Source organism: Nocardioides sp. CCNWLW239 (assembly GCF_037137035.1).
GTDB lineage: Bacteria > Actinomycetota > Actinomycetes > Propionibacteriales > Nocardioidaceae > Nocardioides.
Map to the genome: position 1 here is coordinate 165013 of NZ_JBBBNW010000004.1, position 226963 is coordinate 391975.

216 protein-coding genes, 2 tRNA genes and 1 riboswitch (2 of these 219 running past the window's edge) are annotated in these 226963 nt (G+C 69.6%); of the genes, 91 read left to right on the forward strand and 127 right to left on the reverse strand.

Annotated elements, in window-relative coordinates; all coding sequences use genetic code 11:
• The 4 genes from WBG06_RS17810 to ychF all read right to left on the reverse strand — a co-directional run.
• A protein-coding gene (locus WBG06_RS17810; RefSeq protein ID WP_336738271.1) for a DUF7927 domain-containing protein crosses the window boundary here: on the reverse strand, positions 1–1279 show its start. 2534 nt of this gene lie to the left of the window's left edge; the window shows 1279 of its 3813 coding nt (coding positions 1–1279); the start codon lies at positions 1277–1279; its stop codon lies off the left edge, out of view.
• Between the two features lie 240 nt (positions 1280–1519).
• Positions 1520–2008, reverse strand: coding sequence for a hypothetical protein (locus WBG06_RS17815; RefSeq protein WP_336738272.1), 489 nt, complete (start codon positions 2006–2008; stop codon positions 1520–1522).
• Positions 2009–2091: 83 nt separating this feature from the next.
• The gene (locus tag WBG06_RS17820; protein ID WP_336738273.1) at positions 2092–2385 is read right to left on the reverse strand and encodes a DUF1330 domain-containing protein; all 294 of its coding nucleotides are present in this window, start codon (positions 2383–2385) and stop codon (positions 2092–2094) included.
• 51 nt (positions 2386–2436) lie between these two features.
• Positions 2437–3510: a redox-regulated ATPase YchF gene (gene ychF / locus WBG06_RS17825; protein WP_336738274.1), complete on the reverse strand. Its 1074-nt coding sequence runs from the start codon at positions 3508–3510 to the stop codon at positions 2437–2439.
• 79 nt (positions 3511–3589) lie between these two features.
• On the opposite strand from ychF, the gene WBG06_RS17830 reads away from it, so the two are divergent.
• The 4 genes from WBG06_RS17830 to WBG06_RS17845 are packed head-to-tail and all read left to right on the forward strand — an operon-like array spanning position 3590 to position 7530.
• Positions 3590–4936 (forward strand): GH1 family beta-glucosidase, encoded by a 1347-nt coding sequence (locus WBG06_RS17830; RefSeq protein ID WP_336738275.1) that lies wholly within the window; start codon positions 3590–3592, stop codon positions 4934–4936.
• Positions 4937–4947: 11 nt separating this feature from the next.
• Positions 4948–5466: a PH domain-containing protein gene (locus WBG06_RS17835; protein WP_336738277.1), complete on the forward strand. Its 519-nt coding sequence runs from the start codon at positions 4948–4950 to the stop codon at positions 5464–5466.
• On the forward strand, positions 5463–7082 hold the full coding sequence (locus WBG06_RS17840; protein WP_336738278.1) for a PH domain-containing protein: 1620 nt from the start codon (positions 5463–5465) through the stop codon (positions 7080–7082). Before WBG06_RS17835 ends, WBG06_RS17840 begins: the two co-directional genes overlap by 4 nt.
• A gap of 40 nt (positions 7083–7122) precedes the next feature.
• Positions 7123–7530, forward strand: a complete 408-nt coding sequence (locus WBG06_RS17845; RefSeq protein ID WP_336738279.1) for a VOC family protein — start codon at positions 7123–7125, stop codon at positions 7528–7530.
• A gap of 33 nt (positions 7531–7563) precedes the next feature.
• On the opposite strand, the gene WBG06_RS17850 is transcribed toward WBG06_RS17845, so the two are convergent.
• Positions 7564–8619: a WD40/YVTN/BNR-like repeat-containing protein gene (locus WBG06_RS17850; protein ID WP_336738281.1), complete on the reverse strand. Its 1056-nt coding sequence runs from the start codon at positions 8617–8619 to the stop codon at positions 7564–7566.
• Between the two features lie 243 nt (positions 8620–8862).
• Here WBG06_RS17850 and WBG06_RS17855 point away from each other — a divergent pair, with 243 nt between their 5' ends.
• Positions 8863–10710 carry a glycoside hydrolase family 3 protein gene (locus tag WBG06_RS17855; protein ID WP_336738282.1) on the forward strand — a complete coding sequence of 616 codons (1848 nt, stop codon included), beginning with the start codon at positions 8863–8865 and terminating at the stop codon, positions 10708–10710.
• Between the two features lie 61 nt (positions 10711–10771).
• Here WBG06_RS17855 and WBG06_RS17860 read toward each other — a convergent pair whose 3' ends face one another.
• From WBG06_RS17860 to WBG06_RS17875, 4 genes are all read right to left on the reverse strand, one after another.
• Entirely contained in the window at positions 10772–11584 is an 813-nt protein-coding gene (locus tag WBG06_RS17860; RefSeq protein WP_336738283.1) for a M57 family metalloprotease, read from the reverse strand.
• Positions 11585–11741: 157 nt separating this feature from the next.
• A complete protein-coding gene (locus WBG06_RS17865; protein ID WP_336738284.1) occupies positions 11742–12830 on the reverse strand; it encodes an ABC transporter substrate-binding protein in 1089 nt (362 codons plus the stop codon).
• Between the two features lie 19 nt (positions 12831–12849).
• Positions 12850–13713 carry an ABC transporter permease gene (locus WBG06_RS17870; RefSeq protein WP_336738285.1) on the reverse strand — a complete coding sequence of 288 codons (864 nt, stop codon included), beginning with the start codon at positions 13711–13713 and terminating at the stop codon, positions 12850–12852.
• Positions 13710–14501, reverse strand: coding sequence for an ABC transporter ATP-binding protein (locus WBG06_RS17875; RefSeq protein ID WP_336738286.1), 792 nt, complete (start codon positions 14499–14501; stop codon positions 13710–13712). Before WBG06_RS17875 ends, WBG06_RS17870 begins: the two co-directional genes overlap by 4 nt.
• 45 nt (positions 14502–14546) lie before the next feature.
• On the opposite strand from WBG06_RS17875, the gene WBG06_RS17880 reads away from it, so the two are divergent.
• Positions 14547–15329 (forward strand): exodeoxyribonuclease III, encoded by a 783-nt coding sequence (locus tag WBG06_RS17880; protein ID WP_336738287.1) that lies wholly within the window; start codon positions 14547–14549, stop codon positions 15327–15329.
• Between the two features lie 25 nt (positions 15330–15354).
• Here WBG06_RS17880 and WBG06_RS17885 read toward each other — a convergent pair whose 3' ends face one another.
• Positions 15355–15681: a TfoX/Sxy family protein gene (locus tag WBG06_RS17885; protein ID WP_336738289.1), complete on the reverse strand. Its 327-nt coding sequence runs from the start codon at positions 15679–15681 to the stop codon at positions 15355–15357.
• A gap of 313 nt (positions 15682–15994) precedes the next feature.
• Between WBG06_RS17885 and WBG06_RS17890 the strand changes: the two genes are divergently transcribed.
• Positions 15995–17086, forward strand: a complete 1092-nt coding sequence (locus WBG06_RS17890) for a DNA recombination protein RmuC (RefSeq protein ID WP_336738290.1) — start codon at positions 15995–15997, stop codon at positions 17084–17086.
• A 4-nt stretch (positions 17087–17090) separates the two neighbouring features.
• Positions 17091–17534 (forward strand): DUF6542 domain-containing protein, encoded by a 444-nt coding sequence (locus WBG06_RS17895; RefSeq protein WP_336738292.1) that lies wholly within the window; start codon positions 17091–17093, stop codon positions 17532–17534.
• Between the two features lie 18 nt (positions 17535–17552).
• Here the strand turns inward: WBG06_RS17895 and WBG06_RS17900 are convergent, their stop codons facing one another.
• Together WBG06_RS17900 and WBG06_RS17905 are read right to left on the reverse strand one after the other, a co-directional pair.
• On the reverse strand, positions 17553–18182 hold the full coding sequence (locus tag WBG06_RS17900; RefSeq protein ID WP_336738293.1) for an L-threonylcarbamoyladenylate synthase: 630 nt from the start codon (positions 18180–18182) through the stop codon (positions 17553–17555).
• A gap of 33 nt (positions 18183–18215) precedes the next feature.
• The gene (locus tag WBG06_RS17905; RefSeq protein WP_336738294.1) at positions 18216–19214 is read right to left on the reverse strand and encodes a 4-hydroxy-3-methylbut-2-enyl diphosphate reductase; all 999 of its coding nucleotides are present in this window, start codon (positions 19212–19214) and stop codon (positions 18216–18218) included.
• A 110-nt stretch (positions 19215–19324) separates the two neighbouring features.
• Here WBG06_RS17905 and xseA point away from each other — a divergent pair, with 110 nt between their 5' ends.
• Positions 19325–20602, forward strand: coding sequence for an exodeoxyribonuclease VII large subunit (xseA, locus tag WBG06_RS17910; protein ID WP_336738295.1), 1278 nt, complete (start codon positions 19325–19327; stop codon positions 20600–20602).
• Positions 20595–20801, forward strand: a complete 207-nt coding sequence (locus WBG06_RS17915) for an exodeoxyribonuclease VII small subunit (protein WP_336738296.1) — start codon at positions 20595–20597, stop codon at positions 20799–20801. Before xseA ends, WBG06_RS17915 begins: the two co-directional genes overlap by 8 nt.
• Positions 20802–20911: 110 nt before the next feature.
• Here the strand turns inward: WBG06_RS17915 and WBG06_RS17920 are convergent, their stop codons facing one another.
• A complete protein-coding gene (locus WBG06_RS17920) occupies positions 20912–21532 on the reverse strand; it encodes a DUF4245 family protein (protein WP_336738297.1) in 621 nt (206 codons plus the stop codon).
• A gap of 131 nt (positions 21533–21663) precedes the next feature.
• Here WBG06_RS17920 and WBG06_RS17925 point away from each other — a divergent pair, with 131 nt between their 5' ends.
• From WBG06_RS17925 to WBG06_RS17960, 8 genes are read left to right on the forward strand one after another with little or no spacing between them, the layout of a single operon-like run.
• A complete protein-coding gene (locus tag WBG06_RS17925) occupies positions 21664–22053 on the forward strand; it encodes a TOBE domain-containing protein (RefSeq protein WP_336738298.1) in 390 nt (129 codons plus the stop codon).
• Positions 22050–22805: a molybdate ABC transporter substrate-binding protein gene (modA, locus tag WBG06_RS17930; RefSeq protein ID WP_336738299.1), complete on the forward strand. Its 756-nt coding sequence runs from the start codon at positions 22050–22052 to the stop codon at positions 22803–22805. The genes WBG06_RS17925 and modA overlap by 4 nt, the downstream gene beginning before the upstream one ends.
• A gap of 58 nt (positions 22806–22863) precedes the next feature.
• Positions 22864–23625 carry an ABC transporter permease gene (locus WBG06_RS17935; RefSeq protein ID WP_336738301.1) on the forward strand — a complete coding sequence of 254 codons (762 nt, stop codon included), beginning with the start codon at positions 22864–22866 and terminating at the stop codon, positions 23623–23625.
• Positions 23622–24320, forward strand: a complete 699-nt coding sequence (locus WBG06_RS17940) for an ATP-binding cassette domain-containing protein (RefSeq protein WP_336738302.1) — start codon at positions 23622–23624, stop codon at positions 24318–24320. Before WBG06_RS17935 ends, WBG06_RS17940 begins: the two co-directional genes overlap by 4 nt.
• Before the next feature lie 43 nt (positions 24321–24363).
• Complete coding sequence (glpX, locus tag WBG06_RS17945) at positions 24364–25383, forward strand: class II fructose-bisphosphatase (RefSeq protein ID WP_336738303.1); 1020 nt, start codon at positions 24364–24366, stop codon at positions 25381–25383.
• Positions 25384–25420: 37 nt separating this feature from the next.
• Positions 25421–26353 (forward strand): alpha/beta fold hydrolase, encoded by a 933-nt coding sequence (locus WBG06_RS17950; protein ID WP_336738304.1) that lies wholly within the window; start codon positions 25421–25423, stop codon positions 26351–26353.
• A gap of 45 nt (positions 26354–26398) precedes the next feature.
• Entirely contained in the window at positions 26399–27082 is a 684-nt protein-coding gene (locus WBG06_RS17955) for a TetR/AcrR family transcriptional regulator (protein WP_336738305.1), read from the forward strand.
• A gap of 37 nt (positions 27083–27119) precedes the next feature.
• Entirely contained in the window at positions 27120–28094 is a 975-nt protein-coding gene (locus WBG06_RS17960) for a cytochrome c oxidase assembly protein (protein WP_336738306.1), read from the forward strand.
• A gap of 167 nt (positions 28095–28261) precedes the next feature.
• Here WBG06_RS17960 and WBG06_RS17965 read toward each other — a convergent pair whose 3' ends face one another.
• Complete coding sequence (locus WBG06_RS17965) at positions 28262–29332, reverse strand: ABC transporter ATP-binding protein (protein ID WP_336738307.1); 1071 nt, start codon at positions 29330–29332, stop codon at positions 28262–28264.
• 215 nt (positions 29333–29547) lie between these two features.
• Here WBG06_RS17965 and WBG06_RS17970 point away from each other — a divergent pair, with 215 nt between their 5' ends.
• From WBG06_RS17970 to WBG06_RS17985, 4 genes are read left to right on the forward strand one after another with little or no spacing between them, the layout of a single operon-like run.
• Entirely contained in the window at positions 29548–30876 is a 1329-nt protein-coding gene (locus WBG06_RS17970; protein WP_336738308.1) for an extracellular solute-binding protein, read from the forward strand.
• Entirely contained in the window at positions 30873–31802 is a 930-nt protein-coding gene (locus tag WBG06_RS17975; RefSeq protein ID WP_336738309.1) for a carbohydrate ABC transporter permease, read from the forward strand. Before WBG06_RS17970 ends, WBG06_RS17975 begins: the two co-directional genes overlap by 4 nt.
• Before the next feature lie 4 nt (positions 31803–31806).
• Positions 31807–32646 (forward strand): carbohydrate ABC transporter permease, encoded by an 840-nt coding sequence (locus WBG06_RS17980; RefSeq protein WP_336738310.1) that lies wholly within the window; start codon positions 31807–31809, stop codon positions 32644–32646.
• 6 nt (positions 32647–32652) lie between these two features.
• The gene (locus WBG06_RS17985; RefSeq protein WP_336738311.1) at positions 32653–33864 is read left to right on the forward strand and encodes an ABC transporter ATP-binding protein; all 1212 of its coding nucleotides are present in this window, start codon (positions 32653–32655) and stop codon (positions 33862–33864) included.
• 50 nt (positions 33865–33914) lie between these two features.
• Here WBG06_RS17985 and WBG06_RS17990 read toward each other — a convergent pair whose 3' ends face one another.
• From WBG06_RS17990 to WBG06_RS18000, 3 genes are all read right to left on the reverse strand, one after another.
• Positions 33915–35636: a sulfatase-like hydrolase/transferase gene (locus WBG06_RS17990; protein WP_336738312.1), complete on the reverse strand. Its 1722-nt coding sequence runs from the start codon at positions 35634–35636 to the stop codon at positions 33915–33917.
• 131 nt (positions 35637–35767) lie between these two features.
• The gene (locus tag WBG06_RS17995) at positions 35768–36463 is read right to left on the reverse strand and encodes a DUF1707 SHOCT-like domain-containing protein (RefSeq protein WP_336738313.1); all 696 of its coding nucleotides are present in this window, start codon (positions 36461–36463) and stop codon (positions 35768–35770) included.
• A gap of 56 nt (positions 36464–36519) precedes the next feature.
• Positions 36520–37188 (reverse strand): DUF1707 SHOCT-like domain-containing protein, encoded by a 669-nt coding sequence (locus WBG06_RS18000; RefSeq protein ID WP_336738314.1) that lies wholly within the window; start codon positions 37186–37188, stop codon positions 36520–36522.
• A 136-nt stretch (positions 37189–37324) separates the two neighbouring features.
• On the opposite strand from WBG06_RS18000, the gene WBG06_RS18005 reads away from it, so the two are divergent.
• A complete protein-coding gene (locus tag WBG06_RS18005) occupies positions 37325–38215 on the forward strand; it encodes an NAD(P)-dependent oxidoreductase (protein WP_336738315.1) in 891 nt (296 codons plus the stop codon).
• A gap of 1 nt (position 38216) precedes the next feature.
• Here the strand turns inward: WBG06_RS18005 and thiC are convergent, their stop codons facing one another.
• From thiC to WBG06_RS18045, 8 genes are all read right to left on the reverse strand, one after another.
• Positions 38217–39917, reverse strand: coding sequence for a phosphomethylpyrimidine synthase ThiC (thiC, locus tag WBG06_RS18010; protein WP_336738316.1), 1701 nt, complete (start codon positions 39915–39917; stop codon positions 38217–38219).
• The gene (thiD, locus tag WBG06_RS18015; RefSeq protein WP_336738317.1) at positions 39914–40726 is read right to left on the reverse strand and encodes a bifunctional hydroxymethylpyrimidine kinase/phosphomethylpyrimidine kinase; all 813 of its coding nucleotides are present in this window, start codon (positions 40724–40726) and stop codon (positions 39914–39916) included. The genes thiC and thiD overlap by 4 nt, the downstream gene beginning before the upstream one ends.
• On the reverse strand, positions 40723–41355 hold the full coding sequence (locus WBG06_RS18020) for a thiamine phosphate synthase (protein WP_336738318.1): 633 nt from the start codon (positions 41353–41355) through the stop codon (positions 40723–40725). The genes thiD and WBG06_RS18020 overlap by 4 nt, the downstream gene beginning before the upstream one ends.
• A complete protein-coding gene (locus WBG06_RS18025; protein ID WP_336738319.1) occupies positions 41352–42128 on the reverse strand; it encodes a thiazole synthase in 777 nt (258 codons plus the stop codon). The genes WBG06_RS18020 and WBG06_RS18025 overlap by 4 nt, the downstream gene beginning before the upstream one ends.
• On the reverse strand, positions 42125–42325 hold the full coding sequence (thiS, locus tag WBG06_RS18030) for a sulfur carrier protein ThiS (protein ID WP_336738320.1): 201 nt from the start codon (positions 42323–42325) through the stop codon (positions 42125–42127). Before thiS ends, WBG06_RS18025 begins: the two co-directional genes overlap by 4 nt.
• Positions 42322–43347, reverse strand: coding sequence for an FAD-dependent oxidoreductase (locus tag WBG06_RS18035; RefSeq protein ID WP_336738321.1), 1026 nt, complete (start codon positions 43345–43347; stop codon positions 42322–42324). Before WBG06_RS18035 ends, thiS begins: the two co-directional genes overlap by 4 nt.
• Entirely contained in the window at positions 43347–43958 is a 612-nt protein-coding gene (gene thiE, locus WBG06_RS18040; protein ID WP_336738322.1) for a thiamine phosphate synthase, read from the reverse strand. The genes WBG06_RS18035 and thiE overlap by 1 nt, the downstream gene beginning before the upstream one ends.
• Positions 43952–44061: riboswitch (TPP riboswitch) on the reverse strand. (Overlaps the previous gene by 7 nt.)
• 43 nt (positions 44062–44104) lie before the next feature.
• Entirely contained in the window at positions 44105–44695 is a 591-nt protein-coding gene (locus tag WBG06_RS18045; protein WP_336738323.1) for a carboxymuconolactone decarboxylase family protein, read from the reverse strand.
• 100 nt (positions 44696–44795) lie between these two features.
• Between WBG06_RS18045 and WBG06_RS18050 the strand changes: the two genes are divergently transcribed.
• Positions 44796–46484 carry a fumarate hydratase gene (locus WBG06_RS18050; protein ID WP_336738324.1) on the forward strand — a complete coding sequence of 563 codons (1689 nt, stop codon included), beginning with the start codon at positions 44796–44798 and terminating at the stop codon, positions 46482–46484.
• Between the two features lie 67 nt (positions 46485–46551).
• A complete protein-coding gene (locus WBG06_RS18055) occupies positions 46552–46848 on the forward strand; it encodes a TFIIB-type zinc ribbon-containing protein (RefSeq protein WP_336738325.1) in 297 nt (98 codons plus the stop codon).
• A 119-nt stretch (positions 46849–46967) separates the two neighbouring features.
• On the opposite strand, the gene WBG06_RS18060 is transcribed toward WBG06_RS18055, so the two are convergent.
• The 3 genes from WBG06_RS18060 to WBG06_RS18070 all read right to left on the reverse strand — a co-directional run bounded on the left by WBG06_RS18060 (position 46968) and on the right by WBG06_RS18070 (position 48612).
• Positions 46968–47195 carry a hypothetical protein gene (locus WBG06_RS18060; RefSeq protein WP_336738327.1) on the reverse strand — a complete coding sequence of 76 codons (228 nt, stop codon included), beginning with the start codon at positions 47193–47195 and terminating at the stop codon, positions 46968–46970.
• Positions 47192–47758: a GNAT family N-acetyltransferase gene (locus WBG06_RS18065; protein ID WP_336738328.1), complete on the reverse strand. Its 567-nt coding sequence runs from the start codon at positions 47756–47758 to the stop codon at positions 47192–47194. The genes WBG06_RS18060 and WBG06_RS18065 overlap by 4 nt, the downstream gene beginning before the upstream one ends.
• Before the next feature lie 62 nt (positions 47759–47820).
• The gene (locus WBG06_RS18070) at positions 47821–48612 is read right to left on the reverse strand and encodes an inositol monophosphatase family protein (RefSeq protein ID WP_336738329.1); all 792 of its coding nucleotides are present in this window, start codon (positions 48610–48612) and stop codon (positions 47821–47823) included.
• 113 nt (positions 48613–48725) lie between these two features.
• Here WBG06_RS18070 and WBG06_RS18075 point away from each other — a divergent pair, with 113 nt between their 5' ends.
• Positions 48726–49577 carry an endonuclease domain-containing protein gene (locus WBG06_RS18075; protein ID WP_336738330.1) on the forward strand — a complete coding sequence of 284 codons (852 nt, stop codon included), beginning with the start codon at positions 48726–48728 and terminating at the stop codon, positions 49575–49577.
• 96 nt (positions 49578–49673) lie between these two features.
• On the opposite strand, the gene WBG06_RS18080 is transcribed toward WBG06_RS18075, so the two are convergent.
• On the reverse strand, positions 49674–50177 hold the full coding sequence (locus tag WBG06_RS18080) for an SPFH domain-containing protein (protein WP_336738331.1): 504 nt from the start codon (positions 50175–50177) through the stop codon (positions 49674–49676).
• A 95-nt stretch (positions 50178–50272) separates the two neighbouring features.
• Between WBG06_RS18080 and WBG06_RS18085 the strand changes: the two genes are divergently transcribed.
• Both WBG06_RS18085 and WBG06_RS18090 read left to right on the forward strand, forming a co-directional pair.
• Positions 50273–50509 (forward strand): hypothetical protein, encoded by a 237-nt coding sequence (locus tag WBG06_RS18085; protein ID WP_336738332.1) that lies wholly within the window; start codon positions 50273–50275, stop codon positions 50507–50509.
• A 153-nt stretch (positions 50510–50662) separates the two neighbouring features.
• Entirely contained in the window at positions 50663–51025 is a 363-nt protein-coding gene (locus WBG06_RS18090) for a hypothetical protein (RefSeq protein ID WP_336738333.1), read from the forward strand.
• A 25-nt stretch (positions 51026–51050) separates the two neighbouring features.
• Here the strand turns inward: WBG06_RS18090 and WBG06_RS18095 are convergent, their stop codons facing one another.
• From WBG06_RS18095 to WBG06_RS18110, 4 genes are all read right to left on the reverse strand, one after another.
• The gene (locus WBG06_RS18095) at positions 51051–52076 is read right to left on the reverse strand and encodes an SPFH domain-containing protein (RefSeq protein ID WP_336738334.1); all 1026 of its coding nucleotides are present in this window, start codon (positions 52074–52076) and stop codon (positions 51051–51053) included.
• Between the two features lie 16 nt (positions 52077–52092).
• Positions 52093–52539: an NfeD family protein gene (locus tag WBG06_RS18100; RefSeq protein ID WP_336738335.1), complete on the reverse strand. Its 447-nt coding sequence runs from the start codon at positions 52537–52539 to the stop codon at positions 52093–52095.
• Between the two features lie 73 nt (positions 52540–52612).
• Positions 52613–53113 carry a DUF6328 family protein gene (locus WBG06_RS18105; RefSeq protein WP_336738336.1) on the reverse strand — a complete coding sequence of 167 codons (501 nt, stop codon included), beginning with the start codon at positions 53111–53113 and terminating at the stop codon, positions 52613–52615.
• A complete protein-coding gene (locus tag WBG06_RS18110; RefSeq protein WP_336738337.1) occupies positions 53113–53979 on the reverse strand; it encodes a glucose 1-dehydrogenase in 867 nt (288 codons plus the stop codon). The genes WBG06_RS18105 and WBG06_RS18110 overlap by 1 nt, the downstream gene beginning before the upstream one ends.
• A 128-nt stretch (positions 53980–54107) precedes the next feature.
• On the opposite strand from WBG06_RS18110, the gene WBG06_RS18115 reads away from it, so the two are divergent.
• The gene (locus WBG06_RS18115; RefSeq protein ID WP_336738542.1) at positions 54108–54770 is read left to right on the forward strand and encodes a spermidine synthase; all 663 of its coding nucleotides are present in this window, start codon (positions 54108–54110) and stop codon (positions 54768–54770) included.
• A gap of 27 nt (positions 54771–54797) precedes the next feature.
• A complete protein-coding gene (locus WBG06_RS18120; protein ID WP_336738543.1) occupies positions 54798–56189 on the forward strand; it encodes a class II fumarate hydratase in 1392 nt (463 codons plus the stop codon).
• Positions 56190–56295: 106 nt separating this feature from the next.
• On the opposite strand, the gene WBG06_RS18125 is transcribed toward WBG06_RS18120, so the two are convergent.
• The 3 genes from WBG06_RS18125 to WBG06_RS18135 form a co-directional block, all read right to left on the reverse strand.
• Positions 56296–56949, reverse strand: a complete 654-nt coding sequence (locus WBG06_RS18125; RefSeq protein WP_336738338.1) for a lytic transglycosylase domain-containing protein — start codon at positions 56947–56949, stop codon at positions 56296–56298.
• A gap of 247 nt (positions 56950–57196) precedes the next feature.
• Positions 57197–58588 (reverse strand): PhoH family protein, encoded by a 1392-nt coding sequence (locus WBG06_RS18130; RefSeq protein ID WP_336738339.1) that lies wholly within the window; start codon positions 58586–58588, stop codon positions 57197–57199.
• A gap of 293 nt (positions 58589–58881) precedes the next feature.
• Positions 58882–59658, reverse strand: a complete 777-nt coding sequence (locus WBG06_RS18135; RefSeq protein ID WP_336738340.1) for an isoprenyl transferase — start codon at positions 59656–59658, stop codon at positions 58882–58884.
• Positions 59659–59745: 87 nt separating this feature from the next.
• On the opposite strand from WBG06_RS18135, the gene trhA reads away from it, so the two are divergent.
• Positions 59746–60486, forward strand: coding sequence for a PAQR family membrane homeostasis protein TrhA (gene trhA, locus WBG06_RS18140; protein ID WP_336738341.1), 741 nt, complete (start codon positions 59746–59748; stop codon positions 60484–60486).
• Here the strand turns inward: trhA and WBG06_RS18145 are convergent.
• A complete protein-coding gene (locus tag WBG06_RS18145) occupies positions 60447–61709 on the reverse strand; it encodes an MFS transporter (RefSeq protein ID WP_336738342.1) in 1263 nt (420 codons plus the stop codon). The genes trhA and WBG06_RS18145 overlap by 40 nt on opposite strands.
• Before the next feature lie 56 nt (positions 61710–61765).
• Here WBG06_RS18145 and WBG06_RS18150 point away from each other — a divergent pair, with 56 nt between their 5' ends.
• Complete coding sequence (locus tag WBG06_RS18150) at positions 61766–62731, forward strand: ArsR/SmtB family transcription factor (protein ID WP_336738343.1); 966 nt, start codon at positions 61766–61768, stop codon at positions 62729–62731.
• A 68-nt stretch (positions 62732–62799) separates the two neighbouring features.
• Here the strand turns inward: WBG06_RS18150 and WBG06_RS18155 are convergent, their stop codons facing one another.
• On the reverse strand, positions 62800–64299 hold the full coding sequence (locus WBG06_RS18155) for an amino acid permease (protein ID WP_336738344.1): 1500 nt from the start codon (positions 64297–64299) through the stop codon (positions 62800–62802).
• A gap of 54 nt (positions 64300–64353) precedes the next feature.
• The gene (locus WBG06_RS18160; RefSeq protein WP_336738345.1) at positions 64354–66027 is read right to left on the reverse strand and encodes a tannase/feruloyl esterase family alpha/beta hydrolase; all 1674 of its coding nucleotides are present in this window, start codon (positions 66025–66027) and stop codon (positions 64354–64356) included.
• 233 nt (positions 66028–66260) lie between these two features.
• Here WBG06_RS18160 and WBG06_RS18165 point away from each other — a divergent pair, with 233 nt between their 5' ends.
• From WBG06_RS18165 to WBG06_RS18185, 5 genes are read left to right on the forward strand one after another with little or no spacing between them, the layout of a single operon-like run.
• Positions 66261–67034: an ABC transporter ATP-binding protein gene (locus WBG06_RS18165; RefSeq protein WP_336738346.1), complete on the forward strand. Its 774-nt coding sequence runs from the start codon at positions 66261–66263 to the stop codon at positions 67032–67034.
• Entirely contained in the window at positions 67027–67734 is a 708-nt protein-coding gene (locus WBG06_RS18170) for an ABC transporter ATP-binding protein (protein WP_336738347.1), read from the forward strand. The genes WBG06_RS18165 and WBG06_RS18170 overlap by 8 nt, the downstream gene beginning before the upstream one ends.
• A 43-nt stretch (positions 67735–67777) precedes the next feature.
• A complete protein-coding gene (locus WBG06_RS18175) occupies positions 67778–69034 on the forward strand; it encodes an ABC transporter substrate-binding protein (RefSeq protein WP_336738348.1) in 1257 nt (418 codons plus the stop codon).
• A gap of 37 nt (positions 69035–69071) precedes the next feature.
• A complete protein-coding gene (locus WBG06_RS18180; protein WP_336738349.1) occupies positions 69072–69944 on the forward strand; it encodes a branched-chain amino acid ABC transporter permease in 873 nt (290 codons plus the stop codon).
• Positions 69941–70957, forward strand: a complete 1017-nt coding sequence (locus tag WBG06_RS18185) for a branched-chain amino acid ABC transporter permease (RefSeq protein ID WP_336738350.1) — start codon at positions 69941–69943, stop codon at positions 70955–70957. The genes WBG06_RS18180 and WBG06_RS18185 overlap by 4 nt, the downstream gene beginning before the upstream one ends.
• Here WBG06_RS18185 and WBG06_RS18190 read toward each other — a convergent pair.
• Positions 70954–72849, reverse strand: a complete 1896-nt coding sequence (locus tag WBG06_RS18190; RefSeq protein ID WP_336738351.1) for a helix-turn-helix domain-containing protein — start codon at positions 72847–72849, stop codon at positions 70954–70956. The genes WBG06_RS18185 and WBG06_RS18190 overlap by 4 nt on opposite strands.
• Positions 72850–72998: 149 nt before the next feature.
• On the opposite strand from WBG06_RS18190, the gene WBG06_RS18195 reads away from it, so the two are divergent.
• Complete coding sequence (locus WBG06_RS18195) at positions 72999–73598, forward strand: DNA-3-methyladenine glycosylase (protein WP_336738352.1); 600 nt, start codon at positions 72999–73001, stop codon at positions 73596–73598.
• A 35-nt stretch (positions 73599–73633) separates the two neighbouring features.
• Here the strand turns inward: WBG06_RS18195 and WBG06_RS18200 are convergent, their stop codons facing one another.
• The 6 genes from WBG06_RS18200 to WBG06_RS18225 all read right to left on the reverse strand — a co-directional run bounded on the left by WBG06_RS18200 (position 73634) and on the right by WBG06_RS18225 (position 81578).
• Positions 73634–75700, reverse strand: coding sequence for a thioredoxin domain-containing protein (locus WBG06_RS18200; protein WP_336738353.1), 2067 nt, complete (start codon positions 75698–75700; stop codon positions 73634–73636).
• Between the two features lie 42 nt (positions 75701–75742).
• Positions 75743–76585: a 3-hydroxybutyryl-CoA dehydrogenase gene (locus WBG06_RS18205; RefSeq protein ID WP_336738544.1), complete on the reverse strand. Its 843-nt coding sequence runs from the start codon at positions 76583–76585 to the stop codon at positions 75743–75745.
• 156 nt (positions 76586–76741) lie between these two features.
• A complete protein-coding gene (locus WBG06_RS18210) occupies positions 76742–77731 on the reverse strand; it encodes a LysR family transcriptional regulator (RefSeq protein WP_336738355.1) in 990 nt (329 codons plus the stop codon).
• A gap of 48 nt (positions 77732–77779) precedes the next feature.
• A complete protein-coding gene (locus WBG06_RS18215) occupies positions 77780–78973 on the reverse strand; it encodes an acyl-CoA dehydrogenase family protein (protein ID WP_336738356.1) in 1194 nt (397 codons plus the stop codon).
• A 20-nt stretch (positions 78974–78993) separates the two neighbouring features.
• Positions 78994–80187, reverse strand: coding sequence for a CaiB/BaiF CoA transferase family protein (locus tag WBG06_RS18220; RefSeq protein WP_336738357.1), 1194 nt, complete (start codon positions 80185–80187; stop codon positions 78994–78996).
• Positions 80184–81578, reverse strand: coding sequence for an MFS transporter (locus WBG06_RS18225; RefSeq protein ID WP_336738358.1), 1395 nt, complete (start codon positions 81576–81578; stop codon positions 80184–80186). Before WBG06_RS18225 ends, WBG06_RS18220 begins: the two co-directional genes overlap by 4 nt.
• 139 nt (positions 81579–81717) lie before the next feature.
• Between WBG06_RS18225 and WBG06_RS18230 the strand changes: the two genes are divergently transcribed.
• From WBG06_RS18230 to WBG06_RS18280, 11 genes are all read left to right on the forward strand, one after another.
• Positions 81718–82743: a LysR family transcriptional regulator gene (locus WBG06_RS18230; protein ID WP_336738359.1), complete on the forward strand. Its 1026-nt coding sequence runs from the start codon at positions 81718–81720 to the stop codon at positions 82741–82743.
• A gap of 149 nt (positions 82744–82892) precedes the next feature.
• Positions 82893–83687 carry an enoyl-CoA hydratase-related protein gene (locus tag WBG06_RS18235; RefSeq protein WP_336738360.1) on the forward strand — a complete coding sequence of 265 codons (795 nt, stop codon included), beginning with the start codon at positions 82893–82895 and terminating at the stop codon, positions 83685–83687.
• 24 nt (positions 83688–83711) lie between these two features.
• Positions 83712–85043 (forward strand): MFS transporter, encoded by a 1332-nt coding sequence (locus WBG06_RS18240; RefSeq protein ID WP_336738361.1) that lies wholly within the window; start codon positions 83712–83714, stop codon positions 85041–85043.
• A complete protein-coding gene (locus tag WBG06_RS18245) occupies positions 85040–86227 on the forward strand; it encodes a CaiB/BaiF CoA transferase family protein (protein ID WP_336738362.1) in 1188 nt (395 codons plus the stop codon). Before WBG06_RS18240 ends, WBG06_RS18245 begins: the two co-directional genes overlap by 4 nt.
• A gap of 73 nt (positions 86228–86300) precedes the next feature.
• On the forward strand, positions 86301–87449 hold the full coding sequence (locus WBG06_RS18250; protein ID WP_336738363.1) for an acyl-CoA dehydrogenase family protein: 1149 nt from the start codon (positions 86301–86303) through the stop codon (positions 87447–87449).
• 7 nt (positions 87450–87456) lie between these two features.
• On the forward strand, positions 87457–88221 hold the full coding sequence (locus tag WBG06_RS18255; RefSeq protein ID WP_336738364.1) for an SDR family NAD(P)-dependent oxidoreductase: 765 nt from the start codon (positions 87457–87459) through the stop codon (positions 88219–88221).
• Entirely contained in the window at positions 88218–89000 is a 783-nt protein-coding gene (locus tag WBG06_RS18260; protein ID WP_336738365.1) for a crotonase/enoyl-CoA hydratase family protein, read from the forward strand. The genes WBG06_RS18255 and WBG06_RS18260 overlap by 4 nt, the downstream gene beginning before the upstream one ends.
• A 40-nt stretch (positions 89001–89040) precedes the next feature.
• Complete coding sequence (locus tag WBG06_RS18265) at positions 89041–90204, forward strand: thiolase family protein (protein WP_336738366.1); 1164 nt, start codon at positions 89041–89043, stop codon at positions 90202–90204.
• On the forward strand, positions 90201–91160 hold the full coding sequence (locus WBG06_RS18270; RefSeq protein ID WP_336738367.1) for an NAD(P)H-dependent flavin oxidoreductase: 960 nt from the start codon (positions 90201–90203) through the stop codon (positions 91158–91160). The genes WBG06_RS18265 and WBG06_RS18270 overlap by 4 nt, the downstream gene beginning before the upstream one ends.
• A 5-nt stretch (positions 91161–91165) precedes the next feature.
• A complete protein-coding gene (locus WBG06_RS18275) occupies positions 91166–92839 on the forward strand; it encodes an acyl-CoA dehydrogenase family protein (protein WP_336738369.1) in 1674 nt (557 codons plus the stop codon).
• A gap of 404 nt (positions 92840–93243) precedes the next feature.
• The gene (locus WBG06_RS18280) at positions 93244–94062 is read left to right on the forward strand and encodes a substrate-binding periplasmic protein (protein WP_336738370.1); all 819 of its coding nucleotides are present in this window, start codon (positions 93244–93246) and stop codon (positions 94060–94062) included.
• Between the two features lie 30 nt (positions 94063–94092).
• Here the strand turns inward: WBG06_RS18280 and WBG06_RS18285 are convergent, their stop codons facing one another.
• The 3 genes from WBG06_RS18285 to WBG06_RS18295 form a co-directional block, all read right to left on the reverse strand.
• Complete coding sequence (locus WBG06_RS18285) at positions 94093–95262, reverse strand: hypothetical protein (RefSeq protein WP_336738371.1); 1170 nt, start codon at positions 95260–95262, stop codon at positions 94093–94095.
• Between the two features lie 83 nt (positions 95263–95345).
• On the reverse strand, positions 95346–100859 hold the full coding sequence (locus WBG06_RS18290; protein ID WP_336738372.1) for an ATP-binding protein: 5514 nt from the start codon (positions 100857–100859) through the stop codon (positions 95346–95348).
• A gap of 109 nt (positions 100860–100968) precedes the next feature.
• The gene (locus tag WBG06_RS18295) at positions 100969–101436 is read right to left on the reverse strand and encodes an agglutinin cell wall attachment protein (RefSeq protein ID WP_336738373.1); all 468 of its coding nucleotides are present in this window, start codon (positions 101434–101436) and stop codon (positions 100969–100971) included.
• Positions 101437–101569: 133 nt separating this feature from the next.
• Between WBG06_RS18295 and WBG06_RS18300 the strand changes: the two genes are divergently transcribed.
• Positions 101570–102760 (forward strand): MFS transporter, encoded by a 1191-nt coding sequence (locus WBG06_RS18300; protein WP_336738374.1) that lies wholly within the window; start codon positions 101570–101572, stop codon positions 102758–102760.
• Here WBG06_RS18300 and WBG06_RS18305 read toward each other — a convergent pair.
• Both WBG06_RS18305 and WBG06_RS18310 read right to left on the reverse strand, forming a co-directional pair.
• On the reverse strand, positions 102647–103510 hold the full coding sequence (locus WBG06_RS18305) for an AraC family transcriptional regulator (protein ID WP_336738375.1): 864 nt from the start codon (positions 103508–103510) through the stop codon (positions 102647–102649). The genes WBG06_RS18300 and WBG06_RS18305 overlap by 114 nt on opposite strands.
• 69 nt (positions 103511–103579) lie before the next feature.
• Positions 103580–104401 carry an alpha/beta fold hydrolase gene (locus WBG06_RS18310; protein WP_336738376.1) on the reverse strand — a complete coding sequence of 274 codons (822 nt, stop codon included), beginning with the start codon at positions 104399–104401 and terminating at the stop codon, positions 103580–103582.
• Between the two features lie 243 nt (positions 104402–104644).
• Here WBG06_RS18310 and WBG06_RS18315 point away from each other — a divergent pair, with 243 nt between their 5' ends.
• Both WBG06_RS18315 and WBG06_RS18320 read left to right on the forward strand, forming a co-directional pair.
• Complete coding sequence (locus WBG06_RS18315; protein ID WP_336738378.1) at positions 104645–105661, forward strand: DUF2804 domain-containing protein; 1017 nt, start codon at positions 104645–104647, stop codon at positions 105659–105661.
• A gap of 115 nt (positions 105662–105776) precedes the next feature.
• Positions 105777–106520 (forward strand): HAD-IIA family hydrolase, encoded by a 744-nt coding sequence (locus WBG06_RS18320; protein ID WP_336738545.1) that lies wholly within the window; start codon positions 105777–105779, stop codon positions 106518–106520.
• Between the two features lie 17 nt (positions 106521–106537).
• On the opposite strand, the gene WBG06_RS18325 is transcribed toward WBG06_RS18320, so the two are convergent.
• Positions 106538–107569: a GlxA family transcriptional regulator gene (locus WBG06_RS18325; protein ID WP_336738379.1), complete on the reverse strand. Its 1032-nt coding sequence runs from the start codon at positions 107567–107569 to the stop codon at positions 106538–106540.
• A gap of 105 nt (positions 107570–107674) precedes the next feature.
• Between WBG06_RS18325 and WBG06_RS18330 the strand changes: the two genes are divergently transcribed.
• Positions 107675–108121 carry a MarR family winged helix-turn-helix transcriptional regulator gene (locus tag WBG06_RS18330; protein ID WP_336738380.1) on the forward strand — a complete coding sequence of 149 codons (447 nt, stop codon included), beginning with the start codon at positions 107675–107677 and terminating at the stop codon, positions 108119–108121.
• A gap of 7 nt (positions 108122–108128) precedes the next feature.
• Here the strand turns inward: WBG06_RS18330 and WBG06_RS18335 are convergent, their stop codons facing one another.
• From WBG06_RS18335 to WBG06_RS18345, 3 genes are read right to left on the reverse strand one after another with little or no spacing between them, the layout of a single operon-like run.
• Positions 108129–108353, reverse strand: a complete 225-nt coding sequence (locus WBG06_RS18335) for a hypothetical protein (RefSeq protein ID WP_336738381.1) — start codon at positions 108351–108353, stop codon at positions 108129–108131.
• The gene (locus WBG06_RS18340; RefSeq protein WP_336738382.1) at positions 108346–108996 is read right to left on the reverse strand and encodes an RNA polymerase sigma factor; all 651 of its coding nucleotides are present in this window, start codon (positions 108994–108996) and stop codon (positions 108346–108348) included. Before WBG06_RS18340 ends, WBG06_RS18335 begins: the two co-directional genes overlap by 8 nt.
• Positions 108993–109229 carry a hypothetical protein gene (locus WBG06_RS18345; protein WP_336738383.1) on the reverse strand — a complete coding sequence of 79 codons (237 nt, stop codon included), beginning with the start codon at positions 109227–109229 and terminating at the stop codon, positions 108993–108995. Before WBG06_RS18345 ends, WBG06_RS18340 begins: the two co-directional genes overlap by 4 nt.
• Before the next feature lie 248 nt (positions 109230–109477).
• On the opposite strand from WBG06_RS18345, the gene WBG06_RS18350 reads away from it, so the two are divergent.
• Positions 109478–109903 (forward strand): hypothetical protein, encoded by a 426-nt coding sequence (locus WBG06_RS18350; RefSeq protein WP_336738384.1) that lies wholly within the window; start codon positions 109478–109480, stop codon positions 109901–109903.
• A 364-nt stretch (positions 109904–110267) separates the two neighbouring features.
• The gene (locus WBG06_RS18355) at positions 110268–112439 is read left to right on the forward strand and encodes a hypothetical protein (protein ID WP_336738385.1); all 2172 of its coding nucleotides are present in this window, start codon (positions 110268–110270) and stop codon (positions 112437–112439) included.
• A gap of 137 nt (positions 112440–112576) precedes the next feature.
• Here the strand turns inward: WBG06_RS18355 and WBG06_RS18360 are convergent, their stop codons facing one another.
• The 3 genes from WBG06_RS18360 to WBG06_RS18370 form a co-directional block, all read right to left on the reverse strand.
• Positions 112577–112963: a hypothetical protein gene (locus WBG06_RS18360; protein ID WP_336738386.1), complete on the reverse strand. Its 387-nt coding sequence runs from the start codon at positions 112961–112963 to the stop codon at positions 112577–112579.
• 155 nt (positions 112964–113118) lie between these two features.
• Positions 113119–113940: an aldo/keto reductase gene (locus tag WBG06_RS18365; protein WP_336738387.1), complete on the reverse strand. Its 822-nt coding sequence runs from the start codon at positions 113938–113940 to the stop codon at positions 113119–113121.
• Between the two features lie 29 nt (positions 113941–113969).
• Positions 113970–115151 carry an MFS transporter gene (locus WBG06_RS18370; protein WP_336738389.1) on the reverse strand — a complete coding sequence of 394 codons (1182 nt, stop codon included), beginning with the start codon at positions 115149–115151 and terminating at the stop codon, positions 113970–113972.
• 140 nt (positions 115152–115291) lie between these two features.
• Between WBG06_RS18370 and WBG06_RS18375 the strand changes: the two genes are divergently transcribed.
• Positions 115292–115738: a MarR family winged helix-turn-helix transcriptional regulator gene (locus WBG06_RS18375; protein WP_336738390.1), complete on the forward strand. Its 447-nt coding sequence runs from the start codon at positions 115292–115294 to the stop codon at positions 115736–115738.
• A 10-nt stretch (positions 115739–115748) separates the two neighbouring features.
• On the opposite strand, the gene WBG06_RS18380 is transcribed toward WBG06_RS18375, so the two are convergent.
• Genes WBG06_RS18380 through WBG06_RS18390 form a run of 3 tightly spaced genes read right to left on the reverse strand, consistent with a single transcriptional unit; the run spans position 115749 to position 117836 of the window.
• Positions 115749–116357, reverse strand: a complete 609-nt coding sequence (locus tag WBG06_RS18380) for a response regulator transcription factor (RefSeq protein WP_336738391.1) — start codon at positions 116355–116357, stop codon at positions 115749–115751.
• The gene (locus tag WBG06_RS18385) at positions 116354–117418 is read right to left on the reverse strand and encodes a sensor histidine kinase (protein ID WP_336738392.1); all 1065 of its coding nucleotides are present in this window, start codon (positions 117416–117418) and stop codon (positions 116354–116356) included. Before WBG06_RS18385 ends, WBG06_RS18380 begins: the two co-directional genes overlap by 4 nt.
• 10 nt (positions 117419–117428) lie before the next feature.
• Positions 117429–117836, reverse strand: coding sequence for a DUF6069 family protein (locus tag WBG06_RS18390; RefSeq protein WP_336738394.1), 408 nt, complete (start codon positions 117834–117836; stop codon positions 117429–117431).
• Positions 117837–117964: 128 nt separating this feature from the next.
• On the opposite strand from WBG06_RS18390, the gene WBG06_RS18395 reads away from it, so the two are divergent.
• Positions 117965–118618, forward strand: coding sequence for an SDR family oxidoreductase (locus WBG06_RS18395; protein ID WP_336738396.1), 654 nt, complete (start codon positions 117965–117967; stop codon positions 118616–118618).
• A gap of 1 nt (position 118619) precedes the next feature.
• Here the strand turns inward: WBG06_RS18395 and WBG06_RS18400 are convergent, their stop codons facing one another.
• From WBG06_RS18400 to WBG06_RS18410, 3 genes are read right to left on the reverse strand one after another with little or no spacing between them, the layout of a single operon-like run.
• Positions 118620–119138 (reverse strand): mycothiol transferase, encoded by a 519-nt coding sequence (locus WBG06_RS18400; protein WP_336738397.1) that lies wholly within the window; start codon positions 119136–119138, stop codon positions 118620–118622.
• Between the two features lie 38 nt (positions 119139–119176).
• On the reverse strand, positions 119177–120241 hold the full coding sequence (locus WBG06_RS18405; RefSeq protein ID WP_336738398.1) for an NAD(P)H-dependent flavin oxidoreductase: 1065 nt from the start codon (positions 120239–120241) through the stop codon (positions 119177–119179).
• Positions 120242–120260: 19 nt separating this feature from the next.
• On the reverse strand, positions 120261–121838 hold the full coding sequence (locus WBG06_RS18410) for a peroxidase family protein (RefSeq protein WP_336738400.1): 1578 nt from the start codon (positions 121836–121838) through the stop codon (positions 120261–120263).
• 191 nt (positions 121839–122029) lie between these two features.
• Between WBG06_RS18410 and WBG06_RS18415 the strand changes: the two genes are divergently transcribed.
• Entirely contained in the window at positions 122030–122611 is a 582-nt protein-coding gene (locus tag WBG06_RS18415; RefSeq protein ID WP_336738402.1) for a dihydrofolate reductase family protein, read from the forward strand.
• Positions 122612–122617: 6 nt separating this feature from the next.
• Here the strand turns inward: WBG06_RS18415 and WBG06_RS18420 are convergent, their stop codons facing one another.
• The 3 genes from WBG06_RS18420 to WBG06_RS18430 form a co-directional block, all read right to left on the reverse strand.
• Complete coding sequence (locus WBG06_RS18420; protein WP_336738404.1) at positions 122618–123946, reverse strand: hypothetical protein; 1329 nt, start codon at positions 123944–123946, stop codon at positions 122618–122620.
• A gap of 78 nt (positions 123947–124024) precedes the next feature.
• Positions 124025–124441, reverse strand: a complete 417-nt coding sequence (locus tag WBG06_RS18425; protein WP_336738406.1) for a limonene-1,2-epoxide hydrolase family protein — start codon at positions 124439–124441, stop codon at positions 124025–124027.
• 239 nt (positions 124442–124680) lie between these two features.
• Positions 124681–125439, reverse strand: a complete 759-nt coding sequence (locus tag WBG06_RS18430) for a DsbA family protein (protein ID WP_336738408.1) — start codon at positions 125437–125439, stop codon at positions 124681–124683.
• 105 nt (positions 125440–125544) lie between these two features.
• Here WBG06_RS18430 and orn point away from each other — a divergent pair, with 105 nt between their 5' ends.
• The 3 genes from orn to WBG06_RS18445 all read left to right on the forward strand — a co-directional run bounded on the left by orn (position 125545) and on the right by WBG06_RS18445 (position 127301).
• Positions 125545–126213, forward strand: a complete 669-nt coding sequence (gene orn, locus WBG06_RS18435) for an oligoribonuclease (protein WP_336738546.1) — start codon at positions 125545–125547, stop codon at positions 126211–126213.
• A 48-nt stretch (positions 126214–126261) separates the two neighbouring features.
• Positions 126262–126337 (forward strand) — tRNA-His (locus tag WBG06_RS18440).
• Between the two features lie 88 nt (positions 126338–126425).
• On the forward strand, positions 126426–127301 hold the full coding sequence (locus WBG06_RS18445) for a bifunctional helix-turn-helix transcriptional regulator/GNAT family N-acetyltransferase (protein WP_336738409.1): 876 nt from the start codon (positions 126426–126428) through the stop codon (positions 127299–127301).
• A gap of 106 nt (positions 127302–127407) precedes the next feature.
• Here the strand turns inward: WBG06_RS18445 and WBG06_RS18450 are convergent, their stop codons facing one another.
• Entirely contained in the window at positions 127408–128259 is an 852-nt protein-coding gene (locus tag WBG06_RS18450) for a ribokinase (protein WP_336738410.1), read from the reverse strand.
• Entirely contained in the window at positions 128259–130619 is a 2361-nt protein-coding gene (locus tag WBG06_RS18455; protein ID WP_336738412.1) for a phosphoribosyltransferase domain-containing protein, read from the reverse strand. The genes WBG06_RS18450 and WBG06_RS18455 overlap by 1 nt, the downstream gene beginning before the upstream one ends.
• Positions 130620–130764: 145 nt before the next feature.
• Between WBG06_RS18455 and WBG06_RS18460 the strand changes: the two genes are divergently transcribed.
• Together WBG06_RS18460 and WBG06_RS18465 are read left to right on the forward strand one after the other, a co-directional pair.
• Positions 130765–132252, forward strand: coding sequence for a glycoside hydrolase family 5 protein (locus WBG06_RS18460; protein ID WP_336738413.1), 1488 nt, complete (start codon positions 130765–130767; stop codon positions 132250–132252).
• A 40-nt stretch (positions 132253–132292) separates the two neighbouring features.
• Positions 132293–132868, forward strand: coding sequence for a TerD family protein (locus WBG06_RS18465; protein WP_336738414.1), 576 nt, complete (start codon positions 132293–132295; stop codon positions 132866–132868).
• Between the two features lie 3 nt (positions 132869–132871).
• On the opposite strand, the gene WBG06_RS18470 is transcribed toward WBG06_RS18465, so the two are convergent.
• Both WBG06_RS18470 and mca read right to left on the reverse strand, forming a co-directional pair.
• A complete protein-coding gene (locus tag WBG06_RS18470; protein WP_336738415.1) occupies positions 132872–133147 on the reverse strand; it encodes a hypothetical protein in 276 nt (91 codons plus the stop codon).
• 33 nt (positions 133148–133180) lie between these two features.
• Positions 133181–134167: a mycothiol conjugate amidase Mca gene (mca, locus tag WBG06_RS18475; RefSeq protein ID WP_336738417.1), complete on the reverse strand. Its 987-nt coding sequence runs from the start codon at positions 134165–134167 to the stop codon at positions 133181–133183.
• 166 nt (positions 134168–134333) lie between these two features.
• Here mca and WBG06_RS18480 point away from each other — a divergent pair, with 166 nt between their 5' ends.
• The gene (locus tag WBG06_RS18480; RefSeq protein ID WP_336738418.1) at positions 134334–134717 is read left to right on the forward strand and encodes a DUF4307 domain-containing protein; all 384 of its coding nucleotides are present in this window, start codon (positions 134334–134336) and stop codon (positions 134715–134717) included.
• 22 nt (positions 134718–134739) lie between these two features.
• On the opposite strand, the gene greA is transcribed toward WBG06_RS18480, so the two are convergent.
• The 5 genes from greA to WBG06_RS18505 form a co-directional block, all read right to left on the reverse strand.
• Positions 134740–135249 (reverse strand): transcription elongation factor GreA, encoded by a 510-nt coding sequence (greA, locus tag WBG06_RS18485; RefSeq protein ID WP_336738419.1) that lies wholly within the window; start codon positions 135247–135249, stop codon positions 134740–134742.
• A 225-nt stretch (positions 135250–135474) separates the two neighbouring features.
• Positions 135475–136686: a threonine ammonia-lyase gene (ilvA, locus tag WBG06_RS18490; RefSeq protein ID WP_336738547.1), complete on the reverse strand. Its 1212-nt coding sequence runs from the start codon at positions 136684–136686 to the stop codon at positions 135475–135477.
• Position 136687: 1 nt separating this feature from the next.
• On the reverse strand, positions 136688–138163 hold the full coding sequence (locus tag WBG06_RS18495) for an AI-2E family transporter (protein ID WP_336738420.1): 1476 nt from the start codon (positions 138161–138163) through the stop codon (positions 136688–136690).
• A gap of 10 nt (positions 138164–138173) precedes the next feature.
• On the reverse strand, positions 138174–139592 hold the full coding sequence (locus WBG06_RS18500; RefSeq protein ID WP_336738421.1) for a glutamate mutase L: 1419 nt from the start codon (positions 139590–139592) through the stop codon (positions 138174–138176).
• Complete coding sequence (locus tag WBG06_RS18505) at positions 139582–140748, reverse strand: cystathionine gamma-synthase (protein ID WP_336738422.1); 1167 nt, start codon at positions 140746–140748, stop codon at positions 139582–139584. The genes WBG06_RS18500 and WBG06_RS18505 overlap by 11 nt, the downstream gene beginning before the upstream one ends.
• Before the next feature lie 102 nt (positions 140749–140850).
• On the opposite strand from WBG06_RS18505, the gene msrA reads away from it, so the two are divergent.
• Positions 140851–141504, forward strand: coding sequence for a peptide-methionine (S)-S-oxide reductase MsrA (gene msrA, locus WBG06_RS18510; RefSeq protein WP_336738423.1), 654 nt, complete (start codon positions 140851–140853; stop codon positions 141502–141504).
• A 2-nt stretch (positions 141505–141506) separates the two neighbouring features.
• On the opposite strand, the gene WBG06_RS18515 is transcribed toward msrA, so the two are convergent.
• Together WBG06_RS18515 and WBG06_RS18520 are read right to left on the reverse strand one after the other, a co-directional pair.
• A complete protein-coding gene (locus tag WBG06_RS18515; RefSeq protein WP_336738424.1) occupies positions 141507–141986 on the reverse strand; it encodes a GNAT family N-acetyltransferase in 480 nt (159 codons plus the stop codon).
• Positions 141986–142525, reverse strand: coding sequence for a DinB family protein (locus WBG06_RS18520; RefSeq protein WP_336738425.1), 540 nt, complete (start codon positions 142523–142525; stop codon positions 141986–141988). The genes WBG06_RS18515 and WBG06_RS18520 overlap by 1 nt, the downstream gene beginning before the upstream one ends.
• A 76-nt stretch (positions 142526–142601) precedes the next feature.
• Here WBG06_RS18520 and WBG06_RS18525 point away from each other — a divergent pair, with 76 nt between their 5' ends.
• Both WBG06_RS18525 and WBG06_RS18530 read left to right on the forward strand, forming a co-directional pair.
• Positions 142602–143699 (forward strand): NAD(P)H-dependent amine dehydrogenase family protein, encoded by a 1098-nt coding sequence (locus WBG06_RS18525; protein ID WP_336738426.1) that lies wholly within the window; start codon positions 142602–142604, stop codon positions 143697–143699.
• Between the two features lie 187 nt (positions 143700–143886).
• A complete protein-coding gene (locus tag WBG06_RS18530) occupies positions 143887–144699 on the forward strand; it encodes an SDR family oxidoreductase (RefSeq protein ID WP_336738427.1) in 813 nt (270 codons plus the stop codon).
• Here the strand turns inward: WBG06_RS18530 and WBG06_RS18535 are convergent.
• Genes WBG06_RS18535 through WBG06_RS18560 form a run of 6 tightly spaced genes read right to left on the reverse strand, consistent with a single transcriptional unit; the run spans position 144696 to position 153461 of the window.
• Complete coding sequence (locus WBG06_RS18535) at positions 144696–145679, reverse strand: GNAT family N-acetyltransferase (RefSeq protein ID WP_336738429.1); 984 nt, start codon at positions 145677–145679, stop codon at positions 144696–144698. The genes WBG06_RS18530 and WBG06_RS18535 overlap by 4 nt on opposite strands.
• 43 nt (positions 145680–145722) lie before the next feature.
• Entirely contained in the window at positions 145723–146349 is a 627-nt protein-coding gene (locus WBG06_RS18540; protein ID WP_336738430.1) for a YigZ family protein, read from the reverse strand.
• The gene (locus WBG06_RS18545) at positions 146349–147128 is read right to left on the reverse strand and encodes a sulfite exporter TauE/SafE family protein (RefSeq protein ID WP_336738431.1); all 780 of its coding nucleotides are present in this window, start codon (positions 147126–147128) and stop codon (positions 146349–146351) included. The genes WBG06_RS18540 and WBG06_RS18545 overlap by 1 nt, the downstream gene beginning before the upstream one ends.
• A 49-nt stretch (positions 147129–147177) precedes the next feature.
• Positions 147178–149193, reverse strand: a complete 2016-nt coding sequence (locus WBG06_RS18550) for a VWA domain-containing protein (protein WP_336738432.1) — start codon at positions 149191–149193, stop codon at positions 147178–147180.
• A gap of 18 nt (positions 149194–149211) precedes the next feature.
• Positions 149212–150615: an ATP-binding protein gene (locus WBG06_RS18555; protein ID WP_336738433.1), complete on the reverse strand. Its 1404-nt coding sequence runs from the start codon at positions 150613–150615 to the stop codon at positions 149212–149214.
• Positions 150612–153461: an AfsR/SARP family transcriptional regulator gene (locus tag WBG06_RS18560; protein WP_336738434.1), complete on the reverse strand. Its 2850-nt coding sequence runs from the start codon at positions 153459–153461 to the stop codon at positions 150612–150614. Before WBG06_RS18560 ends, WBG06_RS18555 begins: the two co-directional genes overlap by 4 nt.
• Positions 153462–153574: 113 nt before the next feature.
• On the opposite strand from WBG06_RS18560, the gene WBG06_RS18565 reads away from it, so the two are divergent.
• Positions 153575–154000, forward strand: coding sequence for a YchJ family protein (locus WBG06_RS18565; RefSeq protein WP_336738435.1), 426 nt, complete (start codon positions 153575–153577; stop codon positions 153998–154000).
• A gap of 97 nt (positions 154001–154097) precedes the next feature.
• On the forward strand, positions 154098–155738 hold the full coding sequence (locus tag WBG06_RS18570) for a sensor histidine kinase (protein WP_336738436.1): 1641 nt from the start codon (positions 154098–154100) through the stop codon (positions 155736–155738).
• A 15-nt stretch (positions 155739–155753) separates the two neighbouring features.
• Here WBG06_RS18570 and WBG06_RS18575 read toward each other — a convergent pair whose 3' ends face one another.
• The 4 genes from WBG06_RS18575 to WBG06_RS18590 are packed head-to-tail and all read right to left on the reverse strand — an operon-like array spanning position 155754 to position 162393.
• Complete coding sequence (locus tag WBG06_RS18575) at positions 155754–156416, reverse strand: response regulator transcription factor (RefSeq protein WP_336738437.1); 663 nt, start codon at positions 156414–156416, stop codon at positions 155754–155756.
• Positions 156410–159910, reverse strand: coding sequence for a thiol reductant ABC exporter subunit CydD (cydD, locus tag WBG06_RS18580; RefSeq protein ID WP_336738438.1), 3501 nt, complete (start codon positions 159908–159910; stop codon positions 156410–156412). The genes WBG06_RS18575 and cydD overlap by 7 nt, the downstream gene beginning before the upstream one ends.
• Before the next feature lies 1 nt (position 159911).
• Positions 159912–160913: a cytochrome d ubiquinol oxidase subunit II gene (cydB, locus tag WBG06_RS18585; RefSeq protein WP_336738439.1), complete on the reverse strand. Its 1002-nt coding sequence runs from the start codon at positions 160911–160913 to the stop codon at positions 159912–159914.
• A 10-nt stretch (positions 160914–160923) separates the two neighbouring features.
• The gene (locus tag WBG06_RS18590; RefSeq protein ID WP_336738440.1) at positions 160924–162393 is read right to left on the reverse strand and encodes a cytochrome ubiquinol oxidase subunit I; all 1470 of its coding nucleotides are present in this window, start codon (positions 162391–162393) and stop codon (positions 160924–160926) included.
• 569 nt (positions 162394–162962) lie between these two features.
• On the opposite strand from WBG06_RS18590, the gene WBG06_RS18595 reads away from it, so the two are divergent.
• On the forward strand, positions 162963–165527 hold the full coding sequence (locus WBG06_RS18595) for a helix-turn-helix transcriptional regulator (protein ID WP_336738441.1): 2565 nt from the start codon (positions 162963–162965) through the stop codon (positions 165525–165527).
• Here WBG06_RS18595 and WBG06_RS18600 read toward each other — a convergent pair.
• Positions 165488–165799 carry a hypothetical protein gene (locus WBG06_RS18600; protein ID WP_336738442.1) on the reverse strand — a complete coding sequence of 104 codons (312 nt, stop codon included), beginning with the start codon at positions 165797–165799 and terminating at the stop codon, positions 165488–165490. The two genes, WBG06_RS18595 and WBG06_RS18600, sit on opposite strands and share 40 nt — an antisense overlap.
• Before the next feature lie 112 nt (positions 165800–165911).
• Positions 165912–167312: a cystathionine beta-synthase gene (locus WBG06_RS18605; protein WP_336738443.1), complete on the reverse strand. Its 1401-nt coding sequence runs from the start codon at positions 167310–167312 to the stop codon at positions 165912–165914.
• Positions 167313–167399: 87 nt separating this feature from the next.
• Here WBG06_RS18605 and WBG06_RS18610 point away from each other — a divergent pair, with 87 nt between their 5' ends.
• A complete protein-coding gene (locus WBG06_RS18610) occupies positions 167400–168422 on the forward strand; it encodes an SGNH/GDSL hydrolase family protein (protein WP_336738444.1) in 1023 nt (340 codons plus the stop codon).
• 216 nt (positions 168423–168638) lie between these two features.
• Here the strand turns inward: WBG06_RS18610 and WBG06_RS18615 are convergent, their stop codons facing one another.
• Positions 168639–169487: a Bax inhibitor-1/YccA family protein gene (locus tag WBG06_RS18615; RefSeq protein ID WP_336738445.1), complete on the reverse strand. Its 849-nt coding sequence runs from the start codon at positions 169485–169487 to the stop codon at positions 168639–168641.
• Positions 169488–169647: 160 nt separating this feature from the next.
• Positions 169648–170214, reverse strand: a complete 567-nt coding sequence (locus WBG06_RS18620) for a TetR/AcrR family transcriptional regulator (RefSeq protein ID WP_336738446.1) — start codon at positions 170212–170214, stop codon at positions 169648–169650.
• Positions 170215–170285: 71 nt separating this feature from the next.
• On the opposite strand from WBG06_RS18620, the gene WBG06_RS18625 reads away from it, so the two are divergent.
• Entirely contained in the window at positions 170286–171782 is a 1497-nt protein-coding gene (locus tag WBG06_RS18625) for an MFS transporter (protein WP_336738447.1), read from the forward strand.
• 10 nt (positions 171783–171792) lie between these two features.
• Here WBG06_RS18625 and WBG06_RS18630 read toward each other — a convergent pair.
• From WBG06_RS18630 to WBG06_RS18660, 7 genes are all read right to left on the reverse strand, one after another.
• Positions 171793–171869 (reverse strand) — tRNA-Leu (locus WBG06_RS18630).
• A gap of 17 nt (positions 171870–171886) precedes the next feature.
• A complete protein-coding gene (def, locus tag WBG06_RS18635) occupies positions 171887–172423 on the reverse strand; it encodes a peptide deformylase (RefSeq protein WP_336738448.1) in 537 nt (178 codons plus the stop codon).
• A gap of 20 nt (positions 172424–172443) precedes the next feature.
• Positions 172444–172962, reverse strand: coding sequence for a glycine cleavage system protein R (locus tag WBG06_RS18640; protein WP_336738449.1), 519 nt, complete (start codon positions 172960–172962; stop codon positions 172444–172446).
• 72 nt (positions 172963–173034) lie between these two features.
• Positions 173035–173742 carry a hypothetical protein gene (locus WBG06_RS18645; RefSeq protein ID WP_336738450.1) on the reverse strand — a complete coding sequence of 236 codons (708 nt, stop codon included), beginning with the start codon at positions 173740–173742 and terminating at the stop codon, positions 173035–173037.
• A 97-nt stretch (positions 173743–173839) separates the two neighbouring features.
• A complete protein-coding gene (locus tag WBG06_RS18650; protein WP_336738451.1) occupies positions 173840–174754 on the reverse strand; it encodes a Ppx/GppA phosphatase family protein in 915 nt (304 codons plus the stop codon).
• The gene (locus tag WBG06_RS18655; protein ID WP_336738452.1) at positions 174751–175260 is read right to left on the reverse strand and encodes a DUF501 domain-containing protein; all 510 of its coding nucleotides are present in this window, start codon (positions 175258–175260) and stop codon (positions 174751–174753) included. Before WBG06_RS18655 ends, WBG06_RS18650 begins: the two co-directional genes overlap by 4 nt.
• Before the next feature lie 4 nt (positions 175261–175264).
• Positions 175265–175864, reverse strand: coding sequence for an FtsB family cell division protein (locus tag WBG06_RS18660; RefSeq protein ID WP_336738453.1), 600 nt, complete (start codon positions 175862–175864; stop codon positions 175265–175267).
• A 222-nt stretch (positions 175865–176086) separates the two neighbouring features.
• Here WBG06_RS18660 and WBG06_RS18665 point away from each other — a divergent pair, with 222 nt between their 5' ends.
• Entirely contained in the window at positions 176087–176425 is a 339-nt protein-coding gene (locus tag WBG06_RS18665) for a hypothetical protein (RefSeq protein WP_336738454.1), read from the forward strand.
• 77 nt (positions 176426–176502) lie between these two features.
• Here WBG06_RS18665 and eno read toward each other — a convergent pair whose 3' ends face one another.
• Complete coding sequence (eno, locus tag WBG06_RS18670; protein WP_336738455.1) at positions 176503–177780, reverse strand: phosphopyruvate hydratase; 1278 nt, start codon at positions 177778–177780, stop codon at positions 176503–176505.
• Positions 177781–178001: 221 nt separating this feature from the next.
• On the opposite strand from eno, the gene WBG06_RS18675 reads away from it, so the two are divergent.
• A complete protein-coding gene (locus WBG06_RS18675; RefSeq protein WP_336738456.1) occupies positions 178002–180350 on the forward strand; it encodes an esterase-like activity of phytase family protein in 2349 nt (782 codons plus the stop codon).
• A 61-nt stretch (positions 180351–180411) separates the two neighbouring features.
• Here WBG06_RS18675 and WBG06_RS18680 read toward each other — a convergent pair whose 3' ends face one another.
• Positions 180412–180765, reverse strand: coding sequence for a winged helix-turn-helix transcriptional regulator (locus tag WBG06_RS18680; protein WP_336738457.1), 354 nt, complete (start codon positions 180763–180765; stop codon positions 180412–180414).
• A 92-nt stretch (positions 180766–180857) separates the two neighbouring features.
• On the opposite strand from WBG06_RS18680, the gene WBG06_RS18685 reads away from it, so the two are divergent.
• Both WBG06_RS18685 and WBG06_RS18690 read left to right on the forward strand, forming a co-directional pair.
• Positions 180858–181481: a malonic semialdehyde reductase gene (locus tag WBG06_RS18685; RefSeq protein ID WP_336738458.1), complete on the forward strand. Its 624-nt coding sequence runs from the start codon at positions 180858–180860 to the stop codon at positions 181479–181481.
• Positions 181482–181607: 126 nt separating this feature from the next.
• On the forward strand, positions 181608–183077 hold the full coding sequence (locus WBG06_RS18690; protein ID WP_336738459.1) for an MFS transporter: 1470 nt from the start codon (positions 181608–181610) through the stop codon (positions 183075–183077).
• Here the strand turns inward: WBG06_RS18690 and WBG06_RS18695 are convergent.
• From WBG06_RS18695 to mfd, 6 genes are all read right to left on the reverse strand, one after another.
• Positions 183005–183433, reverse strand: coding sequence for a MazG nucleotide pyrophosphohydrolase domain-containing protein (locus WBG06_RS18695; RefSeq protein WP_336738460.1), 429 nt, complete (start codon positions 183431–183433; stop codon positions 183005–183007). The genes WBG06_RS18690 and WBG06_RS18695 overlap by 73 nt on opposite strands.
• A complete protein-coding gene (locus tag WBG06_RS18700; RefSeq protein WP_141803230.1) occupies positions 183430–184011 on the reverse strand; it encodes an NUDIX hydrolase family protein in 582 nt (193 codons plus the stop codon). The genes WBG06_RS18695 and WBG06_RS18700 overlap by 4 nt, the downstream gene beginning before the upstream one ends.
• Before the next feature lie 60 nt (positions 184012–184071).
• Positions 184072–184524 (reverse strand): hypothetical protein, encoded by a 453-nt coding sequence (locus WBG06_RS18705; protein ID WP_336738461.1) that lies wholly within the window; start codon positions 184522–184524, stop codon positions 184072–184074.
• Positions 184484–185101 (reverse strand): MarR family transcriptional regulator, encoded by a 618-nt coding sequence (locus tag WBG06_RS18710; RefSeq protein ID WP_336738462.1) that lies wholly within the window; start codon positions 185099–185101, stop codon positions 184484–184486. Before WBG06_RS18710 ends, WBG06_RS18705 begins: the two co-directional genes overlap by 41 nt.
• Positions 185102–185156: 55 nt before the next feature.
• Positions 185157–185330 carry a hypothetical protein gene (locus WBG06_RS18715; protein WP_336738463.1) on the reverse strand — a complete coding sequence of 58 codons (174 nt, stop codon included), beginning with the start codon at positions 185328–185330 and terminating at the stop codon, positions 185157–185159.
• Between the two features lie 72 nt (positions 185331–185402).
• Entirely contained in the window at positions 185403–188999 is a 3597-nt protein-coding gene (gene mfd / locus WBG06_RS18720; RefSeq protein ID WP_336738464.1) for a transcription-repair coupling factor, read from the reverse strand.
• Between the two features lie 106 nt (positions 189000–189105).
• Here mfd and WBG06_RS18725 point away from each other — a divergent pair, with 106 nt between their 5' ends.
• Positions 189106–190119, forward strand: a complete 1014-nt coding sequence (locus WBG06_RS18725) for an aldo/keto reductase (protein WP_336738465.1) — start codon at positions 189106–189108, stop codon at positions 190117–190119.
• Here WBG06_RS18725 and WBG06_RS18730 read toward each other — a convergent pair.
• Complete coding sequence (locus WBG06_RS18730; protein WP_336738466.1) at positions 190073–190513, reverse strand: MerR family transcriptional regulator; 441 nt, start codon at positions 190511–190513, stop codon at positions 190073–190075. The genes WBG06_RS18725 and WBG06_RS18730 overlap by 47 nt on opposite strands.
• A 43-nt stretch (positions 190514–190556) precedes the next feature.
• Complete coding sequence (locus WBG06_RS18735) at positions 190557–191312, reverse strand: SDR family NAD(P)-dependent oxidoreductase (protein WP_336738467.1); 756 nt, start codon at positions 191310–191312, stop codon at positions 190557–190559.
• Between the two features lie 72 nt (positions 191313–191384).
• On the opposite strand from WBG06_RS18735, the gene WBG06_RS18740 reads away from it, so the two are divergent.
• Entirely contained in the window at positions 191385–191978 is a 594-nt protein-coding gene (locus WBG06_RS18740) for a TetR/AcrR family transcriptional regulator (RefSeq protein WP_336738468.1), read from the forward strand.
• A gap of 224 nt (positions 191979–192202) precedes the next feature.
• Positions 192203–192901, forward strand: coding sequence for a M15 family metallopeptidase (locus tag WBG06_RS18745; RefSeq protein WP_336738469.1), 699 nt, complete (start codon positions 192203–192205; stop codon positions 192899–192901).
• Positions 192902–192927: 26 nt separating this feature from the next.
• Here the strand turns inward: WBG06_RS18745 and WBG06_RS18750 are convergent, their stop codons facing one another.
• Positions 192928–193725 (reverse strand): siderophore-interacting protein, encoded by a 798-nt coding sequence (locus tag WBG06_RS18750; protein ID WP_336738470.1) that lies wholly within the window; start codon positions 193723–193725, stop codon positions 192928–192930.
• 73 nt (positions 193726–193798) lie between these two features.
• Positions 193799–194503 (reverse strand): arsenate reductase/protein-tyrosine-phosphatase family protein, encoded by a 705-nt coding sequence (locus WBG06_RS18755; RefSeq protein ID WP_336738471.1) that lies wholly within the window; start codon positions 194501–194503, stop codon positions 193799–193801.
• A gap of 273 nt (positions 194504–194776) precedes the next feature.
• Here WBG06_RS18755 and WBG06_RS18760 point away from each other — a divergent pair, with 273 nt between their 5' ends.
• From WBG06_RS18760 to WBG06_RS18770, 3 genes are read left to right on the forward strand one after another with little or no spacing between them, the layout of a single operon-like run.
• The gene (locus tag WBG06_RS18760; RefSeq protein ID WP_336738472.1) at positions 194777–196192 is read left to right on the forward strand and encodes a polysaccharide biosynthesis tyrosine autokinase; all 1416 of its coding nucleotides are present in this window, start codon (positions 194777–194779) and stop codon (positions 196190–196192) included.
• Between the two features lie 2 nt (positions 196193–196194).
• Entirely contained in the window at positions 196195–197562 is a 1368-nt protein-coding gene (locus WBG06_RS18765) for an O-antigen ligase family protein (protein WP_336738473.1), read from the forward strand.
• Positions 197555–198580, forward strand: a complete 1026-nt coding sequence (locus WBG06_RS18770; RefSeq protein ID WP_336738474.1) for an acyltransferase family protein — start codon at positions 197555–197557, stop codon at positions 198578–198580. Before WBG06_RS18765 ends, WBG06_RS18770 begins: the two co-directional genes overlap by 8 nt.
• Here WBG06_RS18770 and WBG06_RS18775 read toward each other — a convergent pair.
• From WBG06_RS18775 to WBG06_RS18790, 4 genes are all read right to left on the reverse strand, one after another.
• A complete protein-coding gene (locus tag WBG06_RS18775; RefSeq protein ID WP_336738476.1) occupies positions 198556–199443 on the reverse strand; it encodes a glycosyltransferase family 2 protein in 888 nt (295 codons plus the stop codon). The two genes, WBG06_RS18770 and WBG06_RS18775, sit on opposite strands and share 25 nt — an antisense overlap.
• Positions 199444–199454: 11 nt before the next feature.
• Positions 199455–201101 carry a hypothetical protein gene (locus tag WBG06_RS18780; RefSeq protein ID WP_336738477.1) on the reverse strand — a complete coding sequence of 549 codons (1647 nt, stop codon included), beginning with the start codon at positions 201099–201101 and terminating at the stop codon, positions 199455–199457.
• A gap of 11 nt (positions 201102–201112) precedes the next feature.
• Positions 201113–201736 carry a hypothetical protein gene (locus WBG06_RS18785; protein ID WP_336738478.1) on the reverse strand — a complete coding sequence of 208 codons (624 nt, stop codon included), beginning with the start codon at positions 201734–201736 and terminating at the stop codon, positions 201113–201115.
• 127 nt (positions 201737–201863) lie between these two features.
• The gene (locus tag WBG06_RS18790; RefSeq protein WP_336738479.1) at positions 201864–204161 is read right to left on the reverse strand and encodes a hypothetical protein; all 2298 of its coding nucleotides are present in this window, start codon (positions 204159–204161) and stop codon (positions 201864–201866) included.
• A 207-nt stretch (positions 204162–204368) separates the two neighbouring features.
• On the opposite strand from WBG06_RS18790, the gene WBG06_RS18795 reads away from it, so the two are divergent.
• Positions 204369–205502 carry a right-handed parallel beta-helix repeat-containing protein gene (locus WBG06_RS18795; protein WP_336738480.1) on the forward strand — a complete coding sequence of 378 codons (1134 nt, stop codon included), beginning with the start codon at positions 204369–204371 and terminating at the stop codon, positions 205500–205502.
• Here WBG06_RS18795 and WBG06_RS18800 read toward each other — a convergent pair.
• Both WBG06_RS18800 and WBG06_RS18805 read right to left on the reverse strand, forming a co-directional pair.
• Positions 205489–206970 (reverse strand): lipopolysaccharide biosynthesis protein, encoded by a 1482-nt coding sequence (locus tag WBG06_RS18800; protein ID WP_336738481.1) that lies wholly within the window; start codon positions 206968–206970, stop codon positions 205489–205491. The two genes, WBG06_RS18795 and WBG06_RS18800, sit on opposite strands and share 14 nt — an antisense overlap.
• Positions 206967–208088, reverse strand: coding sequence for a glycosyltransferase family 4 protein (locus WBG06_RS18805; protein ID WP_336738482.1), 1122 nt, complete (start codon positions 208086–208088; stop codon positions 206967–206969). Before WBG06_RS18805 ends, WBG06_RS18800 begins: the two co-directional genes overlap by 4 nt.
• A 159-nt stretch (positions 208089–208247) precedes the next feature.
• Between WBG06_RS18805 and WBG06_RS18810 the strand changes: the two genes are divergently transcribed.
• From WBG06_RS18810 to WBG06_RS18820, 3 genes are all read left to right on the forward strand, one after another.
• Positions 208248–208997, forward strand: coding sequence for a CDP-alcohol phosphatidyltransferase family protein (locus WBG06_RS18810; RefSeq protein WP_336738483.1), 750 nt, complete (start codon positions 208248–208250; stop codon positions 208995–208997).
• Positions 208997–210892, forward strand: a complete 1896-nt coding sequence (locus WBG06_RS18815; protein ID WP_336738484.1) for a glycosyltransferase — start codon at positions 208997–208999, stop codon at positions 210890–210892. The genes WBG06_RS18810 and WBG06_RS18815 overlap by 1 nt, the downstream gene beginning before the upstream one ends.
• Before the next feature lie 192 nt (positions 210893–211084).
• The gene (locus WBG06_RS18820) at positions 211085–212305 is read left to right on the forward strand and encodes a Cmx/CmrA family chloramphenicol efflux MFS transporter (RefSeq protein ID WP_336738485.1); all 1221 of its coding nucleotides are present in this window, start codon (positions 211085–211087) and stop codon (positions 212303–212305) included.
• On the opposite strand, the gene WBG06_RS18825 is transcribed toward WBG06_RS18820, so the two are convergent.
• Positions 212267–213508 (reverse strand): HNH endonuclease signature motif containing protein, encoded by a 1242-nt coding sequence (locus WBG06_RS18825; RefSeq protein WP_336738486.1) that lies wholly within the window; start codon positions 213506–213508, stop codon positions 212267–212269. The genes WBG06_RS18820 and WBG06_RS18825 overlap by 39 nt on opposite strands.
• A gap of 441 nt (positions 213509–213949) precedes the next feature.
• Between WBG06_RS18825 and WBG06_RS18830 the strand changes: the two genes are divergently transcribed.
• Genes WBG06_RS18830 through WBG06_RS18840 form a run of 3 tightly spaced genes read left to right on the forward strand, consistent with a single transcriptional unit; the run spans position 213950 to position 215996 of the window.
• The gene (locus WBG06_RS18830) at positions 213950–215128 is read left to right on the forward strand and encodes an MFS transporter (protein ID WP_336738487.1); all 1179 of its coding nucleotides are present in this window, start codon (positions 213950–213952) and stop codon (positions 215126–215128) included.
• 11 nt (positions 215129–215139) lie between these two features.
• On the forward strand, positions 215140–215268 hold the full coding sequence (locus WBG06_RS18835) for a hypothetical protein (RefSeq protein WP_336738488.1): 129 nt from the start codon (positions 215140–215142) through the stop codon (positions 215266–215268).
• Positions 215269–215273: 5 nt separating this feature from the next.
• Entirely contained in the window at positions 215274–215996 is a 723-nt protein-coding gene (locus tag WBG06_RS18840; protein WP_336738490.1) for a DUF1963 domain-containing protein, read from the forward strand.
• 34 nt (positions 215997–216030) lie between these two features.
• On the opposite strand, the gene WBG06_RS18845 is transcribed toward WBG06_RS18840, so the two are convergent.
• Together WBG06_RS18845 and WBG06_RS18850 are read right to left on the reverse strand one after the other, a co-directional pair.
• The gene (locus tag WBG06_RS18845) at positions 216031–217146 is read right to left on the reverse strand and encodes a DUF1972 domain-containing protein (protein WP_336738491.1); all 1116 of its coding nucleotides are present in this window, start codon (positions 217144–217146) and stop codon (positions 216031–216033) included.
• A gap of 107 nt (positions 217147–217253) precedes the next feature.
• Positions 217254–218546: a glycosyltransferase family 4 protein gene (locus WBG06_RS18850; RefSeq protein WP_336738548.1), complete on the reverse strand. Its 1293-nt coding sequence runs from the start codon at positions 218544–218546 to the stop codon at positions 217254–217256.
• Positions 218547–218705: 159 nt separating this feature from the next.
• Here WBG06_RS18850 and WBG06_RS18855 point away from each other — a divergent pair, with 159 nt between their 5' ends.
• A complete protein-coding gene (locus WBG06_RS18855) occupies positions 218706–220106 on the forward strand; it encodes an AMP-binding protein (protein WP_336738492.1) in 1401 nt (466 codons plus the stop codon).
• Between the two features lie 65 nt (positions 220107–220171).
• Here the strand turns inward: WBG06_RS18855 and WBG06_RS18860 are convergent, their stop codons facing one another.
• Genes WBG06_RS18860 through WBG06_RS18875 form a run of 4 tightly spaced genes read right to left on the reverse strand, consistent with a single transcriptional unit; the run spans position 220172 to position 223456 of the window.
• The gene (locus tag WBG06_RS18860; protein ID WP_336738493.1) at positions 220172–220438 is read right to left on the reverse strand and encodes an acyl carrier protein; all 267 of its coding nucleotides are present in this window, start codon (positions 220436–220438) and stop codon (positions 220172–220174) included.
• 33 nt (positions 220439–220471) lie between these two features.
• Positions 220472–221674, reverse strand: coding sequence for a pyridoxal-dependent decarboxylase, exosortase A system-associated (locus WBG06_RS18865; protein WP_336738494.1), 1203 nt, complete (start codon positions 221672–221674; stop codon positions 220472–220474).
• Position 221675: 1 nt separating this feature from the next.
• Positions 221676–222530 (reverse strand): hypothetical protein, encoded by an 855-nt coding sequence (locus WBG06_RS18870; RefSeq protein WP_336738495.1) that lies wholly within the window; start codon positions 222528–222530, stop codon positions 221676–221678.
• Positions 222527–223456 (reverse strand): glycosyltransferase family 2 protein, encoded by a 930-nt coding sequence (locus WBG06_RS18875; protein ID WP_336738496.1) that lies wholly within the window; start codon positions 223454–223456, stop codon positions 222527–222529. The genes WBG06_RS18870 and WBG06_RS18875 overlap by 4 nt, the downstream gene beginning before the upstream one ends.
• 122 nt (positions 223457–223578) lie before the next feature.
• Between WBG06_RS18875 and WBG06_RS18880 the strand changes: the two genes are divergently transcribed.
• Entirely contained in the window at positions 223579–224244 is a 666-nt protein-coding gene (locus WBG06_RS18880) for a polysaccharide deacetylase family protein (RefSeq protein ID WP_336738498.1), read from the forward strand.
• Between the two features lie 3 nt (positions 224245–224247).
• Here the strand turns inward: WBG06_RS18880 and WBG06_RS18885 are convergent, their stop codons facing one another.
• From WBG06_RS18885 to WBG06_RS18895, 3 genes are all read right to left on the reverse strand, one after another.
• Positions 224248–225819, reverse strand: coding sequence for an acyl-CoA ligase (AMP-forming), exosortase A system-associated (locus tag WBG06_RS18885; RefSeq protein WP_336738499.1), 1572 nt, complete (start codon positions 225817–225819; stop codon positions 224248–224250).
• Complete coding sequence (locus tag WBG06_RS18890) at positions 225816–226481, reverse strand: hypothetical protein (RefSeq protein WP_336738500.1); 666 nt, start codon at positions 226479–226481, stop codon at positions 225816–225818. The genes WBG06_RS18885 and WBG06_RS18890 overlap by 4 nt, the downstream gene beginning before the upstream one ends.
• A gap of 318 nt (positions 226482–226799) precedes the next feature.
• Positions 226800–226963, reverse strand: partial view of a hypothetical protein gene (locus tag WBG06_RS18895; RefSeq protein WP_336738501.1) — the end only. Its footprint extends 319 nt past the window's final position; the window shows 164 of its 483 coding nt (coding positions 320–483); its start codon lies off the right edge, out of view; the stop codon is at positions 226800–226802.

Below are 226963 nucleotides of genomic sequence, written 5' to 3' on the forward strand. Positions count from 1 at the left end.
GCGCGTCGGAGGTCTTGGAGATCGTCAGGCCCGGGTTGGGGTCGGCGACGTTGGTGAACGTGCAGACCACGGCCGCCCCGACGCTGCCGACCGTCTCCGGCACCACGAACTCTCCCGACGAACCGTCGCCGCTGGCGACGACATAGTCCGGATCGGCAGGGTCGACCGTCTCGTTGACGCACTCCCAGGTGGTGACGTAGTTGGCGAGGTCGGTGTCCCCGGCACCGGTCTCCGTCACGGTGTAGGACTCCCCGGCGCGCGCCATGATCGGGCCGGCGACCTCCTGGGGCTCGTCCTGGACGCCGTCGTCGGTCCCCTCCGTCGTGCCCTCGACCGTGCCCTCGGCGATGCCACCGCCGGTGACGGCGACGGTGAACTGGTCGTCGGGGTAGATCCGGCCCTGGACCTCCTTCTGCGCCATCACGGTCGGCGGGGTGGCGCACGATGCGAGATCGACACTCACCCCGCTCGGGGACAGCGTCTCGGTGTTGACCACCTCGCCGGAGGACGGATGCACCTGGAACAGGGTGCTCGAGCTGGCGAGGTAGATGTAACCGAGGACGTCGACGGCGAGACCGTTGATCGGGGCCGAGGCGGTGATCGTGACGATCCGCTTGCCGTCCATGCGCTGCGGGACGGTCTGGCGAGTGCTCGGTAGCGGCCCGCTCACGACGTACATGTCGTTGGAGGTGTTCCCACCCGCGGTGAGATAGAGATTGCCGAGGGCGTCGAACGCCCAGTCACCGTTGGCTCCCGGCGTGCTGCCGAGCTCGACCACCGCGACCTGGCCGAGCGCGGTCTCGGTGGCCGGGTCGTAGGCGTAGACGAGGGCGGTGGTGCCGACGATGCGGCCGTAGTAGTAGAGACCTGTGCTCGGGTCCACCGCGCCGTGGGTGAAGTTGCCTCCCTCGGCCGCGGTCGACGTCGTCTCCCCGGTCGAGGAGTTGAACCGGTGCACCGCGCCGTCGTTGTGGGCGAACGCCCACATCCCGTCGGCGGAGATCCCGAGCGCGTTGGTGTTTGCGGAACCGCGACTCGGGTTGACCTGGAAGGTCGCGGCGAGGTTGCCGTTGCTGGTGTCGACCTCGTAGATGTTGTGCGGGCTACCACCCTGGATCGACCACAGCGTGTCACAGGCGAAACCCGGCGCGGCCGCCTTCGGCCGCTTCGCGGCCGACCGTTGGGTGTCCTGCCGTTGGGTGTCCTGCCGTTCCGCGCCTTGCGGTTCGGCGTCCGGACCCGCTCCGCGGCTTGCCGACGAGGGCGTCGCGATGGTCATCATCGCAACCACCAGCGCCAAGATCAGCCCCAGCCCGAAACTGCGACGGGCCAGGCTGACGCCGCGGAACCGCGACCGACCTCGCACATAGGAACGGAACGTCGAAGCCAAACCAATACCCCCAAGAAGTTCTGTCGAGCGCCCACAAACACACGCGCCGGGGGTCAGACTCACATATCTCTACCCCAAAATCGGGTATTTCGATGCCGCATCGGCAAATCCGAGGCAGCAAGCTCTCCGCTACTGCCGAGACCCGGTGTCGAACGCTTCGCGAAGCTGTCTCGATGCGGACCGCGGCGTTGCACCGGCCCGCCAGATGCCGAGCAGCAGGTCCGCCCTGGGCCGTCCGGGCTCGGTCCAGCTCGGGCCGAGTCCCGCCTCGACCAGCACGTCGATCAGGACATCATCGGCGGCCGAGCGCGCGTCACCCCAGGCCCGTGCGTACGCCTCGTCGACCCGCGCCAAGGTCTCCTCGGTCTCCGTGATCGCAGGCACCGGGGCGGCGACCGCTGTCCGCGAGTCCCGTCGGTGACGCAGGAACAGGATGAGGAAGTAGACGAGGGCACCGATCCAGCAGAAGACCAGCACCATCGTGATGTCGAGGACGTCCAGAGCGACGACCCGACCTCGGGCAACGGCCCCACGGATGATCACGAACAACGCCACGATCACCGGGATGTTCGACAGCAGGAGCATCACGGTCCACGACGTCTCGACCTGGCCAACCATCGCAGTTCCACTCCGTCAGCCGAGACCTAGCCAGCGGATCCTAGCCGCATCCACGCCGACCGCCGCCGGCCGGGATGCCTCGGTCAGTCGATGCCTTCGACGATGCGGAAGTCCCGCTCCGCGCCGTCGGCGAGGGCGGCCAGCGCCTCTTGGTAGGCGGCGCTCTCGTGCGTCGCGACGGCTTGCTCGAAGCTGTCGAACTCGATCAGGACGGTGCGCTCGGCGATCCCGGCTTCGTGTGCCACGACCCGACTGCCACGGGTGAGGACCCGACCGCCCCCGGCCTCGACGGCCACCGGGGCCAGCTTGCCGTAGGCAGCCAGCTTCTCGGGGTCCGAGATGTTGCGGTAGACGCTGACCCAGTAGCCCTTGGGCATGGAACCTCCAGTGTTGGCGTGAGTGCAGGGACAACCGATGACGGCCGTCGCTCAGACGTTGAAGCGGAACTCCACGACGTCGCCATCCGCCATGACGTAGTCCTTGCCCTCCATGCGTACCTTGCCGAGGTCGCGGGCTTTGGCGACGGAGCCAGCGGCGATGAGGTCGTCGTAGGAGACGATCTCGGCCTTGATGAAGCCCTTCTGGAAGTCGGTGTGGATGACACCGGCTGCCTCGGGGGCGGTGGCGCCCTTCGGGATCTCCCACGCGCGGACCTCCTTGGGGCCGGCGGTGAGGTAGGTCTGCAGGCCGAGGGTGTCGAAGCCGACACGGGCCAGGATGTCCAGGCCGGGCTCCTCGACGCCGGCGTCGGCCAGGAACTCGCGGGCCTCGTCCTCGTCGAGCTCGACCAGCTCGGACTCGAACTTCGCGTCCAGGAAGATCGCTTCGGCGGGGGCGACCAGCTCGCGCATCGAGTCCTTGAGGGCCTCGTCGGCGAGCTCGTCGGAGTCGCAGTTGAAGACGAAGATGTAGGGCTTGGCGGTGAGCAGCATCAGATCGCGGATCAGCGCGCGGTCGATCTTCGTGGCGATGATCGGGGTGCCGGCCTCGAGGGCCTCCTTGGCCTCGACCACAGCGGCGAGGTTCGCCTTCAGGTCAGGCTGCTTGCGCGACTCCTTCTCCAGCCGCGGGATGGCCTTCTCGACCGTCTCCAGGTCGGCGAGGATCAGCTCGGTCTGGATGGTGGAGATGTCGTTGGCGGGCTCGACCTTGCCGTCGACGTGGGTGACGTCGTCGTCGCGGAACACCCGGGTGACCTGGCAGATCGCGTCGGACTCACGGATGTGGGAGAGGAACTTGTTGCCCAGGCCCTCACCCTGCGAGGCGCCGCGCACGATGCCGGCGATGTCGACGAACTGCACCGTGGCCGGGAGCAGCTTCTGCGACCCGTAGATCTTCGCCAGCTCCGGCAGCCGCTCGTCGGGCACCCCGACGACACCGACGTTGGGCTCGATGGTGGCGAACGGGTAGTTCGCCGCGAGGACGTCGTTCTTGGTCAGAGCGTTGAAGAGGGTCGACTTGCCCGCGTTGGGAAGTCCCACGATGCCGATGGTGAGTGCCACGATCGACAATCCTAGAGTCGTACGCCGACCACGGCCGAAACGCGGACGGGACCAGGGTCCGCGCGGCAAACTCTGCAGCGTGAGCGAGCTTCCCGGCACCAGCCTCCCGACCGGCTTCCAGTTCGGCGCCAGCACCGCCGCCTACCAGATCGAGGGAGCGGCCGACGAGGACGGCCGGGGTCCCTCGGTGTGGGACACGTTCTGCTCCGAACCCGGCCGGATCGTCGACGACAGCAGCGGCGAGGTGGCCTGCGACCACTACCACCGGCTCGACGAGGACCTGGGGCTGATGGCGCGGCTCGGGCTGGATGCGTACCGCTTCTCGATCTCCTGGTCCCGCGTCCTGCCGACCGGCTCCGGCGAGATCAACCAGAAGGGCCTCGACTTCTACGACCGCCTCGTCGACGGGCTGCTCGAACGCGGCATCGCGCCCATGGCGACGCTGTTTCACTGGGACACTCCGCAGGTGCTGCAGGACGCCCACGGCGGCTGGCTGAGCCGGAAGACGGCGCAGCGCTTCGGAGAGTACGCGGCTGCGGTGGGCGATCGGCTCGCCGACCGAGTCGCCCACTGGTGCCCGGTGAACGAGCCGAACGTGGTGACCGTCCTCGGCCACGCGCTCGGCATCCATGCCCCTGGCCAGGCGCTGGTCTTCGACGCGCTGCCGGCCGGTCACCATCTGCTGCTCGGGCACGGGCTGGCGGTCCAGGCGCTGCGCGCCGCGGGCGCGAACAGCATCGGCACCGCGACGAACCACATGCCGGTATGGCCGGCGACCGACTCGGAGGCCGACAGAGCCACCGCAGGACTGCTGGACACGCTGTGGAACCACTCGTTCGCCGATCCTGTGCTGCTCGGCCACTATCCGGAAGACCTCGCCGCGCTGTTCCCGGTCCAGGACGGCGATCTGGAGGTGATCGGCTCGCCGCTCGACTTCTACGGGCTCAACTACTACAACCCGACCGCGGCGGCCGCGGCCCCCGACGGCGCCGCCAACCCGATCGAGCAGCCGCCGATCACCGGCTACCCGACCACCGACTTCGGCTGGCCGGTCGTCCCCGACGGGCTCCATGACCTGCTCACCGCGCTGCACCAGCGCTATCCGCAGCATCCGCCGTTCGTGATCACCGAGAACGGCGCCTCCTACAACACCGCTCCGGGGGACGGCGACGCCGATCGCATCGCCTACCTGGACCTCCATCTGCGTCAGGTCGAGCGTGCCGTCGCCGACGGCATCGACGTGGCCGGCTACTACTGCTGGTCGCTGATGGACAACTTCGAGTGGGCCGAGGGATACACCCAGCGGTTCGGGCTCGTGCACGTCGACTACGACACTCTCGTTCGCACGCCACGCGACTCCTTCGACTGGTACGCATCCGTAATCGCCGCGCACAAATCCCGACGGTCAGGACCACCCACCCCATAGGCTCGCCTCCCGTGAGCGCCACCGACACACCACGACGTCTCCGCGAGCCTGCCCACCAGGTCTCCGAGCGGGCACCTGCCTACTGGCGGACGACCTCCGCCATCGGCGCCGTGTTCTGGCTGGCGTTCGCGATCGGGGCTGCGATCGCGGCCGTGCTCACCCCCAGCGGTTGGTGGACGTGGCTGATCTGGCTGGCCGCAGCCCTGCTGGTCCTGGCGTCTGTGCCGGGGCTGACCTTCGTGCCGTCGGTCCGGTTCCGGATCCACCGGTGGGAGGTGACCGAGATCGCCGTCCACGTACGCCACGGCTGGCTCACCGTGGTCGACGAGATCGTGCCGCTCTCCCGGGTCCAGACCGTCGACTCGACCCAGGGACCGCTGATGCGGCACTTCGGGCTGCGCACGGTCAAGGTCTCCACCGCTTCCGCTGCCGGCATCGTGCAGATCGACTGCCTCGATGACGCGCTCGCGCTCGAGGTCGTCGCGAAGCTGGTGGCCATCACCGCGGCCACTCCCGAGGACGCCACGTGAGCACCCCGGACGTCCCGGCACCGGACACCCCGACACCGGATGCCCCGAGCACCCCGGACGACGACTGGCAGCGCCTGGCCGGCTGGACGGCCGTGGTCAGCCCGATCTCGACGCTGCGGCAGGCGATCATCCCGGTCGTGGTCGGCGCGTTCGGCGCCGGACAGGCCAACCCGCTGATCGGTCTGCTGGTGGCGGTCGGCATCGCCGCGGTCGCCGCGGTCATCGGTCTGATCCCCTGGCTGACCACCAGCTATCGGGTGACCCCGACCCACCTGGAGGTGCGCAAGGGCCTGCTCAACCGCACCACCCTGACCGCCCGCCTGGACCGCGTACGCAGCGTCGACCTCAACTCGACCCTGGTCCACCGCGCCCTCGGCGTCACCAAGGTCAACGTCGGCACCGGCGTCGACGAGGGCCAGATCACCCTCGACTCGCTGACCAAGGACGCCGCCGCCCGGCTGCGGCGCGAGCTGCTGCACGCCACGCCTTCGGCCCCCGCAGGGGAGGCCGCGGCGACCTCTGTTCCCGAGGACGGCGAGGTCCTCACCGGCCCGGCCCCCGGGCACCCCGTGGCTGTCGGCGACCCAGGGAGCGGCGAGGTGATCGCCAAGCTGGACTGGTCGTGGATCAAGTACGCCCCGCTCAACCTCAAGAACCTCGCCATCGCGCTCGGTGGTCTGGCCGCGTTCTTCGGCGCCTTCTCCGACTTCCTCCCGTGGGAGCAGACGCTCGGGATCCGCGTCGACAACGGCGAGATCAACGGCCGACCGATCGCCTCGCTGCTCGACATGCTGGTGGTCATCATCCCGATCGGGGTGGTCGTGGCGGTGCTGGTCTGGGCGGCCGGTTCGTGCGTCGGCTACGTGGTGCGCTGGTGGGACCTCCAGGTCGTACGCGAGCAGGGCCGGGAAGGCACCACGCTGCGGCGCAGCTTCGGTCTGACCAGCACCCGTGCGACGACGGTGGAAGAGGCGAAGGTACGCGGCGCCACCTCCACCGTCGGCCCGCTGATCGGCCTGGCCGGCGGCGCCGACCTCAACCTGCTCACGACCGGCCTCGACGACAACTCCCCCGCGGTCCTGCCGACCGCGCCGGAGTCCGTGGTGTCGACCGTCGGCAAGGACATCCTCGGCGAGGACGCGTTCTCGACCGACCTCGACGGCCACGGGCCGCGGCCACGACGGCGCTACTGGTTCCAAGGGGCGCTCGGGGCGGTGGTCTGGACGCTGCTCGCACTGGTGCCGACGGTGCTGATCGGCATCTTCGGCGACACCTGGCTCTGGTGGCTGCCGGTCGCGGTGCTGCTGGTCGCGCTCGCCCTCGAGCTGCTCGGCGCCGAGCTCGCCCATCGCCACCTCGGCCATGCGCTCACCGAGCGTTATCTGGTGGTCCGCTCGGGCTCGTTCACGACCGTGCGCACCGCGCTGCAGACCGACGGGATCATCGGCTGGCGGGTCAAGCAGAGCTTCTTCGACCGTCGCCTCGGGCTTGCCCAGGTCACCGCCATGACAGCGGCCGGGAAGGAGCATGTCGACATCCCTGACGTGCCGCTCGAGACGGCCGTCGCGCTCGCGGCGGCGGCCACGCCGCGTACCCTCTCGGACTTCGTCGAATAACCCGTTCCACCTCGGCAGGGTTTCGGTGGATGATCCGGCCATGACCATCCAGATCCGCCATCTCACCTTCGACAGTGCCGACCCTCGCAAGCTCGCCGAGTTCTGGTCTGCCGTGACCGGCTGGCACCTCTTCTACGACGAGGACCCCGAGGTGATCGTCGCCCGGAGCTTCCCGTCGAAGGAGCTGATGTTCCTCTTCGTCCCGGTGCCGGAGGCCAAGTCGGCGAAGAACCGAGTCCACATCGACATCAAGCCGGAGGACACCACGCGCGACGAGCTGGTCGAGCGAGCCCTCTCGCTCGGCGCCACCGTCTTCGGCGACCACCGCAAGGAGGACGGCAGCGGCTTCGTCGCGCTCCGTGACCCCGAGGGCAACGAGTTCTGCATCGAGCGCGGCGAGCACGAGATGACGTCGAGCGGCCCGATGACGATCGGGCTGAAGATCTGACCTCAGCCCGAACTGGCCTCGGCCGCCCCGACCTCAGCGGGTGAGCACTCCGACCCGTCCACCCGCACCCGCGGCCCAGCAGGTGCCGTCGGCGCAGTCGACGGTGTGGAAGCGGGTCTGGGTGGCGCCGAACGGCGTCCACGAGCGGCCGTTGTCGTGGCTGATGTCGCTGCCGTTGGGGCCGACGGCGATCGCCGTGCTGCCGCCGACCCAGGCGACCGCTTCACGGAATCCGCCCAGGTCAGAGGCTGAGTTGGTCCAGGTCCGGCCACCGTCGGTGGAGTAGGCGGCGCGGTCCACGCCGTCGTTCTCGAGGCCGAAGTCACCGCCGACCGCGATCCCCTGGCGAGGGTTGCGGAAACCGAGGCCGAAGACCCCGGCGGCCTCGCCGGTCGCGAGCCTGGAGTCGGCCGAGGTCCAGGTGCGGCCGCCGTCGTGGGTGGCGTGGACCTTCGCGGCGGAGCCACCGCCGGCGAGCCAGGCATCTCGTCCGCCGGAGGTGACCAGGCAGGTGCCGCTGGCCGAGTAGCCGACCTCGCCCGGCGCCTCGAGCCCACGGGTGTCCGCGATCGTCCAGGTGTCGCCGCCGTCCGAGGTGGTGAGGATGCGCCACTCGCCGTCGACCGGGTCGCTCATCGCGATCCCGCGCTCGCCGCCCGGCCAGAAGTCGACGCAGTTGTAGAAAGCCTTCGGCTCCGCGGAGCGGAACGTCTCGGTCCACGTCGCACCGCCGTCGACGGTCTTGTAGATCCGGCTCGCCTCGCCCTCGCCGATCGAGAGCACCACCGCCTCGCTGGCGGAACGCGCCTCGACGTCGCGGAAGAGCAGCCCGTCGGATCCCGGCGGCGACACCTCGTCCCAGGTCCGTCCGCCGTCGGTCGTTCGGAACACGCCGCCGCCGTCCCCGCCGACCCACGCGGTCTCGCCGTCGACGGCGTCCAGCGCCCGGAAGCCCTGGGTCGTCCCGACGTTCACCGACGTCCATCGGTACGCACCCCCTGACTGTGCAGCCCCCGCGGACTGCGGCGCGAGGACGAGGGTGGTGAGGGCGAGAGTGGCCGCCGCTGCGGCTCCGACAACGATGCGCACGCCGTTCACCCTGTCCCCACCCGGCGCCTTCTGTCCACCGAACTGACAAAATTCGTCCGTCGAAACCGCACGCCCCGCGGGCGAATCTGTAGCCGTGGCAGGCGAATGTCGGGTTTCGTCCGCATCGTTTGCAATTTCGGATCGCCATTTCCACAGACTCGGCAAATTTCTTCCGCGACCGGTTGGTAGCCCCTAGAGTGAATCGCCGTGCCGCATCGCGGCGGCACAGATGGGATGGTTGTCATGAGTAGATCGACACGGACCAGGCGAGGAAGGCTGGCGGCCGCGGGGATCGCGGCGGCGGTGGCGGTGGCCATGCCCTACGCAGCAAGCCATGCCGCCGAGCCGGACTTGCCCACCACGCCCGCCGGCAAGACGCCGACGCAGCACGGCAAGATCGTCTCCCTGATGCAGCACATGTCGCTGCAGGAGAAGGTCGGCCAGCTCTTCGTGATCGAGGTCTACGGGCGCGACGCCAACGACGTCAGCGCCACGGCGAAGGCTGGCAACCAGAAGCTCTACGGAGTGGACACCCCAGCGCAGGCGATCGCGAAGTACAAGCCCGGCGGGGTCATCTACTTCACCACCCGCGGCCCCGACAACATCGGTGACGCCGCGCAGGTGGCGACCCTCTCCAACGGCCTCCAGCAGGCCGCGCTGAAGGAGCGCAACAGGATCCCGCTGAACATCGCAGTCGACCAGGAGGGCGGTGCTCTCGTGGCCCGCTTCGGTCCTGCCAGCGGCGCGACCCAGATGCCCGGTCAGATGGCGCTCGGCGCCGGTGGCTCCACCGATGACGCGGCCCGTTCGGCCGAGGTCATCGGCAGCGAGCTGGCCGCGGTCGGGATCACCCAGGACTACGCGCCGGTCGCCGACGTCAACCTCAACCCCAACAACCCCGTGATCGGGATCCGCTCGGCAGGAGCCGACCCCGCAGCCGTCTCCGACCTGGTCGCCGCCGAGGTCGACGGCTTCGACGACGGTGGCCTCTCCTCGATCGCCAAGCACTTCCCGGGCCACGGAGACACGGGCACCGACAGCCACTACGGCCTGCCCGAGGTGACCCACACCCGCGAGCAGCTCGAGGAGATCGACCTGCCGCCGTTCAAGGCCGCGATCGACGCCGGGATCGACGCGATCATGACGGCCCACGTGACCGTCCCCGCGATCGACCCGACCGGTGAGCCCGCCACCATGTCCGAGCCGATCCTGACCGGTCTGCTCCGCGAGGAGATGGGCTTCGACGGCCTGATCGTGACCGACGCCCTCGACATGCAGGGGGCGAGCGCGACCTACCCGGCCGACGTCGCACCGGTCGAAGCCTTCCTCGCCGGCGCCGACCAGCTGCTCATCCCGCCGAAGATGGACACGGCCTACGCCGCGGTGCTCGACGCCGTCAAGAACGGCACCATCACCCGCAAGCGGCTCGACGAGTCGGTCTATCGGATCCTGAAGCACAAGTTCGACAACGAGATCTTCGAGAGTCCCTACGTCGACGCGGCTGCCGCTCCGGCGGTCTTCGGCGACCCGGTGCACAAGGCCGACGCCCAGGCGATCTCCGACCGGACCACCACCTTGGTGAAGAACGACGACGACCTGCTGCCGTTGACCGCCGGCCCGAAGGACGTCCTGGTTGCCGGCTGGGGCGTGGACACGACCGCAGGCATCGCGGCCGGGTTCCAGAAGCGCGGTGCGACGACCCAGGTCCTGCAGTCGGGCACGACCCCGACCGATGCGCAGATCAACGCCGCCGTCGCGGCCGCGGAGGGCAAGGACCTGGTGGTGGTGCCGACCAACAACGCCTGGCAGATCACCCCGGCGACCGGTCAGCCGACTGCCGCCGCGGTCGCCCAGACCAAGCTGGTCAAGGCGTTGCTGGCCACCGACACCCCGGTGGTCGTCACCGCCATGCGCAACCCCTACGACGTCACCTCCTTCCCGGAGGCCGCCACCGTGCTCAACACCTACGGCTACACCTCCCACCAGCTCGAGTCGCTGGTGCGAGTGCTCTACGGCGAGGTCGACCCGAGCGGCAAGCTGCCGGTCGAGATCCCCGACCTCTACCCGCTCGGCCACGGTCTGAGCTACTGATCCGTGAACGAACGGTGGCCCTCCCGCGGATCGCGGGAGGGCCACTGTCGTACGAGACGGGTCAGGAGCCGTAGACGGCCCGGACACCTTCGGCGTCGGACGGCTGGAACTCGAGGTCGTCCGAGCTGCCGTTGCACTGCGGGTAGTGCATGATCGAAGCGGAGTCGTACGCCGTCACCTCGCGCCAGCTCGGGCTCTCGAGACAGTCACCCATGGGCATCGCCTCCGGACGGGTGTGCTCATGACGGAAGCCGAGGACGTGGCCGAGCTCGTGAGCGATGACGTCACCGGGCTCCCAGTTGCCCGACGAGAAGATCGAGTCGTCGACCAGCACGTTGCGCGCGCTCTTGGAGCTCGACGGGAAGAACGCTCGGGCGATGTACTTCGAGGTCCTGACCGGCTCGACCGAGAAGACCACGTTGTTGTTCCGAGTGTTGCACGACGCGTCCTGTGCGGGCACGTAGGTGAACTCGACCGCCGAGCTCGCCGCTTCCCACGGCGCGGCTCCCTGGTCCATCGCGGTGACGATCGCTGCCTTGTCGGTGCCGAACTTGTCCGAGACGCAGTAGGTCAGGTTCCGCGCCTGTGCGGCCGACCACTTGTCATCGACACCGTTGACGGTGTTGATGATGAGGCCGTCCTCCGGGACGTGCTTCGGCCCCGAGACCATCGACTCGTAGAACTTCCGCAGGTCGCCCTTGGTGGACACGACCTCGTCTCCGTTGACGACGTACTGACCGTCGACGTCCACATAGGTCGACGCCTCGAACTCCTTGTAGCTCGGCACCTCTTCGGCGAACGCGGGAACCATCGACGCAGTCAGCGCCGCGGCCCCTGCAGCAGCGGCAACCATCATGGGCATACGAACTCGCATAGCTCTCCTCCTGGATGAACGGCAGCCGGTGAACGACCGGTAACCGTGGACGGAGCGTGACACATACCCCCAGGGGTCTTCTACGGCAACTTAGTGAAGTGCAAATAGATGCAAATCCAGCCTGGATACCGCAAAGCCAGGAGAGGGGCCACTGCCGCTATCGAGCGGGCCAGATCACCTTGTTCGCGTCGTCGACGACGGCTTCGGCATAGGACGAGTCGAACCAGGACGCGGCGTCCTCCGGCGTGACCTTCTCCCCGGCGTACGTCGTCACGACCCCGGCCAGAGCGGCGACATTGTCGGGATCGACGGATCCGAACCGGACCGGCAGCGGGTTGTCCTGGACGACCTGGACCTCGGTGCGCCAGATGTCCGTCTCGTGCTTCTCGTCGGACTCGGCGCCGGCCAGGTCGTGCTGGTAGCCGATGCACTCCTCCACGTGATCGGAGGCCGCACAGTAGGTGTAGGCCTTGAAGACGGCGCGCAGGAAGTCCTCGACGGCTGTCGGGTGCTTCTTCGCCCAGGCCGGGTTGACCGAGTAGGCGCCCAGCGACCCGGGGACGTCGAAGTCGGTCGGCTCCCAGACCGTGACGTCCTCCCCGGCCTCCTTCAGCTGGTTGGGCTCGTTGGAGACGAAGCCGACCAGCGCGTCGACCTGACCGCGCGTCAGCACGCCGGGGTCGTAGCCGACCTTGACCTGCTTCACCTTCGACATGTCCACACCGGCCTCGGCGAGCATCGCCTGCACCCCGACCGGCACCCAGCCCTTGTGGCCGAGCGTCTTCCCCTCGAGCTGCCCGAGATCCGTGATCGAGGTGCCGGTCATCAGCACGTCGAGGCCGGCGTTGGAGTAGGAAGAGACGCCGAGCACCTTCAGGCCGCTCGCGTTGGAGGTCATGATGTCCTGCTCGGAGAGCGGCCCGACCTGCACCTTCCCGGCGGCGATCAGCTTGGCGTTCTGGGAGACGTCACCCGAGCCCGGCTGGAGCTCGACGTCGAGACAGAGGTCGTTGAAGTAGCCGAGCCGGTCGGCGGCGATGGCCTCCATGATCGAGGCCGACGCCTGCCAGTAGTAGCCCGACATGTAGGTGATCTTCCCGGCCTTCTGGTTCTGCTCGCAGCGCTCCGCGGAGACGGCGCTCCCCTGCTCTCCTGCCTCCTCCTGCGCGGAACCGCAGGAGGTCAGCACGCCCAGCAGGACCCCCACCGAGGTGAGGGCAGCGGCGATCGGACGTACGCGAGACATCAAGAGCTCCTTTGGAGGGTCAGGGCTGGTGCCAGTGGAGCACTCGCCTCTCGGCGAGCGTCACGAGCCAGAACAGCAGCGACCCCAACGCCGCGAGGACGAAGATCGCTGCCCACACGGTAGCCAGTCGGTTCTGTGAGCTGGCCACCTGGATCACGCTGCCGAGACCGTCGGCAGACCCCGCCGCGGAGAGCTCGGCCACGACGGCCCCGATCATCGAGAGCGGGAAGACGATCCGCAGCGACGCGAAGACGTAGGGCAGCGATGCCGGGATCCGCAGATAGCGCAGCACCTCCAGTCGGCTCGCGGCCACCGTGCGGTAGACCTGCAGCACCGGACCCGGCACCGCGCGCAGCCCGGTCGCCACGTTGATCAGGATCGGGAAGAAGCAGACCAGCGCGGTCAGGACGACCTTCGGCGCCATCCCGAACCCGAGCGCGACCACGAGCAGCGGCGCGATGGCGACCAGCGGCGTCACCGAGAGGACCACGGCGATCGGCATCACGGCGCGCCGCACCACCCCGATCTCGCTCACCACCACGGCGAGCGCGAACGCGGCCACGAACCCGATCCCGAGCCCCACCAGGGCCTCGCCGAGCGTGACCAGGGTGTTGTGCAGGAAGTAGGCCGGGTCCTCGCCGAGCACGCCCGCGATGTCTCCGAGCGGCGCGAAGAGGTAGGGCATCGCTCGCGCGCCGATGCCCCACGCGACGGCGAGCACGACGACGAGAAGGACGAACGGAAGCCAGTACGCCGGCCGGAGCAGGCGTGTGCGACGGCGCAGGCGCCGCGCGGCGAGCTGCTCGGGAGTGGGCACGGCGAGGTGCGGGCGCGGCAGCGGGGCCGGCTGCGTACCGGCTCGGGTGTTGGGTCGAAGGCTCACGAGAGCACCTCGCCGTGGCTGAAGGCGTCCCGCAGACTGTCGCGGAGGGCGAGCTCGTAGGCGTGGAACTCCGGCGAGGTGATGATCTCCTGGTGCCGAGGGCGGGGCAGATCGATGCCGATGACGTCGGTGATCCGGCCCGGCCGCGGCGCCATCACGACGACCTTGTCGGACAACCTGACCGCCTCGGAGATCGAGTGCGTCACGAACACCACCGTCGCGCGGGTCTGCTCCCACAGCTCCAGGAGCTGCTCCTGGAGCGCCTCTCGGGTGAACTCGTCGAGCGCACCGAAGGGCTCGTCGAGAAGGAGTACGTCGGGGCGCAGCCCGAAGGCGCGTACGATCGCGGTCCTCTGCTTCATGCCACCCGACAGCTCGGCCGGCAGCTTGTGGAGCGACTCCCCCAGGCCGACCTCGCGCAGCATCGCCTCCAGGTCCGGGCGGCCGCGGTCGCTCCGCCGGTTGACCTTGTGGGGCAGCGTCACGTTGCCGAGCACGCTCAGCCAGGGCAGCAGCGCAGGAGACTGGGGCACGAACCCGAAGGCCTTCGCCTCGGCGGCCTCCCTCGGAGTCAGGCCGCAGACGGTGATCTTCCCTGCGTCGGCCGGCTCCTGGCCGCTGATCAGCCGCAGCAGCGTGGACTTCCCGCACCCCGAGGGCCCGATGATGCTCACGAACGTGCCCGGCTCGATGGTCAGGTCGACGTCATCGAGGGCGATCAGGTCGACGAGGTCGGCCTGCTCATAGAGACGACGCACCCCGTGCATCTCGATCGTCGCGCTGCCCACGCCTCAAACGTTAGTCGACTCCCGCCCGTCGGTAGTCTGACGGGCGTGCGTATCGCCACCTGGAACATCAACTCCATCCGCTCCCGCATCGACCGCGTCGAGGCCTTCGTCGAACGACACTCCATCGACGTGCTCGCCCTGCAGGAGACCAAGGCCAGGCCCGACCAGATCCCGACCATGGGGCTGGAGGCCCGCGGCTACGAGGTCGCCTCGGTGGGGTATGACCAGTGGAACGGCGTCGCGCTGGTCTCCCGCGTCGGGCTCTCCGACCTCGAGGTCGGGTTCGAGGGGATGCCGTCGTTCAAGGACGTCGCCGAGGCGCGGGCGCTCACCGCGACGTGCGGCGGGGTGCGGGTCACCTCCGTCTACGTCCCCAACGGCCGCAAGCCCGACGACCCTCACTACGCCTACAAGCTGGAGTGGCTCGCCGCCCTGCAGAAGGCCGCCATGGCCTGGCACGACGGGCCCTCGGCCATGGTCGGCGACTGGAACGTCTGCCCCTACGACGAGGACTGCTTCGACCCCAAGCAGTTCGTCGGCAAGACCCACCTCACCCCGGCCGAACGGGACGCCTTCTTCGCCATCGAGAAGGATTTCAAGGACGTCGTACGCCCCTTCGTGCCCGGCCCGGACGCCTACACCTACTTCGACTACTACCGGCAGCGCTTCGAGCGCAACCGCGGTCTGCGCATCGACTTCGTCCTCGGCTCGCCGACCTTCGCCTCACGGGTCACCGGTGCCTTCGTCGACCTCGACGAGCGCAATCCCGCGATCGGCACCGGCTCCCCCTCCGACCACGCTCCGGTGATCGTCGACCTCGCCGACTGAGGCCGACTGAGACCGGTCGCTTCGGCTACTTCGGTGGCTTCGGCGGCAGCGACTCGGCCGTCGCCACGCCGCGCCGGACCCAGTCGGTGAGCGCGTCGCCGCGGACCAGGTCGGCGGCGACGTTGACGTAGCCGGACATCGTCCGGGCGCCCATGACCATCGGCTCCGCCCCGGCCGCGATCGCGGCCTCGTAGGCCGACTTGCCGGTGCGTACGAGCAGGTCGTCGGCGCCGACCGCGCACGCCATGTTGCCGTTCACCATGAACGCCAGCCCACCGAACATCTTCACCTCGGTGGTCTCGGCAGGCATCAGGTTCCGGACACGTTCCGCAAGCTCAACGTCGTAAGCCATGTCTCCATGCAACCACGAACAAGCTCCTTCCCTCCACGATCAGCGCTGAAGCGCCCCTCGTCTGGACGCAGCGCAGTGAGGAGCGAAGCGACGAACGGAGCGGAGGAAGACGAGGGTCAAGCGCAAGCGCTGCGCGAGCTTCGGAGCGATCGCAACAACCCAGCGCTGGAGCGCTCCTCGTCTGGACTGACCAGAGCGAGGGAGCGAAGCGACTGAGCGGCGGGAGGGAAGACGAGGATCAAGCGGAAGCGCTGCGCGAATTGCGAAGCAATCGCCAACAAAACTGTCGGTGGTTGCTGGGAGGATCTGAGGCATGGAGATCTGGATCCTCGTGCTCGGGCTGATGATCGGTCTTGCTCTGGGCGCTGTGCTCGGGGGGCTCTGGGTGCGGGCGCGGAGCGTGGACACGGTCGCGGCGGGGATGGTGGACCAGGCCGAGGTGATGCAGGGGCTCGACCGGCTCAGCGACCAGATGCAGCATCTCGACCGCGAGCGGGCGCGCTGGCAGGGACAGTTCGAGACCGAGGTCAACCGGCTGCAGACCGAGACCCGGTCGCTGTCGACGGCGCTGCGCAAACCCCAGGTCCGAGGCCGTTGGGGTGAGATGCACCTGCGGCGCGCCGTCGAGCTGGCCGGCCTGGTCGACAAGTGCGACTTCTCCGAGCAGGTCCACCTGGAGGACGGACGGCTGCGCCCCGACCTGGTCGTGCACCTGTCCGGCAACAAGGAGCTGGTCGTCGACTCCAAGGTTCCCCTCGATGCCTACCTCGACGCCGCAGCCGCGGACAACGAGGACGACTACCGTGCTCACCTGCGCCGACACACGGCCCAGCTGCGTACGCATGTGGACCAGCTGGCGTCGAAGTCCTACTGGCGCTTCCTGGAGGAGTCGCCCGAGTTCGTCGTGCTCTTCGTGCCGGCGGAGTCGTTCCTGTCGGCGGCGCTGGAGACCGAGCCCGGTCTGATCGAGTACGCCGGGGAGCGCCGCGTCGTGCTGGCCTCGCCGACGACGCTGATCGCCCTGCTGCGCACGGTCGCGCACGGCTGGTCCCACGAGGCGCTCGCGGAGCAGGCTCGGGAGATCCACCGGCTCGGCCGTGACCTGCACCAACGACTCACCACGATGTCGAGCCATCTGGACGGGATCGGGCGCTCGCTCAACACCGCGGTCACCCGCTACAACCAGGCGATCGGATCCTTCGACAACCGGGTCCTGGTGGCCGCCCGTCGTTTCAATGAACTATCGGTAACCGACGACGATCTCGAGACGCCTCGTCCCGTCGAGATCCGCGCTGTGGAACGCCTGAGCAGCGCAAGGGAAGACGATCGGCGCGCCGCCGAAAATGACGGTGTGCCGGGCCCTACCGTGGGTTCTGATACACAGGCTGCATACGAGAGATCGTGACCCCATGAGTCAGCGCACCATCTGGGAGGAAGGACGAGAGTCCGGCCGCCATGTTGTCGCGCTCGGATCCGCCACCTCGCTGACGGTGACCTTCGTCGATCTGCTCATCGACGACCAGATCGGCCTGCTCTTCGACGTCACCTTCGTGGCGATCGCGGTGACCCTCGCGCTCATCGTCAGACCCAGCGACTTCTTCGTCGTCGGCGTGCTCCCACCACTGATCATGCTCGGCATCTTCACGCTGCTGGCCGCGACCCAGCCCGGATCGATCGCCGACGCCGAGGACGGGTTCGTCCAGGCGGTGGTCAGCGGCCTCGGGCATCACGCGGTCAGTCTCTTCATCGGCTACGGGCTCTGCCTGGGATGTCTGGTGATGCGCCGCCGGGTCCTGCGGCAGCGCAGCGAGACCCGCGACGAGGTCGAGCGCGAACGCGCCATGGCCTCCTGAACGGCCCTGGCTTGGCCCTCAGTCCAGAGCCAGGAACCCGGAGACGTCACCGGCGCCCTGACGGATGATCTCGGGCTGACCGTCGGACCAGTCGATGACCGTGGTCGGCTCGGCCGGGGTCTCACCGGCCTCGATCACGATGTCGACCTGGTGGTCGAGCGCCTCCTTGACGTTCCAGCCGAAGACCTCCGGCTCGGTCTCGCCGGGCAGGATCAGCGTCGAGGACAGCAACGGCTCGCCGAGCTCCTCCAGGATCGCCTGGACGACGGTGTGCTCGGGGATGCGTACGCCGACGGTCTTCTTCTTCGGGTGCATCAGCCGCCGCGGCACGTCGGGGGTCGCCGGAAGGATGAAGGTGTAGGGACCCGGCGTCGCGTGCTTGATCGCCCGGAAGGCGCTGTTGTCGACATGGACCATCGTGCCGAGCTGGGCGAAGTCCTTGCAGAGCAGCGTGAAGTGGTGGCGGTCGTCGAGGCCTCGGATCCGCAGGATCCGGTCGCGACCGTCCTTGTTGCCGAGCCGTGAGCCGAGCGCGTAGCCGGAGTCGGTCGGGTAGGCGATCAGCTGGTCGTCACGCAGGGCATCGACGACCTGGCTGATCAGACGGGACTGCGGGTTGTCAGGGTGTACGTCGAGGAATCGGGCCACCCCTCGACCCTAACGCCCTGGGCCGGGGGCCGTTCAACCCCTCGCGGCGGCAGCCTTGAGGTCTTTTCGCAGCTCGGTGGGGAGCGCGAAGATCAGCGACTCCTCGGCGCTCTTGTGGGCGGTGGCGTCCGGGAAGCCGCGCTCCTTGAGGAACTCGACGACACCTTCGACGAGGTTCTCGGGCACACTGGCGCCGGAGGTGACCGAGACGCTGCGGACGCCCTCGAGCCACGACTCGTCGATCTCGCTGGCGTCGTCCACGCGGTAGGCGGCCTTGGCGCCGGCCTCGAGGGCGACCTCGACCAGCCGGACCGAGTTGGAGGAGTTGCCCGAGCCGACGACGATGACGAGGTCGCTGGCCGCGCCGATCTCCTTGACCGCCTGCTGGCGGTTCTGGGTGGCGTAGCAGATGTCGTCGCTGGGCGGGTCGAGAAGCTCCGGGAACTTCACGCGGAGCGCGGCGACGGTGGACATGGTCTCGTCGACCGAGAGGGTCGTCTGGGAGAGCCAGACGACCTTGGAGGGGTCGGGAACCTCGATGTTCGGTACGTCGTCGGGGCCCTCGACGAGCGTGGTCGCCTCCGGCGCCTCACCCATGGTGCCCTCGACCTCCTCGTGACCGGCGTGGCCGATCAGCAGGATGCTGTAGCCCTCGCGGGCGAACCGCTTGGCCTCAAGGTGGACCTTGGTGACCAGCGGACAGGTCGCGTCGATCGTCTTCAGCTCACGCACAGCGGCATCGGCGTGGACCGCCGGAGAGACGCCGTGGGCGGAGAACACCACGGTCGCGCCCGAGGGCACCTCGTCGAGCTCGTTGACGAAGACCGCGCCGCGGTTGCGGAGGTCGTCGACGACGTGCTTGTTGTGCACGATCTCCTTGCGCACGTAGACCGGCGCGCCGTAGAGGTCCAGGGCCTGCTCCACGGTGATCACGGCCCGGTCCACCCCGGCGCAGTAACCGCGCGGCTCCGCGAGGAGGACAGCCTTCTCGTCGTCGGAGATCAGGCGTGGGGTGCCGAGGTCGATGCTCATGGCTCCAGTCTAGAGACCGTGGCGTGATGCTCCGATTCGGCCGGGCCTCGTTTCCGGACGCAGGCGAGGGCAAGGCTCGGATGTCGGTGGACCGCTCTAGGGTTGGCGGCATGGCGTTGGACACCTCCCCCGAGTCGCCCGCTCCGGTGCGGCAGATCGCGAACGCGATCGGCGGCTGGATCGACAGGCTCGGTGCCGTCTGGGTGGAGGGGCAGGTGGCCCAGATGAGCCGGCGGCCGGGGATGCAGACGGTCTTCTTGACGCTGCGTGACTCGGTGGCCGACATCTCGGTGCCGGTCACGTGCACCCGGTTCCTGCTCGACAGCCTCAATCCGCCCCTGGTCGAGGGCGCGTCGGTGATCATCCACGCCAAGCCGTCCTACTACGCCAACCGCGGCACCCTGTCCCTGCAGGCTCGCGACATCCGGCCGGTCGGCCTCGGCGAGCTGCTCGCCCGGCTCGAGCAGCGCCGGCAGCTGTTGGCCGCCGAGGGGCTCTTCGCCGCCGAGCTCAAGCGGCCGCTCCCCTTCCTCCCGACCAAGGTCGGCCTGGTCACCGCGGCCAACTCCGCGGCCGAGCGGGACGTGCTCGAGAATGCGCGACGGCGATGGCCGCAGGTGCGGTTCGAGGTGGCGTACGCCGCGATGCAGGGCAGCCGCAGCGCCGCCGACGTCGTCGAGAAGCTGCAGCGGCTCGACCGGGATCCCGAGGTCGACGTCATCGTCGTCGCTCGCGGCGGCGGCTCCGTCGAGGACCTGCTGCCCTTCTCCGACGAACATCTGATCCGTGCCGTGCACGCCGCCCGCACGCCGGTCGTCTCCGCGATCGGCCACGAACCCGACTCGCCGCTGCTGGACCTCGCCGCCGACGTACGTGCCTCGACACCGACCGACGCCGCCAAGCTCGTCGTGCCGGACGTGGTCGAGGAGCAACGGATCGTGGCGACCGGACGCGACCGGCTCCGCGGCGGGATCGCCGCCCTGATCCACCGTGAGCAGACGCTGCTGGACGCACTGCGTTCCCGCCCCGTCCTGGCCGACCCACGCTCACTGATCGACGCCCGGCGCGACGAGGTCACCTCGCTGCGCGACCGTGCCCGCCGCACCGTCGGGCACGCCCTGGACCGCGCCGCCGACGACATCGGCCACCACCGCGCCCGTGCTCGCGCGCTCTCGCCCCTGGAGACGCTGAGACGAGGCTACGCCGTCGCCCAGGACGCCGACGGGCACGTGCTCACCAGCGTCGCCGACGCCGCCGAGGGCGCCGCCGTCAGCATCCGCCTCGCTGACGGCCGCCTGGCCGCGACCATCACCTCGACCGAGCAGACCGAGACCGCCGAGACTGAGCCCATCAAGACTGAGCCCCTCAAGGAGGGATCCGATGACTGATTCCGACACCGCCGACAAGAACCTCTCCTACGAACAGGCCCGAGAGGAGCTCGTCGAGGTCGTCCGCAAGCTCGAGGCCGGCGGCATCACCCTCGAGGAGTCGCTGGCTCTGTGGGAGCGCGGCGAGAAGCTGGCCACCCTGTGCCAGGAATGGCTGGACGGCGCCCGTAAGAAGATCGACGCCGCGATCCAAGACTGACGAGACGTCACCCAGGTCGGCCGAGGCGTCACTCCGGTCGGCCGAGCTGTCATCGCCGTGCCCCCTCGGCCGACGCGCGTGACGCCTCGGCCGACGCGGGCGACGTCTCGCTACTCGAGGGGTTCGGTGGTGAGGAGGGCGAGGTAGTCGCGTACGTCGCCGTCCTTGGGGCCCCAGAGCATGAGGGTCTGGTCACCGACCTCGGTGGAGTAGGCGTTGTCGCCGTCGGCGTCGGACCACTCGGTCCAGGTGGTGGCGACGTCGGTCTCGATGTCGACCTCGTCGCCCTTCCGGGCCTGGGGGTCGACGTTCTTCTGGGCCATCGCCTGGGCGGAGCGGCTGGAGAGCTCCAGGCCGACGTAGGAGGTCTCGCCCTTGACGAACGACATGGTCCACGCCGGCTCATCGCCGCCCTGGTAGGACGGGTCGGTGTTGGCATACCAGCCCGACGGGAGCTCACGCGGGTAGAGGACGTCGAGGTCGGCGGCCTGGGCGCTGCGTACGGCCTCGGCCCAGTCGGCCTTGTAGATCTTGTTGGCGCCGCTGACCTCGCGCTCGAGGTTGCCGCGCCACTGCACGATGAGCACGATCGGAACGACGAGGACGAGCAGGAAGATCATCGAGCCGATCAGGGCGCCGAAGGTACGCGGGTAGCTGCGCGCCGGGGTCTCCGGCTGCTCGCTCGTCGACGGGCTCGACGCCTGAGAGGGCTGCTGATCGGTCTCACTCACGCCATCCATGGTCCCACTCGGCCGATGTTCCCCTCGAATCGTGGTCTCGACACGCTCGACCACCACCTTCAGATGTTCCGCAGATGAGGACATTTCATGCAGGATCGCGCCGCAGGTGCGATACTTCTCGCGTGGCCACCTACCGTATCGCCGAAGCCGCCGACCTGCTCGGCGTCAGCGACGACACCGTGCGTCGCTGGATCGATGCCGGACGGATCGAGGCATCCACGGAGAACGGCCGCGCGGTCATCGAGGGTGTCGCCCTGGCAGAGCTCGCCTCGGAGCTGGCCGACGCCCCCGACCCGGACCGGGCGAAAGCGGTCAGCGCCCGCAACCGGATGCTCGGGATCGTCACCCGGACCACCAAGGACACGGTGATGGCCCAGGTCGAGATGGTCTGTGGTCCTTACCGGATCGTCTCGCTGATGAGTGCCGAGGCGGCCACCGAGCTGGGGCTCGAGCCCGGCGTCAGCGCGGTCGCATCGATCAAGTCGACCAACGTCGTGGTGGAACGCCCATGATCAAGAGCCCAGGAATCTGCGCCGTCGTCGCGTCGGCCGCCGTGCTCGCTCTCGCCGGCTGCGGGAGCTCGAGCGGGGAGGCGGAGGACCGGGAGCTGACGGTCTTCGCAGCGGCCTCCCTGACCGACACGTTCACCGAGCTGGCCGAGGAGTTCGAGAAGGACCACCCCGGCGTGAAGGTGACCACGAGCTTCGGCGGCTCCTCGGACCTGGTCGCCCAGATCGAGGACGGCGCCCCGGCCGACGTCTTCGCCTCGGCCGACACCAAGAACATGGACAAGCTCGGCGACCTGGCCGCCGACCCCCAGGACTTCGCCGCCAACACGCTGGAGATCGCGACCCCGCCGGGCAACCCGGCGGAGATCACCGGCTTCCAGGATCTCGCCGAGGCCGACACCAAGGTCGTGGTCTGCGCGGTCGAGGTCCCGTGCGGCAACGCCACGGCCGAGATGGAGCAGAAGACCGGCGTCGACATCGAGCCGGTCAGCGAGGAGCAGTCGGTCAGTGACGTGCTCGCCAAGGTCACGTCCGGCGACGCCGACGCCGGCCTCGTCTACGTCACCGACGTGATCGCCGCCGGCGACTCCGTGACGGGCGTCGAGTTCGAGGAGGCGGACCAGGTCGTGAACACCTACCCGATCAGCGCTCTCGAGGGCGCCGACGACGCCGATCTCGCCCAGGAGTTCGTCGACCTGGTGCTGAGCGAGACCGGACAGAAAGTCCTGACCGATGCCGGCTTCAGCCAGCCCTGATCTTCTCGGGAGCACCAGGCGGACGGACCGGCAGAGGGGGGCCGGTCCGTCCGTCGGTATGCCGCGCTGGCTGTGGTTCCCGGCTGCCCTGGCGGCGGCGTTCATCATCGTTCCGCTCGTCGCGATCATCCTCCGCGTCGACCTGGCGAGCTTCCCGGCGCTGATCACATCGCCGTCCGCGCTGGAGGCGCTCTGGCTGAGCCTGCGCACCGCGGCGGCCAGCACCGGGCTGTGCGTCCTCCTCGGCGTACCTCTCTCCACCGTCCTCGCCCGCACGAGCTTCCGCGGCCAGGGGCTGGTCCGCTCGCTGGTGCTGCTTCCGCTCGTGCTGCCGCCGGTCGTGAGCGGGCTGGCGCTGCTCTACACCTTCGGCCGGCGGGGACTGCTCGGGCAGTCGCTGGACCTGGTCGGTATCCAGATCCCGTTCACGACCCTCGCGGTCGTGATCGCCCAGACGTACGTCGCGCTGCCGTTCCTGGTGATCAGCCTCGAGGGTGCGCTGCGCACCAGCGGCACCAGGTACGAGGCGGTGGCAGCCACCCTCGGCGCCCGCCCGACCACCGTCTTCCGCCGCGTCACCCTCCCGCTGGTCGGCCCCGGTCTGCTCTCGGGATCGGTCCTCGCCTTCGCCCGGTGCCTGGGCGAGTTCGGCGCCACGATCACCTTCGCCGGCAACCTCCCCGGGGTGACCAGCACGATGCCGCTGCAGGTCTACCTGCTCCGCGTCGACGACCCCGACGCCGCCGTCGCGCTGTCGCTGGTCCTCGTGGTCGTCGCGGTCGCGGTGATCGGCTTCGCCCGGCACGGGAGGGCGCTATGAGCCGGCTCCACCTGCGTGCTGTCATCCCTCAGCGCGGCATCGACGTCACCCTCGACGTCGCCGCCGGCGAGACGGTCGCGCTCACCGGTCCCAACGGCGCCGGCAAGTCGAGCGTCCTCGGTGTGATCGCCGGGCTCCTCCGTCCCGACGAAGGAGAGGTACGCCTCGGCGACCGCGACCTGGACGGCACTCCCCCGCACGCCCGCGGGGCCGCGCTGCTCGCCCAGGATCCCCTGCTCTTCCCGCACCTGTCGGTGCTGGCCAACGTCGCCTTCGCCCCCCGGGCCCGAGGCGTACGTCGCCGCGAGGCCAACGAGCTCGCTCTGCGCCACCTCACCGAGATCGGCGCCGAGACGCTCGCCGGTCGCAAGCCGTCCCAGATCTCCGGCGGCCAGGCCCAGCGCGTGGCGGTGGCACGAGCCCTCGCGGCCGATCCCGAGCTGCTCCTGCTCGACGAGCCGATGGCCTCCCTCGACGTCGACGTACGTCCCATGCTCCGCCAGACCCTCCGAACCGCCCTCGCGGACCGGACCGCGATCATCGTCACCCACGACGCCGCCGACGCCCGTGCGCTCGCCGACCGGGTGGTGGTGATCGAGCACGGTCATGTCGTCGAGGACGGCCCGACCGACCAGGTGCTGAACGACCCGCAGACGCCGTTCGCTGTGAGGCTTGTCTCTGGATCGATCAAGTGACACCGGGGCCGCTCCACCGCGCCCGGCCGATAGATTGGCCCCTATGAACGACACCCAGCCGCTCGGCGTCGCCCCCACCGCTCCTGACCGCAACCTGGCCCTGGAGCTCGTGCGGGTGACCGAGGCGGCGGCGATGGCCGCCGCCCGCTGGGTGGGCCGTGGCGACAAGAACGGCGCCGACGGTGTCGCGGTCAACGCGATGCGCACGATGATCTCCACGGTCGCCATGAACGGCACCGTCGTCATCGGCGAGGGCGAGAAGGACAACGCCCCGATGCTCTACAACGGCGAGCGGGTCGGCGACGGCACCGGGCCCGAGTGCGACGTCGCGGTCGACCCGATCGACGGAACCACCCTCACCGCGAAGGGGATGAGCAACGCGGTCGCGGTGATGGCCGTCGCGCCCCGCGGTTCGATGTACGACCCCAGCGCCGTCTTCTACATGGAGAAGCTCGTCACCGGCCCCGAGGCCGCCGACGTGGTCGACATCCGGCTGCCGGTCGCGGAGAACATCGCCGCGGTGGCGAAGGCGAAGGACACCAAGGCCTCCGACATCACCGTGATCGTGCTCGACCGGCCGCGCCACGACAAGCTGGTCGAGGAGATCCGCGAGACCGGTGCCCGGATCAAGTTCATCGTCGACGGCGACGTCGCGGGCGCGATCTCGGCCGCGCGCGCCGGTTCCGGCGCCGACCTGCTGATGGGCATCGGCGGCACCCCCGAGGGCATCGTCGCCGCCTGCGCGATGAAGGCGCTCGGCGGCACCATCCAGGGACGGCTGTGGCCCAAGGACGACGAGGAACGCCAGCGCGCCCTGGACGCCGGCCACAACCTCGACCCCGACTTCGTGCTCCACACCGACGACCTGGTCACCGGCGACGACTGCTTCTTCGTGGCCACCGGCATCACCGACGGCGACCTGATGCGTGGTGTGCAATACCTCCCGCACGGCGCCGTGGTCACCGACTCCCTGGTGATGCGCAGCCGCTCGGGCACCATCCGCAAGGTCACCTCCGAGCACCAGCTGGCCAAGCTCCAGGCCTACAGCGCGGTCGCGTTCTAGGCACACCGGGCTGGCTCGGGCCCGGTAAAGTCGGCGTATGACCACCGCCGCCGAGCCGACCGAGTCCACCGCCTTCCTCCCCGGAGGGGTCGAGCTGGCGTACGACACGTACGGGACTCCCGGGGCTGATCCGCTGCTGCTGATCATGGGGCTCGGCGGTCCGATGACCTGGTGGGACGCCGAGCTGTGCAGGCAGCTCGCGGACGCCGGGTTCTACGTGGTCCGCTACGACAACCGCGACATCGGCCACTCCTCGCCCCATCCGAGCGACGAGCGGATCACCCTGGCACGGCTCGCGCGGGCGTTCGCCGGACTGCCGACGTCGGCGCCCTACACCCTCGACGACCTCGCCGACGACGCGGCCGCACTGCTGACCTACCTCGGCATCGACTCCGCCCACGTGTGGGGCGTGTCGATGGGCGGGATGATCGCCCAGACCCTCGCGATCCGCCACCCGGACCGGGTGCGGTCGGTCTGCTCGACGATGTCCACCACCGGCCACCGCCGCGTCGGCTTCCAGCACCCGACCCTGCTGCCTGCGTTGGTCATCAAGAAGCCAGGCCTGGAGGGCTACATCGAGCGCCAGATCAAGGGCGGCGTCCAGATCGGCTCACCGGCCTTCCCCGAGCCCGAGGACGACGTACGCCGACGGGCGATCGACACCTGGAACCGCGGCGTCAGCGGCCCCGCCGTCGCACGGCAGATGCTCGCTGTCCTCACCCAGCCCGACCGCACCGAGGCCCTCGGGCGGGTGGAGGTCCCGTTCAGCGTCATCCACGGCCTGGCGGACAAGATGGTCCACGTCTCCGGTGGCCGGGCCACCGCCGCGGCCGTCCCCGGCGCCGAGCTCACCCTGTTCAAGGGCATGGGCCACGACCTGCCCCGAGCGCTGTGGCCCGCCTTCATCAAGGTCGTACGCCGCACCGCGGACCGCGCCGAGCACACCGCCGACCGCACCGTCACGGCCTAGGCCATGTCTCTCAAATCCGCGTCTTTGAGAGACATGGTCTAGCCGATGCGCATCACGGTCCCCGGGGACGAGTCGGGGTCGCTGCTCGCGAGGGCGCTCGCCGACGTCGCCGAGCCCGTCGAGGACGAGGCGGTGACCGCGAAGCTGCTCGACGCCGCCGCCGAGCAGTTCCGTCAGATCGGGATCAAGCGCACCACCATGGAGGAGGTCGCGAAGCGGGCCGGGGTCTCCCGGATCACCGTTTACCGCCGCTTCGCCAACAAGGACGCCTTGGTCGAGCTGGTCGTACGCCGCGAGTTCCGGCGCTACTTCGACCAGTTCGTGCTCGACATCGCCGACGCCACGGACGCGGCCGAGCGCGTGGAGATCGGCTTCGCCAGCGCGATGCGCGCGATCCGCGGCAACCCGCTGATCGGTGGCCTGCTCACCGTCGAGACCGACTCGCTGGTGCACTCGATCGTCGGCGACGGCGGCCGCACGGTGGCCACGATCGCGCGCTTCGTCGCCGGCCAGCTGCGGCGCGAGCAGCGCGCCGGCAACGTACCTGCCGAGGTCGAGGTCGACCTCGTCGCCGAGCTGATGGTCCGCACCTCTACCTCGTTCTTGGTCACCCCGAGCGAGGTCGTCGACATCGACGACGAGGCGCAGCTGCGTGCGCTCGCCCGGCTGTTCCTGGTCCCGCTGATCAGCCCCCGCGACCGCGGAGGCCCAGCGGGGCCGCCTCGCTGAATCACGGTCCGCCGCACCCCGGAGATACCGTAAGACCATGCACGACCACGGCTCGCTGCCCGCGCTCGGCTGGTCCGAGTTCTTCACCACCTGGAGTCTCCAGCCCGTCTGGCTGCTCGCTGTGGTGGTCATCGGCGCCGGCTATCTCACGCTGCGCAACGCAGCCGGAGCGGCCTCGACCGTCAAGGGCTGGCGGGTGGCGTCGTTCCTGACCGGGCTCGGCCTGATGTACGTCGTCATCGCCTCGGCCATCAACGCCTACGCGATGGCGCTCGCCTGGATGCACATGGTGCTCCACCTGACGCTGATCATGGTGGTCCCCGCGCTCCTGGTGCTCGGGCACCCGCTCACGGTCATCGCCGAGACCGGCCCCCGCGCCGAGCGGGTGATGCGATCGCTCCCGGTCACCCTCCTGATCCACCCGGTCACCGGCACGCTGGTCTACTCCGTGGTGATCATCGGCACGCACCTGTCCGGGTTCATGGATGCCATGGCGCAGAGCGTCCCGCTGATGGTCGGCGAGCAGGTCCTCTACGTCGTTGCCGGATTCCTCTTCCTCACCAGCACCATCGGTGAGGAGAAGGTGCGCACCGACATGCCCTACCTGGGCCGGATCGCGCTCCTCGTCGTCGGCATGGTGCCCGACACGATTGTCGGGATCGTGATGCTGCAGTCCGAGCACGTCCTCTACCCGGTCTACTCCGCAGCCCGCCCGGACTGGGCCCCCGACGCCGTCAAGGACATCCAGACCGCCGGCGGCCTGATGTGGGCGGCGGGCGACGCCGGGATGATGTTCCTCGCGATCGGCCTGGTCATCGCCGTCGTCTCCTCCGCCGAGCGACGGACCAAGATGACCGGCCGCTTCCTCGACGGCGTACGCAGCACCCGCCTCGCCCAGGAGAGCGCCCGAGGCGTGCCCGAGGGCCCCGCCGAGCCGGGATCCGTGGATCCCGACAGCGACGAGGCCCTCGATGCCTACAACGCGATGCTGGCCCGCATGAACCAGCAGTGATTCTGCGATTGCTTCGCAATTCGCGCAGCGCTTCCGCTTGATCCACGTCTTCCTCCGCTCCGATCGTCGCTGCGCTCCTCACTCCGCTGCGTCCAGACGAGGAACGCTCCAGCGCTGGATCGATGGCGATGCTTCGTCCATGACTCAGCGCTGGAGCGCTTGGTGCATCAGTTGACGCGGAGACCCGACTCGGTGTCGAAGATGTGGACGTCCTCGGGGTCGGTGGTGACGTAGATCGTGTCGCCCTTGCTGACGTGGTCCTTGGAGGAGACTCGCACGATCAGGGTCGACGGGACGCCCTCGACGTCGCTGGTGCCGTAGACGTAGGAGTCGGAACCGAGCTCCTCGACGACGGTCACCTGGACCGGCAGTCCACCCTGGCCCTCGCCGATGACCCGGAAGCTCTCCGGACGCACGCCGATGGTGATGTTGCTGGGCAGGTCGGAGGCGCCGATGGGGACGACGTACTCCCCGATCTTGGCGCCACCGTCAGCGGCGGTCGCCTTGATGAGGTTCATCTGCGGCGAGCCGATGAACCCGGCGACGAAGAGGTTGACCGGCTTGCGGTAGAGGTTGAGCGGGGTGTCGACCTGCTGCAGCTCACCGTTGCTCATCACCGCGACGCGGTCGCCCATCGTCATCGCCTCGACCTGGTCGTGGGTGACGTAGACGGTGGTGATGCCGAGGTCGGCCTGGAGCTTGGCGATGTCGGTGCGGGTCTGCACGCGCATCTTCGCGTCCAGGTTGGACAGCGGCTCGTCCATGCAGAAGACCTGCGGCTGGCGGACGATCGCACGGCCCATGGCGACGCGCTGGCGCTGACCGCCGGAGAGCGCCTTCGGCTTGCGGTCGAGGTAGTCGGTCAGACCCAGGGTCTTGGCGGCCTCGGCGACGAGCTTGTCACGCTCGGCCTTCGGAACCTTGGCCATCTTCAGCGAGAACGCCATGTTCTCGGCGACGCTCATGTGCGGGTAGAGCGCGTAGTTCTGGAAGACCATCGCGATGTCGCGGTCCTTGGGCGCCACGTTGGTGACGTCACGGTCACCGATCTTGATGGCACCGGAGTTGACCTCCTCCAGCCCGGCGAGCATGCGCAGGGTGGTGGTCTTGCCGCATCCGGACGGACCGACGAGCACCATGAACTCGCCGTCCTTGATCTCGAGGTCGATGCCCTTGACCGCGGGCTCCGGGGCGCCGGCATACCACCGCTGCGCCTTCTCGAACGTCACTGTTGCCATGATTCCGTTGTCTCCTTCACCGGCAGGTACGTGCCGGACGATCCGTTGTGAAGTGACCGCCGACACATCGCCGACGGCGCTGTGAGTCTAGAGCACGCGGAGGATTAGCAGAAGAGGAAACTTTCCGTCTCCAAACAGGGGCAAATGCACCGCTATGGTCTTGCTATGGACTAGACATGTGAGGCATCTCACGAATACCTGGGAGGGAGACTCGTATGAGCCATGCACGGAAGCGCCCAGGCACACGATTCGCCGTCGGTGTCGCCTCGGCCGCAGTCCTTGCCGGCACCCTCGCTGCCTGCGGCACAGACACCGACAGCACCGCGTTGACCTGGTACATCGGACCGGACGGCGCTCCGGCCAAAGAAAAGATCGCCGAGGCGTGCTCGACCGACGACTACACGATCCAGACCGAGCTGCTACCCACCGGTGCCACCGACCAGCGCACCCAGCTGGCGCGCCGCCTCGCGGCGGACGACCCGTCGATGGACCTGATCGACATCGACCCGGTCTTCGTCCCCGAGTTCGCCAGCGCCGGCTGGCTGCTCGACATCCCTGACGAGTACGCCGAGCGGGCCGTCGACGACGACGTGCTCGACGGACCGGCCTCGTCGGTGAAGTGGGAGGACGAGGTCGTCGCCTTCCCGCAGTGGGCCAACACCCAGGTGCTCTGGTACCGCCCCAGCCTCGCCGAGAAGGCCGGGCTGAGCGAGGCCGACATGGAGAAGGTCACCTGGGACCAGGTCATCGACGCGGCCGCCGACAACGGCGGCACCGTCGGCGTCCAGGCCAACAAGTACGAGGGCTACATGGTGTGGATCAACGCCCTCATCCAGGGCGCGGGCGGCTCCATCGTGGAGGACACCGAGGCCGGCACCGACGCGAAGGTGACCATCGACTCCGACGCCGGCAAGCAGGCGGCCGCGGTGATCGCCAAGCTGGCCGCCTCCCCGGCGGCCCAGCCCGACCTGTCGATCTCCAACGAGGGCACCAGCCTGGGGCAGATGTTCCCTCAGGGCGGGGCCGGCGAGTTCATGGTCAACTGGACCTTCGCCTACGCCAACTACCGCGACACGGTCGGCGCCGAAGGCGGTCCGCCCGACGAGGCCACGTTCAAGGACGACTTCGCCTGGGCCCGTTACCCGCGCACGAACCCGGAGACGGAGTCGACGCCCCCGATCGGTGGGTTCGACATCGGCATCGGAGCCTTCACCGACGAGCCGGACGCTGCCCTCAAGGCTGCCGGGTGCCTCACCGGCACCGACGCCCAGGTCACCCTCGCTCTCGAGGCCGGTCTGATGCCGGCGCGTACGTCCGCCTACCAGGACCCGAAGCTGGTCGAGGCCTTCCCGCCCGACCTGCTCGCGCTCTATCAGGACAGCATCGACGACGCCGGCCTCCGTCCGGCGAGCGCCTACTACTCGAAGATCTCCGGCGCGGTCCAGTCCACCTGGCACGCACCCGACACCGTCGACCCGGACAAGACCCCCGAGGAGTCGGCGACGTTCCTCGAGGACGTACTGGAAGGGAAGTCCCTGCTATGACGACTGCCACCGTCGGACGCCGCAGACGAGAGGGCGCACAGCTCAGCGAGCGCGCCCGCGCCGAGGACAGCCTGGGGCGGAAGCTGGTCGCCCCCGCTGTCGTGCTGATGCTTCTGGTGACCGCGTTCCCCATCGTGCGCGCGCTCTACCTCTCGCTGTTCAACTACTCACTGACCGCACCCGACGACCGCGCGTTCGTCGGGATCGCCAACTACGTCACCGCACTCACCGACCCGCTCTTCTGGCGGGCGACCGCGGTCACCGTGGGGATCATGATCATCACGGTCGCCGTCGAGCTGGTCGTCGGCTTCGTCTTCGCGATGGTGATGCACCGGGTGATCTTCGCCCGCGGCATCGTCCGCACCTCGATCCTGATCCCCTACGGGATCATCACCGTCATCTCCGGCTTCGCCTGGCAGTTCGCCTTCTCGAGCACCAACGGCTTCATCAACGGCTGGCTCCCCGGGGTGGACGACGGGTTCAACTGGTTCGGGCAGTTCGGCTCGGCGGTCAGCGCCATCATGATCTCCGAGATCTGGAAGACGACGCCGTTCATGTCGCTGCTGCTGCTCGCCGGCCTCGCGCAGGTCTCCGAGGACATGCTCGAGGCGGCGAAGGTCGACGGGGCCACCTGGTGGCAACGGCTCTACAAGGTGATCCTGCCGAACATGCGCGCCGCGATCATGGTCGCGGTGCTGTTCCGGGCGCTCGATGCCTACCGGATCTTCGACAACATCTTCGTGATGACCGCAGGCGCGGTGAACACCGAGTCGATCTCGTTCCTGACCTACCGGCAGGTGATCGAACAGTTCCAGCTCGGGATGGGGTCGGCGCTGTCAGTGCTGCTGTTCCTGTCGGTGCTGCTGGTGGCCTTCATCCTGGTGAAGGCGTTCAAGGTCGACCTGGCACAGGCCAGACAGGGGTAGTGACATGGGAAACAAGGGTTTGCAGAAGTTCGGGCTCGCCGCGGGCATCGCACTGATCCTCGTCTGGTGCCTGCTGCCGGTCGTCTGGATCATCTCGCTCTCGTTCAAGAGCTCGGCCTCGATCACCAACGGCTCCCCCGGGTTCTTCCCGCGCGACTTCGCCGGGTGGGAGAACTACCAGGCGGTCTGGGACAACGAACAGTTCCGCCGGGCGATCTTCAACTCGATCGGGATCTCGCTGATCGCCACGGTGCTGTCGGTCATCCTGGCCACGCTGGCGGCGTACGCGATCGCCCGGCTGGAGTTCCGGGGCAAGAAGCTGGTGCTCTCGGTGGCGCTCGCCATCGCGATGTTCCCGGTGGTCTCGCTGGTGGGTCCGCTGTTCGACATGTGGCGCGCGGTCGGCCTCTACGACACCTGGCTGGGGCTGATCATCCCCTACATGTCCTTCACGCTGCCCCTGGCGATCTGGACGCTCTCGGCGTTCTTCCGGGAGATCCCGTGGGAGCTGGAGCAGGCGGCCCAGGTCGACGGCGCCACCTCGTGGCAGGCGTTCCGCAAGGTGATCGTGCCGCTGGCCGCCCCCGGGGTGTTCACCGCCGCGATCCTGACCTTCTTCTTCGCCTGGAACGACTTCGTCTTCGGCATCTCGCTGACGTCGACCGAAGCCGCTCGGCCGATCCCGGCATCGCTGTCCTTCTTCGTGGGTTCCGACCCGTTCAACCGCCCGGTCTCGCTCATCGCCGCCGGCGCGGTCATCGCCACGATCCCGATCGTGATCATCGTCCTGCTCTTCCAGCGCAAGATCGTCGCCGGTCTCACCTCCGGCGCAGTCAAGGGGTGAACAACCATGGCATCCATCTCCATGAGAAACATCGTCAAGAAGTACGGCGACGGGTTCCCCGCCGTCAACGACGTCACGATCGAGGTCGCTGACGGGGAGTTCATGATCCTGGTCGGCCCCTCGGGCTGCGGAAAGTCGACGCTGCTGCGGATGATCGTCGGGCTCGAGGACATCACCTCGGGCGACATGCTCATCGGTGACCGGCGGGTCAACGACGTCCCGCCACGGGACCGCAACCTGGCGATGGTCTTCCAGAACTACGCCCTCTATCCCCACCTGACGGTCTACGAGAACATCGCCTTCCCGCTGCGTCTGGCGAAGATGCCGGAGGCGGAGATCGACCGGAGGGTGCGGGCCGCGTCCGAGACCCTCGAGCTCAACGAGCACCTCGAGCGCAAGCCGGGCAACCTGTCAGGCGGTCAGCGACAGCGGGTGGCGATGGGCCGGGCGATCGTCCGCGAGGCCGACGTCTTCCTCTTCGACGAGCCGCTCTCCAACCTCGATGCGAAGCTGCGCGGGCAGATGCGCACCGAGATCTCCCGGCTGCAGAAGCGGATGGGGATCACGACCGTCTACGTCACCCACGACCAGGTCGAGGCGATGACGCTCGGCGACCGGGTGGCGGTGATGAAGCGCGGCGTGCTGCAGCAGCTGGCCTCGCCGCGCGAGCTCTACGACAACCCGAGCAACCTGTTCGTCGCCGGATTCATCGGCTCGCCGCCGATGAACTTCCTGCCGGCGACCGTCTCCGGGTCGACGCTGCAGTTGCCGTTCGGGTCGATCGAGCTTCCGCCGGCCAAGGCGGAGAAGGTGGCCGGCAAGTCGCTGCTCATCGCAGGCCTGCGCCCCGAGCACTTCGCCGAGGCGTCCTCACCGCGGGCTCACAACGTGTCGGACGCCAACACCTTCGAGGCTGACGTCGACGTCGTCGAGTGGCTCGGCAACGAGACCTACGCCTACATCCCGTTCGAGGCGCCGGCAGCCGTGGCCGAACGCCTGGAAGAGGTCGCCAAGGACACCGACAGCGAGTCGATGCGCACCCAGCTCGTCATCACGCTCTCCGGCGAGAGCCGGATCGCCGACGGCGACAAGGTGAAGATCTGGATCGACGTGGACAAGATCCACCTGTTCGACCCGGAGACCTCGGACAACCTCACCATCGACCTGGACAACGCCGGTCACGTGCCGGCCATTCACGGCGCCGCGACACCGGCCTGAGCACGAGGATGCGCGGGTGACCCCTCGAGGGGTCACCCGCGCATCCGTTGTCAGCGGGTCAGTGCCCGGCACACGGCCGGGGCACAGCCCTCGTACGCCTTCAGGCGGCGCATCAGATCACGGGCGTAGGGCTTCGCGTGGTCCTCGGCGAAGACGTTGCGGTCCTCCCAGGGACGGTCGTAGCGGTAGAGCTCGTAGGCGTAGTCGGTGCCCTTCCAGGACGTGTCCAGGTCGAACCGGACCAGCAGCCCCTGCGAGCCGCGCACCGCGATGTAGGACGGGATGATGTCGATGGTCCCGCCGGAGCCGCTGTCGAGGTCGACCTCACCGGGATGGGACTTGGCGTAGGTGTGCTCGAAGAACGCGTACCTCCCGCCGGGCAGCCGCGGCCGGCTCAGCGTCTGCGCGAACGAGCTGCCGGAGACGTACGCCGGGGTCGGAGCGCCCGCGATGTCCAGGAAGGTCGGGGCGAGGTCGATGTTGTTGACGAACTGGGTGCGCTTGCCCGGCACGACGTCAGGACCGACGACGACCAGCGGGACCCGGGTGTCGGAGTCGTACGGAGCGCCCTTGCCCCCGTTGAGCTGGTGCTGGCCGAGGTGGAAGCCGTTGTCGGAGGTCAGCACGATGTAGGTGTCGTCGCCGGCTGCCTCGCGGACCTGGGTGATCATCCGGTCGATCGACTGCACCATCCGGGCGCGGTCACGGTACTGGCTCAGGGCCGTCTCGTCGCTCAGCGAGATCTTGTTCGTGCGCCAGGCAGGGGCCTGCGACGTACGTCCTCTGCTGAGGTAGGTCGGCGCGTTGTCCCAGCGGTCGTCGCCGTAGCCGACCAGGTCCTTCAGGGTCAGCTCGGAGCACTCGAACCGGCCGCAGTTGCCGCCCTCAGGATCGCCGGCGGGCGCCTGGTCGGCGAAGGCCGGCGGGAACCAGGTGTCCAGGCCCGGGTAGTGGTGGCCGAGTCGGGAGTGGGGCCCGTAGGCCGCGATCTCGAGGAAGTAGGGGTTCTCGTCGTCGCGGTGCTCGTTGATGAAGTCGAGGGCGTAGTCGCGGGTGACGTTGGTGGCGTAGGCAGCGTCCTTGCGCTGCACGGTGGCGTGCTGCGCAGGGCGCGGATGGTTGCGCAGCCGCACCTCTCCGGTGTCGTCGAGGAAGGTGCTCTGGTAGCCCCAGCCGCCGTAGGCACCGCCGAGGAGCGCGTTCCAGGAGTCCCAGCCGGGCACCTTGGGCGGCGGGACCCGCTTGCCGTCGGAGCCGATGGTGGCCTCGTAGGCGTTGATGTACTTCCCCACGAAGCCGGTCGTGTAGCCGGCCTCCTGCAGCCCGATGCTGAACTGCTTCTCGACGTTGCCGTAACGCTGGAACGCCGACCAGCCGCCGACGGGGTGGTCCGGGTCGTTCTGGGTGTTGGTGAGCACCTTGGTGTGGTGCGGGGTCTGCCCGGTCAGCAGCGCCGCGCGGGAGGGGCAGCACAGCGAGTCGATGACGAAGGAGTTCTGGTAGGTCGCACCTTCAGCGGCCATCCTGGTCGCCTCCGGCATGGTCCGGAGCAGCTCCAGGGAGAAGTCGTCCATCAGGATCAGGACGATGTTGGGGCGCTCGTCGGTCGTGGCGGCCAGCTCGGCCGCGGGCTCTGCGATCGGCGCCACCGACGGGTCGGCGGCGGCAGAGCCTGGGGTGAGCGCCCGCGGGCCGACGACGAAGAGCCCGGCGACGAGCGCCACGGACGCCAGGAGCCCGGCGACGAGGAACAGGCTCAGCTTCGACTTCATCCCGAGTCTCCTTTGTCTACTATGTAACTACACAATAGCGTGTTCAGGTGAGGTTAGTGCCTGGTTTCAGGCACGACAAAGTGGGTCCGCGGAGCGGACCCCCGAGGAGTCAGCTCAGCCCCGGGACCTGCTCAGTGCAGGTTGTGCGGCGGCAGCTCGTGCGGCGGCGGCATCCGCAGCCGCTTGCTGCCCTTCGCGTCCTTCAGCGGCTTGCGGATGACGGTGACGCCACCCATCAGTGCCAGCCCCTTGACCCGCAGCACCGGGCCGCCGGTCGGCTCGACGCCGCGCGGGCCGACGTAGCCGCCCATGATCCCGACGCCCTGCATGATGACCTGGACGTCGGGGCCGACGGTGATGTTGACGCCTCCCATGATCGCGTTGGCGTAGATCACCGTCTCCTGGGCCGAGAACTGCGCCTGACGCATGTCGAGCTCGGCACCACCCATCAGCGCGATCACGTTGCCGGTCGCCGGCACGGTCCAGACCCCACGCCGGTCGACGCCGCTCATGATCGCCACGTAGAGCTGGCTCTCGATCGGCTTGTCGGCGTAGACCGCAGGGCTGTTCCCGGCTGCGGGCGCGGGCTGTCGAACCGGCGGAGCGGGTGTCCCCGCCGCCGGCAGGTCGACGGTGATCGGGATCAGGTCGGCGTACGTCTTGGCCTTGAAGGTCGCCTCGAGGCGGTCGTCGAGCTCATCGATCTCCAGGCGTCCCTCGCCAGCGGCCTCGCGCAGGATGTCGGCCACCTTGTGGCGGTCGGCATCGCTGATCCGCAGATTCGGATCAGGAACCGGGTCGCGAAATGGCTCGGGGGTCGTTCCCATGGGGCGAATGCTAGTGGGGGCCTAGGACCTGCGCCTCAACAATCCCCCCGATGGCATCACTCGAGACCGAGATGTTGCTTCAACGTACGCTTCGGAGGACGCGGGCCCCGCCGCTTGACGGTCACGTCACCGAGCACGGCGATGCCGCGCACCCGGACCACCGGGGAGTCCGCGGTGAGCGCCTCGGGCACCTTCGACGACGGCTCCTTGAAGTCGCCCAGGACGCCGTTGCCCTCGACGATCACGTGCACGTTCGGCGGCACCGTGACCTTCACGCTGCCCAGGACCGAGGTCGCGTTGATGACCACCTCGCGCGCGGAGTAGTGCGCTTCGCGCAGGTCGATGTTGGCATCGCCGAGCACTGCGTTGACCGAGAGGTGCTGAGGGACCACCCAGACCCCCTTGCGCTCGACGTTGCTCAGGAACGCGCTGGCGCTGTCGGACTCGTCGCCCTGACCGTAGACGACGGGCACGGCGCCGGCACCGGGCGCGGCGGGTGCCACCGGCGGCTTCCCCGCGACCGGGAGGTCCTCGGTGATCGGCTCCAGGTCGGCGTACGTCTTGGCCTTGTAGGTCTCCTCCAGCCGCTCCTCGAGCTCCTCGAGGTCCAGCCGCCCCTCGCCCGCGGCCTCGCGCAGGATGTCAGCCACCGCATGGCGGTCGGCGTCGCTGACCCGGAGGTCGGCTCGTCGAGGCTGGCCGGGGTGCGGTTCAGGAAGTCCCATGATCAGGAATGCTATCGGCGTACACGTCACACGTCTCTCAGGTTCGACCCTGAGACGTGGCACTCACCTCTGGGTGAGTACCCCAGTAAATAGTGGGTACTCCCGAAACCGGACGGCGGCCGCCAGCATGGATGACATGTCAGAGACCGATCGAAACTCGACCCTCCCGACCGATGTCAGCCTGCTGGGCCTGGGCGCGATGGGCAGCGCTCTGGCGGCCGCGCTGCTCGACGCCGACCGCTCCGTGACCGTCTGGAACCGCACCGCCGGCCGGACCACCGACCTGGTGGCCCGCGGCGCCGAGGCAGCGGCCTCGGTCCGCGAGGCCGTGCTGGCGAGCCCGGTCGTCATCGCCTGCCTCCTCAAGCGCGCCTCGGTCGAGGAGACCCTCGGCCCGGTCGCCGCCGAGCTCCGGGGCCGCACCCTCGTCAACGTCACGACCACGACCCCGAGCGAGTCCCGCGAGCTCGCCTCCTGGGCGGCCGAGCGCGGCATCGACTACCTCGACGGCGCCATCATGGCCGTGCCCGCGATGATCGGGTCCGGCGCGGGTCAGATCTTCTACAGCGGTTCGCGGGCCGCGTACGACGCGCTGCTCCCCACTCTCGACGTCTGGGCGCCCAGCGAGTTCCACGGCGAGGACGCCGGTCGGGCGTCCCTGGTGGACCTGGCGATGCTGTCGGGGATGTATCAGATGTTCGCGGGCTTCGTCCACGGCGCCGCGATGGTGGCGTCGATGGGGATGAGCGCGGCCGACTTCGCTGCCCGGCAGGCGCCCTTCCTGGCTGCGATGACCGAGGGGCTCGACGGCTTCGCGAAGGTCATCGACGGGGGCGACTACACCGTCGAGGGTCAGCAGAGCCTGGACTTCTCCGACCTCACCGACATCGTGCGGGCCAGCGAGGAGGAGGGGGTCGACCCCTCCCCCATCGCCGGCGTCCAGGCACTGATCAGCAGACAGATCGCCGCAGGACATGGATCCGAAGGATTCGCCAGGATCTACGAGAGCCTGCGATCCGACGCGTAGCTCAGTCGGCGAGCGGGAGGTAGACGCGACCTCCCGCCGCCGCGAACTCCTTCGACTTCTCCATCATCCCGGCCTCGATCTCCTCGGGAGTCGCCCCGTCGTTGCCGAAGCGGTCGCGTACGTCCTGGCTGATCTTCATCGAGCAGAACTTCGGGCCGCACATCGAGCAGAAGTGGGCGGTCTTGGCGTTCTCCGCCGGCAGGGTCTCGTCGTGGAAGCTCTCCGCGGTGACCGGGTCCAGGGAGAGGGCGAACTGGTCGCGCCAGCGGAACTCGAAGCGTGCCTTGGAGAGCGCGTCGTCGTGGTCTCGGGCACCGGGGTGACCCTTGGCGATGTCGGCGGCGTGGGCGGCGAGCTTGTAGGTGATCACGCCGGTCTTCACGTCGTCCTTGTCGGGGAGGCCGAGGTGCTCCTTCGGGGTGACGTAGCAGAGCATCGCGGTGCCGTGCATCGCGATCGTGGCCGCGCCGATGGCGGAGGTGATGTGGTCGTAGCCGGGTGCGATGTCGGTCGCGAGCGGGCCCAGCGTGTAGAACGGCGCGCCGTGGCACCACTCCTGCTGGAGGCGTACGTTCTCCTCGACGAGGTTGAGCGGGACGTGGCCGGGGCCCTCGACCATGACCTGGACGTCGTGTCGCCAGGCGCGCTCGGTCAGCTCGGCGAGGGTGCGCAGCTCGGAGAGCTGGGCCTCGTCGTTCGCATCCGCGGTGCTACCCGGACGCAGGCCGTCACCGAGGGAGAAGGCGACGTCGTACTGCTTGAAGATCTCGCAGAGCTCGTCGTAGTGGGTGTAGAGGAAGTTCTCCTGGTGGTGCGCCAGGCACCAGCCGGCCATGATCGAGCCGCCGCGGGACACGATGCCGGTGACGCGGTTGGCGGTGAGCGGGACGTAGCGGAGCAGGACCCCGGCGTGGATCGTCATGTAGTCGACGCCCTGCTCGGCCTGCTCGATGACGGTGTCGCGGAAGACCTCCCAGGTCAGCTTGTCGGCCTCGCCGTTGACCTTCTCCAGCGCCTGGTAGATCGGCACGGTGCCGATCGGGACGGGGCTGTTGCGCAGGATCCACTCGCGGGTGGTGTGGATGTCGTCGCCGGTGCTCAGGTCCATCACCGTGTCCGCGCCCCAGGTGATCGCGTGGGTGAGCTTGTCGACCTCTTCCTCGATGGAGGAGGTGACCGCGGAGTTGCCGATGTTGGCGTTGACCTTCACCAGGAAGCGCTTGCCGATGATCATCGGCTCGGACTCGGGGTGGTTGACGTTGTTGGGGATGATCGCGCGTCCCGCCGCCACCTCCTCGCGGACCAGCTCGGGGTCGCAGCTCTCCCGCACCGCGACGTAGGCCATCTCCTGGGTGATGATGCCCTTCCTCGCGTAGTGCATCTGGGTGATGTTGCCCGTCCCTGTCGACACAGCCTTGCGCGGCAGGCGGCGCTCGCCCTGCCACTCCTGGCGAGCCGCGCCGCGGCGTACCGCTGCCTTGCCGTTGTCCAGCAGCTCGGTCCGGCGACCCTCGTAGGCCTCGGTGTCTCCGCGCTCCTCGACCCACTCGTCACGACGCGGCGGGAGGCCGACCTGTGGATCGGATCCAGGTCCTTCGGTGCAGTAGCGGTCGAACGTCTCGCCGTTGGTCAGTGCGACCCGGGTCACCGGGACCTTCAGGTCGCCGAGCTCGAGGCGGGTGTGGGCGGGGTGGACGGTCATCGGTTCTCCTGGGTGTGAGCGATCGGGCCCCGGCCTCTTCCGAGGGTCCAGGTCTGGCTGGTTCGGAGCTGTCGGGTGACGTACGCCGCGGCCTGCTCCGCTGCCTTGTGCAGCGGAGCACCGTGGGCGAGGTGGGCGGCCAGGGCTGAGCTGTAGATGCAGCCGGTGCCGTGGTCGTTGGTCGTGGGGACGGCGGGGTGCGTGAGTGGGATCGGCGGTCGTCCGGGCTCGGCGAGCCAGTCCGTGCAGGTCCCGGTCGCCTCCGGGTCGCCGCCCGTGACGATCACCGCGGCGTCGGTTGCGAGGGCGGCGGCGAGAGCCTCGGGCGGTCCGTCGTGCCCGGCCAGAGCCCGCGCCTCGTCGAGGTTGGGAGTCACGACGGTGGCGACGGGGAGGAGGTGGTCGAGGTAGGCGCGGCGTACGTCCTCCCCGCCGAGCACCGCACCGGAGGTGGCGACGAGGACGGGGTCGACGACGATCGCAGGTTGTGAAGTCGAGAGTGGCCTATAGGTCACTCTCAGCTTCACAACCCGCTCCGCGAACGCCTTCACCGCTGCTGCGGTGCCGAGCATGCCCGTCTTGACGGCCGCAACGGGGAGGTCGTCGAAGACCGCATCCAGCTGAGCCTCGATGGTGGCGAGCGGGACCGGGTGGATGTCGCTGACCCCGGTCGTGTCCTGGGCGGTGACCGCGGTGATCACACATGCGCCGTGGACCCCGAGCGCTGCGAAGGTCGCCAGATCGGCCGCCGTGCCCGCCGCTCCCCCGGAGTCGGTGCCCGCGATCGTGAGTGCGACCGGCGGGTTCATCGGACCACCTCCGCGCTGGCGAGAGCGGCCAGCAGATCGCTCACCACCTGCCCCGGCTCGTCGGCTCGCATCACCGCGCCCATCACGGCGACCCCGTAGGCACCTGCGCCGACCGCTTCAGTGGCGTTGACCGGAGTGATCCCGCCCAGGGCGTACGTCGGGAGCGGCAGGTCGGCGAACGCGCCCGGTCCCAGCGGCGGCCCGTAACCCGGCTTCGACCCCGTCAGCGCGTACGGGCTGAGCATCGCGTAGTCGAACCCGTCTGCGGCGGCTGCGGTGACGTCGGGTCGGGAGTGGCAGCTGCGCCCGAGGTGTAACACGCTGTTACACCCACTATCCGGTCGTCTTGAACGACCGGATAGTGCGTCGAACGACGTGTTACCCCGAGCGCCGGCCGGAAGATGCACCCCCACCGATCCGGGCAGCGGACCGTGCGCGGCGATCACCGCGAGGCCGAGCTCGGCCGCCGCTGCAGCCAGCTTCGCTCGTTGCTCGGGCGGCTCGTCGAGCTCGCGTACGACGACATGGGTGAGGCCGGCGGCCCGGCACTCGGCCAGGGTCGCGAGCAGGCTGCGGCCCAGTGGCAGCTGGGAGCGGTCGGTGAGCACCAGGAGTCGGGGCAGGGTCATGCGATCCGGCCCTCCATCGGCGAGGAGGCCCGGGCGACGGCCTGGCGTGGGATGCGGCCGGCGGCCCGGGCGGCGGTACCGGCCGCGACCGCCAGTCGCAGCGCCCGAGCCATGCCGACCGGGTCGTCGGCGCGGGTCACCGCGGTGGCGGCGAGGACGGCGGAGCAACCGAGCTCCATCGCCAGGGCCGCGTCGGAGGCGGTGCCGACCCCGGCGTCGAGCACGACCGGCACGTCGACAGCGGCCACGACGGCCTCGATGGCGTGGGGGTTGAGGATGCCGAGCCCCGACCCGATCGGTGAGCCGAGCGGCATCACCGCCGCGCAGCCGGCGTCCTCGAGTCTCCGGGCCAGAACCGGGTCGTCGGTGGCGTACGGGAGCACGGTGAAGCCCTTGCGCACCAGCTGCTCCGCGGCCTCGACGAGCTCGACAGCGTCGGGCATCAGCGAGGTCTCGTCGCCGATCACCTCCAGCTTCACCCAGTCGGTCTCGAGCGCCTCGCGGGCCAGCTCGGCGGTCAGCACCGCCTCGCGTGCCGAGAGGCAGCCTGCGGTGTTGGGCAGGATCGGCACGTTCGCGGCTCGAAGCGACTCGAGCAGGCCGCCGGCTGCCGTCGAGGACGTACGCCGCATCGACACCGTCACCAGGCCCGGCTCGGCCGCGGCGATGACCTCCGGGAGCAGCGCCAGATTGGGCAACCCGCCGGTGCCGAGGAAGAGGCGCGAGGACAGCTCGCGGCCGGCGATCCTGAGTCCATTCTCGGGCACGCTCATCCGCCCTGCACCGCCGTCACGATCTCGACGACGTCGCCGTCGTGGAGCAACCGGTCCGCCCAGTCGTCGCGGGGAACGATCTCCTCGGCGACCGCGACCGCGATACCGCTCGGTCGCCGGTCGCCGGTCCTGGTCTCGAGCAGGTCGGCGACGGTGCCGCCGACCTCCATCGGCTCGCCGTTCACGGTGATCTTCATCCGTCCTCCTTCATCAGGAACCGGCGAGGGTCCAACGCAGACTCCACCGCCCCTGTCTCGATGTGGTCGGCGACCAGCCGCGCGATGAGAGGCGCGAGCAGGACGCCGTTGCGATAGGCGCCGGCAGCGAGCACGACGCCGGGCTCCTGGGTCGGGCCGACGAGCGGCAGGTTGTCCGCGGTCCCGGGGCGATCGCGCGAGGTCACCTCCGCCACGCTGGCCCGGTCGAGCCCTGGTACGACCCGGCGGGCTGAGTCGAGCAGGCGCCACACGCCCTCGACGGTCGGCAGCAGCGGCCCGTCGCGTTCCTCGGAGGTCGCCCCGATGACGACCTCGTCGCTGTCTGTCCGCGGCACCACGTAGACCTGCTCGCCGTGGGCCCAGGCGCGCACCGTGCGCTCGACCCGCTCCGGTGTCCGCAGGCGCACCACGTCGCCGCGGACGGGGCGGATGAGGGAGGAGAACGGAGCGGGCAGCCGCGCGCCGGTCGCGATCACGGTCAGGTCGGTGGCCTCATCACCTTCACCAACACGCGTGTCACCAACACGCGCGTCACCGACCCGCGCGAGCAGCGCCGCAACGACCGCGCGCGGGTCGACGGAGTGGTCGTCGGCGAGCAAGGCGCCGCCGCCGACCCGGCCGAGCCCGGGTTCGTGGCCCAGCAGGTCGCGCCGCCCCAGCCGTTCGTAGGAGACCCCGGCGAGATCGAGCACCGCGAGCTGCCGCTCGACCTGCTGGACGTCCCCGGCGTCGACACCGACCAGCAGTGTCCCGCGGGTGTGCACGGGCACCCCGAGCCGGGAAGCGAAACCGGGCCAAAGCTCGAGCGACGACAGGCACAGCCGGGTCAGCGACTCCTCCCCGTACCAAGCCTCACCGGCCGGGCTGAGCATGCCGGCCGCAGCGTACGACGCCCCCGACCCCGGCGCGGGGTCGATCACCATGACGTCGTGGCCACGACGGATCAGCTCGTCGGCGACGGACAGCCCGACGATTCCGGCACCGAGGATCCGCACCCGCATCACGCCACCGCCGTCACGAGCTCCTTCGCGGCTTGGACCGGATCGGGTTGTCGCCAGAGCCCGCCGATCACGGCGACCCCGTGGGCACCGGCAGCGCGCACCGGCCCGGCGGACTCGGTCGTGATCCCGCCGATCGCGATCAGCGGCAGCACACCGGCGGCCTCGGTGACCGCAGAGACGCCCAGCGGGTCGGGGAGCCCGGCCTTGGACGTGGTCGCGAAGACCGGCCCGAAGCCGGCGTAGTCGGCGCCCGCGGCGGCGGCCTCCTCGACCGCTGCCCGGTCCCGGCAGGTGGCGCCGATGATCAGCCCGGGCGTGACGGCGTCGGCGATCCGCCGGGCCTCGTCCAGCGGTAGGTCGGAGGCACCGAGATGGACCCCCTGCGCACCGACCGCGAGCGCCACGTCGAGCCGATCGTCGACGACGACACAGCAGTCGTACGCCGCGACCAGCTCGATCACGCTTGCGGTGAGCACGAGCAGCTCACGGGTGGTCGCGGTCTTGTCGCGTACCTGGAAGCCGTCGACCCCTGCCGCGGCGAGCGCAGGCAGGAGCGTCAGGTCGTCGGTCGTGGAGACGAGGCAGAAGAGTCTCGGGAGGGCAGACAGCACGTCAGGTCACTTCCTTCGCCGGCATGATCCGGATCAGGTATTACGGTCGGAGCGGCTCCAGCTCCCTCTCAGCCCGCTGCCGCGGACTCCCGTGTGGTTGGGTCCCGATCACTGTAACGGAGTCATGGGGACCCGACGCAAGGGGTTCACCCGATCATGGACGACCGACCTCCGCGCTGCGCGAGCGGCTTGAGCTCACACGCCTCCGCGAAACCGTCGGACTCGATACCCAGCGCGACATTGGTGCGGGTCGAGAAGTTGGCGAACCCGATGACCGCGGTCAGCTCGACCACAGCCGCCTCACCGAGCTGCGCGACCAGCCCCGACACCATCTCGTCGGTGACGGTCGGCTCTGCCTGGCTCATCGCCTCGGCGTACGCCATCACGTCCCGCTCCAGCGGCGTGAACACACCCGACTCACGCCAGCGCGGCACCTCCCGAGCCTTGACCATGTCGAGGCCGCGGTTGTGCGCCTCGAAGTAGTTGAAGTCCAAGCACCAGCTGCACCCCACCGCCGAGGCGACGGTCATGTGGGCGAAGGACTTCAGCTGCTCGTCGCAGACGTCCCACTTCTTCACCTTGGACCCGAGGCCGGACATGCCCATCAGGACCTTCTGGTTGTGCCAGTAGACGCCGACCGAGGACGGCACCTGACCGAGCATCTTCGTGGCGAAACGCTTGATCAGCATCCCCTTGAAGCCGGTGATCTCTGCGGGGGCGATGCGGGTGGCGGTCATTTCTCCTCCTGGGTCCCGGCCCCGTCCTTCGGGGCTCTCGACACCTAGACGACAGACGCGCGCGATCTGTGACATCCCAGGCGGCGTACGATTCTCTTCCGTGGCTGACGTTGAGTTCCGGTACTCCGACCTCCTCCCCACCGGCAAGGACGACACTCCTTACCGGTTGATCACCAGCGAGGGGGTGGAAGAGATCGAGGTCGACGGGCGCAAGTTCCTCAAGGTCGACCCCGAGGCGATCCGCCTGCTGACCGCCGAGGCGATGAAGGACATCAACCAGTACCTCCGCCCGGCCCACCTCAAGCAGCTCCGCAAGATCATCGACGACCCCGAGGCCTCGGGCAACGACCGCTTCGTCGCGCTCGACCTGCTCAAGAACGTCAACATCTCCGCCGGCGGGATCCTGCCGATGTGCCAGGACACCGGCACCGCGATCGTGATGGGGAAGAAGTCCGAGGGCGTGCTGACCGGCTCCGACGACGCCGAGACCGTGTCGCGGGGTGTCTTCGACGCCTACACCAAGCTCAACCTCCGTTACTCGCAGCTCGCGCCGCTGACGACGTACGAGGAGAAGAACACCGGCTCCAACCTGCCCGCGCAGGTCGAGATCTACTCGACGGCCGAGGGCGAGAACGGCCCGGAGTACAAGTTCCTCTTCATGGCCAAGGGTGGCGGCAGCGCCAACAAGTCGTTCCTGTTCCAGGAGACGAAGGCGATCCTCAACCCGGACAAGATCCTCACCTTCCTCGACGAGAAGATCCGCTCGCTGGGCACGGCCGCGTGCCCGCCCTACCACCTCGCCGTCGTCATCGGCGGGACGTCCGCGGAGTTCGCGCTGAAGACGGCCAAGTACGCCTCGGCCCACTACCTCGACAACCTCCCGACCGAGGGCTCGATGTCCGCCCACGGCTTCCGCGACACGGAGCTCGAGGAGAAGGTCTTCGAGCTCACCCAGTCCTTCGGGATCGGCGCCCAGTTCGGCGGCAAGTACTTCTGCCATGACGTACGCGTCGTCCGACTGCCCCGCCACGGCGCGAGCTGCCCTGTGGCGATCGCGGTCTCCTGCTCCGCCGACCGCCAGGCGCTGGGCAAGATCACCCGCGACGGCGTCTTCCTCGAGCAGCTCGAGACCGACCCGGCGCAATACATGCCCGACGCCGGCATGGCCGAGGAGATCTCGGCGGGCGAGGTCGTCGACATCGACCTCAACCAGCCGATGTCGGAGATCCTCGCGACGCTGTCGCAGCACCCGGTCAAGACCCGGCTCTCCCTGTCCGGCCCGATGGTGGTGGCCCGCGACATCGCGCACGCCAAGATCAAGGAGCGCCTCGACGCGGGCGAGGAGATGCCCGACTACATGAAGAACCACCCGGTCTACTACGCCGGCCCGGCCAAGACGCCGGAGGGCATGGCGAGCGGGTCCTTCGGGCCGACGACCGCCGGCCGGATGGACTCCTACGTCGAGCAGTTCCAGGCCGCCGGCGGCTCCATGGTCATGCTCGCCAAGGGCAACCGCTCCAAGGTCGTCGCCGAGGCGTGCGGGACCTACGGCGGCTTCTACCTCGGCTCGATCGGCGGCCCGGCCGCCCGACTCGCCCAGGACTGCATCAAGTCCGTCGAGGTGCTCGAATACCCCGAGCTCGGCATGGAGGCGGTCTGGAAGATCGAGGTCGAGAACTTCCCCGCCTTCATCGTCGTCGACGGCGAGGGCAACGACTTCTTCACCGACCCGAGCGGCACCACCACGATTCCGCTCACCGGCATCCGGGTGCGCTCCAAGGAGCGCTGAGCCTCGGCGGATGCGGGACGACCGGATAGGTTGATGGGCGCTGATCCCCGACGACGAGGAGACCCCCATGCAGTGCCCCATCGACGGTGCCACGCTGGTGATGAGCGAGCGCCAAGGCATCGAGATCGACTACTGCCCGCAGTGCCGTGGTGTGTGGCTGGACCGTGGCGAGATCGACAAGATCATCGAGCGGTCCGTCGGCGCCCCGCAGCCCGGCAGCTACCAGCAGCCCCGCCAGGAGCAGCGCGACGAGCGACGCTACGAGAAGCGGGACTACGAGCGGCGCGACTACGACGACGACCGCCGCCACGACAAGCGCCGCAGCCACCACAAGGAGTCCTGGCTGGGTGACCTCTTCGGCTGAGCCTGCGGGAGGCCACGGAGGCGCCAGGCAGCCCCTGCGACACGCCGACTTGCGGCGTGTCGCAGAGGCTTCTTGCGGGCCTTGTGGCCCGCCCCTCACGTCAGAGCAGCAGGTTCCACCTAGACGTCGTTGTCGCGCCGGTTCTCCGGCGGCGCCTCGCTCGGTCCGGACCCCAGCGTGTCCGGGTCACCGGACTCGGAGTCGGGGTAGCCCGCCGTCGAGTCCGACGGCGCGATCGGAGTCTCGCTCTCGTCCTCGTCGAGGCGCTGGGTCTCGGAGACCTGCCCGGACTCCTGGGTGTATTCGGGGTCGTCGGGCCCCTCTGCTGGAAGCTGCTCGTGGCTCATGCCCGTGCGGTACCCGCTTGCCGGGCGAACCACTCCCTCCGCAGCAGCCCGAACACCCACGAGTCGGAGACGTCGCCGTTCACGACGCAGTCCTCGCGTAGCGTTCCCTCCAGCGTGAACCCGAGCTTCTCCAGCACCCGGGCGGAGGGGGCGTTGCGAGTGTCCGCCTCCGCCTGGACCCGGTTGAGGTCGAGCGTGTCGAAGGCCCAGGTGAGCACGGCACCAGCCGCCTCGGTCGCATAACCATGACCCCAGGCCACCTCGCCGAGGCAGTAGCCGAGCGAGGCGCTGCGGAAGTCCGGGTTCCACGAGTTGAAGGTGCACCATCCGAGGAACACCGAGTCCCGTTCGATGGCCACCCGCACGCCGTCCCCCTTCTCCGCCATCTCCTGAGACCTGGCGATGAACTGCCCGGCACGGGCCCGATCGGTCCACGGCGGTGAGTCCCAGTAACGCAGCACGTGGGCGTCGCTCTGCAGCGCGAACAGATCATCCGCATCGGTGTCGGTGAACGGCCGCAGCCGCAACCGGGACGTGACGAGCGTCGGGGTGGTCAGTGACATGGCCCCGATGCTGTCAGCCGGGATGGCTCGTCGCACCAGATTTTCTGTGCTTCGGCCGTCCCTCATGCGAGCCCGAGCGCCGACTTCGCTTCCCGCCACGCCTCGGGGCTTCCTGCCGCCAAGAGCCCTTCACGGCGATCCGTCGGATCGTACGCCGAGCCGTCCAGGCGGGCCACGACCCCGCCAGCCTCCCTCAGCAACAGAGCGCCGGGGGCGTGGTCCCACGGCAAGGTGCGCCAGTACAGCATGAAGTCGCCATCACCCCTCGCGAGTGCGGGGTACTCGATGCTGGCAGCTGTCGCTTGCGGCTCCAGCGTCGCGAACCGATGCTCGTTCTGCTCGATCACAGCCCGGACATCGACGGGAAGAAACCGCTTCTTGACCGCGCCCTCGAGGCTGCTCGAGGACCGCGGGACCGCGAGGCGCTCTCCTGTCTCGGTCTCGAACGCGCCGGCTCCTGATTCGGCGACGTAGGTCCGGGAGTGCTCGGGTTGGTGGATGACCGCGAGCACGGTCTCGCTGTTGCGGACCAGCGCAACCATCACTCCGTGATCTGGCGAACCCGCTGCGAAGGCGCCGGTGCCGTCGAGGGGATCGAGCAGCCACACCGGCCGCTCGCCCGAGAGATGGCGAAGCAGTGACGGGTCCCGAGCGGCGGCCTCCTCCCCGACCACAACGCTTCCCGGCACCGTGGCGCACAGGCGAGCAGAGAGCGCCCTCTCGCATTCCTGATCGGCAACGGTGACCACCTCACCAGGCGACTTCTCCCACATGTCCGAGGTCGTCAGCGCACGGAACCTCGGGCGCAGAAAATCGTTCGCCGCCTCTCGCACCTCATCGACCACGCGGTCCACGTCGTAACCCACGGCGCAAAGGTACGAGAGACCGCTCACCCGGCCGCACGCCGCATCGGCAGCTCCGCCTCGACCCATCGATGTTGTCGGTGGTCGGTCTCATACTGAGCCGCGTGGAGGCAGTCGAGGCGCTGAAGCAGCTGGGCGGGATCGGCCGTGCTGGCGACATCGTCGCGCTGTCCAGCCGACGGCGCCTTCGCACCGCGGTGTCGAACAAGGCGATCATCCACGTCGACCGCGACCGTTACGCACTCCCGGTCACCGACCTCGGTCGCCGCCTCGCGGTGGAGCACAACCTCCATCTCACCCATCTCAGCGCGGCGCTCCATCACGGGTGGGAGGTGCGTGCCTCCCCGAGCGTTCCCCATCTTCTCCTGCCTCGCGGGAAGGAGCGGCCCACCAGCATGGCCAGGTTCTGGACGTACGACGCCCAGCGCGACGATCTCGACGGCTGGTCCACCGGACCGCTGCTCACCGTCATGCTGTGCGCTCGCGATCTTCCGTTCGCGAGCGCGCTGACTGTCGCGGACTCGGCGCTGCGCCACGGTTCGCTGACGCACCAGGAGCTCGTCGCGGCCAGCCGGGCCTGGCGCGGCGGTAACAACGCGCAGGTCGAGAAGGTCGCCGCGTACGCCGACGGTCTGGCCGCCAACGCCTTCGAGTCCGGTCTGCGTGCGATCACCGCCGCCGCGGGCCTCGAGTTCGTCCCGCAGTTCGAGGTGCGCGTCGGCGCGCTGACGGTGCACCCCGATCTCGTCGACCCGATCCGCGGCATCATCCTCGAGGCCGACTCCTGGGGCTTCCACGCCGACCGCGAGGCGCACGACCGCGACTGTCAGCGCTACACGATGCTCGCCGCCGACGGCTGGATCGTGTTGCGGTTCACCTACGACCAGGTGATGTTCCAGCCCGACTATGTGCTGCGGTGCATCGAGATGGCTCTCGTCCAGCGCTCCGTGGCCTGACCCCGGCCTCGGCGCACCTTGAATCCGGCTGCGACACGCCAATTGACGGCGTGTCGCGAGCTGTACGCGGAGGGTTGGGGGCCTCCCGGGTCACGCTCATCGCGTAGGGCCCTGGAGGTCGGTGACAGCGACGTGCTTGACGCGGATCCCCCAGTCCTCGCGGGACCGACGGGTGGCGTCGTACGCGACCTCCGTGAGGCGCTGGGTGGCGGCGAGGAACTCGTCCCGGTCGACGATTCCGGCGAACTCTCGCAGCCGGGCACGGATGGCGCGTTCGAGCTGCTGGTGAGGGTGGTCGACCCGGTAGGTGATCGAGGGGTCCTCGAACTCGAAGTAGACCTCCAGCGCCGCCTCGCAGACGTAGTCGTCGCGGCAGACGAGCGGCTCCCGCATCAGCAGCACCTGCTCGCGCATGTCGAACCGGGCAGCGACCCGGTCCAGCAGCGGCACGATCGTGTTGAGACCGGGCTTCAGCGTCGTTCGGTAGCGACCGCCGCGCTCGACCACGAAGCACGTCGCCGCCGGGACGATCTTGACACTCATCAGCATCGCGGCGACGACCACGACAGCAAGCAGCACGACCACGAGACCCGGAGACATGCCGGTCAGGCTACCGGCGTACGTCTGCCGACGCTTACCTCCGAGGCGTTGGATAACCGGTTGATCGAGCGATCACCGCGACCAAGACTCGTACCGTGCGGAGCTATGAGGATCTGGTGGCCGAGGCCGAAGCTGCAGACGTGACCGGCTGGGGCTTCGGCTGGTTGGAGGGGCGGGCCACCGAAGAGCGGCCGAGATGGCGTTACTCCCGGCTCTTGGCGGCGCGGCTGGCCGAGGCCGAGAGCGCGCTGGACATCGACACCGGCGGCGGCGAGGTCGTCGACGAAGCCCCGGTGCTCCCGCGTCGGCTGGCGGTGACCGAGAGCTGGTAGCCGAACGCGCGGCGCGCCCGTGAGCTGCTGGGCCCGCGTGGAGTCGAGGTCGTCGAGACGCGTCCCGGCGAGCCGCTGCCGTTCGCCGACGGTACGTTCGACCTCGTCACCTCTCGCCATCCGGTCTCGCCCGACTGGTCGGAGATCCGCCGTGTGCTCACCGACGGCGGCCGCTATCTGGCCCAGCACGTGGGTCCGGCCTCGGCCTTCGAGTTGATCGAGCTCTTCCTCGGGCCGTTGCCGGAGGCGCGCCTGAGCCGAGATCCCGAGAGCGAAGCCGCGGCGGCGCGCGCCGCGGGGCTCGTCGTCGACGATCTGCGCACCGCCAGGCTCCGGATGGAGTTCCACGACATCGGCGCCGTGGTGTGGACGCTTCGCAAGTGCGTGTGGTGGGTTCCGGACTTCTCCACCGAGAGGTACGCAGAGCGCTTGCGTGACCTGGACGCCCGCCTGCGCAGCGACGGACCGTTCGTCGCCTACTCCTCCCGCCACCTCATCGAGGCCCATCGCACGTAGGCGGCCACGGTGACGCGTCGGCGCGTCAGCCGACGATGCGCTCGGCCCGCGCGGACTCCTCCTTGGCCGCCTCGACCGCCTTGAGGGCCTCCGCATGAGCCTCACGCTGAGCCTGCTCGATGGCGTTGCGCGGGCCGGGTAGGGGCGGCGTACCTTCCTCGTCGTCGCGACGATCGGCTGTCTTCGAGGCGCTGTCGGCGAAGGCGCCGGTGACGGTGCGCATCGCCTCGGTGAGCTCGCCGGGGATGACCCAGAACGAGTTGCCGTGAGCGGCGAGGGAAGGCAGCATCTCGAGGTATTTGTAGGCCAGCACCTTGGCGTCGGCGTCGTTGGCGTGGACCGCCTGGAAGACCCGCTCGAGCGCGTTGGCCTCGCCCTCTGCCTCGAGCACCCTGGCCTGCTGGTTGCCCTCCGCCTCCAGGATGGACTTCTGCCGGGTGCCCTCGGCCTCGAGGATCAGCGAGGCGCGCTTGCCCTCGGCGTGCAGGATCGCAGCGCGCTTGTCGCGCTCGGCGCGCATCTGCTTCTCCATCGCCTCCTTGATCGACGCGGGCGGGTCGATCGCCTTGATCTCGACCCGGTTGACCCGGATCCCCCATTTCCCGGTGGCGTCGTCGAGCACCTCGCGCAGCCGCGCGTTGATCGTCTCGCGCGAGGTCAACGTCTTCTCCAGGTCCATCGACCCGATCAGGTTGCGCAGCGTGGTGACGGTGAGCTGATCGATCGCCTGCAGATAGTTGGCCACCTCGTAGGCGGCCGCCCGCGGGTCGGTGATCTGGTAGTAGAGCACCGTGTCGATGTTGACGACCAGGTTGTCCTCGGTGATGACCGGGCGCGGGTTGGAGGAGTAGACGGTCTCGCGTACGTCCAGCTTGGTGTTGACCCGGTCCACCAGCGGAATGACGAAGTTCAGCCCGGGCTGCAGGGTGACCCGGTAGCGTCCGAACCGCTCGATGTTGTAGCGCCGGGCCTGTGGCACGATCCGCACCGTCGAGGCCACCGCCCCGACCACGAGCGCGATCAGGACCAGCAGCGTCAGCAAGAGTTCCATGTCGTACGTCCCTCCTCTAGGGCGACAGCGACAGCGGGTCCCGCGGGTGCACGAGCGCCGTCGCGCCGTCGATCTCGAGCACGTCGACCCGGCACCCGACCGGGATGACCAGGTCCTCGTCGTAGGGCCGTGCGGACCACTCCTCACCGGCGAGCCGCACCAGCCCGTGGGAGAAGCTCACCTCGGCGGTGACGACCGCCTGGCGCCCGACGAGCGCATCGGTGCCGTCACGCGACGGCGGCGGGATCGCCATGTGGCGCCGGGCGATCGGCCGCACGAGCAGCACGCTGCCCCCGCCTGCGAGCGCGAAGACCAGGAACTGCACCAGCACCGGGGCGCCGAGAGCAGCGCTCCCGGCGGCAAGGAGCGCCCCGCCGGCGACGAAAGCGAACGCCAGCGTCATCGTGAACGCCTCGGCGACGCCGAGCAGCACCGCGACGATGATCCAGAAGATCGACCACATAAGCCCACCAGACTCGGTTTCCCACCAGAGTACTCCCGGTGTGGTGGCCGTCACATCAGTTCAGGACATCGGATCAGTGGGAGTTGTTCTTCCCGTTCAGCAGCGGTAGGCCCGCCCACAGGGACACGAACAGCACGAGCACGGCCACGGCCGCGACGATTCCGGCGTCGAGCGAGACGACGACGTCGAAGACGAGCAGCACCACCAGCGACGAGACGATCGCGAAGCCCACGAGACCGGCGCGCGCGCAGGCGTGGGAGGCCTTCACCAGCCACGGGCGCTGCCGGCGCCGGAACAGCATCCGATGGAACGAGACCGGCGCGATGATGAGGCAGGTGGTGATGACCGAGCCGATCAGCACGACGAGATAGATCCGTTGCTGGTAGTCAGCCAGGTCCGGGAAGCGGGGCGAGAAGGGCACCGTCAGCAGGAAGCCGGTCAGGATCTGCACCCCGGTCTGCAGCACGCGCAGCTCTTGGAGAAGCTCGTTCCAGTTGCGGGTGATGCGTTCCTCCGGCCGCTCGTCGGGACCGTCTCCCTTGATCTCGACACCGCCGGACCCGCTCGCCGTCATCAGAACACCGGCCGTCCCCCGGTCACCCCGAGAACGGTCCCGGAGACGTAGGAGGCCTCGGTGGGCGAGGCCAGGAAGACGAACGCCGGCGCGACCTCGGCCGGCTGACCGGCACGGCCCAGCGGCGTGTTGGCGCCGAACTTCTGCACCTTCTCCGGCGCCTGCGTCGCCGGCTGGAGCGGCGTCCAGATCGGGCCGGGAGCCACTGCGTTCACCCGGATCCCGTCAGGTCCGAGCTCGGCGGCGAGGTTGACCGTGAAGTTGTTGATCGCCGCCTTCGTCGCGGCGTAGTCGAGCAGGGTGGTCGAGGGTTCGTACGCCTGGATCGAGGCGTTGTTGATGACGCAGCCGGTGCTCTTCTGCAGGTGCGGGACGGCGGCCCGGGTCAGCCACAGCAGGGCGTACAGGTTGGTCTTGAACGTCCGGTCGATCCGCTCGTCGTCCATGTCCGTCAGGCCCTTGTCGCGGGCGAACTGGTAGCCGGCGTTGTTGACCAGGATGTCGAGGCCACCGAGCTCCTGCACCGTACGGTCGACGACCTCGTCGCACGCCTCGCGCTCGCGCAGGTCGATCGGGAGGGCCAGCGGCGTACGTCCGGCCTCCTCGACCAGCTTCGAGGTCGTCTGCGCGTCCGGCTCCTCCTCCGGGAGGTAGGTGAAGGCGACGTCGGCTCCCTCACGGGCGTACGCGATCGCGACCGCGCGACCGATGCCGGAGTCGCCACCGGTGATCAGTGCGACCTTGCCCTCGAGGCGACCGTGGCCCTGGTAGCTCGACTCGCCGTGGTCGGGCACGGGGTCCATCTCGCCGGTGAGCCCGGGAGGTTCCTGTTGCTGGGCGGGGAACTGGGTGTTGTCATCGCTCATGAACGGCCCGGTACCCAGATCCGACACAATGGAACCGTGAGCGAGCGTCAGCGAGTGAACCAACAGAATTTCACGCGACCGCGTCCGTACTCTGGCGCTTGCGCTACGGAGGTGGTCGCGTGAGCGGGATGGAATCGGTGATCGTCGATGGGGGCCTGGTCCTGAAGCACCGGGCGGACGGCCACCTGGAGCTGCGGGCCAACGGGATCTTCGTGATGGACACCCGGGAGACCTCGACCGAGAAGGCGCTCGCGACGCGTGCGCTCGGGCTTCACCCGGCGCCGAAGCGGGTGCTCATCGGTGGGCTCGGGCTCGGGTTCACCCTCGAGGCAGTGCTGAGCGATGCGCGGGTCGAGGCGGTGACGGTCGTCGAGATCGAGCCGCGTCTGGTCGAGTGGATGCGGACCGGCCGGGTCCCCCACGGCCCCGACCTGATGGCGGACGACCGTGTCCGCATCGAGGTCGCCGACGTGGCGGTGGTCCTGCGGGAGAGCCTGCCCGAGGCGTACGACGTCGTGCTGCTCGACGTGGACAACGGCCCCGGCTACCTGGTGCATGACGCCAACGGCGCGCTCTACGAGGCGCCCGCACTGGCCGACGCGCGGCGGGCCACGGCCCCGGGTGGCACGGTGGTGGTGTGGTCGGCGGCGGAGGCTCCGGCGCTGCTGGAGGTGATGGCGCAGGTCTTCGACGACGCCGAGGCGCTCTCCTACCCCGTCGACCTGCAGGGCCACTCGGAGACCTACTGGCTCTATGTGGGCACTGTCTCGCACGGGAATGGCACCAACTAGTCAAAGGTTGAACCAGACATGGACGACATGACGGACGACAAGAGCTTCCGCATCGAGCACGACTCCATGGGTGAGGTCCGGGTCGCGAAGGACGCGCTGTGGCGCGCCCAGACCCAGCGGGCCGTGGAGAACTTCCCCATCTCGGGCACTCCGATCGAGCCGGCGCTGATCCATGCGATCGGCCATGTGAAGGCGGCCGCCGCCCAGGCCAACCTCGACCTCGGCGTGCTCCCCGCCGACAAGGCCGAGGCGATCATCGCCGCCGCAGGCGAGGTCGCCGAGGGCCGTCACGACGACGCGTTCCCGATCGACGTCTTCCAGACCGGGTCCGGCACCTCGTCCAACATGAACGCCAACGAGGTGATCGCCTCGCTGGCCGGGCGGGCCGGGGTCGACGTACATCCCAACGACCACGTCAACGCGTCCCAGTCCTCCAACGACACCTTCCCGACCGCGATCCACGTCGCCGCCGCTGTGGCGGTCAGCGAGCAGCTGCTGCCCGCGATCGATGTGCTGGCCACCTCGCTCGAGGCGAAGGCGGAGGAGTTCTCCGGCTTGGTGAAGGCCGGACGTACGCATCTGATGGACGCCACGCCGGTCACCCTGGGTCAGGAGTTCGGCGGGTATGCGGCCACGATCCGCTATGCGGCCGAGCGGCTCGAGGCCGTGCTGCCGAGGGTGCGTGAGCTCGCGCTCGGCGGCACCGCGGTCGGCACCGGCATCAACACGCCGGCCGGCTTCCCGCAGGCCGTGATCGCGGAGCTGTCGGACCGCACCGGCCAGCCGTTCACCGAGGCGCGCAACCACTTCGAGGCCCAGGGCACCCGCGACTCGCTGGTGGAGCTCGCCGGGGCGCTGAAGACGATCGCAGTCGGCCTGGTCAAGATCAACAACGACCTGCGCTGGATGTCGTCGGGCCCGACCACCGGTCTGGCCGAGATCCACCTGCCCGACCTCCAGCCGGGTTCCTCGATCATGCCCGGCAAGGTCAACCCGGTCGTCCCGGAGGCCACGCTGATGGTCGCGTTCCAGGTGATCGGCAACGACGCCGCGGTGACCGCCGCCGGTGCCTCGGGGGCCTTCGAGCTCAACGTCGCGATGCCGGTGATGGCCCGCAACATCCTGGAGTCGATCCGCCTGCTCTCCACCTCGATGACCGTCCTGGCCGAGCGTACGGTCGACGGGATCGTCCCGGTCCCCGAGCGCCTCCGCGCCTACGCCGAGTCCTCCCCCTCGATCGTCACGCCGCTCAACAAGTACATCGGCTACGAGGCTGCCGCCAAGGTCGCCAAGCAGGCTCTCGCCGAGGGCGCCACGATCAAGGAGACGGTCATCGAGCTCGGCTACGTCGCCGACGGCACGATCACCGAGGAAGACCTCGACAAGGCCCTCGACGTCGAGTCCATGACCCACCCCTGAATCGCCGAGTCGGCCCGTCTCGACCAAAACCGCCGCCGAGTCGGCCCGTCATGACGGGCCGACTCGGCGTGATCTCAGGTCAAGACGGGCCGACTCGGCGGGTTGCTCAATACCAGCCGACGGACTGGGAGTGGCTCCAGGCGCCGCACGGGGAGCCGTAGCGGTCGTTGATGTAGCCGAGGCCCCACTCGATCTGGGTGGCCGGGTTGGTCTCCCAGTCGTCACCCGCGGAAGCCATCTTGGAGCCGGGGAGGGCCTGCGGGATGCCGTAGGCGCTGGAGGAGGGGTTGGCGGCGGAGGGGTTCCAGCCGGACTCCTTCTCCCACAGCGGCTCGAGGCAGGAGAACTGGTCCATGCCCCACCCGTAGTCGCCGAGCATCGACTTGGCGATGTCCTTGGGGTTGCGGAGATCGATCTCGATCTCTTCGACGCCTGCGATCGCCTTGACGTCGTTGCCGGCCGACAGGGTGGCCTGCTTGCCCGGGTCGGCGACCTCACGGCGGTCGCCGGAGGAGCGCGACAGCGTGGTTTCGCCGCCGCGGGCGGCGGACTCGGCCTCGATCGCGGCGCGCTGGGCGTCGCTGAGCTCGGGGAGGTCGGCGGCTGCCGCCTCACCTGCGCTCAGCTTCGCGTCGTCGGTGGCGGGACCGGTGAAGGCGACTCCACCGCCGACCGCCGCGCTGGTCCCGCCGAGGGCGAGGACGGAGAGGAGGAGGGTGGTCTTTGCGGTCGTACGCGCAGCCTTGTGCGGAACGTCCACGAGCGGGTTCGCTGGCGTGCCACGGTGACGTGGGGCGCGATGAACAGGCTGTGACACGGGCTCTCTTACGGGGGCTGAGACAGTTACGGACCCGCAAACAATGCATGAGTGCCCATGCCGTATCAAACCGGACGCACCGTTTGTGGGTCAGAAATGACCGTCCTGAGCATCACTTCCGTAACACAGGTCACACAAATCACAACCGCCCCAGACCTCACCAGGTCTGGGGCGGTTGACGTGACAAGGATTACGGCACGACGTTCTCCAGCATCTCGGTGACGAGCGCCGCGATCGGCGAACGCTCCGACCGGGTGAGCGTGACGTGCGAGAAGAGCGGGTGGCCCTTCAGCTTCTCGATCACCGCGACGACACCGTCGTGGCGTCCGACCCGGAGGTTGTCACGCTGGGCGACGTCGTGGGTGAGCACGACCTTCGAGTTGGCACCGATCCGGGAGAGCACCGTGAGGAGCACGTTGCGCTCCAGCGACTGCGCCTCGTCGACGATGACGAAGGAGTCGTGCAGCGACCGGCCGCGGATGTGGGTCAGCGGCAGCACCTCGAGCATGCCCCGGTCGATGATCTCGTCGATCACCTCCTGCGAGGTCACCGCGGAGAGGGTGTCGAAGACCGCCTGGCCCCACGGCGACATCTTCTCGCCCTCGGTGCCGGGCAGATACCCGAGCTCCTGCCCGCCGACGGCGAAGAGCGGCCGGAAGATGACCACCTTCTTGTGCTGGTTGCGCTCCATCACCGCCTCGAGGCCGGCGCACAGCGCCAGCGCGGACTTTCCGGTGCCGGCCCGGCCACCGAGGGAGACGATGCCGACCTCGGGGTCGAGCAGCATCTCCAGCGCGATCCGCTGCTCCGCGGAGCGACCGTGGATCCCGAAGGCCTCCCGGTCACCGCGAACGAGGTGGACCTGCTTGTCCGGGCCGACCCGGCCGAGCGCGGTGCCACGGTCGGACATCAGCACCAGGCCGGTGTGGCAGGGCAGGTCGCGGGCCGCGTCGAGGTCGAGGACGCCGTCGTCGTAGAGCTCGTCGAGATCCGCGGAGGCGACATCCAGCTCGGCCATGCCGGAGTAGCCCGGGTCGGAGTCGTTGATCCGCTCACCGCGGTAGTCCTCGGCCTGGAGCCCGACGGCAGACGCCTTGATCCGCATCGGCAGGTCCTTGGAGACCAGCGTGACGTCGAGCCCGTCGCCCTTCAGGTTGCGCGCGACCGCGAGGATGCGGGTGTCGTTGTCGCCCAGCCGGAATCCGCTCGGCAGCGAGGACGGGTCGGTGTGGTTGAGCTCGACCCGGATCGTGCCGCCCTCCTCCCCGACCGGGACCGCCGTGTCGAGGCGACCGTGGGTGATCCGCAGCTCGTCGAGCTGCCGGAGCGCGGAGCGGGCGAAGTAGCCCAGCTCCGGGTGGTGCCGCTTCCCCTCCAGCTCGGTGATCACCACCACCGGGAGCACGACCTGGTGCTCGGCGAAGCGCGTCATGGCCTTCGGGTCCGAGAGCAGGACGCTGGTGTCGAGAACGAACGTACGCGCTGAAGGCGACTCGCTCTCCGAGGGGGACTCCGACGCCGGTGTCGGAGCGGCCGACGCATCGGCCTCGGTGACATGCTCGTTCGTGGTTCGGTTGGCCACGCGGATCACCTCTCGCGACCGGCTCATACACCCATGAGTCCGGTCATTTCATCGTCAATCAGATGGACCGGACGGTGGACCGTCAGTCGGGGTGCCGACCGCCTCACACCCGTCGGGATCGCCAGGATCCTGACTCAGGTTCGGTTCGTGACTACTCACGTAACGGGCCTCCAGGTGCGACGGGATTTTCTTCCCCGCCGTTGTGACAACGCTACGCCGCCCGACCAATGCTCTGTGGCAACACGCAGCATTTTTCTCTGTGAACACCTGGTGACGGCACTGATTCGTGCCGGTCAGCGGCCTAGGCGACGCTCGCGGTGGGCGTAGGCCCGGAGGGCTCGCAGGAAGTCCGTACGCCGGAAGTCGGGCCAGTAGGCCTCGCAGAAGTAGAACTCCGACTTCGCGCTCTGCCAGAGCAGGAACCCACCCAGGCGCTGCTCCCCCGAGGTGCGGATCACCAGGTCGGGGTCCGGCTGGCCCTTGGTGTAGAGATGGTCGGCAATGTGCTCGACGTCGATGATCTGGGCGAGCTCCTCAAGCGAGGTGCCTCGGCCGGCGTGCTCGATGAGCAGGGCACGTACGGCGTCGGCGATCTCGCGGCGCCCGCCGTAGCCCACGGCGACGTTGACCAGCATCCCGTCCACGTCCCGGGTCGCCTCCTCGGCGGCCTTGAGCCGTTGAGACAGCCAGTCGGGCAGCAGGTCGAGCGCGCCGACCGGGTGCAGCCGCCAGCGACGTACGTCGGCCAGGGAGTCGACCGCGTCCGCGATGATCTCGAGGAGCGGCGCCAGCTCCTCGGCCGGGCGGTTGAGGTTGTCGGTGGAGAGCAGCCACAGGGTGACCACCTCGATGCCGATCTCGTCGCACCAGGTCAGCAGCGGCTCGATGTTGGCGGCGCCGGCGCGGTGGCCGTGGGCGGTCGACTGGCCGACCTCCTTGGCCCAGCGACGGTTGCCGTCGAGCATCACCCCGACGTGCTGAGGCAGCTTGGAGGTGTCGAGCTTGCGCAACATCCGCGCCTCGTAGGCGGGGTAAAGAACCCGACGTACGCCTTCCTTCCAGTCTGCCACGGGAGAAGGGTATCGGCGCCGAGCCCACATCACCCAGCGGGACGGAATTCACCGGATCTTCAGGGACGACCGATAGCCTTGCCTTCTATGACTGAGATGACGGACGCGATGCGCCACACGGTCGGCAACATCACCGACTCGGTCTCCTCGACCGTTCACGAGGCACTCCCGAAGATGCGCGGCTGGATCCATCTGGCCACCGCACCACTGACGTTGGCGGCCGGCATCGTCCTGATCGTGCTGGCGCCCGCGGGAGCTCCCCGCGTGGGTGCGACCGTCTTCACGATGGCCGCGCTCCTGCTCTTCACCGTCTCCGCGGTCTACCACCGGGTCAACGCCCTCGGGCGGTGGAACGAGCGGTGGTTCACCATCATGAAGCGCTGGGACCACGCGAACATCATGCTGATGATCGCCGGCTCCTACACGCCGTTCTCGCTGCTGCTCCTCGACGGCGTCACCCAGGTGGTGCTGCTCTCGGTGGTCTGGACCGGCGCGATCCTCGGTGTGCTCTTCCGGGTCTTCTGGAACGACGCCCCGCGCTGGCTCTACGTGCCCAACTACATCGCGCTCGGCTGGGCGGCGATCTTCTTCATCCCGTCCTTCTTCACCGGCGCGGTCGCGCTCGGTGTCGGCATCGGGATCGCCACCTTCACGCTGATCTGCGTCGGCGGCGCGCTCTACACCGCCGGCGGCGTCATCTACGGCTTCAAGCGCCCCAACCCCTGGCCGCGCTGGTTCGGCTTCCACGAGGTCTTCCACACCTTCACCATCCTGGCGTTCGTCGCCCACTACACGGGCGTCTCGCTGGCGACGTACTCCTTGCGCTGAGCCTCCTGCTCGCGCGTCGCCGCGGCGTGCCGGGCGAGCACCGCGGTGAGGACGCCGGTGCCGGCGAAGATCCCGCCCAGCACCAGCCATCCGCCGGTGCCGTGGTCGATCGCGGTGGCGGTGACGACCAGTGGCGCGAGCATGTGCGCGAGCGCGTAGCCCATCTGGCTGACCCCCTGGTAGACGCCGGCCCGTTCCTGGTCGGCGAGCTCGAACGCGAGGCCCCAGCTGCCCGCCTCCCCACGGGTCTCGGCCGCCGAGGCCGCCAGCGCAGCGAGCAGGAGTACGCAGGTGGCGACCACCGTCCCGACGTACTCCGCGGCGGCGAAGAGCACGCAGGCGGCCAGCAGCAGGAATCCGGCACCGCGCACCGCTCGTCCTGCCGTCTCGATGTCGTGGGTGCCTCGCGACGCCCGGACCTGGAAGAGCGCGACGTAGACGGTGTTGACCACGAGGAGCAGCGAGACCAGGACCGTCGGCGCATCGGTGTGGTCGGCCACCCACAGCGGCACCCCGATCGACGTGACCCCGAAGTGGATCGCCATCACCCCGCTGAGCACCGTCGCGGTCACGTAGGTGCGGTCCCGCAGCGGTGAAGGGCCGGTGGCCGTCGCCGGCCCGGACCCGGCGTCCATCGTCTCCCCCAGTCCGGCGATCCGGCGCCGGAGACCGACGAGCGGCACCGCCGCGGCCGTCGTGAGCACCCCGACGACCACCATCGTGGCGCGGTAGGCGGTCGCGGTGTCGATCGCGAGCGCCAAGGCGGCGAGCACGGTGCCGACCCCGATCATCACGTTCATCACCACCCGCAGCCGCGCCCGGACCGCCACCCGCTCGGGACCGACGAACCAACGAGCGACCAGCGTCGACTGGGCGCTCGACTGGAACCCCCGGGACGCCGAGACCCAGGTCGCGACCAGCACGAAAGCGACCACGTCCCGCGCCAAGGCGTAGGCCAGCAGGGCGATGCCGTAGCTCGCCATCGACCAGAGCTGGACCCGGTCGGCACCCCAGCGGTCGCTGAGTCGCCCACCCACGTACGTCGCCACCACGCCGACTCCGCCGGCGACGGTGAGCCCGACGCCGACGGTCACCGCGGAGAGCCCGATGACACGGGTGAAGTAGAGAGCGCTGACCGCGAAGAACATGCCACGGGCGAGCGAGAGGGCCGCGACGGCGCCGACGAGAGGGCGCTCGACCGGTTCGCTGGGAAGTCGGATCATGGGCCAGTTGTCGCACCCGGCCATCTCGAGCGCCCAACGATATAGCGTATTGCTTCATGATCACGTACGAGCTCTCGGGCAGCGACCTGAGCGAGGTGCGGTTCGCCGTCTCACCGCTCAACGAGCTCACCCTCTCGCTGCGAGCGCTGCGCGATCCCGGCCGGTTCCCGCTCCACCTGCCGTGGCTCCGCACCGTGGCCGAGGCGGACCTCGACCGGGAGGCGCTGCTGGCGCTGACCAACGACCTGCTCTGGACGCCTGACTTCCTCAACCCACGACCGCACGATCCGCTCGCCCGGCTCGAGGAGGAGCTCGAGGTCGTCGCGGCGACCCCGCCGGATCGGGTGCGCGACGACCTCGACGCCGTCCACTTCGACCCCGAGAGCCGGCCGGCGGTGCTGGAGGGACGGCCACAGGCGGTGCTGCGCCGCATCCTCGGCGCGCTGCGTGACTACTGGGAGTCCTGCTTCGAACCGCACTGGCCGCGGATGCGAGCCGTGCTCGAGGCCGACATCGTCCATCGTGGGCGCACGATCGTCCACGCCGGCATGGCCGCGATGTTCGCCGACATCTCACCGCGGGTCGCCCTCGCCGACGACCTGCTCACGATCCGGCTCACCACGTCGAAGGTCGACTACCGGCGGACGACCGCAGGCATCGGTCTCACCGTGGTGCCCACGCTGTTCACCCGCAACCCGTCGACGCCGATCTCGCCGGCCGAGCCGCCGGTCATGTTCTATCCGGCCCGCGGCCTGGGCACTCTCTGGACCGCCGACCGGCCACCGGCACCCCGGGCGCTGAGCGGCCTCATCGGAGAGACCAGGTCGATGCTGATGACGCTGCTGGGCGCCCCGGCGTCCTCGACCGAGCTGGCCGTACGTCTGGGAGTCACCACTCCGGCCGTCAACCAGCATCTACGGGCGATGCGAGCCGCCGGGCTGCTGACCTCCGCACGGCACGGGCGCTCGGTGCTGTATCTGCGCTCCGACCTCGGCGACCGGTTGATGGACGCCGCCGGATGACCCCCGGTAGATGGCGAAGGGGCGCACGGCCGTTCGACCGTGCGCCCCTTCGCCGTATCACGAGAGCCTCACATGTGCAGGGGCTCGACGGCCTTGTCGTCGCCGCCCTTGCCGACCCGCGAGTTGCGGTAGCCGTAGAGGAAGTAGATGGCGAAGCCGAGCGCCATCCACACCAGGAACCGCAGCCAGGTCTCGATGCTCAGGTTGAGCGTCAGGTAGATGCAGATCGCCGCGGCCAGGAACGGCAGGAACGGGCTGAACGGAACCTTGAAGGAGCGCGGCAGGTCCGGGCGGCGCTTGCGCAGGACCGGGACGGCGATCGAGACCAGCGCGAACGCGGTCAGGGTGCCGATGTTGACCATCTCCTCGAGCTTGCCGATCGGGGTGAAGGTGGCGACGATCGCCACGAAGGCACCGACGACGAGGGTGATCCGGATGGGCGTACCGGTCTTCGGGTTGACGTGGGCGAACTTCACCGGGAAGAGACCGTCACGGCTCATCGCGAAGATGACCCGGATGGCGCCGATCATCAGCGTCATCACGACGGTGGTCAGACCCGCGACGGCACCCGCCGAGATCAGCGTCGCGAAGCCCGGTCGACCGACGTCACGGAAGGCCGTGGCGAGCGCGGCCGAGGTGTCGATCTCGTCGTACTTCACCATGCCGGTGATGACCAGGGCGACCGCGACGTAGAGGAGCGTGCAGATCACCAGCGAGCCGATGATGCCGCGGGGCAGGTCGCGCTGCGGGTTCCTGGCCTCCTCCGCGGTGGTGGCGACCACGTCGAAGCCGATGTAGGCGAAGAAGACGACCGAGGCGGCCGAGATGATGCCGAGGACACCGAAGGTCTGCGGCTCGAGACCGAAGGCCCACTGGATCAGCGGCTGGTGGATGCCCTCGCCGCTGACGGATCCGGCGCGCTCGGGGATGAACGGGTCGTAGTTGGAGCCGGTGACGTAGAACATGCCGGCGATGATCACGAAGAGGACGATGAACAGCTTGACCGCGACGAGCGCGAGGTTGACCCGCAACGACTCCTTGATGCCGATCGCGATCAGGCCGACCAGGACCACGACCAGCAGCAGCGCAGCCAGGTTGGGCTGGCCGAACTCGGCGTTGGCGTCCGGTCCGAAGCCCTCAGGCCAGCCGAGGCCGATCTCTTCCAGGAAGGTCACCAGGTAGGCGCTCCAGCCCTGAGCGACCACGGACGCACCGAGGACCATCTCCAGGATGAGGTCCCAGCCGATGATCCAGGCGAGCATCTCGCCGAGGGTGGCGTAGGAGAAGGTGTACGCCGAGCCCGAGACCGGCACGGTCGAGGCGAACTCCGCGTAGCAGAGCGCCGCCAGGCCACAGCAGATCGCCGCGATGATGAAGGAGAAGACGACCCCGGGGCCGGCGTACTCGGCCGCGGCACGACCGGTCAGCGTGAAGATACCCGCACCGATGATGACGCCGATCCCGAAGACGGTCAGATCGACGGAGGTGAGCCGTCGCTTGAGCTTGAAATCAGGGTGGTCGGCATCGGCGAGGGACTGCTCGATGGACTTTGTTCGCCACATGGACATGAGGGATAGGAAACCACCCCGATCGCTCGACAGGAAAGAGCGGGGTGCCTTCCGTCACATCGCGCACCTGAAGCTGCTCGCCTCCGAGGTGGATCCCCCGACGTACGCAGGCCATGACGGCCACTCGCACAGCGGCCGGGTGCGGTCGGCTCCGGGATTGCCGTCCGTGACCACCTGGTTCTCGGCGGGCGCGGCGCCGTCCTCGGCCCACCGCTGGATCGCGGAGAGCGAGTCGTAGGAGGCGGAGAAAGCGACCGGGGCGAAGTTGGCGTGGTTGGCACCCGGCACCAGATAGAAGCGCGAGAAGGTCTCGGTCGCCCGCGTGCCCATCACCCGCTGGACCCGCTGGTAGTAGTCGATCGTCGAGCGGTGGCTGACCAGCTCGTCGGCGGCACCGTGGACCAGGATCAGCCTGCCACCGGCCCGGGCGAACGGTCGGAGGTCGGCATCGTTGACGTCCTGGAGCGCGGTGAGCTCGCTGATCCGGCGCTGCCACTCCCCCGGCGCGGCGGGGTCGATCGCGAACGCGCTGAGCTCCGGGTCGCGGGTGACGAAGTGCTTGGCCCACTGGTTCCAGAACTGCATGCCGTAGCCGGCGGTCACCGGCATCGGGTCTGCCGGTGCGGTGGTGCCGAAGCCGAGGACCGGTGTCGACATCCGCGCCCCGGACAGCACCGGGAACCCGGGGTAGCCCCACTCCCCGCTCGCCACCCGGTAGGGCAGCCGCCAGCTGCTGTCGGCAGCGACGACCGCGTCCACCTGCTCGCGCGAGAGACAGGTGGCACCCGGAGTCTCGCCGTCGGCGCAGACCAGCGTCTCCGGGTCGAAGTCGCAGCCGGCCTCGTCGGAGATCACCCCGTCCTCGAGGCCGTCGCCACCGTCGCAGGCGGCCAGGACCCGCTGGGCGACCAGGTCCTGCTGGTCCTTGGCCGGGAACGCACCGAACTTGCCGAACTCGTGGGTGATCCGGCCGAAGAAGAGGTCGAGGGTGGCGGCGTTCCAGGCGGGATAGGCAGAGATCACCCCGTCGAAGTCGCGCGGCCAGCGTTGGGCGACAGCGAGCGCCTCGCGGCCGCCGGTGGAGCCGCCGGCGAAGTAGGTCGTGCGCGGGGCGCGCCCGGTGGCCTTCCGGATCACGTACGTCGCGGTGTCGTGCACCTTCTTCAGCGCATCACCCGAGAAGTTGCGCAACGCCTCGTCGGAGCGGCCGAACCAGCCGTCCAGGCTGGGGATCGGGTGTCTGCCCGGATCGGCCTGATGGCCGGAGTCGCTGGCGTAGGTGGCGTAGCCGCGGCCGAGCGGGGTGCGCTGGTCGACCGGCCCGAAGGGCACGTTCTGGGCGAGGTTCGGAACGGTGCCGTTGTAGCCGCCACCGCCGAACATCATCGTCCTGCCATTCCACCCCTCCGGCAGCGCCAGGCCCATGGTGATGTCCGGGGCGGCGGGGTCGACCGGGTGGATCGCGATGTCGGCGCGGCAGTACGCCGGGATGGCGGTCGCGCCGCTCCCGGAGGCCGGCATCGACGTCGCCGCGGTCACCTCGGCACCGGTGGTGGGCAGGCCGATGCGGTGCGCCGGGACCTTCAGCCCGACCAATGACGAGCAGTCGGCGGTGTCCGTCGATGGCGCTGCGGTCGCGGGCGCGTGGCCGACGACCAGGGCCGCCGCGGCGAGGGCCAGCGACGAGCCGGCGGTCAGGAATCTGCGTACGAGACGGGTATGGGGCATCGTTGGCCTCCTGGACGGGGCCCACCTGGGCCGGCCTTCGGATCCTGTCCAGCATCGCGACGCGATGTGACGCGCGCCATGTGGCTGACGCACACATCTCCTGGGTCGGGGATGTGGCCCGTCGGGATCCGCGCGGTCGAGCGACTGCATGGGGATCGACCACACAACGGACCGGTTCACTGTGTCCCGAACCCCTATGGCGTACGTCTCACCACTTCCCTAGCGTCGCCCCTGTGACGAGCACCACACCGGCCCCGAGGTGGGCACTGCGGACCGAGGGTCTCACCAAGGACTTCCGGGGCTTCCGCGCGGTCAGCTCCGTCGACCTCGACGTCGGCGAGGGCACCGTCCACGCGCTCGTCGGCCCGAACGGCGCCGGCAAGACGACCCTGTTCAACCTGCTGACCGGCTTCCTGAAGCCCACCAGCGGGCGGATCACGGTCTTCGGTGACGACGTCACCGGGATGGCACCGGAGCGGATCACCCGGCACGGGGTGGCCCGCTCCTTCCAGATCACCAGCCTCTTCGAGAACCTCACTCCACGCGAGCACGTCGAGATCGCGCTCCAGGGGCTGACGAACCAGGGGTTGAAGTTCTGGCGGTCGGAGAAGCTGCTGGCTCGGCGCCGCGACGAGGTCGACCGGCTGCTGGCCGAGGTCGGTCTGACCGACCTGGCCGACAAGCCGACCGGGCTGATGGCGTACGGCCAGAAGCGGGCGCTCGAGCTGGCTCTCGTGCTCGCCGTCGAGCCGAAGCTGCTGCTGCTCGACGAGCCGACGGCGGGGATGGGCATCGAGGACGTCGACCGCACCATCGAGCTGGTCCGGCGCATCGCGGAGGGCCGCACGGTGGTCTTCGTCGACCACAACATGCACGTGGTCGGCCAGCTCGCCGACCGGGTCACCGTCCTCCAGCAGGGCTCCGTGCTCGCCGAGGGCCCCTACGACGAGGTGCGCGCGGACCCGCGCGTCATCACCGCCTACCTCGGGGAGGCCCACCATGCGTGAGGACCCGCTGCTCGACGTCGAGAACCTCAGTGCCTGGTACGGCGAGGCCCAGGCGCTGCGCGAGGCCACCCTGAGCGTCGGGGCAGGCGAGGTCGTCACCCTCGTCGGACGCAACGGCGCCGGCAAGACCACGCTCGTACGCTGCCTGATGGGCCTCCACAAACATCTGAGCGGCTCCATCCGGCTCGACGGCCGCGAGATCACCTCGCTGCCTGCCCACAAGCGGGCCCGCGCCGGGCTCGGCTGGGTGCAGGACGACCGCGGCATCTTCGCCAACCTGAGCGTCGAGGAGAACCTGCTCCTGCCACCGAAGGTCTCCGACTCCGGCTGGACGCTGGAACAGGTCTACGACGCCTTTCCGGCTCTCGGCAGCCGCCGGCGGGCAGGCGGCACGACGCTCTCCGGTGGTGAGCAGCAGATGCTCGCCGTCGCCCGGGTGCTCCGCACCGGCGCCCGCCTGCTCCTGCTCGACGAGCCCTCCGAGGGACTCGCCCCCGTCATCGTCGCCCAGATCGGCGACATCGTGCGGACCGCGAAGCAGTCCGGGATCGGCGTCCTGCTGATCGAGCAGAACGTACGTTTCGCCGCCACCGTCGCCGACCGCCACTACCTGCTCGCCCAGGGCCGACTCGTCGAGAGCCTGGACAACGACGAGTTCGTCGAGCGTCAGGACGAGCTGCTCGAACATCTCGGGATCTGACCCCCAGCAGATGCGCACTCCCAACCCCGCGAGGAGAGACACCATGAACAAGCGTAGAAGAACCGGCTCCACCACGCTGCTTGCCGGACTGACGGCGGGTGTCCTGGTCACCGCCGGCTGCGGCGCCGGCGGCCCGAGCGCCGGCGGCGGCGACTTCACCGACGACAAGGTCGTCCTCGCCCTGCTCAACGACGCCTCCGGCGTCTACAAGGACGTCTCCGGCCCCAACTCGAAGATCGCGATCCAGATGGCGATCGACGACTACCAGGAGAAGTACGGCGACGACGCCGTCGTCGACGACATCGAGGTGACCTCGGCCGACCACCAGAACGAGCCGGACATCGCCAACACCAAGGCCCAGGAGCTCTACGACCGCGAGGGCGCCGACGTCATCCTCGACGTACCGACCTCGTCGGCGGCGCTGGCCGTCGCGACGCAGGCCAAGAACAAGAAGAAGCTCTACATGAACATCGGCGCCGGGACGACCGAGCTCACCGGCGCACAGTGCAACAAATACACCTTCCACTACGCCTACGACACCTGGATGCTGGCCAACGGCACCGGCACCGTCGTCACCGAGGAAGGCGACAAGAACTGGCAGCTGATCTACCCCGACTACGCCTTCGGCCAGGACATGGTGAAGTCGTTCACCGGCGCCATCGAGACCGGCGGCGGCACGGTGGCGGGCACGATCGCGACGCCGTTCCCGAACGACAACTTCGCGACGTACATCACCAAGGCCGGGGCCGCGAACCCGCAGGTCATCGGCACCATGCACGCCGGCGGTGACCTGATCAACTTCGTCAAGCAGTACAACGAGTCGGGTCTGAAGGAGAAGGGCATCGACCTGGCCGTCGGGCTGATGTTCATCTCCGACATCCACTCGCTCGGCGTCGAGGCGTTCGAGGGCACGATCTTCACCGACGCCTGGTACTGGAACCTCGACGAGAAGTCGCGCGAGTGGGCCGACCGCTTCCTGGAGGAGACCGGCGACCGGCCGACGTACGCCCACGCGGGCAACTACTCGGCAGCGCTGCAGTATCTCGAGGCGGTCCAGGCGGCCGGCACCGACGACGCCGACAAGGTCGTCGAGGAGCTGGAGGGCAAGAAGATCGACGACATGTTCCTGCGCAACGGGGAGATCCGCGCCGAGGACCACCGGGTCGTCCACGACGTCTACCTGGCTCGCGTCAAGGGTCCGGACGACGTCACGGAGGACTGGGACTACGAGGAGATCATCAAGACCATCCCGGCCGAGGAGGCGTTCCGTCCGGCGGCCGAGTCCGGCTGCTCGATGTAGGCGCTCGGCTCACGACGGATCGGCCAGAAGGATTGGTATGAACGCGGTTCTGCAGTACACCGTGCAAGGGCTCGCGGCCGGCAGCTTCTACGCGCTGGCCGCGCTCGGCCTGGCGGTCATCTTCGGGGTGCTGGGCGTGGTCAACTTCGCCCACGGCGCCTTCTACATGCTGGGAGCGGTCGCCGCCGCGGTCCTTCTGGACACCCTCGGCCTGAGCCTGTGGGGCGCCCTGATCGTGGTGCCGCTGCTGATGCTGGTCTTCGGGATGCTTGTCGAGCGGCTGCTGGTGCAGTGGCTGCTGCCGCTCGACCCGCTCTACAACCTGCTGCTCACCTTCGGGCTGACCCTGCTGCTGGTCGACCTCGTCAAGCGCCGCTACGGCGTGAGCGGGCTGCCCTATGAACGTCCCGACGTGCTCACCGGGCGGGTCCAGCTGGGCGGCGTCGGGCTGCCGATCTACCAGCTGTTCGTGATCGGTGTCGCGCTGCTCGTCTGCCTGGGCGTCTGGCTGCTGATGACGCGTACGCGGGTGGGGATGATCGTCCGAGCCGCGACCGAGCGGCCGGAGCTCGCGGGTGCGCTCGGGATCAACGTCGGACGCTGGGTGACCCCGGTCTTCGGTTTCGGGGTCGCGCTGGCCGGGCTCGCCGGGGTGCTGGCCGCGCCGTTCCGGGCGATCACCGCCGAGATGGGCAGCGACTTCATCATCATCCTGTTCGCGGTCGTGGTGATCGGCGGGCTCGGCTCGATCGTGGGCGCCGTCGTCGGCGGGTTCCTGGTCGGGCTCGTGGAGGCGTTCGGACAGGCGTACGCACCGACGTTCGCGCAGGTGCTCATCTTCGTGCTGATGGCGGTGGTCGTCCTGGCCCGGCCGGCCGGGCTCTTCGGCCGAGAGGAGGCGACGGCATGACGAGCATCGCGACCGCCGGCGCAAGCGTCAGCGAACAGCACGCGGCGATCGCGGGAGGGCGACCGTGGCAGCGGTGGGTCCTGCTCGCGGTGGGGCTGACGGTGGCGCTGGCCCTCCCCTGGTTCGTCTATCCGCCGGTGGCGATGGACATCGCCGCCTGGGCGCTCTTCGCGGTGGCGCTCGACCTGCTGCTGGGCTACTGCGGGCTGCTCTCGTTCGGTCACGCCGCGTTCTGGGGCGGGTCGGCCTATGCCACCGGACTGATCGCGATCCACTTCGGCGTGCCGTTCCCGGTCGCTGTCCTCGGTGGTGCGCTCTTCGCGATGCTCCTCGCGGTGCCGATCGGCTATCTGTCGGTGAAGCGGTCGGGGATCTACTTCGCGATGGTGACCCTCGCCTTCGCGCAGATGCTCTTCTTCATCGCCAACCAGGCCTCGTCGCTCACCGGCGGCGAGAACGGGCTCCAGGGCGTGCCACGCTCGTTCTTCGGGATCGAGGCCGTGGAGACCGACGCGTTCTTCTTCTACTACGCGGCCCTGCCGATCATCCTGCTCGGGATGTGGGCGGCCTGGCGGATCGTCCACTCCCCCTTCGGGCGGGTGCTGGTCGCGATCCGCGACAACGCGCCCCGGGCCCGCGCCCTGGGCTACGACGTGGAGCGCTACAAGCTGATGGCCTTCGTGCTCTCGGCCGGGCTCTCGGGGCTGGCCGGCGGCGTCTTCGCCGTCTCGCACGGGTTCGTGGCGCTGCCCGAGCTGCACTGGGCCACCTCCGGTGAGGTCGTCCTGATGACGGTGCTGGGTGGCATCGGAACGCTGTGGGGCGGTGTCATCGGTGCCGCGCTGATCGTGATGCTCGCCGACTACCTCGCCTCCTCCGGGTTCGACGGCATCGGGATCGTCACCGGCGCGGTGTTCGTGACCGTGGTCCTGCTCTTCCGGCGCGGGATCTGGGGCACCGCCCGCCACCTGTACCTGAGGCGACGCTCCGCGTCGCGAGCGCGGCGTTCCTAGGCGACCAGCTGATGGAGCCGGAGCGCCAGCTGCACCTCGAGCTGGCGCTCCGGCTCCTGCCAGCCCTTGCCCAGCAGCCGGGTGACGCGCTCCAGACGCTGGGTGACGGTGTTGACGTGCACGTGCAGCGTTGCCGCGGTGCGGGTGAGGTTGCGGTCGGCGGCGAAGTAGGCCCGCAGGGTCTCCACCAGCTTCGACCCCTTCGCGGTGTCGTAGTCGATCACCGGGCCGAGCCGCGAGGTGACGTACGCCGCCGGATGGCCGTCGGAGCCGAGCAGCAGTCCCACGAAACCGAGGTCGTCGGCCGTGACCACCTGGCCCTCCCGGCCGAGGGTCATCGCCGCCGCCAGGCAGCGGCGGGCCTCGTCGTAGCCCTTCACCACGGCACCGGGACTGCTCAACGGTCCCGGCACCGGACCGGCGGCGCCGACCGTGACCGGCGCACCGGCTGAGAGCCGCAGCCCCTCGACGACCAGCTCGCCGGCGGCGCGGGCGTCGTAGTCGGGGAAGATCAGCACCACCTGCCCCCGCCGCACGGCCGCGAAGCCGTCGTGGGTCGCCGCGACGAACGTCGCCGCCTGACCGACCCGGGCGCGGTCGCCCGGGACGTCAGCCACCACCACGGCGTAGTCCCTGGACAGGTCGGCCTGCAGCAGTCGTCCGCGCTCGCGAAGCGTCTCCGGGTCGGGGGTGGTGCCCGAGAGGAGCTCGTCGAGGAGCTCGCCGCGCACCCGCCCTTCGGCCTCGGCGACGCTGCGGCGGAAGAGCAGCAGCAGCGCCGTCACCAACGCAGCGCGCTCCAGGATCCGCTGGTCACCGTCGTCCAGATCTCCGTTCTCGCGGTCGACCTCGCGCGGGCCCAGCAGCATCGAGCCGAGCTGTTCCGCTCCGGCGAGGACAGGGGTGGCGTAGATGTCACTGCTTCCGGCGGTGCGGCTCAGGTCGAGACTGCGCCGGGTCACGGCCGCCTCGTAGTCGGAGACGGGCTGGTCCGGGGCGCTGCTCGCGATCGGCTCACCGTCGAGGTCCAGGACGACGACCCGGGCGCCGAGGACCTCGGCGACGCTGCGTACGACATCATCGACGCCACCACCCTCGACGACGATCCGGGTGAGCCGGTCGTGGGCGTCGGCGGCCCGCTCGACCGCCTCGTTGCGCGCCTGCAGCTCGAGGGTGGTCACCTCGAGCTCCGCGACCGCCGCCCGGGTCTCCTCCAGGAGCCGGGCCTTGTCCACGGCGATGGCGGCGTGAGCCGCCAGGGAGACGAGCAGGGCGCTGGCCTCGACGCCGAAGGGGCCGACGGTGCGGTTGGCCGCGAAGAGGACGCCGATGACCTGGGTGCCGAGCAGGAGCGGGACACCGATGATCGCCCGGATGCCCTCCCCGCTGACCGCGCCGTCGATGTCGGGGGCATGCCGGAACCGCTCGTCACAGATGTAGTCCGCGGTCGAGTAGGGCTTCATCGTCTGGGCGACGAGACCACCGAGCCCGATGCCGTACGGGATCCTGGTCGACCGGAACGCCGCGGTCCGGATCCCCTCGGTCACCCGCATGTACTCGCCCCGACGCTCGTCGTTGAGCGTCAGATAGGCGACGTCGGTGTTGAGCAGCTGCTTGGCCCGGGTCACGATCGCCTGCAGCACCGCCTCGAGGTTGGTCAGCATCGCCAGGTCGTTGGCGGACTCGAACAGCGCCCCCAGCTCCCCCTCGCGCCGACGGCGTGCCTCGAGCGTGGCTCTGACCTGCAGCGCGAGGCGCTTGGCGTAGTCGATCCGCTCCAGCTCCTCGCTCGTCGCGCCCGCGGCCCGCGCGGCCTGCGACGGCCCGTCGAAGTCGGCCTCCGCGGCATCCCCGGCCAGCAGCTCCAGGAACGCGACCACATCGACCGTCATGTGACCGAAGTTACACTTCTCCGCGCTGGCCGACATATGGCCTCACCACACAGTTGCCCAGGATCAGGTAGGCGCTCGAGCCACATCCGCGGGTCGGCATGTCGATCTAGAGTCGGACCGAGCAGTGCAGGCTGTCGAACGGAGCGAGAATGCCGCCAGAGCGCACGGGCGTCGAGGGTTTCGACTGGCTCGACGCTCCGACCGAGCTCGCCGCCCGCCGGCTGCTCGGCTGCGAGCTCGAGCACGACCTCGGCCGCGAGGTGCTGCGGGTGCGGATCGTGGAGACCGAGGCGTACGACCAGGACGACGAGGCCAGCCACGCCTTCCGCGGGCCGACAGCCCGGAACGCGACCATGTTCGGCGCCGCCGGCCACCTCTACGTCTATCGGATCCACGGTCACCACTGCTGCAACGTGGTCACCGGACGGGCCGGGTACGGGCAGGGTGCCCTGGTGCGGGCGGCCGAGCCGATCCTCGGGGAGCCGGTCATGAGCAGTCGGCGGGGCCGGGGCGGCTACGAGCTGACCAACGGGCCCGGCAAGGTGTGCCAGGCCCTGGGCATCACCTCGGAGCTCGACGGGCACGACCTCGCCCACCCGCCGCTGCGGCTGGTCCGGCGGCCGCCTCTGCCCGACGACGAGATCGTTGTCTCGACCAGGATCGGCATCTCCCGAGCCGTCGACGCACCTCGCCGGTTCCATGTCCTCGGCAACCCCTATGTATCCAAGGGTCGACAGTCGCGAGGGTGACCGCGGCTGTCACGAGGCGGGCGCACGACCCGGCGTCACACGGTCAGCGACTCCGGATCCGTCACCGGCCGCTCGCAGACGAAACCCCGACAGACGTACGCCGCCGCCTTCCCGTCCACCGGGGTCCGGCTGCTCAGCAGCGGGATGTCGTCGCGGGCCTCGTCGGAGACCACCACGATCGCGCCCGGCTTGCGCCGTGCGGCCAGCTCGAGGGCGTCGCGGTCGGGTCCCGGCGGGCCGACGACAGCGATCTCGAGCGGGCCGTCCTGCATGGTCGCTGCCGCCGCCAGCGACCAGCCGGCGAAGCGCGGTGCCGTGGCCATCAGAGTGCTCGTCGCTCCGAGCGCCTCCTCGGCGGCCGTACGGTAGCGGCCTTCTCCGGTGAGCGCATGGGCGGTGACGAGCGCGTGGACCATCGCGCTGGTGCCACCCGGGCTGGCGTTGTCGGAGGCGTCCCGCGGCCGGGTGACCAGCGCCTCCGCGTCGTCGGCGGTGTCGTAGAAGCCGCCGTCCTCAGCACGGAAGTGGGTCAGCGCGGTCTCGAGCAGGCTCGTCGCGCGGTCGAGCCAGGTGGCATCGCCGGTCGCCTGGGTCAGGCTCAGGAATCCCGATGCGACGCAGCCGTAGTCCTCCAGCACGCCTGCGTGCACGCCGGCCACGCCGTCGCGGCTGACGCGGAGGAGGCGGGCGTGGTGGATGTTCGTCAAGGTATGCAGACCAACCGTCGCTTCCCTCGTGGAGTTCCGCGCGGGAAGCGACGGTTCGGCTGCATACCTGGACGAACGGACATGCACCCGCCACAGCAGCTCCGCAGCGGAGAGCGCGGCATCGACGTACCGTCGCTCACCCAACAGCAACCCCGCATCGACCAGCCCGCTGATCGCCAGCCCGTTCCAGGCCGCGACGACCTTGTCGTCGCGCGCCGGGCGCACCCGTGTCTCGCGCGCGGCCAGGAGCCGGGCCTTGACCGACTCGAGTCGTTCGGCGTCCTCAGGCCGGTGGCGCAGCTGCAGGGTCGAGGCGCCCTCCTCGAACGTCCCCGCCTCGGTCACCTCGAAGACCTCCGCTGCCCACGCGCTGTCGTCGGCGCCGAGGACCTCGACGAGCTCGGCGGGGGTCCAGACGTAGAACTTGCCCTCGACGCCCTCGCTGTCCGCGTCGAGCGCCGAGGCGAACCCGTCCTCGGCAGTGCCGAGCTCGCGGATCATCCAGTCGGCGCTCTCGCGTGCGACCCGGTCGCCGAGCTCGGTCCCGAGGCGGGCGTAGAGCCCGATCAGCTGGGCGTTGTCGTAGAGCATCTTCTCGAAGTGCGGCACCACCCAGCCGCGGTCGACGGCGTAGCGCGCGAACCCGCCCCCGATCTGGTCGTAGATGCCACCGCCGGCCATCGCGGCCACGCTCCGCGAGAGCATGTGCGAGACCCGGGAGTCCGCCCCCGGCGACCCGGCCACCCGCCGCAGGAACTCCAGCACCATCGACGGCGGGAACTTCGGGGCTCCCCCGAACCCGCCCGCCATCGGGTCGAACTCCCCCGCCAGCTTCTCGACCGCAGCGTCGACGTCGACCTGCCAGTCGCCCGCGGTGCCGGTCGCGCCGGAGAGGGAGGCGAGATGCTGACGTACGTTGTCCGCCACCGCCCCGATCTCCGAGCGCCGCTGCGTCCACGCCTCCGAGAGCGCCTGCAGCACCTGCGTGAACGCCGGCTGCCCGTGACGCGGCATGTCCGGGAAGTAGGTGCCGCCGAAGAACGGGTTGCCGTCGTGATCGAGCACCACCGTCATCGGCCATCCGCCCGACCCGGTCATCGCCGTCGTCGCCGCCATGTAGACCGCGTCGACGTCCGGCCGCTCCTCCCGGTCGACCTTGATGTTGACGAAGTGCTCGTTCATGTACGCCGCCGTCGCCTCGTCCTCGAACGACTCGTGCGCCATCACGTGGCACCAGTGGCACGCGGCGTACCCGACCGACAACAGCACGGGTACGTCCCGCCGCCGCGCCTCGTCGAACGCGTCGGCTCCCCACTCCCACCAGTCCACGGGATTGTGTGCGTGTTGTAGGAGGTACGGGCTCGTCGCGCCTGCCAGGCGATTGGTCGATTCCATCACCCCTAGGGTGACACGCAGCGCGAATCGCGGCTCGGCTGCTCAGTATGTGTAGAACCCACGACCGGTCTTGCGACCGAGGAGACCAGCATCCACCATCCGGGCGAGCAACGGTGGCGGCGCATAGAGGGGCTCTTTGAACTCCGCGTAGAGCGACTCGGCGACCGCCTTGGTCGTGTCCAGACCGATCAGGTCGGCCAGCGCCAGCGGACCCTGCGGGTGCGCCGCGCCGCGTACCAGACCTTCGTCGATGTCTTCGGCGGTGGCGAACCCGGATTCCAGCATCCTGATGGCCGAGAGCACGAACGGGATGAGCAGCGCGTTGACGACGAACCCGGCTCGGTCCTGGCAGTCGATCGCGCGCTTGCCGAGGTCGTCCTGCACGAAAGCCCGGGCACGCTCGACGGTTTTGTCGCTGGTCAGCAGGCTGGGCACCAGCTCGACAAGAGCGAGCACCGGCACCGGGTTGAAGAAGTGCACGCCGACCACCTGGCTGGGGCGGTCGGTTGCGACGGCCAGCTTCATGATCGGGATCGAGGACGTATTCGACGCGAGGACGGCGTCCGGATCCAGCACCACCTTGTCGAGGCGACCAAACAGCTCCACCTTCGCACCCTCGTCTTCTGCGATCGCCTCGACGACGATGTCTCGATCGACCAGCGCGTCCAGGTCGGTCTCGACCCTGATCCGTTCCAGGACCTGGGCTGCACCGGTGATCTTCCCCCTGTGCTCCGCCCGCTCCAGCGACGTCTCGAGCCGCGCTCGCCCGGCGGCGGCCGCCCTGGCGCTGGACTCGATCACCACGACGTCCTTGCCTGCACGGGCTGACACCTCTGCGATGCCGGCACCCATGAGTCCGCAGCCGACCACGCCGACCAGTTCCATGCCTGTCACGTCTCTCCTTGGATCGTGTTCATGACTTCACCTACGCACCCGGGACGGCGCCCCAGGATGGGGGCCAGCGCGTTGCCTGTCGCGTTCGACGGCAGCGGCTGTCCCAGACGCATCGCCCGCTCGGCCCTCACCCGGCGCCGTACGTTGTCAGTCGCTGCTGCCACCCGCCGACTTCCTCTTTCGCAGCTCGTCGTCGGCCAGCAGTGACGCCTCCAACAACGATTTCCCGGCGCGCTCGTGGGCGGCGATGCGGGAGTTCCAGCTCGTCAGGTCGGCGTGACTTTGAACGATGAAGCTCTTCGCCGCGGGGTTGAGCGCGCCCGGGCGATGGACGATTCCGAACGGAGTACGGATGTCCGGCCGAGTCTCCGCCACCGTCGCCCCCAGGCGGTGGGCCGCCGTGGCCATCCGCAACGGAAGGAAAGCGCTGGCCGCGCCGTTCAGGACGAGCGTCAGCTGAGCATGGCGGTTGGGGACCTGCGCGGCGATCCGGGGCGAGACCGACTCGCGGCGCAGGACTGTCGCGACGATGTCGTTCTCGCGCGAGGCCGCACTGCTCACCGCGAGCGGAACTCCTTGGAGATCGGAGACCGCGATCGGGCCAGCACCACCTCTCGAGTCAGGAGGCTGCACGAGCAGGAGTCGTTGGACGCCGAGCTCGACCCGCTCGAGGTTCTCAGTCGGGATCGGGAAGGTCGTGAAACCGAGCTCGCAGTGACCGGTCAGCACCTCGTCACACAGCTCGGCGGCGCTGCCGAACTCGAACAGATCGATCCGGATCTCGGGATGCAGCTTGGTGAAAGAACCGCTCCAGGCTGCGACGGCTTCGCTCGACATCTCCGGCATCGTGCCGATCGTGATCGACCCGACGTGCAGATCCCGGGCCTCCCGCATGATGTCCTGCGCTGCCAACAGGCCTGCCAGCACGCTGCGCGCCGGTTCGACGAGTAGCTGGCCGGCGGAGTTGAGAACCAGGTTGCGGCCGGTCCGGTGGAACAGGGTCAGCTTGAGCTCTCGCTCGAGCTGGCGGATGCTCTGCGAGATCGTCGCCTGAGCGACGTTCAGGTGGTGTGCCGCCCGGTTGACCCCGTCGCAGTCGACCACCGCGAGAAAGTACTCGAGCTGACGGATCTCCATGCGGGCCATCCTCTCGCCCGTCCCGGGTTGCGCCAACAACATCGACATTCAGACGCGGTAGGTGTTCGGGAGGGTGCCGTCGGCTGCGACCTGCTTGATCAGGGCGCGCCCGAGATTCCGTTCGTGGACGGGTGAAGAGCCCTCGTAGATGCGCAGGGCGCGTACGTCGCGCCACATCCGGGGCACCGGGTGCGGGCCGACGATGCCTTCGCCACCGAGCAGCTGGACACAGCGGTCCGCCACCCGGCCGACCATCTCCGAGCTGAACAGCTTGGCGGCGGCGATCCGGTGTCGGGGGATCGTCCCCTCGTCGAAGGCGCGTGCGCACTCGATGGTGAGCGATCGCCCCGCCTCCAGCTCGGCGAAGCTCCCTCCGAGCGTTGCTTGCACGGCGCCGAGCTCAGCGATGGCGGCGCCGAACTGCTTGCGCCCGTTCACGTGTTCCGTGGTCTCCTCGAGGATGCGGGTGCCTTGCCCGATGCACGTGGCGGCCACGTGGAGACGAGCGTGGTTGATCCCCCGCAGCGCCATGGTGAGACCGGTGCCCTCGACGCCGCCGAGCAGGTTCGCTACGGGCACCTCGACGTCGTTGAGGTGGATCTCCCCGACCGGGCCCTCCGCGTGGCCGTTCATGATCGTCGGAAGCGCGGTGCGCACACCCGTCGAGTCGGCGTCGACGATGAACGCCGAGATGCCGTCGGCGCCCGGCTTGGACTGGTCGGTGCGGGCGAAGACGACGAAGACGTCGGCCCAGGCAGCATTGGTGATGTAGCGCTTGCTTCCATTCAGAACGTACGTGTCACCGCTTCGCACAGCCGTGGTCATGAGGCTGCCGGCGTCGGACCCCGCTTCCTCCTCGGTGAGGGCAAACGCGGTGACCAGCTCACCTGCGGCCATCGCCGGGAGGAGCCGCTGACGCTGTTCTTCGGTGCCATGGTCGAGGATCGCCTGCGAGCACAAGCCGATCACCGTCGAGAAACGCGAACGGTATACGCACGAGGCACGCGTGAACTCGAAGGTGAGGCGGACCTGCTGCTCCATGGTCCACTCGAGACCGCCGTAGGCGCGCGGGATCGTGATGGCGAACAGGCCGATCTCGGCCATCCGGGCGACGATGCGAGGTGGCACGGCACCCGCCTCGACCATCTCGTTCTCGGCCGGGATGAGCTCGTTCTGGGTGAAGTCGGCGATCACCTTGAGGTAGGTGTCGAAGTCGTGGCGGAAGATGTCGGGGTCGATCATGTCGTGGTCCTTACGAGTTGTCAGTCAGTGGCGACGACGACGCGGGAGGCGACCAGGTCGTCGATCTCTGCGAAGCTGAAGCCGAGCTCGGCCAGCAAGGAAAAGGTGTGCTGACCGAGCTTCGGCGCGCTCACCGAGGTCGTACGGCGACGCCCGTCGAGCGTGAACGGGAGACCCGGGCTGGTGAAGGACGAGCCGTCCGGCCCCGCGACGTCGACGAGCACTCCGGAGGCGACGACGTCCTTGTCCTCAACCATCTCGTCGAAGGAACGCACGGCGCCGGCGACGATCCCGGCCTCGAGCAGCTGCTCGACGGCCTCTTCGCGGGTGCTGTCGACGAAGGCCTCGTTGATCGCTGCGACCATCGCAGGGCGGTTGGCAACCCGGGCCGGGTTGTCCACGAATCGAGGGTCCTCGATCATGTCTGGTCGCCCGATGAGGGTGCACAGCGCCGCCCACTTCTGTGGGGTGTAGGCCGAGATGACGATCGTCCCGTCGGACGTTTCGAACGTATCCGCGGCAGGAGCGGCGTACGGCTGGCCGTTGCCCTTGCGTCTCGGAGCCATCCCGGTCACGGTGAACTCACCCCAAGCGGCAGCCTGCACGGAAAGGGCTGACTCCATCAGTGAGGTCTCGACGTGGGTCCCCCGGCCGGTCGACGTGCGGGTGTACAGCGCGGCGAGGATTCCCGCGACAAGGGCGTTGGCCGCCGCGGTGTCGACAGCATGGAAGCCGACACGTTGCGGCTCGCCCTCGGCGACGCCGGTCGTGTGCATCATCCCGAACTCGGCCTGCGCAGCGATGTCGAGACCCGGACGCGACTTCGAAGGACCGCGCGTACCGAAACCCGTGATGCTCCCGTAGATCAGGCCTGGGTAGCGCTCCATCAGCTCTTCGGCCCCGAGCCCGAGACGTTCGGCCGAGCCGACACGGAAGTTCTGGATGAGCACATCCGCGTCCTCGAGCAGCCGATGCATGATGGCGTTACCCGTCTCGTGCGACAGGTCGAGGGCCATGCTCCGCTTGTCCCGGTTGAACGCGCGCATCATCGAGTCGCCGAAAGCACCGATTCCCCGGGTCTGGTCGCCCGCCAGGCTCTCGATCTTGATCACGTCCGCACCCAGGTCGGACAGCGACTGAGCCGCACTGGGTCCGGCGATGTACTGGCCGAGGTCGAGGACCCGAATGCCCGTCAGGGGTCCCGCGGCGGTCATCGGCCCGCTCCCGCGGCGTACTGCTTCGTCAGCGCCTCGAGCCTGGCACGCGCCCGCTCGGGATCGAGCATCAGGCCGCCGATGACACCGAGGACGCAGACCGTGATTCCGACGTAGAGGAAGCCGGTCGCATAACCCTCGGCAGGCGTCGCCGCATGGTCGACGATGACGCCCAAGACGTACGGCGCGACGATCCCGGCGACGCTGTAGGCGGCGATGATGCAGCCGAAGAAGGCGACCCGCTGGTGCGCGGGGAGGAAGTCGGAGGCGCCCGCGAAGGCCACCGAGAAGGCGACGCTGTTGACGGCGAAGCCACAGACCACAAGGAGCAGCTGCAGCGGACCCGGGTCGAGACGCGTGAACATGATCATCGACAGGCCGCCGAACAGCAGGAACGCGGTGGTCAGGTAGCCGCGAGCCACGCGCGACGAGTGACCCCGGCGCAGGAGCCGCCCGGAGATCATGCCGGCCGAGAGCAGGACGACGACCGCGACGGCGTAGGGCAGCGTCACCAGGGTGCCGACGGAGCTGGCGGAGTAGCCGAGGCCTTCTCGCAGGTAGGCGGGTAGCCAAGCGACCTTGAGCGAGGAGATCAGGTAGCCGGCGAAGGACAGCATCACCAGTCCCCAGAAGCTGCGGAGCATCAGCAGCCGGTAGAAGGGGACGGTGATGTGACCGTTCGGGTCGACATCGGTCTTGGCCCCGACGAGCGACGACACGCTCTTTCGGAACGGCAGGCGCTCGGAGAACCAGAACCAACCCACCAACCACATCAGGCCGACGGCGACGAGCACGATGAACGCGGCGTGCCAGTGCCAGGTCAGGATCACCCAGGTGAGAGTGGGAGCGGCGATCAGCGGACCGATCGATGATCCGGCGTTGACGATCGCGCCGGCGAATGCGCGACGCTCGGGTGCGAAGCGGTCGGCGACGATGGACTGACACAGCGCATGTGCCGGCCCCTCGAAGAAGCCGAGCGCGATGCGGGAAGCGACCAGCACACCGAACGAGGTCTGCACCATCAGCGGCGCCATGCACAGGACCCACGAGAGCATCAGCAGCCCGGCGCCCCAGGTGTAGGAGATCTTGCGCAGCGCGGCGGACAGGACGACCGCGCCGATCGCGAACATCCAGAAGAACGCGCTGGAGAGCAGACCGTACTGGCTGGCCGAGAGGCCGAGGTCCTCGCGGATCTGGACGCTCGCCAACCCGACGGCCGCCTTGTCAGCGAAGTTCAGCGTGAAGAAGAGGAACAGGAACAGGACGATTCCCCAGGCTCGCTTGTCGAGCGAGGACTTGGATCCTGAAACGGCTGGGGCTGGTTGGGTTGTCGTCATGATGACCTTCTCGATGAGTGAGTTGGCGATGCTCACGATGTGGGTGATCGACATCACAGAAGCACTCCTCACCTTGAGGGCGGCGAGATGGCCGATCAACGGGCGATTCGATGTCGGTCCGTTCGGTTTCCCCTATATCCGCAGGTCAGAGATGCGACCAGCCACCTTGCAGTCTGTCATCTAGGCTGAGGCCATGGATCCCCGCCAGCTGGAATACTTCCTGGCGGTGGTCGAGCATGGCGGGATCAACCGGGCGGCCACCGCGCTCCGCGTCGCGCAGCCATCCATCTCCCAGTCACTCCGCAGGCTGGAGAGAGATGTCCAGGCCACGTTGTTTCACCGCGTGGGTCGAGGCGTTGTCCTCTCCGCAGCCGGAGAGGCACTGATCGGTCCTGCGCGCCAGGTGCTACGGGACCTGGACCTGGCGCGTGAGGCCGTCTCCGCGGTGAACCACCTGCAAGGTGGTCGCATCGACATCGCCGCACTGTCCGACACCTCGACCGATCCCCTCTCGGTGTGGGTAGCCCAGTTCCGGGTGAAGTATCCACTGGTCCACGTCCGCGTCGAAGAGCGAGACCGGCTCGGGGAGGTCATCGACATGGTCAAGGACGGCGCCTGCGAGCTCGGCATCACGGTGCTTCCGGTGCCCGCAAACGACCTCGCTCACCACTTCCTCGTCGACCAGCACTTTGTGGCGGTCTTCCCACCAGGCACACCCACCGATCTGCCGGACATCGTCGAGGTGAGCTCGCTCGACGGTGTCCCCTTCGTGATGGGCGAACGCAACACGGCCAGCCGCGACAGCGTCGAGTCGATGTTGCGCGCCGGCGGGGTCGAGCCCCTCGTGGCGGTCGAAGTGCCGCAGCGCGGCGCTGTCGTGCCGATGGTGCTCTCCGGCGCCGGCGCAGCGATCCTTCCACAGCGCATCGCCCTCGAAGCACGCCAGCGAGGGGCCGTCGTGCGTGATCTGAGTCCACACGTGGCCCGGTCCGTCGGCGCGATCCATCGCCCGGATCGCCTCACGCCTGCAGCTGCGATATTTCTCGAATACACGAAGACGCAGCTGGCGTCGTGGGAGCGCGCCGTTCGTCGGCGTATGGACGCAGGACTCTCGCGAGTCGAGGCAGCCGCCGAGGTGGTCGCCGCGATCGAACGCAGACAACGAGAGAGATTCGAAGAGATCGGGCCGATCTACCCCCGCTCCCCTGCGGGCGAATAAGCAGCCACTCGTCTGGGAAGCGCCCAGGTCTGGCCCAATTGATAGGTCCTGGCTATATGCGCTAATCGCTTTTGGTCTTGGACGCTGTCAGTACTCCTCCCGTTTCATGTGACGTAGTCCACAACGACACGGCCACCAGGGAGCGACTCATGGCAGCACAGGTCACCTGCTCGATCACCGGATCGATCGCGAACATCACCTTGCGAAACGATGAGCGGCGCAACGCGTTGTCCGTGCACCTGCTCGGAGAGCTGAACGACACCCTCGCCCGGATCGAGGCTCACCCCGATGTACATGTCGTCGTTCTCACTGGCTCAGGACGCGCCTTCTGCGTTGGCGCCGACCTCGGTGCGGCGCCTGAGGCGCGCTCCTTGCGGCGCGACTCCGTCGAAGCCGACACAGCACGGCTACGCGATGCGGCCCGCATAGTCCAACGGCTGTATGAGATGCCGCAGATCACCGTCGCTGCGATCAACGGCGCATGTGCCGGGGCCGGACTTTCCCTCGCGCTGGCCGCCGACCTGAGGGTCGCAACGCGCAGCGCGGTCTTCAACACGGCGTTCCTGACCGCCGGGCTCTCCGGCGACCTCGGCGGCATCTGGTTCCTCACCAAGATTCTCGGGGGTGCCAAGGCCCGCGAGCTCTTCCTCCTTCCCGGAAAGTTCGACGCCACCCGCGCCCTTCAGCTCGGGCTGGTCACCTCGATCAGCGACGACGAGGGGTTCGAACAGCTCACTCATGACGTCGCATCTCGACTCGCGGCAGCCGCCCCCCGCGCTGCCCGAGCGATGAAGCAGAACCTCCTGGACGCCGCCCACCTGCCGCTTTCCGTCTACCTCGGGCCGGAGACCGAGCGGATGGTCCGCTCCTTCCATACCGACGACGCCGTCGAGGCCGCGTCGGCCTTCCTCCAGCGTCGCGAGCCTGTCTTCGCTGGCCGCTGAGTCCCATCGACACCGGAGAGACCCATGACAATGCCCACCACCGAGCGGCCTGACGAGCGCCTCACCGCTCCCGGCCAGACCGCGTTCAGGCGACGTGCCTGGACGATCACGATCCTGCTTCTCGTCTTCATGCTCCTGAACTTCGCCGACAAGGCGGTGGTCGGATTCGCCGGCGTCCAGATCATGGATGACCTCGACATCTCCGCCAGCAAGTTCGGCCTGCTCCAGAGCGCCTTCTTCTGGCTCTTCGCCGTCGGTGCCATCACCATCGGCGCGCTGACCTCATGGATCGACGCACGCTGGCTGGTGACAGGCCTGATGCTGATCTGGGTGCTCACCATGGCGCCGCTGATGTGGCCGCTCGGCTTCACCGCCGTGCTGGTGTGCCGGATCGCACTCGGATTCGCCGAAGGCCCGGCGTACGCCTTGTGCACCCACATCGTGCATTCGTGGTTCCCACCTGAGAAGCGCGGCCTGCCCGCCGGCGTGATCACCGCCGGTGCCTCTATCGGCCCGCTGATCGCCGCGCCCCTGCTGACCTGGGTCATCGTCACCTGGTCCTGGCACGCGGCCTTCGGGGTGCTGACGGTTGCCGGCCTGCTGTGGCTGGCCGCGTGGCTGATCCTCGGCCGGTCCGCCCCGCCGGAGGGAAGCGTGCTCGCCACCAGCGTCGTCGTCGACCCTGACACCGTCCCTGTCGAGGCGCCGCTGCGGGTCATCCTCACCACCGGCACCGTCATCGGCACCGCACTGCTGACCTTCTTCGCGTACTGGTCCACGACGCTGAAGGTGGCGTGGCTTCCACTCTTCCTCAGTCAGGGTCTCGGCTATGACGCCGTCACCAGCAGCCGGCTGATCACCTTCCCGTACGCAGTAGCGGCCGTCGCAGCCGTCGGCGCCGGCCTCGCCTCGAACCGACTCACCGCGCGGGGCGTCAGCCGACGCATCACCCGCGGATACTTCGCCGGCGGGCTCGTCGTGCTCGCTGGACTCTCCATGTATCTGTTCACCGTCATCGACCGCGGCGCCCTGCAGATGGTGTTCATCACCCTCGCCTTCTCGATGAACTCCGCGGCGTACGCCGTCGCCTTTGTCGCCATCGGCGACGTCGTGCACCCGAAGCGCCGCGGCACCGTGCTCGGTTGCCTGGTCGCGTTCTACAGCATGGCGGGGGTGCTCGCGCCACTGTTGCTCGGCTACCTGGTGGACGCGGCCCCCGACGCGATCACCGGTTACAACAACGGCTTCGCCGTCACTGGCCTCATGATGGCTGTCGGCGGAGTTCTGTCCCTTCTCCTGGTGCGTCCCGAGCGCGACCTCGTGCGCATCCGCGAACGAGTCGGGGTCGCCCGATGAGCGCCCCGCTGGACGGCGTCCGCGTCGTCGACTTCGGACAGTTCATCGCCGCGCCGGCCGCGACGCAGGTGCTGGCCGACCTCGGGGCCGATGTGATCAAGGTCGAGCCGATCGCCGGCGAGGCGGCCCGCATCATCGGGGTGTACGGAGAAGCGATCCTACGCACCTACAACCGGGGTAAGCGGGCGATCGCACTCGATCTCAAGGACCCGCGTGGGCGGGCAGTGGCCGAACGGCTGATCGCCGGGGCGGACATCGTCGTGCAGAACCTGCGTCCCGGCGTGATGGAGAGCTTCGGCCTCGACGCCGCAAGCGTCCGCGCCAAGCACCCCGGCATCGTCTACGCCACTGTCAGCGGATTCGGCCTGCACGGACCGTCGCGAAACCGGCCGGGGCTCGACATCGCGGCCCAGGCCGAGAGCGGCATCATGTGGGTGACCGGCGAGGCCGACGGCGAGCCCCAGCGAGTCGGCTTCCCCGTGGTCGACGCTGCGGCCGCCCACGTCTTCGCCCAAGCCGTGCTCGGGGCCTTTGTACGCAAGGTGCGATTCGGGCTCGGCGACGAGGTCGAGGTGTCGCTGCTCGAGGTCGCCGTACAGCTGCAGGGGCCGAACTGGGGCGAGTTCCTGCTCACCGGCAAGAGTCCGAAGCGTCGTGGCAACGGGCAGCCGACCATCGCACCCGCGGCCGACGTGATGCCCACCCTCGACGGTGCCATCGTGGTGTCGGCGTACTCGCCGCAGCACTTCGCCCGGCTGTGCACCTTGATCGGGCGCGACGACCTGCCCGGCGACCCGCGGTTCGCCACGAACGAGGACCGCGTAGCCAATCGGACCCCGCTGCTCGTCGAGCTGCGTGCCGCGTTCGCCCCGCTGACCAGTGACGCCGCGATGGAGCTGCTGACCGGCAACGGCGTCGTAGCGGGCCGGATCAGCGGGTACGACGAGGTGTTCAAGAACCCTGACATCGAGGCCGCCGAGCTGTTCATCGAGGCCACCCAGCCCGACGGTTCCACGTACCCGACCATGCGCTCGCCCTGGCACCTGGAGTCAGCAGGAACCGGACCCCGCACCGCCGCCCCACGCCTGGGCCAGCACACCGCCGAGGTGCTCGGCGCCCACGGCTACGACCCGGCTGAGATCGCGGACCTGGCTGCTGCACGGGTCATCGGCCTCGGCGACTGACCCGAAGACCGTCCTCCCGGCCGGACCCATCGTCGTGCCCGGCCGCCCATCATCACCACGACTGGAGAGAACCATGCACAGAGACATCTACGACGACGACCACGACGCTTTCCGCGAGACCGTACGGCAGCTGATCGACAAGGAGATCGTGCCCCACCTCCCCGTCTGGGAGGAGGCAGGCATCGTCCCTCGCGAGCTCTTCCGCAAGACCGCCGAGATCGGCATCAACGGGCTCCAGATCCCCGAACGCTTCGGCGGCGGTGGCGTGGACAGCTTCCGTTTCAACGCGGTCGTCCTCGAGGAGAACGGCTTCGCCGCCGCGAGCCTCGGCGGACTTCAGGTCCACCTGAGCACGGTGCTCCCCTACTTCCTCGAGCTCGCCAACGAGGAGCAGCAGCAGCGCTGGTTCCCCGGCTTCGCCGACGGCACCCTGGTCAGCTCGATCGCGATGACCGAGCCCGGCACCGGTTCCGACCTGGCCGGCATCGCCACGACCGCCCGGCGTGACGGTGACGAATACATCCTCAACGGCGCCAAGACTTTCATCACCGGCGGCATCAATGCCGACCTCATCGTAGTGGTGGCACGCACCTCCAACGATGAGAGCAACCGGCGCAAGGGCCTGTCCCTCTTGGTCGTCGAGTCCGGCATGCCGGGCTTCACACGTGGCCGCAACCTCGACAAGATGGGGCTCAAGGCGCAGGACACCGCCGAGCTGTCGTTCGACGATGTCCGGGTCCCGGTCGCCAATCTCCTCGGCACCGAAGGCGAGGCGTTCGCGGCGCTCACCTCCAACCTGCCTCAAGAGCGGCTCACCATCGCGGTGACTGCCTACGCGACGGCGACAGCCGCGCTCAACCTCGCCATCGACTACGTCAAGGAGCGCAAGGCATTCGGCCACCGCGTCGCCGATTTCCAGAACACCAAGTTCGTGCTCGCCGAGTGCGCCACCGAGATCGAGGCCGCACAGGCGATGGTCGACCGCGCCATCGCCGCCCTCGACGCCGGTCGGCTGACCCCTGCCGACGCTGCCAAGACCAAGCTGTTCTGCACCGAGGTCCAGTCGCGGGTCATCGACAAGTGCCTCCAGCTGCACGGCGGCTACGGCTACATGCGCGAATACCCGATCGCACGCCTCTACACCGATGCTCGCGTCAGCCGGATCTTCGGTGGCACCAGCGAGGTCATGAAGAGCGTCGTCTCCAAGTCGCTGGGGTTGTGAGGCCGCCATGGACATCAACGGGATCAACACGGTCGTCACCGGTGCGGCCTCGGGCCTGGGACGAGCCACCGCCGAACGGCTGGCCGCCGGCGGAGCATCCGTCACCCTGGTAGACCTGCCTTCCTCGGACGGCAAGGCGGTCGCGGCAGACCTGGGAGGCGGCTCCAGGTTCGTGGCAGCGGACGTGATCGACGGCGATCAGGTCGCGGCAGCGTTCGCGACCGCCGAGAAGCAGGGTCCGGTGCGCGCTGTCGTGCACTGCGCCGGTCGAGGTCGTCCGATGCGGCTTCTCGACAAGTCCGGAGAGGCCGTCGACCTGGAGCCGTTCGCGTCGGTGATCGAGCTCAACGTGGTCGGATCGTTCAACGTCCTGCGGTACGCAGCACAGTCGATGGCGCGAAACGAGCCGCTCGACGGCGACCGTGGCGTCTGTGTCCTGACCGCATCCGTCGCAGCGTTCGAAGGCCAGATCGGCCAGATCAACTACTCCGCCGCCAAGGCCGCGGTGATCGGCATGACCCTCCCTGCGGCGCGTGACCTGGCCAGCATCGGCGTCCGGGTGTGCACGATCGCTCCCGGCACGTTCGACACTCCTCTGCTGGCCCGGGCCAGGGACGACGTCCGCGAGTCGCTCGCGGCGGCTGTGCCGCACCCTCGTCGACTCGGCGATCCCACCGAGTTCGCCGCCTTGGCCGCCCACATCGTCGAGAACGGCATGCTCAACGGCGAGACGATCAGGCTCGACGGCGCGATCCGGATGGCACCCCGGTGACGTCGTCGGCAGGCGTCGCCGCACCGGTGCTGGTCGAACGACACGGCGCCGTGCTCGTGATCACCCTCGACCGCCCCGAGGCTCGCAACGCCATCGACCTGCGCACTGCGGAGGCGATCGGCGCGGCGATCGACACCCTCGAGTCCGATCCGTCCCTGGCGGCCGGTGTGATCGCGGCGAACGGCAGCGCGTTCTGCGCCGGTATGGACCTCAAGGCCCATTTGCGCGGCGAGCGACCGCGTACGGAGGAGCGTGGCTTCGCCGGCATGGTCGAGGCACCGCCCCTCAAGCCGCTGATCGCGGCGGTCGAGGGTCCGGCCCTCGGCGGCGGCTTCGAGATCGTGCTGGCCTGCGATCTCGTGGTCGCCTCGGCTTCCGCCTCTTTCGGCTTACCCGAGGTGAAGCGCGGCCTGGTGGCCGCGGCCGGCGGCCTGACCCGCCTCCCGAAGGCGCTGCCACGTGCGGTCGCCCTCGAGATGATCCTCACCGGCGACGCGGTCTCCGCCTCAGTGCTATCCGGGTTCGGGTTGATCAATCGAGTGGTAGATCCGGGCACAGCGCTCGCGACGGCGATCGACCTGGCCCTGCGCATCGCGGAGAACGGACCGCTCGCCGTCCGCACCAGCAAGCGCATCGTCGTCGAGTCGTCGGACTGGCCTGCCGACCAAGAGTTCCTGCGACTACGCGAAGCAGCGGCCGAGGTGTTCGCCTCGGCCGATGCCCGTGAAGGCGCCCGCGCCTTCGCCGAGCGCCGACGACCGGCCTGGTCCGGCAGCTGACCCAGACCTCATCACCTCCCCACCACAGAAGGACTTCCACATGCGTGACGCAGTCATCGTCGAAGCAGTTCGCACACCCATCGGGCGTCGCAAGGGCGCGCTCGCCGAGACTCACCCCGTCGACCTCTCAGCAGTGGTTCTGCAGGCCCTCGCCGAGCGTTCCGGCATCGACCTCTCCCTCGTCGACGACGTCATGTGGGGCTGCGTCGGCCAGGTCGGCGAGCAATCAGCCAATATCGGGCGCAACGCCGTGCTCGCCGCGGGCTGGCCCGAGCACATTCCCGGAACCACCATCGACCGTCAGTGCGGCTCGAGTCAGCAGGCGCTCCACTTCGCGGCCGCGACGGTGATCTCAGGACAGGCCGACGTCGTCGTTGCCGGTGGCGTCGAGTCGATGACCCGCGTACCGATGGGCTCGGCCAGGAACGCAGGTCCCGGTCAACCCTTCGGACCCCGCATGCGCACCCGCTACGACGACTTCGCGTTCAACCAGGGCACCGGTGCCGAGATCCTCGCCCGCCGCCACAACCTCAGCCGTGAGCAGCTGGACGCCTACAGCTTGGAGTCGCACCGCCGCGCCGCCCAAGCGATCGACGACGGTCGCTTCGTCAAGCAGATCGCCCCGGTGGAGCTGCCCGACGGCTCCACCTTCTCCGAGGACGAAGGGGTACGTCGCGAGTCGACGCTCGAGTCCCTGGCAGGCCTGAAGCCTGCGTTCGAGGAAGACGGCCGGATCACCGCGGGCAACGCATCGCAGATCTCCGATGGCGCCGCTGCCCTGCTGGTCATGACGAGCGACCAGGCACGCTCGCTCGGCCTGGCTCCGATTGCGCGCGTGCACACGGCCACCGTGGTCGGCGACGACCCGATCACCATGCTGGGCGGACCTATCCCGGCAACCGCGAAGGCCCTGAATCTGGCGGGCCTGACACTCGCCGACATCGGCGCCTTCGAGGTGAACGAGGCGTTCGCCAGCGTCGTCGGCGCCTGGCTGGATGCGACCGGTGCCCCTGCCGAGCTGGTCAACCCCCTCGGTGGAGCGATCGCTCTCGGCCACCCGCTCGGCGGCTCCGGCGCCCGGATCACCACCACTCTGGTTCACCACCTACGCGACGAGGGCCTGCGCTACGGCCTCCAGACCATGTGCGAGGCGGGCGGCATGGCCAACGCGACGATCTTCGAGAACCTGGCGGTCGCGTCATGAGCCTTCCCTCGATCCTTCGCGACCGGCTGCGGCTGCCCGTGGTCGCCTCACCGATGTTCACCGTCTCCGGGCCGGATCTCGTGATCGCCCAGTGCACCTCGGGCGTGGTCGGGTCGTTCCCCTCCCTCAACGCGCGCCCCCAGGGACTGCTCGACGACTGGCTGACGACCATCTCCGACGCGCTGGCCAAGCACGACGCCAACCATCCCGAAGCACCGTCAGCGCCCTACGCCGTGAACCTGATCGTGCATCGGACGAACGCGCGTCTGGACGCCGACCTCGAGACCGTCATCCGGCACGAGGTGCCGATCGTCATCACGTCGCTGGGCGCTCGCGCCGAGGTCAACGACGCGGTTCACGCGTACGGGGGGATCGTGCTGCACGACGTGGTCCACGACGGATTCGCACGCAAGGCCATCGAGAAGGGCGCCGACGGTCTGATCGCCGTCGCTGCCGGCGCCGGCGGGCACGGCGGCTCCCAGTCGCCGTTCGCGCTGGTGCAGGAGATCCGCACCTGGTTCGACGGGCCGGTGGTGCTCTCCGGCGCCATCGCCCACGGTCGATCAGTGTTGGCCGCGCAGGCCGCCGGAGCCGATCTCGCGTACGTGGGCTCGGCGTTCATCGCCACCCACGAGGCGCTCGCAGACGACCGCTACAAGCGGATGGTCGTGGACTCCGCGGCCACCGACATCGTGTACTCCGACCTGTTCACGGGCGTTCCCGGCAACTATCTGCGCGGCAGCATCGAGGCCTCCGGCCTCGACCCGGACCGTCTCTCCGAGCAGGACCGCGCCGTCATGAGCTGGGCCGACGGGACCAGCAAGGTCAAGGCGTGGAGCCAGGTCTGGGGCTCGGGGCAGGGCATCGGCGTGGTCGACGCGGTGCTCCCGGCGGCCGACCTGGTCGACCGGCTGGCCGACGAGTACCACAGCGCCCGCGCACGGCTGATCGGATGAAGGCGATGACGACAGAGACCATTGAGGAGACCACCGTGTACCGCGGCAACGAGGTGCTCAACCAGACCCCAGAGCTGATCGACTACGACGTATCCGACGACCCAGCCCTCCGCGAGGGACTGGTCAGAGAAGGTGCCGGGTGGGCGCTCGAAGATCTGGCCGAGGTCGGTCGTGCGGCGGGCAGTCGTCAGGTGCAGGAGTGGGGACGCCTGGCGAACGAGCAGGAGCCGGTCCTGCAGCGCTACGACGCCGTCGGCCACCGCCGCGACGACGTGGAGTTCCACCCGGCGTACCACTCGCTGATGGCCAAGGCATTCGAGTTCGGCCTCAACGCCGCACCCTGGTTCGACGACCGTCCGGGCGCCCATACGGCCCGCACCGCAAAGGCCTTCGCATGGGGTCAGGCCGAGTCCGGCCACATGTGCCCGATCGGCATGGCGTACGCCGCGGTGCCGACCCTGCGCCACGCACCCGAACTGGCCGATGCCTACGGGCGCCGACTGGCAAGCGCCGAGTACGACCCGGAGCTACGGCCCATGGACGACAAGCCCGGGTTGGTCCTGGGAACGTCGATGACCGAGCGCCAGGGCGGCTCCGACGCCCGGGCGAACATCTCCCGCGCGGTCGAGCGCCCGGACGGGACCTACGACGTCGTGGGTCACAAGTGGTTCACCTCGGCCCCGATGAGCGACGGGTTCTTGACCCTCGTCCAGACAGAGCCTGGACTCACCTGCCTCCTGCTTCCCCGGGTGCTGCCCGACGGCACGCGCAACCCGATCCGCCTCGAGCGCCTCAAGGACAAGCTCGGCAACCGATCGAACGCCTCGGCCGAGATCGAGTACCACGGCGCCACCGGGTGGCGCGTCGGCGAAGAAGGCCGGGGCGTGCGCACGATCATCGAGATGGTCAACTTCACCCGCCTCAACTGCGTCGTGCTCAGTTCTGCGTTCATGCGCAAGGGACTCGTGCGCGCCGTGCACCACTCCAGGCACCGCCGCGCATTCGGCAACCTGCTCATCGACCAGCCCCTGATGCGCAACGTACTGGCCGACCTGACCCTCGAGTCGGAGGCCGCCGTGGCTGCCTTGATGAGGCTCGGCGGCGCGACCGATCGAGCGGAGGACTCCGAGTCAGAGGCCGGTGTTCGCCGCCTCGGCCTTGCCGTCACGAAGTACTGGGTGTGCAAGCGCGCCCAGGCCGTCGTGGGCGAGGCACTGGAATGCCTGGGAGGCAACGGCTACATCGAGAACTCGGGGATGCCGAGGCTCTACCGTGAAGCACCGCTGCAGTCTGTCTGGGAAGGTTCCGGAAACGTAGCTGCCCTTGATGTCCTCCGCGTGATCCGGCGCCAGCCCGAGACGGTCGAGTTCTTCTTCGACGAGCTGCGATTGGCATCGGGAGCGGACCGGCGTCTGGATGCCGCCGTTGCGAGTCTCGAAGAAGATCTGTCCGCCGATCGGACCGACACCGACCTGGAGTTCGAGGCGCGTGGCCTCGTCGAGCGGCTGGCCTTGGTGTTCCAGGCCAGCCTGCTCGTCCGGCACAGCTCGCCAGCGGTCGCCGACGCCTTCGTCGCGTCACGACTGGGCGGGAGCTGGGGGATTGCCTTCGGCACGCTGCCGCGGGGCGTAGACACCCCTGGAATCCTCGCGAGAGTGCCGGTCGGCATGATCGGCTGAAGCTCTCCTGCCGTCGCACTCCACAGGTGCGTCGGGCGATGCTGGTCCCCGGCTCGAGCCTTGGCACCTCCGGTGGACCAGCATCCGCACATCTCGTGATTGGGCGTCGGGTTCTCCCGCCTTACACCGCTCGCCGACCGACGATGAATCCGGCGTTCATCACGCGTTTGCACCCTGTTGGTCGAGCCGAGTTCCACCTGTCGGACGAGCCAGGTGATCTGCCTCACTGTTCACGGTCAGCCTTCGGCGTCGACCGCGGCCATGACCACAGACCCCTGGACGACGAGCAGTGGATCCCTGTTGGATTTGGCAACGAATCAGCCACATTGTGCTCGGCACGTTCGGTCCTCGGGTGTCGATCACGCCGAGCTGGTCCCACTGCCCCCAGCAACAGGACCCCCCACATGAACAAGATCAAGTTCGTCGTCATCGGCGGCGCGCTGGCCCTTCTCGGCGCCATCGTTCTCAGCGGACAGCTCTCGGACCCCGAGCCGGCTGCCACCGACAAGGCGAGCGCTACGGTCGGCGGCGACACGCTTCGGGTCGGCGTCGAGAGCACCGAGCCGGTCTTCTACACCCGCGGTGGCACGGCCAAGGGCTTCGACTACGAGATGGCGCGCGGCGTCGCCGAAGGCATGGGCCTCGAGCCCGAGTTCGTGCCGATGGAGTTCGACGAGCTCTTCCCGGCCCTGCGAGCCGGAAAGATCGACATGATCGGCGCCCAGGTCACGAGCACGTCAGAGCTCGAGCGCGAGTTCGACTTCAGCACGCCCTACTTCTCGACGTACGTCGCCTTCCTCACCCCCGAGGGATCGACCATCCAGACACGCAGAGACGTCAACGGGAAGAGGGTCGCGGTCGTCGACGGCGCGATCCAGGAGTCCTACCTCAAGGAGAAGTACCACAACGTCGAGATCGTCAAGGCGCCGAACGTCGGCGCTGCCGTCAACCTGATCGAGAACGGCGCGGCCGACGCGTTCTTCCACGGAGCCCCCTACGCCCAGTCGATCATCAAGAGCGCACCCACACCTCTGGAAGAGCCGATCGTCTACCAGGTCAAGGACGCCCCGATCGGGTTCGTGGTCCGATCCGGCGACCAGCGCAAGGCGCAGATGGACGAGGCTCTGAGGGACATGATCCTCAGCGGCCAGTGGTTGAGGATCAAGACCGACTACTTCGAGGCTGACCCGCTCGACGACGTGTTCCGCGAAAAGGGGTCCTGACCCGGAGCGCTGCTGGCAAAAGAAGGGCCGTCACCAATCGCGGACGCTGCCGACCCCGGCGAGGAGCGCGACAGTGATCTCCGAGCGTCGATCGGCCATCCCGGCAGCCTCAGCAAGGCGACTGGCAACGCTCACCATGGCCTCGCAGAGCTCGTCGCGCTCCTCGGTCTCGATCCAGGGGTTCCGCGCCGTGAGCCTGTTGAACGCCTTACCGAAGTCGACACCGATGCGCGTCATCTCCGCGATCGAGTGCTCCTCCGACCACGCCTGCAGCTCAGTCTCGATCGCGGACCGTGTCGTCTCGAGCTGCGCGACAGACTTCTTGTACGCCGCAGCGCTGATGTGCGGTCGACCATCCCAGTCCCGGAGCGGGTTGTTCCGGTTCGCCTCGACCCAGTCAGGGGTGCGCGGCGACCGGATCTCGGTATAGGTCCCGTTGACTGCCTCGCCCCGCCAGCGGGCGCGCATGGCCTTCGCGTAGTCGACGGGGACACTGTGGAGCTCGATGTGCTCCATCTCGGTGGACTGGGAAGGGTCGAGACAGTCTGCCGCGGTCATCCCGAACGTGTCATACAGCTCCAGCGTCCTCAACGACGCCAGATGGTTGAGACTGCCAGCATTCGTCAACGAACCGAGCGCGCCCCAGATTCTCAGGGCTCGAACATTTGGGAAGACCTCGACGAGACGTCCTGCGTCGGTCAGCTCGATTCCGTGGACCCACAGCGTGCGGACGTCGAGGCGCGTCGTCCCGTTGCTGGCAAGGAGATCCTCGAGCTCGGCCCCGGTCACGTTCAGGCGGGCGGGGTCAGACCACTCCTTCACTCCGTCGTCCCATAGGCGCTGATAGTGCAGCTGGTCGCCGAGGCGCCAGCCGTGGGAGAAGGTTTCACCGGGCGGTGCCAGCGGCGGTACGTTTCCGAGCACCCGATGGCTCCGCGGCAGCACCCACTCGAAGTGGCAGTCCGACAAGCCCTCATCGTGATGGTGGGTGAGCCGGAGGGGGCGGATCTCTCCAAGGTCTTCCAAGCTCGTCGGTTCGGGACCAGACCAGTCGAGATCGAGGAGGCAGACGTATTTCCACTCTTCACGGAAACCAGTCACCTGGGCAGCGGTCCACTCTCCGAGCAGCTCGGACGGCGCAACGACGATGTCGCCGAGCGCCAGGGGGCGAGGCGGACGTGAGAGTCGGCGAGACGGCATGCGCCGAACCCTAGGTCAGAGCTCGCCGCCCACTGCTCGCCGGTGGCGAACGAACGTTCGTTCGCCACCGGCGAGCGATTCGATCATTGCTTGCCCCACGCCCTCTCGATGACGTCGATCACCTTGGGCCGCAGGTCGCTGGCGGCGATGACCTCGTCGACAGAGCCGACCGCGACGGCGCGGTGGATGTTGTGGACGCCGTCGAACTCGGCGGCGACCTCGGCGATCTTGTCGGCGCGCAGCTGGGCGCGGAGGTCGGCGAGCTCGACGACGAGGGCGCCGCGTTCACCGTCCTCGGCGTGGTCGATGCGCTCCTCGAGCGCGGCGACGCGGGGGTCTGCGGCTGCTCGCTTGGAGACCTCGGCGGCGAAGACGACGGCCGCCGCGGGAGCGCCACCGAGGACCGAGGCGTACGAACCCTCGATCGCCAAGACCGTCATCGACGGGTTCAGGTGCTTCGAGAAGACCACGAACGCACCACCGTGGTAGCGGGAGATGACGCAGAAGACGATCGGGCCCTGGAAGTTGACGACCGCGCGGCCGATCTCTGCTCCGTATTCGAGCTGGAGGTTGCGCATCGACTCCGGGGAGCCGTCGAAGCCGGACAGGTTGGCGAGGACCACCAGCGGGCGGTTGCCCGAGGCAGCGTTGATCGCGCGCGCGACCTTCTTCGACGACCGCGGGAACAGGGTGCCCGCGGTGTAGGTGTCCGGGCCGTCGGTCGGAGGGAAGCCGGCGCGCGGGACCGGCTTGGACTCGATCCCGACCAGGCTGACCGGGTAACCACCGATCCGGGTGTCGACGACCACGGCAGTGTCGGCGTCGGCCATGCCGGCCCAGCGCTCGAGCATCTCGTGGTCGGCGTCGGCGAGCGCCCGCATCACGGTGCGGATGTCGAAGGGGCGCTTGCGGTCGGGGTTGTGCTCGGCCGAGAAGATCTGGCCGACCGTGGTGAAGTCACCCTCGTGGGGGTAGGTCGACACGTCGCGGTCGGTCGGGTCAGAGGTTGGCGCGCGCCGCGGTCCGGCCTCGCCGGGCACCACGTAGGTGTGCTCGTAGTGGGCCATGAGGACACGGAAGGCACCGGCCAGGTCGGGCACCCAGTACTGCGCCTGCCCGTTCGGTCCCATCACCCGGTCGTAGCCACCGATGCCGTGGTTGTCCTCGGCGGAGACTCCGCCGGAGAAGTCGAGCGACTGCTTGCCGGTGAGCACCATGGCGCTGTCCGGAGTCATCACCAGGATGCCCTTGGTGTGCATCAGCATGGTCGCTTCGGCGTTCCAGTAGGGCTGGGCGCCGACGTTGATACCCGCGACGACGATGTTGATCTCGCCGCCGGCCTGGGTGAACTGGACGATCCGGCGCAGCGCGGCGGCGACCCAGTCCATGTTCTCGGTGCCGCTCTCCATCGAGATCCGGGCACCGGCCGACACCGCGAACCACTCGACCGGGACGCCCATCTGCTCGGCGAGGTCGATGGCCGCGATCACCCGGGCGCACTCGGGCTCCGAGAGCGCACCGAGCGACTTGAGCGGGTCACCGCAGAGCACCACGCGGGTGATGCCCTCCGGGTAGAGCGGGCTCGGGGTGGTCACGACGGCGACGATGATGCCGGCGCTGTTGAGCCCGGGGTCACGGTCGACGGGGGTGAGCCTGCCATCGGCATCGAGGTCGTGCTCGACGACCGTGCCGTCCCCCGCGATGGCGCGCTGCAGCTCGTAGGGGTAGACCAGACCGCGGCGTCGGGCGCGCAGCACCTTGGCGGCGTACTCGTCCAACGGGGCGAGCGGCTCGGTGGGCGGTTCGATGACGTCTGCCACCACACCTGCCCCCGGCTTGGCGTGGAATCGGATCGCCAGCCGGGTCGGGTCGCCGCCGTCCGGCGACGCCACGCGGCCCTCGGCGAGCACCTCCTCGATCCCGGTGCCTTCGCTGAGCGGGGTGATCTTGCTCTGCAGCGCGGTGATCTGGTCGAGGTCGGCCTCGACCACCGGCCACACCGTCACCCACACGTGGTTGACGTCGAGCTTGGTGCCCTCGCGGCCGCGGGCGGTGCGTACGCGACGGATCGCCTCGAGGCAGTTCTCCACGGCACGCTCGACGTGGGGCAGTGCGATCACACGGCCCTCGTCGTCGCGCACCACGGCGAGCTGTCGGGCCTGGGCGGCTGCGACGAGCCGGCGGTCGGCCGGGTTGGCGCGGGCGACGCACTCGTAGAGAAGTACGTCGTCGGGGGCCGGGAGCCTGGTGACGTCGAACTCGCTGAGGCGCCAGAGGTTCAGCCGGCGACCGACCATCGGGTGCATGCCCCGGACCAGGGTGTCCTCGACGAGGTCGTCGGTCGGGATGTGCGGGGCCCCGTCGGCGTGGTGGCGGAAGGTGAAGTAGTCGACCGGCTGCGGGGCGGCATGGCAGACGGCGACAGAGACGCGACGGGCGCGGCGGGCGAACTCCTGCCCGGCGAGCATCTTGGTGAGCTCGGCGGAAGCGAGGTCCGCGTCGGCAGGCGCGTCCTCCCAGCGCAGGTAGATCTCGACGACGTCGTCGTGGTCGGAGGCCAGCACCGAGGTGATCGCGGTGCCGAGCGGGCCGTCGGGTCGGGCGAGCTCGGTGACGTCACCGATGGTGGACACCACGCGGGTCGCACCCTTCTCGTCCGTGGCGTACTCGGCGTGCACGACCGGCCGGTCGACGTGCAGGCCGACGGTCAGATCGTGGAGGTGGTAGTCGCGGTAGTGCCGTCGGATCAGCACCTCCAGCAGCGGCTCGCTCTCGGGAAGCCCCTCGACCAGCCGGTCCCGGAGGAAGCCGACCAAGGGCTCGGGTACGGCGGCGAGCGCGTCGATACGAGCGGCCCGGTTCGGGGCCGCCGGGTCGGTGAGGGCAGCGACCTCGGCCGGCACCCCCTCCAGGACCGCGCGACGCTCGTCGTCGACCAACGGCTGGTCGAACCAGCCGAACCGGACCGAACGGGCCAGGTCGCCGACCACGGCGAACCGGCGCTGCGTGGCTCGGACGATCCGCTCGAGCAGCGCGCGGACGGCGGCGGCGTCGTCGGCGGACGGCGGCGGGTCGCCCAGCCAGCGCTGCAGGATCCCGATCGCGACGTCGACGTCGGAGGGATGCTGCTGGGCGAGGAAGATGCGGAACACCGCACGCTCGAGCTCCGGCGTACGCTCCAGGTCGGAGACCCCGTAGTGGGCGAGGACCCGCTGCAGCTTGTCGCGGAAGTGGTCCGGCAGCGCTCCCCGGTCGGGGTCCAGGCTGCGCAGATAGGTGTGGAAGTATTCTCGCGAGCTGTGCACCCGGAGCTCGGTGGACGGCTCGTCGCCGGCCGGCCGGTTGCGGCTGAGCTCAGCGAAGTCGGTGAACAGCGACAGCAGGCCCATCTCGACACGGAGGGTGTCTGCGGGCGCACCGCTCGAGCGAGAGGCGAGATGGGCGGCGAGCAGCGCCGGACGCTGGTCCTCCTCGACGTCGTAGCCGAGCAACAGGCTGCTCAGGTCGGCCAGCGCCCCGTTGCTGCGGCCCCGCTCGGTCGTGGGCTCCGGCAGGTCGAGCTCGGCGAGGCCGGCAGAGCTCGCCTGGTCACCCGCGGCGTCACCGGTCGGCTCGAGGCGGATCAACGGCGCCGCGGTCTCGACCTGGCTGCCGACCCGGACCAGGAGCTCCTTGACCCGGCCGGTGAACGGCGCGGTCAGCGCGGTCTCCATCTTCATCGACTCGAGCACCAGCACGGGATGGCCGGCCTCCACCTCGTCGCCAACGGCGAGCGGGGTGGAGACGACGAGCGCCGGCGCCGGCGAGCGCACCATGCCGCCCTCGTCACGGCTGACCCGGTGCATGACGTCGTCGACCTCGACCAGATGGACGGGGCCGTGGGTGGCGGTCACCAGCCGGTAGCGGTGGCCGTCCACGGTGAGCCGGCCGTGCACCTCGTCGATCCGGTCGAGGGTGGCGGTGAGGGTGCGACACTCGCCCCCGGCGGTGATGGTGACCTGGTAGCGGGCCGGTCCGGACTGCCGGACCGTCAAGGCGTACGTCGCCCCGCGAAGCTTGAGCTCGATGGTGCGGGCCGGGTCGTGCTGGATCTGAGGCCGGCCTCCCTGGGCGGTCTGCAGCATGCGCGCGATCTCCGCGCGCTCGGCCTCGTCGTAGCCCTCGATCGCCGCCGCGACCAGCGCGATGCCGGCGTGCCGGGCGGCCTGCAGCCGGCCCTCGCCGCGCACCCGGTCGATCCAGCCGGTGTCGGCCCAGGCCGGGCTGCCGGTGGTGACCTCGGGCTGGTCGAGCAGGTCGAGGATGAAGCTCTTGTTGGTGGCGCCGCCGTCGATGATGACGGTGGTCTCCCCCATCGCCCGGCGCAGTCGCGCCAGCGCCTGCTCGCGGTCGGCGCCCCAGGCGATCACCTTGGCGATCATCGAGTCGAAGTCGGCCGGGATGGTGTCGCCCTCGGCGACACCGGTGTCGACCCGGATGCCGGGACCGGCAGGGAACTCGAGGCGGCTGATCCGGCCCGGGGCCGGGGCGAAGTCGCGGTCCGGGTCCTCGGCGTTGAGGCGGGCCTCGACCGCGTGGCCGCGCTCGCCCGGCCGGTCACCGGTCAGCTTCAGACCGGAGGCGACCTGGATCTGCAGCGCGACCAGGTCGGTGCCGGTCACGACCTCGGTGATGGGGTGCTCGACCTGGAGGCGGGTGTTGACCTCGAGGAAGGCGAACGTCTTCTCGCCCGGGTGGTAGAGGAACTCGACGGTGCCCGCGCCGGCGTAGCCGACGGCGTTGGCGAGGCGCTCGGCCGAGGACTTGAGGTCGGCGGCCTGCTCGTCGGTGAGCAGCGGGGAGGCCGACTCCTCGATGACCTTCTGGTTCCGTCGCTGGACCGAGCAGTCTCGGACGCCGATCGCCCAGGCGGTGCCCTGACCGTCGGCGATCACCTGGACCTCGACGTGACGGGCGTCGGTGACCAGCTTCTCCAGGAAGACGACGCCGCTGCCGAAGGCTCGCTCCGCCTCGTCTCGGGTGCGCTGGTAGGCCTCGGCGAGCTCGTCGCCCGAGGTGACCTTCCGGATGCCGCGTCCGCCACCGCCGGCGGTGGCCTTGAGCATCAGCGGGTAGCCGATCTCCTCGGCACTGGCCAGCGCAGAGTCCAGGTCGTCGACCCCGCCACGGCTCCACGGAGCCACCGGGACCCCGACCTCTTCCGCGATCAGCTTCGAGCCGATCTTGTCGCCCAGCTTCCGCATCGCTTCGGCGCTGGGACCGATGAAGGTGACCCCCAACCGCTCGCAGAGCTCGGCGAAAGCGGGGTCCTCGGCGACGAAGCCCCAGCCGACCCAGGCGGCGTCCGCCCCGGTGTCGACCAGCGCCTTCTCGAGGACGGCGAGGTCGAGGTAGGGGCGGTCCGCCGCTGCACCGAGCAGATGGGCTTCGTCGGCTTCGCGCACGAACGCCGCGCCGGCGTCGACGTCGGTGTGCAGCGCGATGGTGCGGATGGGCCCCTCGGACGTGTCCCGCGCGTTGAGGTCGCGTACGGCGTGGATCAGACGCATCGCGGCTTCGCCGCGGTTGACAATGGCAATTCGTGAGACCTGTGGCACGGTGCAGAGACTGTCATCTAACCGTGCCCCTGCGACACCTCGACTCCGACAGGCTTCGCGGCGATTCCTTGTGGGAATTCTGCAGCCGCGCGGCCGAGGACGGACAGTTCTACAACGTACGCTGGGCGCCGCTGACCTTCTGCCGGAGCCAGGTGGGGACGTGTTCCGCGGCGCGTGGGAAGGTCTCCAGATCGATCGCATACAGCCCGGGATGAGCGGGCCAGCGCCAGACGGGCTCGTCGTCGTAGTTGAAAACGACCGTCGTCGAGTTCCTCGTCACACCATCCTCTTCGCCTTCACGGCTCGCGATGGTCCAGCGGGCGGAGAACCAAGCACCTTTGTCGGGTTCATACATCACCCGCCTGAGCTCGTCGGTCAGGGTGAGCACCGAGTCGGGCGGCTTGGCATGCGCGAAGCTGCCGTCCGGTCGGTGCACGTCGATGCGCCCGGTGAAGAACATGGACAGGTTGCGGTGGTTGAAGACCAACGTGGACCAGTCGCCCTCGACCTCATCGGCGAGGTGGAGGGCGATCTCCTCGATGAGCTGTTCCTGTCTGAGCACAGGAGGAACGATCATGCCGCTCACGCTACTACCGTTGTCGACCCCATATCGAAAGTCGTGTCGCGGAGCGGAGAGACGGCGGTCATCCGGTCAAGGACGGGCGACGCACGATCAACGCGGGCGCTCGGATCGTGGCGACCATCGAAGGGTGACAACGACTTCGCACGACTCGACCGCTTCCCCGATACCTTCCACGGCTACGCCCACGGCGTCCTCCGGCCGCGCCGCACCGGTGGTCGCGCTCGCCGCCGGGATCGCGATCCTGGTCTCGAGCGAGTTCCTGCCTGCCGGCGTACTGCCCACGATGGCGCGCGACCTCGGGATCAGCGAGGGGACCGCCGGGTTGGCGGTGGCGGCGACCGCGATCGCGGGGGCGCTGACCGCACCGAGCATCGCCATGGTCCTGCCGAGAATGGACAGACGTACGTTGCTGGTGGGCCTGCTGGTCGCCGCGGCGGTCGCCAACCTGGCGGTCGCGATCGCCCCGGGTTTCGTCGTCCTGCTCCTCGGGCGGCTGGTGCTGGGGGCGGCGATCGCCGGCTACTGGTCGTTCGCGTTCGCCGTCGGGACGTACGCATCACCGGGACGTGACCACGTCATCTCGACCTCGATCGCGCTGGGCGTCACGGTGGCGACGATCGTCGGGCTGCCGCTGGGCTCGCTGCTCGCGGACGGTCCCGGATGGCGCTGGGGGTTCGCGGCGGCAGCGGTGCTCAGCCTGGTCTCCGCGGCCGCGCTGGCCCGGGCGTTGCCCCCGGTTCCGGCTCATCCGGGAGCCGGTCTGGCGATGATGCGGCGGGCCCTCCGCAACCCCCGGCTTGTGGCCGGCGTGATGGTGCTCGTCGTGGCGGTGCTCGGGAACTTCATGGCGTACCCGTTCATCCGGATCGCGATCTCGGAGACCTCGCCCGGCGACGGCATGTGGATGCTGGCGCTGTGGGGCCTCGGTGGGCTCTTCGGGAACCTCGCGGCCGGCCGGTTCTCCCACCACCTGCGGGCCGTCGTCACCGTCGCACCGCTTCTCCTCGCCGGCGGTCTGGTGCTGACCTTCCTCGCCGAGAGCACGCCGGTCATGGCGCTGGCGATGCTCGTGTGGGGGTTCGGGTTCAACATGGTCCCGGTCGGTACGCAGCTGTGGGTCACCCGGGTCGAGCCCGAGCGCACCGAGTCGGCACTGGCGCTCCAGGTGACCGCGTTCCAGGTGGCGATCACCCTCGGGGCGGCGCTAGGAGGCGCGGTGCTCGACGAGCACGGCGTCAGCCGGGTGCTGCTCCTCGGTGCGGTCGGTGCGGTCATCGCTGCCGTGGGCTTCGCGGCGATCCGCGTCCCGCGCGGCTGACGGGTCCTCGCGCCACGCCTGCGGGCCGATCCCGTGGGCGGCGGTGAAGGCCCGGCTGAACGCCGCACCGGAGCCGTACCCCACGGCGTACGCCACCTGCTCCACCGGACGATCGCTGCCGGTGAGCAGGTGGCGTGCCGCCCGCATCCGGACGTCGCGCAGCGCCTCGCTCGGGCTCTGCCCCAGGCTGCGCCGGAACCGCTCCCCCAGTGCCGACCGGGACAGGTGTACCGACTCGGCCATCGTCTCGACCGACCAGGCCCGCCCCGGATCCGCGATCAGCGCGTTCATCACCTGTCCCACGGCCGGGTCGAGAGCGGGCGCGGGACCGTCGGTCCCGCGCCCGGTGTCCTCGAGCCAGGAGGCGGTCATCGCAGCACCGAGCAGCGAGGCGTAACCCGATGCGAACAGCGCCGACGGACGGCACGGCCCCGCCAGCGGGCACCGGCGGAGCAGCTCGGCCACCCCGCCGTGCCGACCGACGAAGTCCCGCACGACCAGCGGGTTGGCGAGCGGGTAGCCCACCGCGACCGCCCGCAGGTCGGCTCGCGTGAGCGTCGCCCCGTCGTGGGTCGCCAGCCGGTGCCTGACCTGCGCCCCGATCAGGGCCGCGTCGCCCGCGCGGAGGAGGTGCGACTGCCCGGCGGCGGTCAGCACCACGGTGCCGTCGTCGACGAGGAGCCAGGTGGCGTGGCGTACGTCTTCACCGGCGGAGCCGGCGGCCAGCTGCTCTTGGTAGGCGAACGTCATCTCCCACGCCGGACTGTCCTGGTTCACACTTGGCGCAGCGCGCGGGCTCCGTCGGGCTATTCCCGATCCTCAGTCGGCGATGAACTCGAGGATGTCGGCGATCAGCGCCTTCTGGTAGTCGCCGGCGATGCCGTGCGGAGCGCCCTCGTAGACCTTCAGCGTGCCGTCGGCGACCAGCTTGACCGCCTTCTCGGCAGCGGCCGCGATCGGCACGATCTGGTCGTCCGAGCCGTGCGCGATCAGGGTCGGCACCTCGAGCGCCTTCAGGTCCTCGGTGAAGTCGGTCTCGGAGAAGACCTTGACGCAGTTGTACGCAGCGGCCAGCCCGGCCAGCATCCCCTGGCGCTGGAAGTCGTCGATGAGGCCCTGGGAGACGTTGGCGCCCTCCCGGTTGAAGCCGTAGAAGGAGACCGCCAGGTCCTTGTAGAACTGGGAGCGGTCGGCGAGGACACCGGCGCGGATGCCGTCGAAGACCTCCATCGGCGTGCCCTCGGGGTTGGTCTCGGACTCGAGCATGACCGGCGGCACCGCGCCGACCGTGACGACCTTGCGGACGCGGCCCTTGCCGTGCTGGGCGGCGTAGCGGACGACCTCGCCGCCACCGGTCGAGTGGCCGATCACGACGAGCTCGGTGAGGTCGAGGTGCTCGATGAGCTCGGCCAGGTCGCGGGCGTAGGTGTCCATGTCGTGACCGCGGTCGGTGTTGGTCGAGCGGCCGTGGCCGCGGCGGTCGTGCGCGATCGCCCGGTAGCCCGCGTCGGCGAGCAGCTTGGACTCGACGGCCCAGGCGTCCGAGCTGAGCGGCCAGCCGTGGCTGAGCACGACCGGCTTCCCGGTGCCCCAGTCGGTGTAGTAGATCTCGGTGCCGTCGGAGGTGGTGAACGTAGGCATGGTGGGAGTCCTCACAGTCATGCGCCGACCGCCGCTCCCAATGCAGGAGCTGTCGCGGCCCCGGCGCAGCATCTCAATCCTCGGCGCTCGGCGCCCCGGAGCGCCCCGCCGTACCTGCCCGATACCCCACGAATCCGGACACGTCCGACCACGCCTCGGCCTTGTCGAGGGCGGCCGGCCAGATCCAGGGGTTGTGCTTCGACCAGGACCCCTTCCAGGTCGCGCTGCCCGTAGGGTGCGGCCATGCAACCGACTGACGCCGAGCGTGAGATCACCTCGCCCGTCTCGCTGACGCTCCCCGACGGACGGCTCAACCCGGCCGCGGTGGGCTGGACCCGGACACCGCTGATCACGACCGACGGGATCGGTCGCGGCCGCCTCGGGCGGGGTCGCAACAAGCGCTGGGAGTACTGGGGAGTCACCACGCCCACCCATGTCGTCGCGCTGGTCCTCTCCGACATCGACTACGCGGCCGTGCACGGCATCTGGGTGCTCGACCGCCGCACCGGCGAGGAGATCTCCCACGACGCGATCGGCGTCCTCGGGAGAAGCGCGACCCTGCCCGGGACGCTGGGCGCGGGACCGGCGCGTGCCCGCACCCGGGCCGTGCGGATCGACCTCACGGAGGTCGAGGGCGGCACCCGGCTGCAGGCCCAGGGCACGCGGGTGCGGGTCGACATCATGGCGCACCGGCCGGACGGCCACGAGAGCCTCGGCGTCGTCGTCCCGTGGTCGGACCGGCTCTTCCAATACACGGTGAAGGACGTGGCCCGCCCCGCCACCGGCACGCTGTGGATCGACGACCAGGCCCACGCCCTACCGGCGGGCGACTCCTGGGCCGTGCTCGACCACGGGCGTGGGCGCTGGCCCTACTCGATGCACTGGAACTGGGGTGCCGGTTCGGGGCGCACCGACGGGCGCGTCCTCGGGATCCAGGTCGGCGGCAAGTGGACCGACGGCACCGGGGCGAGCGAGAACTCGCTGCTCGTCGACGGCCACCTCACCAAGATCGGCGAGGAGCTGGTGTGGACCTACGACACCGACGACTGGCTGGCGCCGTGGAAGGTGGCGGGCGAGTCTGTCGACCTGACGTTCACCCCGTTCCACCTGAAGCGGTCGATCACCGACCTCAAGGTCTTCTCCTCTCGCACGCACCAGTGCTTCGGGCACTGGTCGGGTCGCGTACGTGACCACGCGGGCGAGTGGGTGTCGCTCGCCGGGCTCGTCGGCTGGGCCGAGGATGTGCGCAACCGGTGGTGAGGCTCATCACCGGTGATCTCGGCGACCGGCGCACGAATGCGTTGGCGGTGTCGCCCGGATCGGCGATGATGTGTCCGTGATCGACGAGCGCCCCATCAACACATGGCTGACCGACATGGACGGTGTCCTGGTGCGCGAGGAGGAGCCGATCCCGGGCGCCGCCGAGTTCCTGGCGAAGCTGACCGAGGCCTCGGTGCCGTTCCTGGTGCTGACCAACAACTCGATCTACACCCCGCGAGACCTCCGGGTGCGGCTGCTCCGCTCCGGGCTCGACGTCCCCGAGAAGTCGATCTGGACCTCGGCGCTCGCCACCGCGCAGTTCCTCGCCGACCAGCGGCCGGGCGGTTCGGCGTACGTCGTCGGGGAGGCCGGGCTGACCACGGCGCTGCACGAGGTCGGCTACGTGATGACGGAGAACGACCCCGACTACGTCGTGCTGGGCGAGACCCGCACCTACTCCTTCGAGGCGATCACCCGAGCGATCCGGTTGATCGAAGGTGGCGCGAGGTTCATCGCGACCAACCCCGACCCGAGCGGACCGAGCCCGCAGGGCACCCTGCCCGCCACCGGCTCTGTGGCCGCGCTGATCAGCGCCGCCACCAACCGGGCGCCCTACTTCGTCGGGAAGCCGAACCCGCTGATGATGCGCAGTGCGCTCAACCAGATCGAGGCTCACTCCGAGACCACCGTGATGATCGGCGACCGGATGGACACCGACATCATCAGCGGCCTCGAGGCCGGGATGCGCACCATCTTGGTCGAGACCGGGTCGACGAGACCCGAGCAGGTCGAGACCTTCCCGTTCCGGCCGACGCGGGTGGTCTCCTCCATCGCCGACGTACTGCCGCTGCTCGACTGACGCCCGCTGTCGACGGCTCAGTCTGCGAGCTGGAACTCGGCCTGTCCCCTACCTCGTCCGCGCTCGGCGGGAAGGGCAGAGCGGAACCGCCGCTGATACTGCGACGGCGAGATGCCGAGGCGGGTGACGAACGTACGCCGCAGCGCCTCCGGGCTGCCGTAGCCGGACTGCGCCGCCGTCTCGGTGACGCTCGCACCGCCTTCGAGACGCATCCGGGCGAGGTCGAAGCGCACCGCGGTGACGTACTCCGACGGTGACTGCCCGAGCTCGTCACGGAAGCGCCGGGCCAGGTGGCGCGGGCTGGTCGAGACGAGGCGGGCGAGGTCGGTCACGGTCCAGGCTCGGGTGGGATCGGCGTCGACCAGATCCGTCGCGCGGCGGACGATCGACGCCGGCTGCGCGCGCCCCCGCAGCGGGACCGAGTACTGCGACTGGCCGCCCGAGCGCTGCAGGTAGACGAGGAGGAGCTGGGCGACCTGTCGCGCGGTGTCCGCGCCGTGGTCGTCCTCGACCAGGGCGAGAGCCAGATCGATGCCGGCCGCGACGCCTGCCGAGGTCAGGACGTCGCCGTCACGTACGAAGATCGCGTCGGGCTCGACGCGCACGCCCGGATACAGCCGCTGCAGCTCGGGAGCGAACTTCCAGTGCGTCGTCGCGCGCCGACCGTCGAGCAGGCCGATCTCGGCGAGGACGAAGGCGCCGCTGCAGATCGAGACCACCCGCCGGGCACGCGACGCCAGCGAGGAGGCCGCCTCGGTCAGCGGGCTGCGTACGAAGTCGTGCGGCGGCTGCTCGCTTCCCGGCACGACCACGGTGTCGAACTCACCCGCGTCGTGGGCCGCACCGTGCACCGAGATCCTGCTCCCGAGGGACGTCGCCACGTCCTGCCCGTCGGGCGAGAGCAGCACGATGTCGTAGCCGTCGACCGCCTGGTTGGCCTCGACGAAGACCTCGGCGGGGCCGGCGTAGTCGAGCGTCTTCACGCCGTCGAAGAGCAGGAACGCGATTCGCCGGCGAGCGCGGGGCGGGGTCTTGACGATGTCGTTCACTCCTCGATGCGAATTACCTTGTGCGCAAGCAATCTACGTCGCACTTACCTTGCACGCAAGGTTTTCTCCCAAAAGGCTCGCGCGCAAGGGATGTAGGGTGAACACATGACAGAGACTCGCCACAGCCTCGAGCTGAGCGAGCAGCTGTGCTTCTCGCTCTACACCGCGCAGCGGCTCGTGACCGCGGCTTACCGACCGATCCTCGACGCCCTGGGACTGACCTATCCCCAGTACGTCGCGATGCTCGTGCTGTGGGAGAGCTCCCCCCTCACCATGGGAGAGCTCGGTGAGCGGCTCGGCCTCGACTACGGCACCGTCACTCCGCTGGTCAAGCGCCTGGAGGCGGCCGGGCTGATCACCCGCGAGAAGCGTCCCGAGGACCAGCGCAGCGTCCGGCTGCGGCTGACGGATGCCGGCGCCGACCTACGCAGCCGAGCCGAGGGCGTGCCCGACACCATCGCCGAGGTGATGGCGCTGCAGACCGAGGAGTTCACCATCCTCAAGGACTCCCTGGAGCACCTCAGCGACAACGTCGCCAGCCGCCTGCCCTGACCCTCGGCTAGGCCGAGAGCAGGTCCGTCAACGCCTCGGCCTCCTCGGCGCAGGCCCCGCACGCCTTCAGGTGCACCTGCATCGGGACGTCCACGTGGGACGGGTCGGCGAGCAGCCGCTCGACGTAGGTGTCGAGCTGGTCGAAGCAGTCGTCGCAGGACAGGTAGGGGGTGCTCTCGAGCAGCAGGCCGTCGAGCACATCCACGGGCAGGGGACGGTTTCTGTCAGTCATGGCATGCTCCGGACGGCTTGTCGAGGTGACCGCTGGCCAGCAGGGACGCCCGGAGTCGCTGCCGGGCGTCGTGGAGAGTCTTGTAGAGGGCGTTGCGATTGGTGTTGAGACGTTCGGCGAGGACGTCGATCGGGACCTGGTCGACCACCAACGCCAGCGTGATCCGACGCTGGTGGGGCGTCAGCGCGGAGGCGATCGCGGCGTGCACGGCTCGCGAGAGGTCGGCCGCCTGGACGACACCCTCGGGCGCGGTGCCGTCGTCGATCACGTCGAACGTGTCCGGAAGCGCGACCTCACGATGCCGCCACGCCTGCCGGCGCACGGCGACGCCTGCGTGCAGCACGCCGAACTTGTAGACCCAGGTGCTGAACCTGCTCCGCCCCTCGAAGGTGTCGAGCTTGGCGAGCACCGCGACCAGCGCATCGTCGGCAGCCTGGTGGGCCAGGTCCTCCAGGTCAGCAGGCCCCGCACCGGGCAGCTGATGGCGCAGACGCCAGACCTGATGCCGGGTCGCCCGCAGCAGCATCTCGTGGAGGCTGCGCTGGGCGACATGCCCCGGCGGCCCGGGGTCGTTCAGATCGCCCACCCAGGCCTCGTCCGGCGCGACGCCGGTCTCAGCCGTCCCACCCTGCACGACATTCATGATCCCACCTCGCCCGGCGACGGATCCACGATCCTGACCGCCAGCTCGGGCGGGCACCCACGATCGACCAGCTGCAGCAGCGCATGCAGGTCGAGACGTACGTCGGCAGCGACCTCCGCGGCAAGGCCGGCCGGGAATCCCGCGCGACGCAGGCTTCGCCGACGCCACGCCACCGCCTCCTCGCGGGCCTGACGCGAGCGCAGGGCGCCGCGGTCTCGCTTCTGCACCTTCATGACCAGTTGGTGTCTCGCGGAGCAAGGTTCTTACCCGCGGACCCGGACCTCCTGATCGCCGGTAAGACGCGGGCAGGTCGGTGACACACACCGCGTGAAGGCACCCCGAGCGCCGAGTCGGCTCGTCCTGACCTCGATCGCCGCCGAGTCGGCCCGTCATGACGAGCCGACTCGGCCCCGATTCTCGTCAAGATGGGCCGACTCGGCGGGATGTGCCCCTTCACCCAACTCCTCCGAAAGGGACCACCATGACCAGCCACTCCACCGAGACCTCGACCCGGTCGGCCACCGGATCCACGGGCAACGACCGGGCCTTCCTCCTGCTGCGTACGGTCTTCGTCATCGCTCCGATCGCCTTCGGCCTCGACAAGTTCGTCGAGGTGCTGACCGAGTGGGACCGCTACCTCGCACCCTGGATCGACGACATCGTCCCCGGCAGCGCCCACCAGGCGATGCTGGTGGTTGGCGTCATCGAGATCGTCGCCGGCCTCGTCGTCGCGATCATCCCTCGCTACGGCGCCCTCCTGGTCGCCGCCTGGCTTGCGGGCATCATCGCCAACCTCGTCTCGATGGGCGACTTCTACGACATCGCCCTGCGCGACTTCGGCCTGCTGGTGGGGGCTTTGGCGCTCGCCGCCCTCGCCTTCGACCGTGAACGCAAGTGCAAGGCGTGACCGACGTGCCCTTCCGGGCCAAGAGGTAGAGGCGCCTTCCCTCTCATCCGACGAGTTGGTCGACGTCGGTCTCTGCTTGGCCCGGGCCTCTCACGCCCCAGCCGAGACGATCGGGAGACCTGCCTTCAGCGCTACGCCCGCCGACGCACGCACCCTCGATATCGCATTGCTATTGGGGCGGGTCCACGCATCCGCAGCAAACTCCCACTGGACCCGCGGAGACTGCCGCGCATTCGTTCCTCCACTATGGCCACACGACGTCCCGATCTCTCATTTTGAGGGATTCATACCCAATCCTGGTAACTATGGCGCTCAGCACGTCTGAATCCGCTAGCCTCAGTCGAAATCGACCAGGAGGCACGGTGTGGAACCAGAGACTACGTCTTTGCAGAAGTTGGCGCAGCTCCTTCCTGCAAATGATACGGCACCCGTTCCCAGCTCCAGCGTGGGTCGCGGATTTATCGCTAAACCGACCGCAGTTCCGGGCTACGTCTGGCCAACTCTTACGGTCGAATCGTGGCCCACTAACTCCACGGTGCTCTTGATCGAAGCCGCAGGAGCCGTTGGAAAAACTGCGGCTGCCCAAGCCCTTGCCTCGGCGCTCAATTGGCCGCTATTTCGGTCCGAGCGAGCACAGGTTGGCGACGGATCTCTATCTGGAACAATCATGGGATCACTAGGGTTCACAACCGATTACGTGAAGTTGATCGCCCTCGGCCAGGCAGGAGTGGTCGTCGACTCCCTTGACGAGGCCCATTTTAGGGCTGGAGCCGAGAATCTCTTAGGGTTCATTAGAAACATCCTAGAGGTCTCCGGCGCCCGAATTCCGTCAGAAAGACGTGCCAATTCACCGTCGATCGTCGTATTTTCTCGTTCGGACACCGCGATATATGTTCGTCAATTGTTTGCCGATGAAGGCGTTCCTCTAGCAACCCTTTCCGTAGACTTCTTCAGTTTGGATAGTGCGCGGGAGTTCATTCATTCCTACATGGACCAACGCTTCACTCAGATCGAGCCTAAGGACCCGAGCTACAACATTCAGAATCTCGCACCTATTCCGTTTCGAGAACTGCGTGACGCTCGGCTTCAATCAATCGCAGAAGTTATTGGCTCCGCCGATATCTCAGTCGAAGAGAATTGGATCGAGGTGCAGGACTTCCTGGGATATGCGCCCGTCCTGGTCGCAATAGCAGAATCGCTGGCCGTTAAGAACCCAATGGCAGTGCCATCGAAGCTCGCTTCAACAAAACAAGGAGAGCTCCTCGCCGAAATTATCCAGGCGATACTCCAGCGAGAGACGGGGAAATTCAAAGAACATCTCTCGGACCGCCTGGCATCTAGTGTTCCTGCTGATGAGCCCGACGCGAAGTGGGCGCACCTGTATTCCGAATCAGAACAATGTTCTCGCTTGGCATCTTATGCCGCAGGATTGCCCGCCCCGACACTCTACTCAAGCGGATTGCCACAACAGGCGCAGGCAATATACGAAGAGGCCGTGGAGGCCTTTCTTCCTAATCATCCGTTTCTTAAAGGTCAGGGATTCGCGAGCGTCGTGTTCGCTGATTACGTCTACGCAAGGGTGTCGAGCGACACAGGCTCCGCCGCGATGCTCGGGTTTGACCCAGCGACATTAGTACGCGAGGTCGGGCCATTCTTCAGCCGGTTTGTTTCGCGCGAAAGACATAACGCCGCTGGAGTGCCAGTCATCCCAGAGCGACTCGCCGCGACGGTGATTTCATCGTGGACACAGGAAGCAGACCTGCTGCGCGCCGAGTTCAGTTCGTCAAGCCTGCTGTTGATTTCCGATGGCCCATGTGAACTTTATTGCTGGAGATCATTCCAGTCACGCGATAAGGGAACCCAGCGCCTGACCGAGGAGATCGAGTTCGAGATTGAAGATATGTCGGGCGCCATAACCATTCCGAGCGGGATTCGAAGTACATACATCACAACGGACTCCGGCCTAGTTCTCGGGGACGGAGAAAAGACGTTCGCCATGGGCCCACACGTTTGGATTCGAGCAGAGTACATCGAGTGTGGCGCTACAACGCTTCGGGTTGAACCAGGCCACCGGGACCTGCCCCTCATGTCGTCTATTGGATGCGAATCAATGAGAGCTAACAACCTTACGAAGATCGAAGCAGATCCATCCACTCTCCGCGTTGTTATTGATGATCCGCACCCACTACTCCGCCCGCATTCACGAATACCAACCAGACATCAGTTCTTCAGCCAAGAACTCCGAATGTACCCGGATCTGAGAACGATATTTCTGAGTTTTCGTAGTTCGGTACGCCCGGGCCAACTCGCTGCCTTGGTCGCAAAAATTGACAAGAAGATAGTTAGCGGTAACTCCCGACGCCAATCGATCTTCAATCTCCTAATTGAGGACAAAGTCGTATCGAAGGAAAATCAGTGGTACCTACTCGACCAGAACCGCCTGAATGAACTTGGATTCGGGTTCCACGACTTCCGTGCGGGGGAACCAAGCGAATCGATGCTGAGATTTCTTGCTCGGTGCAGAGGGAATGCGTAGACGGGGCCCGCATTAGCACGCGGTCCGACCGTCCTCACGACTGGAAGTCGTATTCAGGCGAACTCATGCTGCGAGCGGATGTTGGCCCACCCCTGAGAGTTATTAGGGATGGCCCCTTGACGATGCCGCTCGGAGAGTCACGTATCCAGGCGCAGGTCGCCCTCGGCCCGGGGCGGCAGGTTGGCGAGGGCGGTCTGAACCAGCACGACACGGGCCTTGACCGTGACCGCCCGGCGGAGGCGGCCGACGTCGTCGCCGATGTGGCGCTCGACGGACTCGCGGATCTGCTCCTCCGGGAAGCTCGGACGGCCACCGACCGGGACATCGACGTCGGGGAGGTCGGTGAGCACCGGGAAGATCTGGGTGCCGATGCTGTCCAGCAGCTTGAACCGCTGGAAACGGTCGGTCTCGTCCCAGACCTGGTCGATGTCCCCACCCCCCTTGCGGAACTTCCGGCCGGAGGCCAGGACGGTCTTCGCCGTCGCCGTGAGAGCCACGGTGAGCTCGTGCTCGGTCAGTCGCATGGGCCAAGCATGCCCCGAACCCAGGCGTACATCACCGCCGGGCCGATCACCGATCGATAACACCTGCGCGGGCCCCGGACCGGGTAACACGTCGTTCGTAGCACTATCCGGTCGTTCGTATGAGGCGAGTAGTTGTACGAACAGCGTGTTACACGTCAGGCGGCGTTGAACTCCGCCGGGTCCGGGCCGGTGCGGCCGTCGCTCTCCAGAGCGTCGATCGCGGCGAGGTCGGCGGCGGTGAGGTCGAAGCCGAAGACGTCGATGTTCTGCGCGATCCGTGACGGGGTCACCGACTTGGGGATCACGACCCGGCCCTGCTGGAGGTGCCAGCGCAGGATCACCTGGGCAGGGGTGCGGCCGAGGCGGTCGGCGATCGCGGTGATGGCCGGGTTCTCCAGCATCGCGCCCTGCGCGAGCGGGCTCCAGGCCTCGGTCGCGATCCCGAGCCGGTCGTTCGCTGCGACGGTCGGGCGCTGCTGGAGCGCCGGGTGCAGCTCGATCTGGTTGACGGCCGGCACCGTGCCGCCGAGCTCGATGATCCGGTCGAGGTGCTCGGGCAGGAAGTTCGAAACGCCGATCGCGCGGGTCCGGCCCGCGGCGTACAGCTCCTCGAGGCCCTGCCAGGCGCCGACGTACAGGTCCCGGGCCGGCGTGGGCCAGTGGATCAGGTAGAGGTCGACGTGATCGAGGCCGAGGAGCTCGAGGCTCTTCTCGTACGCCGCGACCGGCTGCTCGTGGTCGGCGTTCCAGAGCTTCGTGGTGATGAAGAGCTCCTCGCGGGCGATGCCGGACTTCGCGAGCGCACGGCCGACGCCGGCCTCGTTGCCGTAGACCGCCGCGGTGTCGATGCTGCGGTAGCCGGCCTCGAGGGCGGCGGTGACGGCCGCTTCGGTCTCGTCGTCGGGCACCTGGAAGACGCCGTAGCCGAGCTGCGGCATCTCGACGCCGTTGTTCAGGGTGATGGTCGGGATGGTCATGTGACTTTCCTTCTCTTGGGAGCTGGGTTTCAGGCAGGAACAGGAACGGACGTACGCCGCTCGCCGCCGGGCGCGCGGACGGCGACCAGCAGGACGAGGAGGCCGAGCGCGGTGACTCCTGCACCCGCCCACAGCGGCGAGGTGTAGCCGAGGCCGGCGGCGAGGGTGAGGCCGCCGATCCAGGCGCCGAGCGCGTTGCCGACGTTGAAGGCGGCGATGTTGGCGCCGGAGGCGAGCGTGGGCGCCTGGTCGGCGTACCCCATCACCCGCATCTGCAGGGCCGGCACCGTGCCGAAGCCGACCGCGCCCATCAGGACCAGGGCGACGACGGTCAGCACCTGGCTGAAGGCGACGAGGGCGAAGCCGGCCAGCACAACGGTCAGGGCGGCCAGGAGCACCGTCAGGGTGCGGACCAGGTCGCGGTCGGCGGCCCGGCCGCCCACGATGTTGCCGACGAACAGGCCGACCCCGAAGAGGACCAGCAGCAGCGGCACCGCGCCGGCGGAGAAGCCGCTGACCTCGGTCAGGGTGAAGGCGATGTAGGTGAAGCCGCCGAACATGCCGCCGTAGCCGAGCACGGTGACAGCGATCGAGAGCCAGACCTGGGGGCTGGCGAAGGCGGCCAGCTCGGTGCGTACGGCGGGGGCGGTCGCCTCGTTGCGGCCGGTGTGGGCGGGGACCAGGAGGGCGATGCCGACGAAGGCGATGATGCCGATGACGGTGATCGCCCAGAAGGTCGAGCGCCAGCCGGCGGCCTGGCCGAGCAGGGTGCCGAGCGGCACGCCCAGGACGTTGGCCAGGGTGAGGCCGCCGAACATGAACGCGATCGCGCTGGCCTTGCGGTCGGGGGCGACCAGCTGCGCGGCGACGACCGAGCCGATCCCGAAGAAGGCGCCGTGGCACAGCGCCGCGACGATCCGGCCGACCATCATCGTGGCGTAGTCGGGCGAGACCGCGGAGATCAGGTTGCCCAGGATGAAGAGCACCATCAGGCCCAGCAGAGCGGCCTTGCGGGGCACCCGGGTGAGCAGGAGGGTGAGGCCGACGGCGCCGATCGCGACGCTGAGGGCATAGCCGGAGATGAGGTAGCCGGCGGTGGTCTCGCTGACCCCGAAGTCGGTGGCGACCTCGGGGAGCAGGCCCATGATGACGAACTCGGTGAGGCCGATGCCGAACCCTCCGATCGCGAGGGCTAGCAGTGCGACGGGCATGGATGACTCCTGAACGTGGACGGGTTGCGTCTGTCGATAGTCGGCGTATGCAGTAGTTGCAGACGCGTCATATTTATAGTTGCACACGCGCACTATCCGCGCAATTCGGGTATGCTGGATTCGTCCACGAAGGAGGACCCATGGGAATCGCTGACGACGCCGTCGAGATCCGCGCGCAGGGCTGGCGCACGCTGGCCGCCGTGCACGGCCTGATCGAGGCAGCGCTGGAGAAGGCGCTGCAGCGCGAGCACGGGCTGTCGGTCGTCGAGTTCACCGTCCTCGACGCACTCAGCCGCCAGGACGGCTGGCACATGCGCATGCAGCAGCTCGCCCGCGCCGCCGCGCTCTCGTCCTCGGCCACGACCCGCCTGGTCACGCGCCTGGAGAACCGCAACCTCCTCACCCGGATCCTCTGCGCCGACGACCGCCGCGGGATCTACACCGAGCTCACGCCCGCCGGACGGGCCCTGCTGAAGGAGGCCCGTCCGTTGCACGACGAGGTGCTGCGTACGGCACTGGACGAGGCGGCCGAGATCCCCGAGCTCGCGCCGCTCGTGCACGCGCTCGGGTCGCTGTCACCCGCCTGATCGCGCAGGCTCAGGCGAGCCAGCCGTTGCGCCGGGCGGCGAGGGCTGCCTCGGTCTTGTTGCGGGTGCCGGTCTTGCCGATCGCGGCCGAGAGATAGTTGCGCACGGTGCTCGGCGAGAGGAAAAGACGACCCGCGATGTCGGCGATGCTCGACCCGTCCTCGGAGGCCGCGAGCACGTCCCGCTCGCGCGCGGTCAGGGGGTTCGGGACGGCACGGAGCGTCGCCGCGGCCAGCGCCGGGTCGAGGACCGTCTCGCCGCGCAGCACCCGGCGGATCGCGTCGGCCAGCTCCTCGACCGGCCCGTCCTTGACCAGGAACCCGACCGCGCCCGCCGCCATCGCCTCGCGCACGTAGCCCGGCCGGGAGAACGTCGTCAGGATCATCACCTTGCACTCCGGGAGCCGCTCGGTCAGCTCGCGCGCGGCCTCGAGGCCGCTGATGCCGGGCAGCTCGATGTCGAGCAGAGCCACGTCGGGGCGCACCTCCAGCGCGGACGGCACGATCTCGGTGCCGGTCCCGACCTGGGCGACCACCTCGAGGTCTTCCTCCAGCCCGAGCAGCACGGCGAGCGCACCGCGCATCATCGCCTGGTCCTCGGCGAGCAGGATACGGATCACGACGCCGGCACCCGCGCCTCGAGGCGGAAACCGTCGGCCCCAGGACGTACGTCGAGACGACCGTCGACCGCGAGCAGCCGCTGCCGTAGGCCCTCGAGCCCACCGGATCTCGCTCCGCTGTCGGGAGGCCCACCGACCCCGTCGTCGACCACGGCCAGCCGGAGCTCGTCACCGTCCGCGGTGAGCTCGAAACGACAGCTGGCAGCTCCGGAGTGACGCAGTACGTTGGTCGCGCCCTCGCGCACGACCCAGGCGAGCGCCTGGCCGGCGATATCGGGCACCTCGGCCGGGACGGCGGTCACCGACGTACGGATCCCGGCGGCGTCGAGAGCGCGGCGCGCGCCGGCGAGCTCCTCGGGCAGCGAGAGCGTCTTCATCTGGTCGACGGCCGCCCGGACGTCGGTCAGGGCGGCGCGCCCGACCTCCTCGATGTCGGCGGCGTGCGCGGCGGCCGCGTCCGGGTCACGGGGCGCCAACCGGCGTACGGCCTGGGCCTTGACGACCATCACGCTCAGGGTGTGGCCGAGGAGGTCGTGCAGGTCCCGCGACATCCGGGCGCGCTCCTCGGCCACGGCTGCCAGGGCCAGCTCCTCCCGGGTTCGGCGCAGCTCCTCGACGGCCTCGACGAGGCGCAGGAACGACGTGGTCGTCACCCCGCTGAGGAGCACGCCGCCGACGCTGAGCAGGTAAGCGTCGCCGATGCCTTCGATCACCGCGATCGAGACCGCGACGCCGGCCGCGGCTGCGACGATCGCCACCACCAGGCGCCAACCGCGCAGCACGGCCGGCGAGACGATGGCCAGCACTCCCCAGACGGTCTGCCAGCCCTCGCCCTGCATCGCGGCGAGCCCGATCAGGACCACGAGCACCGGCAGCAGGACGAGGACCCGGCCGGTGACCACGAGGGCGACCGCGGCCGCGGCGAGACCCAGCACCAGGACCACCTGACCGAGCGCCGGCAACGTGTCGCTCGAGAGGTTGAGCAACGGGAAGAGCAGCAGCACCGGGAGCCACACCAGCACCACGCCGTGACGCCGCAGATGACACATCAGGCCGGACACGCTCGTCACCCTATCCGCGCCGCAGGCCGACGATGACCACAATGCCCACGACGACGTGCAGGCTCGCCAGGCCCAGCCCGGCCGCCACGGTGACGGCGCTGGTCGGCGTGATCAGGGAGGCCACCGCGATCCCGATCGCGAGCATCGTCCACCGCCTCGTCCCCTTCTCCGAACGGCCGGCCCACCAGCGCAGCAGGGTCCCGCCGACGATCGCGATCACCAGCGTGCTGATGATCACCGACGCGAGGCCGATCTGCTGCGTGCCCGACCCCGACTTCACCTCGAGCGCCACTCCCCCGACCTGGGTCCACAGCACCCATACGACGGCTGCCGCCGCGGCCGCGGTGGCAGCAACCGTCATGATCCGCCCCCAGCAGACGCGGGGTCGTTGCGCGGTCTCGTTCGTCATGGTCGTCATGCGATTCCTCCGTCTCCACCACCCACCGTGGGTGGTGTCTCCAGACTCGCGCTCCCGGACCATCGGGCGTCAGATCTGATTGTCCGGACCCGACCGTGACAATTGTCAGTGCTGCCTATCGTGGACGCATGCGCATCGCCATCGTCGGCGGCCACGGCAAGGTCGCCCTGCAACTTCATCCGATCCTCGCCGCCGCGGGCCACACCCCGGTCGCGCTCGTACGCAGCGAGAGCTACCGAACCGAGCTGGAGGAGCTCGGTGCCGAGGTGGGCCTGCTCGACATCGAGAACCAGGAAGCCGACTCGTTCGCCGCCGCCTTCGCCGGCTGCGACGCCGTGGTCTTCGCCGCCGGCGGCGGTCCCGACGGCAACAAGGAGCGCAAGCGCACCGTCGACCTGGAGGGCTCGACGAAGTCGATCGCGGGCGCGAAGGCGGCCGGCATCCGGCGCTTCGTGCAGGTCTCGGCCATCAGTGTCGACGAGCCGGTCCCGGCCGATGCCGGTGAGGTCTGGAAGGCCTACGTCGAGGCCAAGCGCGACGCCGACATCGCGCTGCGCGACAGCGATCTCGACTGGACCATCCTGCGTCCCGGCGGCCTCACCGACGATCCCGCCACGGGCCGGGTGAAGCTGGCGGAGAAGCTCGATCGCGACACCATCCCGCGCGCCGACGTGGCCGCGGTCATCGCCGCCGTGCTCGACGACGCCGCCACCGTCGGCAAGCAGTGGGAGCTGGTCTCCGGCGACGCCTCGATCGACGAGGCGCTCGCCGCCGTGCTCTGACTCAGCGGAGCCGGAGCAAGCCCTTGACGTACGCCGCCTGGCCGATGTGCTGGGCGGCGTCGTCGACGATGCTGACCAACCGCACCGCGCACGAGACCGGCGGGTCCCAGCGCTCGTCGACGATGCGGGCGAGGTCGTCCTCGGCCAGCGTCTTGACGAGCTCGAGCGTGGCCTCGTGAACCGCCTGGTAGTAGCCGGTCAGCAGCGTCGGGTCCGTCAGCCGGAAGGCCGCGACCTCCTCGGCGCTCTGCCCGTAGCCCATCGCCTCGGGCGCGTAGGGCAGCCCGAACCGCTCCACCCAGCCGTCACGCGTCCAGACCTCGTCGGTGCCGGCGAGCGGGGCGATCTGGGCGTCCTCCATCCGGGCGGTGTGCCACAGGGTCCAGGCGATCGAGTTCGCTCCCTCGTAGGGTCGCCACAACAGGTCGTCGGCGGAGAGGCCGTCGACGATCGCGGGCAGAGCATCCGCGGTCCGGCCGAAACCGTCCGCGAGCAGTCGCTGGGGCCAGGATTCGCTCATGCGTCCGTTCTACACCCCGCACCCAGGTCGGGCCGCCGTCACGGCAGCAGAGTCTGTGCCTCGCTCCACATCCGGGTGACGACGTCGGCTGCGGGCGCGGCGACCGAACGGCCGGCCGCCTGCCCCGCCCAGTGGTTGCTGCGGTCCAGCGCCACCTCCGCGGCCGGCGCCGGCTCACCTTTCCGCCACCGCCCGACCAGGGCGCGCTGGTGCGGGTAGGGCGCCGGGGCAGGCGCGTCGACAGCCTCCCAGGACCGCACGTAGCGAGTCGGCGTGGCGCGGCCGAGACGGCCGGAGTAGGCCCGAGTGGCGACGGTGTCCTCCGGTTCGAGCCCGTCGAGGGATGCCGCCCAGGCATCAGCGATGCCGGTCTCGGGCGAGCGCAGCAGGGCGCTGCCGACCTGCACGGCGCTCGCCCCGAGGGTGAGCGCCGCCGCGACCGCACGTCCGTCGGCGATCCCGCCGGTGGCGATGACCGGCACCTCGACCCCGTCGACGATGTGCGGCAGCAGCGCGAACAGACCCACCGCCGTGGCCTCCGCCCTCTCCGCCTCGAAGACACCACGGTGCCCGCCGGCCTCGAGCCCCTGGGCGACGATCGCGTCGGCTCCGGCCTGCTCGGCGGCCCGGGCCTCGGCCAGCGTCGTCGCGCACGCGAACCAGGCGATCCCGGCCGCGTGCAGCCGCTCGACGTAGTCCGGCGCGAACAGGCCCATGATCGAGGAGACCACCCGCGGCCGCGCCTCGAGCATGGCCTCGCACTGCTCCTCGAACGAGGGCGCAGCCGGCTGCTCGGGCCCCGGCGTACCGAACCTGCCCAGGAACTCCTCCGCGGCCGCGACCCGGGCGGGATCGTCCGCAACCGGGTCGGGGATCCAGATGTTGAGCTGGAACGGCCCCGCCGACCGCGACCGGAAGTCGGCCGACCACTCCGCGATCCGCTGCGGCGAGTCGAGCACCACCCCGGCCGCGCCCATCCCGCCCGCGTCCGCCACCGCAGCCGCCAGCGCGGGCGGGCAGGCGCCGGCCATCGGCGCCTGAAGGACCGGCATGGTGAGGCCGTACGCCTCGCAGAACTCCTGAGCACGTCGTCGCGCAGTCACGACACTCACGGTAGCGCGATCAGGTGGTCCCCAATCCGTGGCCGGCGATGTTGAGCAGGTCCACCATCGTGAACTCGCCGGAGGTGGCCGCCGGGAGGGTCGGCCGCCACGCGGGATCGTTGCGCAGGTAGGAGGTCGGGTCCAGGGCGAGCAGACCGAGGAACACCTCCGCGACGATGCGCCCACCGACCGGCCCGAGGTGTCGTCCGCCTGCGAGCAGCTCGGCCTCCTTGAGGATGTAGAACCACAGCGGCGCGGGACCGCCACCGGGCAGCCCGAGCTCGTCCCCGATCGGCGTGATCCCCATCTTCCGCGCCACTGCGCGTCCGGAGGGGAGACCCAGGCGCGCACCACGGGTCAGGTTGCGCATCACGATCGAGCTCGGGTCCGCGGCGATCTCGGGAGGAAGGTCGATCATCGGCGGCACCACCGCGGTGTCGATCGCCCGCGTGACCTGGGGCTGCACGCCACCGGGCCCGTCGATGTCGAAGAACCGGTTCCACTCGATCGTCCAGAACGGCGGCAGGATCCGGAACCCGACGAAATGCTTCAGCCTCAGATCCTCCCCCGGGGTCGTCGCCTTGGTGAAGATCGGCAGCGCTGGCACGGTGGTGTTCAGCTTGTAACGGCCCCGCACCTGCGAGTGCCCGAAGCGATAGGCCGCGACCGAGAACTCGACCGGCATGAACGCCTTCCCCGACTTCGCCTCGTAGTGCTCGAGCCGAAGCCTGGGAACAGCACCGGTCTCGTCGAGCACGTCGCTGAGCAGGGCCTGCCCGACCGTACGCTTCAGGAAGTCGTGGACGACCAGCCACTGATAGTGCCAGCGGACCGTGCGCTGCGCCGCCTCGAAGACCGTCTCGCTGCCGTGCTGCATCCGCGGGTCCGCGAGCACCATGTCCATCACGGCGTTGTGGAACTTCAGCATGGTGAGCTGGAGCTGGCTGACGAAGGTGTTCTCGTCGTTGCGCGGGTCTCCGATGATCGCGGTGTCCTGCACGTTGCGCGGTAGATCGTCCTCGTCGTCGTGGCGGCCGATGAGCAGGTAGCCGGCACGTCCGGGCGCGTTGTCATACATGAACGCGTCGTCGGACGGGCCCCGGCCGTAGACGTTGTCGAGGTCGAAGGCCGGCGAGCGGAAGGTCGTCAGCGCGTCCGGGTCGGTCTGCCGGGTCAGGTTCGAGACGGGGTCGAAGGTGAGGTCATGGTCGATGAACTGGCCGAGGTAGGTGTAGCCGGCCGGGATGTCCGGGTTGTCCTTCGCGGCGTCGCCGGGGGCGGAGTCGGTCATCATCTGGGCGATCTCCCGGATCCGTCCCTCGGACGGCACATACGGGTTCAGCCGGAACATCCGGCCGAAGCGCCCTTCGAACAGCTGGGAGCCGGGCAGGTAGGCGAGTCCGCGCTGCTCGCGGCCGTGCCCTCGGGCATGCTGGTGCGGCGTACCGAATCCATGGGCGGAGCCCATCCGGTTGACGAGATCTTCGGGAGCTCGGCCGTCCTGGTCGGGGGCATCCCCGGTGGGCGGGGCCGAGATCACCGCTTCGACGGGCTGCTTCTTGCTCTTCTTGGTAGGTGGCTTGACGGGTGTGGACATGCGATCCCCAGGTGGGTTCTGTGCACGAAGGTGGGCCAACAGGCGCGCCGGAACCCCGAGGCCGGCGGTCGTATAGCGGAATGCGTTTCCACCGTTTCACGCGACCTCATCGGGCGCATCCCCAGTATCTGGGGGAACTCCGGCCACATTCCGCATGCCAGAACCGCCTTGCGTGCGGCAGGATCGAGCGCATGCGCACACTCATCTACTCAGCGTTCGTATCCCTCGACGGCGTCGTCGACTCCCCCGGCGGCGGCACACCCTCCGAGCAGCACCGCAGCGGCGGTTGGACCTTCAAGGACCTCGAGTTCCTCCCCGAGGCCTACGAGATCAAGGGCACCGAGATGGCCGAGGCGGGCGCGATGATGTTCGGCCGGCGCAGCTACGAGGCCTTCGCTCCGGTCTGGCCCGCCATGGAGGACTTCGCCGTGGTGAAGGAGATCCCGAAGTACGTCGTCTCGACCACCCTCGACGACGACGGCCTCGTCGACGACTGGGGTCCCCAGGTCATCCTGCGATCGCTGGACGAGGTCGAGCAGCTCCGGCAGGGCGAAGGCGGCCCGATCCTGGTCGCGGGCAGCGCCGAGCTCGCCCGCAACCTCTCCGACGCCGGCCTGATCGACCGCTACCACCTGCTCGTCTTCCCTGTCGTCCTCGGCGCCGGGAAGCGGATGTGGAGCGAGACCGACAAGGACAAGCAGATGCTGACGCTGATCGAGTCGGAGACCTACGCCAACGGCATCACCAAGCTGGTCTACGACGTCGTCCGTTGAGCTCGCTCACGGACAGGGTGCGTAGAGACGGCGCGAGCCGGTGGCGTACGCGGTCCGGTCGGTGAACGCGCACCCGTAGTCGGGCGCGGCGACGGTCTCCCGGTCGAGGACGTCGTCACCGGCCGGGCGGTCGCCGTGCTCGACCCAGTCGACGAGGTCTCCCCAGGCGGCCGCGGCCTCGGCCGGGCTGAACTCGCAGTGCCCGGCCGACCGGATCGCTCGCTGCACCAGCAGACCGTCGCGGTGGTGGCGGGCCACCTCGCGCGCGTAGATCTGCTCGAGCGAGAACGGCACGAACATGTCGCCGAGATTGTGCAGGCTCACCACCGGCGCGGACGGTCGTCCGGAGATCACCGCGGGTGCGCTGAGCCGGTGGCTGTTGCGCCCGGCGCGGTCGACCGGGTCGATCCGCTCGATCTCGCCGTTGAGGTCGAACGGCGCGCCGGGCGTGTAGACGGTGTTCCGGTTGGTCGCGACCCGGCCGATGTTGAAGGCCAGCGTGCCGCCGTCGTCCACGGACGGCAGCGTGAACAGGAAGTCCTTCCACTGCCGGAAGGCCGCCGCCGCGCCCGGGCGCGGGCCGCCGCTGTGCTCGATGGTCATCGCCCGCAGCTGCTCGCCCGCAGGCGTCAGCGTGCCGTCGAGCCCGAGCCGTTCCTTGATCACCGGGACGTCGGCGCTCTGGTAGTCCGCGTCGTAGGGGTAGGCGTCGTGACCTGCGAGCGCCTGCGCACCGAGGTTGTAGTCGACGAAGAAGTCGAACAGCTCCACATCGCCCAGCTGCCCACACATCGGCAGCGCCCCGTCGTAGAAGCCCGGATACTGCTCCAGCGAGCGCCCGACCACGTGCCCGCCCATCGACACCCCGGTCACGTAGGTGCGGCTCGCCCGGCGTGGCAGGAGCTCGGCGGAGGCGTACGTCGCCAGATCTCGCGTCGCGCTCACCCCGGCCCCCGCGTCGTAGCCGTTGGTCGGGTAGCTCGACGCCGCCCAGGCGTAGCCCTGCTCCAGGAACGTACGCCGCAGGCCGAAGCCGGGCGTCTCCGGCGTCAGCGTGTAGCTGAGCCCGCGGTAGCCGTGGGCCCACATCACCAGCTCGCCGTTCCAGTTCTTCGGCACCTCGAGGATGTACGCCGCGTGCTCGTGCACGCCCTGGCGCACCGTGGTCGCTTGCCCGTCGACCACGACCGGCGCCACCGGCGGGTTGACGGTCGTGTAACCGGGCAGCGGCTGGTCACCGGGCGGCTCCCGGTCGGCGAGCGCCGGTCCGGTCGAGGCGACCAGCGCGGACGCGGTCAGAAGCAGGGCGAGGAGAGCGGCTGACGCACGGGGCATGTCACTGAGAGTAAGGCTCATTGTGACTGGCGTCACAAGAACAGCGCACGATGCGCTTCGTGCGTTGTGCACAACGGCTCAGCGACCGACGGCCTTCCGGATCGCCCCGAACGCCGCCCGGCCGACGCCCTTGACCCCCGACGCGATGAACGTCGTCCAGTCGAAGTAGTCGCGCCAGAGCACGATCTTGCCGTCGCGCACCTCGAACGTCCCGCACACCCAGAACTCGGCGGAGACCGAGCCGCGGCTCAGCACGTCGATGCGCTCCGTGAGCACCACCGGCCCGTTGGCCGCGATGTTGATCATCCGCACCTCGAACCCGGTCGTGTACTTCCCCATGATCCCCAGCTGGCGCCCGACCTCGGACACCCCACGCGCCGGCGGAAGCGGCACGTTCTGGTAGGTCACGTCCTCCGCGCACAACGCCAACGCCGCGTCGACGTTCCCGGTCTCGAGGGCGGCCAGGAACTGCTCGACAAGCTGGATCTCGGTCATACCGGCCACGCTAGCCCTGATCAGGCGCTGAGAGCAGACTCAGAACCAGATCTGCATGTCTCGGAACCGGCTCGACATCGTCAGGCCTGGATGATCGCCTGCACGACGGTCACCAGTCCGACCGCAGCGAAGTAGGCGATCAGGAGGATCCCGACTGCACTGAAGAAGATCTGGGTCTGCCGAGTCACGACGCCGAGCCTACATCGGCGTGTCAGCACGCGGCCCCCACTCACCCAGGGTCAGGAGATCTTCTCGATGAGGTTGTCGGCGTACTCCTGGACGGAGTTGCCCTCCTGGAACTGCTCACCGTCGAGCAGCACGGTCGGGGTGCCCTGGACGCCGTCGGCAACGGCGGCCTTCGTCGCGGCGTCGGCCCAGTCCTTGCCGGCGAGGTCCTTGATGGGATCCTCGACCGCCGACTTCTCGGCGCCCGCCTCGACAGCGAGATCCACCAGGTCGTCGGCCTCCGGGAACGGGCCGGACTCGCTGGGCTGGTTCTCGAAGAGCAGGTCGTGGAACTTCTTGGCGACCTCGTCACCCGACTCCGACTGGACGACCGCGAAGGCCGAGGTGGCGAGCTCGGAGTAGGGGCCGATCTGGTCGAGGAGCACGAACGGACGGTAGTCGACCTGCACCTTGCCGTCGGCGGCCAGCTCGGCGAGGTCCTCACGGGTCGCCTTCTCGAACTCACCGCAGTAGGGGCACAGGAAGTCCTCGTAGATGACGACCTTGTGGGGAGCGTCGTCAGGGCCGATGACCAGGCCGTGCTCGCTGCTGCCGGCGTCGACCGCGGTGACCTTGTCGTCCTCGGACCGGTTCAGGCTGAACCAGACGAGACCGCCGATGATCACCGCGATGGCGGCGACGACCGCGGCCACGGTGAGGATCGACTTGCGGGCCTGCTTCTTGCGCCGAGCCTCCAGCTCCGCGGCGGCCTTGGCAGCGCGAGCCTCACGCTTCTCCTTGCGCGAGGGGCTGCTGGCGGAATCCGTGTTCATGGAGCCAATCTAGGTCCGCCTCCTGAACGCAGGCTGAAACCGTGCCATGGGAACCGTTATCACATCGTCTCCTACCCTGCGCCTGTGCCGTTGACCAGCGGCGTTATGGTGCTCTGCGTGGCTTCACTGAACGAACGTCTGGTCTGGATCGACTGCGAGATGACCGGGTTGTCCCTCGAGAACGACGCGCTCATCGAGGTGGCGGCCCTGGTCACCGACTTCGATCTCAACGTGCTCGGTGACGGGGTCGACATCATCATCAAGCCCCCCGCCGAGGCACTGGAGCAGATGGACGATTTCGTCCGCGACATGCACACCAAGTCCGGCCTGCTGGTCGAGCTGGAGAACGGCGTGACGATGCGTGAGGCGGAGGAGCAGGTCCTGGCGTACGTCTGGGAGCACTGCGGCAAGGACTCCCGACCTCCGCTGGGCGGCAACACGGTGGCCACCGACCGCAACTTCCTGGCTCGCGACATGCCCGAGCTGGAGGGGTTCCTCCACTACCGCAACGTCGATGTCTCCTCGATCAAGGAGCTGTCGCGGCGCTGGTTCCCGCGCGCCTACTTCTCCTCTCCCCCCAAGCGCGGCAACCACCGCGCCCTGGCCGACATCCAGGAGTCGATCGAGGAGCTCCGCTACTACCGCGAGGCGGTCTTCGTGCCGATGCCCGGCCCTGACTCGGAGACGGCCAAGGAGATCGCGTCCCGCCACGGCGCCTCGATCACCGGCCTCGCAGATCCGGAAGCGGCCCCCGATTCCACAGATCCGGCCTGATTCCCCTATGATTCTTGCTGGCTCGAACACGCGCTGATCGAGCCGATGGTGGGCGTAGCTCAGCTGGTAGAGCATCGCGTTGTGGTCGCGAGGGTCGCGGGTTCAAGCCCCGTCGCTCACCCCATCGAACGGCCCGTCCGAGAGGACGGGCCGTTCGCCATTTACAGGCATCGACCTTGGCTTCCGGTTATTACCTGACTAAAGTCAGTTATATGACAGTGGACACCTCGGTGATGCGCAAGTTCAACATGAGCTACGTCCGTCGGGTCGGAGCCCTCGAAGACTCCTTCCTCGGCAGCGGCCTCCCCTACGGCACCGCCCGCATCCTCTACGAGATCGGTCTCGGCGCCCGCACCGTCCAGGACCTGCGCACCCGCCTCGGCAACCTCGACTCCGGCTACGTCAGCCGGATGCTGCGGACCCTGGAAGGCAAGGGGTACGTCACGATGGACCGCGACCCCTCCGACGGGCGGCGTCGGCTCGTCGTGCTCACCGAGGACGGCCTCAAGCAGTGGGACGACCTCGAGCGACGCTCCGAGGAGCGCGCCCACCTGCTGCTCGACCCGCTGACGCAGCGGCAGCGTGACCGCCTCAACGAGGCGCTGGCAACCGCCGACCTGCTGGTACGGGCAGCCACGATCACCATCGATCCCGTCGACCCGCGCGACCCGATGGCCCAGGAGGCGATGGGCCACTACTTCGCCGAGATCGGCGAGCGCTTCGGGTTCACCGTCGGCGACGAGGGCTTCGGAGACGACCCGTCCCTGCGGCCTCCCCACGGCACCTTCTTCGTCGCCGTCAGCGACGGCGCCCCGGTCGCCTCCGGCGGGGTGCGCGAGTTCGGTGGCGTAGGCGAGATCAAGCGGATGTGGGTCGACCCTGCGTGGCGTGGCGCCGGCCTCGGCTCACGCCTGCTGCGCCACCTCGAGGCCGAGGCGCTGCACCTGGGCCACCGGGTCGTGCGCCTCGACACCCGCGACGTCCTCACCGAGGCGATCGGGATGTACGAGCGGGCCGGCTACGAGCGCATCGACCGCTACAACAACAACCCGCACGCCACCCACTTCTTCCGGAAGAAGCTGGGCTGAGCGGCCGGATGCCGACCGAGGCGGTGTCCTGAGCCTGTCGAAGGGTAACTCGGTCAGCATCGACTTCCCTCGTGGAGTTCCGCGAAGGATGTGCGCGTTCACCGAGTTACCTCGGTGAACATCCGCCGGTCACATAGGTCTCCAACCCGCGCAGCGGCGGCTGGGCGCCGGGGTAGGCGACCACGGCGGCGCCGACCGCGCATGCGGTCCGAAGCGCGTCCTGGTCCGACATCCCGGCCAGGACCGCGAGGGTGAGCGCGGCAGAGAACGCGTCGCCGGCACCGACGGTGCTCACGACCTCCGTGACCGGCACGGACGGCACCCTCGTCGTCTCGACGCCGTCGACGAACATCGCCGCGCCCGCGGCGCCGTAGGTCACCGCGACCCGCCTGGCCGCGCGCAGCTCGGGCATCGCGGCGTACTCGGTCTCGTTGACGATGACGAGGTCGACCCGCTCGACGAGGTCCGCCGAGAGCGATCGGGCCGGCGCCGCGTTGAGCGCGACGAACCCCTGCGCCCGGTCGGCCACGGCCCGGACCACACCCAAGGGAAGCTCGAGCTGCATCAGCACGGCCTCATCGGCTCCGATCGCGATCCCGGGGTCGACCTGCGTGTTGGCGCCGCCGCACACCACGATCTGGTTCTCCCCCGCCGCATCGACGGCGATCAGCGCCGTGCCTGTCGGGAAGTCGGTGATGGCGATGCCGTTGACGTCGACGCCTGCGCTCCGGATCGTCTCGACCGCCCAGCCACCGTCCGCGTCCGGACCGACGGCTCCGATCATCCGCACGCACGCTCCGAGCCGGCTCGCCGCGACCGCCTGGTTGGCGCCCTTCCCGCCGACGTCACGACGCAGCCGACCACCGGCGACGGTCTCCCCGGCCCCGGGCAGGCGCTCGACACTCGCCGTCAGGTCGACGTTGATGCTCCCGACGACGACCAGGCCCTGTCGCCCCATCAGGAGCGCAGCAGCCCGAGGCAGGCGTAGGGCAGGTCGGAGACCCGGTCCAGCGGCACTCCGCGCGCCTCGGCGAGCCTCTTGACCTGATCGAGATCGGCGTCGCGCGCCGGGTTGACCAGGATCATCGCGGGCTCGCCGTGCAGCAGCAGCCGTACGGTCTCGTCGACGCCGGCAGCGACCAGGCTCGCGTCGCCGTTCCCGAACTTCTCGGCCGCGGCCTCGACCGCGTCCCAGCCCACCCAGGTGGGCGTGTGGTCACCGCCGAGGTGAGCCCCGAGGTCGAGCATCACCTTGGTGCGTACGATCGGGAACCGGGCCGCGACGGTGTCGATGAACCTCTTCGACACGTCTGCCGACGCCAGGTCGGCCTGGAACACCGCGCCGTGGAAGTCGTTGGGACCGACCCGGTCGTCGTCGAGCACGGGCCGCGAGACGAGGCCGGACACGGTCGAGCCGAGGCATGCCGACGGGATCAGATAGTCCTCCCGGGTGCCGTAGACCGACACGCTCCGGCCCGGGTCGGCGAGCACCGCGAGCTCCGGGGAGAACGGCGAGGCCAGGTGGGCGTCGAGTGTCGAGTTGGCCTTCTCGACCGATGCCGCGAGCTCGCGGGCGATCGCGCCGGTGCCGGTCCAGGCATCCACGAACATCACCTGGGCGGGGTCGTGGTGCACCGCCAGATAAGCGAGCGCGGTCTGGTCGATGCCGCGCCCGTGGACCATCGAGATCGCATAGTGGGGCAGGTCGAGCCCGTGCACCCGCTGCGCCCAGCGCCGCATCAGCACGCCGATCGGGGTGCCGGCACGCATCAGGGAGACCAGCACCGCATCCTGCCCACGTCGGGCCAGCACCTGCTCGGTGACCAGGCCGACGGCGTACGCGACCCGCTGGGCCGACGCTTTCAGCGCCTCGTCGAAGAGCTCCCGGTGTGCTTCCACGTGCTCGTCCGCGGACGTGCTCGTGGTGTCGGCGGAGAGGTCCTCGAGCAGCCAGGCGACGTCGTCGCGCTCGTAGGAACCGAAGGTGGGACCGTGGAGCGGAGCGGGCAGCTGGCGGGCCGGCTGGTCGTGGCGCGGCTCCGGAGCGTACGCCGGGATGGTCACGACCACGACCCGCGGCGCGATCCGGGCGAGCTGGTCGACCAGACCTCCGTCCTCGTGCAGCGCGGGGGTGTCTGCCGGCTCGTCGACGACCAGCACGATCGCCTCGAACTCGCCCGCACGCAGGTTGTAGGCATAGCGCGGGCCGTCGCCGTCGGCGGGCGCGTCGTGCGAGGGGAAGGTGATCGCGGTGCGGATCGCATAACCCGGGTCGTCGACCGCGAGCACAGGCGAGCGCGTGGTCGTCGAGTAGGTGATCTCGTGGCGTCGACCCTCGGCCGCGCGCCGGTCGGCCAGCGCCGCGGCGATCCGCAGGGGTGCGTACATCAGCTCCTCGGTGCCCAGGACGTGCACCGGACCGTCCGGGATGCGACCGGCGACCGCGGCGGCGGTCACCGTCACGGCGGACTCGTAGGAGCCGGAGGCGCTGGTGGCGAAGCCGTGGCGGCCACCCTCCGGTACGGCCCGCGGCCAGGTGGCGACCACCTGGACCACCTCGCCGCGCTGACGCTGCGTCGGGTCGACACCGGCCAGCTGACGGAGGTTCTCGACCGTGTCGATCAGCCGGTTGCCGCTGTCGGCGAGGTCCTCGGGCAGATCGATCTCACCGCTGGCGAGGGAGACGACGTCCAGGGTCGCCCGCAGCCGCTTGATCGAGCGCTCCATCCGACCACGGTCGGCTTCCGAGCGCAGGTCGACCAGGGTCGCGACCACGTAGTGCTTGTGCGGGAACTTCTTGTGCAGCGCCCGGATCGTGCTGACGATCGTCTTGCCGGTGATGACCTCGTCGTCGACCAGCACCAGGGTGTCGCCGCGAGCGAGGAAGGCAGGGTCGGCGGGAAGCAGCCGGTGGGCGGTCGCGTGCGAGTGCTCCTCGAAGAAGTCGGCAGCGGACTCGATCCCCTCGACCACCCGGCGGGTGGAGTGCAGGTAGGGCGCACCGAGCGCATCGGCGACGAGATGGCCGAGCGCGGTCGCCGTCTCCGCGTAGCCGAGGACCACCGCGTCGCCCGTGGCCGCGGCGCGAGCCTTGGCTCCCAGGTGCAGCGCGGCCTCGGTCACCAGGCGCGGGTCGGTCGGGACGTGCTTGCCGAGGACCGAGGAGACGAGGAGCTGTGCCCGCCGCGGGTTGCGTCGCACCGCCAGGCCGACCAGATCGGTGAGCATCATCCCGTTCGGCGCATCTGTCGTCCGCAGATGCACACCCAGACGTTCGGCCACCCAGGTGCCTGACCAGCCGTTCGCTTCGTCTCTCACAGGTGACATTCTCCCCCAATGCTCCGCCTATGACTCAACCGCACGTAGGCCGCCCTGTCCACCGCCGACGCGGTCCAGGCGGGCGAGACGCCCAGAATGAGAACACGTTCTTGCCGACGTGGCCGCCGAGCCATAGGTTCCAGACATGCCTCGTCGCTCGGGAAGCTTCGGAATCGTGGCCGCCGCGGCGGCCGTGCTCGCGTTCGGGACCTCGCTGCTGGCACCGGCCGGGCCGGCCGGCGCCGAACAGGCTGAGGCTGATCCGACGAAGGAGACCCCACGCCTGTCCCGCGAGGGACGCTGGCTGGTCGACCAGCACGGCCGGATCGTGCTCGTGCACGGGCAGAACCTGGTCTGGAAGCACGCCCCGTACGTCCCGCCCGACTCCCCCGAGGGCTTCACCGCCGCCGACGCGGAGTGGCTGGCCGAGCACGGGTTCAACGGCGCCCGGATCGGCACTCTGTGGGCGGGCGTGACCCCGGACGCTCCGGGGAAGGTCGACGAGGACTACCTCGACGACTGGCAGCGGGTGATCGACCTGCTGGCCGACGAGGGCATCTGGATGCAGTACGACTTCCACCAGGACATGTGGCACGAGACCTACGGGGGCGAGGGCGTGCCCGACTGGGCGGCGAAGCGGCCGTGGCCCTACAACGTGCATCCGCCGGTCAAGCTCTCCTTCCCGGCGACCTACATCACGCCCGAGCTGGCCACGGTCTACGACAACTTCTGGGCGAACAAGAACGGCGTCCAGGACGGCTGGGCCGCGGCCTGGGCCGCGGTCGCGGAGCGGTGGGGCGACCAGCCCTACTCGATGGGCTACGACCTCATCAACGAGCCGTGGGCAGGCCGGGAGTGGCTCTCCTGCCCGATCACCGGGTGCCCGAGCTCCTACCGCGACGAGTTCCAGCCGGCCTACGAGAGGGCGACGGCGGCGATCCGCGAGTCCGATCCCGACGGGATCGTCTGGTACGAGTCGCAGCTGCTCGCCAATCAGGTCCCCAACTCCGGCTTCGGGCCGGCGAACGACGACCAGGTCGGCTACTCCTGGCACAGCTACTGCCCGTTCGGCTACCTCGACTCCCAGGGCATCCCGGTCGGGGTCAGCGGGTGCAAGGACTACGACGAGACCCACAACCTGAAGGCCCTCGAGCAGGCCGAGACGATGGGCGCGACCAACCTGATGTCGGAGTTCGGCGCGACCGACAACACCGAGCTCCTGGCCATCGACACCGCGTCGGCCGACAACCACTTCACCTCGTGGATGCACTGGGCCTACAAGCACTGGGACGACCCGACGACCGCCGACGGACGCCAGGGCATGTTCGCCGACGACGCAGACCTCTCCACCGTGAAGTCCGAGAAGCTGCGTACGTTGGTCCGCACCTATCCGCAGGCCACGGCGGGCACCCCTGTCGACCTCTCCTTCGACCCCTCCTCCGGCGCGTTCAGCTACACCTACGAGCCGGCCGCCGAGGTCGACGAGCCGACCGAGATCTTCGTCAGCCCGATCCATTATCCCGCCGGTCCGGACATCACGGTCGAGGGTGGGCGGGTCGTCGGCCGGGCCGACCACAACCGGATCCTGGTCAAGGCGACCGGAACCGGGCCGGTGACCGTGCGGATTGACTAGAGTGGGTCGTGCCCGCTCGGTCCAGCCCTCGGAGGATCAGTTGTCCGTCTCGCTCACCAAGGGACAGTCGGTCCCGCTCGTCACCGGTGACGGCAGCAGCATGACCCGCGTACGGATCGCGCTGGGCTGGGACGCGGTCCGGCAGGGTCTGTTCGGCGGTTTCCGCGGCGCCCAGGTCGACATGGACGCGTCCGCGATCCTCTACGACCCGGACGGGTCCCACGTCGACCAGGCCTGGTTCCGGCAGCTGCGGTCGAAGGACGGCGCCGTGGTCCACAGCGGCGACAACCGCACCGGCGCCGGGGACGGCGACAACGAGTCGATCATCGTCGATCTCGACCGGGTGCCTGCCGGGGTCGCGCAGATCGTGTTCACGATCAACTCCTTCACCGGGCAGAGCTTCGCCCAGATCCAGAACGCGTTCTGTCGCCTCGTCGACGAGGACACCCACACCGAGATCGCCCGCTTCGACCTGAGCACGACCGGGCCGCACACCGCCGAGATCATGGCCAAGGTCGGCCGGTCCGAGAGCGGCTGGACGATGACCGCGCTGGGCGAGATCGCCAACGGGCGTACGTTCCAGGACCTGCTGCCGGCGATCGCGCCGACGCTCTGAGCGTCAGCGCTTCAGCTTCTTGACCTCGTCCTTGGCTTCCTGCTGGGCGATGGCCTCGGCCTGGTCCTCCTCGCCGAAGACACCGTCGATCCGCGCCTTCTCGACCTTCTTGAACTGACGCAGCATGCTCCACGCGATCACCGCGACGGCGACGCAGAGCGCGATGAAGATGCCGAACGCGGTCCAGCCTGCGACCACGTCCTCGTCCTGCGGCGGGTTGGGCTCGGGGGCAGGCTGAGAGGTGTGCAGTGTCTGCGTCGTCATCGGGAGGCCGGACATGGAGCCATTGTCTCACCCGAACCTGAGGACGGCTCAGGCGGTGACGACCTTGCCGAAGGTGATCTCCCGGCCGACCGCTGCCTTGCCCTCGTCGTCGGCGGTGGCCACGTCGAGTCCGGCGAACAGGTCGGTCTCCTGGCGCTTCTCGGCCTCGGGCACCGGTACGTAGGAGGTCACCAGCTCGTAGTCCTCGGTCGGCCAGGCCTCCTTCTCGATCTCTCGGGGCACCGCGAACCAGGGGCCGTCGGGGTCGATCTGGGTGGCGTGCGCGAGCAGCGCCTGGTCACGCACGCCGAAGAACTCGCCGCACTCCACCCGGGTGGTGACGCGCGCGTCCCACTCCGGGTCCTGCTTCCAGTCCTGGAGCCGCTCCTCGTAGGGCGAGCTGAGCCCGTGGCTCGTCATCGCCTCGTGCAGCGCGATCATGCGCGGGTAGTTGAAGGTGTGGCTGTAGTAGAGCTTCAGCGGCTGCCACGGCTCCCCCGCGTCCGGGAACAGGTCGGGATCACCCGCCGCCCGGAAGGCCTCCACCGAGACCCGGTGGCACATGATGTGGTCCGGGTGCGGATAGCCCCCGTTCTCGTCGTACGTCGTGAGCACATGCGGCCGGAAGGAGCGGATGATCTCGACGAGCCGACGGGTGGTCACCTCGAGCGGCATCCGGCCGAAGCAGCCCTCGGGGAGCAGCGACCAGTCCTTCGCCGCCATCTCCTTGACCAGCATGAACTCCTCGACCCAGCCGGAGTCGACGAAGCCGAGCCAGTCCTGCTTGATGCCGAGGATGTCGCGGGCGCGATGCATCTCCTCGCGGCGGATCTCGTGGATGTTCTCCAGGATCCCGGGGCGATCCATCTTCGGGTTGAGGATGTCGCCCCGCTCGCCGCCCGTACACGTCGCGACGTGGACGTCGACACCTTCGGCGACATACTTCGCGGTGACGCCGGCGCCCTTGCTCGACTCGTCGTCGGGGTGCGCGTGCACGTGCATCAGGCGGAACGCCTGCTGGAGCTGATCTGGCATGAGTTCAATCCTAACCACGCTCCGTCTCACGTTTCGGTTGCCCGCTCCCACTCCGCGGACAACTTTTGTGGTAGGCGTCCGGGCACGGATGTGCGGTCTCCTTCGGCGGGATGGGACCATGTTTCTCGTGAGCACGCCGTCATCTGCTGAAGCGGGGCCCGAAGCCGTGAGTTCCGACGAGTCCCGCATCGCTGCCCGCTACGGCCGCGGCCCGCGCCGCCGCCCCGGCGTACTCATGATCGCCCTGCTCGCCGCCGTGGTCGCGATCGTCGGCTGGTTCGGCTGGGCGCTGTGGGGAGCCCTCCACCCGGAGGTCTCCTCCGGGCTGGAGAAGTGGGAGGCGGTCAGCGAGAACGAGGTCGAGGTGACCTTCGTCGTACGCCTCCACGACAAGGACGCGAAGCCGGTCTGCTCCGTCGAGGCGGAGGACGACCGGGAGGAGAAGGTCGGTCACCTCGAGTTCACCGCCGGCGAGGGCCGCCAGACGATCACCATCCCGACCGAGCGCCGTGCGCTGCGGGTCGAGTGGGGTGACTGCACGGTCGAGTGACCGTGAGCCACCCCATCGCGCATCAGCCGGTGTAGACCTCGGTCTTCAGGATCTCGACCTTGAGCGGCCCGCGAGGGCCCTCGTAGGTCACGGTGTCGCCGACGCTCGCGCCGATGAGAGCAGCGCCGACCGGCGAGGCGGCCGAAGAGATCTCGACGCCGCCCGCGTAGTCCTTCATCTCGATCGAGGCGATCAGACGGGTCTCGGCCTCGTCATCGTCATCGCCCTCGAACTTGAACGTGACCAGCTTGCCGACCGAGACGACGCCGTCGTCCTCGGGGACGGTGGTGTCCGCCTTGCGGAGCAGTGCCTCCAGCTGCTGGATCTGACCCTCGAGCTTGCCCTGCTCCTCGCGAGCGGCGTGGTAGCCGCCGTTCTCCTTGAGGTCACCCTCGTCGCGGGCATTGCTGATCTCGGCGAGGATCTCCTGGCGCCGGGGACCCTTCAGGTATTCCAACTCCGCGGTCAGCTTCTCGAACGCGCCCTTGCTCAGCCAGATCGTGGCAGCGGTGGTCTCGGTCGACTGCGTCATGGGTTGCTCCTGATGGGTAGTGAATATAAATAAGGGGCGCCGGTCATCTCGATCACCGGCGCCTTGTCTCCCTGCCGCTGGGCATACTTCACCCAGGCGGTTTGTCGTGCGGGAGATCGTCAGAACTTTCAGTTTAACAAGGCAACCACACCTCGGGACAGTTCGCGACCGAAACGTTGCCCAATCTGCCGTCGGGACCGTTTCCCGGAACGGCCTGGCGTGGGCTCACGGACTGACGGCCGGATAGCCCTTGCTGCGCAGCTCCTCGAGCACTCGTTCGGCGTGGTTCTGACCCCGTGTCTCCAGCTGCAGCTGCACCCCGACCTCGGCGAGCCGCAGCCCGGGCGTGGTGCGCGAGTGCACGACCTCCATCACGTTGGCCCCGGTGTCACCGATCACCGACAGCAACGTCGCCAGGGCGCCCGGCTGGTCGGGGATCGTCACCGCGACCGGCAGGTAGCGTCCGGCCAGCGTCATGCCGTGCTGGATCACCTTGCCGAGCAGGAGCGGGTCGATGTTGCCGCCGGAGAGCACGACGACGACCGGGCCCTCGAAGGTCTCGGGCGCGTCCATCAGAGCGGCGACGCCCACCGCCCCGGCGGGCTCGACGACCTGCTTTGCCCGCTCCGCGAGCGCCAGCAGCGCGCCGGAGATCGACTCCTCCGAGACGGTGCGGATCTCGTCGACGTAGGACTGGATCATCGGGAAGTTGGTCTCCCCGGGCAGGCCGACCGCGATGCCGTCGGCCATCGTCGGCATCTTGTCGAGCCGGATCGGCCGGCCCTCGCGCAGCGAGACCGGGTAGGCGGCAGCCGTCTCGGCCTGCACGCCGATCACCTTCACGTCGGGATGCTTCGCCTTGATCGCGAGCGCTGCCCCCGCGAGCAGGCCACCGCCACCGAGCGGGATCACGACCGTCTTCACGTCGGGAGCCTGCTCGAGGATCTCGAGGCCGATCGTGCCCTGTCCGGCGACGACATCGGGGTGGTCGAAGGGGTGGATCATGATGGCCCCGGTGCGCTCGGCGAAGGCGATCGCGGCCTCGAGGCACTGATCGACGTACTGTCCCTCGAAGATCACCTCGGCGCCGTACGCGCGGGTGGCCTTCTCCTTCGGGATCGGCGCGCCTTCGGGCATGAACACGGTCGACGGGATGCCGAGGGTCGTCGCCGCCAGCGCGACGCCCTGGGCGTGGTTGCCCGCACTGGCGGCCACCACCCCGAACTTCTGCTGCTCCGCGGAGAGCCGGGCGATGCGTACGAACGCTCCGCGGGCCTTGAAGGAGCCCGTACGCTGCAGGTTCTCGCACTTGAGGATGACCGTGTCGCCGACCAGGTGGGTGAGCCAGCGGGCTCCTTGGACGGGGGTCTCGGTGATGTGGTCGCGCAGCAGCTCGCGGGCCTCGACGATGTCCTCGTAGGACGGTTGACCATGCATCTCAGGCACTGCCTGCTCCTGGGCTCGAGGGGGGTGGGGAGGTCGGACCGTTGACCGGCGGTGGCGGTGGTGAGGTCGGCGTCGCGGCCTGGGCCGAGGCCGGGACCATGGCCGCGCCCGCTGCCGGAGCGGCGGTCAGGTGGGTGGCCACTGCGTTGAGCGCCGCCACGAGAGGCACGGCCACGAGCGCACCGGCGACGCCGCCGAGCACGATGCCGGTGGCGACGGCGAGGATGACACCCAGCGGGTGGACCCGGACCCAGCGGCCGAGCAGGAACGGCTGCAGACCGTGGGCCTCCAACTGCTGGACGAGGATCACGCCACCGAGCATCAGCAGGGCGGTCACCGGCCCCTGGGAGACGAGCGCGACGAGCACGGCGACCGCGCCGGCGACGGTGGCACCGATCAGCGGAACGAACGAGCTCAGGAAGACGAGCACGCCGATCGCCGCCACGAACGGCACCTGCAGGGCCGCAGCGATGACCATGATGCCGACCGCGTCGACCGCGGCCACGATGACCGTGGCGCGGGTGAACTGGGTGAGCGAGACCCACGCGACTCGGCCCGAGCTGTCCATCCGGCTGCGGGCGGCCCGTGGGGCGAGCCGGACCAGCCAGCCCCAGATCCGCTCGCCCTCGGCGCAGAAGAAGTAGGTGGAGAAGAGCACGATGAACAGGCCGGCGAAGACGTCGAGGGCGACCCCACCGACCTCGCTGACCCGGGAGAACGGGTTGGCGGCGTACGACGCAGCCCAGTCCTCCAGGGTGGTCTGCACCGTGTTGAGCCAGGTGTCGATCTGGGTCTCGCTCGCGTGGAACGGGCCGTTGATCAGCCAGTCGCGGATCTCGTCGAGCGCCTTGACGGTCTGCCCGGCGAGGTCACTGAACCCGTTGGCGACCTGGGTGCCGGCGAAGCTCAGCATGGCGATGACCGCGGTGAGCACGCCGATCACCACGAAGAGCGCCGAGATGCTCCGCCTCAGGCCGACCCGGGCCAGCCCGTTGACCACCGGGGAGACGAGCGCGGTGATCAGCAGCGCGATGACGACCGGGACCACGACGATGCTGAGGAAGCCGAGGGCGCGGACGATGAGATAGCCGGCGGCGACGATGACCAGCAACCGCCAGGCCCACTGCGCGGAGAGCTCAATGCCGTAGGGGACGTCGCTGCGACTGACGGGCTTGGGCGCCGTCAGCGGCTCGGGGGCGGCCAGCTGCTCCTGGCGCTCCTCGCGCAGGCGCTCGAACTGGTTGACGAGACGCAGCGCGAAGTTCTCGGCCGACTCCCGGGCCTCCGCGGCAGCTTCCTTGGCCACCTCGGCCGACTCCCGTGCGTCGGCCTCGTCCTGCGCCTGACGCTGCGCCCGACGGTGGGCGTCACGTACCTCGCGGTTGCGCTTGAACGCGCTGGTCATCCGCCCGAAGCTCCCCTTCGCGGTCGACTCCTCGTCGCCGGAAGCATCCCCCTGATCTGTCACCTGACAGAGGCTACCGGGAGGGTGTGAGGTGGGTCGCAAGACGCCGGGCCGTGGCGGGGTGCGACCGCGCGAGCAGGCCCACCGCGGCGAGCACGTAGTCGCTGTCGACCGCCCGCAACGGACCTTCCGCGCTTCGCGCGGGCGCTCCCTCGCTCGGCCTCGCTCCGGTCAGCTCAGGGAGCTGCCACCCGCCGCGCGAAGACCACCGCATCACCCGTTCCTCGATGCCCGGGCGACCGTGCCGGAGTACGCCGCCGGAGCCGATCACCACGCCGACTCGGCGCAGGTCGGTGCCGGTGCGCTCGATGACCTTCCCCTGTGGCGACAGGACGACCCGGGACCGTCCCGCGTGCCGCTGCAGAGCCGTGGAGATCGCGATCCTCGCCAAGAGCTCGTCGATGTCCCTGTCCTGCTCGGTGCGCGGCAGCCAGCCGGGGTGCTTGCGCCGATGCTCGACCTCGCCGGAGAGGTCGGACTCGGCCAGCGACGGGTCGCCGTGGTCGGCGGCGTCAAGCGTGGTCGGCGCCGACCAGCGCATCCCCAGATCGCCCTCGACGGTCCGGGTGACCGGCGTGATCGCGACGACCTCCTCGCGGACGTGCTCCGCCTCGGGATCTGGCCGCACGACGCTGTGCACGTCGGTGGTGGCGCCGCCGACGTCGACGACGACGACGTCCTCGCCGAGCACCTCGGCCAGCGTCTCGACGCCCTGGAGCACGACGTCAGGGGTCGCCCCCTGGACGATCCGCCGGAAGTCGGCTCGGCTGCTGAGGTTCTTGCCGCCGATCACGTGCTCGAGGAACATCTCCCGGACCGCGGCACGGGCGCTCTCGGGCGCGAGCACCCCGATCTTGGGCACGACGTTGTCGCAGGTCACATGGGGAACGTCTGCCAGGATCTCGTCGATCTCCGGGTTCGCGTCGCGGTTGCCCGCGACGACCACAGGCCCGCGCCAGCCGGCTGCTGCCAGCTCGCGTGCGGCGGAGACGATCGCATCCCGGTTGCCCCCGTCGGTGCCACCGGTCAGCAGCACCAGGTCGGGGGTTGTGAAGCTGAGAGTGGCCCCTAGGTCACTCTCAGCTTCACGACCTGCGGTCGCGATCACCGCGACGACCTTGCCTCCGCTGGACAGCGCGACGCGCCGCCCGGCCTCGGCGGTCACCAGCTCCTCGTTGCCGACCACGGCGATCCGGAGCCCCCCGCCCGCCGAGGAGCAGGCCAGGATCTGGGCGTCGGCCGCCCGGGAGTCCTTCTCTGTGAGCGCGGCCAGGCAGGCGTCGTACGCCTCCATCACCTCGTCGAGGGAGGTCGGCGCGCTCGCGGAGCCGAGCACCTCGCCGGAGGAGAGCTCGACGTGGAGCGCCTTGGTCCAGGTGGAGCCGAAGTCGACGCAGACCGCGGTCTGCGTCGTGCTCGGCTCAGGCGTCAAGGGCCTGCTCGAGGTCTGCGACCAGGTCCTCGGCGTACTCGATCCCGACGGAGAGCCGGACCAGGTCGGCCGGCACCTCGAGGTCGGTGCCCGCGACCGACGCGTGGGTCATCCGCCCGGGGTGCTCGATCAGGCTCTCGACACCGCCGAGCGACTCGCCCAGCGTGAAGATCTTGGTGCGCTCGCACACCGCGAGCGCGGCCGCCTCGCCACCCTCCACACGGAACGAGATCATCCCGCCGAACCGCTTCATCTGCTTCTGGGCGGTGGTGTGGCCGGGGTGGGTCTCCAGGCCCGGGTAGATGACCTCGCCGACCTTCGGGTGCGAGGTGAGGAAGTCGGCGACGCGCTCGGCGTTGTCGCAGTGGCGGTCCATGCGTACGGCCAGGGTCTTGAGGCCGCGCAGGGTCAGCCAGGCACCGAACGGGTCGGCGATCGCGCCGGCGGCGTTCTGCAGGTAGCCGATCTTCTCGGCGATCTCGAGGTCACGGACGACCACGGCGCCGCCGACCACGTCGGAGTGGCCACCGACGTACTTGGTCGTGGAGTGCACCACCACGTCGGCGCCGAGGGTGAGCGGCTGCTGGAGGTAGGGGCTGGCGAAGGTGTTGTCGACGACCAGTCGCGCGCCGGCCTCGTGGGCGACCGTGGCCAGAGCGGAGATGTCCGCGATGTTGAGCAGCGGGTTGGTGGGCGTCTCCACCCACACCACCTTGGTCTTGCCCGGCTGGATCGCGGCCGCGACGGCGTCGACGTCGGCCACCTGGGCCGGCGTGTGCGCGATCCCCCACTGGCTCTCGACCTTGTCGATCAGCCGGTGGGTGCCGCCGTAGGCGTCGTCGGGGATGACCATGTGGTCACCGGGCCGCATCAGGCTGCGGATCAAGGTGTCCTCGGCGGCCAGGCCGGAGGCGAAGGCGAACCCCTTCTCGCCGTCCTCGACCGCCGCCAGCGCACCCTCGAGCGCGGTGCGGGTCGGGTTGGCGGAGCGGCTGTATTCATAGCCGTTGCGCAGGCCGCCGACGCCGTCCTGCTTGTAGGTCGTGGTGGCGTAGATCGGCGGGATCACCGCACCCGTCGTCGGGTCGGGCTCGTAGCCCGCGTGGATCGCCTTGGTCTCGAAACCGGCCTTGCCGAGATGCTGCTGATCGCTCACACGCCGAGCCTACGTCCGATTCGCCTCGCGGCCCATCCGGGAACGTTCGCGCATCGAACTGTGTTGGAGACTGGTAGCAACCCTGACTTTCTGGAGGCACTCATGTTCGGTCGACCGACTCAGCTCTTCCCCGAGGACCGCACCCTCGTCGGGCGCGACCAGGCCCTCTTCGACCTGCCCGCCAAGCACCGGGTCCTCGGCACTCCCCTGCTCGCCTCCCCGGAGGACGGGACCGCCCCGGAGGGTGCCGAGGTGGCGTACTTCGGTCTCGGCTGTTTCTGGGGCGCCGAGGAGATCTTCTGGCAGATGCCGGGGGTCTACTCGACCGCCGTCGGGTATCAGGGCGGCACGACCGCCAACCCGACGTACGAGGAGGTCTGCAGCGGGCAGACCAACCACACCGAGGCGGTCCGCGTCGTCTTCGACCCGACGGTGGTGTCCTACGCCGACCTCGTCAAGAAGTTCTTCGAGGTCCACGACCCGACGCAGGGGATGCGGCAGGGCAACGACGTCGGCACCCAGTACCGCTCGGCGCTCTACTACGTCTCCGACGCGCAGCGGGAGACCGCCGAGGAGCTGACCAAGATCTACGGCGCCGAGATCGCTCGTCGCGGGTATGGCGAGATCACCACCGAGATCCGCGAGGTGCCGACCTTCTACGCCGCCGAGCCGGCGCACCAGCAGTACCTCGACCGCGTGCCCAACGGCTACCGCTGCCACGCGAACACGGGCATCCCGTTCCCCGCGACCGCCTGAGTTCAGCTCAGCGGCAGATACATCACATGGAGGCCGACCCGGCCGTGCGACCTCGAGTCGAACGCGTCCGGGACGGTCCCGATGATCTGGAAGCCGAGGGACTGCCACAGGCGTACGGCGGTGGTGTTCGTCTCCACGACCGCGTTGAACTGGATGCCGTGGAAGCCGTTGTCCCGGTGCCACTGCACGCAGTAGTCGCCCAGGGCGCGGCCGATGCCCTTGCCGCGTGCCGCGGAGGAGACCATGAACGAGGCGGTGCCGATGTGGCTGCCTCGACCCGGGCGGTTGGGGCCCATCTTGGCGCTGCCCACGACCTCGTCGCCCTCGACCGCGACGACTACGTGGTCGTACATCCACATCTCGCTGGCCTGCTCGGAGGTGAGGCCCTCGGGGTAGGCGTAGGTCTCCCCCGCCTCCACGATCTCTGACCAGAACGGGTAGATGTGCGGCCAGTCGTCGGCCGTCGCTTCGCGGATCTGCATCAGAGGTCCTTCTTTCCGTCGATCGCCTCGCGCATCAGGTCGGCGTGGCCGCAGTGCCGGGCGTACTCCTCGATCATGTGGACCAGGATCCAGCGCAGTCCGATCGGATCGCCCGTGCGGCTGCGACCTGCGGCGATCTGATCGAGAGACCCGGCGGCGTCGGTGAGGTCGTTGGAGCGTGCGATCGCCTCGCGAAGCAGCGTACGCAGGGTGTCGGGGTCGTCCGCGGCGGCGCTGTTGAAGTCCCAGTCCTCGTCGTCGTCCCACGGTGCCGTGTCGAACGGCGCCGCCATGGCGTTGCCGGCCAGGCGCATGCCGAACCAGACGTCCTCGACATGTGCCATGTGCTTGAGGATCCCGGCCAGGGTCATGGTGGAGGGCGGGACGGGGCGGTTGAGCTGTTCGTGGTCGAGGCCAGCCACCTGTCGGAGCAGAGTCGCTCGGTAGAAGTCGAGGAACGAGCGCAGGGTCGTGGATTCGTCCGCGACGAAGGGAGCCCCGGTCGGATGGCGGGTGTCCTCGAAGAGTGCCTCGGTCATGGGCGTCAACGTAGCGGCGAGGAGATTCCTCGGCGAATCACTTTCGTGGAACTGAAACACGTTCTAGATTTGGTGCATGTTGCCATCCCTTCCCGAGAAGCCGCTCCGAGTCGTCGTCTGGTCCACCGGGACGGTGGGACGTCATGCGATCGCGGGCGTCGACGCCCATCCCGACCTGGAGCTGGTCGGGGTGTGGACCTCGACAGCGGAGAAGGCCGGGGTCGACGCCGGAGAGCTCGCGGGGCTGGGACGTGCGCTCGGGGTCGCGGCGACCACCTCTCGTGACGAGCTGCTCGCGCTCGCCCCGGACTGCGTGGTTCACGCGGCGATGACCGACGACCGGGTCTTCGAGGCGATCTCCGATCTCACCGAGCTCATCCGGGACGGGGTCAACGTCGTCTCCTCCGGGCCGGTGATCCTGGTACACCCGCAAGGAACCCTGCCCGACGAGATGATCGCGGGCATCGACTCGGCCGGACGGGAAGGCGGCGCGTCGCTGCACGTCAACGGCATCGACCCGGGCTTCGCCAACGACGTCCTGCCGCTCGCGCTGACGTCGCTGTCGCAGCGGATCGACCACGTCAAGGTGTCGGAGATCGCCGACTACTCGACGTACTTCCAGCCGGTGGTCATGAAGGACCTCTTCGGCTTCGGCGGCTCGATGGACGACAAGCCGTTCCTGTGGGAGCCGGGCGTGCTCAGCACCGCCTGGGGGCCTGTCGTCCGGGTGCTTGCCGCGGGCCTCGGGGTGACCCTCGACGAACCGCTCGTGGAGAGGGTCGAGCGCCGGCCGGCGGTCAAGGAGACCAAGACGGTGTCGGTCGACATCGCGGAGGGCACCCAGGGGTCGGTACGTTTCACCGTCACCGGCACCGTCGACGGGGTCCCGCGCATCACCCTGGAGCACGTGACCCGGACGGACGCGGACTCCGACCCCGACTGGCCGGTCCCGTCTTCCGGCGACGGCTGCTACCGCGTCGAGATCACCGGCGAGCCGTCGATGACCCTCGAGCTCAGCCACCACGGTGAGCACGGCGACCACAACGTCTCCGGGATGATCGTCACCGCCCAGCGCCTGGTCAACGCCGTCCCCGCCGTCGTCGCCGCCGCCCCCGGTCTCGTCTCCCCCCTCGACCTCCCGCTGATCACCGGACGCGGACTGGTCGCCCGTTGAGCGAGACGTCACCCCGGTCGGGCGAGACGTCACCCCGGTCGGCCGAAGCGTCACGTACGTCGGTCGAGACGTCACGCATGCCATCTCGGCCGACGCAAGCGACGCCTCGGCCATCCGTAGCGACGCTTCGGCCGACGCAACCGACGTCTCGGCCATCCGGGCTGACGTCTCGATATGGAGGAGAACAGTGAGCATTCTCGAACGGTTCAGATTGACCGACCACGTCGCCGTCGTGACGGGAGCCGGGCGCGGGATCGGGGCGGCCACGGCGGTGGCGCTGGCCGAGGCGGGGGCGGACGTGGTGATCGCGTCGCGTACCGAGAAACAGCTGCGAGAGGTCGCCCAGAAGGTCGAGGCGGCGGGGCGGCGGGCGCTGGTGGTGCCTGCTGACCTGGCCGACACGGCGGCGACGGCGGGGCTGGCGGAGCAGGCGTACGAGGAGTTCGGGCGGCTCGACATCGTGGTCAACAACGTGGGCGGGACGATCCCGAACACGTTCCTCGACACCGACGAGGGCTACCTCGAGGAGGCCTTCCACTTCAATGTGACCACCGCGCACGCACTGACGCGGGCGGCGGTTCCCTACCTGGTGAAGAGCCCGGACGGGCAGCAGTCGGTGGTGTCGATCAGCTCGATGATGGGACGTACGTCGGGGCGTGGCTATCTCGCCTACGGCACCGCGAAAGCGGCGCTGGCGCACTGGACCAGGCTGGCCGCGACCGACCTGGCGCCGAGGATCCGGGTCAACGGGATCTTCGTCGGGTCGGTGCGGACCAGCGCCCTGGAGTTCGTGGCGGGTGACGACACGATGCGCGGCGAGATCGAGTCGAAGACCCCGCTCGGGCGGATCGGGGAGGCGGAGGACATCGCCGCCGCGGTGGTCTACCTGACCTCGCGGGCCGGTCAGTTCGTCACCGGGAAGCTGCTCGAGGTCGACGGCGGCACCGAGGCGCCGACGCTGGATCTCAAGCTCCCCGACGTCGGCGCCCAGCTGTCCTAGACGGTGATGTCCTTGTGCCAGGACTCGGTGACGTAGTCGGTCACCCAGCCCATCGACTTGTAGAGCCCGTCGGCCCCGGTGGGGCTGTCGGCGTCGACCTCGAGCGAGACCCGGTCACGGCCGCGCTCGAGAGCGTCGCCGATGACGGCGTAGAGCAGACCCTTGGCCACGCCGCGACCGCGGGCGTTGCGGTTGACGCCGATGTATTCGACGTACGTCCCCTCGACCCCGGCCGCGTTGGCGGGAAGCACCGAGGCGACCAGCGAGCCGGCGGGCAGGGTGTCATCGACGTAGGCCAGCCACCAGTGGTCCCAGCGGTGACCGGGGTCCTCGCGCAGCCGTTGCACGAACTCCGGGAAGCTCTCCCGGTAGGAGTTGAAGTGGTCCTGGAATGACTCCTCCAGGGTCTGATGGACGGTCTGCAGGTCGGCTGCCACCGGCATGCCGTTCTCGTGGGTCTCGACCGGGCGGATGGTCACCCCTTCGCGGAGGGGCGGCACCGTCTCGTCCGGGAGCACCGGCCGGCTCATGTGCAGCCAGGTACGTCGGTTGGTGAACCCCGCGGCCGCCAGCCACTCGCGCTGCACCGTGTCGTCGGCGAACGGGCTCGCGTCGAGGTGGGACTCGGTGAGGCCTCGCAGCTCGGCCATCGCCCGGGCCTGCTCCGCCAGCCAGGCATAGAGTCCCGCGGCGACCTCGGCCGCCTGAGCCAGGGTCCGGTCGACGTAGAGATAGACGAGCGTTCGCCCGGCGGCGCGGTCGTGGGCGATCGCCCAGGCGCGTACGTCGCCGTGCGGGTCGATCGCGACGAGCTGCTGGCGGGTCCAGGATGCCGGGCCGGCGATCTCGCCGGTGATGGCGTCGGCGTCGACCTTTCCGGACCCCTCGAACGGCCTCTTGTCGGCTGCTCGAAGCCTCAGAAGAGCGGGTAGATCGTCGAGGTCAGGGACCTTCGCCGTCCATCCGGTAGGGAGTTCCACGGGCGTCTCGCTATGGTCGCTCACCCCTCCATTGTCCCAAACGTCAGAGGACGTCGACCCACTGGTCCGTGCCCGGGACCAGCACAGACGCGCCCGCGGTGAGCTCCGCGACCAGCGCCTGAAGGCGTTTCTCGTCGGCCGGAGGGGCTCCGATTCGCAGCGTCACGGCCGCTCCGTAAGCGGTGTCGAGGACCGTCACTCCGGACGATCGGAGGTCGGTCTCGAGGCGGCCGGAGGCGTCGTACGGCACCTCGATCTCATATTCGCGAACGAGCTCTCGGCGCAGCGTCCCGACCTCGTCCAGCGCGACGCGGACGGCGTCGGAGTAGGCGCGGACGAGTCCGCCCGCGCCGAGCAGCGTCCCGCCGAACCACCGGGTCACCACAGCCACTGTGTCCGACACTCCGGCGCCGCGGAGCACCTCGAGCATCGGCGCTCCTGCGGTGCCGGCTGGTTCACCGTCGTCGTTGGAGCGTTCGACCGGCTGCGGCGGTGGGCCGATCCGGAAGGCGGAGCAGGTGTGGCGGGCGTCCCAGTGCTCCTTGCGCAGTCGCTCGACCACGGCCCGTGCCTCCGCCTCGTCCTCGACCCGGGCGAGCGTGCAGAGGAACCGGGACCGCTTCTCCTCGATCTCGGCGGCGCCGTCGCGGGCGATGGTCAGGTAGTGCATCACCAGACCCCGATGACGCTGCCGCCGATGCGGATGATGAACCCGGCGACCACGACGATGAAGAAGACGCGTACGAACCCGGCGCCCTTCGCCACCGCCGTGCGCGCGCCGAGGTAGCCGCCGATCAGGTTGCACACGCCCATCACCAGGCCCGTCTTCCACAGCACCGCACCCTGTGGGATGAAGACGACCAGCGCGGCGAGGTTGGTGGCGACGTTGGCCATCTTCGCCTTCGCGCTCGCTTCCAGGAAGGAGTAGCCGAGCAGGCCGACGAGCCCGATCACCAGGAAGCTGCCGGTCCCCGGACCCAGTGCGCCGTCGTAGAAACCGACCGCGAACCCGACCGCCATCGCGCCGATGACATGCCGGTGGTCGTCGTACCTCAGCTCCGTCACCTCGCCGAGCGACGGCTTGAAGAGCACCCACGCCCCCACCAGGATGAGCGCGACCAGCACGATCGGCTCGAAGACCTCCTCGGGCAGGTAGGACGCCACCCCTGCCCCCAGCGCGGACCCGACGAACGCGAGGATCATGAGCGGGATGAAGGTCTTCGGGTCCGGCCCCACCCGCCGGTAGTAGGTCGCTGCGCTGATCGAGGTGCCGAAGACCGAGGCGAGCTTGTTGGTCGCCAGGATCTGCACCGGCGCCGCTCCGGGCATGAACAGCAGCAGCGCCGGGAGCTGGATCAGCCCGCCCCCACCGACGACGGCGTCCACGTATCCGGCCGCCAGGGCCGCGAGAGCGAGAAGGGCAAGTACGTTCAGCGTCTCCTCGGGCACGGCCGCAGGCTACGCGGCCGGATGCTCACCGAGTTAACTCGGTGAGCATTCAGCCTGCCCACCAGCCGCGCCCGCCGAACGCGTCGGGGTAGCCGCCGTAGGAGTTGGACGTACGCCGTGCCGTCCTGTCCCCCAGATACGACCCGACCACGGCGGCGCCGAGGTCGTCGAGCTCGGGTGCGACGACGCGACCCTCGACGCGGCGAGCCATGGAGTCGATGAACCGGGCCAGGCCGGGATCGTCGCCGAGGCGGAAGAACGTGGTCTGCGCACCGAGGCGCCGGGAGTTCTCCAGCTCCTCGACGGACCGCGCGATCGTCACCGGGTGGGGCGGGTAGGAGAACCAGACGTCGCCACCAGGCTCCAGGTGGGCGGTGGGCTCACCGTCGGTCACGATCAGGAGCACCGGCTGGGCGCCCGGATGCCTGCGGAAGTGCCGGTTGGCCAGCAGCAGCGCATGGTGCAGGTTGGTGCCCTTGTCCCAGATCGCGTCGAGCGCGGTCAGCTTCTCGATCTCGATGGTCTGGGCGTAGCGGCCGAACGAGATCAGCTGCAGGTCGTCGTTGCGGAACCGGCTCTTGATCAGCGTGTGCAGCGCGAGCGCGGTGCGCTTCATCGGCACCCAGCGGCCGTCCATCGCCATCGAGAAGCTGGTGTCGACCAGGAGGGCGACCGCTGCCTGCGTGCGCGCCTCGGTCTCCTGCACCTCGATGTCGTCCACGCTCAGCCGGACGCCCGGCCCCTGCCGGCCCTCCCCGACCTCGCGGATGACGGCGTTCGTGATCGTGCGCGGTACGTCCCAGGGTTCGGTGTCGCCGAAGGCCCAGGGCCGTGAGGAGCCGGAGAGATCGCCCGCCGCCCCGGCGCGCTGCAGGTCGCGTTCGCCCTGCCGCCCGGAGAGCCGCTGCGCGACGTCGCGGAGCAGGGCCTTGCCGAGCTGGCGCATCGCCTTCGGGGTCAGCCGGAGGTCGCCGTCGGAGCCGCGCTCGAGCTGCCCGGAGTCGCGCAACGCCTGCTCGAGCTCCTGCAGGGTGCGCGCGTCGACGGCCGCCTGGTCGCCGAGCTGTCTCGAGAGCGCATCCAGATCGATGTCATCGAGGCGCGAGCCCGCGTAGGACTGCTGGAGCTGCTCGGAGAGCTGGTCGAGCTCGGCGATGTCCTGCAGCACCCCGGTGCCGTCGCCGAGGCCGAGCCCCTCGCCGCCGCCGAACTCTTCGGAGCCGTACCAGTCCTCGCCGGGCCGGGCCGCCTGCAGGTTGGCGTCGAGCTGCGCCATCTGCTCCATCAGCGCGGGCGAACCGAACGCCTGTTGGGAGAGCTCCATCAGCTCGCGTCGCTGTTCGGCCGACATCGAGTTGAGCATCCGTTGGGCTGCCGCGGAGCGCTGCGCGAGGGTGTCGAGCAGCTCGTCGATGTTCTGCGGGTTCTCGGGAAAGTACTGGCCGTGCTTGGCCATGAACTCTGCGAAGTCCTCAGGAGTGTCCTCACCGCGGTTGTGCTTGTCGAGAAGCCCGTTGAGGTCGCGCAGCATCTCCGCGATCGCCTCGCGGTCCTCGTCGGTGGCCCCTTCGAGTGCCTGCTTCATCCCGGCGAACCGCTGGTCGAGGAGCTCGCGGCCGAGCAGGTCCTTGATCTCGTCGTAGGCCGCGCGGGCCTCACGCGAGGTCCAGTCGTAGGAGGAGAGCTCGCTGACCGCGGCAGCGGTGTTGGGCGAGAGGTTGTCGATCTGCATCTCCCGGAACGCCCGGTCGCCGTCGTCCATCGTGACGTCACGGGCCAGCTGCTTGCGCTCCTCCAGGACCGCCTTGTCGAGGAGCTCACGCACCTGCTGGAGGGTGCCGTCGAGGTTGTGGCGCTGCAGCAGCTCACGGCGCCGCTCGGCGACCTGCCGGGCGAGATCGTCGAGGCCGCGCTGGTCCTGTCCCCCGCGCCGCAGGAACTCCCGCATCGCCCGCTCAGGCGAGTAGCCGGACATCACGTCCTCGCCGATCGCGTCCAGCGCCTCGGCGATGTCGACGGGCGGTGCGAGCGGGTCGCCCCCGGCGTACTTCTTGTAGCGGCTCATGGCCTGCCGCCCGCCGAATCAGCCATAGACCGTCTCGCCGCCCTCGGTGTCCTTGCCGATCTTCCTCGCCAGGAACAGTCCTTCCAGGGCCAACTCGATGGCGCTGGCGAGCTGGCCGTCGTTCTTGGGACCGCCGGTGGACTCGTAGACGCGGTCGCCGATCTGGTCGTAGAGGTCGGACTCGCCCAGGACCGGGAGGCCCTCCAGGAAGTCGCGGGCGGAGACCTTGGTGCCGGTGGTGACCATGCGGCCGTCCTCGATCGCGTCGATGAGCAGCGCGAAGTCGAGGCCGCGGAAGTGCTTGCGTACGGTCTCGGCGACGGCGGTGCGCAGCAGGTGGGTGAGGATCTCGGCCTCGCGGCCTTCCTCACCGGACTCGAACTCGATCTTCCCGGAGAGCACCTCCACAGCGGTCTCGAGGTCGACGATGCGGGCGACCGCGTCGGCCTCTCCCAGGACGGTGGCGCGGTGGAGCGCCGAGGCGGCGACGGTCTCGGCGCCGGCGATCGAGAACCGGGCAGAGACCCCGGAGCGCTGGTCGACCGCGGACGACCCGCGCAGGTGGCGGGTGAAGACGGCGAGGATCTCCAGGAGATGGTCCGGTACGTCGGCGACCAGCGTCGCCTCCTGCCGGATGACCGCCATCTCCGCGGCGAGCTCACGCGGGTAGTGGGTGCGGATCTCGGCGCCGAAGCGGTCCTTGAGCGGGGTGATGATCCGGCCGCGGTTGGTGTAGTCCTCCGGGTTGGCGGAGGCCACCACCAAGAGGTCGAGCGGCAGCCGCAGCACGTAGCCGCGGATCTGGATGTCGCGCTCCTCCATCACGTTGAGCATCGCCACCTGGATCCGCTCGGCGAGGTCGGGAAGCTCGTTGATCGCGACGATGCCGCGGTGTGAGCGCGGGATCAGCCCGAAGTGGATCGTCTCCGGGTCACCCAGCGAACGACCTTCGGCGACCTTCATCGGGTCGACGTCGCCGATCAGGTCGGCCACGCTCGTGTCGGGGGTCGCGAGCTTCTCCGAGTAGCGCTCGGAGCGGTGCTTCCACGCGACCGGCAGCGCGTCACCGGCGGTCGCCGCGAGGCGCTGGGACCCGACGCTGATCGGCTCATAGGGGTGTTCACCGAGCTCGGAGCCCTCGATGACCGGGGTCCACTCGTCGAGCAGGCCCACCAGCGTACGCAGCAGCCGGGTCTTGCCCTGACCGCGCTCGCCGAGCAGGACGACGTCGTGCCCGGCGATCAGGGCACGCTCGAGCTGTGGGATGACGGTGTCTTCGAGCCCGTGCAGACCGGGCCAGGGGTCCTCGCCGGCGGCCAGCTTGGCCAGCAGGTTGTCGCGGATCTCCTCGCGGAGCGACTTGAGCACGTGGCCGCTCGCGCGAAGCTGGCCGAGGGTGCTGATCGTGGGTGCGGCAGTCACGGACGCAACGCTACGCCGCCGCCCAACCCCTGGGCGGTGCCGGCGTCGACGTCCCGATCCTCGGATACCGCGGGTTCGACGGTCGAGAGCAGCTCCTCGACCCGCTCCCGGGTCAGGGCGGTGCGGTCCAGCTCGCCCACCTCGTCCAGGATCGCGGCGACCTCGTGGAGGGTCGCCCGGGCTTCGGCGGCCCGGTCGGTCCCGCGCTCGATGAGCGCGCGGCGTACGAGCGCGTTGGCCTCCCCCCACCGGTTGCGCTCCTCGAGGTGGTGGGTCAGCTCCAGGCGCAGCCGGCTCTCGGCGTCGGCGAAACGCCGCAACCCGATCAGGGCATCGATCAGGGTCAACCGGGGCGATGCCGTGGAGTCGACCTCGACGGGCTCCTGGCCGATCTCCTCCTCGATCAGGCGTACGGCGTCCTCGTAACGCTCCATCCGGACGTAGACCTCGGCCAGCCCGATCAGGCTGCCCCGGGCGCGATCGTCCATTCCGGCTGCGTCCGCGACCGCGTAGGCCTCCTCGAGGACGGCGACGGCCTCGTCGAGGGAACCGACCATGCTCATCGCCTGCCCGCAGTTGGACAGCGCCATCTCCAGGCCGGCGGCGGTCCCGGCCTCGCGGAACACCTCGGCCGCGCCCTGGAACTCGGTGATCGCGCGCGCCAGGTCGCCGGCCCGCGCCCGGCTGATCCCGACCTGGTTGCGGATGTAGGCCGCATCGACCTGGTTGCCCGCGCGGAGAGCCGCGTCGAGACCGAGCTCCTGGAGCGGCACGGTCTCGGCGGGTGGGTGCCGCATCGAGAGGCCGAACATCTTGTTGACCAGCTGATAGGCCGGGCCGAGCAGGCCGGCCCGTACGGCGAGGCGAACCGCGCTCCCCATGGTCAGCCACTCCCGGTCGCCCCACGCGCGCGCCTGCTGCGAGGTGGCGAAGCTCAGCGGCGTCACCCCGGCCACCACGGGGTCGAGGCTCATCAGCCGGAAGGACCGGCCGCCGGCAGCAGAGGCGGCGACCAGGGAGTGGGTGTACCAGCTCACCAGCCTCAGCAGCGCCTGGCCCGACTCCTCCTCGGAGCCCAGCTCCAGGGCGTAGTCGCGGATCAGGTCGTGGAGCACGAAGCGGCCTGGGCGCTGCTCGCGGACGAGGTTGGCGTCGACCAGCTTGTCGACCAGGCGCCGGGCGGCCGCGATGTCGACCCCGAAGAGCGCCGCCATCGCTGGCATCCCGATCTCGTGACCCGGTCGGAGCCCGAGGAGCCGGAAGGCCCGCCGCGACTCCTCGTCGAGGGAGTCATAGGACCAGGAGAAGACCGCGCGCAGGTCGGAGATGGGATCCAGCGGCACCTCGAGCGCGGCCAGGCGACTGGTCTCGCCGTCGAGCTCGGCGAGCAGATCGGGCAGCGAGAGGTCGGGGTATCGGCTGCAGCGCTCCGCCGCGACGGCGAGCGCCAGCGGCAGGTGTCCGCACCGCTCGGCCAACGCTCGTACGTCGGCATCGTCCGCCGCGCGGTCGGCGAGCCGCTGCTTCAGGAAGGTCGCCGACTCTGCCGGAGCGAGCGTGTCCAGCGCGATCCGCCGGGCGCCTTCACGGGTCGCCAGGCCCCGCAGCTGGCTCCGGCTGGTCACCAGCACCAGCGAGTCGCCGCCCGGCAGCAGCGGCCGCACCTGGGCGGACTCGCGGGCGTTGTCGAGCACCAGGAGCATGCGCCGCTGCGCCAAGGCCGTACGCAGCAGGGCAGAGGCAGCGTCCACCTCGGCCGGAACCGAGGCAGCATCGACGCCGAGCCCGATCAGCAGCGTGGTGAGCGCCTGGGCGTGCGAGAGCGGCTCCCCCGGGCCGAAGCCACGCAGGTCGATGAAGAGCTGGCCGTCCGGGAAGTGCTCGGTCCGGCTCCGTGCCCAGTGCACGGCGAGAGCGGTCTTCCCGACCGCCCCGATGCCGTGCACGGCGACCACGCTCGGCCAGCCGGCGTCGTGGGAGACGGTCACCGCGTCGAGCAGACGGAGCTCGGCCTCGCGTCCGGAGAAGCTGGGGATGTCGGCCGGCAGCTGCCGCGGGATCAGGTCCTCTTCCGAGACCCGCTGAGCGGGCACCGTCGCCTCGGGTCCGGCGGTCCCGCGAGCTGTCGACGGGACACCGGACAGCAGGCGGGTGAACGTCGAGCGGAGCTCCGCACCCGGATCGGCGCCGAGCTCCTCGGCCAGCCGCGCGCGGACCTCCTCATAGGCCTCCAGCGCCTCGGCCGTACGCCCCGCCGCGTCCAGCGCGTCCAGGAGCACCACCCACAGCGACTCGCGCAGCGGATGGTCGCCCACCACCCGGCGCACGTCGACGACCGCCTTCGCGGCGCGGCCGGCCGCGATGTCGAGCTCCGCCCGACGCTCCAGCGCGGTGAGGTAGCGGTCGACCAGCCACGGACGGGTGCGCTCGGCCAGCGACTCCCCGGCGGCGTCGCCGAACGGCTCGGCGCGCCACAGCGCGATGGCGTCCTCCAGGCGCTGGTAGGCCTCCGGGCCCTCGGCGGCGTCGAGCAGGTCGATGAAGGCGAGCGCGTCCACCGACGAGCGCGGCAGGTCGAGGATGTAGCCGCCGGCGGCGCGGCGTACGACCTCCTTGCCGAGCACACGACGGAGCCTGCCGATGTAGGTGTGCAGGCTGCCGCGCGGGTTGTCGGGGAGCTCCTCGCCCCAGATCCGGTCGGCGAGAATGTCGGCGGAGACCGGGGTGCCGGCTTCCAGGGCCAACAGCGCCAGCAAGGTGCGCGGGCGTCGGCCCGGCACCGCCACGGGCTCGCCTGCGCGCGTGACGATCAAGGGCCCCAGCAGACAGATGGTCACATCCGTCACCGAAGCACCCCCGTCGTCCCGAGCCGCCTGCGCCTGAGAGCCACCCCCACACCATAGTCGGGGCGCTCCGGGGCCACGACGGGAATCCGCCCATTCCGGTACACAATGGGCGCATGTCCCCCTTCGGCCAGGCTCCCACCGGATCATCCCTGTCCCAGGAGTGCCCGTGCGGCAGCGGGAAGCGCTATTCCATGTGCTGCCACCGGCTGCACCGTGGCGGCGCCCTGGCCGAGACGCCGGAGGAGCTGATGCGCAGCCGCTACGCGGCGTACGCCGTCGGGGACTGGGACTACATCTTCCGCACCTGGCACCCGGGGACCCGCCCGGATGACCTGGGCGTGGCCGCCCCCGACCCGCGGCTGGTGTGGACGGGGCTCGAGATCGAGGGCACCGGGCTCGACGACGACACCCACGGCTGGGTCGCCTTCCGGGCTTCCTACCGGTCTCCGTCGGGTGACGGCGTGCTCGCCGAGCACAGCCGGTTCGAGGTGCGTGCCGGACGGTGGCTCTACGTCGACGGCGAGATAGCGGACGATTGATCCGAACGCACGCATTCGCATCGGTTTGAGACAGACAGTAGAGAAACTGTTGCCGATATGTGGACGCGAGCGGGTCCGGCACGACAGACTCTGACGAGTGACCACCGACGCGACCGAGGACCTGTCCGGTCTCGAACCATCGGCGCGCTCGCTCTTGGACGCGGTCATCGCGATGTCGAGCGAGCTCGACCTGAACGCCATGCTCGAGCGGATCACCCGATCCGCCTGCGAGCTCACCGGCGCCAGCTATGGCGCCCTCGGCGTCCTCGACCTCGACGGCGACCTCCAGGACCTGATCACCTACGGCTACCAGCAGGAGCCGACGCTGCAGGTCGTCGGCAAGAGCCGCGGCCGGCGGGCCCGTCCCGAGACAGACCCGGTGACCGGCCCCGTGACCGAATCCGCCGAGCCGGCTGGCGGCGAGACCGCGGCTGAGGCACTTCAGCTGATCGCGCCCCGCCCGCCTGACGGCGGCAGCCACGCGCTGCGCACCGGCGACCCGGGCAAGCGCCGCTTCATCGAGGTGCCACTGCGGACCAAGGACCAGGACTTCGGGCATCTGCTCCTCTCCGACAAGGCCGGCGGCGCCGACTTCACCAACCACGACGAGCAGCTCGTCGTCGCCCTGGCTCGGGCCGCGGGCGCGCAGATCGACAAGGTGCGCGAGCTCGAGCTCAGCGAGCAGCGCCGCAGGTGGCTCGAGGCGAGCGCCGAGCTCAGCCGGGCCCTGACCCCGCCGCTGGAGCACACGGTCGCGCTGGAGCGGATGTGCGAGACCGCGCTGCCGCTGATGCGAGCGATCGGGGTCGGCGCCGGCACCCGCATCGAGCACGGTCTCGTCTCGGGCGTCGCTGCCGTACCCGGCCAGGAGGAGCGGGTCCGTGCGGTGACCGAGAAGGTGCCGCTCCTGATCGACCGGCGCATCGTCGAGCCGCTGGACATCGAGGCCGACGGGCTCTACGTCGTGGTCGCCCCGGTCCGCTCCACGCTCGCCGGCCGCGGCGCGCTGCTGGCGATCTACGACAAGGCCTGCGCCGCACACGACGAGCACGAGCGCGAGCTCTTCTTCGGCTTCGCCGGTCAGGCAGCGCTCGCTCTGGACCGCCTCCGCGCGGTCGAGGACCGGGCCGACCTCGCCGTCATCACCGACCGCGACCGGATCGCCCGCGACCTCCATGACGTCGTCATCCAGCGTCTCTTCGCGATCGGGCTCCAGCTCGAGACCCTCGGCCGCAACCCGCATCGCGTCGAGGATCTGCCCAAGCGGCTCGCAGAGCAGGTCGACGCGTTGGACCAGACCATCAAGGACGTACGCGGCTCCATCTTCGACCTCAGCAACCACGACGCCTCCTCGTTGCGGGCGCAGGTGCGCGAGGTCGTCCGGGAGTACGCCGGCGTCATGAAGTTCACCCCGGAGATCAAGATCACCGGACCGGTCGACACCGCTGTCCCGGACTCGGTCCGCAACCATCTCCTGCCGGTCCTGCGCGAGGCGGTCTCCAACCTCGCCCGGCACGCCCACGCCCACAGCGCCCAGATCGAGCTCACCCTCCAGGACGGGGAGATCAAGCTGGTCGTACGCGACGACGGCAGCGGTGTCCCCGAGGAAGCCAAGGAGAGCGGCCTGAAGAACGCCCGGGCCCGCGCGGTCCAGCTCGGCGGTCAGCTCGAGATCGGCCCGCACTCCCCCAGCGGCACCGAGCTCATCTGGCAGGTGCCCATCACCGCTGGGGTCTGAGCTGTCTCCGGGGTGCTACTGACCCCGGCGGGGGTGAAGAAGATCCTTGGCCATCAGCGCCGCCTGGGTGCGCCGCTGCACGCCCAGCTTGGCCAGGATGCTGGAGACGTAGTTCTTGACCGTCTTCTCGGCCAGGAACATCCGGCCGGCGATCTCACGGTTGGTCAGGCCCTCGCCGATGAGCGCGAGCAGGCGCTTCTCCTGAGGGGTGAGCGCCTGCATCTGCGGCGAGTCACCGTCGGGGTTACGCATCTTCTCCATGACCTTCGCGGTCATCAGCGGGTCGAGCAGCGAGCCGCCGCCCGAGACGGTGCGGATCGCCTCGACCAGGTCGTTGCCGCGGATGTCCTTGAGGACGTAGCCCTTCGCTCCCGCCATGATCGCCGAGAAGAGCGCCTCGTCATCGTCATAGGAGGTCAGGATGAGGGCGAGCATGTCGGGGTAGGCGGCCCGGACCTCCCGGCAGACCTCGATCCCCGAACCGTCGGGGAGGCGGGCGTCGAGGACGCACACGTCCGGCTGGAGGCGGTCGATGTCCTCGCGCGCCTGAGCGGTGGTGCCGCCCTGGCCGACGACGGCGATGTCGTCATGGCTGTCGAGCAGCGTCGTGAGCCCTTGGCGCACGACCTCGTGGTCGTCGAGCAGGTAGACCCGGATCGTCCTTGTCTCGGTCAACACCGTCTCACTTCCCCCATTCGTCGAAGGGAGACCACGGTATCGGTCAACCCCAGTCCGGTCGATGTGTGAGTGATCCACAGTACGGTTTTCGTGCCGCCCTGCGGACCGGCTCCCGCCTCAACCGTCGGGCCATCCTCCCGCGCGAGCACCTCCAGCGCCAGTGACTCGGCGGTCGAGGTGTCCAGATGAGCCAAAGGTTCATCCAGAACCAGGACCTTGTGCCCGGCCAGCAGCGACCTCGCCACCGCGAGCCGGGCCCGTTCGCCACCCGAGACCTGGGCCGCGCCGTCGCCGAGCCTGGTCTGCAGTCCTTCTGGAAGGGCGTCGAGCCAGTCGCCCAGGTGCGCCCGCCTGATCGCCTGCTCGACCTCGCTGTCGGCGGCGTCGGGCCGGGCCAGGCGGACGTTCTCGACGAGGCTGGAGGCGAAGACGTGCGGGTCGTCGTCGACGAGCCCGACGATCTTCCGTACGTCCTGGGGGGCCAGCTGCTTCGTCGGCCGGCCGCCGAGCGAGATGGTGCCGGTGTCCGGGTCGAGGAAGCGCAGCAGCAGTGCGGCCAGGGTGCTCTTCCCGGAGCCGGACGGGCCGACGATGCCGATCCGTGCACCCGGTTCGGCGTGCAGGTCCGGGATCTCGACGACCTGGCCGTCGCCGGGATCGACCGTGACGCCCGTGGTCGTGATCGTGGTGTCGTCGGGCAGCTGCTCCGGGTGCTCCGGGGACCGAACCGCCGGGAGCCGGCTGGTGAGCTCGTCGAGACGGCGCTGCGCGGCGCGGGTGCGAGCCTTGGCAGCGCCGGCGTCGGCGAGGGTCGCCGCGGGCTCGGCCAGCGCGAGCGGGACGAGGGCGAGCAGAGCGAGCATCGGACCGTCGCTGGTCATCGCGTAGGCGGCCGTCCCGGCAACGGCAGCGCCGGCGGCGACCAGCACGATGGCCTTGGCGATCGAGGCGGCCGCGGATGCGGTGACGGTGGCCCTGGTGGCGGTGCGCGCCAGGTCGTCGAGGGTGTTCAGCACCGGCTCGCTCGCCTGCCACATCCGGCGCTCCGTCGCCGTCTGGGTCGCCTCCACCACCTGCTCGGACACCCTTGCCCGCACCGTGACCGAGATGCTCTCGGCGCGTGCTGCACCTGCGTACGCGATCCCGAAGGCGGCCCCCGCCGCCAGCACCGTGGCCGTCGTGAAGGCCGCGGCGATCGGGTCGATGAGCGTGGTGGCCAGGACCGCGAGAGCCGCGACGACCGCGTACTCCCGCACCGGGAGCCGCACCCGCAGCTCCTCGTCGAGCACCGCGTCGACATCGTCGACGACGCTCGCCAGCACGTCCCCGCGGCGTCCGGGGATCGCGCCGGGCACCAGCGGCACCAACGCGTCGTAGATCTCCACCCGGCGTCGCGCGAGCAGCCGCAGCGCGCTGTCGTGGGACCAGAGCCGCTCCAGGTAGCGCAGCACCGGCCGCGCGATCCCGAACGTACGCACCCCCACCATCGCCGCCACCAGCGTCAGGATCACCGGATGGTACGACGCCTTGATGATCAGCCACCCCGCCAGCGCCGTCAGCGCCACCCCCGACGCCCAGCTCAGCCCGCCGACCACCGCAGCCCCCCACAGCGCAGCTCTCGCCGAACCGTCACCCCCGTCGGCCGAACCGTCACCCCGGACGGCCGAACCGTCACCCCGGACGGCCGAACCGTCACCCCGGACGGCCGAAGCGTCACTCCGGTCGGCCGAAGTGTCACTCCGGTCGGCCGAAGTGTCACTGGTTGCCGCCTCGGCCGACGCAAGCGACTTCTCGGCCGACGCGGCTGACGTCTCGGCCGACGCGGGCGACGTCTCGGCAGAGAGAGTGATGACCTGGTCGGCGATGTCGATGAGCGCCTGGCGGTGGGCGACGAGGACGACCGCGCGGTCGCGGGCGAGGTCGGTGACGGTGTCGGCGATGATCCGTTCGGTGTCGGGGTCGAGGTGGGCGGTGGGCTCGTCGAGAAGGACCCAGGGGCGATCGGAGAGTACGACGCGGGCCAGCGCCAACCGCGCTCGCTCCCCCGCGGAGAGGGATCGGCCGTCCTCGGCCAGGTCGGCGCCGAGACCACCCGGGAGCTCGGCGATCCGGTCGGCGAGGGCGACCCGCTTGAGCACCTGCCACAGGTCGCTCTCGGAGGCCTCCGGCGAGCCCAGGCGCAGGTTGTCGGCGATCGTCCCGCTGACGAACACCGGGCGCTGCGGCAGATAGGCGAACCGCTCGCGCCACTCGTCTCCCGCCGCCGGGCTCTGCCCGTCGAGCTCCACGGCACCTGCGTACGTCTCGTGGAGTCCGGCGACGACCGCCAGCAACGTCGACTTCCCGCAGCCGCTGGGGCCGACGATCGCCGTGACGCCTCCGTCCGGGATCGTCGCCGAGACGGGCATCAGTGCCGGCCGCTCACGTCCCGGATACGTGAGTCCCACATCCTCGAGGACCATGCCGAGGCGTCGCTCGCGTCGGCCGAGATGGCAATCGGTGACGTCTCGGCCGACGCCAGTGACGTCTCGGCCGACGGCGCTGACGTCTCGGCCGACGCTGCCGACGTCTCGGGAGAGGTCGGCGGTGGCCTCGAGCGTGGCGGTGCCTTCCGCCGCGGCGTGGAACTCCGACCCCATCCGCCGCAGCGGCCAGTAGGCCTCGGGGGCGAGGAGCAGGACCACGAGCGCGGTCTGCAGGTCGACGGAGCCGGCGGCGAGGCGTACGCCGATGATGACCGCCACCAGGGCGACGGAGATGGTGGCGACGAGCTCGAGCACCGCCGAGGAGGCGAAGGCGATCTTCAGGGTCTCGAGGGTGCGGCGGCGGTAGCGGTCGGTGATCGTGGCGATGACCCGCGACTGCGCCCGCGCGCGGCCGAAGGCAACCAGGGTCGGCAGGCCCTTCATCACGTCGAGGAAGTGACCGGCCAAGGCGGCCATCGCTCGCCACTGGCTGGCCGCCTGGTCCCGCGTGGCGAGCCCGACCAGCACCCCGAAGATCGGGATCAGCGGCAGCGTGAGCCCCACGATGAGACCGCTGAGCGGGTCGGTCCAGGCGATGACGGCGAGGACCATGAGAGGCAGTACGCAGGCCAGGACCAGCGACGGCACATACCGGGTCAGATACGGCTCGGCGGCCGAGACCCCACGCGTCGCCAGCGCCGACAGCGACCCGGAGGCACCAGTTCGGCCGCGGAGGATCGCCCCCACCACCCGGCGTCGCAGATCCGCGCCGACGACACCGGCGGCCCGGGCACCGGCGACGTCGGAGATCACGCCGATCACCGCGCGACCGGCGAAGACGGCCACGACCGCCAGCGCCCAGCCGCTCACCGACCCCGTGCCGCGGATCGCGGAGATCAGCAGTCCGGTGACGGCGTACGTCTGGACGATCAGCAGCACCGCCCCCAGCACCCCCGCCGCGACCACCACGGCCAGCGGCCGACGGGCGACGATCAGCTGGGCTCGGAGGCGCGGGTCACTGGGACGCATGTCAATGCGCGGCGGGGATGTGGTGGATCGAGATCCGCTTGCGGAAGATCCAGTACGTCCAGGCCTGATAGCCCACCACGATCGGCGTGAACACCGCCGCGACGATCGTCATCAGCTTCAGCGTGTAGGGCGTGGCCGCCGCGTTCGTCGTCGTCAGCGAGTTGGCGACGTCGGTGGTCGAGGGCATCACGTCGGGGAAGAGCCCGACGAAGAGCCCCGCCACGGCGAGCCCGATCGCGAGGAAGGTGCCGGCGAAGGCGTATCCCTCCCGACCGACGTACGCAGCCCCGAGCCCGCCCACGAGCGCGAGCGCCGCCACGACGAAGACCACCGCGGTGGCCACGTTGCCGGTGAGCACCTGGGTCCAGACCAGGAACACGACGGCCAGCACGGCCGCCACGACCCCGACCTTGAGCGCCAGCGCGCGGGCCCGGCCACGGATCTCGCCGTCGGTCTTCAGCGCGATGAACATCGCGCCGTGGGTGACGAACAGCGACAGCGTGACCAGCCCGCCGAGGAGGCCATAGGGGTTGAGGAGCGTGAAGACCGTGCCGGTGAACTCGAAGTCGGCGTCGATCGGCACCCCGCGGACGATGTTGGCGAAGGCCACGCCCCACAGGAACGCCGGGACGTAGGACCCGAAGATCACCGCCCTGTCCCACCAGCCGGCCCAGGTCGCCGAGGGCCGCTGGTGGCGGTACTCGAAGGCGACCCCACGCACGATCAGCGCGATCAGAATCAGGAACAGCGGCAGGTAGAAGCCGGAGAACAGCGTCGCGTACCACTCCGGGAACGCCGCGAACGTCGCCCCGCCCGCGGTCAGCAGCCAGACCTCGTTGCCGTCCCAGACCGGGCCGATCGTGTTGATCATGACGCGCCGCTCACGGTCGTCGCGGGCCAGCACGGGCAGCAGCATCCCGACGCCGAAGTCGAAGCCCTCGAGGACGAAGTAGCCGATCCACAGCACCGCGATGAGGCAGAACCAGATTGTCGTGAGTTCCATCCCAGGCTCCTCAGTACGCGAAGTTCATCGGCTCGTCGGCATCCGAGTCGGAGCCGCGCAGGGTCGGGGAAGGCGGCTCGACGAACGGGTCGGGCCCCTTCTTCACGTACTTCATGAGCAGGCCGACCTCGATCACCGCGAGCACGGCGTAGAGGAGCGTGAACCCGATCAACGACATCCACACCTCCCACGGATCGACGCCCGGCGAGACGCCGTTGGCGGTGGTCAGCACACCGAAGACCACCCACGGCTGACGCCCCATCTCGGTGAAGATCCAGCCCATCGAGTTGCCGAGCAGCACCATCACCGGAGCCGAGATCGCCAGCGCGGGCAGGACCCGTCCGACGAATCCGGAAGGCGTACGCCCCTTGCGGGTCAGCCACAGGACCGCGAAGCCGACGAGGCTGCCGACCACGCCGAGCCCCATCATCCAGCGGAAGGTCCAGTAGGTGACCGGGATGTTGGGGGTGTAGTCGCCCGGCGAGTAGTAGGTCGCGCCCGGCGTCGAGCCGTACTTCTCCCGGTATTTCTCCTGCAGGTCGTAGATGCCCTCGACCTTGCCGTCGAAGGTGCCGGTGCCGAGGAAGGAGAGCACGCAGGGCACCTCGAGCGCCCACTTCTCGTGCTTCCCGTCGCGGGTGCCGATGGTCAGGATCGAGAACGGCGCACACGAGTCCGAGGTCTCCCACAGCGCCTCCGCGGCCGCCATCTTCATCGGCTGCACCTCGGTCATGATCTTGCCCTGGATGTCGCCGGAGACCGCCACGCCGATCCCGGAGATGGCCATCACCCACGCGGCGAGCACCATCCCGCGGCGATACATCGGACGCTCGGCGTTGTCCTTCCCCGGCCGGCGCAGGTAGAGCCAGCCGAGGATGCCGAGCATGAAGGCGGCCGAGGTGAGGTAGGCCGCGAGGATGACGTGCGGGAACGTGCCCAGCTGCACCTTGTTGACCATCACCGCCCAGAAGTCGGTGAGCTCGGCGCGACCGGTGACCTCGTTGAACGTGTAGCCGACCGGGTGCTGCATCCAGGAGTTGGCGGCGAGGATGAACCACGACGACGCCAGCGTGCCGAGGTGGACGATCCACATGCAGGCGTTGTGCAGCGCCCGCGGCAGCTTGTCCCACCCGAAGATCCACAGGCCGAGGAAGGTCGACTCCAGGAAGAAGGCGAGCAGCGCCTCGATCGCCAGCGGAGCCCCGAAGACGTCTCCCACGAAGCGGGAGTAGTCCGACCAGGTCATCCCGAACTGGAACTCCTGCACGATCCCGGTGACCACGCCGAGCGCGAAGTTGATCAGGAAGAGCTTGGCGAAGAACTTCGTCAGCCGCAGCCACTCAGGATTCTTCGTACGCAGCCAGATCGTCTCCAGCACGGCGACGAGCATGGTGAGTCCCACCGTGAGCGGGACGAACAGGAAGTGGTAGACGGTCACGATGCCGAACTGCCACCTGGCTAACTCCAGGACGCTGTCCACGTCAGCAACTATGTCACTGCCGCCCCACCCACCACAGCCACCCCTCCGAAGGGGTACGCAACTTGTGAGCCACCCCACGAGCAACGATGAATCCCCACAACAACCAGCGCTGGAGCGCTCCTCGTCTGGACTGACCAGAGCGAGGGAGCGAAGCGACTGAGCGGCGGGAAGGAAGACGAGGATCAAGCGAAGGCGCTCGCGAATTGCGAAGCAATCGCAAATAACACAGCCCGGCCGCCCTGGGCTCGAGGTCACGACCGCGGGGGGATGATCGCGACCTCGAGTCCGGGACGGCCGGGCTCTCAGCTCTTCGTGCCACCAGGGCCGCAATCAGATGGGGGAGCTGTTGCGGCGACCTGGTGTCACTCAGTGGTGCAGGCTGAGGCGTACCTCAGCCCGTGAGATCACTATCTCATCATCCGTGCCCATCCGTTGCGGTCTGGGACGGACTGTTTACGTACTGTAAACCGGCGGCTTGCGTATCAGCCGGGGCAATACGCGGGCGATACAGCGCCTCCACAGAAAATCGGGTAGGCATTTGGATGTACCTTGAGGGTGGGGTGGTGACCATGTCGGATCGAGAAGGCGTCTTGGCGCGGGCGGTCGACGAGGTCGCCGGCTACGTCGGAGCGGGCCTGAGCGTACATCTCGTGGGCCCTCGCGCCTCCGGGCGCAGCGAGCTCTGCTCCCTGGTCGCGGACCGGCTCGAGGACGACGGCCTGACGGTCCTCCAGGTCAGCGGTCACCGTGCCTGGCAGAACGAGCCGTTCGCCGCGCTGACCGTCGCCGGGATCGGTGGCGCGACCCCGGCCGGCCCTCGCCGCACGGTCGGCGAGATGACGGCGGCGCTGAGCAAGCAGCTCGGCCCGGGCACCGTCTTGGTGATCGATGACGCCGACGACCTCGACACCTACTCGGTCGGCGCGCTGCGCAACATCCAGCGCCAGCGCCGGCTCCTCGTCGTGACCAGCAGCCGTCACCAGCACCCCGTCGCCGAGAACACGTTGATGCTCGGGATCTCGCCGTCGGTGCAGGTGCGCACCCCGACGCTCGAGGTCGACGAGGTGCACGAGGAGTGCCGGTCGATCCTCGGCGGCCCGGTGGAGGCCGGGTCGCTCGCCCGGATCACGATGGCGACCGGCGGGCTGATCGGCCTGGTCCGGGCCATCGCCACCGTCGGCCCACGGGCCGGGGTGCTCGAGCAGCTCGACGGGCTGTGGCGGCTGCCGCGGCGTACGGGCTGGGCTCCGGAGCTGGCCTCGGCCGTCGAACCGCTCGTCGCCGGGCTCGACCAGAACGCCTGGGACGGCGCGACCGCGCTCGCGGTGACCGGGCCGGTGCCCTTGGACGAGGCGGAGAAGCTGCTCGAGCGCAGCGTGCTCGATGCCCTCTTCGCGCACGGGCTGGCTCGCCACAGCGAGGACGGCCCGGGCAGCGGCGTCGTCGGTCTCTACCCGCCCCTCATCGGCGACTATCTGATCACCGAGGGATCGGCGTTCGGGCTGGTGATCGCGCGCAACCATCTCGCCACCGAACAACGTCTTCTCGACTACACCACCCACCGGCCGCGTGGCGCCGACGCAGCCCTGCTCCACCAGCGCTCGCTGCGCCAGGTGGCCGACGCCGCCGACCGCGCGCGCCGCGCCTGGAACGAGATGCCCATCCCCGAGACGGCGCTGCCGCTGCTCATCGCTCTTCGCAACGCGGCCGCACCCCACGACCAGATCGAGGAGGTCGAGCGGCGTACACCACTGACCGACACCCAGGAGTCGGCCTGGATGCTGACCTGGTTCGCCGAGTGGAAGACCGTCCAGCTCGGCGACCTGGCGGCAGCGAAGGCGGTGCTCGACGAGGGTGTGAACCGGTTGCCCACCTTCGTCGCGACGCTCGAGGCCGCTCGGGCGCATCTGGAGTTCCAGACCGAGTACGTCCCCGACGTACCCGCCGTCGAGCCGGACCCCCGTGACACGGTCGGCCCGGAGATCCTCGGCGTCGTCGCCGCCGAACGGAGTCTCTCCGCCGGGCTCGTCGAGCAGGCGCGCAACCTGCTGGAGAGCCAGCAGCCGCACAATCCCTACACCGTCGGCCAGCATGCCTTCCTCGTCGGCCTGGCGGACATCCTCGGCGGCGACCTCGACCGCGGTGTCGCCTACGCCCAAGATCAGCTCGAGGCGGCCAACCAGAGCGCGAACGCCACCCTCATCCAGGCCTTCACCTACCTCTGCGTGCTCGGGCTGAGCATCTCCGGCCGGCTCACCGAGGCGAGCCAGGTCGCTTTCCGCACCCTCTCGTCGTCGAGTGCGGCCGCTCACCGCAACCTCGCCCAGACCGGCATCCTGACCCTGGGCGCCGAGATCGCGATGGCACAGGGGCGACCGGAGTACGCGCGCAGCCTCGCCTCGCAGATCGCCGGCGCGAAGGTCCCGCTCGGTCCGTGGCCAGGCATGGTGGCCGGCATCATGGCCCCCGCCAGCGGCCGGATGCCGAGTCTCAAGGAGCTCTGCGAGCTCGTCGGCCAGCGGCTCGACGCCGGCTACATCACCGGCGGGGTCTTCCTCGCTGTCGAGGCCGTCGAGCGCGGCGCCAACGTCAACAAGCACATCACCCGGGCCAGCGACCTCGCCGCGGACACCGAGAGCCCGCTGCTGCAAGGCCTGGGAGCGTACGTCGCGGCCACCGCCGCCGGCGACATCGCCGGTCTCCGCGAGGCGATCGTGACCCTCGCCGACGCCGGCGCCCTCGTCTTCGTGACCCGAGCCGCCATCTCGCTCGCCATCCTCCAGCGCGAGGCCGGCGACCACACCGAGGCGGCGGAGACCCTCGACATGGCGTGGGAGCGGTCCGAGATCTCCGGGAGCCGAGCCGGCATGTTCGGCCGCGCGGTGACCCACATCGGGCTCTCCGCCCGCGAGAGCGAGGTGCTGCGGCTGCTCCCGGACGGCCCGACCACCGCCTCGTTGGCCGCCGACCTGGAGATGAGCACGCGCACCGTCGAGACCCACCTGCACAACATCAGCCGAAAGACCGGTGTCTCCGGCCGCGAGGACCTCGCCCGGGTGGCGAGCACCTGGCTCCGGCCGGCTCCGAGCGGTGACTACTCAGCCGACGACAGGCACTTCACCAGCGGGTCGTAGAGCTCCTTGCTGGCCTGTTGGTCGGCCTTCGAGAGATCTTCCGGGCTGATCGTCGCGACGTCCTCGGCCTCGACCAGCAGCCGCACCGCCTCGTCGGAGAGGTCCGACTCGTAGTAGGTCTTCGCCAGGCATGCGGCCTGCTCGTCGGTCACCTGGTCGCCGCTGCTCGTGGCGATCACGCCCTCGATGTCCTCGACGCTGGGCCGGTCGCCGTCACTGCTGCTGTCGCCGCCACCGCAGGCCGCCAGGATGAACACCGAGATCACAGACACCGCGGCAGTCGCAACCAGGCGGTCGCGTCTGCCTCGGCGGTGGGGGTTCGCCATCATGACGACGAATCATGACGTACGCGGTCCCCCACCGCTATTCCGGACTCGGCCGGACTCAGGAGCTGGTCAGGAAGAAGAGCAGGTCCTGGCGGGTGAGGACGCCGACAGGCTTGCCGTCCTCGTGCACCAGCAGCGCGTCGGAGCTCCCCAGCGTGTGGGCGGCCTCCTGGGCGCCGACGCCGGAGCCGATGGAGGGCAGCGGCGGGGACATGTGCTCCTCGACCGGGTCGGTGAGCTTGGCCTTGCCGGTGAACAGGGCGTCCAGCAGGGTCCGCTCCGAGACCGAGCCGGCGACCTCCGCAGCCACGATCGGGGGCTCGGCCCGCACGACGGGCATCTGCGAGACGCCGTACTCCTGCAGGATGTGCACCGCCTCGGCGATCGTCTCGCCGGGGTGGGTGTGGACCAGGTCGGGCAGCCGGCCGGACTTGCCGCGCAGCACGTCGCCCACGGTCTGCTTGGCCGCCTCGCCGGTCGCGAAGCCGTACTGCGCCAGCCACTCGTCGTTGAACACCTTGGTCAGGTAGCCGCGGCCGGAGTCGGGCAGCAGCACGACGATCACGGCGTTCTCGCCCTCGGGGGTGCCGGCCAGCTCCTCGGCGAGCTGCTTGGCGGCGTACGCAGCCATGCCGGCGCTGCCGCCGACGAGCAGCTGCTCCTCGCGGGCGAGCCGGCGGGTGTAGGCGAAGGAGTCGGCGTCGGAGACCTCGATGATCCGGTCGGCGACACCCCGGTCGTAGGTCTCCGGCCAGAAATCCTCGCCGACACCCTCGACCAGGTAGGGCCGACCGCTGCCGCCGGAGTAGACGGACCCCGCCGGATCAGCGCCGATGATCTTCACCTCAGGGTTCTGCTCCTTGAGGTAGCGGCCGATCCCGGAGATCGTGCCGCCGGTGCCGACGCCGGCGACGAAGTGGGTGATCTTGCCTTCGGTCTGGCGCCAGATCTCCGGGCCGGTCTCCTCGTAGTGGGAGCGCGGGTTGTTGGGGTTGGCGTACTGGTTCGGCTTCCAGGCGCCCGGCTGGCTCGCGAGCCGGTCGGAGACGTTGTAGTAGGAGTCGGGGTGCTCGGGCGGCACCGCCGTGGGCGCGACGACGACCTCGGCGCCATAGGCCTTCAGCACGTTGCGCTTGTCCTCGCTGACCTTGTCGGGGCAGACGAAGATGCACTTGTAGCCCTTCTGTTGGGCGACCATCGCCAGGCCGACACCGGTGTTGCCGGAGGTGGGCTCGACGATCGTCCCGCCGGGCTGCAGCTCACCGGAGGCCTCGGCCGCCTCGATCATCCGGGTGGCGATGCGGTCCTTCACCGAACCGCCCGGATTGAGGTATTCCACCTTGGCCAGAACCAACGGCCCCTCCCCCGGTCCGGACGCGCCTGCGCCGTCCAGTGCACGCCCGAGCCGCACGAGCGGAGTGTTGCCGATCAGGTCGAGAAGCGAGTCCACGTACTCCATGTCGACAGCGTAGGTCCACTAGGTGAGATCCCCTATATCCCGATACGGAGTGCCCGGTATGGGGTCGAAGACTTTAGAGTGTTCCCCGTGGCGAAGAAGAGTCTGGCGCGCAAGACCGCGTACGCCGGCGGGGGTGTCCTGGCCGCGACGGCCGCGTTTGCCGGGGTCCTCGTCGCGGAAGCGGCGCTCGCCGTCCGCGCGACCCACCAGGTCAAGATGCCCGTGGCTCCCTCGCCGACGGGGTGGTACGGCGCCCGTCACCCAGGACGGCCGATCAACATCGCCCTGCTCGGCGACTCCAGCGCCGCGGGCTACGGGATGACCGAGGTCGAGGACACCCCTGGCGCTGTGCTCGCCTCCGGCGTCTCCGAGAAGGCACACCGCCCGGTGCGGCTGCACGACCTCTCCGAGATCGGCGCCAAGTCCTCCGACCTGCACCCGCAGGTCGAGAAGGCGATCGCCGCCGACGCCGACATCGCCGTCATCCTGGTCGGCTCCAACGACGTGATCCGCCGGGTGCGCCCGCGGGTCGCGGTGAGCCACCTCGCCCAGGCCGTGATCCGGCTCCAGGAATCGGGGGTCAAGGTGCTCGTCGGGACCGTCCCCGACCTCAGCACGGCCACCCCGATCCTGCCGCCGCTGCGCTCGATCATGCGGGCCTGGTCGATCCGGATCGCCGCCGGGCAGATGTTCCACGTCGTCCGCGCGGGGGGCCACACCGTGTCGCTGGGTGACGTCCTCGGTCCGGCCTTCAAGGCCACCCCGGCGTTCTGGTTCGGCGCCGACCTGTTCCACCCCTCCGCCGCCGGCTACCACGCCCTCGGCGAGGTACTGGTCCCACCGACCCTCTCCGTCCTCGGCCTCGTCGGCGACGAGGACGCCATCCTGGCGACCTACAACGGCAAGCAGGTCATGCCGCTCGCCGCTGCCTCCCTGCGCGCCGTCATCCGCCCGGGCACCGAGATCGACCCCGCTCCGCGGCCTCGGGGTCGCTTCGGCCGCAACTGGGCCCGCGCTCGCTCCTTCGAGAACGAGCAGCGTGAGCCGCGTCGTGGCGAGCGGCCGGCCGAGACTCCGCCGCTTGCGGAGCGGCAGCACGCCCAGCGCTGACCCCTCCTGACGAGGCGTCACCCGCGCCGGCCGAAGCGTCACCCGCGTCGGCCGAGGCGTCACCCGCGTCGGCCGAGGCGTCAGGTACGTCGGTCGAGATGGCATCAGTCTGCCAACTCGGCCGACCTAGCTGACGCCTCGGCCGACCTGGCTGACGCTTCGGCAAAATCAGAACTGCCCCGCTCCGGTCGGAGCGGGGCAGTTCTGGTAGCTAGATCAGTCCTGCTGGAAGATCGCCAGGAGGCGGAGCAGGTTGGTGTAGATCCAGACGAGGCTGACGGTCAGGCCGAAGACGGCGCGCCACGACTCACGCTCAGGGAGCTGGGCGCGGACGCCCTGCTCGATCTGGTCGAAGTCGAGGATCAGCATGAACACACCGAGCACCAGGCCGGCGACGGCGGTGAGCAGGCCGAGCGTGCCGAAGCCGAAGAGGCCGAAGCTCGCACCGAACATGCCGAGCACGAGCTCCATCAGACTCAGGCCCACCATGCCGAACATGGCTGCGATCACGAAGGTGCGGAACTTGTTGCCGACCTTGATGTTGAAGAACTTGTAGGCGGCCAGCGTGCCGGCGAACGCGGCGAAGGTGCCGATCACGGCCTGGACGACGATGCCGCCACCGAACAGGGCGTCGAACGTCTTGCTCAGCGCACCCAGGGCGACGCCCTCGGCGACCGCGAACGCCAGCACCAGAGCCGGGCTGATGATCCGCTTGAACGAGTTGACCAGGGACAGGATGAAGGCGGCACCGGCACCGAGGGTCGCCGCCATGTAGAGCGGCGCGAGGTTGGCGCCGGACTCGATGTCGGGGGTCATCACCCAGGTCGCGATCGCGGTGAGGACGACGACACCGAGCGTGATCGCACCCTTCTGCACCACGGAGTCGATCGTCATGGGGGCGCCCGTGGTGGGGGCCTGAGGGCCGCCCGTCGACCACTGGCTCGGGTCCTGCCCGTAGCCGGCGTACGGAGCCCCGTTGCCAGCGTAGGTCGCGTTGCCGTAGGCGTTCTGCGACGGCTGCCCGAAGCCCTCCGACCGACGGAACACCGGGTTGTTGCTCTGCATGGTTTGGTCTCTCCTCGAAAGGCCTGACGAGCGCCGGTCGGCGCCGTGTCGTGGTGCCAGTCTAGGCACGCTATGTCTCAGTAAACGAGGGAGCCCGCGAACTCGTTCCCAGCAGAGGGCAATCGGTGCTGAGGTATCAGCCACACCCGGAGAAATCCGCTCAGCGCGGACCCACCAGCGACCGGAGAGCGGCCGTGACGTCGCCTGCAGAGTAGGTCGCTGCCGGATCGAGGAGCCACTGCAGCGCGGTGCCGTTGATGATCGCCAGGACGAGCGAGCCCAGGTGGCGCCCGGTCTCGTCGACGCTGTCCGGCTCGATGCCGAGCAGCATCGCCGCCACGCTGCGGCGGGCCTCCTCATAGGTCTCCGCGAGCTGCTCACGCACCTCCGGCACGAACTCTGCCTCGGCGAACGCCTGAACGCTGGCCACGATCATGGCGCGATGCTGCGCCGACGTCGTCAGGAAGCCGGACAGGAAGGTCTCCAGTCGTTCGATCGGATCTCCGCTCGCCGAGGCCACCTCTGCCTGGTCGAGCGCGGTGCCCCACTCGTCGAAGGACTCCAGGATGGCCGCGTTGAGCAGCGCCTCCTTCGAGCCGAAGTGATATCCGATGGCGGCGAGGTTGGCACCTGAGGCGGCGGTGATGTCGCGCGCGGTCGTCCGCGAGTAGCCCTTCTCGGCGATGCACTGCTTCGCCCCGGCGAGGAGATCCTGACGCTGACCCATGAGCCCACTCTAACCGTCGGCTGGGACATCCGTCTTGTACAAATGTATTAGACGTATGTACATTGGCCCGCATGACGACGACCACCTCACCTCCGCGCGCCACCGTGCGCGACTGGCTCGGCATGTCCGTGCTGGTGCTCCCAGCGCTGCTCGCCTCGATGGACCTGTCGGTCCTGTTCATGGCCTCACCGTGGATCAGCGCCGATCTCGAGCCCACGGCCAGCCAGCATCTGTGGATCATGGACATCTACGGCTTCATGATGGCCGGGCTGCTCATCACCATGGGGAGCGTCGGCGACCGCATCGGCCGCAGACGTCTGCTCATGCTCGGCGCCGTCGCGTTCGGCACGGCGTCGGTCGTGGCCGCCCTCGCCTCCAGCGCGGAGATGCTCATCGCCGCCCGCGCGCTGCTCGGCTTCGGCGGAGCGACCCTCGCCCCGTCGACGCTGTCGCTCATCCGAGGCATGTTCCTCGACGAGAACCAACGCCGCACGGCCGTGGGCATCTGGACGGGCGCGTTCACCGGAGGCATCGCCGTAGGCCCGATCGTGGGCGGCTTCCTGCTGGAGCACTTCCACTGGGGATCGGTGTTCCTCATCAACGTGCCGGTGATGATCCTGCTGCTCGTCGCCGCACCGCTCATCATCAGCGAGTCGCGCGACCCCGAGCCGGGGCCCTTCGACGTCCTCGGGGCTGTCCTCTCGCTCGCCGCGGTGCTTCCGATCATCTACGGCGTGAAGAAGATCGCCGAGAGCGGCGCCGCATGGCCGTCGGTCGCCGCACTGCTGGTCGGCGTGGTCTTCGCTGGGGCCTTCGTCCTCAGACAGCGGACCGCGTCGCACCCGATGATCGACGTCCGGCTGTTCGCCCGGCCCGCGTTCAGTGGATCCATCCTCGTCAACGCCGTCGTCGTCTTCGCCACCGCCGGCATGGGACTGCTCGCGGTGACCTTCATGCAGACGGTCCTCGGCCTGGCCCCGCTCACAGCTGCGCTCTGGATGCTGCCCACCGTGGGCGGCAGCTTCGTCGGTGTCGCGATCGCCTCGCTGCTCGCCCGCACCATTCGCCCCGCGACCCTCGTCACGGGCGGACTCTTGATCTCCGCAGGCGGCTTCGCCGTCATCAGCCTGGTGACCCCCGACTCCCCCGTCGGGCTCCTGATCGCTGCGTACACCACCTTGACGCTCGGTGTCGGTATGACGGCCACCATCGTCACCTCGCTCGTGCTCACGACCGCACCCCCTGAGCGGGCCGGTGCCGCCTCCGCCCTCGCCGAGACCAGCAGCGAGTTCGGCGGGGCGCTCGGGATCGCCGTCCTCGGCACCATCGCCGGAACCAGCTATCGCAACGCCATGGCCGCGACCCCGGTCCCCGGCGCGGACGACACGATCGGCGCCGCGGTGGCCGTCGCACAGGACCTTCCCCGAGCGGTTGCCGAACCGTTGCTACGACAGGCGTTCGACGCCTTCACCGAAGGCTTCGCCCTCGCAGCGCTGCTCGGCGCGGCCGTCCTGGTCCTCGCTGCGATCGGTGCCGGGATCACCCTCCGCAGGGTCACCGCCGAGTAGGCGAAGGACGTGGTGCCCCGGGTGGGACTCGAACCCACATCTGGACGAGTTTAAGTCGTCATCCTCTGCCAGTTGGGACACCGGGGCTCGCGCAAACCCTAGCGTCATAAGTACGTCTGGCGCTGGTGAAGCGCGTGCGCACCGGCGACCCGGTCGATGAAGAGGAGGCCGTCGGTGTGGTCGATCTCGTGCTGCAGGCAGCGGGCCTCGAAGGCGTCGGTGACGATCTCGACGGTCTCGCCGGTGACCGGGAGCTGGCCGCGTACCTTCAGCCGGGAGGCCCGCTTCACGTCGCCGGTCAGGTCGGGGACGGACATGCAGCCTTCGCGCGCCTTCTCGTTACGGCTCGCCTCGACGACCGCGGCGTTGCACAGGACGTACGTCCCGTGGTGGGTCTTCGTCTTGACGTGGGTGGAGACGTCGACGCAGAAGATCCGGGCCGAGACCCCGACCTGGTCGGCAGCCAGGCCGACGCAGCCGGGTGAGACCCGCATCGTGGCGATCAGGTCGGCGGCCAGCTGGATGATCTCGGGGGCGGTCGGATCGACGTCCTTGCCGGGCACGGAGAGGACGTGGGCGGGGGCACGTACGACATCGAGGACCTTGCCCTCGACCCCCAGCTCCGCCTCGGTCCAGGACAAGACTCGTTCGTTGATCCCGCTCACAGGTCGTCGGCCTCGATCGGCCGCAGGGTGGCGTCGACGCCGAGCTCCTGGGTGACCCGCTTGATCGACGCCTCGAGCACGGCGACGTCGGCGTCGGCAGGCAGCTCGAGCTCGGCGACGACGACGTAGAGGTCGCCGGAGAGACGGGTGGTCAGGTCGGTGATGTTGCCGCCGACGGCAGCGATCTCGGCGGTCACGGTGGAGACGATGCCGGGACGGTCACCACCGTGGACGGAGAGTACGAAGAGCTGACCGGCGGCGGCCGGAGCGTGCTCCTCGGGGAGCTCGTAGACGGTGACCGTGAGAGTGCCGTCGGACGCGATCGGCTCGAGATCGGCCTGGATGGCCTCGGTGGTCGCCTCCCCGGCGCAGAGCAGCGTCATCGCGAAGTGACCTCGGAGCCGCGTCATCGTCGAGTCCTCGAGGTTGAGTCCGAGTCCGGCCAGACGGGCGGTGGTGTCGGCGATGATCCCCGGACGGTCGTGGCCCAGGACGGTGATGGCGTGGATGGTCACCACACCATTGTCACCCGCGGTCCGCCGAGAGCGGACCGCGGGTGACTCAGATGGAGTGCGACGGCTGGGTGATCAGCCGCGGAACCACTTGTCCTGGGCCTCCTCGGAGGGGTCGACCGGCTCGGGAGCGAACTCGGGCGTGCCCTCCGGGGTCGGCTTGACCACGGTGTCACCGCCGCCCAGGTCGTCGTAGGACGCCGTGTCGGTGTCCTTGGGCGGGGCCGGGACCTCGGTGGCGTAAGGGTCCGCCGGCGCGATCGGGTCGGTGAGCGGGTCACCGGTGACACCGGCCTGCGGGGCAGACGGCGCCGGAGGCGCGGGCGGGTAGCCGCCGTACTCGCTGGACGAGGACGACTCCGGGGCTGCGGGAGCAGCGGCTGCGGCCGGGGACTCGGCGACGAAGGCGTCCTCGGCGTCGGGCTCGGTGGTCGAGTCCGGGGCGGTCGCGGGCGCGGACTTCTGGTCGGAGTCGTGGAGGTGCAGCTTGTCGGAGGCAGCCCCGGCGGCGGCCGTGACCTTCTCCTTGGCCTGCTCCGCGTACGGCCCGGCCTTCTCCTTCACCGCATCGGCGTAGGGACTCGCCTTGGCCTTGGCGGCCTCGGCATAGGGAGCAGCCTTCTCCTTGAGGGGCGCCGCCTTCTCCGAGGCGGTCGCGAGGGCCGACTGGACGCGCGGGTCGTGGGTGACCTTGTTCGCGCCGGCCTTCAGCTGCTCAGACTTGTTCTTGACCAGCACGCCGACACCCGCGGCAGCGATGGCAAGCAGGATGAGCTTTTTCACTTCTTGACCTTCCGAGAGACAGCTTTGCTTCTGTTTGGGTTACGCCGGTGAACACAAACCTAAGCGCCAAACACAAAGATCAAGTCCCCCGACATGCCTAGTCTCTAACGGACCAGGCGATTCCGTCGAGGATGTCCGACTCGGAGACCAGAAGAGATTCGACATCCGACCGCTTCAGGATCCGGCTGAGGATCAGTCCACCGGCCGCGATCACGTCAGCTCGCCCCGGATGCATCCACGCCAGAGCGAGCCTCTCCGCGACGGTCATCGCGAGCAGCCGCTCGAGGAGCCCGTCGACCTCGTCCGGGGTGAACTCGGCGTGGTCGGTGGCGGTGCGGTCGTACGCGGTCAGCTCGAGCAGCCCCATGGTCAGCTGGACCGCGGTGCCGCCGACCACGACCACGGAACCGGCGGCCGCCGGATCGACGGGGCAGGCATCGAGGTGCGCGTCGATGTCGCGTACGCAGGCCTCGATCTCATCCTGCGTGGGCGGGTCGGAGCGCAGATGGCGCTCGTGGAGCCGTACGGAACCGATGTCCATCGAGTGGCTGCTGGTCGGCATGGGGCCGTCGCCCAGGATCAGCTCGGTCGAGCCGCCCCCGATGTCGATCACCAACAGTGGGAGCGTCGGGGTGCCGCGCAGGTTGCGGACGGCGCCGCCGAAGGAGAGCGCCGCCTCCTCGGCCCCGGTGACGACCTCGGGAGCCACCCCCAGCCGAGCGCGTACGCCGTCGGTGAAGGTCGACGCGTTGGCGGCGTCGCGGGTCGCCGAGGTGGCGACGAAGCGCACCTTCTCGACGCCGTGCTCGCGGATCAGCGCCGCGAACTCATCGATGGCACCGAAGGCCCGCTCGAGGGCCTCCTCGGCGAGCACGCCGGTGCGGTCGACACCTTGGCCGAGGCGGACCATGCGTGCCTCGCGTACGTCCTCGGTCAGGCCGTCGGCGGTGACGGTCGCGATCAGGAGCTTGATGGTGTTGGTGCCGCAGTCGATCGCAGCAACACGAGTCACTGCTCCTCGTCCTCGAGCTCCAGATCCACGCAGGGTCCGGACTTCCACCACTCGCCGAGGCGCTCGAGCACCTCGTCGCCGAGCGGGTTCACGCCCGGTCCCTGGGCCAGCGCCTGACCGGCGAGGACGTGCAGGCACTTGACCCGGTTCGGCATCCCACCTGCGGAGATGCCGTGGATCTCGGGAGGGTCACCGAGCTCGTAGCGAGCCTCGAGGTAGGCCTCGTGAGCCTTGGCGTAGGCGGCGGCGAGCTCCTCGTCCTCGGCCAGCCGCGCCTCCATGTCCTTCATCACGTGGGTGCCCTCGAGGGTGCCGATCTTCGAGGCGGCCCGCGGGCAGGTGAGGTAGAAGGTCGTGGGGAACGGGGTGCCGTTGGGCAGTCGCGGCTCGGTGGTCACCACATCGGGCAGCGAGCACGGGCAGCGGTGCCCGACCTCGTGGATCCCCCGTGGCTCGCGTCCCAGCTGCGCCGTGATCGCGGACACGTCCTTGGGATCGATGGCCATGTCTTCAGTCTTTCTTCTGCTTGGGCGGGTCGATCTCCGACTCCGGCCCGTCTCCAGTCTGCTCCGGCGGGTCACCGGCCAGCAGCACGGAACCCCACGCATCGTCCCACCACGCCTTCGGCTGCTCGGCACTGCCCACCTTGCCGGGGTCGGTGAGCTCCGGCTCGGTCTGGATCCGCTCGCCGTTCTCGTCGAGGGCGACGTAGGCGGTCTCGCCCGGCATCACGTAGCCGAACCGTTCCCGGGCCTGCTGCTGGACGTAGGCGGGGTCCTCCCAGCGACGAGTCTGCTCCTCGAGCAGCTTGATGTGCTCCTTGCGCTCGGCGATCTCGGTCTGCAGGGCGTTGATGTCGTTGCGCTGCTGGATGTAGGCACGGAGCGAGGAGGCGTAGGAGATCACCATCACCGCGGCGACCACGATGATCATCATCGCCCGGCCGGTGAGCTTGGGCCGGCGCAGCCGCTTGCGCAGCGCCTCGATGCCACCGCTCGACGCCTGCCGGACCGGGAGAGGGGCGCGCGGTCCTCGTCCCGGCCCCTGCGGGGCACGGGGTCGTCGGACGCGCTTGCTCTGACTCTGCTGTCCCGGTCCCTGCGTTGCCACGAGGCTCATCCTCCCATCCGAGACCAGCGACTCGGTGCATCTGTCCCGCCGAGCCGCGCCGAGTCCGACCCGGATCGCGCCGCCATAAGGTAAAACGTGACGAGCAGCCTCCGCGAGGCACCGGCAGGTGTGGCCGACAGCCACGCTGTTCACGCGTGCCCTGCTTCTCGGGGATCTGGGAACCGTTCCGAAGATCAAGCGAATTGTGCGAGGGGATCCATCATGAAGTTCAACACCCGACGACTGGCACGTGTCATCGTCGTCCCGGCCGTGTGCGCGCTGGCGCTGAGCGCGTGCGGCGGCGCGGATCGACCGACCGCGGACGAGCTGTCCGAGTCGCTGAAGGGCGGGAAGGCCGCCGAGGTGCTCAAGCTCCCCAGCAGCGTCCCGGAGCCGGCCGTGGACTGCATCGCCAAGACCCTCGTCGACTCCGACATCTCCGACGAGGCGCTCGCGAACCTCATGGAGGGCAAGGACAACACCCGCGAGGAGCAGGACGAGGACGTCATCGAGGGCCTCTCGGACGACATCCAGAAGTGCGTCACCGACGCGATGAAGTAGACCTGCGCGAACGAGCTGTGGCCCGGTCGGAAGACCGGGCCACAGCTCGTTTCAGGGCCTGCCGAGGGCCGCCTGTCTCAGGCCTGGTAGCGCGGGAAGGCGGAGGCGCCGGCGTAGCGGGCGGCCTCGCCGAGCTCATCCTCGATGCGGAGGAGCTGGTTGTATTTCGCGACGCGCTCCGAGCGGGCCGGGGCGCCGGTCTTGATCTGGCCGGAGCCGACCGCGACGGCGAGGTCGGCGATGGTGGTGTCCTCGGTCTCACCGGAGCGGTGGGACATCATCGTCTTGAAGCCGGCGCGGTGAGCCATGTCGACCGCGTCGAGGGTCTCGGTCAGCGTGCCGATCTGGTTGACCTTGACCAGCAGCGCGTTGCCCTGACCGCCCTCGATGCCGCGGGCGAGACGCTCGACGTTGGTGACGAACAGGTCGTCGCCGACGAGCTGGGTCTTGTCGCCGATCGCGTCGGTGATCGCCTTCCAGCCGTCCCAGTCCTCCTCGTCGAGGGGGTCCTCGATGGAGACGATCGGGTAGGCCGCGACGAGCTCCTCGTAGTAGGCGGTCATCTCCTGGGCGGTCTTCTTGGCGCCCTCGAAGAGGTACGCCCCGTCCTGATAGAACTCCGAGGCGGCCACGTCGAGCGCGAGGACGACGTCCTTGCCGAGCTCGTAGCCGGCCTTGCCGATCGCCTCGGCGATCAGGTCGAGGGCGGCACGGTTGGACTCCAGGTTGGGCGCGAAGCCACCCTCGTCACCGAGACCGGTGGCCAGGCCCTTCTCCTTCAGCACGGACTTGAGCGCGTGGTAGACCTCGGCGCCCATGCGCAGCGCCTCGGCGAAGGTCGGCGCGCCGATCGGCGCGATCATGAACTCCTGGATGTCCACGTTGGAGTCCGCGTGGGAGCCGCCGTTGAGGATGTTGAGCATCGGCACCGGGAGCACGTGAGCGTTGGGGCCACCGACGTAGCGGAACAGGGACAGGCCGGCCGAGTCCGCCGCCGCCTTCGCGACGGCGAGCGAGACGCCGAGGATGGCGTTGGCGCCCGCCTTGGCCTTGTTGGGCGTGCCGTCCGCCTCGATCATCGCCTGGTCGATGGCGCGCTGGTCGTCGGCGTCGAAACCCTCGATCGCGGGGGCGAGCGTCTCCACGACGGCGGTGACGGCGTTCTGCACGCCCTTGCCGGCGTAGCGCTCGCCACCGTCGCGCAGCTCGACGGCCTCGAAGGCTCCGGTCGAGGCGCCGCTGGGCACCTGGGCTCGGGCAAAGGTGCCGTCGTCGAGGACGACCTCAACTTCAACGGTCGGGTTGCCTCGCGAATCGAGGATCTCGCGGGCGCCTACGGCGTCGATCGAAGCCACTGAACTACTCCTGGGTCAAGGACGGGGTGATGTCCGTCAGCCTATTACCCGGCCGGATGGGCCTGGCGATTGGAACGTTAACCGGACAGTAGGGGTGTGACGAGGGAGGCCCACCTGGTGTTCATCGGGGAGTCGGCCGACGGCAACGTACGCGACGCCTCGGTGCGGAGTGTCACCGAGATCGTTCGTCCCGGTAACTGATTTCCGAGAGGAACCCCGACATGCAACTCCTGCACAACCGACTCACGCTGGCCGGTATCGGCGTCCTGGCCATCGGGGGCCTGGGCGTCTCGATGGTGACCGTCCTCGGTGACACCGCCGCCGCGGGACCCGGCCGGCACGGCGAGTTCAGCCGGCTCGCGACGTATCCGGTCTTCCAGAACGTGCCGGCCGGGATCGACCCGGCCGACGCGACCGTCGCCGAGATCTCGGCGGTCTCCCAGGACGGGAAGACACTGGCGTACACCGACGCGGCCGGCGGCCGGATCGGCTTCCTGGACATCACCGACCCCTCCGCTCCCGAGGGGCTGGGCAGCCACGACGTCTCCGGCGGCAAGGGCGGCTCGCCGACCTCGGTCTCGATCGTGGGCGACCATGCGCTCGTCGTCGTCGACGAGTCGACCTACCCAGGCCTCGAGGACACCGCGTGGGAGGACGAGGAGCCTGCCGTCGGCACCCGTGCCGGGCGGATCGACGTGATCTCGCTGGCCGCGCCGCACGAGGAGGTGGCCTCGTACGATCTCGGCGGCCAGCCGGACTCGATCGCGGTCAGCCCGGACGGGAGGTACGCCGCGATCGCGATGGAGAACCAGCGCAACGAGGCCGCCACCCCTGCCGACGGCGAGGAGGGCGACCTGCCCCAGGCGCCTGCCGGCTCGGTCAAGGTCGTCGACCTCGACGGCGCACCGGAGGCATGGTCGATCACCGACGTGGCGCTGCCCGCATCGGTGCTGCGGGGGCTGGACACGCCGGAGGACGCCGAGCCGGAGTACGTCGACATCAACGCCGACAACCAGCTCGCGCTGACCCTGCAGGAGAACAACGGCGTCGCGATCATCGACCTGCCGTCCGCGACCGTCGAGACGGCATGGAGCGCCGGGAACGCGGTCGTCGAAGGCATCGACGCGAGCAAGGACGGGCGCTTCGACCCGGTCGACACCATCGACGCGCCGCGCGAGCCCGACGCGATCCAGTGGGTCGGGCCCGGCCTGGTCGCGACGGCGAACGAGGGTGACTGGAAGGGCGGCACCCGCGGCTGGACGGTCTTCCGTGCCGCGACCGGCGAGGTCGTCTGGGACGCCGGATCCAGCTTCGAGGACCTCGCCACGAAGTACGGCCTGCACAACGACGACCGCGCCGCCAAGAAGGGTGCCGAGCCCGAGGGTCTGGCCTTCGACACCTTCGGCGGCGTGCCCTACGCCTTCGTCGGCTCGGAGCGCAGCAACTTCGTGGCCGTCTACGACATGCGTACGCCGTCGTCCCCGAGGTTCACCCAGGTGCTGCCGGCGACCAACGGACCCGAGGGGTTGCTGCCGATCCCGTCGCGCAACCTGCTGGCGATCTCCTCGGAGGAGGACTCCGCCGAGGACCTGGTGCGAGCCTCGGTCTCGCTCTACGGTTTCGGGCGGAAGCAGTCGTCGTCCTTCCCGACGATCGAGTCGGCCTCCCGGGACGGCAAGCCGATCGGCTGGGGCGCGCTGGGTGCGCTCTCGAAGGTGCCCGGCGAGCCCGGGAAGCTCTACGCCGCCAGCGACGCCGCCTACGCCACGGGCCGCATCTACACGGTGGATGTCCGCCGGTCGCCTGCGGTGATCCGTGATGTCCTCGAGGTCACCGACTCCTCCGGCGAGGTCGCCGCGAATCTCGACGTCGAGGGCCTGGCGGCCCGTCGTGGCGGCGGCTTCTGGATCGCGAACGAGGGCGCGACGGGCACCGGCAACACGTTGCTCCGACTCGACCGTGGCGGCCGGATCGCCGAGACGGTTCCGCTGCCCGCGGAGATCGCCGAGAAGGTCGGCAAGTGGGGCCTCGAAGGCGTGACGGTGACCGGACACGGCCGCCACGAGCAGGTGTACGTCGCGCTCCAGCGCCCGCTGTGGGCCGACTCGACGGCGAAGAAGCCCGGTGTCGACGGCGCGAGCACCGCCCGGATCGGTCGCTACACCCCGGCCACGGGCACCTGGGAGTGGTTCGGCTACGGCCTCGAGCCGACCTCGGCGGCCGGCGACTGGATCGGGCTCTCCGAGATCACCGCCGTCGACGAGGACACCCTCGCCGTGATCGAGCGTGACAAGCAGAACGGCACCACGGCGGCGATCAAGCGGGTCTACACGGTCGACGTGCCCCGCCACGGCACCACCGGGCTGCGCGCCGTCGCTCCGCTGCGCAAGCGCCTGGCCTACGACCTGCTGCCCGCGCTGCGGAAGACCAACGGGTGGACCCAGGAGAAGCTCGAGGGGTTCGCGGTCGGCGCCGACGGCCACGCCTACGCGGTGACCGACAACGACGGCCTCGACGACGCCACCGGGGAGACGGTCTTCCTCGACCTCGGCAAGGCGTTCAAGCGCTGAGAGAGACCGTCACAACGGCCCGTCACCGCTCGGTGGCGGGCCGTCGCGGTTCGTGGACCGATCAGTCCTCGGGGCAGTCCCCGGCCGGCAGGTGGGTGCCCGCCCACTCGGTGAGCGCACCGAGGGTCGGCGCGAGCGCGGCGCCGGAGCCGGTGAGCGCGTAACGGACCGCGACCGGCGGCCCGGGGTCGACCTCGCGGGCGAGCAGGCCGAGGCCGGCGAGCTCGCTGAGCCGCTCGGAGAGCATCGAGTCGCTGATGCCCACGACCGCACGCTTGAGCTCGGCGAAACCCAGCGGTCCCTGGGTCAGGCTGCCGAGGATCACCCCGTTCCAGCGCTTGCCGAGGAAGTCGAAGGCCCGCACGAGCGCTGCGTTGCACACCTTCGGATCGTGTGTGGGCGTCGTCGCGGGCATGCCCCCAGGGTACAGGAGCAACCCGAAACCCGAGGAACTACTATTTTCGAAGTAACCGGAATATCCCTAGCAACACCGGAGTTCAGAGCAACATGACCGAGACCACTGCCCTCGACACCATCACCCTCGAGAAGCTGGACAGCCGCGGCCGCGAGATCGTCTTCACCGGCGCCCGCACGTCCAACACGTTCGCCGACACCCCCGTCACCGACGACGAGCTCGCCGACATCTGGGAGCTCACCCGCTGGACGCCGACGATGGCCAACACCCAGCCGCTGCGCATCGTGTTCGTGCGCACCGCCGAGGGCAAGGAGCGTCTCCTTCCCCACATCGAGGAAGGCAACTTCGCGAAGACCAAGGCCGCTCCGGCGACCGCGATCGTCGCCTACGACAACAACTGGCACGAGGAGATCCCGCACGTCTTCCCGATCCGGCCCCAGATGAAGGACTACTTCGAGGCCGACGAGACCGCCCGCCATGGCGCCGGCGGCTGGTCGGCGGGCCTGCAGGCCGGCGCCTTCATCCTCGCCGTCCGTGCCGCCGGCCTGGCCGCGGGCCCGATCGCGGGCTACGACGGCGTCGGCATCGACAAGGAGTTCTTCCCCGAGGGCAACTGGACCACCAAGATGGTCGTCAACATCGGCCACCCCGGCGAGAACCCGTGGTTCGACCGGCTTCCCCGGGTGGCGGCCGAGACCGCCGTCAGGTGGGCCTGAACCAGGAGCGTACGAAGCGCCCATCCCGCCACGGGATGGGCGCTTCCTCGTTCTCCCGACCGAGTGGCCGCGATCACACGGCAACCGGCCAAGCAACACAGTTAGCCAAGCTAAACTTTCGTCACGATGACCACGCCACGCAGCCGCCCCCGCCTCACGTTCGCAGTCATCGCCATCGGCGTGTGCTCGTACTCCCTCCTGCAATCGGTCTCCGTGCCGACCATGCCCTTGGTCCAGGACGAGCTGAACACGGACCAGGCGACCGCGTCCTGGATCCTCACCGCCTTCCTGCTCTCGGCATCCGTCGCGACGCCGATCATCGGCCGGATGGGCGACTCGTTCGGCAAGCGCCGGATGTACGTCTGGAGCCTGGCCGCCCTCACCGCCGGCGCCCTCCTCGCTGCCGTCGCCCCCAGCATCGAGGTCATGATCGCCGCCCGCGTGCTGCAGGGTCTGGGCGGCGGCACCCTGCCCTTGGCTTTCGCAGTGCTCCGTGACGAGCTGCCCAAGGACCGTGTCCCCGGCGCGATCGCGCTCACGTCGTCATTGCTCTCGATGGGCTTCGCGGCAGGGATCGTGCTGGCCGGCCCGGTGGCGGAGACCTTGGGCTTCCGCGCCCTGTTCCTGCTGCCCGCCCTCGTCGCGGCCGGTGCGGCGATCGGCACCCTCCGGCTCGTACCCGAGTCGCCGGTGCTCACCCGCGAACCGCTCCCGCTGATCCCGGCCGCACTGCTCACCGGGTGGCTCGTCGCCCTCCTCCTCGGGGTCAGCCAGGCACCGACGTGGGGCTGGACGGCACCGGCCACCATCGGGCTGCTCGGTGCCGCCGGCGTACTGCTGATCGCCTGGGTACGCGTCGAGTGGACCTGTGCGCAGCCCCTGGTCGACCTCCGGCTGATGGGCCGCCGGGGCGTGTGGAGCGCCAACCTGGTCGCCCTGCTGATCGGTATCGCGATGTACGCCTCCTTCGGCTTCATCCCCCAGCTCATCCAGACACCGGAGTCGGCCGGCTACGGGTTCGGCGCGTCCGTCACGGGAGCCGGCTACCTGATGCTCCCGACCGCAGTGGCCTCGTTCCTGTGCGGCCTGGTCAGCGCACGGCTGGCCGAGATCGTCGGGATGCGTCGGATCCTGGTCATCGGCGGGGCCATCACGGCCGTCTCGCTCGCCATGGTCGCCTTCGTCCACGACCAGCCGTGGCAGATGTGCATCGCCTCGGCCCTCTCGGGCCTGGGCACCGGGCTCGTCTTCGCCAACCTCGCCAACGCGGTCGTGGCCGCGGTGCCGCCCGAGCACACCGGCGTGGCCACTGGCATGAACGCCAACATCCGCACGGTCGGCGGCACCATCGGCTCCGCGGTCATGACCTCGGTGGTCACCGTCGAGACCCTCCCCTCGGGCTACCCCGTCGAGCAGGGCTACATCAACGGCTTCGTGTTCCTCGCCGTGGTCGCCGGTGGCGCCGCGCTCGCCGCACTGCTGATCCCGCGGTCTCCGCGACGCGTCGCCCCCGACGTACGTGGCTACTCGGCGGGGCGGGCACGCTCGGCGGCCTTGGCCGCCGACCAGAGCTGCTCGACCTCGTCGAGGGTGTAGCGGCGACCCGACTCGGCCTCGGGGCCGAAGACGTGCGGGTTGCGCCTCTTCATCTTGGCGGTGAGCCCGGCGACGACGTCGTCCATGGTGAAGTCACCCGCCTCCTCGGCGATGGCGGCATGGAAGTAGACCTGGAGAAGCAGGTCGCCGAGCTCGTCCTTGAGGTGCTCCGGGTCGCCCTCCTCGATGGCCTCGAGCACCTCCTGCGACTCCTCCCGGAGATACTTCGCCAAGGTCGCGTGCGTCTGCGACGACTTCCACACGCACCGCTCGCGCATCAGCCGCATCAGGTCGAGGAACTCGACGAGCCCCTCCCCCGAGGCGTAGGTCCTGGCCTCGTCGTCCGCTGGGCTCAATCCAGCGCCCCGAACGCGCTCAGGCACTGCCGCAGCAGCGCGCCCCGACCGCCCTCCATGTCACCGACGACCGCGTCGGAGGCGGCTTCGGCGGGCGTCATCCAGGACAGCTCGAGGGCATCCTGGCGGGGCTCGCACTCGCCGGTCACGGGGATGACGTAGACCAGCGAGACCGCGTGCTGACGCGGGTCCTGATAGCGCTCGCCGGGCCACGGGAAGTATTCGGCCACCGTGACCGGCACCGTGGTCAGCGGCAGCGTCGGGAAGGCCACCGGGCCGAGGTCCTTCTCCAGGTTGCGCATCAGCGCGTCGCGGATCCGCTCGCCGTGCAGCACACGACCGGAGACCAGCGACCGGGTGATCGTGCCGGTCGTGGGTGAGCCGCGCAGCAGCAGCCCGACCTCGGTGACGCGGCCGTCAGGATCGACACGCACCGGGACCGCCTCCACGTAGAGGATGGGCACCCGCCCGCGGGTCTCACCCAGCTCCTCCTCGGAGAGCCATCCCGGCTCGGTGTCCCACTCGTTGCCGAAGGGCTCCTCAGGGAAGGACTGCTCGCCGAAAGCCTCCATCGTCATGCGTCGATCCTGCCAGACGCAGGCGTACGTCACGGAGCAACGGCGCCGCAGTATGGACGCTCAGCTCGTGAGCCGCCTCACCGCCGCGTCGTAGAGCGTCTGCGCCGCCTCGGCAGCCACGTCGGCCGCGGCGACGGTGACCGGCTTGCCGAGGTAGTTGTTGGCGTTGCGGTCCAGGCGCATCACGTCGTAGTGGAGAGCGGCGTCGCGCGGCGGCGGGGTGTCGAAGACGGCGGCGAGGAACCGGCCGACCTTCACATGCCCACCCGCGCCGTACGTCGTCTTGTAGCCGTAGGCCGCGAGCATGGCCTCGCCGACGTCGTGGGCAGCCTTGTAGGCGAGGTTGTAGCGGTTCTCGGTCCGGGTGACGTTGGGTACGTCGGCGAGGGCCGACTCCGCGCCGCCGAGGAAGGCGCGGGCCTTCCTCTCGTCGGGTCGCACCGCCCGCAGTGCGCCGGAGCGTACGAGTGCGTCAACCGCCTTCTGCTGTGCCGGTGTCAGCGGCAGGGCCATCCGGTCCTCCTCCCACGATCTCGATCACCGGGTTGGCCCGGACCTCCTCGAGGAACCCGGTCTGCTCCGCGGCCTCCTCGGGACTCATGATCGTCGGATTGACGATCCGTCCGACGCTGTCGGAGATCTCTCGGCAGACCTCGTAGACGGCGCGTACGTCGGGCGTGCCGATCACCATCAGGTCGATGTCGTTCGGCGGGGGCCCCGGCTCCCCCTTCGCGCGGGCCGCGAACGACCCGAAGACGAAGGCTCGCTCGATCCCGTCGATGCCGTCGAGGGCCTCGTGGAGCAGCACCGCCGGACCCGTGACGGTCAGCAGGATCTCCCGGGTCGGCGCGAGCAGTGGGCTCTGCTCGTTGCCTTTCACGAGCCGGGTCCGGCCGACCCGGCGGTCGGCCAGCAGCCCCGCGTCGAGCAGGCGCGCGACCTCGCGGTGGACGGTCGGGTAGGGCAGCCCGGCCCGCTCGGCGAGGTCGGTCATGCTCATCTCCTCCCCCGGGAGCAGCAGCTCCGAGAGCAGCAGCGCCTGCGCCTCCGACCGGAACAGAGGCGCGAGCACCGGGGCCTGACTTCTCACAAAATGGATAATAACCTCCATTTTGTGGATATGTAACCCGCAGCGCGACCCTGAGTCAGGAAGTCGTGAACTCCTCGAGCTCAGCCGCGGTGAAGTAGTTCTGGGTCGTCGCGTCGATGCGAACCAGGTAGGTGCCGCGCTTCTCGTCGTGATGGACGACCGTGCCCACGTTGCCCGTCATCGTCGTGCCGGTGATGCGTACGGTCTGCCCAGTGCTGAATGTCCCCATGCCGGAGACGCTAGCCGGGCCGGTCTCACGAGAGCCTCACCTGCCGCCCAACACGCCGAGTCACCAGGCCGGTCAGGTGAGCGGGTCGATGATCGCGTCGATGACCACCCGGGCCCAGTCGAGGAGCTCGGGGCCGTCGAGCGGCTTGGCGGGGAATCCCGAGGAGACCGGGCGCGGGACCATGATCGTCTCCAGCTGCGGCTTGACCAGCGACTTCGGATACATCCGGTTGAGCCGGACGACCCGGGAGTCGGGCAGCGTGACCGGGTGGAAGCGTACGTTCTTGCCGGCCAGGGTGACCTCGGAGACGCCGGCCTGGCGGGCACGGGCGCGGAACCTCGCCACCTGAAGCAAGGACGACACCTCCGCGGGCGGCTTGCCGTAGCGGTCGAGGAGCTCGGCGGCGACCGACTCGACGTCCTCGTCCGAGCGCACCTCGGCCAGGCGCTTGTAGATCTCCAGCCGGAGCCGCTCGGAGGGGATGTAGTCGTGCGGGAGGTGCGCATCCACGGGGAGCTCGATGCGTACTTCGTTGAGCTCCTCGGCGGCACCGTCGGGTCCGGCCTTGAACTCGGCGACGGCCTCACCGACCAGGCGTACGTAGAGGTCGAAGCCGACGTCGGCGATGTGGCCGGACTGCTCGCCGCCGAGCAGGTTGCCGGCACCCCGGATCTCGAGGTCCTTCATCGCGATCGCCATGCCGCCACCGAGGTCGGAGTGCTGCGCCAGGGTGGCGAGCCGCTCGTGGGCGGTCTCGGTCAGCGGCTTCTCGCCCGGGTAGAGGAAGTAGGCGTAGGCGCGCTCGCGGGAGCGGCCGACGCGGCCTCGCAGCTGATGGAGCTGGCTCAGACCGAGGGTGTCGGCGCGCTCGATGATCATCGTGTTGGCGTTGGAGACGTCCAACCCCGACTCGACCAGCGTGGTGCACACCAGCACGTCGAACTCCTTCTCCCAGAAGTCGACCATCACCTGCTCGAGCTGCTTCTCGTTCATCTGGCCGTGGGCGACGGCGACCCGGGCCTCCGGCACCAGCTCGCGGATCCGGGCGGCCGCCTTCTCGATCGAGTTGACCCGGTTGTGGATGTAGAAGACCTGGCCCTCGCGGAGCAGCTCACGGCGCACCGCGGCGACGATCTGGCGGTCCTCGTAGGCACCGACGTAGGTCAGGACCGGGTGTCGCTCCTCGGGCGGCGTGGTGATCGTGGACATCTCCCGGATGCCGGTGATCGACATCTCCAGGGTGCGTGGGATCGGGGTCGCGGACATCGACAGGAAGTCGACGCTCGTGCGGAGGCGCTTCATCGCCTCCTTGTGCTCGACGCCGAAGCGCTGCTCCTCGTCGATGATGATGAGGCCGAGATCCTTGAAGCGTACGTCCTTGTTGAGCAGCCGGTGGGTGCCGACGACGATGTCGATGGTGCCGTCGGCGAGGCCCGTCATGACCTCGGCCGCCTCCTTGTCGGTCTGGAACCGGGACAGCCCGCGCACGTTGACCGGGAAGCCCGACATCCGCTCCATGAAGGTCGACAGGTGCTGGGAGACCAGCAGCGTCGTCGGCACCAGGACGGCGACCTGCTTGCCGTCCTGGACCGCCTTGAAGGCCGCGCGCACCGCGATCTCGGTCTTGCCGTAGCCGACGTCGCCGCAGACCAGCCGGTCCATCGGCACCGGCCGCATCATGTCCTGCTTGACCTCGTCGATGACGGCGAGCTGGTCGGCGGTCTCCTGGAACGGGAAGGCGTCCTCGAGCTCGCGCTGCCAGGGGTTGTCGGGGCCGTACTGGAATCCCTTGGTCGCCTGGCGGGCGGCGTAGAGCTTGATCAGCTCGGCGGCGATCTCGCGGACCGCCTTGCGGGCTCGCGCCTTGCGCTTCTGCCAGTCCGCGCCGCCGAGGCGGTCCATGCTCGGCTGCTCGCCGCCGACGTATCTGGTGACCTGGTCGAGGGCGTCGGCGGGGACGTAGAGCCGGTCGGGCGGGCCGCCCCGCTTGGAGGCGCCGTACTCCAGCACCAGATACTCGCGGGTCGCACCCTGCACCTCGCGCTGCTTCATCTCGATGAACCGGCCGACGCCGTGCTGCTCGTGGACGACGTAGTCTCCCGGCTTCAGCTCGAGCGGGTCGATCTGCTTCTTGCGTCGCGTCGGCATCTTGACCATGTCGCGCGTCGACGACTTCTGGCCGGAGATGTCCTCGCCGGTGAGCACGACCAGCTGGTTGGCCTCGTCGAGGAAGCCGTGATTGAGGCGGGCATGGACGACGGTGACGGTCTTGTGGACGGGCTTGGCCGTCTCGTCGTCTCCCTCGGCCAGGCGGGCCGGGATGTCCCGCTCCCCCAGTGCCTCGACCGTACGCTGCGCCGTGCCGTGCGCGGGCTGCACGACGACCACGCGGTAACTGTCGTCGCGCCAGCGCTCGATGTCGGCCAGCGCCGCGGCGGTGTCGCCGCGGTAGGCCTTCGCGGGCTGCCAGTCGATCTTGCGGACCGGGACGCCGACGACGTCCGGGTCGGCGAGATCCGTCTCGGCGTCATCCAACCCGAACGGGCTGACCGACCACCACGGCTTGCCCTGGGAGATGGCGTGGGCGCGTACGTCGGCGAGGTCGCGGTAGGAGGCCGCGGACAGGTCGATCGGGGCGACTCCCCCGCTGGCCGCGGCGGCCCAGGACGCGCCGAGGAACTCGTCGGCGGTGGCGACCAGGTCGTGGGCACGGCTGCGGATCCGCTCGGGGTCGAGGAGCAGGATGTGGCTGTCGTCGGGGATCAGGTCGAGCAGCAGCTCCATGTCGTCGACGAGCGCCGGTGCGAGGGACTCCATGCCCTCGACGGCGATGCCGGCGGCGATCTTGTCGGTGAGCTCGATCAGCGTGGGGTGGTCCTCACCCAGCTGTCGCGCCCGGTCGCGGACCTCCGGGGTCAGCAGGAGCTCGCGGCACGGCGGCGCCCAGAGACGGTCGATGGCCCCGCCGTGCTCCTCCGGGATGGCGCGCTGGTCGGCGACCGCGAAGTGGCGGATCGAGTCGACCTCGTCGCCCCAGAACTCGACGCGTACGGGGTGCTCCTCGGTCGGCGGGAAGACGTCCACGATGCCGCCCCGGACCGCGAACTCGCCGCGCTTCTCGACCAGGTCGACACGGGCGTAGGCCGCATCGGCGAGCTTCACGACGATGTCGTCGAGGCTCGCTTCCTGGCCCTTGATCAGCTCCACCGGCTCGAGGTCGCCGAGGCCCTTCACCTGCGGCTGGAGCACGCTGCGGACCGGGGCGACGACGACCTTCAGCGGACCGTGAGCACCGTCGGCATCGGGGTGACGCAGGCGGCGGAGCACGGCGAGCCGGCGCCCCACGGTGTCCGACCGTGGGGAGAGCCGCTCGTGAGGCAGCGTCTCCCAGCTCGGGTAGTAGGCGACCGAGTCGGGCGGGAGCAGGTCGGTCAGGTCGTTGACCAGATCCTCGGCCTCGCGCGACGTGGCGGTGACCGCGAGGACCATGCGCTCCTGGCGTACGAGACCGGTGACCACGAAGGGGCGCAGCGCCTCGGGCCCGGTGACGTCGAGCGCCAGCATCCGACCGCCCTTGGCCTCCGCCATCACCTCGCTCAGGGCGGCATCGCGCAGGACGAGATCGGCGAGCGGGGCGAGGATCACGGGTGACTCCAAAGTGACGGACATGCACGAGAGCCCCCGGCCGGAAAGAACAGGGGGTGCGGCACCAGTCTAGGAGACGCCCGTAAAGACGTTTGACTTCGAGCGCGCGCGAAGCCGGAGCGTGGAAGACATGCGATACACGACCATCGGATCAGGCGCCGGCTCCCGGCGCGTCAGCAAGCTCGCGCTCGGCGCGATGCGGTTCGGCACCGACACGGACATCGAGACGTCGTACGCGATCCTCGACCGTTTCGTCGAGGCCGGCGGCACCTTCGTCGACACCTCCAACAACTACGCCTACTGGGCGAACGGCACCCAGGGCGGCGAGAGCGAGACCGTGCTCGGGCGGTGGCGCCGCGACCGCGCGATCGGCGAGGAGCTCGTCATCGCCACCAAGGTCGGCGCGCGGCCCACGGATGTGGTCGAAGCGGTCGAGAACGGCTGGGAGAACCAGCGGACCCGGCGCTGGGAGGGGCTCGCCCCGGAGAACGTACGCGAGCAGGCCGACCGCTCCCGCGAGCGTCTCGGTGTCGAGCGGCTCGACCTCTACTACGCGCACGTGCCGGACATGAACGGGGTGCCGTTGGAGGAGTACGCCGCCGGCTTCGCAGCGCTGGTGAAGGACGGCGTCATCGGCCAGTTCGGACTGAGCAACCACTGGTCCTGGCAGGTCGAGCGGGCCCGGGCGGTCAACCCGGAGGCGGCGCGGCCGAGCGTGCTGCAGTATCACCACACCTACCTGCGGATGCGCACCGACATCCCCGACCCGCGGCTCTCGGTCGACGGCGAGATCGGGGTCGCCGACGCCTCGCTGCTCGCCTACCTGCGGGCGACACCGGGGCTGACTCTGGTGGCGTACACGCCGTTGCTCAGCGGGGCCTACACGAATCCGGCCAAGCCGCTCGACCCCGCCTACGACCACCCCGGGACCACCGCACGGCTCCGGGTGCTCGACGAGGTCGCCGCCGAGACCGGCGCGACCCGCAACCAGGTGGTGCTCGCCTGGATGCTCGGCGACTCGCTCCCGGTGATCCCGCTGGTCGGGGCGTCGTCGGTGGCGCAGCTCGACGAGAGCCTGGCAGCGGTGGACCTGGAGCTCAGCGAGGAGCAGCGGCGTCGGCTCGACGCTGCTGGGCGCTCGTAGCCCGGAGCTCGGCGTCCGGATCGGCCTCCCCCACGGCCGCCGCGTAGTAGGCGACCTTGAACTCGATCGCGTCCAGATGAGCGGCCGTCTCCTCGAGCTGCGCGCGCACCCGGTCACGGTGTGCGCGCAGCAGCTCGAGGCGTACGTCCTCGTTGCCCTCGCCGGATCGGACCAGCTCCGCATAGCGACGGATCTCCCGGATCGGCATCCCGGTCGCGCGCAGCCGGGTGATGAGCGTGATCCAGCCGAGGTCGCCCTCGGTGTAGGCGCGGTGGCCGGACGCGTTGCGCCCGACCCCGAGCATCAGCCCGTCCCGCTCGTAGTAGCGCAGCGTGTGCGCGGTCAGGCCGGTCCGCTCGGCCACCTCGGCGATGCTGAGTCCGTTGGGCGTCATGACATCGAGTGTCCCGGTTCGAGTGCACTCGAAGTCAAGCAGGTCAGAGCGCCGACCCGCCGGTCACGTCGATCGTCTCGCCGGTCACCCAGCGCGCCTGGGGTGAGGCCAGGAACCCGACGGCGTCGGCGATGTCCTCGGCCGCGCCGATCCGGCCGAAGACCGACAGCTGCTCCGCCTGCGCCCGCGGTCCGGGCAGGTTGATCCAGTCGGCGTTGATGTCGGTGTCGATCACCCCCGGAAGGACCGCGTTGACCGTGACCCCGCGCGCCCCGAGCGGGGCCGCCAGCGAGCGGGTGAGGTTGTTGATGCCGGCTTTGGACGCGGCGTACGTCAGGTGGGTCGGCGCCGCCACCCGGGTGTATCCCGTCGAGACGTTGATGACCCGGCCGCCCTCGCGCAGCCGCGGGGCGAGCGCCTGGGTCAGGAACATCGGCGCGATCAGGTTGACCTCGAGCACACGACGGGCGGTGTCCGGGTCGAGCTCGTGGAGCTCCTGGTTGCCGTTGATGCCGGCGTTGTTGACCAGGATGTCGAAGCCGTCCTCCTCCTCCAGCGCCGCCTTGGCCCAGGCCTCGGCGATGTCCGCGGCGGCCTGCGCACCGTCGGCACCCAGGTCCGCCTCGATCAGGACCGACCGGGCTCCGGCCGCCTCCACGAGCTTGGCGGTCTCCTCGGCGGCGGCGCGGTTCGACCCGTAGTGGATGCCCAGCAGGCCGATCCCGTCGGCAGCCAGACGTACGGCGATGGCGCGGCCGATCCCGCGCGAGGCCCCGGTGACAAGTGCGTTCCTGCTCATCTTCAGCTCATCTCATTTTTGTAGTGGTCGCTAAATTAACTCTTGAGCGATAATGTAGGGGTCGTTATGGAAATGCGCAAGCCCTCCCGCGGCCGCCCACGCTCCTTCGATGAGGACGCGGTGCTCGACGCTGCGATGCGGGCATTCTGGGAGCACGGCTACGAGGGCACGAGCGTCACGACGCTCGAGTCGGCGACCGGGCTCAAGGCACCGAGCATCTACGGGGCGTTCGGCTCCAAGGAGGCGCTCTACCAGTCGGCCCTGGACCGCTATGCGAGAGAGCACGGCGCTGTGCTGCGGCCCGACGGCCCGGTGCGCGAGGCCGTCGCGGAGTTCCTCCTCGAGGCCGCCGACCGGTTCAGCGAAGGCGGACTCCCGCCGGGCTGCATGATCTCCACGGCCGCCCTCGGCGTCGCAGCCGCGCAACGGGGCGTCGCCACGCGTCCGGCGAGGATGCGCGCGCAGACGCTCGACGGGATCGAGCAGCGGCTGCGCCGGGCCGTCGAGGCCGGCGAGCTGCCCGCGAAGACCGATGCCGCCGCGCTCGCACGCCTCGTCGGTGCCGTGATCCAAGGGATGTCGGTGCAGGCGATCGACGGCGCGAGCCGCGACGAGCTGCGCGCGCTCGCGACGATCGCGATGAACGCGTGGCCGACGGACGGGTGACCAGAGAGTTGAACGGAACGGCGAGAACCGGAGCCGCCATGCTGGCCGGCCTCGCCCTCGTGCTCGCAGGTTGCGGCGGGGCGCCCGAGCCCGGCGCCGACCCCGGCCCGTCGCCGACGACCGATGCAGCGTCCGGCGCAGCGTCCGGCTCAGCGACCGCCTCCGTGACCCCCTCACCGAGCGACGCACCGTCGTCTTCTGTGGCCATCCCGAAACCTGGTTCGGTGCCCCCGCCCTGGCTCGGCACCCGGGTGCTGAAGGAGGATGCCGAGGGCTTCGGGATCGCGGGGCCGACGCCGAAGGAGCTGCGCAACCGGGCATGGACGCTGCCGGACGTGGTGCCCATGCTCCCTGGGGACGGTTTCGCGGCCGAGGTCGACATCGCGCCCGACGAGGTCATCGCGCGCTCGACATGGGAGCCGGGATGCCCGGTCTCACGCCAGGAGCTGGCGTGGGTGCGGATGACGTTCTGGGGCTTCGACGGCGCCCGTCACACCGGCGAGATGCTGATCAACGCCCGGGTGGCCGAAGACGTGGTCGGGGTCTTCCGGCAGCTCTACGAGGCGAGGTTCCCGATCGAGCAGATGGACATCACCACGAAGGCAGCCCTGAACGCGCCGCCGACCGGCGACGGCAACGGCACCGGCGGTTTCGTCTGCCGCCCGTCGGTGGGCCAGACGTCGTTCTCCCAGCACGCCTACGGGCTGGCCGTCGACATCAACACCTTTCAGAACCCGTACGTCAAGGGTGACCGCGTCATCCCCGAGCTCTCCCGCTGGTATCTGGACCGTTCCCGGACGGCCCCCGGGATGATCCACGCCGACGATGTGGTCGTCCAGGCGTTCGCCGGCATCGGCTGGGAGTGGGGCGGCAGCTGGAGCTCGCTGAAGGACTATCAGCACTTCTCCGAGAACGGCACCTGAAGCCACCAGGCGCGCCGAGTCGGCGGTCAGGCGGACTCGGCGGCGGCGAGCTCGCGCTTCCACTCGCGGAAGGTCTCCTCGGTGCGGCCGCGGCGCCAGTAGCCGGAGATGGAGACGTCGGCCTTGGGTACGCCGCGCTCCTTGAGGAGGTAGGGGCGGATGCCGTGCATGGTGACGGCCGCCTCGCCGTGGACGAAGGCGTGGACGCGGCCGTCGAGCCACTTCAGCTCCCGGACCGCGGTGACGAGGGGCTGCTCGTGTCCTTCGGCGTCCTCGGCGGCGTGGTGGGTGTGGCCGCCGGTGACCAGCCAGGTCACCTCGACGCCTGCCGGGTGGTCGAGGGGCTGCTCGTGCCCCAGGGCCGGGACGTCGATCACCGCGTAGCCGCGGGCGTCGGCCGGCAGCGCGGCCAGGGCGGCGCGGATGGCGGGCAGGGCGGTCTCGTCGCCGGCGAGCAGGTGCCAGTCGGCATCCGGGTCGGGCGCGTAGGCGCCGCCCGGGCCGAGCGCCGTGAGGGTGTCACCGGGCTTGGCCGCGGCGGCCCAGGGACCGGCGTAGCCCTCCGTCCCGTGGATGACGAAGTCGATGTCCAGGGTGCCGGCCTCGACGGACGGGTTGAGTGCGGTGTAGGTGCGCACGACGGGGCTGTCCTGCTGCGAACTGCTCTCCGGAGGAAAGACCAGCTTGACGTAGCGGTCGGTGAAGATGCTCGACGAGAACGCGCCAAGGTCCTCGGAGCGGAAGCTCACCCGGATCATGGTCGGGCCGAGACGCTCGGTGGCGGTGACGACGAGGGCGGTCTCAGGCTTCGCGGGACGACTCATGTAGGCAAACCTAACTCGCTCCCAAACCGACCGCACCACACCGACCGCACCGGCTGCCGCAGACCCGGCTCGATCAGCCCGCCGACCGGGCCGAGTGCACGGAACGCGGCTGGGTCGACTCGGTCGGTTCGTCGGAGGAGGCGAAGGTGGGCAGAGGACGCTGTGGCCGGTTGACCAGCGACAGACTCGGCTCGAGCACCCGCAGCAGCGACTCGACATGGCCACGCGCCTCGGTCACCAGCCGTCTCGCCTCACGCGGCGAGCGCTTGCGCAGGTCGAGGAGGTCGTCGTCGGCCGGTCGACGGATCCGGCGCCGGGCCTTCTGCAGCGGAGCGAGCCGGACCAGCGTACGCAGCCGGGTGGCCGCATCCGCCTCCGAACCCGTGGGCCCGCCCAGCGCCGCACGCCCCAGCAGGTCGCCGAGCGCGGCGATCTCGACGATCGTGAACGTACGCTTGACCGCCGACGGCACCAGCCGGGCCACCTCGCTGCGATGAGAGCGTTCGGCGGTGATGATCAGGTCGGCCCGCTGGATGTCCTCGACGTCGAGCCGGTAGGCCTGGTGCCTGGTCAGCCGGGTCCCGGCGAGCGCCACCTCGGAGGCGATCATCGGGTCCATGTCATGGCCCTCGAGCGCTTCGCTGCCGGCCGAGATCACCGTGATGCCGTGCCGGGCGAGCCCACCGACCTGACCGACGCCCTCGCGGAGCATCGCCTCGATCGCCGGCGATCGTCGTACGTTCCCGGTGCAGACGACCAGGATCGTCGCGGTGTCCATCCTGCCTACCTTCGAACAGTTGCCTGACGATTCTCGAGCGTGCATCGCAGATCCACGCGGCCAACCCCCCGAACGTGACGGACAGACATTACGCAGTCGGCGTACGGCCCCAGAAACCAACGCCGGATCAATCCCCCATTTGGGGGAACGGACCGAGCTCATCGCCCGACCGTCCCGGAACCGGGTGAAGATGTCCGCTGGCCTCGTGGACCTGCCCTGACGGCGGCTGAGCCGCGGGCGATCAGCCTGGCAAGACATCGGATGGAGTGACCGTTGGACCTGCGCGACTACGTCGCCGCCCTGCGCAAGCGCTGGTACATCGTCGCGGTGCTCGCGATCGTCGGTGCCGGCGCTGCCTTCGCGCAGGCGCACGCGAGCCCGCCCCAGTACCGGGCGGAGAGCACGGTCTTCGTCTCGATCGCGCGCGGCTCGACGACCCAGGAGCTGGTCCAGGGTTCGACGTTCACCCAGGACATCGTCCAGTCCTACGCGAAGCTCGCGACGATGCCGCTGGTGCTCGACCAGGTCATCTACGACCTCGACCTGGACACGACCTCCAAAAAGCTGGCCGAGGAGATCACCGCCGAGAACCCGCTCGACACCGTGATCATCGAGATCGACGCGGTCGCCACGACCAGCACCGGTGCCTCTGACCTGGCCAACGCGGTCGCCGACGAGCTCACCACGACGATCACCAACCTCTCCCCCAGCTCCAACAAGAAGGCCGCGGTCGAGGTGACCGTGGTCGCCCGCGCCGACCCGCCCGAGGAAGCGTTCGCCCCACGTACGCGGCTGGCCGCCCTCGTCGGCTTCACCGCCGGATTCGGCCTCGGCGTCGCGATCGCCGTGGTCCGCGCCCTCCTGGACACGCGCGTCAGGACCGCGGCCGAGATCGAGCAGCTCACCGACGTGGGACTCCTCGGGGCGATCCCCCGCCGACGCGGCCAGCGGCGCTCGGGCGGCGCGGTGACGGCCATCGATCCGCACAACGTCGCCGCCGAGGCCTACCGGAGACTGCAGACCAACCTGCAGTTCCTCGACGCCTCCTCACCGGTCCGCTCCATGGTCGTGACCTCCTCGATCGGTGGTGAGGGCAAGTCGACGACCTCGATCAACCTGGCGCTGGCGATCGCCGAGCAGGGCCAGCGCGTGCTGCTCATCGACGCCGACATGCGCCGTCCGGCGGTCGCCGACTACTGCGGCCTGGAGGGCGCGGCCGGACTGACGACGGTGTTGATCGGCAAGGCCGACCTCGATGACGTCATCCAGGTCTGGGGCGACGCCAACCTGCACGTGCTCACCATGGGTGAGATCCCGCCCAATCCCGCGCAGCTGATCGGCTCGCCGCGGATGGCCGATCTGCTCGAGGAGGCCCGCAGCCGCTACGACGTGGTCATCCTCGACTCCCCGCCGCTGCTCCCGGTGGCCGACGGCGCGATCCTGTCGCGGCTGACCGACGGGGCCCTGGTGGTCGCCAACTGCCGCACGATCCACCGGCCGCAGGTCCTCGAGGCCATCGACAGCCTCGAGGCGGTCGACGCCCGCTGCCTCGGCATCGTCGCCAACCAGGTCCGCGACACCGCCGCGCACACCTACTACGGGCAGCCGGAACAGAGCTTGTTCGCCCGCCTCTTCTCCGCTCTCGTACGCCCCCGGGCACAGCACCACCACCCCGCTGCCGGAGCCTGAGCATGGCCGTCGTGACGGCGGTCCGCGCAGGGTCTGCGAAGCGGAACGTACGCGCCGACCGCACCGGCTGGGAGGTGCTGACCGCGCTGCTGGCCGGGGCCGCGGCGGTCCTGGCCGGGACCAACTACACCCTGGTCGGCGGGCTGACCGTCGGCGGACTGATCGGCGCGGCCCTGGCACCGATCTGGATCCAGGAGGCCCGCCGCTATCGCGGTGTGATCCTGGGTGGCGTACTTCTTCTTGCCTGTCTCGTCTCCACGCTGGCGCTGTCGACGTGGCGCGCGGCGACGCATCCGCCGACCGAGGCCGGGTTGCTGACCGAGCTGCTGCCGGTGATCTCGGCCGTGCTGTGCGTGGGAGCGTTGCTGTGGGCGCAGCGGGTGCTGTCGCCGGGGGCCGTGGTGTGCCTCTACGCAGTCGGCTCGTTCATCACCGTGACGATGAGGCCCCAGTTCGCCGAGGAACCGTGGCGGTTCGGGTTCTCGATCCCGGCGACGATGCTGCTCCTGGGGGCGTGCCAGCTGATCAAGCGGCGGCCCCGGAAACAGCTCGTGGCCGAGCTGGTCGTGATCGGGGCGCTCAGCGTGGTCGGCGCGCTGTCCGGGGCCAGGTCGATGAGCGCGTTCCTGCTCATGACCGCGGTGCTGCTCGTGTGGCAGCACCGGCCGAGGACGGCGAAGCGGACCACCTCCGCGCTGCTCTCCCTGGTGCTGGTCGGCGCTCTCGGGCTGGGCATCTACAAGTCGCTCGAGGAGGCCGCCCTGGAGGGCTATCTCGGCGCCTCGGCTCAGGAACGCACCGTCGAGCAGACCCAGACCGCCGGCTCGCTCATCCTCGGCGGCCGGCCCGAGATCGGGGCCACCGTGGCCCTCATGATCCACGAGCCGTTCGGCTACGGCGCCGGCACCATGGCCACGCCGAGCGACATGCAGGCGGCCAAGCAGGGCATGTCCCGTCTGGGGTACGACCCCGACAACGGCTACGTCGAGCACTACATGTTCGGCACCCGGATCGAGGTGCACTCGCTGATCGGCGACCTGTGGATCTGGTTCGGTCTCGCCGGGCTGGTGCTGTCGGGGTGGCTGCTGTGGCTCGCCACCATCTATCTGGGCCGCAGCATGTCCCACCGCACCGGCACCGCGCTCGGCATCTTCCTCGCCCTGCAGCTCGGCTGGAACCTCTTCTTCGGCCCGATCATGAGCTCGCTGCCGCCGCTCGCGCTCGCGCTCGGGGTGTTCCTGCTGCAGCGCGAGGAGGCCGACACGGCCCCACCACTACGGAAGCCACCGACGAAACCATCGCGGCGGCGCGGCCGCCGCGACCAACGAGCCCGCCGCCGCTACCTCGCCGGAGGGCCACAGCGTGCGTGAAGGGTGGATCGACTCCGCGCGCGGCCTGGCGATCATCCTCGTGGTGCTCTTCCACGCCGTGATCAATCTCGACCTGGTCGGCCTGGCCGGCCCCTGGTCGCGGCTGGCCTACACCCTCGACACGTTCCGGATGCCGCTGTTCTTCTTCCTCGCCGGGCTCCTCGCTCCCGCGCTGCTCGCCCGCCCGCTGCGGACCGTGCTGCGCACCCGATGCCTGAACCTGATCTACCTCTACGTCCTGTGGTGCCTGCTCCTCGGCACCTTCCGCGGTCTCCTGCCGCATCCGCCGCCCGACGCCTTCGCGTCCCTCGCCCGGATCCTGATCGAGCCCAACGTCTACCTCTGGTTCCTCTACACGCTCTGCCTGTTCACGCTGGTCGGCTGGCTGACGCGACGGCTGCCCGCCTGGCTGGTCGTCGGGACCGCGTTGATCTGCTCCGCGGTCTTCGCCTCCGGTCTCGTCTCCACCGGCGACGTCCCCTGGGACAAGACGTTCCGCTACTGGTTCTTCTTCGTGCTGGCCTCCCGCACGGCACCTGCGGTGCGCTCGATCGTGCCGCGGATGCGGCCGGTCCACGTGATCGGGGTGGGGGTGGCGTACGCGGTGGTGCTGGGGTTCTTCCTCTACGTCGCCGACGACAGGATCATCTTCGTCCGGCCGATGCTGGGCCTGCTCGCGGTCGCTGCGGGCTGCGGGCTCGGAGTGATGATCGCGCAGATCCCCCCGCTCGGGTTCGTACGCCATCTCGGCACCCGCACGCTCCCGATCTACGTCGTCCACGCCTTCCCGGTCACCGCAGCAGCAGCCCTACTGACCGGCGGCGACCCTTCGACAAGCTCAGGACATCCCATCGACTGGCCACCAGGCACCGGGCTGGTGGCCGTTCCCCTGCTGACCCTCGTCGCGATCCTGCTGGCACTGGGTCTCGACCGGCTGATCACCAGCCGCATCCGCGGCATCTTCGACGCCCCCTTCACCCGCCGACCCGGCAGTCAGCGGGCGTACTCGACCACGTAGGAGCCCCAGGCGCCCCGGAGCATGCCGACGCCCCGAAGCAGGGTGCGGGTGCCGCGGGCGTGGTGGGTCTGCGAACCGGTGAGCCGCCCGAGGACGATACGGGCGGAGCCGCCGAGGACGCGTACGAGGCTGCGGGCGGTCGCGCGCAGCCGGGCGACCGGACGCAGGCGCGCGGGAGCCAGGTAGACCTGGGCGCGGGAGTCGGAGTTGCCGATCCGAGCCGCGCGGGCGCGCACCCACTCCCGGGTCGCGCGGTCGGCGGGCACCAGGTCGTGGACCGGGGCCTCGTCGCACCACACGATCCGTGCACCTGTCGCGGAGAGGGTGCGGGTGAAGACGGTGTCGGAGCCGCCGGAGAGACCGAAGCCGAGGTCGAAACGCAACCGCCCGACCTGGCGCATGTCGAGAAGAAGGTTGTTGGTCGCGGCGGTGGTGACGACCGTGCCGGTGGGGTGCCGCAGCCGGACGAAGAAGCCACCCGCGGCGATCCACGGGTCCAGCTCGCCGTCGACGCGGGAGACCACCGGTCCGACGACGGCTGCGGCGCCCGTCTCCTGCTGACAGGCGAGCAGGGTCGGTAGCCACGACTCCGACGGCTGCTCGTCGTCGTCGATGAAGACCACGACCGCCTCCGGACCGGCCTCGTCCAGCGCCCGGTTGCGCGCCGCGGCGATGCCGGGGGTCGGCTCGTGGACATACCGCACCCGTACGTCACCCCCGGCCGCCTCCGCCACGGCATCGGACGCGGTCGGCCGCTCGTCGTTGTCCACCACCAGCAGCCGCGCGCCAGGAACCTGGTCGAGCTGGGTCCGGAGCATGCCGATCGCCTCAGCCAACCCCTCGGGGCGCCGGTAGGTGAGCATGCAGACCCAGATCACTTGATGGTGACCGTCACCCAGTCGGAGCGCGAGACGTTGCCGAGCGGGTCCACGGCCTCGATGCGGTATTTCTGCGCCGAGCGGCTCGGACGGCCGGTATCGGTGAAGGTCATCGCGGCGTGCTTCCAGAACGGGGCCGTGACCTTGACTGTCTTGATGGGCGTGGAGTCCATCGACCCGCGGTAGAGCTTGTAGGTGACGGTCGCGTTGTCCTTGTCGGGGTTGCCCGGCCACTTCAGCGTGGCCTTGCCCGCGGAGGGCGAGGAGCCGGTCAGGGCCCAGGCAGCGCCCTTCCGCGTCGGACCGACCTTGTTGGGGGCGATGTCCTTGACGGCGAACCGGACCAGCCCCTGCTGGGCGATGCCGTTGACCTTGAGGAACTCACCACCGAACAGCACGTACTTGCCGTTGGCGGTCACGGTCCAGGTCGACTGCTTGGCGCTGGTGAAGGTGCCGTTGGTCCACTTCGGATACCACTCCAGGAACTCCGGGCGAGGGGTGCCGGGGTGGTCGGCGTAGCCGTACTTGTCGTCGGCGGTGTTGGTGCCGCGTACGTCCTGGGTGGTGGCGGTGGCGTGGTACCACGACCGCGGGTTGGTCTCCGGGAAGCCGCCGGAGGTGTCGCAGCCGTGCTTGTGGCTGGCCTGGTAGACCACATCGGCGGTGGGCCAGACGGCGTAGGTGTCGCCGTGGCAGTCCTCGAGCCAGGTCAGCTTGCCGGTGGCCCAGTCGGCCTTGAAGGAGCCCTCGATGTTGCCGGCACCGCCGTAGTTGTAGCCGCTGCCGTAGAAGCTGGTGCCGTCGGACTCGAGCGAGAGGATCGCCGCTTCGGTGCCGCCGTTGCGGATCTCTGAGTTCACCGGCAGCGCCAGCGACGTGCCCGTGGCGACCTCGATCCGGGCCAGACCGTAGCCCGGCTTGGAGGAGCCGTTGACGCTGGTGAAGGCACCGCCGATCACGATCTTGGTGCCGTCGGAGGAGACCACGATGTCGTTGACGTTGCCTCCGGCGAGCTTGGGGTTCATCGGCAGCAGCCCGGTGCCGGTATCGGTGGGCTTGACCGCTGCCACCTTCGTGCGCGCGGTGTTGTCGGCCGAGGTGAACACCCCGCCGTAGAAGACGGCGGTGGACGTCGCCGCGACCGCGTTCGTGGTCGAGTTGAAGATCGGCCGGAAGCTGGTCACCTTGCCGGTGGCGAGGTCGATCGCGGCGGCCCGGTAGCGGTTCACCCCGTCGACCTGGGTGAAGCCGCCCGCGACGTAGAGCAGCTTCTTGTCCGGCGAGAGCGCCAGGTCCTTGACCTGGCCGTTGAACTTCGGCGCGAAGCCGGTGACCAGCTTCCCGGTCGAGAGGGTGTAGGCCAGCATGTGGGACCGGGCCGACTCGCTGGTGCCGGCCGCAGCACCGGTCGGGCGGGCGGAGGTGAAGTTGCCGCCCACGTAGACGGTGTCGCCGACGATCACCTGTTTCCAGGCGACGCCGTTGATCTGCACGGTCGGAAGCACGTCGGCGGAGACCGTCTTCGGCAGGTCGGGGTCGGTCGGCGCGGTGTCCGCGGAGGCGGAGGTCACCGAGGTCACCAGGGTCAGGCTCGTGGCCACGAGCGCCAGAACAGCGAGGAACGGCTTCATCACATCTCTCATCGTGGGGAGGGTTATCGCTGCGGGCGTCCCTTGAAGACCACCACGTCGGCGCCGTTGCCGAGATCGAGCTCGACGCGGACAGGGCGGGCCTTCTCGGGGATCTGGAAGACGTAGACACCCGTGGCTGACGTGCCGTCGGCGACCGAGGCCGGGAACGGAACCTCGCCGTCGGAGGCGACGCTCACCGCCGGAGTGCGCTCCGGGCCGTAGTAGGCGTTGACCACCCCGAGCGCCAGGTCGAGCTTCTTCCCGGTCTGGTTCGTCACCTTCACGGTGATCTCGAGCGCAGGACCGCCGACCTCACCGGGCAGGCTCGCGGTGGCCTGGACGGCATCGATCTTGGCCAGCCGGGCCGTCACCCCCGGGGCCGAGGTCGCCTCGGCCTTCAGGCCGACCGCGCGGTTGCCGTCCGTCGGCTGCCCAGGATCGGCGCTCGACGGGTCGGCGGCCGGATCGGTCTCCCGCTCTGCCGGAGTCGCCGTCGCGGATGGCGCCGCGGCCACGACCGAGTCCGAGCCGGCGGTGTCCGGCCCGGACGGGTCACGCACGATCAGGGCGACTGCGACGCTCACCAGGACGACGGCGACGACGGTCGCCGCGACGTACATCCTCGAACGCGGGACGTGACTGAGCATGGGGGATCTTCCGCGGGCGGGTCGGACAGGCTTCGAATCGGAGACGGTGCATTCAAGCCCATGTCGGCCAGGCGTGGGTGGATCCGGACGCGCACTCACCAAGATCGGGTACGCATCGGTGGACGGTCTACGGCTCGACGACCTTCAGATCGTCGTAGCTCACCCGGACCGGCGTGGTGCCGATCGTCGAGGAGCCGAAGCCGCGCAGCATCACGCCGCCCGGGACCTGGTTCGCCGCTGTCGAGTCCGTGAGCTCGTACGTCCATCCCGACGGCTCCGCCGAGCCGGCCGGCCACACCTTGGTGCGCACGGTCGCCGGCGCGATGCCGGTGACCTGGAGGCGCACCATCAGCCGGTCGCCGGCAGCGACGCTCAGACCCTGGACCACGTTGGCGCCGACGACCGGGGTGCCGCTGCGTACGAGATGGACTCCGACGGTGCCGTCCGGGTTGAACCGGAGCCGGGAGGCGTAGTGGTCGGCGCCGGAGACGCGCGCGCCGAGGATCGACCAGACGTAGCCCGCGTCGGGGAGCCTGTCGACCGCGACGCTGACGGTCGCATCGACATCGGTCGCCGAGACCTCGGCGAGCCGGGAGTCGGTGGTCCCACCCGGGACGACCGAGTGCTGACCACGGCCGTCGGCGACCGAGAAGTTGGCCGCGGTGCCGGTGCTGCGGGTCCAGGTGCCACCGGCGTCAGCCGTGCCCCAGCCACTGGACTCGGCGCGCTCGAAGGCGTCCTCGGCGAGAGTGTCCTCGGCCGGAGGGACCGGCTCACCGGCGACGTCGACGATGACCCACTCGGTGGGCGAGGTGTTGCCGAATGCATCCTCGGCCACGACCCGGTAGCGCTGCGTAGTGCCCGGCGGGGCCTCGGTGTCGACGAAGCTCTGCGTGGTCTGCTTCCAGAACGCCGCCGTGACCGGGGCGGTGTGGATCGGGGCGACATCGGTCGAGCCGCGATAGATCTTGTAGGTCACCGTCGCGTTGTCCATGTCGGCGTTGCCGGGCCAGGTCAGCTTGACCTGGCCGTCGGCGGGCGAGGTCGCGGCGAGCCCGAACTCGGCGCCGGACAAGCCCGGGCCGACGTCGTTGGGCGCGATCTCCTTGACCGCGAACCGGACCAGCCCCTGCTGGGCGACCCCGTTGACCTTGAGGAACTCGCCTCCGTAGACGACGTAGTCGTCGTTGGCAGACACGGTCCAGGGCGCCTGGTTGGACCCGGTGAAGGTGCCGGGTGTCCACTTCGGATACCACTCCAGGAACTCCGGACGCGGGGTGCCGGGGTGGTCCGGGTAGCCGTAGATGTCGCGGGTGTTGGTCCCACGTACGTCCTGGGTGACGGCGGTGGAGTGCTGGAAGCTGCGCGGGTTGGTCTCCGGGAAGCCGCCGGAGTTGCCGCAGTAGTGCTTGTGGCTGGCCTGGTAGACGACCTCGGCGGTCGGCCAGATCGCATAGGTGTCGCCGTGGCAGTCCTCGAGCCAGGTCAGCTTGCCGGTGGCCCAGTCGGCCTTGAAGGTGCCCTCGGTGTTGCCGCCGCCGCCGTAGTGGTAGCCGCTGCCGTAGAAGCTGGTGCCGTCGGACTCGAGCGACAGGATCGCCGAGTTGGTGCCCCCGTTGCGGACCTCCGAGTTGACCGGCAGTGCCATCGACGCACCGGTCGCGACCTTGATCCGGGCCAGGCCGTAGCCCGGGTTGGAGGAGCCGTTGACCGTGGTGAAGTTGCCGGCGATCACGATGTCGGCGCCGTCGGGCGAGACCACGAGGTCCTGCACGGAGCCGTTGGAGACTGTCGGGTTCATCGGCAGCAGCTGGGTGCCGGTGTCGGTGGGCGCGACCGCCGCCACCTTCGTACGCGCGGTGTTGTCGGCGGAGGTGAAGACCCCGCCGTAGTAGACGGCGTCGGCGGTCGCGGCGACCGCATTGGTGGTCGAGTTGAAGATGGGCCGGAAGCTGGTCAGAGCGCCGGTGGCCAGGTTGATGGCGGCGCCGCGGTAGCGGTTGACGCCGTTGACCTGGGTGAAGCTGCCGGCGAGGTAGAGCAGGGACTTGTCGGGCGAGAGCGCCAGATCCTTGACCTGACCGTTGAGCGTCGGCGCGAAGCTGTCGATCAGCTCGCCTGTGGAGAGCCGGTAGGCCAGCATGTTGGCGCGCGGGGTCTCGTTCGTCCCGGCCGCGGCGCCCGCCGGCCGTGCGGAGCTGAAGTTGCCGCCCACATAGACGATGTCACCGACGATCACCTGCTTCCAGGCGACCCCGTCGATCTGCACCGTCGGAAGTACGTCGGCCGAGACCGTCTCCGGCAGCGCGGGGTCGACCGGAGCGGTGTCCGCGGTCGCCCCTCCCGACATGGCCAGGCTGCCCGCTCCGAGAACAGCCGCGACTGCGCCGGCTGCGAGCAGACGCCACTCGTGAATCCGCGTCATCATCCATCCCTGCCCAAGGCGGCCACCTCGGCCGCGACACGCGAGTGTCGCGGACACCGCCACGATCCGTCCGCTGATCGCCCTCCCCATCCCCTGAATCGGGTATGTGTGGCGTGGCGTAGCCCGGCAGCAACACCCGTGCCGGCCGGTTGGTGCAGAATCCGGATCCATCAGCTGGTCGCACCGTCCCCAGGAAGGCGTACGTCTGTGGCTGTCCCGCCCCGGGTTCTGCTCGGCATCTCCACGGTCGCCACCGTGGTCGCGATCGGCTCGACGTACGCGCTGACACCGGGTCCCGCTGAGGAGCCGGCGGCGCGTGCGGAGAGGAACTACGCGAACCTGCCGCCCGACGACTTCGGCGGCCCGGCGACCCTGACGCCCTCCCCGTCGATCTCCCCGTCGGCCTCGCCGTCAGCTTCCTCGAGCCGCTCGACCACGCCCTCGGCGAGCCCGTCGCCGAGGAAGTCCGCGACCGGCTCGGCGAAGCCGAACCGGTCCGGCGGCGACCGGCACTCCGGCCAGGGGCCGCGCACCGGCGAGCCGCTGGGTTCACCGCCTCCCGGGCCTCGCCCGCCCGGGTCGGGCGGCACCGGCGTACCTCCGAAGAAGGAGCTGCGGGTCCACCGCGGTGACCTGGTGATCAAGACCGCCGGGAAGGTGGTCGAGGGTGTGGAGGTGCACGGCCGGATCCGTGTCGAGGCGCCGAACGTGACGATCCGCGACACCGTGGTGATCGTGCCGACCGGTTCGGAGACCTTCGGGATCTCCAACAACAACGACCACGGTGCCGGGATGCTGATCAGCAACGTCGAGGTGCGGGCGGCGAACGCCGCACCCGGCGTCAACGGGGTGGTCGGCCACGACTTCACGCTGGAGGGCTCCGAGATCCACCACGTCACCGACCAGGTGCACATCACCGGCAGCAACGTCACGGTGCGCGACAACTGGTTTCACGACAACTACCACGTCGAGAACGACCCCTATCAGGGCGGCGGCGCCTCCCACGACGACTCGATCCAGATCATCGGCGGCGGCAACATCACGATCGCAGGCAATCGCTTCACCGGTGCTTACAACGCCGGCGTGCAGATCACCCAGAGCATCAGCGACGTCGACGGGGTCACGATCCGCGACAACCTGCTCGGCGGTGGCGGCTGCACGGTCAACATCGCCGAGAAGGGCCGCGGACCTGTCGGTGGCATCGTGATCCGCGACAACCGGTTCCTCAGCGACCAGCGCATCGACGGCTGCGCGATCATCCACCCGTCGACCACGAAGGTCACCCACTCCGGCAACGTCTGGGACGACACCGGCCGCCCGGTCGCCCTCAGCCGCGGCTGAGGCGATCCTCGATCGCGCCGCGCACGGTCACCGCCAGCGAGATCACGTCGCGGCGGATCGACGGGACCAGAAGCAGGACCGCGTACGCCGCGACCCCGGCCAGCGCGCAGACCGGCGCCGTCACGGCAGGGTTCTGCCCGTGGAGAGCGGCGGCGGTGGCGTAGGCGGCGGCCGCGACCGATCCCGCGACCAGCAGGATGCGGGCCGCGCCCAGGTAGAGCCGGCCGACGTGGAGCTGCGTGCGACGGGAGAGCCACCACAGCGACAGCGGCCACTCGAGGAGATGCGCGATCGCGTAGCCGGCCGCGACGCCGGTGATCCCGTAGCGCACCCCGACCAGGATGCAGATGACCTTCAGGGCCGAGGCGACCAGCGTGTAGTGACGCAGCTCGGTGGTCAGCCCGTGGGCGAGATAGACCCAGTAGCCGACATAGGCCAAGGTCTGGAACAGACCGCCGCAGGCGAGCAGCGCGAAGACCCCGGCGACGTCCCAGCCGGGACCGAGGAAGAGTGCGCAGACCGGGACCGCGGCACCGGCGACCAGCCCCAACCCGGCGCAGAGGCTGTAGCCGAGCGCGAGCTGGCCGCGCTCGACGAAGCGCTGGGTGAGCGCAGCGTTGTCGCGGATGCGGCTCAGGACCGGCAGCGCGACCGTCGTGGTGGGGCTGCGCAGCTGACCCAGCGGCGTCATCAGCAGCTGCCAGCCGCGGTTGTAGGTGCCGAGCTGATGGGCGCCCAGGCGGGTGCCGATCAGCACGGAGTCGATGTTGTTGGCGGCGTAGTTGATGAGCTGCGTACTCGCCAGGGACCACCCGAACCTCACGAACCCGCCGATCTCGCCGCCGCGTCGTGGCCATCCGGGGAGCCAGCCCGCGCAGGCCCCCGCGACGCCCAGCCCGGCCGCGCTCTGGACGAGCTGCTGGACGACCAGGGCCCAGTAGCCGGCACCGTTGGCGGCCGCGTACGCCGCGACACCCAGCGCCAGCAGCGGCCCAGCGGTGTCAGCTGCGACCAGTCGGGTGAAGAGCATCCGTCGGGTGAGGTCCGCGCGGTACTGCGCAGCCATGCCGTTGAGCCAGAACATGCCCGCCATCGCGACGGTCAGCGAGGTCAGGGCGGGTTCGTCGTAGAGGGCTGCGATGAGCGGAGCGACCGCGACCGCGATCAGCGAGAGCGCGGCGCCGATGCCGGTGTTGAGCCACCACAGGTTCGACTGCTGCACGCGGGTGAGCACCGTGGCCTGGACGGCGGCCGTCGAGAGCCCGAGGTCACGGAAGATCTCGGCGAACGCGATGACCGCCAGCACCATCGCGACCAGCCCGTAGTCGCGGGGGCTGAGCAGCCTGGACAGGATGACCACGGAGGCGACCTGGACCAGGATGCGTACGCCCTGACCCCCGAGGACGACGAGACCGCCGCGCGTCGCGCTTCTGCCGAGTCCGGAGTGGGGGTTGCCGATCACCTTCACCCGAGGACCTCGGCAGCGATCTCGTCGCGGTAGCGCTCCGCGCCGAAGCGCTCCTCGGCGTCCTTGCGGCCCGCCGAGGCGAGCTCGGCGGCGAGAACGGGGTCGGCCGCGAGCCGCTGGATCGCCGCCGCCAGGTCGCGCGCGTCGCCGGGAATCGCGAGCAGCCCGGTCTCGCCGTCGGTCACGATCTCCGCCAAACCCTGCACGCGGCTCGCGACCAGCGGGCGCTCGGCCAGCAGCGCCTCGACCGCGACGTTGCCGAAGGGCTCGACCCGGGACGGCACCAGCACGACATCAGCCTGCTCGAGCTCACGGGCCGGTTCGTCGACGTAGCCGAGGAACTCGACGCTGCCCGCCAGGTCACTGTCAGAGGCCCGGGAGCGGAGCTCCTGCTCGAACCACTCGTAGCCCGCGAACACCGAGCCGCACACCCGCAGCCGCGCGTCGATCCCGCCGCGGCGCACCTCGGCGAGCGCTTCGAGGGCCACGTCGGTCCCCTTGCGCGGCGAGAGCCGCCCGACCAGGACCAGGCGCAGGGGTCCGTTCGGCGTCCGGGTGCGTGCCGCGGCCACGGACTCCGGCCCCGGAACGCCGTTGTAGACGACGGTCGTACGCCGCCCCAGCACCTTCACCGTGCGGGCGAGCACATTGCGCGATGCCCGCGAGTTGGCCACCACGCGGGTGGCCACCAGGAGCGGAGCGGTGAGGGCGAGACGTACGGGCATCGGCTGGTCGTCCTCGGCCTCGTGCACGTGGCAGACCACCGGAACCCGGGCCGCGCGCCCGACGACGATCCACCACGGGATCGTCACGGTGTTGACGAGCAGCCGACTCGGCCGGACCCGCCGCCACAGTCGCACCGCGCGCACCCAGAAGACCATCAGCGCCGCGGCCAGCCGGAGGAGCCCGGTGGGGCTGAGGTAGGCCTTGCGCAGCACCGGGAACGGCATCACCTCGACCCGCGCGCCGGCGGCCTCGAGCAGCGGGACCAGAGGACCGTGCTCGGGCACGACGACTGTGACCTGCCCGGCCGCCCGACGAAGCCCGTGCACCGTCTCGACCAGCTGAAGATCGGAGCCGTAGACGTCCGGCGACGGGTGGGCGACCAACAAACGCATGATGAGCAAAGGTAGGCCACCCGAACGGCCCGGGCCGAAGGTCCTGGCACAGTCCTCCCCAGATCTGGGGAGCGGACGGCCTCGAGCGACCACAGCGGAAGCGAGCTCGTCTAGGGTCCCGCTGTCACTCCCCCACGTCACAGCGAAGCAGGATCCAGCATGGCCGCGACCGGCGCCGAACGCGCCCCCGGCAGGTTCCGTACGCACCTGGAGGCGCTGGGGCAGGCGCAGAAGCCCTCGCTCAACACCGCCGCCTACTCGCGGCTGGTCAACCGGCCGGCGGGCCGGGTCGTCGCCGCGGCCGCGCACACGCTCGGGGCGACACCGAACCAGGTGACCGCGGTGAGCGCCGCGCTCTCGGCTGCGGGGCTGGCGGTGCTCGCGCTGGTCGAGCCACGGTGGTGGACCGGGCTCGTGGTCGCGGTGCTGCTGGCTGCGGGCTACGTGCTCGACTCCTCCGACGGCCAGCTCGCGCGATTGCGGGGTGGCGGGTCGCGCTCGGGCGAGTGGCTGGACCACACCATCGACTGCTTCAAGACCGCCAGCCTGCACCTGGCCGTGCTGGTGTCCTGGTATCGCTTCGGGTGGGTCGCCGACAGTTGGCTCCTGGTGCCGCTGGGCTTCGAAGTGGTTGCCGTGGTGACGTACTTCGGGCTGATCCTGATGCCGACCCTGCGCCCGGCTCCGACGGCTCTCGGCGCGCCATCGGTGGCGGTCCGCGAGCACCCGTTGCGCACGTGGGCGCTGCTGCCGATGGACTACGGCGCGCAGTGCTGGATGTTCGTGCTGCTCGGCTTCGGGATGGTCTTCACCTGGACCTACGCGCTGGTCTTCGCCTGCAACGCCGCCGCCCTGGCCCTCGCGCTGCGCAAGTGGTGGCGTGAGCTGCGCGTGCTGGACGGGTCGTGATGGGCGACCTCTCCCGGCTTGCCGTGGTCGTGGTCGGCTACGGCGACCCTTCGCTGCTCGAGCGCCACACGGCCCCGGTCGCCGCGGCACTCCGGCCCGCGCGGATCGTCGTGGTCGACAACCACTCGACCGACGCCAACCGGGCCACGGTCCGCGCTCTCTGCGACCGCGAGGGCTGGACCGGCGTCTTCCCCGGCTCCAACACCGGCTTCGGCGCCGGCTGCAACCTGGGCGCCGCGGCCGCGCTGGCCGAGGGCGCCGAGGTGCTGCTCTTCCTCAACCCGGATGCCACGATCGATGCCGAGTCGGCCGTACGCCTCATGGCCGCCGTCGAGGCCGAGCCGCTCCTCCTCGCCGCGCCGACCGTGCTCGGCCCGGACGGAGAGGTCGCCTCCGCGGGTGTCGACCTCGACCTCGACACCGGGACGATGCGCCCCTGGCGACGTCGTGCCGAGCACCCCGGCGCCGCGACGCTCCCTTGGGTCACCGGCGCCTGCTTCGCGGTCACGCGTGAGCTCTGGGAGCGGCTGGCCGGCTTCGACGAGCACTACTTCCTCTACTGGGAGGACGTCGACCTGTGTGCCCGGGTCCGGGCCTTCGGCGGCCGGGTCACGGTCGTCGACGGAGCCGCCGCCGTCCATGCCGGCGGCGGCACCCAGCGCGCCGAGGGGTCCCGCGCCAAGTCGCCGGCCTACTACTACTTCAACGTCCGCAACCGCGCCCTCTTCGCGCGGACCTGGCTCAGCCAGGAACGCGAGCGGGCCTGGCGTCGTGGGGCGGTCGGGGCCGCGTACGAGATCCTGATGCGGGGTGGGCGCCGCCAGCTCCTGCACCCCGTGCGGCCCCTCTCCGCGGTCGCTCGAGGGCTTCGCGACGGCCGCCGCGACCGGCCGGTCCGGGTCCTGGAGTCGGTCCGCGAGCTGCGCGCGACGACCAACCCCTACATCGTCCAGCTCATCGAGACCCTGGGACGGCGCGACGACACCGACGTCATGCTGTTCGGCTTCGCCCGGGCGATCGCGGGCCGCTACGACGTCTTTCACGTGCACTGGCCCGAGCTGCTGATGACGTCGGCGAGTACGCCGCTGCGCCGCCTGGCCCGCCGCCTGCTCACGACGGCGTTCGTCGCCCGGCTGCGGCTGACCAGGACCCCGGTCGTACGCACCTGGCACAACCTCGCCCGCCCCGACGGCCTGTCCCGCTGGGACCACCGGCTCCTGGACGCCCTCGAGCGCCGCACCCGGCACGTCATCCGGCTCACCGACCAGACCGCTCCCCCGCTCGAGGTGCCGACCTCGACGATCGTCCACGCCCACTACCGCGACTGGTTCGAGCGGATCGAGCCCGCCGCCGAGGTCACCCCGAACCCGCGGCGTGCCCTCTACTTCGGCCTGATCAAGCCCTACAAGGGCGTCGAGCAGCTCCTGGAGGCGGTCGCCGACAGCCCCGAGGCAGACCTGGACGTACGCCTCGTCGGATCCCCCACCGACCCCGACCTCGAGGCTCAGGTGCGTGCCGCGGTGGCCGCCGACCCCCGGGTGAGCGCCGACCTGAGCTACGCCGACGACGCCACCCTTGCCGCCGAGATCGCCGCGGCCGCCCTGGTGGTGCTGCCCTACAAGGCGATGCACAACTCCGGTGCTCTGCTGCTCGCCCTTTCCCTCGACACCCCGGTGCTGGCGCCCGACAACGAGGTCAACCGCCGCCTGGCCGAGGAGGTCGGTGAGGGCTGGCTCCATCTCTTCGAGGACACCCTCACCATCGACGACCTGGAGCGCGCACTGAAGTCCGTCGCCACCGACCCACCGGCCGGCCGACCTGATCTGTCGGCACGAGAATGGCCCCGGTCGGCCGAGCTGCATGCAGCTGCGTTCCGGGCTGCGCTTCTGCCCTGACGGGCACCGGCTACCATCGGAGCCATGTCGAGTCCCGAATCGGACAGGTCGGGGGCTGCCGGTCACACCGCCAGCCCCGTGAAAATCTGAGCATTCCGCCCGCGATCTGAGCGGGCGTGCTCGGCCTGCCCCGGGCCACCGGCCGTGGTGACCAGAAGGACCATCTTCTGACCACTCACCTCGGAGCACTCGATGCCTTTCGCCCTCTACATGCTTGCCCTGGCGGTCTTCGTCATGGGCACCTCGGAATTCATGCTCGCGGGCCTGCTGCCCGCGATCGCCACCGACCTCGACGTCACCGTCGGCACCGCAGGACTGCTGACCTCCGCCTTCGCCGTCGGGATGGTCGTCGGCGCACCGCTGATGGCTGCCTTCGCCCGCCGCTGGCCCCCGCGTACGGCGCTGCTGGTCTGCCTGCTGCTGTTCGCCGCGTGCCATGTGATCGCCGCGGTCACCTCCCAGTTCCCGATCCTCCTCGTCGCCCGGGTGCTCAGTGCCCTCGCCAACGCGGGCTTCCTCGCGGTCGCACTGTCCGCGGCGACCACACTGGTGCCGGACGACAGGAAGGGCCGCGCCCTCGCCATCCTGCTGTCCGGTACGACGATCGCCACCGTCGTCGGCGTTCCCGCCGGAGCCCTCCTCGGCGCCGCCGCCGGATGGCGCACGACGTTCTGGGCGATCTCGCTCCTGTGCGTCCCCGCCGCGCTCGGCATCCTGCGCGGCGTCACGGAGACTCGAAGCCGAGCCGATGACGGCACCGGTTCGCCGAGGCTCCGCGCCGAGCTGGCTCAGCTGCGTTCGCGCCGTCTCCTCCGCGCGATGACCCTCGGTGCCCTGGTCAACGGCGCCACCTTCGCCGCCTTCACGTTCCTGGCGCCGGTGGTGACCGAGACGGCAGGACTGGCGGACGTCTGGGTCTCCGTGGTGCTGGTGATGTTCGGCGTCGGGTCGTTCTTCGGAGTCACGGTCGCAGGACGGCTGTCGGACACCAGGCCGGTCCTGGTGCTCGCCATCGGCGGCCCCCTGCTGCTGGCAGGCTGGATCGGGCTCGCCCTGAGCGCGTCGAACCCCGTGCTCCTCGTCGCCCTCGCCCTGGTCCAGGGAATGCTGTCGTTCGGCGTCGGCAGCACCCTGATCGCGCAGGTGCTCTACGCCGCCTCGGCCGCCCCGACGATGGCAGGCTCGTACGCCACCGCCGCCCTCAACATCGGCGCCGCGGCAGGCCCCGTCCTCGGCGCGCTCGGGCTCGCGGCCGGCGTCGGCAGGCTCGCACCCGTGTGGGTCGCAGCCGGTCTCACCGCCCTCGCTCTCGTGGTCATGCTCCTGTGGAAGCCGAGTGGTGGTCTCGGTGAGACTCGTGGTGCGCGCTTGCACTCAGGATCGTCTGGTGAACCGGATCGTGCCGTCGGGTAGCCGTTCGTGGGTGAATCCGGGCGCGTGAGCGAGCCGGTGATGATGCGGGCACAACAACACCCCGTCTTTGAGATTGGTTGTCCCTCCGGCGGCCCAGGGGTCGAGATGATGGGCATCGCACCATTCCGGTGGCATGTCACACCCCTCGGCTTGGCAGCACTTCTGCTGCAACCGGAGCGCTTTGCGCTGGATGGGCTGGAAGAACCTGCTGGCCCGGCCGGCGTCGAGCACTTCACCGTCGCTGCCGAGGACCCAGGGGATGATGGTGGCGTTGCAGGCCATCTTCCTGGCTTCGGCGGCGGTGATGGTGGTGCCGTTGGTCTCGTCGAACCCAAGGATGGCGGTCCCGAGCTCTTTGCGGAGATCCTCGAGGCTTATGACAACGTTGACGACAGTGGCGTCGCCACCGTGTCGGGGCAGTGCGGTGGGGTCGATGGTCTCGAGCAGCCGGGTGAACCCGTGGCCCAGGAGCCGTTCCCACGGCGGCAGCGCCGCACCCTTCTCCACCAGCTGCTGCTTACGCGGCTGGGCGTAGGCCTCGACCATGGTCTTGAACCTGATCCCTGCCGCGACCGGCAGCACACCTTCGAACCCGACGGTGCCGTCGTGGTTGTCCCAGATCCGGAGCGCGGTCTTCTGCAGCGCGCGTTGCTCTTCGGCGAGGAGTGCTTTGGCTTCGGCTTCGTCGAACCGGATCGGGTCGACCCGTTCCAGGATCCGTCGCCCAGCGATCCGGAGCTGGTTGGCGGTCAACCGGCAGGCTTCCTCGACCAACAGCTTCTCCGCCAGGACCAGGTCCTCGCGGGTGGCGATGGGGGCGGTGTCGATCGCGTCGAGGGCACGGGCGATCGCTTGGGCCTTCGCCTCGGAGAGTTCCCCGGCTGCGAGGCTGGCGGCGACCAGGTCGTATCTGTCCATCGCGCCGGCGAGCTTGATCTGGGACCGGGCCACGCCTTTGTCGACCAGGAGTTCTGCCCGCATCCAGGCGGAGGCGTCCTTGTCGCCCGTCTCAGCGGCGATGTCAGCAGAGGCACCCAGGATCCTCAGCTTCAACGCAGCCTGTCGCGCCTCGGTCTTGGCCAACCAGGCCAGCATCGCCTTCTTCTGGGAGGTGGACCAGTAGATCGGGTCCCGGTCGAGGAGTTCCTCGAGGGAGGCGTCGATGATCGATGTGGTCGCGTCGATCCCGCTGTCCAGACTCATCGTTGCCTCCTCCTGTCCGAGGTGTTGAGAGGCGTGTCGTGATGGGTCTGATTCTACGCTCAGATTGGATACCTAACCATCCATAGATGCAGGTCAACTGTGGTTTTCGCGGTGAGCGTACGGTCTCGTTCCTGTGGATGGTTAATGGCCCGACGGGCCACCCTCTGGCCCGCGAGACTCTGCCCCTCCGAACACGTTTCGCCTCCCGGCCACACCCGGGCCGCCGTCCCGATAGCCAGCCAAATCTTTCTCGACGAGCGCCGGTGTCAAGGATCGCCGCAGGCGACCGGCGAAGCCGGCGGCCGCAGGCCGTCCTTGACTCCGGGGCTCGTCGAGAAGACCGTAGAAGAAGGGTCGGCGGCCCAGTCCAACCCACAAGAAACGCCCCGGCAGGGAGGTCTCGACAAGCTCGACCACCGAACCGATCACTAACCTAAAGAAGTGCCCCACCCCCCACCCTGGATCTCGATCGCCTCGTTCGTGAGCAGCTTCGACAGATTCGTCGTGAGCCCGATCCTGGTCCTGGTAGCGACAACCTTCGACGTCTCCGTCGGACAAGCAGTAGCGATCGCCAGCGGCTACTACCTCGCCTACGGCCTGTGCCAACCCCTCTGGGGCGCCCTGTCGGACAGATTCGGACGGGTCCGCCTGATGCAGTGGGCACTCGTCGGAGCAGGGATCGCCGGCCTGATCTCAGCCGCCGCACCGACCCTGGCGGTCCTGGTCGCCGTACGCGTCGTCGCGGGCGCTTTCTTCGGCGCGATCGTGCCGACATCGCTGACGTACGTCGGCGACACCGTCGACGCGACGCATCGACAGCGTGCCCTCTCCGACCTGATGGCCGCGATGGCGGTCGGGACAGCGCTGGCCGCGGCCGCGGCGGGAATCACCGGCCAGGTCTTCGGGTGGCGGGTCGTGTTCGCCGTGCCGGCGCTCGTCGCCCTGGCGAGCGCCTGGGGTCTGCGTTCGCTCGCGGAGCCGCCCCGCGCCGGCACCCACGGAATCGGTGCCGCGTTCAAGGCCGCGCTGAGCAACCGTTGGGTGCTGGTCGTCGGGCTGCTCGTCTTCGTCGAGGGCGGCCTCGTCCTCGGTGTCCTCACCCTCCTCGCCCCCGCCCTCCAGGCCCAAGGAGTCGATGCGGCGCGAGCGGGGCTCGCGGCGGCTGCGTACGGCATCGCGGTCCTGCTCTCCGCCCAGGCCCTCAACGCCCTGACCCGGCGGCTCCCCCGCTGGGCGCTGATGGGGATCGGTGGTGTCGCGCTGACCATCGGGTACGCCGCGGCCGCGGTGAGCGTCTCGGTGCCCACGATCGTCGGCATCGTGGTGATGCTGGGGGTCACCTGGGCCTTCCTGCACACCTCGCTGCAGACCTGGGCCACGTCGATCGTCCCCGAGGCGCGCGGCACCGTCGTGGCCTGCTTCGCCGCCTCGCTCTTCATCGGCAGCTCGATCGCCGCCGTCATCGCCGGCCCGGCAGCCGACCACGACGAGTGGCGGACACTTTTCACCGTCTGCGCGGCGACCGCCGCCGTTCTCACCGTCGCCTGTGTCCTCGCCTACCGCACCTACACCACCCGCGAACCCGCACCATCGCCCGCTGACATCGCCACCGACGTCTGACGTGCCAGCTCGTGGCGATGCTTGCAAGCGCTGCGGAGGCTTCCCCCGGTCTGCTTCCCCCGGTCTGGGTGATGCTGGCAACCGAGCTCATCGTCATGGCCGACGCCGGGAGCTCGGCCCTGGATACTCTGCGCGAGTGAGATCGATGCATCCGTTCCGCGACCTTGCTCGCGAACGCGGCATAGCGCTCGACGAGGTCGAACGATGGCTCGAGACGACCACGCGCCCGTGCGCGAGTCTGGGCGGATCGCCGGACGGGCCGGTGGCCGGACGGTTCGGCGGGCTGCCACCGATGCCCGAGGACGAGCCCGTCCCAGACCTGCCGTTCCTGGCCGTCGTCGATCTCGCGGCCGTCCCGCCGGATGCGACAGATCTCCCGTTGCCGCGCGACGGCACGATTCTCTTCTTCGCGGACACGTCCGGTTCCGTCCCGTGGACTCGCCGCGACTGGTTCCGGCTCCTGTATGTCCCGGCCGGAACGCCGGTCTCCGAACGCGGCCCGATCGACGAACAGAGGCGGCAAGTCCACCCGCCACACGACCTCCACCTGGCGTTCGATCCCTCACTGCCCAACCGCGGCGACCACTACAGCGACACCTTCCGGCACGGTGATGAGCTGGGCGAGGTGTGGTGGGACGTCTCGGGTGACCTACAGACGGGTGGACAGGTGCAGATCGGCGGCTACCCCTGGGTCTGGAACAAGGATCCCGTGCATGAACACCACCACGGGCCGGACGACTGGGTGCTGTTCGCGGAGCTCGCGACGGACGAAGGCCTCCTGGGCAATGTCCATTGGGTGATCCGGCGGGACGACCTGGCCGCTGGCCGCTTCGCTACGGCTCGGGCCAGCTACGACACCGGCGGATGACGCGCCTCGTGAAGGCGCGTGGACCTCGCCCTGGTCAGCGCAGGTGCGCGCGGATCAGCGCCTCGTACTGGTCGGTGATCCGGCCCCAGGTGAACTCGGCGGAATGCCGGGCACGGGCGGCCGCGGAGAGCGACGCCGTGAGCTCGGGCTCGGACAGGAGCCGCTCCAGCGCGGTGACGATCCCGGCCTCGTCGGAGAAGTACAGCGCCGCACCGGAGGCGACCCAGCGGTTGTAGCGGTTGTCGTGGGCGATCACGGCGTTGCCGCAGCCGAGCGCCTCGACCAGGGACGGGTTGGTGCCACCGACCTGGTGCCCGTGGACGTACGCGACGGAGTGGAAGCGCAGCGCCGAGACGATGTCGGTGTCGTAGATCGCACCGAGGAAGACGACCTCGTCGCTCGCCGCCTCGAGGACGGCGCGCTGGTAGTCGTCGGCGGGATCGTAGGAACCCAGCACCACCAGCTGCTTGCCCCAGCGGCGACGGGAGAAGGCACGGACGACCTCGAGGATGCTGTTCTCCGGCACCGGGCGGGCGACCAGGGTGAGATAGGAGCCCGGTTCGAGACCGAGGTCGAAGACCGGCCACTCGGGTGCGTCGAGCACCCGCGGAGCGCCGTACGCGATGGTGGTGATCTTCGTCGTCGGCACCCGGGTCGCCAGATGGCGGGCGATCTCGGGATGGTCGGCGATCAGGTGGTCGCCCAGCCAGCAGGCGGCGCGCTCCTGCGTCCACAGGAACGCCTTCTCCGGGCCCGACCAGCGGGCCCGCTTCCACTCGATGCCGTCCATGTTGATGATGTTGGGGACACCTCGGGAGCGGAGCACGGTGTTGAGCATGCCCGTGTTGTAGCCGAACGTGACGCACACGCTGCCGTCGCTCGCGGCCTCGCGGGCCGCGTGCCGCACCGCGCCGACGTCGAACTCGATCGTCCCGCGCGGACCTGCGTGCCGGGCGGGTACGTGGACCCGCTCGATGCCCTTCCACGAGTCGGTGCGCAGGTCAGCCCCGGGGTCGTCGTCCTGGCAGTAGACGACCACGCGCCAGCCGCGGTCGGCCAGGTCCAGCCCGATGTTCTCCACCGCGGTCTCGAAACCGCCGTGGGCAGCCGGGACCCCACGGGTCCCGAGCATCCGCACAGTTGGGGTCACGTGGGGTTGACTCCTGTTGATCAGCCCCCGCGTTCAACACAAGGGGCCAATCCAAGAGCACCCGCGAGGCCTATGGCCGTGACCGCAGGATTTTTACCCGAAATGGGTTACGTCGCCGCAGGTCCTCGGGTCAGCACGAACTGGCGCAGCGCGTCCGGGTCGTCCAGGTCGACGTATTCGAACCCGTCGATCGCCGTCGGCGTCTCACCGATCGCGGACATCGAATCGTAGACCTGGACGTACGCCGCCGACTGCGGGCCCCAGTCCAGCACCTTGGCCGCGCGCTCGCGCGCCCGCAGCGCCAGCTCGACGCGAAGCTCGGGGTCGTCGAGCAGCGACTCGACCGCGTCGGTGAACGCGCCGACGTCGCCCGACGGGACGAAGAGCGCCGCGTCCTCGGCGGAGACCCGCGTCTCGACCAGGTCGAAGGAGACCGATGGCAGGGCGTACGCCATGTATTCCATCGTCTTGTTCATGGTCGAGACGTCGTTGAGCGGCGTCTTCAGGTCGGGGCACAGGCCGACGGCGGCAGCGCTGAGATGCTGGGCGATGAGGGCGGACCCTGCGCGTCCGGTGAACGTCACCACGTCGTCGAGGCCGAGCTCGGTGCATCGCCGCTTGAGGTCCTCGAGACAGTCGCCGAAGCCCATCAGCACCGCGTCGACGTCGGTGCGGCCGCGTCGGTGGACGAGCTCCTCCATCACCACCAGGACGGTGTCGACACCGTCCTGGGGACCCATGATCCCCAGGTAGACCAGGGTGTGCCGGCTACCCGAGGAGGGAGCCTCGTGGGGCCGCACCGGCCGCATCACCGAGGTGTCCGGCCCGCTGCGGACCACGGTCACGGCCGCCGGGGCCATCCCGCCGCGGGTGATCGCGACCTTCCGGTAGGACTCGTTGGTCGAGATGACGTGGTCGGCGGTGGCGTACGTCTGCTTCTCGAGCCAGCGCAGCGCTGCCAGCTGGGCGCGGCCCGAGAGCGACCGAGGCGTGCCGAACCGGGAGAGGAAGAGCTCGGGGTTGAGGTCGTGCTGGTCGAAGACGAACCGGACGCCGCGGCGCTTCCAGATGCGGGCCAGGAGCCAGTAGGTGTCGGGCGGGTTGCACGCCTGCATGATCGTGAACGGGCGGTCGCGCCAGACCCGGGTGGTCAGCAGCGCCGTGCGGATCCAGCAGTAGACGAACTCGAGCAGATAGCCGAGCACGCCGCTGGCCTGCGGAGCGGGACGGTACTTGTAGATGCGAACCCCGCCCAGCTGCTGGCGGCCGGGGTCGCCGGGTCCCTTCGGGCAGATCACGCTGACCTCGTAACCACGCGCGACCAGCGCCTGGCACTCGAGCCAGACCCGGCGGTCGAGCGGCACGGGAAGGTTATGGACGATGATCAGCACGTGCGTCATTGCCACGCCATGTCTCTGCTGGGCTGCGTTGGCCATGTGAGCAACGTTGACGAGCGCTGAGACCGGCTTGGCGGGCATACGCGGCATATCCCCGAATCCGGGGATCGTGGGCGGCGAGGCGGGTGCCGGCGCGGCTCGCGGCTCCTAGCGTCGCATCCTGTGAACCCGCTGGCCGAGCGCATTCGATCCGTACGCAGCCGTCCCCGGCCGGAGGCCGTCGTCGCCGACCGGCGCTCGTCGCTGGGTCCACGCGAGCTGGCCGACGCGGCCGAGGAGCTGCGGCTCGCGCTCGTCGGGGCCGCCGGTGTCCCGCGGCCGATGGTCGCCGTGTCGCTGCCGCTGTCCGCCGATGCGGTCGTCGCGCTCCTCGCCACGATCCTGGGCGACGTGTCGGTCTGCTTCGTCGATCCGTCGGCGCCCGAAGAGCACCAGCGGTCGCTCATCCAGGCGCTCCACCCCGACGTCGTCCTCGACCGGGCGGGGATCCGGACGGTGGCCTCGTCGTCTCGCGCCGACGCCTCGGCCGGGTACGTCGCGATGTCCTCCGGCTCCACCGGCGGCGGCCCCAAGGGCGTGCTGTCGTCATGGGTCGGGATCGACGCCTTCGTCCCGCACGGCGCGACCGCGCTCTCGCTCGATGACACCTCGGTGTGGGCCGAGGTCTCGCATCTCTCCTACGACCTGGCGATGACCAACCTGCTGATCGCGCTCGCCGCCGGTTCCTCCATCCAGCTGTCCGGATCGCTGGGCGACCGGCTCCGGCCGCTCGGCTTCTGCGCCCGCGTCGGGGCGACGCACCTGCGTCTGGCGCCCCGGTTCATCGACCTCGCCGCCGCCGAGCGCGTCGACGCGGCCCCGCGGAGTCTGCGCGTCTGGGGCTCCGGCGGCGACCGGCTCTCCGCAGCCGACGCCCGGCGCGTCTTCGACCTCGGGATACCGACCGTCGTCAACACGTACGGGACCAGCGAGACGATCGGGTTCGCCAGCGCCGCCCGGTTCGATGCCGGCGACGAGCTCGCAGCCGTCCACGGCGCGGTCGGGATCGGGCGCGGGACGGTCGGAGGATGGCGTACGTCGCTGACTTCCGGGGAGGTCGGGGACATGCTGGCCATCGAGTCGCCCCACCTGCCCGGCGGCTATCTCTTCGGCTCCCCGAGCGGTGCTTTCCCGCACTGGGACGGCGCGGAGCGGGTGCTCACCGGTGACCTCGGCGCCCGGCGTGGCGAGGAGCTCTTCTGCCTCGGCCGCGCGGGGCGCCGGGTGAAGCGCAGCGCGAGCTTCGTCGACCTGGACGCGCTCGACGCCGAGGTGAAGCAGGCCTTCGGCCTGGCCACCTTCACCGCCGCCACCCCCGAGGGCGGCCTGGTCAGCCTCGTCGAGGGTCCCGAGGGTCACCTGGACGACCTCCGCCGGCGGCTCCCGACAGTCCTGCGTCCCGACTCGGTCCCGGACGTACTCGTCCCCGTCGCGCAGCTCCCCCGCCTCGGCAACGGCAAGGTCGACCAGGCGGCCGCTCAGCTGCTCGCTGAGGGCGGGATGTTCACCGAGTTACCTCGGTGAGCGGTCACTGCCCTCGTGGAACTCCGCGAAGGAAGTGACTCCAGACCGAGTTACCTCGGTGAACATCACCCCACCTGCGCGCGCACGTACTCCGCCAAGGACCCGACGGACTCGAAGACCTCGGCGTTGATGTCGTCCTCGTCCATCTCGAAGCCGAAGCGGTCCTCGAGGACGGTGATCAGCTCGACCAGGGCGAGCGAGTCGAGCTCGGGCAGGGAGCCGAAGAGCAGGGTGTCTGCGCTCAGCGTGCCGGCGCTGTGATCGGTGCCGATCACCTCGGTGATCGCCTCGCCGACCCCGTCGAGGGTCGCTTCGGTGGTGTCGATGGTCATGGAGACTCCTTCGGGTTCTACGGGTTCAGGGACTCAGACGAGCACTTCGAGCGGCGCCGGGTGGCTGAGGAAGGCGGTAGGGCTGGCGGTGAGGCCGTACGCCCCAGCCTGATGGACCAGGACGAGGTCGCCCACCTCGGCGCGCGGCAGGCTCACCTTGTCGCCGAGCAGGTCCAGGGGCGTGCAGAGGCAGCCGACGACCTGGACGGTCTCCTCCACGGCCTCGGCATCACCGGCAGCCGCGGCGACCGAGATCGGGTAGTTGCGGCGGATGACCTGGCCGAAGTTGCCGGAGGCGGCGAGCTGGTGGTGCATGCCGCCGTCGACGATCAGGAAGGTCGTGCCGCGGGAGATCTTGCGGTCGACGACGCGGGTGACGTAGACCCCGGCCTCGCCGACCAGATAGCGACCGAGCTCGATGACGACCTGTGCGGACGGCAGCGCAGGACGTACCCGGCCGGCGAGCAGCTCCTCGAGGCGCGACCCGACCAGCGGGAGATCGAGAGGCTGATCCTGGGTGTAGTAGGGGATGCCGAAGCCGCCGCCGATGTTGAGGTAGGTCATCTCCGCGGGAAGGTCGTCGGAGAGCCGCAGCACGAGGTCGACCGTGCGTTCCTGAGCCTCCGCCAGGATCGATGCGTGCAGGTTCTGGGAACCGGAGAAGACGTGGAAGCCGGCCACCTCGACATCGCGGTCGTGCAGGACCTTGAGCAGCTGCGGCACCGTCTCGGCGTCGACCCCGAACTGCTGCGCGCCGCCGCCCATCCGCATCCCCGAACCCTTGACCTCGAAGTCCGGGTTGATGCGCACCGCCACCCGCGGCCGGATCCCGAGCCGCTCGGCGGCCTCGACGAGTCGGTCCGCCTCCAGCGGCGACTCGATCTCGACGAGCACACCCGCAGCGACCGCAGAAGTCAGCTCGGCGACCGACTTCCCGGGTCCCGCGAAGCTCACCGACCCCGGCGCGATCCCGGTGTCGAGCGCCACCCGCATCTCGGCCCCCGAGGCGACGTCCAGAGCGTCGACGGACCGGGCCAGGTGCTGCACCACGGCGGGCATCGGGTTGGCCTTGACCGCATAGCTCAGGTGCACGTCCCCCGGCAGCGCGGAGCGCAACGAGGCGACCCGGGCGTCGATCGCGGCCCGGTCGTAGGCGAAGAACGGTGTCGATCCGACCCGCTCCGCCAGCAGCCGCACGGGAACGCCGCCGACGGTCATACCGATGACGTTCGGCATCTCACCACTCCAGACATGTCAGCTCGCTGTACAGGTAGTCGACCCTGGCCGGATCCAGGGCGTCGCTGCGCAGCATCTTCGGCCGCGACCGCGACAGCCGGCGGGAGCCGACCGGAGGACCACCGGCGACCCGGTGCTCGATCAGGGTCGCCGCGGCGCCGTGCTGCCGCAGCAGGTGCGTGGCCAGCCGCGGCGCGTGCCGCCGCAGCAGCTCCGGGTTGCTCGCGTAGAGGACGGAGGCGAAGGCACGTACGCCCTTGCGGGTGTCCTTGCGAGCCACGACGTAGCAGTGCTCGGAGCCGGTGCTCAGCACCACGTGCCGGGCGGCTGCCGCGGCGCGATGGTCGGCGTAGAGGTCCCGCTCCTCCCCCTGCAGAACCGAGTCCAGTACGTCGGGACGGCTGCTCACCCGCACCCCACGCCGCCCCGGCAGGGGCACCGCCGGCACCAGCGAGGTGGTCGTGTCGAGATCGGTGAACTTGAGCTTCCGGTTGAGCGCGATCACGTTGCCCGAGGGCGAGAAGTCGGTGAACTCGTAGCCCGGCTGCTTGAGCAGCGTGGTCAGCAGCCGCAGCCCCTGGTGCCGGTGGCTGTCGAGCACGCACCAGGCGCCCAGGTTGCAGACCTGAAGCGTGTCCGAGCCGACCCGCCGCTCGGAGTAGTAGGCGAGGTAGGCGCCGACCACCCGCTCGCCCTCGGTGAGGAAGAACCCGTGGTTGGGCTGGGGTACGTCCCACGGCACCCGCAGCGCCTGGGTCCACTCCAGCTCCTGGACCCGCGGGTTCAGCTCCCGGCGCAGGAACCCGGACACGGCCGGGAGGTCCTCGGCCGTGATCGGGGCGAGCACGGCCTTCATGCGCTCGCCACCCACTCCGGGCCACGCGGGGCGCTCATCCGCCGGGGGCTGAGGAGGGTCCGCACGGCACGGCGCGAGGTCTGCTTGCCGAGCAGCGCCCGGCTGCCTTCGCGGGCCAGCACCATCAGCCAGTACGCCGCACCCTGGACCCGCCCGCGACGCGCCGTGAAGAGCCGGACCCGGTTGGCCACCAGCAGCGCCCACAGCCCGGGCGAGGTGGTGGACTCGCCGCCGAGATGGACCGCACGGGCGGCCGGGACGTACCGCACCCGGAAGCCCCGGTCGCGGGCGCGCAGGTGGAACTCGGTCTCCTCGGAGTAGAGGAAGTAGGACTCGTCCCACGGCCCGCACGCGCGCCAGCACGAGGCGCTGATCAGCTGGGTGGAGCCCTCCGCCCAGTCGGTGTCCTGGGCCCGTTCGTACTCCGCGGGAGACGCCACGATCTCTCCGGCCCAGCGGACCCGCCCCGCCCGGTTGGCGCCCACGACGGCGTCGGCGAAGGCCCTGGTCAGGCTCGGCGCGCCGCGCATCGACTCGATCAACCGGCCCTCGGCGTCGACCAGGTGCGGGACCGCGACACCGACACCGGCCCCGAGCTCGCGGGCCAGCGCGGCGACGCAGCCGGGTTCGAGGCGTACGTCCGGGTTGAGCACCAGCACCGCGTCGAATCCCGGCCCGGCAGCCGCGACACCTGCGTTGATCCCGGCCGCGTAGCCGCCGTTGCGACCGGTCTCGACGACGGTCGCCTGCGGGGCGAGGCGGCGGGCAACCGCCACGGTGTCGTCGGTGGAGGCGTTGTCGACGATCACCAGCCGCCACCCGAGACCGGCGAGCCCACCCGGCAGGGAGCCGACGAGGTCGGCCAGCAGGTGAGCGCTGTTGTAGGTCACCACCACGACAGCGACGGTGTGGACGAGATGCGGCACGTGATCGAGTCTCGGCGGCATCCACCCCCGCTGGAACGCCTACCCGACCGCAGATCCCCCGTATCAGGTAGGCCGCCGACGACACGGGCCACCTCAGCCCTCGGCTGCCTAGCGTGGAGGACATGCCCGCCCACGTGACCAACATCTGCTTCCACGGCATCGGCGAGCCCGAGCGCGAGCTCGAGCCGGGCGAGGACCGCTACTGGATCAGCCAGGACGCCTACGAGGACATCCTCGACGCGCTCGCGGGCCGGCCCGACGTGCGGATCAGCTTCGACGACGGCAACCGTTCCGACGTCACGTTCGGTCTGCCGGGTCTGCTCACCCGCGGCCTGAGCGCGACCTTCTTCGTCCTCGCCGGTCGGCTCGGCCGACCGGGGAGCGTCGACCGCCTCGACATCCGCCTCCTCCGCGTCGCGGGCATGCGGATCGGCACCCATGGCATGGACCACGTCAGCTGGCGCGGGCTCGACCCCGCAGGCGTACGCCGCGAGCTCATCGAGGCCCGCGAACGGATCACCATGGCGGCCGGCGAGACCGTGGACGAGGCGGCCCTCCCGCTCGGCCGCTACGACCGCACGACGCTGCGGCACCTGCGCCGCCTGGGGTACGAGCACGTCTACACCAGCGACCGCGCCCACGCGGTGGCCGGCGCCTGGCTCCAGCCGAGGTTCAGCGTCACCGCGGACGACGACGGCGCCAGCGTACGCAGCCAGATCCTGAACGGGCAGGGCATCGCCAGGCGGATGGAACGTCAGGCTGCGGGTCTGGTCAAGCGACTGCGCTGACGGTCACGAGGTCAGCACGGTCCGGATCATCACGCGGTCGAACTTGCCGTTCGGGGAGCGCGGAAGCTCGGGGCGTACGTCGATGGTCGAGGGGACCATGTAGGGCGGCATCGCGCGGCGCAGCACGGTCAGCAACCGGTCGACCTCGATCTCCGTCTCCCCCGAGGGAGGCGTCACCAGCAGCACGATCCGCTGCCCGAGCCGGTCGTCGGACAGGCCGAGCGCCACTGCGTCGCGGACCAGACCGGTGTCGTAGACGACCTCCTCGATCTCGGTCGGGCTGACCCGATAACCGGAGGTCTTGATCATGTCGTCCAGGCGGCCGACGAAGTAGAGGAAGCCCTCCTCGTCGGCCACGACCCGGTCGCCGGACCACACGCACAGCTCCGGCGTACGCCACGACGCCTGCTCCCGCGGCAGCGGCCGGAACCGCTCGGCGGTCCGCACCGGATCGCCCCAGTAGCCCTGGGCGACGAGGGCGCCGCGATGGACCAGCTCCCCCTCCTCGCCGGGCTCGCACGGTGTCCCGTCGGGACGCACGACGAGGACCTCGGCGTCGGGGATGGCCTTGCCGATCGAGTCCGGCCGGCGGTCGACCTCGGCCGGGTCGAGATAGGTGGAGCGGAAGGACTCGGTCAGCCCGTACATCAGGAACGGCTGCGCCGTCGGGAAGTGTTCGCGGAGCCGTTGCAGCGTCGCCCGCGGCATCCGTCCGCCGGTGTTCGCGAAGTAGCGCAGGCGGGCTCGCGCCTCCGGCGGCCATTCGACGCCGGCGAGCTGCAGCCACAGCGGTGGCACACAGGTCAGCCCCGTCGCACCGTAGGTCTCGCAGAGCGCGGGAACCTCACCGGGCAGCAGGTAGTTCATCAGCACCACGTGCGCGCCGACGGCGAAGGCGGTCGTGATCTGGCTGAGCCCGGCGTCGAAGCTGAGCGGTAGCACCGAGAGGATGACGTCCTCGGGCCCGTTGCCGAGGTAGCTGCTGACACTCTCCGCACCCACGACGAGGTTGCGGTGGCTCAGCACCACGCCCTTCGGTCTCCCGGTGCTGCCCGAGGTGTAGAGGATCGCGGCCAGGTCCTGGTCGATCGTCGCATCGGCAGGCGCGGAGACGCCGGCCGGGAACACGTCGACCCAGGCATGCACCTCGATGTCGAGCGCGATCTCGTCAGGGGTCCCGTTCCCGACGAGGACGATGTGCTCGAGCGCCTCGCACCCCTTCAGCTCCTCGCGGAGCAGGACCAGCCGCTCCCGTGAGGTGATGAGCACCTTGACCGAGCAGTCGTCGAGGATGTGGGCGACCTGAGCGCCCTTGAGCAGCGGGTTGACCGGCACGAAGACGCCACCCGCGGCCGTGGCGCCGAAGATCGAGGCGACCGTCTCCGGCCGCTTCTCCAGGAAGATCGCGCAGCGGTCCCCGCGAGCCAGACCGAGGTCGCCGAGCCCGGCGGCGATCGCACAGGCCGAGGCCCAGACCTCGGCGTAGCTCTGCGTGACGCCCTTGTAGGAGAGCGCCGGGGCGTCGGGTCGTGCCGCCGCGTGCTCGCCCAGCATCGAGTGGAGCGCGGTCCTCATCGCGCCCGCACCGCGATCATCGACTTGGTCAGACCGAGGACCTTCTCCTTCAGGATCTCGGAGTCCGGGAAGTAGGAGCGCATCTCGGCCTTCCCGACCAGCTCGGTCCACTGCACATCGGCCATCGCCTCGGCCCGCGACGCGGGAAGGGTGTGGACCAGCGGCCAGCGTTCCGCGACCCGGGCCCTCAGCGCCATCGGGAGGAACTGCATCCCGGGGAAGAGCCAGTGCGGCTCGATCGGGAAGTAGCGGTAGGGCGTCTGCACCCAGTGCCGCGGCGCCGCCTGGCGGATCTGCTCGGCCAGCCTGGACCGCGGGGCATGGCCGCCAACGTGCTCGAGCAGGGAGTTGGAGAACACCAGGTCGTACGCCACCGGCGCCCCTGCCCCCTCCAGCGCCCTGCGTGCGTCGCAGGCGTCTCCCGTCACCGGCGTCAGCCACCCCTCCTCGGAGTCACCGGGCTCGGTCAGGTTGAGCACGACGACGTGCCCGGGACGTACGGGAGCCCGCAGCCACGACTCGCAGGTGCCGCCGACATCGAGCACCTTCATGTCGGCGATGTCGGGAAAGATCGCCGTGAACCTCTCCCAACGTCGGAGCCGGAGGGTGGCGCCCAGCGACGCAGGAGAGTCCACCAGGCGGGAACGGAGCTGGATCTTCACCCGACAATCGTCCCCGGCTACGGCCCCGCTGAGCGCCGCAGACAACCCCGATCCCCCGTATCAGGTAGGGGCGGACGCACTGCCTCGTCAGGGGGTCGCGCGGAGGGAGAAGGGCGATATACCGAGTCTGGAGGATGCTGTCGCCGCCAGGATCTGGGCAGTGTCGGGTAACGCAACGGCATTGCCTACCTCTGAACGGTGCAAACACATGCAAACCTCGGCACGTCGCGCCTCGGGACCAGTCCGCTCTCGGCGCTCCAGCTGGCCACGCTCCACCACGATCGGGGCCGTTCTGGTCGCCCTGGTGGTGGTCGTCGGCTACGGGACCAGCGGCTGTGGGGCCGGCGATCCGGACCAGCAGGCCGACGCCCAGTCGACTCGATCGTCATCCTCTGCGCCGCCCTCGTCCCTCCCGGCCACGAGCTCGGCGACGTCCTCACCGTCTGCTGACGCCTCCGTGGCGGGCCCGAGCACATCGGCCG

Coding starts and splice junctions, on each gene's coding strand:
- WBG06_RS17815 (WP_336738272.1), bottom strand. CDS start 2,008: ATGGTTGGCCAGGTCGAGACGTCGTGGACCGTGATGCTCCTGCTGTCG.
- WBG06_RS17820 (WP_336738273.1), bottom strand. CDS start 2,385: ATGCCCAAGGGCTACTGGGTCAGCGTCTACCGCAACATCTCGGACCCC.
- WBG06_RS17845 (WP_336738279.1), top strand. CDS start 7,123: ATGACCATCCAGATCCGCCATCTCACCTTCGACAGTGCCGACCCTCGC.
- WBG06_RS17855 (WP_336738282.1), top strand. CDS start 8,863: ATGAGTAGATCGACACGGACCAGGCGAGGAAGGCTGGCGGCCGCGGGG.
- WBG06_RS17860 (WP_336738283.1), bottom strand. CDS start 11,584: ATGCGAGTTCGTATGCCCATGATGGTTGCCGCTGCTGCAGGGGCCGCG.
- WBG06_RS17865 (WP_336738284.1), bottom strand. CDS start 12,830: ATGTCTCGCGTACGTCCGATCGCCGCTGCCCTCACCTCGGTGGGGGTC.
- WBG06_RS17885 (WP_336738289.1), bottom strand. CDS start 15,681: ATGGCTTACGACGTTGAGCTTGCGGAACGTGTCCGGAACCTGATGCCT.
- WBG06_RS17890 (WP_336738290.1), top strand. CDS start 15,995: ATGGAGATCTGGATCCTCGTGCTCGGGCTGATGATCGGTCTTGCTCTG.
- WBG06_RS17895 (WP_336738292.1), top strand. CDS start 17,091: ATGAGTCAGCGCACCATCTGGGAGGAAGGACGAGAGTCCGGCCGCCAT.
- WBG06_RS17905 (WP_336738294.1), bottom strand. CDS start 19,214: ATGAGCATCGACCTCGGCACCCCACGCCTGATCTCCGACGACGAGAAG.
- xseA (WP_336738295.1), top strand. CDS start 19,325: ATGGCGTTGGACACCTCCCCCGAGTCGCCCGCTCCGGTGCGGCAGATC.
- WBG06_RS17915 (WP_336738296.1), top strand. CDS start 20,595: ATGACTGATTCCGACACCGCCGACAAGAACCTCTCCTACGAACAGGCC.
- modA (WP_336738299.1), top strand. CDS start 22,050: ATGATCAAGAGCCCAGGAATCTGCGCCGTCGTCGCGTCGGCCGCCGTG.
- WBG06_RS17935 (WP_336738301.1), top strand. CDS start 22,864: ATGCCGCGCTGGCTGTGGTTCCCGGCTGCCCTGGCGGCGGCGTTCATC.
- WBG06_RS17940 (WP_336738302.1), top strand. CDS start 23,622: ATGAGCCGGCTCCACCTGCGTGCTGTCATCCCTCAGCGCGGCATCGAC.
- glpX (WP_336738303.1), top strand. CDS start 24,364: ATGAACGACACCCAGCCGCTCGGCGTCGCCCCCACCGCTCCTGACCGC.
- WBG06_RS17950 (WP_336738304.1), top strand. CDS start 25,421: ATGACCACCGCCGCCGAGCCGACCGAGTCCACCGCCTTCCTCCCCGGA.
- WBG06_RS17955 (WP_336738305.1), top strand. CDS start 26,399: ATGCGCATCACGGTCCCCGGGGACGAGTCGGGGTCGCTGCTCGCGAGG.
- WBG06_RS17960 (WP_336738306.1), top strand. CDS start 27,120: ATGCACGACCACGGCTCGCTGCCCGCGCTCGGCTGGTCCGAGTTCTTC.
- WBG06_RS17965 (WP_336738307.1), bottom strand. CDS start 29,332: ATGGCAACAGTGACGTTCGAGAAGGCGCAGCGGTGGTATGCCGGCGCC.
- WBG06_RS17970 (WP_336738308.1), top strand. CDS start 29,548: ATGAGCCATGCACGGAAGCGCCCAGGCACACGATTCGCCGTCGGTGTC.
- WBG06_RS17975 (WP_336738309.1), top strand. CDS start 30,873: ATGACGACTGCCACCGTCGGACGCCGCAGACGAGAGGGCGCACAGCTC.
- WBG06_RS17980 (WP_336738310.1), top strand. CDS start 31,807: ATGGGAAACAAGGGTTTGCAGAAGTTCGGGCTCGCCGCGGGCATCGCA.
- WBG06_RS17985 (WP_336738311.1), top strand. CDS start 32,653: ATGGCATCCATCTCCATGAGAAACATCGTCAAGAAGTACGGCGACGGG.
- WBG06_RS17990 (WP_336738312.1), bottom strand. CDS start 35,636: ATGAAGTCGAAGCTGAGCCTGTTCCTCGTCGCCGGGCTCCTGGCGTCC.
- WBG06_RS17995 (WP_336738313.1), bottom strand. CDS start 36,463: ATGGGAACGACCCCCGAGCCATTTCGCGACCCGGTTCCTGATCCGAAT.
- WBG06_RS18000 (WP_336738314.1), bottom strand. CDS start 37,188: ATGGGACTTCCTGAACCGCACCCCGGCCAGCCTCGACGAGCCGACCTC.
- WBG06_RS18005 (WP_336738315.1), top strand. CDS start 37,325: ATGTCAGAGACCGATCGAAACTCGACCCTCCCGACCGATGTCAGCCTG.
- thiC (WP_336738316.1), bottom strand. CDS start 39,917: ATGACCGTCCACCCCGCCCACACCCGCCTCGAGCTCGGCGACCTGAAG.
- thiD (WP_336738317.1), bottom strand. CDS start 40,726: ATGAACCCGCCGGTCGCACTCACGATCGCGGGCACCGACTCCGGGGGA.
- WBG06_RS18020 (WP_336738318.1), bottom strand. CDS start 41,355: ATGACCCTGCCCCGACTCCTGGTGCTCACCGACCGCTCCCAGCTGCCA.
- WBG06_RS18025 (WP_336738319.1), bottom strand. CDS start 42,128: ATGAGCGTGCCCGAGAATGGACTCAGGATCGCCGGCCGCGAGCTGTCC.
- thiS (WP_336738320.1), bottom strand. CDS start 42,325: ATGAAGATCACCGTGAACGGCGAGCCGATGGAGGTCGGCGGCACCGTC.
- WBG06_RS18035 (WP_336738321.1), bottom strand. CDS start 43,347: ATGCGGGTGCGGATCCTCGGTGCCGGAATCGTCGGGCTGTCCGTCGCC.
- WBG06_RS18045 (WP_336738323.1), bottom strand. CDS start 44,695: ATGACCGCCACCCGCATCGCCCCCGCAGAGATCACCGGCTTCAAGGGG.
- WBG06_RS18055 (WP_336738325.1), top strand. CDS start 46,552: ATGCAGTGCCCCATCGACGGTGCCACGCTGGTGATGAGCGAGCGCCAA.
- WBG06_RS18060 (WP_336738327.1), bottom strand. CDS start 47,195: ATGAGCCACGAGCAGCTTCCAGCAGAGGGGCCCGACGACCCCGAATAC.
- WBG06_RS18065 (WP_336738328.1), bottom strand. CDS start 47,758: ATGTCACTGACCACCCCGACGCTCGTCACGTCCCGGTTGCGGCTGCGG.
- WBG06_RS18080 (WP_336738331.1), bottom strand. CDS start 50,177: ATGTCTCCGGGTCTCGTGGTCGTGCTGCTTGCTGTCGTGGTCGTCGCC.
- WBG06_RS18095 (WP_336738334.1), bottom strand. CDS start 52,076: ATGGAACTCTTGCTGACGCTGCTGGTCCTGATCGCGCTCGTGGTCGGG.
- WBG06_RS18100 (WP_336738335.1), bottom strand. CDS start 52,539: ATGTGGTCGATCTTCTGGATCATCGTCGCGGTGCTGCTCGGCGTCGCC.
- WBG06_RS18105 (WP_336738336.1), bottom strand. CDS start 53,113: ATGACGGCGAGCGGGTCCGGCGGTGTCGAGATCAAGGGAGACGGTCCC.
- WBG06_RS18110 (WP_336738337.1), bottom strand. CDS start 53,979: ATGAGCGATGACAACACCCAGTTCCCCGCCCAGCAACAGGAACCTCCC.
- WBG06_RS18115 (WP_336738542.1), top strand. CDS start 54,108: ATGGAATCGGTGATCGTCGATGGGGGCCTGGTCCTGAAGCACCGGGCG.
- WBG06_RS18120 (WP_336738543.1), top strand. CDS start 54,798: ATGACGGACGACAAGAGCTTCCGCATCGAGCACGACTCCATGGGTGAG.
- trhA (WP_336738341.1), top strand. CDS start 59,746: ATGACTGAGATGACGGACGCGATGCGCCACACGGTCGGCAACATCACC.
- WBG06_RS18145 (WP_336738342.1), bottom strand. CDS start 61,709: ATGATCCGACTTCCCAGCGAACCGGTCGAGCGCCCTCTCGTCGGCGCC.
- WBG06_RS18150 (WP_336738343.1), top strand. CDS start 61,766: ATGATCACGTACGAGCTCTCGGGCAGCGACCTGAGCGAGGTGCGGTTC.
- WBG06_RS18155 (WP_336738344.1), bottom strand. CDS start 64,299: ATGTCCATGTGGCGAACAAAGTCCATCGAGCAGTCCCTCGCCGATGCC.
- WBG06_RS18160 (WP_336738345.1), bottom strand. CDS start 66,027: ATGCCCCATACCCGTCTCGTACGCAGATTCCTGACCGCCGGCTCGTCG.
- WBG06_RS18170 (WP_336738347.1), top strand. CDS start 67,027: ATGCGTGAGGACCCGCTGCTCGACGTCGAGAACCTCAGTGCCTGGTAC.
- WBG06_RS18175 (WP_336738348.1), top strand. CDS start 67,778: ATGAACAAGCGTAGAAGAACCGGCTCCACCACGCTGCTTGCCGGACTG.
- WBG06_RS18180 (WP_336738349.1), top strand. CDS start 69,072: ATGAACGCGGTTCTGCAGTACACCGTGCAAGGGCTCGCGGCCGGCAGC.
- WBG06_RS18185 (WP_336738350.1), top strand. CDS start 69,941: ATGACGAGCATCGCGACCGCCGGCGCAAGCGTCAGCGAACAGCACGCG.
- WBG06_RS18190 (WP_336738351.1), bottom strand. CDS start 72,849: ATGACGGTCGATGTGGTCGCGTTCCTGGAGCTGCTGGCCGGGGATGCC.
- WBG06_RS18195 (WP_336738352.1), top strand. CDS start 72,999: ATGCCGCCAGAGCGCACGGGCGTCGAGGGTTTCGACTGGCTCGACGCT.
- WBG06_RS18200 (WP_336738353.1), bottom strand. CDS start 75,700: ATGGAATCGACCAATCGCCTGGCAGGCGCGACGAGCCCGTACCTCCTA.
- WBG06_RS18205 (WP_336738544.1), bottom strand. CDS start 76,585: ATGGAACTGGTCGGCGTGGTCGGCTGCGGACTCATGGGTGCCGGCATC.
- WBG06_RS18210 (WP_336738355.1), bottom strand. CDS start 77,731: ATGGAGATCCGTCAGCTCGAGTACTTTCTCGCGGTGGTCGACTGCGAC.
- WBG06_RS18215 (WP_336738356.1), bottom strand. CDS start 78,973: ATGATCGACCCCGACATCTTCCGCCACGACTTCGACACCTACCTCAAG.
- WBG06_RS18220 (WP_336738357.1), bottom strand. CDS start 80,187: ATGACCGCCGCGGGACCCCTGACGGGCATTCGGGTCCTCGACCTCGGC.
- WBG06_RS18225 (WP_336738358.1), bottom strand. CDS start 81,578: ATGTCGATCACCCACATCGTGAGCATCGCCAACTCACTCATCGAGAAG.
- WBG06_RS18230 (WP_336738359.1), top strand. CDS start 81,718: ATGGATCCCCGCCAGCTGGAATACTTCCTGGCGGTGGTCGAGCATGGC.
- WBG06_RS18235 (WP_336738360.1), top strand. CDS start 82,893: ATGGCAGCACAGGTCACCTGCTCGATCACCGGATCGATCGCGAACATC.
- WBG06_RS18240 (WP_336738361.1), top strand. CDS start 83,712: ATGACAATGCCCACCACCGAGCGGCCTGACGAGCGCCTCACCGCTCCC.
- WBG06_RS18245 (WP_336738362.1), top strand. CDS start 85,040: ATGAGCGCCCCGCTGGACGGCGTCCGCGTCGTCGACTTCGGACAGTTC.
- WBG06_RS18250 (WP_336738363.1), top strand. CDS start 86,301: ATGCACAGAGACATCTACGACGACGACCACGACGCTTTCCGCGAGACC.
- WBG06_RS18255 (WP_336738364.1), top strand. CDS start 87,457: ATGGACATCAACGGGATCAACACGGTCGTCACCGGTGCGGCCTCGGGC.
- WBG06_RS18265 (WP_336738366.1), top strand. CDS start 89,041: ATGCGTGACGCAGTCATCGTCGAAGCAGTTCGCACACCCATCGGGCGT.
- WBG06_RS18270 (WP_336738367.1), top strand. CDS start 90,201: ATGAGCCTTCCCTCGATCCTTCGCGACCGGCTGCGGCTGCCCGTGGTC.
- WBG06_RS18275 (WP_336738369.1), top strand. CDS start 91,166: ATGACGACAGAGACCATTGAGGAGACCACCGTGTACCGCGGCAACGAG.
- WBG06_RS18280 (WP_336738370.1), top strand. CDS start 93,244: ATGAACAAGATCAAGTTCGTCGTCATCGGCGGCGCGCTGGCCCTTCTC.
- WBG06_RS18285 (WP_336738371.1), bottom strand. CDS start 95,262: ATGCCGTCTCGCCGACTCTCACGTCCGCCTCGCCCCCTGGCGCTCGGC.
- WBG06_RS18295 (WP_336738373.1), bottom strand. CDS start 101,436: ATGATCGTTCCTCCTGTGCTCAGACAGGAACAGCTCATCGAGGAGATC.
- WBG06_RS18305 (WP_336738375.1), bottom strand. CDS start 103,510: ATGACGTTCGCCTACCAAGAGCAGCTGGCCGCCGGCTCCGCCGGTGAA.
- WBG06_RS18310 (WP_336738376.1), bottom strand. CDS start 104,401: ATGCCTACGTTCACCACCTCCGACGGCACCGAGATCTACTACACCGAC.
- WBG06_RS18315 (WP_336738378.1), top strand. CDS start 104,645: ATGCAACCGACTGACGCCGAGCGTGAGATCACCTCGCCCGTCTCGCTG.
- WBG06_RS18320 (WP_336738545.1), top strand. CDS start 105,777: ATGGACGGTGTCCTGGTGCGCGAGGAGGAGCCGATCCCGGGCGCCGCC.
- WBG06_RS18330 (WP_336738380.1), top strand. CDS start 107,675: ATGACAGAGACTCGCCACAGCCTCGAGCTGAGCGAGCAGCTGTGCTTC.
- WBG06_RS18335 (WP_336738381.1), bottom strand. CDS start 108,353: ATGACTGACAGAAACCGTCCCCTGCCCGTGGATGTGCTCGACGGCCTG.
- WBG06_RS18340 (WP_336738382.1), bottom strand. CDS start 108,996: ATGAATGTCGTGCAGGGTGGGACGGCTGAGACCGGCGTCGCGCCGGAC.
- WBG06_RS18345 (WP_336738383.1), bottom strand. CDS start 109,229: ATGAAGGTGCAGAAGCGAGACCGCGGCGCCCTGCGCTCGCGTCAGGCC.
- WBG06_RS18350 (WP_336738384.1), top strand. CDS start 109,478: ATGACCAGCCACTCCACCGAGACCTCGACCCGGTCGGCCACCGGATCC.
- WBG06_RS18360 (WP_336738386.1), bottom strand. CDS start 112,963: ATGCGACTGACCGAGCACGAGCTCACCGTGGCTCTCACGGCGACGGCG.
- WBG06_RS18365 (WP_336738387.1), bottom strand. CDS start 113,940: ATGACCATCCCGACCATCACCCTGAACAACGGCGTCGAGATGCCGCAG.
- WBG06_RS18370 (WP_336738389.1), bottom strand. CDS start 115,151: ATGCCCGTCGCACTGCTAGCCCTCGCGATCGGAGGGTTCGGCATCGGC.
- WBG06_RS18375 (WP_336738390.1), top strand. CDS start 115,292: ATGGGAATCGCTGACGACGCCGTCGAGATCCGCGCGCAGGGCTGGCGC.
- WBG06_RS18390 (WP_336738394.1), bottom strand. CDS start 117,836: ATGACGACCATGACGAACGAGACCGCGCAACGACCCCGCGTCTGCTGG.
- WBG06_RS18395 (WP_336738396.1), top strand. CDS start 117,965: ATGCGCATCGCCATCGTCGGCGGCCACGGCAAGGTCGCCCTGCAACTT.
- WBG06_RS18400 (WP_336738397.1), bottom strand. CDS start 119,138: ATGAGCGAATCCTGGCCCCAGCGACTGCTCGCGGACGGTTTCGGCCGG.
- WBG06_RS18410 (WP_336738400.1), bottom strand. CDS start 121,838: ATGTCCACACCCGTCAAGCCACCTACCAAGAAGAGCAAGAAGCAGCCC.
- WBG06_RS18415 (WP_336738402.1), top strand. CDS start 122,030: ATGCGCACACTCATCTACTCAGCGTTCGTATCCCTCGACGGCGTCGTC.
- WBG06_RS18420 (WP_336738404.1), bottom strand. CDS start 123,946: ATGCCCCGTGCGTCAGCCGCTCTCCTCGCCCTGCTTCTGACCGCGTCC.
- WBG06_RS18425 (WP_336738406.1), bottom strand. CDS start 124,441: ATGACCGAGATCCAGCTTGTCGAGCAGTTCCTGGCCGCCCTCGAGACC.
- WBG06_RS18430 (WP_336738408.1), bottom strand. CDS start 125,439: ATGAACACGGATTCCGCCAGCAGCCCCTCGCGCAAGGAGAAGCGTGAG.
- orn (WP_336738546.1), top strand. CDS start 125,545: ATGGTGCTCTGCGTGGCTTCACTGAACGAACGTCTGGTCTGGATCGAC.
- WBG06_RS18445 (WP_336738409.1), top strand. CDS start 126,426: ATGACAGTGGACACCTCGGTGATGCGCAAGTTCAACATGAGCTACGTC.
- WBG06_RS18450 (WP_336738410.1), bottom strand. CDS start 128,259: ATGGGGCGACAGGGCCTGGTCGTCGTCGGGAGCATCAACGTCGACCTG.
- WBG06_RS18460 (WP_336738413.1), top strand. CDS start 130,765: ATGCCTCGTCGCTCGGGAAGCTTCGGAATCGTGGCCGCCGCGGCGGCC.
- WBG06_RS18470 (WP_336738415.1), bottom strand. CDS start 133,147: ATGTCCGGCCTCCCGATGACGACGCAGACACTGCACACCTCTCAGCCT.
- mca (WP_336738417.1), bottom strand. CDS start 134,167: ATGCCAGATCAGCTCCAGCAGGCGTTCCGCCTGATGCACGTGCACGCG.
- greA (WP_336738419.1), bottom strand. CDS start 135,249: ATGACGCAGTCGACCGAGACCACCGCTGCCACGATCTGGCTGAGCAAG.
- ilvA (WP_336738547.1), bottom strand. CDS start 136,686: ATGCATGGTCAACCGTCCTACGAGGACATCGTCGAGGCCCGCGAGCTG.
- msrA (WP_336738423.1), top strand. CDS start 140,851: ATGTTCGGTCGACCGACTCAGCTCTTCCCCGAGGACCGCACCCTCGTC.
- WBG06_RS18515 (WP_336738424.1), bottom strand. CDS start 141,986: ATGCAGATCCGCGAAGCGACGGCCGACGACTGGCCGCACATCTACCCG.
- WBG06_RS18520 (WP_336738425.1), bottom strand. CDS start 142,525: ATGACCGAGGCACTCTTCGAGGACACCCGCCATCCGACCGGGGCTCCC.
- WBG06_RS18525 (WP_336738426.1), top strand. CDS start 142,602: ATGTTGCCATCCCTTCCCGAGAAGCCGCTCCGAGTCGTCGTCTGGTCC.
- WBG06_RS18540 (WP_336738430.1), bottom strand. CDS start 146,349: ATGCACTACCTGACCATCGCCCGCGACGGCGCCGCCGAGATCGAGGAG.
- WBG06_RS18550 (WP_336738432.1), bottom strand. CDS start 149,193: ATGAGCCGCTACAAGAAGTACGCCGGGGGCGACCCGCTCGCACCGCCC.
- WBG06_RS18565 (WP_336738435.1), top strand. CDS start 153,575: ATGTCCCCCTTCGGCCAGGCTCCCACCGGATCATCCCTGTCCCAGGAG.
- cydD (WP_336738438.1), bottom strand. CDS start 159,910: ATGCGTCCCAGTGACCCGCGCCTCCGAGCCCAGCTGATCGTCGCCCGT.
- cydB (WP_336738439.1), bottom strand. CDS start 160,913: ATGGAACTCACGACAATCTGGTTCTGCCTCATCGCGGTGCTGTGGATC.
- WBG06_RS18595 (WP_336738441.1), top strand. CDS start 162,963: ATGTCGGATCGAGAAGGCGTCTTGGCGCGGGCGGTCGACGAGGTCGCC.
- WBG06_RS18605 (WP_336738443.1), bottom strand. CDS start 167,312: ATGGAGTACGTGGACTCGCTTCTCGACCTGATCGGCAACACTCCGCTC.
- WBG06_RS18615 (WP_336738445.1), bottom strand. CDS start 169,487: ATGCAGAGCAACAACCCGGTGTTCCGTCGGTCGGAGGGCTTCGGGCAG.
- WBG06_RS18620 (WP_336738446.1), bottom strand. CDS start 170,214: ATGGGTCAGCGTCAGGATCTCCTCGCCGGGGCGAAGCAGTGCATCGCC.
- WBG06_RS18625 (WP_336738447.1), top strand. CDS start 170,286: ATGACGACGACCACCTCACCTCCGCGCGCCACCGTGCGCGACTGGCTC.
- WBG06_RS18655 (WP_336738452.1), bottom strand. CDS start 175,260: ATGGCCATCGATCCCAAGGACGTGTCCGCGATCACGGCGCAGCTGGGA.
- WBG06_RS18665 (WP_336738454.1), top strand. CDS start 176,087: ATGAAGTTCAACACCCGACGACTGGCACGTGTCATCGTCGTCCCGGCC.
- WBG06_RS18675 (WP_336738456.1), top strand. CDS start 178,002: ATGCAACTCCTGCACAACCGACTCACGCTGGCCGGTATCGGCGTCCTG.
- WBG06_RS18680 (WP_336738457.1), bottom strand. CDS start 180,765: ATGCCCGCGACGACGCCCACACACGATCCGAAGGTGTGCAACGCAGCG.
- WBG06_RS18685 (WP_336738458.1), top strand. CDS start 180,858: ATGACCGAGACCACTGCCCTCGACACCATCACCCTCGAGAAGCTGGAC.
- WBG06_RS18690 (WP_336738459.1), top strand. CDS start 181,608: ATGACCACGCCACGCAGCCGCCCCCGCCTCACGTTCGCAGTCATCGCC.
- WBG06_RS18700 (WP_141803230.1), bottom strand. CDS start 184,011: ATGACGATGGAGGCTTTCGGCGAGCAGTCCTTCCCTGAGGAGCCCTTC.
- WBG06_RS18705 (WP_336738461.1), bottom strand. CDS start 184,524: ATGGCCCTGCCGCTGACACCGGCACAGCAGAAGGCGGTTGACGCACTC.
- WBG06_RS18715 (WP_336738463.1), bottom strand. CDS start 185,330: ATGGGGACATTCAGCACTGGGCAGACCGTACGCATCACCGGCACGACG.
- mfd (WP_336738464.1), bottom strand. CDS start 188,999: ATGTCCGTCACTTTGGAGTCACCCGTGATCCTCGCCCCGCTCGCCGAT.
- WBG06_RS18725 (WP_336738465.1), top strand. CDS start 189,106: ATGCGATACACGACCATCGGATCAGGCGCCGGCTCCCGGCGCGTCAGC.
- WBG06_RS18730 (WP_336738466.1), bottom strand. CDS start 190,513: ATGACGCCCAACGGACTCAGCATCGCCGAGGTGGCCGAGCGGACCGGC.
- WBG06_RS18735 (WP_336738467.1), bottom strand. CDS start 191,312: ATGAGCAGGAACGCACTTGTCACCGGGGCCTCGCGCGGGATCGGCCGC.
- WBG06_RS18740 (WP_336738468.1), top strand. CDS start 191,385: ATGCGCAAGCCCTCCCGCGGCCGCCCACGCTCCTTCGATGAGGACGCG.
- WBG06_RS18750 (WP_336738470.1), bottom strand. CDS start 193,725: ATGAGTCGTCCCGCGAAGCCTGAGACCGCCCTCGTCGTCACCGCCACC.
- WBG06_RS18755 (WP_336738471.1), bottom strand. CDS start 194,503: ATGGACACCGCGACGATCCTGGTCGTCTGCACCGGGAACGTACGACGA.
- WBG06_RS18765 (WP_336738473.1), top strand. CDS start 196,195: ATGGCCGTCGTGACGGCGGTCCGCGCAGGGTCTGCGAAGCGGAACGTA.
- WBG06_RS18775 (WP_336738476.1), bottom strand. CDS start 199,443: ATGCTCACCTACCGGCGCCCCGAGGGGTTGGCTGAGGCGATCGGCATG.
- WBG06_RS18780 (WP_336738477.1), bottom strand. CDS start 201,101: ATGAGAGATGTGATGAAGCCGTTCCTCGCTGTTCTGGCGCTCGTGGCC.
- WBG06_RS18785 (WP_336738478.1), bottom strand. CDS start 201,736: ATGCTCAGTCACGTCCCGCGTTCGAGGATGTACGTCGCGGCGACCGTC.
- WBG06_RS18790 (WP_336738479.1), bottom strand. CDS start 204,161: ATGACGCGGATTCACGAGTGGCGTCTGCTCGCAGCCGGCGCAGTCGCG.
- WBG06_RS18805 (WP_336738482.1), bottom strand. CDS start 208,088: ATGCGTTTGTTGGTCGCCCACCCGTCGCCGGACGTCTACGGCTCCGAT.
- WBG06_RS18810 (WP_336738483.1), top strand. CDS start 208,248: ATGGCCGCGACCGGCGCCGAACGCGCCCCCGGCAGGTTCCGTACGCAC.
- WBG06_RS18815 (WP_336738484.1), top strand. CDS start 208,997: ATGGGCGACCTCTCCCGGCTTGCCGTGGTCGTGGTCGGCTACGGCGAC.
- WBG06_RS18820 (WP_336738485.1), top strand. CDS start 211,085: ATGCCTTTCGCCCTCTACATGCTTGCCCTGGCGGTCTTCGTCATGGGC.
- WBG06_RS18825 (WP_336738486.1), bottom strand. CDS start 213,508: ATGAGTCTGGACAGCGGGATCGACGCGACCACATCGATCATCGACGCC.
- WBG06_RS18840 (WP_336738490.1), top strand. CDS start 215,274: ATGCATCCGTTCCGCGACCTTGCTCGCGAACGCGGCATAGCGCTCGAC.
- WBG06_RS18850 (WP_336738548.1), bottom strand. CDS start 218,546: ATGACGCACGTGCTGATCATCGTCCATAACCTTCCCGTGCCGCTCGAC.
- WBG06_RS18860 (WP_336738493.1), bottom strand. CDS start 220,438: ATGACCATCGACACCACCGAAGCGACCCTCGACGGGGTCGGCGAGGCG.
- WBG06_RS18865 (WP_336738494.1), bottom strand. CDS start 221,674: ATGCCGAACGTCATCGGTATGACCGTCGGCGGCGTTCCCGTGCGGCTG.
- WBG06_RS18870 (WP_336738495.1), bottom strand. CDS start 222,530: ATGAAGGCCGTGCTCGCCCCGATCACGGCCGAGGACCTCCCGGCCGTG.
- WBG06_RS18880 (WP_336738498.1), top strand. CDS start 223,579: ATGCCCGCCCACGTGACCAACATCTGCTTCCACGGCATCGGCGAGCCC.
- WBG06_RS18885 (WP_336738499.1), bottom strand. CDS start 225,819: ATGAGGACCGCGCTCCACTCGATGCTGGGCGAGCACGCGGCGGCACGA.